140 protein-coding genes, 1 tRNA gene, 1 rRNA gene, 1 other RNA gene, 6 pseudogenes and 1 riboswitch are annotated in these 163,489 nt (G+C 49.9%); of the genes and pseudogenes, 58 read left to right on the plus strand and 91 right to left on the minus strand.

The features are described 5' to 3' along the window. Positions 1-166: 166 nt before the first annotated feature. Together epmA and efp are read right to left on the minus strand one after the other, a co-directional pair. A complete protein-coding gene (epmA, locus tag C2M36_RS00015; protein ID WP_105253182.1) occupies positions 167-1,147 on the minus strand; it encodes an elongation factor P--(R)-beta-lysine ligase in 981 nt (326 codons plus the stop codon). Positions 1,148-1,257: 110 nt separating this feature from the next. Next, positions 1,258-1,824, minus strand: a complete 567-nt coding sequence (efp, locus tag C2M36_RS00020) for an elongation factor P (RefSeq protein ID WP_105188478.1) — start codon at positions 1,822-1,824, stop codon at positions 1,258-1,260. 42 nt (positions 1,825-1,866) lie between these two features. Here efp and epmB point away from each other — a divergent pair, with 42 nt between their 5' ends. After that, positions 1,867-2,883, plus strand: a complete 1,017-nt coding sequence (gene epmB, locus C2M36_RS00025; protein WP_105253183.1) for an EF-P beta-lysylation protein EpmB — start codon at positions 1,867-1,869, stop codon at positions 2,881-2,883. Positions 2,884-2,915: 32 nt separating this feature from the next. On the opposite strand, the gene C2M36_RS00030 is transcribed toward epmB, so the two are convergent. Beyond that, complete coding sequence (locus tag C2M36_RS00030) at positions 2,916-3,128, minus strand: hypothetical protein (RefSeq protein ID WP_105253184.1); 213 nt, start codon at positions 3,126-3,128, stop codon at positions 2,916-2,918. Positions 3,129-3,247: 119 nt separating this feature from the next. On the opposite strand from C2M36_RS00030, the gene C2M36_RS00035 reads away from it, so the two are divergent. Then, entirely contained in the window at positions 3,248-3,547 is a 300-nt protein-coding gene (locus C2M36_RS00035) for a prephenate dehydrogenase (protein WP_105253185.1), read from the plus strand. A gap of 84 nt (positions 3,548-3,631) precedes the next feature. Here the strand turns inward: C2M36_RS00035 and C2M36_RS00040 are convergent, their stop codons facing one another. From C2M36_RS00040 to C2M36_RS00055, 4 genes and pseudogenes are all read right to left on the minus strand, one after another. Further along, entirely contained in the window at positions 3,632-4,144 is a 513-nt protein-coding gene (locus C2M36_RS00040; RefSeq protein ID WP_105253186.1) for a DUF3016 domain-containing protein, read from the minus strand. 352 nt (positions 4,145-4,496) lie between these two features. After that, positions 4,497-6,144 (minus strand): annotated as a pseudogene (gene groL / locus C2M36_RS00045) (chaperonin GroEL). 58 nt (positions 6,145-6,202) lie between these two features. Continuing rightward, positions 6,203-6,490, minus strand: coding sequence for a co-chaperone GroES (locus C2M36_RS00050; protein WP_105188484.1), 288 nt, complete (start codon positions 6,488-6,490; stop codon positions 6,203-6,205). 111 nt (positions 6,491-6,601) lie between these two features. Further along, positions 6,602-7,096, minus strand: a complete 495-nt coding sequence (locus C2M36_RS00055) for an FxsA family protein (RefSeq protein ID WP_105253187.1) — start codon at positions 7,094-7,096, stop codon at positions 6,602-6,604. A gap of 139 nt (positions 7,097-7,235) precedes the next feature. On the opposite strand from C2M36_RS00055, the gene cutA reads away from it, so the two are divergent. The 6 genes from cutA to C2M36_RS00085 all read left to right on the plus strand — a co-directional run bounded on the left by cutA (position 7,236) and on the right by C2M36_RS00085 (position 12,391). Next, positions 7,236-7,556 (plus strand): divalent-cation tolerance protein CutA, encoded by a 321-nt coding sequence (cutA, locus tag C2M36_RS00060; protein ID WP_105253188.1) that lies wholly within the window; start codon positions 7,236-7,238, stop codon positions 7,554-7,556. 11 nt (positions 7,557-7,567) lie between these two features. Further along, positions 7,568-9,385, plus strand: coding sequence for a protein-disulfide reductase DsbD (locus C2M36_RS00065; protein ID WP_105253298.1), 1,818 nt, complete (start codon positions 7,568-7,570; stop codon positions 9,383-9,385). Positions 9,386-9,623: 238 nt separating this feature from the next. After that, positions 9,624-10,076: a type II 3-dehydroquinate dehydratase gene (aroQ, locus tag C2M36_RS00070; RefSeq protein WP_105213430.1), complete on the plus strand. Its 453-nt coding sequence runs from the start codon at positions 9,624-9,626 to the stop codon at positions 10,074-10,076. 25 nt (positions 10,077-10,101) lie between these two features. Then, entirely contained in the window at positions 10,102-10,560 is a 459-nt protein-coding gene (gene accB, locus C2M36_RS00075) for an acetyl-CoA carboxylase biotin carboxyl carrier protein (protein ID WP_105253189.1), read from the plus strand. Between the two features lie 27 nt (positions 10,561-10,587). Beyond that, on the plus strand, positions 10,588-11,928 hold the full coding sequence (gene accC / locus C2M36_RS00080; protein WP_105188490.1) for an acetyl-CoA carboxylase biotin carboxylase subunit: 1,341 nt from the start codon (positions 10,588-10,590) through the stop codon (positions 11,926-11,928). Between the two features lie 386 nt (positions 11,929-12,314). After that, a tRNA-Ile gene (locus C2M36_RS00085) sits at positions 12,315-12,391 on the plus strand. A gap of 125 nt (positions 12,392-12,516) precedes the next feature. Here the strand turns inward: C2M36_RS00085 and C2M36_RS00090 are convergent. After that, positions 12,517-12,981, minus strand: coding sequence for a TlpA family protein disulfide reductase (locus tag C2M36_RS00090; protein ID WP_105253190.1), 465 nt, complete (start codon positions 12,979-12,981; stop codon positions 12,517-12,519). A gap of 157 nt (positions 12,982-13,138) precedes the next feature. Here C2M36_RS00090 and C2M36_RS00095 point away from each other — a divergent pair, with 157 nt between their 5' ends. From C2M36_RS00095 to yjjG, 3 genes are all read left to right on the plus strand, one after another. Further along, positions 13,139-13,993, plus strand: coding sequence for an HDOD domain-containing protein (locus C2M36_RS00095; protein ID WP_105253191.1), 855 nt, complete (start codon positions 13,139-13,141; stop codon positions 13,991-13,993). Between the two features lie 86 nt (positions 13,994-14,079). Continuing rightward, positions 14,080-14,634: an inosine/xanthosine triphosphatase gene (gene yjjX, locus C2M36_RS00100; RefSeq protein ID WP_105253299.1), complete on the plus strand. Its 555-nt coding sequence runs from the start codon at positions 14,080-14,082 to the stop codon at positions 14,632-14,634. Between the two features lie 3 nt (positions 14,635-14,637). Further along, positions 14,638-15,315, plus strand: coding sequence for a pyrimidine 5'-nucleotidase (gene yjjG, locus C2M36_RS00105; protein WP_105253192.1), 678 nt, complete (start codon positions 14,638-14,640; stop codon positions 15,313-15,315). A gap of 65 nt (positions 15,316-15,380) precedes the next feature. Here the strand turns inward: yjjG and nagP are convergent, their stop codons facing one another. The 6 genes from nagP to secA all read right to left on the minus strand — a co-directional run bounded on the left by nagP (position 15,381) and on the right by secA (position 26,857). Further along, the gene (gene nagP, locus C2M36_RS00110; RefSeq protein WP_105253193.1) at positions 15,381-16,688 is read right to left on the minus strand and encodes an N-acetylglucosamine MFS transporter NagP; all 1,308 of its coding nucleotides are present in this window, start codon (positions 16,686-16,688) and stop codon (positions 15,381-15,383) included. Positions 16,689-16,857: 169 nt separating this feature from the next. Next, the gene (locus C2M36_RS00115; protein WP_105253194.1) at positions 16,858-19,485 is read right to left on the minus strand and encodes a family 20 glycosylhydrolase; all 2,628 of its coding nucleotides are present in this window, start codon (positions 19,483-19,485) and stop codon (positions 16,858-16,860) included. 149 nt (positions 19,486-19,634) lie between these two features. Further along, complete coding sequence (ggt, locus tag C2M36_RS00120) at positions 19,635-21,344, minus strand: gamma-glutamyltransferase (protein WP_105253195.1); 1,710 nt, start codon at positions 21,342-21,344, stop codon at positions 19,635-19,637. Between the two features lie 182 nt (positions 21,345-21,526). Next, positions 21,527-23,614 (minus strand): M13 family metallopeptidase, encoded by a 2,088-nt coding sequence (locus C2M36_RS00125; protein WP_105253196.1) that lies wholly within the window; start codon positions 23,612-23,614, stop codon positions 21,527-21,529. A gap of 94 nt (positions 23,615-23,708) precedes the next feature. Continuing rightward, complete coding sequence (gene mutT / locus C2M36_RS00130) at positions 23,709-24,098, minus strand: 8-oxo-dGTP diphosphatase MutT (protein ID WP_105253197.1); 390 nt, start codon at positions 24,096-24,098, stop codon at positions 23,709-23,711. Between the two features lie 56 nt (positions 24,099-24,154). Then, on the minus strand, positions 24,155-26,857 hold the full coding sequence (gene secA / locus C2M36_RS00135; protein WP_105253198.1) for a preprotein translocase subunit SecA: 2,703 nt from the start codon (positions 26,855-26,857) through the stop codon (positions 24,155-24,157). A gap of 436 nt (positions 26,858-27,293) precedes the next feature. Here secA and C2M36_RS00140 point away from each other — a divergent pair, with 436 nt between their 5' ends. Next, positions 27,294-27,800 (plus strand): DciA family protein, encoded by a 507-nt coding sequence (locus tag C2M36_RS00140; protein ID WP_105253300.1) that lies wholly within the window; start codon positions 27,294-27,296, stop codon positions 27,798-27,800. A gap of 46 nt (positions 27,801-27,846) precedes the next feature. Here the strand turns inward: C2M36_RS00140 and lpxC are convergent, their stop codons facing one another. The 18 genes and pseudogenes from lpxC to C2M36_RS00230 form a co-directional block, all read right to left on the minus strand. Then, a complete protein-coding gene (gene lpxC, locus C2M36_RS00145) occupies positions 27,847-28,758 on the minus strand; it encodes a UDP-3-O-acyl-N-acetylglucosamine deacetylase (protein ID WP_105253199.1) in 912 nt (303 codons plus the stop codon). A gap of 86 nt (positions 28,759-28,844) precedes the next feature. Continuing rightward, positions 28,845-30,113, minus strand: coding sequence for a cell division protein FtsZ (gene ftsZ / locus C2M36_RS00150; RefSeq protein WP_105253200.1), 1,269 nt, complete (start codon positions 30,111-30,113; stop codon positions 28,845-28,847). A 22-nt stretch (positions 30,114-30,135) separates the two neighbouring features. Beyond that, entirely contained in the window at positions 30,136-31,365 is a 1,230-nt protein-coding gene (ftsA, locus tag C2M36_RS00155) for a cell division protein FtsA (RefSeq protein WP_105253201.1), read from the minus strand. Continuing rightward, entirely contained in the window at positions 31,362-32,141 is a 780-nt protein-coding gene (locus C2M36_RS00160) for a cell division protein FtsQ/DivIB (protein WP_105253202.1), read from the minus strand. Before C2M36_RS00160 ends, ftsA begins: the two co-directional genes overlap by 4 nt. After that, positions 32,142-33,052, minus strand: a pseudogene (locus tag C2M36_RS00165) (D-alanine--D-alanine ligase). Continuing rightward, a complete protein-coding gene (gene murC, locus C2M36_RS00170; protein WP_105253203.1) occupies positions 33,049-34,521 on the minus strand; it encodes a UDP-N-acetylmuramate--L-alanine ligase in 1,473 nt (490 codons plus the stop codon). Before murC ends, C2M36_RS00165 begins: the two are co-directional and overlap by 4 nt. Further along, the gene (gene murG / locus C2M36_RS00175; protein ID WP_105253204.1) at positions 34,521-35,576 is read right to left on the minus strand and encodes an undecaprenyldiphospho-muramoylpentapeptide beta-N-acetylglucosaminyltransferase; all 1,056 of its coding nucleotides are present in this window, start codon (positions 35,574-35,576) and stop codon (positions 34,521-34,523) included. Before murG ends, murC begins: the two co-directional genes overlap by 1 nt. Continuing rightward, on the minus strand, positions 35,573-36,793 hold the full coding sequence (gene ftsW, locus C2M36_RS00180) for a cell division protein FtsW (protein ID WP_105253205.1): 1,221 nt from the start codon (positions 36,791-36,793) through the stop codon (positions 35,573-35,575). The genes murG and ftsW overlap by 4 nt, the downstream gene beginning before the upstream one ends. Next, a complete protein-coding gene (gene murD / locus C2M36_RS00185) occupies positions 36,790-38,124 on the minus strand; it encodes a UDP-N-acetylmuramoyl-L-alanine--D-glutamate ligase (protein ID WP_105253206.1) in 1,335 nt (444 codons plus the stop codon). The genes ftsW and murD overlap by 4 nt, the downstream gene beginning before the upstream one ends. Then, positions 38,125-39,207: a phospho-N-acetylmuramoyl-pentapeptide-transferase gene (gene mraY, locus C2M36_RS00190; RefSeq protein ID WP_105188514.1), complete on the minus strand. Its 1,083-nt coding sequence runs from the start codon at positions 39,205-39,207 to the stop codon at positions 38,125-38,127. Next, positions 39,207-40,592, minus strand: coding sequence for a UDP-N-acetylmuramoyl-tripeptide--D-alanyl-D-alanine ligase (locus C2M36_RS00195; protein ID WP_105253207.1), 1,386 nt, complete (start codon positions 40,590-40,592; stop codon positions 39,207-39,209). Before C2M36_RS00195 ends, mraY begins: the two co-directional genes overlap by 1 nt. Beyond that, on the minus strand, positions 40,589-42,058 hold the full coding sequence (gene murE, locus C2M36_RS00200) for a UDP-N-acetylmuramoyl-L-alanyl-D-glutamate--2,6-diaminopimelate ligase (protein WP_105253208.1): 1,470 nt from the start codon (positions 42,056-42,058) through the stop codon (positions 40,589-40,591). Before murE ends, C2M36_RS00195 begins: the two co-directional genes overlap by 4 nt. Beyond that, on the minus strand, positions 42,051-43,874 hold the full coding sequence (locus tag C2M36_RS00205) for a peptidoglycan D,D-transpeptidase FtsI family protein (RefSeq protein ID WP_105188516.1): 1,824 nt from the start codon (positions 43,872-43,874) through the stop codon (positions 42,051-42,053). The genes murE and C2M36_RS00205 overlap by 8 nt, the downstream gene beginning before the upstream one ends. Then, a complete protein-coding gene (ftsL, locus tag C2M36_RS00210; RefSeq protein WP_105188517.1) occupies positions 43,871-44,197 on the minus strand; it encodes a cell division protein FtsL in 327 nt (108 codons plus the stop codon). Before ftsL ends, C2M36_RS00205 begins: the two co-directional genes overlap by 4 nt. After that, on the minus strand, positions 44,194-45,132 hold the full coding sequence (gene rsmH / locus C2M36_RS00215) for a 16S rRNA (cytosine(1402)-N(4))-methyltransferase RsmH (protein WP_105199360.1): 939 nt from the start codon (positions 45,130-45,132) through the stop codon (positions 44,194-44,196). Before rsmH ends, ftsL begins: the two co-directional genes overlap by 4 nt. A 23-nt stretch (positions 45,133-45,155) precedes the next feature. Beyond that, the gene (mraZ, locus tag C2M36_RS00220) at positions 45,156-45,614 is read right to left on the minus strand and encodes a division/cell wall cluster transcriptional repressor MraZ (RefSeq protein WP_105213444.1); all 459 of its coding nucleotides are present in this window, start codon (positions 45,612-45,614) and stop codon (positions 45,156-45,158) included. 500 nt (positions 45,615-46,114) lie between these two features. Then, the gene (locus C2M36_RS00225) at positions 46,115-47,095 is read right to left on the minus strand and encodes a glutathione S-transferase family protein (protein ID WP_105253209.1); all 981 of its coding nucleotides are present in this window, start codon (positions 47,093-47,095) and stop codon (positions 46,115-46,117) included. 9 nt (positions 47,096-47,104) lie between these two features. Further along, positions 47,105-47,938, minus strand: a complete 834-nt coding sequence (locus C2M36_RS00230) for a pirin family protein (RefSeq protein ID WP_105253210.1) — start codon at positions 47,936-47,938, stop codon at positions 47,105-47,107. A gap of 288 nt (positions 47,939-48,226) precedes the next feature. Here C2M36_RS00230 and C2M36_RS00235 point away from each other — a divergent pair, with 288 nt between their 5' ends. The 3 genes from C2M36_RS00235 (at position 48,227) to C2M36_RS00245 (ending at position 51,508) form a co-directional block, all read left to right on the plus strand. Beyond that, a complete protein-coding gene (locus C2M36_RS00235; RefSeq protein WP_105253211.1) occupies positions 48,227-48,799 on the plus strand; it encodes a TetR/AcrR family transcriptional regulator in 573 nt (190 codons plus the stop codon). 139 nt (positions 48,800-48,938) lie between these two features. Then, on the plus strand, positions 48,939-49,919 hold the full coding sequence (locus C2M36_RS00240) for a DUF2860 family protein (RefSeq protein ID WP_105253212.1): 981 nt from the start codon (positions 48,939-48,941) through the stop codon (positions 49,917-49,919). A gap of 185 nt (positions 49,920-50,104) precedes the next feature. Then, positions 50,105-51,508: an MBL fold metallo-hydrolase RNA specificity domain-containing protein gene (locus tag C2M36_RS00245; RefSeq protein ID WP_105253213.1), complete on the plus strand. Its 1,404-nt coding sequence runs from the start codon at positions 50,105-50,107 to the stop codon at positions 51,506-51,508. Positions 51,509-51,791: 283 nt separating this feature from the next. Here the strand turns inward: C2M36_RS00245 and C2M36_RS00250 are convergent, their stop codons facing one another. From C2M36_RS00250 to agaR, 4 genes are all read right to left on the minus strand, one after another. Beyond that, positions 51,792-52,178 (minus strand): hypothetical protein, encoded by a 387-nt coding sequence (locus C2M36_RS00250; protein ID WP_105253214.1) that lies wholly within the window; start codon positions 52,176-52,178, stop codon positions 51,792-51,794. A 508-nt stretch (positions 52,179-52,686) separates the two neighbouring features. Further along, positions 52,687-52,842, minus strand: a complete 156-nt coding sequence (gene tatA / locus C2M36_RS00255; protein WP_105253215.1) for a twin-arginine translocase TatA/TatE family subunit — start codon at positions 52,840-52,842, stop codon at positions 52,687-52,689. A gap of 54 nt (positions 52,843-52,896) precedes the next feature. Beyond that, positions 52,897-55,716, minus strand: a complete 2,820-nt coding sequence (locus C2M36_RS00260) for a TonB-dependent receptor (protein WP_234399044.1) — start codon at positions 55,714-55,716, stop codon at positions 52,897-52,899. A 314-nt stretch (positions 55,717-56,030) separates the two neighbouring features. After that, on the minus strand, positions 56,031-56,795 hold the full coding sequence (gene agaR, locus C2M36_RS00265; RefSeq protein WP_105253217.1) for a transcriptional repressor AgaR: 765 nt from the start codon (positions 56,793-56,795) through the stop codon (positions 56,031-56,033). A 152-nt stretch (positions 56,796-56,947) separates the two neighbouring features. On the opposite strand from agaR, the gene C2M36_RS00270 reads away from it, so the two are divergent. Next, complete coding sequence (locus C2M36_RS00270; RefSeq protein WP_105253218.1) at positions 56,948-58,273, plus strand: sugar MFS transporter; 1,326 nt, start codon at positions 56,948-56,950, stop codon at positions 58,271-58,273. A gap of 32 nt (positions 58,274-58,305) precedes the next feature. Here the strand turns inward: C2M36_RS00270 and C2M36_RS00275 are convergent, their stop codons facing one another. From C2M36_RS00275 to C2M36_RS00300, 6 genes are read right to left on the minus strand one after another with little or no spacing between them, the layout of a single operon-like run. Continuing rightward, positions 58,306-58,812, minus strand: coding sequence for a hypothetical protein (locus C2M36_RS00275; RefSeq protein WP_105253219.1), 507 nt, complete (start codon positions 58,810-58,812; stop codon positions 58,306-58,308). Next, positions 58,805-60,499: a GMC oxidoreductase gene (locus C2M36_RS00280; RefSeq protein ID WP_105253220.1), complete on the minus strand. Its 1,695-nt coding sequence runs from the start codon at positions 60,497-60,499 to the stop codon at positions 58,805-58,807. Before C2M36_RS00280 ends, C2M36_RS00275 begins: the two co-directional genes overlap by 8 nt. 13 nt (positions 60,500-60,512) lie before the next feature. Further along, entirely contained in the window at positions 60,513-61,685 is a 1,173-nt protein-coding gene (gene nagA, locus C2M36_RS00285) for an N-acetylglucosamine-6-phosphate deacetylase (RefSeq protein WP_105253221.1), read from the minus strand. Continuing rightward, positions 61,669-62,586, minus strand: a complete 918-nt coding sequence (locus C2M36_RS00290; RefSeq protein ID WP_105253222.1) for an ROK family protein — start codon at positions 62,584-62,586, stop codon at positions 61,669-61,671. Before C2M36_RS00290 ends, nagA begins: the two co-directional genes overlap by 17 nt. An 18-nt stretch (positions 62,587-62,604) precedes the next feature. Next, positions 62,605-63,723, minus strand: a complete 1,119-nt coding sequence (locus C2M36_RS00295; protein WP_105253223.1) for an SIS domain-containing protein — start codon at positions 63,721-63,723, stop codon at positions 62,605-62,607. Between the two features lie 23 nt (positions 63,724-63,746). Next, positions 63,747-65,012 carry a D-tagatose-bisphosphate aldolase, class II, non-catalytic subunit gene (locus C2M36_RS00300; protein ID WP_105253224.1) on the minus strand — a complete coding sequence of 422 codons (1,266 nt, stop codon included), beginning with the start codon at positions 65,010-65,012 and terminating at the stop codon, positions 63,747-63,749. Between the two features lie 275 nt (positions 65,013-65,287). Here C2M36_RS00300 and C2M36_RS16925 point away from each other — a divergent pair, with 275 nt between their 5' ends. From C2M36_RS16925 to C2M36_RS00305, 3 genes and pseudogenes are all read left to right on the plus strand, one after another. Then, positions 65,288-65,533 (plus strand): twin-arginine translocation signal domain-containing protein, encoded by a 246-nt coding sequence (locus tag C2M36_RS16925; protein ID WP_234399045.1) that lies wholly within the window; start codon positions 65,288-65,290, stop codon positions 65,531-65,533. After that, positions 65,506-65,772: pseudogene (locus tag C2M36_RS17080) on the plus strand (Gfo/Idh/MocA family oxidoreductase); the annotation flags it as partial. The gene C2M36_RS16925 and the pseudogene C2M36_RS17080, both read left to right, overlap by 28 nt. Further along, positions 65,755-66,750 carry a hypothetical protein gene (locus C2M36_RS00305; RefSeq protein ID WP_442792629.1) on the plus strand — a complete coding sequence of 332 codons (996 nt, stop codon included), beginning with the start codon at positions 65,755-65,757 and terminating at the stop codon, positions 66,748-66,750. The pseudogene C2M36_RS17080 and the gene C2M36_RS00305, both read left to right, overlap by 18 nt. 60 nt (positions 66,751-66,810) lie before the next feature. Here the strand turns inward: C2M36_RS00305 and rnpB are convergent. Both rnpB and rsmI read right to left on the minus strand, forming a co-directional pair. Further along, an RNA gene (gene rnpB, locus C2M36_RS00310) (RNase P RNA component class A) lies at positions 66,811-67,167 on the minus strand. A gap of 40 nt (positions 67,168-67,207) precedes the next feature. Next, positions 67,208-68,077 (minus strand): 16S rRNA (cytidine(1402)-2'-O)-methyltransferase, encoded by an 870-nt coding sequence (gene rsmI / locus C2M36_RS00315; protein WP_105253225.1) that lies wholly within the window; start codon positions 68,075-68,077, stop codon positions 67,208-67,210. A 66-nt stretch (positions 68,078-68,143) separates the two neighbouring features. Here rsmI and C2M36_RS00320 point away from each other — a divergent pair, with 66 nt between their 5' ends. The 4 genes from C2M36_RS00320 to dolP are packed head-to-tail and all read left to right on the plus strand — an operon-like array spanning position 68,144 to position 71,558. After that, on the plus strand, positions 68,144-70,057 hold the full coding sequence (locus C2M36_RS00320) for a penicillin-binding protein activator (protein ID WP_105253301.1): 1,914 nt from the start codon (positions 68,144-68,146) through the stop codon (positions 70,055-70,057). After that, positions 70,026-70,397 carry a YraN family protein gene (locus tag C2M36_RS00325; protein WP_105253226.1) on the plus strand — a complete coding sequence of 124 codons (372 nt, stop codon included), beginning with the start codon at positions 70,026-70,028 and terminating at the stop codon, positions 70,395-70,397. Before C2M36_RS00320 ends, C2M36_RS00325 begins: the two co-directional genes overlap by 32 nt. After that, entirely contained in the window at positions 70,398-70,988 is a 591-nt protein-coding gene (locus C2M36_RS00330) for an SIS domain-containing protein (protein ID WP_105253227.1), read from the plus strand. It begins immediately after the preceding gene. Continuing rightward, complete coding sequence (gene dolP / locus C2M36_RS00335; protein WP_105253228.1) at positions 70,989-71,558, plus strand: division/outer membrane stress-associated lipid-binding lipoprotein; 570 nt, start codon at positions 70,989-70,991, stop codon at positions 71,556-71,558. Between the two features lie 127 nt (positions 71,559-71,685). On the opposite strand, the gene C2M36_RS00340 is transcribed toward dolP, so the two are convergent. Genes C2M36_RS00340 through C2M36_RS00360 form a run of 5 tightly spaced genes read right to left on the minus strand, consistent with a single transcriptional unit; the run spans position 71,686 to position 76,579 of the window. Further along, complete coding sequence (locus C2M36_RS00340) at positions 71,686-73,830, minus strand: type IV pilus secretin PilQ (RefSeq protein ID WP_105253229.1); 2,145 nt, start codon at positions 73,828-73,830, stop codon at positions 71,686-71,688. After that, a complete protein-coding gene (locus C2M36_RS00345; protein ID WP_105253230.1) occupies positions 73,814-74,350 on the minus strand; it encodes a pilus assembly protein PilP in 537 nt (178 codons plus the stop codon). The genes C2M36_RS00340 and C2M36_RS00345 overlap by 17 nt, the downstream gene beginning before the upstream one ends. Continuing rightward, positions 74,350-74,949: a type 4a pilus biogenesis protein PilO gene (locus tag C2M36_RS00350; protein WP_105253231.1), complete on the minus strand. Its 600-nt coding sequence runs from the start codon at positions 74,947-74,949 to the stop codon at positions 74,350-74,352. The genes C2M36_RS00345 and C2M36_RS00350 overlap by 1 nt, the downstream gene beginning before the upstream one ends. Beyond that, positions 74,946-75,512: a PilN domain-containing protein gene (locus C2M36_RS00355; RefSeq protein WP_105253232.1), complete on the minus strand. Its 567-nt coding sequence runs from the start codon at positions 75,510-75,512 to the stop codon at positions 74,946-74,948. Before C2M36_RS00355 ends, C2M36_RS00350 begins: the two co-directional genes overlap by 4 nt. After that, a complete protein-coding gene (locus tag C2M36_RS00360) occupies positions 75,500-76,579 on the minus strand; it encodes a pilus assembly protein PilM (protein WP_105253233.1) in 1,080 nt (359 codons plus the stop codon). The genes C2M36_RS00355 and C2M36_RS00360 overlap by 13 nt, the downstream gene beginning before the upstream one ends. Positions 76,580-76,713: 134 nt before the next feature. Here C2M36_RS00360 and C2M36_RS00365 point away from each other — a divergent pair, with 134 nt between their 5' ends. Next, on the plus strand, positions 76,714-79,308 hold the full coding sequence (locus C2M36_RS00365) for a penicillin-binding protein 1A (RefSeq protein WP_105253234.1): 2,595 nt from the start codon (positions 76,714-76,716) through the stop codon (positions 79,306-79,308). 55 nt (positions 79,309-79,363) lie between these two features. On the opposite strand, the gene metL is transcribed toward C2M36_RS00365, so the two are convergent. Together metL and metB are read right to left on the minus strand one after the other, a co-directional pair. After that, positions 79,364-81,709 (minus strand): bifunctional aspartate kinase/homoserine dehydrogenase II, encoded by a 2,346-nt coding sequence (gene metL, locus C2M36_RS00370; protein ID WP_105253235.1) that lies wholly within the window; start codon positions 81,707-81,709, stop codon positions 79,364-79,366. 16 nt (positions 81,710-81,725) lie between these two features. Then, entirely contained in the window at positions 81,726-82,886 is a 1,161-nt protein-coding gene (metB, locus tag C2M36_RS00375; protein ID WP_105253236.1) for a cystathionine gamma-synthase, read from the minus strand. 175 nt (positions 82,887-83,061) lie between these two features. On the opposite strand from metB, the gene metJ reads away from it, so the two are divergent. Further along, positions 83,062-83,382 carry a met regulon transcriptional regulator MetJ gene (metJ, locus tag C2M36_RS00380; RefSeq protein ID WP_105188540.1) on the plus strand — a complete coding sequence of 107 codons (321 nt, stop codon included), beginning with the start codon at positions 83,062-83,064 and terminating at the stop codon, positions 83,380-83,382. A gap of 226 nt (positions 83,383-83,608) precedes the next feature. Here the strand turns inward: metJ and C2M36_RS00385 are convergent, their stop codons facing one another. Together C2M36_RS00385 and rpmE are read right to left on the minus strand one after the other, a co-directional pair. Then, positions 83,609-84,856 carry a malic enzyme-like NAD(P)-binding protein gene (locus tag C2M36_RS00385; protein WP_105253237.1) on the minus strand — a complete coding sequence of 416 codons (1,248 nt, stop codon included), beginning with the start codon at positions 84,854-84,856 and terminating at the stop codon, positions 83,609-83,611. 525 nt (positions 84,857-85,381) lie between these two features. Then, entirely contained in the window at positions 85,382-85,597 is a 216-nt protein-coding gene (gene rpmE, locus C2M36_RS00390; protein ID WP_105253238.1) for a 50S ribosomal protein L31, read from the minus strand. Between the two features lie 251 nt (positions 85,598-85,848). Between rpmE and priA the strand changes: the two genes are divergently transcribed. From priA to C2M36_RS00415, 5 genes are all read left to right on the plus strand, one after another. Then, a complete protein-coding gene (gene priA / locus C2M36_RS00395) occupies positions 85,849-88,047 on the plus strand; it encodes a primosomal protein N' (protein WP_105253239.1) in 2,199 nt (732 codons plus the stop codon). Positions 88,048-88,066: 19 nt separating this feature from the next. Then, the gene (locus tag C2M36_RS00400; RefSeq protein ID WP_105253240.1) at positions 88,067-88,600 is read left to right on the plus strand and encodes an SPOR domain-containing protein; all 534 of its coding nucleotides are present in this window, start codon (positions 88,067-88,069) and stop codon (positions 88,598-88,600) included. A gap of 296 nt (positions 88,601-88,896) precedes the next feature. Next, on the plus strand, positions 88,897-89,415 hold the full coding sequence (hslV, locus tag C2M36_RS00405; protein ID WP_105199337.1) for an ATP-dependent protease subunit HslV: 519 nt from the start codon (positions 88,897-88,899) through the stop codon (positions 89,413-89,415). A gap of 13 nt (positions 89,416-89,428) precedes the next feature. Then, positions 89,429-90,757 carry an HslU--HslV peptidase ATPase subunit gene (hslU, locus tag C2M36_RS00410; protein ID WP_105253241.1) on the plus strand — a complete coding sequence of 443 codons (1,329 nt, stop codon included), beginning with the start codon at positions 89,429-89,431 and terminating at the stop codon, positions 90,755-90,757. 37 nt (positions 90,758-90,794) lie between these two features. After that, entirely contained in the window at positions 90,795-91,169 is a 375-nt protein-coding gene (locus C2M36_RS00415; protein WP_105253242.1) for a gamma-butyrobetaine hydroxylase-like domain-containing protein, read from the plus strand. 72 nt (positions 91,170-91,241) lie between these two features. On the opposite strand, the gene C2M36_RS00420 is transcribed toward C2M36_RS00415, so the two are convergent. The 3 genes from C2M36_RS00420 to C2M36_RS00430 all read right to left on the minus strand — a co-directional run bounded on the left by C2M36_RS00420 (position 91,242) and on the right by C2M36_RS00430 (position 94,809). Then, entirely contained in the window at positions 91,242-93,122 is a 1,881-nt protein-coding gene (locus tag C2M36_RS00420) for a methyl-accepting chemotaxis protein (RefSeq protein WP_105253243.1), read from the minus strand. Positions 93,123-93,259: 137 nt separating this feature from the next. Continuing rightward, entirely contained in the window at positions 93,260-94,288 is a 1,029-nt protein-coding gene (locus tag C2M36_RS00425) for an MJ1255/VC2487 family glycosyltransferase (RefSeq protein ID WP_105253244.1), read from the minus strand. Beyond that, complete coding sequence (locus tag C2M36_RS00430; RefSeq protein WP_105188550.1) at positions 94,285-94,809, minus strand: phosphatase PAP2 family protein; 525 nt, start codon at positions 94,807-94,809, stop codon at positions 94,285-94,287. Before C2M36_RS00430 ends, C2M36_RS00425 begins: the two co-directional genes overlap by 4 nt. A 187-nt stretch (positions 94,810-94,996) precedes the next feature. Between C2M36_RS00430 and rraA the strand changes: the two genes are divergently transcribed. Both rraA and C2M36_RS00440 read left to right on the plus strand, forming a co-directional pair. Continuing rightward, on the plus strand, positions 94,997-95,518 hold the full coding sequence (gene rraA / locus C2M36_RS00435) for a ribonuclease E activity regulator RraA (protein ID WP_105188551.1): 522 nt from the start codon (positions 94,997-94,999) through the stop codon (positions 95,516-95,518). Between the two features lie 8 nt (positions 95,519-95,526). Then, on the plus strand, positions 95,527-96,579 hold the full coding sequence (locus C2M36_RS00440; protein WP_105253245.1) for a formimidoylglutamase: 1,053 nt from the start codon (positions 95,527-95,529) through the stop codon (positions 96,577-96,579). A 17-nt stretch (positions 96,580-96,596) separates the two neighbouring features. Here the strand turns inward: C2M36_RS00440 and C2M36_RS00445 are convergent, their stop codons facing one another. The 3 genes from C2M36_RS00445 to C2M36_RS00455 all read right to left on the minus strand — a co-directional run bounded on the left by C2M36_RS00445 (position 96,597) and on the right by C2M36_RS00455 (position 100,527). Then, entirely contained in the window at positions 96,597-98,294 is a 1,698-nt protein-coding gene (locus C2M36_RS00445; RefSeq protein WP_105253246.1) for an EAL domain-containing protein, read from the minus strand. Between the two features lie 95 nt (positions 98,295-98,389). Then, positions 98,390-99,616 carry an imidazolonepropionase gene (hutI, locus tag C2M36_RS00450; protein ID WP_105253247.1) on the minus strand — a complete coding sequence of 409 codons (1,227 nt, stop codon included), beginning with the start codon at positions 99,614-99,616 and terminating at the stop codon, positions 98,390-98,392. Positions 99,617-99,765: 149 nt separating this feature from the next. Further along, on the minus strand, positions 99,766-100,527 hold the full coding sequence (locus tag C2M36_RS00455) for an NAD(P)H-binding protein (RefSeq protein WP_105253248.1): 762 nt from the start codon (positions 100,525-100,527) through the stop codon (positions 99,766-99,768). Between the two features lie 166 nt (positions 100,528-100,693). On the opposite strand from C2M36_RS00455, the gene hemN reads away from it, so the two are divergent. Next, complete coding sequence (gene hemN, locus C2M36_RS00460) at positions 100,694-102,064, plus strand: oxygen-independent coproporphyrinogen III oxidase (RefSeq protein ID WP_105253249.1); 1,371 nt, start codon at positions 100,694-100,696, stop codon at positions 102,062-102,064. A 72-nt stretch (positions 102,065-102,136) separates the two neighbouring features. On the opposite strand, the gene C2M36_RS00465 is transcribed toward hemN, so the two are convergent. From C2M36_RS00465 to C2M36_RS00480, 4 genes are all read right to left on the minus strand, one after another. Beyond that, on the minus strand, positions 102,137-102,637 hold the full coding sequence (locus C2M36_RS00465) for a DUF2489 domain-containing protein (protein ID WP_105253250.1): 501 nt from the start codon (positions 102,635-102,637) through the stop codon (positions 102,137-102,139). Then, entirely contained in the window at positions 102,634-103,206 is a 573-nt protein-coding gene (yihI, locus tag C2M36_RS00470) for a Der GTPase-activating protein YihI (protein ID WP_105253251.1), read from the minus strand. Before yihI ends, C2M36_RS00465 begins: the two co-directional genes overlap by 4 nt. A 9-nt stretch (positions 103,207-103,215) precedes the next feature. After that, positions 103,216-103,872 (minus strand): class I SAM-dependent methyltransferase, encoded by a 657-nt coding sequence (locus C2M36_RS00475; protein WP_105253252.1) that lies wholly within the window; start codon positions 103,870-103,872, stop codon positions 103,216-103,218. A gap of 575 nt (positions 103,873-104,447) precedes the next feature. After that, the gene (locus C2M36_RS00480) at positions 104,448-105,080 is read right to left on the minus strand and encodes a c-type cytochrome (protein ID WP_105253253.1); all 633 of its coding nucleotides are present in this window, start codon (positions 105,078-105,080) and stop codon (positions 104,448-104,450) included. A 255-nt stretch (positions 105,081-105,335) separates the two neighbouring features. Here C2M36_RS00480 and yihA point away from each other — a divergent pair, with 255 nt between their 5' ends. Continuing rightward, the gene (yihA, locus tag C2M36_RS00485; protein WP_105253254.1) at positions 105,336-105,983 is read left to right on the plus strand and encodes a ribosome biogenesis GTP-binding protein YihA/YsxC; all 648 of its coding nucleotides are present in this window, start codon (positions 105,336-105,338) and stop codon (positions 105,981-105,983) included. Here yihA and C2M36_RS00490 read toward each other — a convergent pair. The 3 genes from C2M36_RS00490 to polA all read right to left on the minus strand — a co-directional run bounded on the left by C2M36_RS00490 (position 105,941) and on the right by polA (position 110,254). Further along, complete coding sequence (locus tag C2M36_RS00490; protein WP_105253255.1) at positions 105,941-106,498, minus strand: DUF1285 domain-containing protein; 558 nt, start codon at positions 106,496-106,498, stop codon at positions 105,941-105,943. The genes yihA and C2M36_RS00490 overlap by 43 nt on opposite strands. Then, positions 106,485-107,072: a YceI family protein gene (locus tag C2M36_RS00495; protein ID WP_105253256.1), complete on the minus strand. Its 588-nt coding sequence runs from the start codon at positions 107,070-107,072 to the stop codon at positions 106,485-106,487. Before C2M36_RS00495 ends, C2M36_RS00490 begins: the two co-directional genes overlap by 14 nt. Before the next feature lie 449 nt (positions 107,073-107,521). Further along, the gene (polA, locus tag C2M36_RS00500; RefSeq protein WP_105253257.1) at positions 107,522-110,254 is read right to left on the minus strand and encodes a DNA polymerase I; all 2,733 of its coding nucleotides are present in this window, start codon (positions 110,252-110,254) and stop codon (positions 107,522-107,524) included. A 577-nt stretch (positions 110,255-110,831) separates the two neighbouring features. Between polA and elbB the strand changes: the two genes are divergently transcribed. The 3 genes from elbB to C2M36_RS00515 all read left to right on the plus strand — a co-directional run bounded on the left by elbB (position 110,832) and on the right by C2M36_RS00515 (position 114,745). Then, positions 110,832-111,482, plus strand: coding sequence for an isoprenoid biosynthesis glyoxalase ElbB (gene elbB / locus C2M36_RS00505; RefSeq protein WP_105253258.1), 651 nt, complete (start codon positions 110,832-110,834; stop codon positions 111,480-111,482). A 177-nt stretch (positions 111,483-111,659) separates the two neighbouring features. Continuing rightward, the gene (locus C2M36_RS00510; RefSeq protein WP_105253259.1) at positions 111,660-112,052 is read left to right on the plus strand and encodes a c-type cytochrome; all 393 of its coding nucleotides are present in this window, start codon (positions 111,660-111,662) and stop codon (positions 112,050-112,052) included. Between the two features lie 122 nt (positions 112,053-112,174). Further along, positions 112,175-114,745, plus strand: coding sequence for a bifunctional diguanylate cyclase/phosphodiesterase (locus C2M36_RS00515; protein ID WP_234399049.1), 2,571 nt, complete (start codon positions 112,175-112,177; stop codon positions 114,743-114,745). On the opposite strand, the pseudogene rep reads toward C2M36_RS00515, so the two are convergent. Further along, positions 114,717-116,730 (minus strand): annotated as a pseudogene (gene rep / locus C2M36_RS00520) (DNA helicase Rep). The gene C2M36_RS00515 and the pseudogene rep sit on opposite strands and share 29 nt — an antisense overlap. A 123-nt stretch (positions 116,731-116,853) precedes the next feature. Between rep and ubiK the strand changes: the two are divergent. The 3 genes from ubiK (at position 116,854) to C2M36_RS00535 (ending at position 118,816) form a co-directional block, all read left to right on the plus strand. Continuing rightward, positions 116,854-117,126, plus strand: coding sequence for a ubiquinone biosynthesis accessory factor UbiK (gene ubiK, locus C2M36_RS00525; RefSeq protein ID WP_105253261.1), 273 nt, complete (start codon positions 116,854-116,856; stop codon positions 117,124-117,126). 424 nt (positions 117,127-117,550) lie between these two features. Then, on the plus strand, positions 117,551-117,760 hold the full coding sequence (locus C2M36_RS00530; RefSeq protein ID WP_105253262.1) for a hypothetical protein: 210 nt from the start codon (positions 117,551-117,553) through the stop codon (positions 117,758-117,760). 393 nt (positions 117,761-118,153) lie between these two features. Further along, positions 118,154-118,816 (plus strand): Bax inhibitor-1 family protein, encoded by a 663-nt coding sequence (locus C2M36_RS00535; RefSeq protein ID WP_105253263.1) that lies wholly within the window; start codon positions 118,154-118,156, stop codon positions 118,814-118,816. 45 nt (positions 118,817-118,861) lie between these two features. On the opposite strand, the gene can is transcribed toward C2M36_RS00535, so the two are convergent. The 8 genes from can to ilvG all read right to left on the minus strand — a co-directional run bounded on the left by can (position 118,862) and on the right by ilvG (position 128,290). Then, positions 118,862-119,530: a carbonate dehydratase gene (can, locus tag C2M36_RS00540; RefSeq protein WP_105253264.1), complete on the minus strand. Its 669-nt coding sequence runs from the start codon at positions 119,528-119,530 to the stop codon at positions 118,862-118,864. 8 nt (positions 119,531-119,538) lie between these two features. Then, a complete protein-coding gene (locus tag C2M36_RS00545) occupies positions 119,539-120,732 on the minus strand; it encodes a methyltransferase (RefSeq protein WP_105253265.1) in 1,194 nt (397 codons plus the stop codon). 67 nt (positions 120,733-120,799) lie between these two features. Further along, positions 120,800-121,873, minus strand: coding sequence for an ABC transporter substrate-binding protein (locus C2M36_RS00550; protein ID WP_234399051.1), 1,074 nt, complete (start codon positions 121,871-121,873; stop codon positions 120,800-120,802). Between the two features lie 30 nt (positions 121,874-121,903). After that, the gene (gene ilvA / locus C2M36_RS00555) at positions 121,904-123,466 is read right to left on the minus strand and encodes a threonine ammonia-lyase, biosynthetic (protein WP_105253266.1); all 1,563 of its coding nucleotides are present in this window, start codon (positions 123,464-123,466) and stop codon (positions 121,904-121,906) included. After that, entirely contained in the window at positions 123,466-125,322 is a 1,857-nt protein-coding gene (ilvD, locus tag C2M36_RS00560) for a dihydroxy-acid dehydratase (RefSeq protein WP_105253267.1), read from the minus strand. The genes ilvA and ilvD overlap by 1 nt, the downstream gene beginning before the upstream one ends. 89 nt (positions 125,323-125,411) lie before the next feature. After that, entirely contained in the window at positions 125,412-126,335 is a 924-nt protein-coding gene (locus tag C2M36_RS00565; protein WP_105253268.1) for a branched-chain amino acid transaminase, read from the minus strand. Between the two features lie 54 nt (positions 126,336-126,389). Beyond that, complete coding sequence (gene ilvM, locus C2M36_RS00570; protein WP_105253269.1) at positions 126,390-126,632, minus strand: acetolactate synthase 2 small subunit; 243 nt, start codon at positions 126,630-126,632, stop codon at positions 126,390-126,392. A gap of 8 nt (positions 126,633-126,640) precedes the next feature. Then, the gene (gene ilvG / locus C2M36_RS00575) at positions 126,641-128,290 is read right to left on the minus strand and encodes an acetolactate synthase 2 catalytic subunit (RefSeq protein ID WP_105253270.1); all 1,650 of its coding nucleotides are present in this window, start codon (positions 128,288-128,290) and stop codon (positions 126,641-126,643) included. Between the two features lie 493 nt (positions 128,291-128,783). Between ilvG and C2M36_RS00580 the strand changes: the two genes are divergently transcribed. From C2M36_RS00580 to C2M36_RS00605, 6 genes and pseudogenes are all read left to right on the plus strand, one after another. Then, positions 128,784-129,659, plus strand: coding sequence for a TraB/GumN family protein (locus tag C2M36_RS00580; RefSeq protein WP_105253271.1), 876 nt, complete (start codon positions 128,784-128,786; stop codon positions 129,657-129,659). A 121-nt stretch (positions 129,660-129,780) separates the two neighbouring features. Continuing rightward, positions 129,781-129,972, plus strand: a riboswitch (Lysine riboswitch). Between the two features lie 128 nt (positions 129,973-130,100). Next, positions 130,101-130,997 (plus strand): 4-hydroxy-tetrahydrodipicolinate synthase, encoded by an 897-nt coding sequence (gene dapA, locus C2M36_RS00585; RefSeq protein WP_105253272.1) that lies wholly within the window; start codon positions 130,101-130,103, stop codon positions 130,995-130,997. Between the two features lie 7 nt (positions 130,998-131,004). Then, positions 131,005-131,744 (plus strand): annotated as a pseudogene (locus C2M36_RS00590) (2,3,4,5-tetrahydropyridine-2,6-dicarboxylate N-succinyltransferase). Beyond that, on the plus strand, positions 131,744-132,949 hold the full coding sequence (locus C2M36_RS00595) for a PLP-dependent decarboxylase (RefSeq protein ID WP_105253273.1): 1,206 nt from the start codon (positions 131,744-131,746) through the stop codon (positions 132,947-132,949). Before C2M36_RS00590 ends, C2M36_RS00595 begins: the two are co-directional and overlap by 1 nt. A 5-nt stretch (positions 132,950-132,954) precedes the next feature. Then, on the plus strand, positions 132,955-134,067 hold the full coding sequence (locus tag C2M36_RS00600) for a succinylglutamate desuccinylase/aspartoacylase family protein (RefSeq protein WP_105253274.1): 1,113 nt from the start codon (positions 132,955-132,957) through the stop codon (positions 134,065-134,067). 150 nt (positions 134,068-134,217) lie between these two features. After that, complete coding sequence (locus tag C2M36_RS00605; protein ID WP_105253275.1) at positions 134,218-135,258, plus strand: phospholipase A; 1,041 nt, start codon at positions 134,218-134,220, stop codon at positions 135,256-135,258. A 48-nt stretch (positions 135,259-135,306) separates the two neighbouring features. Here C2M36_RS00605 and C2M36_RS00610 read toward each other — a convergent pair whose 3' ends face one another. Both C2M36_RS00610 and C2M36_RS00615 read right to left on the minus strand, forming a co-directional pair. Further along, on the minus strand, positions 135,307-136,410 hold the full coding sequence (locus tag C2M36_RS00610; protein WP_105253276.1) for a hypothetical protein: 1,104 nt from the start codon (positions 136,408-136,410) through the stop codon (positions 135,307-135,309). Positions 136,411-136,564: 154 nt separating this feature from the next. Next, positions 136,565-137,462, minus strand: a pseudogene (locus C2M36_RS00615) (bifunctional GNAT family N-acetyltransferase/hotdog fold thioesterase). Between the two features lie 131 nt (positions 137,463-137,593). Here C2M36_RS00615 and C2M36_RS00620 point away from each other — a divergent pair. Next, positions 137,594-138,283: a spermidine synthase gene (locus tag C2M36_RS00620; protein WP_105253277.1), complete on the plus strand. Its 690-nt coding sequence runs from the start codon at positions 137,594-137,596 to the stop codon at positions 138,281-138,283. Positions 138,284-138,292: 9 nt separating this feature from the next. Here C2M36_RS00620 and dtd read toward each other — a convergent pair whose 3' ends face one another. The 3 genes from dtd to C2M36_RS00635 are packed head-to-tail and all read right to left on the minus strand — an operon-like array spanning position 138,293 to position 140,549. Further along, positions 138,293-138,730, minus strand: coding sequence for a D-aminoacyl-tRNA deacylase (gene dtd, locus C2M36_RS00625; RefSeq protein WP_105253278.1), 438 nt, complete (start codon positions 138,728-138,730; stop codon positions 138,293-138,295). Then, positions 138,718-139,653 carry an alpha/beta fold hydrolase gene (locus C2M36_RS00630; RefSeq protein ID WP_105253279.1) on the minus strand — a complete coding sequence of 312 codons (936 nt, stop codon included), beginning with the start codon at positions 139,651-139,653 and terminating at the stop codon, positions 138,718-138,720. The genes dtd and C2M36_RS00630 overlap by 13 nt, the downstream gene beginning before the upstream one ends. A gap of 2 nt (positions 139,654-139,655) precedes the next feature. Then, entirely contained in the window at positions 139,656-140,549 is an 894-nt protein-coding gene (locus tag C2M36_RS00635; protein WP_105253280.1) for a virulence factor BrkB family protein, read from the minus strand. A gap of 86 nt (positions 140,550-140,635) precedes the next feature. On the opposite strand from C2M36_RS00635, the gene C2M36_RS00640 reads away from it, so the two are divergent. Beyond that, positions 140,636-141,277: a DUF2959 domain-containing protein gene (locus C2M36_RS00640; RefSeq protein WP_105253281.1), complete on the plus strand. Its 642-nt coding sequence runs from the start codon at positions 140,636-140,638 to the stop codon at positions 141,275-141,277. 47 nt (positions 141,278-141,324) lie between these two features. Here the strand turns inward: C2M36_RS00640 and C2M36_RS16930 are convergent, their stop codons facing one another. From C2M36_RS16930 to C2M36_RS00650, 3 genes are read right to left on the minus strand one after another with little or no spacing between them, the layout of a single operon-like run. Continuing rightward, positions 141,325-141,678: a hypothetical protein gene (locus C2M36_RS16930; RefSeq protein WP_234399053.1), complete on the minus strand. Its 354-nt coding sequence runs from the start codon at positions 141,676-141,678 to the stop codon at positions 141,325-141,327. Then, positions 141,675-143,681: a nitric-oxide reductase large subunit gene (locus C2M36_RS00645; RefSeq protein ID WP_234399054.1), complete on the minus strand. Its 2,007-nt coding sequence runs from the start codon at positions 143,679-143,681 to the stop codon at positions 141,675-141,677. The genes C2M36_RS16930 and C2M36_RS00645 overlap by 4 nt, the downstream gene beginning before the upstream one ends. A gap of 12 nt (positions 143,682-143,693) precedes the next feature. Next, positions 143,694-144,350, minus strand: a complete 657-nt coding sequence (locus C2M36_RS00650) for a DUF542 domain-containing protein (RefSeq protein ID WP_105253282.1) — start codon at positions 144,348-144,350, stop codon at positions 143,694-143,696. A 131-nt stretch (positions 144,351-144,481) separates the two neighbouring features. On the opposite strand from C2M36_RS00650, the gene C2M36_RS00655 reads away from it, so the two are divergent. Both C2M36_RS00655 and C2M36_RS00660 read left to right on the plus strand, forming a co-directional pair. Further along, positions 144,482-144,934: an Rrf2 family transcriptional regulator gene (locus C2M36_RS00655; RefSeq protein WP_105188591.1), complete on the plus strand. Its 453-nt coding sequence runs from the start codon at positions 144,482-144,484 to the stop codon at positions 144,932-144,934. A gap of 20 nt (positions 144,935-144,954) precedes the next feature. Then, positions 144,955-146,169 carry an NnrS family protein gene (locus C2M36_RS00660; protein WP_105253283.1) on the plus strand — a complete coding sequence of 405 codons (1,215 nt, stop codon included), beginning with the start codon at positions 144,955-144,957 and terminating at the stop codon, positions 146,167-146,169. A gap of 40 nt (positions 146,170-146,209) precedes the next feature. Here the strand turns inward: C2M36_RS00660 and C2M36_RS00665 are convergent, their stop codons facing one another. Continuing rightward, entirely contained in the window at positions 146,210-146,932 is a 723-nt protein-coding gene (locus tag C2M36_RS00665) for a helix-turn-helix domain-containing protein (RefSeq protein ID WP_105253284.1), read from the minus strand. A 205-nt stretch (positions 146,933-147,137) separates the two neighbouring features. Next, positions 147,138-148,964, minus strand: coding sequence for a translational GTPase TypA (gene typA / locus C2M36_RS00670; protein ID WP_105253285.1), 1,827 nt, complete (start codon positions 148,962-148,964; stop codon positions 147,138-147,140). Between the two features lie 491 nt (positions 148,965-149,455). Here typA and glnA point away from each other — a divergent pair, with 491 nt between their 5' ends. From glnA to C2M36_RS00695, 5 genes are all read left to right on the plus strand, one after another. Beyond that, positions 149,456-150,862, plus strand: coding sequence for a glutamate--ammonia ligase (gene glnA / locus C2M36_RS00675; protein WP_105253286.1), 1,407 nt, complete (start codon positions 149,456-149,458; stop codon positions 150,860-150,862). 163 nt (positions 150,863-151,025) lie between these two features. Further along, positions 151,026-151,559, plus strand: a complete 534-nt coding sequence (locus C2M36_RS00680; protein WP_234399056.1) for a DUF4124 domain-containing protein — start codon at positions 151,026-151,028, stop codon at positions 151,557-151,559. Between the two features lie 87 nt (positions 151,560-151,646). Next, positions 151,647-152,699 carry a nitrogen regulation protein NR(II) gene (gene glnL / locus C2M36_RS00685; RefSeq protein WP_105253288.1) on the plus strand — a complete coding sequence of 351 codons (1,053 nt, stop codon included), beginning with the start codon at positions 151,647-151,649 and terminating at the stop codon, positions 152,697-152,699. A gap of 18 nt (positions 152,700-152,717) precedes the next feature. Continuing rightward, positions 152,718-154,109: a nitrogen regulation protein NR(I) gene (ntrC, locus tag C2M36_RS00690; protein ID WP_105253289.1), complete on the plus strand. Its 1,392-nt coding sequence runs from the start codon at positions 152,718-152,720 to the stop codon at positions 154,107-154,109. Between the two features lie 15 nt (positions 154,110-154,124). Beyond that, positions 154,125-154,607: a cyclic nucleotide-binding domain-containing protein gene (locus C2M36_RS00695; protein ID WP_105253290.1), complete on the plus strand. Its 483-nt coding sequence runs from the start codon at positions 154,125-154,127 to the stop codon at positions 154,605-154,607. On the opposite strand, the gene C2M36_RS00700 is transcribed toward C2M36_RS00695, so the two are convergent. Further along, complete coding sequence (locus tag C2M36_RS00700) at positions 154,579-154,959, minus strand: YacL family protein (protein ID WP_105253291.1); 381 nt, start codon at positions 154,957-154,959, stop codon at positions 154,579-154,581. The genes C2M36_RS00695 and C2M36_RS00700 overlap by 29 nt on opposite strands. Before the next feature lie 243 nt (positions 154,960-155,202). Between C2M36_RS00700 and C2M36_RS00705 the strand changes: the two genes are divergently transcribed. Next, positions 155,203-156,150: an AEC family transporter gene (locus C2M36_RS00705; RefSeq protein ID WP_234399057.1), complete on the plus strand. Its 948-nt coding sequence runs from the start codon at positions 155,203-155,205 to the stop codon at positions 156,148-156,150. A 32-nt stretch (positions 156,151-156,182) separates the two neighbouring features. On the opposite strand, the gene C2M36_RS00710 is transcribed toward C2M36_RS00705, so the two are convergent. Then, on the minus strand, positions 156,183-156,407 hold the full coding sequence (locus C2M36_RS00710; RefSeq protein WP_105253292.1) for a hypothetical protein: 225 nt from the start codon (positions 156,405-156,407) through the stop codon (positions 156,183-156,185). 208 nt (positions 156,408-156,615) lie between these two features. Between C2M36_RS00710 and C2M36_RS00715 the strand changes: the two genes are divergently transcribed. Then, positions 156,616-157,926, plus strand: a complete 1,311-nt coding sequence (locus C2M36_RS00715) for a short-chain fatty acid transporter (RefSeq protein ID WP_105253293.1) — start codon at positions 156,616-156,618, stop codon at positions 157,924-157,926. Positions 157,927-158,149: 223 nt separating this feature from the next. Then, positions 158,150-158,863 (plus strand): response regulator transcription factor, encoded by a 714-nt coding sequence (locus C2M36_RS00720; RefSeq protein ID WP_105253294.1) that lies wholly within the window; start codon positions 158,150-158,152, stop codon positions 158,861-158,863. Between the two features lie 4 nt (positions 158,864-158,867). On the opposite strand, the gene C2M36_RS00725 is transcribed toward C2M36_RS00720, so the two are convergent. From C2M36_RS00725 to rrf, 4 genes are all read right to left on the minus strand, one after another. After that, the gene (locus C2M36_RS00725; protein WP_105253295.1) at positions 158,868-160,544 is read right to left on the minus strand and encodes an SEL1-like repeat protein; all 1,677 of its coding nucleotides are present in this window, start codon (positions 160,542-160,544) and stop codon (positions 158,868-158,870) included. A gap of 63 nt (positions 160,545-160,607) precedes the next feature. Then, the gene (locus C2M36_RS00730; protein WP_105253296.1) at positions 160,608-162,113 is read right to left on the minus strand and encodes a YifB family Mg chelatase-like AAA ATPase; all 1,506 of its coding nucleotides are present in this window, start codon (positions 162,111-162,113) and stop codon (positions 160,608-160,610) included. A gap of 35 nt (positions 162,114-162,148) precedes the next feature. Beyond that, entirely contained in the window at positions 162,149-162,763 is a 615-nt protein-coding gene (locus tag C2M36_RS00735) for a trimeric intracellular cation channel family protein (protein ID WP_105253297.1), read from the minus strand. Between the two features lie 476 nt (positions 162,764-163,239). Further along, positions 163,240-163,354 (minus strand): 5S ribosomal RNA (rrf, locus tag C2M36_RS00740). Positions 163,355-163,489: the final 135 nt, after the last annotated feature.

Raw genomic sequence — 163,489 nt, forward strand, 5'->3', positions numbered from 1 at the left:
GGCCGACAATTGATGCCGAAAATCCATTGTTGTAGGTCAGGCTTTAGCCTGACAAAAGCGCAAGGCTGAAGCAATTGCCGGGAATCTGACCATTAACAGCCCTTGCAAGGCTAAAGCCTCGCCTACAGATATTATTAAGATCCGTGCGCACAGCCCTATGCGGGCACTAAGCTCGATCAACATCGAAGCTTAACACTTCTTTGATATGCTGCTTTTTACACGCCAGCATCACCAGGCGGTCGATTCCTAATGCCACACCGGCACAAGCGGGCAAGCCGGCTTCTAACGCACCGAGTAAGTGTTCATCCATATCCACTGGTTTAAGGCCGCGCTCGATGCGTTTAGTGTTGTCTTTTTCAAAACGCTGTCGCTGTTCGGTGGCGTCGGTTAATTCATTAAAGCCATTGGCCAATTCTAGGCCCTGAAAATACAGCTCAAAACGACCGGCGACGCGCGGGTCTTGCTCATTAAGTCGAGCAAGGGCGGCCTGAGAAGCGGGAAAGTGATACACAAAACAGGGGCGCTGTTGCCCAATTTTCGGCTCGATCACCATGCAGAAAAGCAATTGCAGCAAAGTATCGGCATCGCGCTCGATTGCAGCTATGTCACCAAAGCCTTGTGCGGTGGCCACCTGTTTTAGCTCGTCCAGGGTAATGGTTAAGGGATCTATGGCCAGCACCTTAAGAAATGCCTGCTGGTAACTGATACGTTCAGCGGTCCCGCTACCGAGCACCAGTTGCATCAACTCATCTATTTCGTCCATCAGGGCAAATTCATCGAAGCCGGGGCGATACCACTCTAACATGGTAAATTCGGGGTTGTGATGACGGCCATTTTCTTCGTTACGAAACGCCTTACAAATTTGATAAATAGCACCGCTACCCGCCGCCAATAGGCGCTTCATGGCGTATTCCGGAGAGGTTTGCAGATACAAGGGTAAACCTTGGGCATAACCCTGGCCGACAAATTCGGTGGCAAAGCTTTGCAAATGCTCATCGGTCACGCTTGCCTGTGATAAGGACGGCGTGTCTACCTCCATCACCTGGCGGGCGAAAAAGAACTCACGAATTTGCCGCAAAATGTGTGCACGCTGCTTCAAGGTGTCAATCTGTGCACTGGGTTGCCATAAAACATCTTGCCGATTCATTCGCTTTTCCTCATTTGCTTAAACTAAGACATAAAAAATCCCAGCGCGGCGAGCCGGGCTGGGCTTATCCCTAAGGGCTTATCCCAAAAGGATTGTAACGCTAACAGCGTTTATTTTACACGGCTTACGTATTCGCCAGAGCGCGTATCAACCTTGATCACTTCACCGATTTGGATGAACAAAGGAACACGAACCACCGCACCCGTGCTAAGGGTTGCAGGCTTACCGCCGGTACCGGCTGTGTCACCTTTTAGGCCCGGATCCGTGTCCGTTACTTCCAGCTCAACAAAGTTAGGCGGAGTTACTGCAATCGGGTTGCCGTTCCACAGGGTGATGGTACATGAATCGTTTTCAACCAACCATTTAACGTTGTCGCCAACCGCTTTTTCGTCTGCGGCGATCTGCTCAAAAGTGTCGTTGTTCATGAAGTGCCAGAACTCACCGTCGGTGTAAAGGTACGCCAAATCGGTATCCATTACGTCGGCCCCTTCCACCGTCTCGCCAGATTTAAAGGTCTTTTCTAAAACCTTACCAGAGATCAGCTTACGTACTTTTACACGGTTAAACGCTTGACCTTTACCAGGCTTAACAACCTCATTTTCAAGGATGCTACAAGGCTCGCCGTCCATCATAAATTTAAGGCCACCCTTGAACTCGTTGGTGCTATAATTCGCCATCTTGTCCTCTAATAAACAATTTCTCGAGTAATTAACCTGTCAATGATACAAAGAATCGAAGTAAATTTGCATAAAAACTGGCAAAAAGAATTGGCCGAGGTGGTTACTCGTCCCGAAGAGCTGCTTTCATTACTCGAATTACCCCTAGAGGAATTTCTTCCCGACAACGAAGCGAGAAGCCTTTTTAACCTGCGTGTGCCACGCCCCTTTATTGCCAAAATGCAAAAGGGCGATCCCCGTGACCCCTTGTTATTGCAGGTTTTACCGCGCCGACAAGAGTTTAATCTAGCCCCTGGCTACAGCACGGACCCACTGGCCGAGCAAGACAATTCACAGCCCGGCTTGCTGCATAAATATCGCTCACGAGTGCTTTTAGTGTTTAAATCGGCCTGCGCCATAAATTGCCGCTATTGCTTTCGTCGTCACTTTCCCTATGCGGATAATCAGCTCAATCGCGCTGCGTTAGAGGAAAAGCTGGCGTATGTCGCCGCACATCCTGAAGTAAATGAAGTGATCTTAAGCGGCGGCGACCCGCTGATGGCCAAGGACGAGCATATCGGCTGGTTTGTTGCGCAACTTGAAGCCCTGCCCAATGTAAAACGTCTACGCATCCATTCCCGCCTGCCGGTGACCATTCCCGCTCGTATCACAGAGACACTGTGCGATACCCTGGCCAACACCCGATTGCAGGTGGTATTTGTGCACCATATTAATCACGGTAATGAGGTAGACGCGCATTTTGCCAACGCCTGCGCCAGACTCAAAGCCGCGGGTGTAACCCAGTTGAATCAGGCTGTGCTGCTAAAGGAAGTCAATGACAAGATTGATGCGCAGGTAGAGTTAAGTGAACGCTTATTCGCCGTGGGTATTCTTCCCTACTACTTGCACCAACTCGACAAGGTGCAAGGTGCAGCCCACTTCGAGGTCAGCGATGCCGAAGCCAAGGCCCTGATGGCGAAAATGCTCAGTGCCCTGCCCGGTTTTTTAGTGCCCAAGCTGGTAAGAGAAATTGGTGGCGAGCGCAGTAAAACGCCCATTGATCTGCACTTAGAGCCATAAAAATACGAGCTCCTTTCGCTAATTACTAGGGTCTAAACCCGGATATTGATGTGATTACCCAGGGTAGACGTAACGCCTGTATTTTCACTTTGCACTCCTTGCGTGGCACTTGTGGCCGACTCAATCAGCGCAAGAGCCGCCTGGCCTTCAATTTCTTGCTGTTTTTTCGCAAGCGCCGCACTGTAAACCTCGGCACCATCGCCACCGGTAACCATAGTGGGAAGTGTACTGCCCGATATATTCATTACCCTTACCTGACTTTTTACCTGAATCCACGTACCATATCGGCCAATTGTGTTAGAGCTTTAGCTAATGCGTTTAGATAAAACATAAAGTAAACCGCAAAGAGAAATAGACCCTGGATATGAATTCGATTATTGAAAAACTAAACGACAACCTTAAACTCGCCTATCGTCAAGCGCTCGACGCAGATCAAAAGTTAGATCAGTTGCAAAAAGACGGCCATGGTAAATTCCAGGCATTATTTAACGAGGACGCGGGCTTTACCTTCGCCGCTAAACGCTTTAAGCCCTATGTGCTTGATGTTGCTGCCGATATTGAGGCACTCAGCAATGCAGAGGAGCTTGATGAAGCCCTGTTGAAAACAGCCGTACTCAAGCTGCAAAACCTGCTTGCGCTGTTAGCGACCTTTAAGACGCAGTAGCGGCCAATCCTTGTCGGCGCTTAGCGCCGGCAAGTACAATGTAAAGGCACCCAGGCCGCTTCAACGTCAGCCGAGATGATTGGATTAGCGATAGACCTTCTGAGGCTCTATTCCTAGCTCTGGGTACAGTGAGTCCTGAAACCAAGAGCTGATCAAGCGAAAGTCATAATAGAACTCTTTATCAGAATGAATTGAACGCATTCGGTCCATGTAACTCATATCTTTAATGTCGACATCGCCACTACTAAGTACCTTCCCGTCTTTATCCACCAGCTTATAGCTAAATTCAATACGTGGAATATAGACGGGTTTCATCACCCGAAATTCATTCATACCAAAGCGAACTTCACCGGCCAGATCCAAGTCGGTTATCTCGGCTTTAAACACGCTGCCTTCTGGCAAATTCTGCGCCTCAAAATTAAAGTGTTTGTCGAATTTTTTCATCAAACGATCGTGATAAGGCTTTTTCACTTCATTACTAGGGCGCGCATCGGCGTAGTCATTTAAATCCTGCCACTTGATCTTGGCCTCACCGGCATAGCTTGCCGCCGATGCCGCCATGGCCAGTAAGGCCACTAATACCGTACTTACTTTCATGCTGTTCTCCGTTTAAGTCTGCTATACCAATTCTGTTAAGTATGTGACCAGATATAGCGCTGGATAAATGATGTGATAACAAGGCGGGATTTTTCTTATGTAGTTATTCTACATAGAAAAATTCCAACGCAGTTAGCACGATATTTAGCCCGCTAGAATGATTAGCTATTTAAGTGAATTGGTATTTAATATAGACCCGTTCACATGCATTTAGATCACAAATCAATCAACAAGTTCGTTACCAAGCGTAATCTTTCATTGTCATTTGTAGCTATAGCAAGGGATTAAGTCAATGCACAAAAAAACCCAGCCTAAGCTGGGTTTTTTTGAAGCTAGATAGCTAGGGGGATGATCACATCATGCCGCCCATACCACCCATTCCGCCCATGCCGCCCATATCTGGAGCAGCTGACTCATCCTTAGGAATTTCAGCAACCATGGCTTCTGTGGTGATCATTAGACCGGCAACAGAGGCTGCGAACTGCAGTGCAGAACGCGTTACCTTAGTTGGGTCCAGGATACCCATTTCGATCATGTCATTGTATTCGCCGTTTGCCGCGTTGTAACCATAGTTACCGTCGCCCGCTTTAACTGCGTTAACAACAACAGATGCTTCATCGCCTGCGTTAGAAACGATTTGACGAAGAGGCGCTTCCATCGCACGAAGTGCAACGGTAATACCGTGGTTCTGGTCTTCGTTGTCAGCAGTTAGTGATGCAATCTTAGAAGCAACACGTACTAGCGCAACACCACCGCCAGGTACTACACCTTCTTCAACCGCGGCGCGAGTTGCGTGTAGTGCATCTTCAACGCGGTCTTTCTTCTCTTTCATTTCCAACTTCGGTCGCAGCGCCAACCTTGATTACCGCAACACCGCCGGCTAGTTTAGCCATGCGCTCTTGTAACTTCTCTTTATCGTAGTCTGACGTGGCTTCTTCGATTTGTGCCTTGATCTGACCAACGCGGCCATCGATAGCGGCTTGCTCGCCAGCACCATCGATAATGGTGGTGTCATCTTTAGTGATCACAATGCGCTTCGCCGTACCTAGGTCTTCCAGGGTCGCTTTTTCTAGCTCTAGACCGATTTCTTCAGAAATCACAGTACCATTGGTCAGAATCGCGATGTCTTGTAGCATGGCTTTACGACGGTCACCAAAGCCTGGCGCCTTAACCGCAGCCACTTTAACGATACCGCGCATGTTGTTTACTACGAGTGTTGCCAGTGCTTCACCTTCAAGGTCTTCGGCAACGATAAGCAGTGGCTTGCTGGTCTTAGCAACCGCTTCCAAAGTAGGAAGTAGCTCACGGATGTTTGATACTTTCTTGTCAACCAGAAGGATGTGCGGGTTATCTAGCTCAACCTGGCCTTTTTCGGCATTGTTGATGAAGTAAGGAGATAGGTAACCACGGTCAAACTGCATACCTTCAACAACGTCTAGTTCGTTTTGCAGTGATTGACCTTCTTCAACGGTAATAACACCCGACTCGCGGCCTACTTTTTCCATTGCTTCAGCAATGATGTCACCGATTTCAGAGTCAGAGTTTGCTGAGATAGTACCAACCTGAGCGATTGCTTTGGTGTCTGAACATGGTACTGAAAGGGCTTTTAGCTCTTCAACGGCGGCGACAACGGCTTTGTCGATACCACGCTTAAGGTCCATTGGGTTCATACCCGCAGCAACGGCTTTAAGGCCTTCGTTTACGATAGCTTGTGCAAGCACTGTTGCAGTTGTTGTACCGTCGCCGGCTGCATCGTTGGCTTTAGAAGCAACTTCTTTCACCATTTGTGCACCCATGTTCTCGAACTTGTCTTCCAGCTCGATTTCTTTCGCTACTGAAACACCGTCTTTAGTGATAGTCGGTGCGCCGAAAGACTTGTCTAAAACAACGTTACGGCCTTTAGGACCTAAAGTAACTTTTACTGCATCAGCTAATACGTTTACGCCTTTTAGCATCTTAGTGCGAGCGTCATTTGCAAAACGAACTTCTTTTGCTGCCATTATTCTTTCCTCAAAATTCTGTTTAATTCGGTTCTAAGTTCAACATCAGGGAGGCGAATTAGCCTACGATACCTAGGATGTTGTCTTCGCGCATGATCAGGTATTCCTGGCCTTCGATCTTTTCAGTCTTCTCAACGTAAGAGCCGAAAAGAACGGTATCACCTGCTTTTACTTCTAACGCGCGTACTTCGCCGTTATCCAATACACGGCCATTGCCCACTGCAACTACTTCACCACGTGAAGATTTCTCTGCGGCAGAACCGGTAAGCACGATGCCGCCAGCAGACTTGGTTTCTTCTTCTAGACGCTTAACGATCACGCGATCATGTAAAGGACGAATGTTCATTTGTTTAGTTCTCCTAACAGTTTCTGAACAACTACAGAAAAGTCTTAAAATTTGTTTTCTTCTCTTATGGGGGTGAGCAAATTAAAACCCAAGAGTAAAAATTAAAAATTTTTATTCTTTGCGTTCAAATTCCCCTTCGATTGTGCTGTTTGATTGGCCTCGTTCAGAGTGCACCGAATGCTGTTCCGAGGTGTGATGACGTGTATGCGAGCTGTGATAATGAGCACTGAAGCCACCTCCTTGGGTCATGTGCACCTGCGCTTGTGAGGCGAAGGCAGCCGACATGCGTTTGCGCACCGCCGGAGTGAGTAATAAGAAGCCGAATACGTCGGTCACGATTCCCGGGGTTAGTAAAAGCACACCGGCAATAATGACACAAATACCCGTAAACATTTGCTCAGCTGGCATTTGCCCTTGCGCCATTTGCAACTGTGCATCGCGCATTGCCCCCATGCCTTGTTGCTTTACTAATTTTGCACCTATGATGGCGGTCACCACAATCAGGGCTATGGTCGCAAAGCCGCCAATAACGTCACTTACCTGGATTAACAGGGCAATTTCGATGATGGGAATAATGATAAAAAGTAGGAATAATGCTCTAAACATAGGGAGTCTCGTTTAAGTCGATGAAATAAATGTGCGGCTGACAAGGTCACTTTTCAAGTCTTCTGCCGAGCTTCTATAGGTTTTGACCTTGCTATCGGCTAGTATGGGGTTAGAAAAAGAACGCATAAAAAGGTTCAGTATGACTACCCACTATCGGCTGATATTTACAACCTGCGCGAATAAGCAAGAAGCGCGGGCCATGGCAGAGCAACTGGTGCAGTTAAAATTGGCTGCGTGTGTGAACATCCTTCCTGAAGTAGAGTCTATCTACATGTGGCAAGGAGATGTGACCACCGCGACCGAAACCAAGCTGCTGATCAAAACAAAATCCGAAAAGATGAACCAAGTGATTCAAACCATAAAAAAATTACACAGCTACGAAGTGCCTGAAATTCAGGTTATTGATGTAGCAACGGGAAACTTGGCCTACTTTAATTGGATGGATGAGGTACTTAATTAATGCAATTGCTAATGCGCGTCTGGCTACTCATACTCACCTTGGCCTTTAGTGCTGGTTCCTGGGCCAATAACTCAGTGCTGGATAGTTTGCTCAATACCCAGGCAACCACGTTTTTACCCGTTGAACAGGCCTTTAAGCTGGACTTTGATCAACAAGGTGAAACCCTGTTTATCGGCTGGGATATCGAACCCGGCTACTACCTATATAAGCATAAGTTAGAGTTTGCCGGGAAAGGGGCGACAGTGACTCCCCCCACGGAACTGCCCGACGGGGAAATGATTGAAGACGAATTTTTCGGTCGCACAGAAGTGTATTTTAACGCCGTGAGCTTTACCGTTAAGGTCAGCGATATTACCGATGGTGCCTCAGTCAAGGTACGCTATCAAGGCTGTGCGGAAGCCGGCCTTTGCTACCCGCCCGAAGTTATTGAAATCCCGCTCTCCGTGGTTGGGAGCACAGCAAATACAACAACGACCGGTGCCGTGACCGACGCGCTCATGGTACAAGACACACCTAAAGAGAAAGAAGATAAGAGCGGCCAAATTAATAATGAAGGTGAGCAATCACTCACTGAGCGCTTGGCCAATCAAAGCCTGGTAACCAACCTGGTGTTCTTTTTTGTGGTCGGTATTGGCCTGGCCTTTACCCCCTGCGTATTCCCCATGTTCCCTATTCTCTCCAGCCTAATCGCCGGACAAAAGCACCTTTCGACCAGTAAGGCCTTTAGCCTGTCCTTCGTCTATGTGCAGGGTATGGCCATCACCTATGCGCTCTTAGGATTAGTAGTGGCTTATTTTGGTGGCCATATTCAGGGTTATCTGCAACACCCTTATGTGCTGATCAGCTTTAGCCTGCTGTTTGTGTTACTAGCACTGTCTATGTTCGGTTTTTATGAGATCCGTCTGCCGCAAGGCATGATGGAGCGTCTAACCAAGGTCAGCAACAAGCAACAAGGCGGTAATTATGCCGGGGTCTTCCTGATGGGTGTGCTCTCCGGCCTGATCGCCTCGCCATGCACCACGGCTCCCCTCTCGGCGGCACTCCTATACGTAGCCCAAAGTGGCGACTATATGATTGGTGCGCTAACCCTGTATGCCCTCAGCCTGGGCATGGGTCTGCCACTCTTACTGCTGGGCACCTCGGGAGGCAAACTCCTGCCTAAGGCCGGTGGCTGGATGGAGCAGGTAAAAACCCTGTTCGGCTTCTTGATGTTATTCGTGCCCTTAATTCTGCTTGAGCGTATTTTGCCGTTCGAGGTGATCTTACTTATGGCCGGGGTGTTAAGCATAGCCACCGCTATTTATCTGCATTATTGGCAAAGTGGCCAAACTCAGGGCAGAGGCAAAACGATTCTTTGGGCCATGGCCATGACCCTGTTCATTAGTGGTTTAATGCTGGTTAAAAACTATGTCTGGCCTCCGACTGAGGTTAAGCAGGTGCAAGTTCAGCAACAAACCGCCAGTGGTGAATTTATTCAGGTTGCTAACCTAACAGAGCTCAATGAACTGCTTGCCGTTACCGAAGGCCTAGTTATGGTCGACCTTTATGCCGACTGGTGTGTGGCTTGTAAGGAGTTTGAACACTACACCTTTCCCAAGGAGCAGGTGCAACAAGAGTTTAAACACTTTACCCTGGTTCAAATCGACTTAACCGACACCAATGACAGCTCCATCGAGTTGATGGAACAATTTACCGTGTTCGGCTTACCCAGTATCTTGTTCTTTAACCAAGATGGTAAAGAACTTCCGGAGTTAAGGGTCACCGGCTTTATGGGTGCCGACGACTTTGCCACGCACCTGCAAAAAGTGCGTAACCATACCAACAGCTAATCAAGCCCCAATCTAGCGAAGTGCCATAACGGGCACTTCGCTCCTTTCTTTTGCTAATCCCACAGATTTCGCTGCCCAAGGTGATTAGACCAGTATTTTGCTGCTATTTTCCTCGAACTCACTATAATAGTTCGCTAAAGTGAGAAAAATTTGCTATTTGCAACTTTTACCCTTAAGTTTACTACTAATATTTGTATAAACGCTTATAACTCACAAGTTAAAGGATTTTAGTCGCATTATGACTGCAAAGTTTAAGATTTTAGTTATCAACGGCCCAAACTTGAACATGTTGGGTCGTCGCGAGCCAGACAAGTATGGCTCCAAGACATTGGTACAAATTACCGATGAACTAAATGATGCAGCCGCGGCACTTAATGTTGAGCTAGAGCACTTTCAAAGTAATAGTGAAGCGGCCCTGATTGAGCGTATACATGATGCCTGGCAGCAAGTTGATAGTATCATTATTAACCCTGCCGCATTTACGCACACCAGTGTCGCCCTGCGTGACGCCTTACTAAGCGTTGCCATCCCCTTCTTTGAAGTGCACCTGAGCAACATTCATCAACGGGAAGCCTTTCGCCATCACTCTTATTTTTCCGATGTGGCGCAAGGTGTTATCTGTGGTTTTGGTGCAATGGGCTATCACTTCGCGCTGCAAGCAGCGGTTAGCCGGTTGCAAGATTCGAATTAAAAACTAACTAATAGGCGGGTTTTTCATGGACATTCGCAAAATTAAAAAATTAATCGAGCTTGTTGAAGAAACAGGTATTGCTGAACTAGAGATCACCGAAGGTGAAGAGTCGGTACGTATTAACCGTCACAGTTCTGCTCCTATGGCTATGCCACAACAGTACACAGTTGCAGCCCCAGCGGCCGCTCCTGCACCAGTAGCAGCTCCTGCAGCTGAAGCACCAGCAGCAAGCGCTCCGGCACAACCTACTGGCCACCAGGTTAAATCACCTATGGTAGGTACTTTCTACTCGGCTTCTTCACCTGAAGCGGCTGCATACGTAGAAGTAGGCACAAAAGTGAACGTAGGCGACACCCTGTGTATCGTTGAAGCGATGAAGATGATGAACCAGATCGAAGCGGACAAAGCCGGTACGGTTAAAGCTATCCTGGTTGAAAATGGCGAGCCAGTTGAGTTCGATCAACCACTTTTCATCATCGAATAATCGCGCAACCCAAACAAGGCATCAACTATGTTAGATAAAGTTGTTATCGCAAACCGAGGTGAAATTGCACTTCGCGTGTTGCGCGCCTGTAAAGAGCTAGGTATTAAAACGGTAGCGGTTCATTCAACCGCAGACCGCGACTTAAAACACGTGCTCCTTGCAGATGAGACTATTTGTATCGGTAAACCGGCCGCCAGCGAAAGCTACCTGGATATTCCTCGTATTATCGCCGCCGCTGAAGTAACCGACGCGGTAGCCATTCACCCTGGCTACGGTTTCCTTTCTGAAAACGCAGATTTTGCCGACCAAGTCGAGCAAAGTGGCTTTATCTTTATCGGTCCTAAGGGCGACACCATTCGTCTGATGGGTGATAAGGTATCGGCTATCGAAGCCATGCGTAAAGCCGGCGTACCTTGCGTACCAGGTTCAGACGGCCCACTAACGGAAGACAACGAGCGCAACATGCAAATCGCTAAGCGCATCGGTTACCCGGTGATCATCAAGGCCGCCGGTGGCGGTGGTGGTCGTGGTATGCGTGTGGTTCGCAGTGAGAAAGAGCTTGTAAACTCAATCGCCCTGACTCAGCAAGAAGCTAAGCAATTCTTTGGTAACGGCATGGTTTACATGGAAAAATTCCTTGAAAACCCTCGTCATATCGAAGTTCAGGTACTGGCCGATGGTCAAGGTAATGCTATCCACCTAGGTGAGCGTGACTGTTCAATGCAGCGTCGTCACCAGAAAGTTGTGGAAGAAGCGCCAGCTCCGGGTATCACCGCGGAAATGCGTAAGTACATCGGTGACCGCTGTACGCGTGCATGTATCGAAATCGGCTACCGTGGTGCCGGTACATTCGAATTCCTATATGAAAACGGCGAGTTCTACTTCATCGAAATGAACACCCGTATTCAGGTAGAGCATCCAGTAACCGAAATGGTAACCGGTATTGACCTAATTAAAGAGCAGCTAAAAATCGCTGCCGGTCAGCCGCTGTCTATTACGCAAGACGACGTTGTGATCCGTGGCCATGCCATCGAATGTCGTATTAATGCTGAAGACCCGAAAACCTTTATTCCTTCGCCGGGTAAAATCACCCGCTTCCACCCTGCAGGTGGTCTAGGAATTCGTTGGGACAGCCACATTTATGCGGACTACACGGTACCACCGCATTACGACTCAATGATCGGTAAGTTGATCTGTTACGGTGAAAACCGTGACGTAGCCATTGCTCGCTCACGCAACGCGTTGAATGAGTTGGTAATCGACGGCATCAAGACCAACACCGAGCTGCACAAGATTATTTTAGCGGACGAGAACTTCCAAAATGGTGGCACTAACATCCACTATCTAGAGAAGAAACTAGGTCTGTAAATTAAATTGTTAAGCAAAGCCAAAGCCGACATTTTGTCGGCTTTTTTTGTATTGAGCCTTTGAAAACAATGGTGAGTGGCTGATAGGACAATAAGTAAGCAGTTGATTTCTACAAACTTAAATAAACCCCCTTCAGCTAGTGACAAGGCCTGGAAAAGTTTTTATACTGCTCGGCGCTTACCTAAGGATATCTCCTATCCTGTAAAAACAAGGTAAGCATCGAGAATACAAAATGGCCCTATAGCTTAGGTGATGAACGTAAGCCAAAGGCTTTGAGAAGTGATTTAACATCACTTCGAAAGTGAAGAACGCGAGGTCGTGGATGACCGAGCTGAGTGCAGATCATCATGGACGTGTATACTCCGACTGCACCAAGTACACAAAATGGCCCTATAGCTCAGTTGGTTAGAGCGCACGACTCATAATCGTTAGGTCCCTGGTTCGAGTCCAGGTGGGGCCACCATTTTTCCTACTTTTCCTTGTGAATTACGCCCCCGAAATAAGCGAACTTTGTGTCTTTCGTATACAAAAAAGCTGAGTCAGCTAATAACCCAACTAAGCCTTAGAGCTTAAAACCACTTCGATAAACTAATTAAAATCAGTGAGCGCCCCGGCCAATGAGCCCTCAGGTTTTTCAACCACACGTAATAGTTCTGTCTCGCCATCGAGGACGATAAAGGTGGGGGTGTATTTAAGCTTAAACAGCTCGGCCAGGCCCTTGTCGTCTTGTTTGTTGTAATCCACGGCCACCAGTTCGAGCTGGGCGAGTTCAACCTTGCTCAGTGCCAGTAACTTTAGCAGTCGTGGTACTTCGCGCTCGCTGTCATGACACCAGGTGCCGAATAATACCAACACGGACTTGCCCGTGAGCTTGTGCATCTGTGCCAGCTCGTCATCGCTTGGCGTAAAATCATCGTAGGCCGTGGCAAAAGTTTCATATTCACCCAGTAAACTGCCGCTCTCAATCACGCCGATAAAGGGGTTATCGTCGGCATGTGCCGCTGTTGTCGCTAAGGCCATAATAAAAAAGCAGAGTGTTAGAAGGGTACGCATGGTTATCAATTCTTGTGGTTATTATCTAGGGCCATTATGGCCTTGTTATTGAGTCTTGTCTTGCCTTATTGGCATCTGCGCCGCCGAGCGCCTGTACCAGTTGCGCTAGCGGCGTATGGGAAATCGGCTAAACTTATGATGCAGGCACGGGGGTAATATGCAGGGCATAGATGACAAGGTTCTTTCACAACTTGAGGTGGGTTTTAAGCTACCCGTTAAACCGGCTGCGCTTAATCGGCTCCAGACTGAATTGAACCAAAGCAACCCTTGCCTGGATAAGGTCAGTGAATTGATCACCGCCGATGTCGCCCTGGCCGCGGCGGTTTTACGTCTGATTAATTCGCCCGAGCTTATGTCCGAACTAGAAATCACCGATGTAAAGCAGGCGGTTAAATTGTTGGGCCTCAACACCATCAGCCACCTCACCTCCCGCTACTTGGTTAAACAAGTTTTTGATCAATCGAGTTGTTGTATTTCTCTGGCCCGCTTTTGGGACAGTGCCACCGAGATATCACGGTTATGTCTGTATCTGGCTCAAGGACTAAGACGCGATATCGCCCTCGACAATGTGCAAACCTTAGGTCTGTTTCATGATATCGGCATTCCGGTGATGGCCATGAATTTTCCGGACTATGTACAGGTGCTCAATGCCGCCAATGACGATGGCCAGGTTTCGCTCACAGCACTGGAGGATCAGCGCTATCCCTGCAACCATGCCATGCTGGGATTTTATATGGCTCATTCCTGGCATCTTCCCAGTTCGCTGTGCAACATTGTGCTGCATCATCATGACGTAAACTTCTTAGACGAGCCCCACAGCGAAGACGAGAAGCTGTACTACGCCATCTTGAAAGTCGCCGAGAACATTGCCCATGTGCATAAGCGCTTTCGCGATATTAATCACTGGCATCTTCTTGAGCCAAAATTGTTCGCGACCTTAGGCTGGCAACATCAAGATTACCAAACACATCTGGACGATGGCCAAGGCCTGTTGCTCTTCAGCGCTGACTAAACGACTTCTTCGACATTAATCTCAGGGGTGTGTGCCCTCAATACGGCCATGATACAATGGCCCAAAGCACTCCGAAGGACGAGGATATGGCAGCAAGCTCCGCTGTAAAACAACTTAAGCTGATTGTCGGCTCCAAAAACCCAGTTAAAGTAAATGCCGCAAAGGCCACCCTGGCCACCTACTTTCCCGACCACCATATCGAATGCCTGGGTGTCGACGCCCCTTCCGGGGTTGCCGACCAGCCACTGGGCGAACCTGATACCCTGCTTGGCGCCGAAAACCGAGTGCGCTACTGCCAGGAGCATTACCAGGGGGATTTCTATATGGCCATGGAAGGAGGCGCTGCCCGCTTCGACTATGGTGCCGCCACCTTTGCTTATGTGGTGATCGCCGATAATCATCAATTGAGCGTTGGCCGCAGCTGCAACCTCCCATTACCTGAATCGCTGTTCGAAAAGTTACAACAGGGCCAGGAGCTTGGCGATGTCATGGATGCCGCCTTTAATACCACCAATATCAAGCAACAAGGCGGCGCCATTGGCCTGCTGACCCGTGGCCATGCCACCCGCCAAAGCACCTATCAACAGGCGCTTACCCTGGCCATGGCGCCCTTCAATCACCCCGAACTATTTTCGAGTTAAGCCATGCGTTATCCCTGGATATTATTTGATGCCGATGAAACCCTGTTTCATTTCGATGCCTTTGCCGGCTTGCAGGCCATGTTCGCCAAACTCAATGTTGCCTTTAGCGAGCAGGACTACCGCACCTTTGAGCAAGTAAATAAGCCGCTGTGGGTGCAATATCAGAACAACGAGATCAGTGCCAAGCAACTGCAGGAGCAACGTTTTATGTCCTGGGCCGAGCGCCTGGATATCGCGCCCCAGCAGTTAAATCTGTGGTTTATGGAGGCCATGGCGCAAATATGCCAGCCCCTGCCCGGCGCTATCGAGCTGTTAAACGCCCTGCAGGGCAAGGCTCGACTGGGGATCATTACCAATGGCTTTACCGAGCTACAAAGCGCCCGCCTGGAGCAAACGGGTTTAAAGGGCACCTTTGAGTGGTTGGTGATCTCCGAGCAGGTGGGCTATGCCAAGCCGCACATGGCGGTGTTTGAACACGCCTTTACGCTGATGGGCAACCCGCCGAAAAGTGAGATCCTTATGATCGGCGATACCCTGGAGTCAGATATTCAAGGTGGCATCAATGCCGGTATCGACACCTGTTGGCTTAATCGCCGGGAAAAATTGGCGCCCGCACATTTAACCCCAACCTATGAGGTTAAGTCGCTATGCCAGCTGCGCACCCTACTGCTGAACGCCTAGCCATAAAAAATGCCAGCATACGCTGGCATTAACACGGGATGGTTGCCACTAATTCTTGATTCCGATCACTTCCAGGAAGTCATCTTATGGCCTTTGATAGCATAGAAAAGAATAAACAAATAACAAGGCAACATGACTAAATAAGCACTCTGCTGTCCCTGAGCACCGCCCTCACTGCCACTTGCCAAGCCCCAGAATAATGGCCCGAATGCACCACCGGCTATCCCCATAATTAAAAGCCCCGAACCCACGCTGGTCAGTTTACCCAGGCCGGACAGCGCCAGCGGCCATACCGCGGGCCACACAATGGCATTGGCAAAGCCAAGCACGGCAATCAGCAATAGAGGATCGGGCAGCGCCACGCCACCAAAAGGCACCAGCAGGGTGTTTGCAATCAGGGTCGATTGTGCATCGCCAAAGACAATCGCCAAGGTCAGCGCACAGCCAAGTATTGCTGAGCTAGTCAGAGCCGTTTGTTGTGATAGCACCCGAGGGATCAACACAATCCCTAAGGCATAGCCCACGACCATACAGACCATGGTATAGGAGGTCATAACACTGTACTTTTCCACCCCCAACGCCAGCGCAAAGGTGCCTATGGTGTCGCCGGCAATCACTTCAACGGCTACGTAAACGAATAACGCCAGCACACCTAAAGCCAGATTAGGACGTGCCAAGGCAGCCTTCACCTGGCCTTTTTCATGGGCTTGAGTATCGTCATCGATTAATTCGGGCAAGGGTGAGAATTTAACGGCCAGCGCCAACACACCGATAAACAGGGCCATGCCAATGTATGGGAAGATCAGGCTATTGGCCATCTGGTCAATTTCTTCCTGGCTTAGATCTTTACCCACTAAGCCGGTAAAGTTACTTAAAATCAATGCCGTAAAGACCATGGGTGCGAGCACACCAGCACTCTTATTCAAGATACCCATAACACTGACCCGTGCTGCCGCCGACTCTTCAGGGCCGATGCGCACAACATAAGGGTTCACCGCGGTTTGCAGCAGGGTTTGCCCTATGCCCATCACCAGTTGCGCAAACAAAAACAGGGCAAACACCTGAGTTTTGGCCGCCGGCACATATAAAAAGCCGGCCAGCATCATCACCGCCATACCTAATGCCATGCCATTCTTATAGCCAATCTTCTTGATGATGATCGCCGAAGGCACCGCGGTAAAGGTCACGGCGATATAGAAGGAGAATAAAATAAGTGAAGCCTGCAAAGGCGTTAAATCCAGAATTTGCTTTAGATAAGGCATCAATGAACCATTGAGCCAGGTTGCAAACCCGAGGATAAAGAACAGGGTGGCAACAATAGCCATAGGCACAAAGTTGCTTTGTTTTTTGGTTGTAGACACTGTTGCTTCCATAACACTTTCTCGTTGTCGAATTGTTTACCTTTAAGGTGGTTGCGCCACTTTCTAGTCGCGCAAACGGCCATTAAAAGCGCCATTTATTATTATTTTTTAGTCGTAAAAATGAGCAGTTCAGAATACCAATTAATTGCCATTTTTGACAGCGCTGACATGCTCTCCGCCTTTACTGTACGGACACCGACGTGGTGCGGCTGACCTGCTCTTGTACTTGAGTACGCAGTAAAATTTCACCGGGCTCTGCAGGCTTAAATGGCTGCTCATACAGGTGCCAGCTAGCGCCCTGATCCAGGCTATATTCTATCTTCAAGCCGGCAAAAGCACTGTTGGCCACCACACGACCCTCACTGAACTTAGCACCAGGCACCGGCAGATGCAGGGCAATACCATCGCGGTCCAGCTTGGCCAGCTCCTTATGCGCCAAGGTGGCGGAAAATGCCTGCCAGTCTTGCTCACGTAAGCGCGCATCCACCCGCTCACCTTCCCAAGGAGCCTTGCTCCAGGCCCGCTCAGCCACGGCCAACAGGCGCGGAAATACCATGGCCAGCAGTTGCTCCTCGGTGCGTATGGTTTCCGACCATACCTGACCCTGCATGCCGAGAATATTCTCCGGCTTTTGCAAAGCAGGCATGGGCCTTCCCACCAAGGCTTCAAGGTTGTCTATGGCGGCGCCGGTGCGAGTAAAATCGGCATTGGCGTAGACGTTATCCGGCATGTAAGCAAAGACCTTTTTGGTATCGGTATAGCGAGTCGCCCAGTAATAGCCGCGCTCTTCGGGATGCGGCTCATAGGGATGATCAAAATACAAATGCGTACCATGGGAGAGCACCACCTGATAGCCGTCATTGGCCAGGCGATAGGCCCTGTCGGCCACGCCCCACTCCCAAATATTATCCCAGGCATTGGTAAAGAAGGTTTTGTTCGCGTATTCATCGCGATTAAAAGAGTTCACCTTGTCGTACATAATGCCGTCTTCCCAGATCCCGGGGGCAATGCCGCGTTTGTGCAATAAGTCGGCGACGCGCTTGGTAAAGTAGGGCTTTAAATCTGCGACCCCGGCAACGCCATTATTGGGTTCGGCAAACAGTGCCTGACAGGCGGGAGAGCCCACCCAGGATCCCGCGCCGACCTCATCGCCACCGATATGCAAATAGTTCAGCTTGGTGCCAGCCTCGCGGTACATCTGCTGCAACTCATAGGTAACCTTGTCGATAAAAGCATAGGTGGAGTCCATGCACACATTCATCGAGTTATCCGTGTAATTCTGCACCGTGATATAGCTGGAGCTGTCCTTGGGATCGGTCAGCAGGTATTGGGTTGCCTTAGATAAATCAGCGCCTGAAAACTCCTCGCCCCCGTTTGTTGGGGTGAGCAGCGAGTTGCTGGCCACGGCTTCGGCCTGGGCTTTCAGTTTACGGTAACGCGCCTCCATGGCTTTAATGGACGCCCGCGCATGGCCTGGGCCTTCTATTTCCGGAATGATGTCGATATGGCGAGCCTTGGCAAAGCGCAATAACTCTATAAAGTCGGCGCGATTCAAATAGCCGTTACCCGAGCCTGATTTAAAGGGCCCGGTACCCAGCTGCGTCAGCAAGCAGCGGTCTTCAGCCAGATCGAAGCAGCGGTAGGCGCCCACCTCGGTCAACTCTTCCAATCCGGGGATCTGCAGACGCCAGCCCTCATCTTCCGAGAAATGCCAGTGCAAGCGATTCATCTTGTATCGCGCCATTTGCTCGACCAGCTTAAACATGGCCTCTTTACCATGGAAGTTACGGCCATTGTCATAATGCATGCCCCGCCACGGATAGCGGGGCGCGTCGCTTATCTCCACATTGGCCAGGGTCGGACTGCCCGTTGCCGGCAACAAGGCCAACAGGCTTTGCATGCCATAAAAGGCGCCGGCATTGTCGGCTCCGATAATGCGAATATGCTCACCGTCTATCTCCAGGCGATAGCCTTCTTTGTTACCGATTTTGCTATCAACGCCTATGCTGATCAGCTTGTTGTTGGGCGCGTCTATATGATCGGCCTGCGCCTCGAGAGCCAGTTGATACTTTTTCTCTAAGTCGCCCTGAAACAAGGCTACTTCCGCCTGCAATTGTCCGGCATAACGAATTTGCCAGACATCAGACAGGGTGGTTTTGCCGCGATTAACCTCAAGCTCCTGGGGCTTAGGAATAATGCGCGTTTGCACCTGCTCGTCTTTCACGCTCAAGGGGCTGCTATTAAGTTCATAGCGCAGCTCGGCGGTCATTAAGGGGGTGAGATCTTGAGGCTGGTTATAGCGACGCAGCTGTTGCTCCTGGGTAAAAGGGGCAACAAAATCGCCAAAGTCTTCGCTGTCGGTATTGGCAAAAATGGCTGGCTCGGTATTGTGGCCCACCATAAAGGCCCGGGGCATAAAGTCGCTGTAGGCAACTATCCAGACCGCCGCCTCAAAAGGAATTTCTAATTGCTCACCGGCCGCTAGGCCGTTAAAGCTGGACGTCGGACTAAGACGATGCAGATCGCCATTCACATGCTCAATACGCAAGCCCTGGCTGATACCCTCATTAATTTTTCGCACACTGTGCAGGTAAATCTGCCAGGGTTGTTCACCGGCGGGCAGGCTGACTCCAGAGCGGTTAGTAAGCGTAATACTGCCAAGAAAGCTCTTATCCTCATTATGGAAGTTGCTGTTTACCGCAAACATGAACTCGGTGTTTGTGGCAAACGCGTTTATTTGCTCCTGGCTTAGTTGTGCCTGTACAGCCAAGGGCATTATTAACGCCGCAATAAGGCTCGCTTTAAACATGCTTACTCCTGGTCCTGGACCTTAGATTCTGATTGTCGCGTGTTAGCATCATATAAAATATAAAATGACAGCGCTATCATTTATGTTAAATAATCGTCAATTAAAGATAAAAGGCGGCCTTGGCCGCCCTGAAAATCAGACTGTCATTCCTAATATCCGGCGGCTTGGCCATCCTTACGAGATTCGGACGCACCATAATAAACGCCGCTTTGCGGGTCTTTGAGAATCGCCTGATAGCCACCATAGGGGCCCACGGCTTCTTGCAGGGTATGGCCTTTTTTCATTAATTCACGGCGCGTTTCCATGCTAAAACCGGACTCCAAGGACACCACACCACCATCGGTCATGATCTCATCGGTGGGCTGGGTTGAGCCAGAGTGCAGAATACGCGGCGCATCCCCCGCCTCTTGCAGGTTCATGCCAAAATCAATCATGTTGATCAGGATCTGCGCATGCATTTGCGGCTGCGTCGCGCCGCCCATCACCCCATAACTCATATAAGGTTTGCCGTTTTTGGTGACAAACGCTGGGATAATGGTGTGAAAGGGCCGCTTGCCCGGCTCATACTGATTGAAGTGCCCTTCTTTAAGCGAGAATAATTCACCGCGGTTTTGCAGCACAAAGCCAAGCTTTTCAGGTGTCATACCCGAGCCCATGCCACGGTAATTGCTTTGGATCAGCGACACCATGTTGCCGTACTTATCCGCCGTGGTCAGGTAGATGGTATCCCCTTCAACCGGGCCGGCATGGTCGCGCTTGGCCGCCTTATTGGGGTCGATGAGTTTGCGACGCTCGGCGGCATATTCCTTGGAAATCAAACGCTGCACCGGAATGTCGTTAAAAGCAGGATCGGCGTAGTACTTGGCCCTATCGGCAAAGGCGAGCTTCTTGGCCTCAACAAAGGTGTGAATATACTCGGGGCTGTCAAAGCCCATGGCGGCAAGATCATAGTCTTCGAGGATATTCAGGATCTGCTGGGCGGCGATACCCTGGCCATTGGGCGGTAACTCCCACAAGGTGTGTCCGCGATAGGTGGTGGCCACCGGCTCAACCCATTCACTGGTGTGGGCCGCCAAGTCTTGGTAACGGATATAACCGCCATTTTCCTGCATATAACGGTCGATTTCCTTGGCGATATCGCCCTTGTAAAAGGCATCGCGACCACCTTCTGCCAGTTGCTTGTAGGTGTTGGCCAATGCCGGGTTTTTAAATATCTCACCTTTTTTCGGCATCTCGCCGTCGGCCATAAAGACCTCTTTAAAACCCGGGTATTCGCCCCGAGCACCGACACTGCGCTGCATGTAATAGGCGATCACCTCGCTGACGGGAAAGCCCTTTTCGGCATACTCGATACTGGGTTTTAAAATTTCTGCTATGGGCAGAGAGCCAAACTTTTCGTGTAACTCAAACCAACCATCAACGGCACCGGGAACTGACACAGGCAGCGGTCCATAGGCGGGGATCTTCCCCTCATCCTTGGTTATTTTCTTAAGCTCTTCAAAGCTCAAACCAAGCGGTGAGCGACCCGAGGCATTCAAGCCATGCAGCTTGCCATCCTCGGCGGAATAAACAATAGCAAAGAGATCACCGCCGATCCCACAGCCGGTAGGCTCAACCAAACCCAGCATGGCGTTGGCGGCGATAGCCGCGTCAATGGCATTGCCGCCCTGACGCAAGATATTCAGTGCAACCTGGGTGGCTAAAGGCTGAGAGGTGGCAGCCATGGCCTCGCTGGCGATGACTTCGGATCGGGTGGCAAATTCCTTGCCGGTAATGCGATCGTGGGCGAGTGTGGCTGAAGGTGCCAGTAGACTTAGCGAAATTCCTGCTAGAAAAAACCCTCGTTTTATTCGCTTCATAATTCTCTACTCTTTGCTTTTATTTATTAGATAACAAAGTTAGTAGATAAATAACGACCAAGGCAATGGGTTTGCGTTAACGGGGGAAACAAGTGCGATAAAAAACAAAGGCGCCGCCCCGTTACCCTGCCTCTATTTGGCGAGGATAACAAGACAAGCGCCTTGGCAGTAATTAGCCGAACTTACCAGATCTTAACGCGATCTTCCGGCTTAATGTACATTTCGTCGCTTTCTTTCACGTCGAATGCCTTATAGAACTCTGGCATATTTGGCAGCACACCGATTACACGGTAGTGGCTTGGTGAGTGCGAGTCAGTCATCAAACGATTGCGCAGCTCTTCATCACGGTACTTACGACGCCAAATTTGCGCCCAACCCATAAAGAAGCGTTGATCGCCGGTGTAACCGTCAAGTACAGGTGCTTCTTCGCCACCCAGTGATAACTGGTAGGCTTTATAAGCTACGGTTAGGCCGCCTAGGTCACCGATGTTCTCGCCCAGCGTCAGCTGGCCGTTCACATTAGCGTCTTCAAACGGGGCATATTCATTGTACTGCGATACCAGTTGCTGACCACGCTCCTGGAACTGCGCCAAATCTTGCTCGCTCCACCAGTTACGCAGGTTACCGTCACCATCGTATTTTGAACCCTGATCATCGAAGCCATGACCTAGCTCGTGGCCAATTACCGCACCGATGGCGCCGTAGTTCACCGCGTCGTCCGCTTCTAGGTTAAAGAATGGCGGTTGCAGGATGGCCGCAGGGAACACGATTTCGTTGTTCACTGGGTTGTAGTAAGCATTCACCGTTTGCGGTGTCATAAACCACTCACTGCGATCCACCGGCTTGCCCAGCTTGTTACGCATATCATCGTATGCCCACTCACTGTGACGAATAAAGTTACCCGCCAGGTCGTCCGCTTTGACCTCTAGCGCCGAGTAGTCTTTCCACTTGTCCGGGTAACCAATCTTAGGCGTGAACTTGTTCAGCTTCTCTTTGGCTGCCACTTTCGTTTCGGCACTCATCCACTCCAGACCGTCGATGGCTTGGTCGAAACCCTTGATCAGGTTGGCAACCAACTCTTCCATGCGTGCTTTTGCTTCAGGTGGGAAGTTATCTTTAACGTACACCTTGCCTAGCAGCTCACCCAGTACCGAGTTGGCTGAGTCTACCGCTTTTTTCCAACGCGGTTGCTGCTCTTCAACGCCACGTAAGGTGGTGCTGTAGAAAGCAAATTTACGGTCAACAAATTCCTTGCTAAGCTCATCGGCGTAGTTGCTAACAAAATGGAATGTTAGGTAATTCTGCCAAGTAGCCAGGTCGGTTTGCTCATAGATACCCCCTAGCTTTTCAAAATAAGAAGGCTGACGTACAACCAACTCTTCGGTGTTGATTTTTGATTGCTTTAAGAACTGAGCAAAGTCGAATGCACCGGTTAGCTCATTGGCTTCGGCAACCGTCATCTTGTTGTATGACTTGGTCGCATCGCGGCTTTCTACTCGGCTCCACTGCGCCGTAGCCAGCTCGGTTTCAAGGGCAAGAATGCCCTTTGCCGCTTGCTCTGCATTTTCAACGCCAGCCTTGGTTAGCATGTCCGTGATATAAGCCAGGTATTGGGCGCGGATGGTAGAAAACTTCTCATCATCTTTAAGGTAGTAATCACGATCCGGTAAACCTAAACCCGACTGAGACACATAAAGAGCGTACTGGCTTGAGTTCTTGGCATCGTTATTGACATACCAAGCAAACGGCGTGGTGCCGCCTTGAATGCGCAGATCAGCCATCAGCGACACCAGTGCCGCTTTATCGGCAACGCCGGCAATCTTGTCCAAGTATGGCTTAAGCGGGGTGATGCCCTTCTCTTCCAAAGCGTCGGTATTCATATAGCTGCTGTAGAAGGCGCCCAGCTTTTGCTCATCGCTGCCCGGTGCCGCCTTGGTGTTTTTAGCCGCCGCTTCGATCACTTCTTTCAGTGCCGCTTGCGATTGGTCATATAGAGCAGTGAAAGAACCGTAGTTAGACTTGTCGCCCGGAATTTCGGTGCGCTCTAGCCATTTACCATTGATGTGGTAGTAAAAATCATCTTGTGCGCGCACGGCGGTATCGATGTTTTCTAGATCAATACCCGAAGTTAGTTGTTGCACTTGTTTTGTTTGTTCTTTGGCAACGCTTTGCGCTTGAGTTTCGGTATTTGCACTTTGTGCTTGTTCACTACAACCGGTAAGTCCTAATGCCAGCGCCGTTGCGGCCGCTGCTAAGGTTACTTTAAACATATTGTTATCCCATTTTTAATTATGAAAGAGGTGATCCCCAACTAGCCCATATTAAACCCATGGGCGCAGAGCGAGAAACGCAGTTTGTAACAATTTATGAACATAGTTTTTCTAAGATGGCCTGGTTTGCTTTGGGGAAGGCATAACGGTGTAAATCACTGATTGCCACCCACTCCCCTTGCTGGCCTTCGGCACCATGAGGCTCACCACTGAAGTCGCTGACCTTATGGATATCCAGGCGTACCTGCTTATCGCCATAGTCATGCTCAATCAGCATAAAGGAGTCGCTGCTGTGCACCTCAATAGCGACTTCTTCCAATAGCTCTCTGGCCAAGGCCGCCGTGGTGGTTTCACCGGCTTCGATTTTACCGCCAGGAAACTCCCACAAGCCGCCTTGATGTTTGTCGTCCGGGCGTTTACATATGTAGGTTTGCGCACCGCGAAGAATGATCCCCACGGCAACATTGACCACTTTCTGACTCATTAACTGCTCCATAAAAAAAGCGGCATAGGCCGCTTTTTATTCAAGTAAGTGAATGCTTAGCTTAATTTGCCACAGCATTGCTTGTATTTCATACCCGAGCCACATGGACAAGGTGAATTACGACCTACCTTAGGCTCGGCACGCGCCGATACCGGCGCAGGTGCTTCACCGCCAACCTGCTCGGCGTCGGCGTGTTGATACTGACGCGGTGCTTCTTCAGACTTACGATGTTGCTCTTCAACCTTTTCAACATCTTCCTCGGCACGAACCTGAACCTTGCTCAAGATGTTAACCACATCCGTTTTCAGGTTTTCTAGCATGGCCGAGAATAGCTCGAATGACTCACGCTTGTATTCTTGCTTCGGATTCTTCTGCGCATAACCACGTAGGTGGATACCCTGACGTAGGTGGTCCATGGCAGCCAAGTGATCTTTCCAATGCTGATCCAGGCTTTGCAGCATAACCGCTTTTTCGAATTGACGCAGTACCTGTGGACCCACCATTTCTTCTTTTGCTTTATATGCGTTAGTGGCTTCTTCGACGATGCGCTCACGCAGTTTTTCTTCAAACAACTTATTGTCTTCGGCAAGCCATTGCTGGATAGGCAAATCAAGCAGGTAGTCTGCCTTCAAGCGTTCTTCCAAAGCAGGCACGTCCCACATTTCCGCCAGCGATTGCGGGGGAATATACTGATCGATCACGCCGTTGATCACGTCGTTGCGAATAGCATCTATGGTTTCTGAGATATCACCCTCTTCCAGCAGCTCGTTACGCTGGGCGTATACCACGCGGCGCTGGTCGTTGGCCACATCATCATACTCAAGTAATTGCTTACGAATATCGAAGTTACGGGCTTCTACCTTACGCTGGGCGTTTTCAATGGCACGGTTAACCCAAGGGTGTTCGATGGCTTCGCCACGTTGCATGCCTAGTTTACGCATCATGTTAGTCATGCGCTCACCGGCGAAGATACGCATCAGGGCATCTTCCATCGACAGATAGAAACGGCTTGAACCGGCATCACCCTGACGACCCGAACGACCACGCAACTGGTTATCGATACGACGAGACTCGTGACGCTCGGTACCGATAATGTGCAGACCACCGGCAGCGATGACATCGTCATGACGCTTTTTCCATTGTTCTTTGATTTTTGCGATTTGCTCTTCACTTGGGTTATCAAGCTTTTCGGCTTCGCTCTGCCAGTTACCGCCTAGCATGATATCGGTACCACGACCGGCCATGTTGGTGGCGATAGTCACTTTACCCGGTAGACCCGCATCGGCAACGATGTCGGCTTCCTGAGCGTGGAACTTGGCATTCAATACGTTGTGCTGAATTTTCTCTTTACGCAGGAACTGCGACAGGTATTCCGAGCTTTCGATTGAAATAGTACCCACTAGCACCGGCTGACCGCGCTCTTGGCAGTCTTTAATGTCGGCCAAAATCGCTTCGTATTTTTCTTCCTGAGTCAGGTAAACCAGGTCGGCACGATCATCACGGATCATCGGCTTGTTGGTTGGAATAACAACTGTGTCTAGACCGTAGATAGACTGGAATTCGAACGCTTCGGTGTCCGCCGTACCCGTCATACCGGCTAGCTTGTCGTAAATACGGAAGTAGTTCTGGAAGGTGATTGATGCCAGGGTTTGGTTTTCATTCTGGATCTTCACGCCTTCTTTGGCTTCTACCGCCTGGTGCAGACCTTCAGACCAGCGACGGCCTTCCATGGTACGACCCGTGTGTTCATCAACAATGATGATTTCATTGTCTTTAACCACGTAATCGACGTCTTTTTGATACAGTTTGTGTGCACGTAATGCGGCATACACATGGCTAAGCAGAGTAATATTACCCGCCGAGTACAGTGAATCACCCTCTTCAATCAAACCACGCTCGGTAAGAAGCTCTTCAACTTTGATCTGGCCGCGCTCGGTCAGGTGAACCTGCTTGCCTTTTTCGTCAATGGTGTAATCGCCGTCGCCTTCAACGCCTTCTTCGTCTTCTTTTTCCTGCTGTACTAGCTCAGGAACTATCATGTTGATTTGCGTGTAAAGCTGGGATGAATCTTCAGCCGGGCCAGAGATAATCAGCGGCGTACGGGCTTCATCGATCAGGATTGAGTCAACCTCATCCACCACCGCAAAGTTCAGTGGACGCTGCACGCGCTCATCGATACTAAACGCCATGTTGTCGCGCAGGTAGTCAAAGCCAAACTCGTTGTTGGTACCATAGGTGATGTCGGCAGCGTAGGCGTCTTTTTTCTGCATTGGCATCATGCCAGGCACGTTACAGCCCACGGTTAAGCCCAGGAATTCAAACAGCGGACGGTTGGTTTCTGCGTCACGCTTGGCCAGGTAGTCGTTCACGGTAATTACGTGTACGCCCTTACCCGATAAACCATTAAGGTAAGCTGGTAGGGTTGCGGTCAGGGTTTTACCTTCACCGGTACGCATCTCGGCGATACGGCCCTGGTGCAACACCATGCCACCTATCATCTGTACATCGAAGTGGCGCATGCCATACACACGCTTTGACGCTTCACGTACTACCGCGAAGGCTTCTGGTAATAGGTCATCTAAACTTGTGCCGTTGTCATAACGCTCACGAAATTCAGCGGTTTTTGCTTTTAGTTCTTCATCGCTGAGTGATTCTAGCTGGCCTTCTAAGGCATTGATTAGCGCGACCGTTTTACGTAAGTTTTTAATTGTGCGGTCATTGCGGCTACCAAAAATTTTGGTAAATATTTTCGTGATCATGATTTAACCGTTACATTCTCATCTGCGTTAAGCGCTCTGGGTCATCCTTCGGGGTCACCCCTAAGGACGCTGCCAAGTCACTTGCGAACTTCGTTTATCCAATTTATACCGCACTCAAGTTACATAAGAGCGACTATTGTGGATCTATTGAGTGTGACTGCTTGAGCGGTGTACTTTTGAGCGACATCATAACAAACTCAATGAATTGCAGCACCTAATAATACCAATTCCATTAGCACTTCCGGTAACTTGCCTTTACAGCGCAAAGCCTATTAAAAACTAATGGCATTGGTATTATCGCTGGCCTATCATAACGTTCAGAGAAATCTTTGCAAACTTAGCAATAGAAAGTGGGTCTAAAGTACAGCAATAGAGACTCAAGCATTGCTATAGAAGTGGTGACGATTCAGTCAAATTCAAGAGGTGGATGCCGTTTATGGCAAAAGATCGCTATGCGCCAAAACAACTTAACGAGGTGCTGGGGCAATTAAACCCGCGGCTCGGTTCGCGCATCGCCAGCTATGGCGCCAAAACTCAGGAGCTGGCCTCGCAACAACAGACTCTGCACCAGGCGGTGGGGGAAAACCTGGCGAAGAAGTGCCGGGTGGCCAATATCCGCGATGGCGACTTGATCATCGAGGCTCATAGCGCCACTGTGGCCATGAAGCTGAACTATATCAAGATGGATATTCTCTCGGCCTTTCGCCAACAGGGCTTGGTGGATTTATGCCAGGTAAAAATAGTCACCTCTCCCAACGCGGCGCAGCGTGCACCTTTAGCACAGACGCGCACACAAACTCAAAAGGCCAAAAACGAGCCCTCGAATAAGCGCACCATGAGCGAGCAAACGGCGCACAACTTAGAATTGATTGCCGAACATGCACCGCCCTCACTGCAACTAAAATTAATGCGCTTGGCACAACACGGCAGACAAAAAAAATGACGCTTTTAAGCGTCATTTTTTATTCAATAGTTTTCTATTTACAGGCTTAAGCCGTATGCAGGGCCAGAGCCGGAGCTGGCATGGTCACTGAGTCTTCAAATGTTGCCCATTCCCATGCCGACTCGGTCGCCATGATTTTACGTAGCAATTTGTTGTTCAGATCGTGACCCGACTTATAAGCGGTAAGTTTACCGAGAATGTTGTGGCCGGTCATAAACATGTCACCCACGCAGTCCAAGATCTTATGCTTAACGAACTCGTCTGCATAGCGTAAGCCGTTTGGATTAAGCACCTTAAACTCGTCAAGAACAACGGCATTGTCCATGCTGCCACCTAGAGCCAGGTTATTGGCATGCATGTACTCGATGTCTTTCATAAAGCCGAAGGTACGGGCACGACTGATCTCTTCGATAAAGTTCTGTGCCGTAATATCCAGAGCAATGCGCTGACGACTGTCGTTAATAGCCGGGTGATCAAAGGCAATCTCGAAATCGATATGAAAACCATCATAAGGTTCGATTTCGGCCCACTTGTCACCCTCTTCTACACGTACCTTTTCTTTGATACGAATAAAACGCTTGGCTACATTCTGCTCGGCGATACCGCCTTTTTGTAGCAGATAAATGAATGGCAAGGCACTGCCATCCATAATCGGAACTTCACCGCTATCAAGCTCAACAATCAGGTTGTCGATGCCTAACGCGGCTACTGCAGCGATAAGGTGCTCAGTAGTAGATAAGCGAACGCCGTCTTTATTAGTTAAACAGGTACACAATTGCGTATCGCCCACCGCTTCCGGGGTCGTTTCGAAATCCACAACCGGATCAAGGTCCACGCGACGAAATACTATCCCAGTATTCGCGCTCGCTGGTCGGAGAGTTAAGGAAACCTTCTCACCCTTGTGGAGACCAACACCCGTGGCTTTGACTACTTCTGCAATCGTACGCTGTTTGATCATAGGCTTTCGCTCACTTACTAAACTAAAATTAGACGGCGGATTCTACCACACATCGCACCAGTTAACAAATCAGTTTATTTTTTAAACTAGTCTGCTTGCTTACGCAGAAACGCCGGGATATCGAAATAATCACCGCTTTCGTCCTGCTTCTTCGGTGCAGCACTTGCTTTGCTTTCTTGGCTTGGCGCCGTAGGCGAAGTTTGTGCTAATGAAGCTGAAGCTGAGCTTACTGACTCCTCCGCTGGCTTCGACTCATCAAAGCTTGAAGATGTTCCCTGCGTGGCAAAGCTTGGCACAAACATAGAAGTATTTTGTGTGCTCTGCATCCCTTGGGCGCTCACATCAGAGCCCGCAGCACGTTTAAAGCCGTTGTCTACCACACCGAACTGAGGACGACGATCGCCACCTAGGCCAGTTGCCACTACGGTAACGCGCAGCTCATCGCTCATTTCCATATCGATGGCGGTACCTACTACCACGGTGGCATTCTCAGATGCCAGGGCCTTAACATGGTTACCAACGATCTCGAACTCTTCGATAGATAGGTCCATGCCCGCGGTGATATTAACCAGGATACCCTTGGCACCGGTTAAATCCACGTCTTCAAGCAGTGGGCTTGAAATAGCCGCTTCCGCCGCTTCCTGTGCACGGTCCGGACCGGATGCCGAAGCAGAACCCATCATTGCCGTACCCATGGCCGACATAACAGTACGTACGTCGGCGAAGTCGACGTTAATAAGGCCGGCGCGAGTGATAAGCTCGGCAATACCTTGGACCGCACCGTAGAGTACGTCATTGGCTTTAGCAAAAGCATCCAGCAGGGTTGTGCCCTTGCCCAATACTTTCAATAATTTATTGTTAGGAATGGTGATCAGTGAATCAACGATTTCCGCCAGTTCATTAATGCCCTGATCCGCTGCCGAAGCGCGCTTTTTACCTTCGAAATCGAATGGACGCGTTACCACCGCCACGGTCAAAATACCCAACTCTTTGGCAAGGCGAGCGACCACAGGTGCCGCACCGGTACCTGTACCACCGCCCATACCGGCAGCGATAAAGACCATGTCTGCGCCTTGCAGGGCACTTTTAATGGTTTCGGCATCTTCTTCGGCACTTTTCTTACCGATTTCCGGGTTCGCACCGGCACCTAAACCTGAAGTGATCTGTGTACCTAGTTGCACCGTGACATCTGCGGATGACTTGCGTAGCGCCTGCGCATCGGTATTGGCGGTGATAAATTTCACGCCTTCGATGTGCTGTTGCACCATGTGTTCTACGGCATTACCGCCGCCGCCACCGACACCTATTACTTTGATGACAGCTTCTTCGCTGTGCTCTTCCATCATATCAAACATTGTTTACTCTCCGACTTGAGTACTAAAACTCACCCTGGAACCATTTAGTAATACGGCCCCACCAGTTACCCTCGTCCGCTTTCGATTTCGATGCGTTGATCGACTGCATGGTCCGACCATATTGTAACAAACCTACGGCGGTTGCAAACGAGGGATCGCTTACATAATCGGTTAATCCCGTTATCCCTAGTGGACTACCGATACGTACCGGCATTTGGAAGATGTCTTCTGCCACTTCCAAAGCGCCGGTCATCTTTGCACTGCCTCCGGTAATAACCAGTCCGGCGGCAATTTGATCTTCAAAACCGGAGCGACGAATTTCTTCGAGCGCCAGTTCAAATAATTCTCTAAAACGCGGCTCAACCACCTCGGATAAGGTGTGGCGCGACATAATACGCGAAGGACGCCCGCCAACGCTAGGTACTTCAATTTGTTCTTCATTGCTGGCCATTTGGCTGCTGGCGCAGGCGTGCTGCACCTTAATGGCTTCGGCGTGAGAAATGGGCGTACGGAAAATCTTGGCAATATCGCCGGTTACCTGGTTACCCGCCACCGGGATCACCGCGGAATGACGTAAGGCGCCATTGATGTAAATGGTGATATCCATGGTACCGCCACCGATATCCAGTACCGCTACGCCCAGCTCTTTTTCGTCTTCGGTCAGCACCGAGTAACAGGACGCCAGGGCATTGAAAATAAGCTGGTCTACTTGCAGGCCACAGCGCTCGACACATTTTTCAATGTTCTTCGCCATGTCGTTGGAACAGGTAATGATATGGGCCTTGGCTTCCATGCGCACGCCGCTCATGCCGAGCGGGTTTTTAATGCCCTCTTGCATGTCGATACTATATTCTTGCGGTAAGGCATGGAGCATCTTGCGCTCGGCTGAAATAGGCACGGAACGAGCAATGTGAATCACATTGTCTATGTCTTCATCGGTCACTTCGGTGTTGTTAATCGCCACCACACCGGTTTCGTTCTGACATTGAATATGCTTACCGGAAATACCCAGGTAAACGGAGCTAATGCGGCAGTCGGCCATCAGCTCGGCTTCATCGATGGCACGGCGAATCGACTCAGAAACCAGGTTCAAGTCATTCACGCCACCCTTATCCATACCATGGGATACCTGGCGGCCCACACCAACAATGCTGAGCTTGTTGTCATCGGTGATCTCACCGACCGTAGCCACCACTTTCGAGGTGCCCACATCCAAACCGATAACAAGGTTACGTTCTACTGACTTGGTCATACCTTACTCTTTTGTTCTTCTTCCGTTACTGCCAGCGGCTTAAATTGCACCGCAAGCCCGGTATCATATCGCAAATCAACGACATCTACTTGTACATCTTGACGTTTTTTCAAGTGCGGGTAGACATCAATAAATCTTTGTACGCGTTTTGCTTTATCATCTCGCCCCAAATTTAGGCGAATGCCGTTATCCAGCCATAACTGCCAGGCAAAACGCTCAGACAACGCCAGGCTCGATAATTTAAGGTTGTTAACCGCAAACAGTTCCTCGAAGCGATTAAAGGTCTGCCAGGCTTCCAGCTCGCTGCCCTCGGGGCCGAACAAGCTTGGCAATGAGTCCTTTATGCCATCCTGCGGAGCGGTAAACACTTGTCCTCGGCTATTGAGCAATTGGTCATCATTCCAAAACGCCACCGCCTGATGTTCCACCACATACACCTGCAAGGTATCCGGCCATTGCTTGCGCACCGAGGCACTGGCAACCCAGGGTAAATCGGTGACCAGCTCCTGCACCTGCTTTACATCAAGCTCAAAAAAGCTGTCCAAATCCGCCTGCTTAATGGCCTCGATAATGGCCCGCTCGGCGGTGTATTTGGGCTCGCCCAACACCTGCAACTGCTTAAGCTGGGCATCTTTGTCCCGAACCAGCCAGTCGGAGAAGTTGAAGGTCAACTTCAGCACCAGGAACACCACCAGCAGAAAAAAGCTCAAGCCAAACAGCAGCGACCAATTGGTTCCCTGTTTAAGTTCGCTCAGCTTCTCCCTTAATGTCGCCATTTACAGAGTTTGCTCCAAAATCTTGACTACAAGCGCGGTAAAATCCACGCCCGTAGCTTTGGCCGCCATGGGTACCAAGGATTTTTCCGTCATCCCAGGCACGGTATTCACCTCAAGCAGGTAGAACTCACCGTCGGCGCCCTGCATGGCATCGACGCGGCCCCAGCCTTTGGCTCCCACCAAATTAAAGGCCTGCTCCGCCATTTCTTGCAGCTGCGCCGTTTGCGCTGCGCTCAGATCCGCAGGACAGTAATACTCCGTGGTGCTCGATTGATACTTGGCCTGATAGTCATAAAAACCGCTTGGCGTGCGCATCTCAATGACCGGCAGCGCCTTATCAGCCAAAATCGATACGGTAAATTCGCGGCCACTCAGCCACTGCTCAACCAGTACCTCATCGTCAAACTTAAATGCCGATTCCAGGGCTTGTGCCAGCTCCTCAGCATTGTTGGCCTCGGCCATACCGATACTCGAGCCTTCATGAGAAGGCTTCACCATCACATGACCCAGTTGCGCCATAATCTCAGCGCAATCGAAACCCTGACTTTTCGACACCACCATGTAAGGGGCGGTACGCAGACCCGCCACCTGAAACAGGTGTTTACAGCGAATTTTATCATCGCCAGGGCCGAACCCAAGACGCCAGAACCGGTATAAGGCAAGCCCATAAATTCCAGGGCCCCTTGCAAGGTGCCATCCTCACCGCCACGGCCATGCAGGGCGATAAAGACACGGTCAAAACCTTCTTGCGCAAGTTCGTGCAAGGGGCGCTCTGCCGGGTCAAACAGATGCGCATCAACACCGGCCTGAATAAAGGCCGCATGCACTGCGCTGCCCGACTTAAGCGACACTTCGCGCTCGGCAGATGAGCCACCTAGTAAAACTGCTACCTTGCCAAATGGCTGATTCATGACGACACCTGCTGTAACTTTTCAATCTGTAATTCGGTTGCGGCCAGCTTTTTAACCAGCTGACCTATATTGCCTGCCCCTTGAGTGATCACCAGATCGTCATCGGCCAAGGTGGTAGCAAGAACGCTCGCTAACTCGTTATTATTCGCTACGTGTAAGGGCTCTTTACCGCGCTGGCGCAGGCTGCGGCACAGGCTTTTTGAGTCGGCACCCACAATCGGCTCTTCCCCGGCGGCGTAAACATCAAGCAAAATTAGCTGGTCGACGTCGCCCAATACCTTAACGAAGTCTTCGTATAGGTCTCGGGTGCGGCTATAACGGTGCGGCTGATAGATCATCACCAGGCGCTTTTGCGGCCAACCGTCGCGGGCCGCCTTAATGGTGGCTGCCACCTCACTGGGGTGATGACCATAGTCATCCACCAGCATGACCTTGCCACGCTCATTGGTAAACTCACCATAATGCTGGAAGCGGCGGCCAATGCCTTCGAACTTCTCCAACGCTTGTAAAATTGCGGTGTCACCAATCCCTTCGTCCTTAGCAACGGCAATGGCCGCTGTGGCATTCAGGGCATTGTGTTTACCCGGCATATTCAGGGTCACCTCAAGACGCTCACCCTGTTTCGAGGTCACGGTAAAGGAACAGGTGCTGGCGTCCTGGGTAAAGTCGGCCAGACGATAATCCGCATCTTCATGTTCACCGTAGGTGGTGACCTGACGAGAAAAACGTGGGATCAGTTCACGGGCCACCGGCGAGTCGATGCAAACCACGGCCAAACCGTAAAACGGCAGGTTATGGATGAATTCCACATAGGTGTCCTTCATTTTCTCCAGACTGCCCTCGTAGGTATCCATGTGATCTTCTTCAATGTTAGTGATCACAGACACCATGGGCTGCAGGTGTAAAAAGGAAGCATCGCTCTCGTCGGCTTCGGCAATGAGGAAACGGCTTGAGCCCACTTTGGCATTACTGCCGGCGCTATTAAGCAAGCCACCGATGATAAAGGTCGGATCCAGGTTAGCCTCGGCAAAAATACTAGCGACCAAACTGGTGGTGGTGGTTTTACCATGGGTACCGGCAATGGCGATACCATGACGAAAACGCATCAGCTCAGCCAACATTTCCGCACGGCGCACGATAGGAATACGCGCGTTACGGGCGGCGATAATCTCTGGGTTCTGTTCATTGATGGCGGTTGAAACCACCACCACAGAAGCGTCTTTCACATTGTTCTGATCATGACCGATAAACACTTCGGCACCGGCTTTGATCAAGCGCTCCGTCATCGCACTTTGAGCGATGTCAGAACCCGTGATGCGGTAACCTTCGTAGGCTAGTACTTCGGCAATACCGCCCATACCGGCACCACCGATACCGATAAAATGAATGGTTTCAACGCGGCGCATGGCCGGTCGTTGCCCTTGTTGTTGCGTGCCCTGCTGTTGGGCTGTGCCTGTTGTTACTGTCATTAACTATACTGCTCACATTGTTTTGCAACCGCTGCGGTTGCATCGAGTTTGGCCAGCGCCTTCGCGCGCTTACCCATCTCGGTAATTAATTGGGGCTGCTGAAAATACGGCGCTAGCGCCTCAACCACGGCGGCTTGATGAAAATCGCCTTGCTGCATACATAAGGCCGCATCGCCGCCGACCAAATACTGGGCATTGGCGGTTTGATGGTCGTCCACGGCATGTGGAAATGGCACAAACAAGGCCATGCGACCGGCGGCCGCCACTTCACTCACGGTCAAAGCACCGGCGCGGCAAATAACCAGGTCAGCCCAAGCATAGGCGGCATCCATATCGTCGATGAAGTCGCTCACCTTGGCCTCAAGTTGATGCATCTGATATTGCTCCTGCACCTTGCTGGAGCGGCCCTTACCGGTTTGATGCCACAGCGCCAGGGTGTGTTTTTTTGCCAGTTCGGCGAACACCGCAGGCAAGGTATCATTTAATTCCTGCGCTCCCAACGAGCCGCCCACAACCAGGATGTTGATGGGCGCAGTAACCTCTGGTGGGGCGATATTCATTAGCGACTGGCGTACCGGGTTACCGACCACCTGAAAATCGCTTTGTGGCAAGGCGCCGGGAAAGGCGCCCAAACAACTGTTAGCCAGCTTGGCCAGCAACTTATTACTCATGCCGGCCACGGCATTTTGCTCATGGATCACTAAGGGGATCCCCAGGCTTTTCGCCGCCAGACCCACAGGCCCGGTTACATAGCCGCCCATGGCCAACACCGCCGCAGGGCGACGTTTCTTTAGAATCTTACGTGCCGCAAAAAACGCCTTGGCTATCATCAAGGGCGCTTGGAACAGGCGTTTTAAGCCGTTACCACGTACGCCCTGAGCGCGAATAAAGTCGATGTCGATGCCGTGTTTAGGCACCACATCCGCTTCCATTCTATCATCCGTGCCGATCCAGGAGACCTGCCAATCCTGCTCGCGCAGGTATTGGGCCACGGCGATGCCGGGGAAAATGTGCCCGCCTGTGCCGCCGGCAACCACTACCAATGATTTATTCATGCCGCCTCCTGTACTACTGTGGGGCTTGCTGCCACGCGACGATGACCACGGGCGTTGCCCCTGGAGGTCGCCTGCTTGGTTGCCATCTTGGTTTCAAAATCGATGCGGAATAATACCCCGGCGGCAATGGCCATCACCAGCAAACTCGAACCACCGTAGGAGATAAAGGGCAAGGTCAGCCCCTTGGTCGGTAAGATACCGGCGCTGGCGCCAACATTGACCATGGACTGAAATGCAAACCAAATGCCTATGCCCAGGGCTAAATAACCTTCGTATTCTTTATTGGCCTTCAGCGCACGCTGACCAATAAGCAAGGCCCGAAATACCAGGGTGCCTAATAACACCAACACGGTGAATACACCGACAAAACCCAGCTCTTCGGCGACCACGGCAAAAATAAAGTCATTGTGCGCGTGCGGCATGTATTGCAACTTCTGCACACTGTTCCCCAGGCCCTGACCAAACCAGCCCCCCTGGCCGTAAGCCATTAGCGACTGCACCAGTTGATAACCTTTACCGAAGGGATCATCCCAAGGCTCCAAAAAGCCCACGACACGGGCCCAACGATAGGGTTCAAAGACGATCAGGGCGATCACCAGGCCAATCCCCGAGAGCATCAAAGCAAAGAACTGCCACAACTTGGCACCGGCCAAAAACAGCAGGCCAACCGTGGTCACGAACATCACCACCACGGTGCCAAGATCCGGTTGTAACAAGATCAAACCGGCGTACAGAACAAACACGCTGATGGGTTTCACAAAGCCCTTAAAGTTTTCCTGAACCTCGTCACGCTTACGCACCAGGTAGCCAGCCAGGTAACTAAAGAAGAACAGCTTAGCCACTTCCGAGGCCTGAATATTGATGGGGCCAAAGGGGATCCAGCGCTTCGAGCCATTGATTTCATTGCCTAGTACCAGCACCGCGATCAGCAGGCCCAAGCCCATAAACAAGAGATAAGTATTGGCGACCTTCCACCACTGCATTTTCAAACTCGTTGCCAGGGTGAATAAGAACAGCGCCATCACCATAAACACCGCCTGGCGCACCATAATATGATAAGGGTTGTCGAACAGGCGCTCGGCCTCTGGCATGGAGGCACTGGTCACCATGACAAAACCAATCCCCACTAAACACAGCAGGGTATAAAGCAAGGGCACATCGTATAACTGACCCGAGGGCTTTAGATGCAACAGGTCTTTAATGCGATCCCAGTTCATGCCTCCCCCTCATGCACTTGCTGTGCAAAATCGTTTCCGCGCATCATGTAATTGGCATACATATCCAGGCTGGCACAGGCCGGTGCCAGCAAGACGATATCGCCAGGACGAGCACAGGCTTTAGCGCAGCGTACCGCCGCCGCCATATCGCTCACCTGATGACTGCCGGGCTTCAGTGCGGCAATGGCTGCGCCGTCTTTGCCCAAACAAATCAGTTCAGCGACCTGCTTGAGTAACGGCTCTTGCAAGGGCGTTAAATCGGCACCCTTAGCATCGCCACCGGCAATTAAAATTAAGCGTCCCGGCTCGTCGGCAAAGCCGTTAATCGCGGCTATGGTGGCGCCCACATTGGTGGCCTTGGAATCATTGAAGTAGCGCACCTCATTGAGGGTATCTACATACTGGCAGCGGTGATCCAAGCCGGTAAATTCCTGTAACGCCCGCTCAAAAACGCCGGCATCAAAGGCAAAGGGGTGACATAAGGCCATCACAGCCAATACATTCAAGCGATTATGGCTGCCTGGCAGCAAGCTGCTGGCGCAAGATAAAATGGGCTGCTGGCGAAAGGCAAAGTAGGCTTCGCCTTGGTGCATCATCGTATGGTAGTCGCCCTGCGCTAAACCAAAGCTCATGCGCTCGGCGCTATTGTCCTGTCCCGGTGCGGTATCGGCATCGTCACTGTTGTAAACGGCCAGCTCGCAGCCCTGATAGATGCGCTGTTTGGCATCGATATAGCCGCCCATATCCTCATATCTGTCCATGTGATCTTCACACAGATTCAAAATACAGGCGCTTTTGGCCGCCAGGCTGGAGGTGGTTTCCAACTGGAAGCTCGATAACTCTAAAACATAGGCATCGGCGTCCAAAGCCAGTAAATCCAGCACCGCGGTGCCGATATTGCCACCTAGACCAATATGCAGGCCGCCGCGCTCAAGTACCTTGGTGAGCAGGGAAACCACGGTCGACTTGCCGTTTGAGCCGGTCACCGCCAACACCGGCTTGGTATTGATGCGGGCAAACAACTCAACATCGCCAATCACTTCCACACCGGCGGCCATGGCCTGCTGCACTTGTGGGGTGGCCAGTGCCAATCCGGGGCCGATCAGGATTAAGTCGAAGGATGTCAGGTCGGCTTCTGCTAAGGGACCAAAACGCTGCTCCAGGTGCGGCACATGAGAGTCTAACCACAACTGAGTAGGCACCTGCTGACGCGAGTCGATAAGCACTGGCGCCAATTTATGGGCATGCAAAAAACGCACTGTGCCCAGACCGGAAACTCCCAGCCCAAGCACCGCAATACGTTTATTTTTAAGCGTCTTTAAATAGCCCATTTACCTAATCTTCAATGTTGCCAATCCAGCAAGTACCAGCACGATGGAAATAATCCAAAAGCGCACGATCACGCGCGGCTCCGGCCAGCCCTTTAATTCGTAATGGTGGTGAATAGGTGCCATGCGGAATATCCGCTCGCCCCGTAACTTGTATGAGCCCACCTGCAAGATCACAGACACCGCCTCCATGACGAAGACCCCGCCCATAATCACTAGCACCAGCTCCTGACGTACCAGCACGGCGATAATGCCAAGCGCACCGCCCAGGGCCAATGAGCCCACATCGCCCATAAAGACCTGCGCCGGGTAGGTGTTAAACCACAAGAAACCTAGGCCAGCACCGACGATGGCGGTACAGACCACAACCAGTTCACTGGTCAGCGGCAGATGCGGCAGGTGCAGATAGCTTGAGAAGTTCGCATGACCGGTCACATAGGCCATGATGGCCAGCGCCGACGCCACTAAAATGGTTGGCACTATGGCCAGGCCATCCAGGCCGTCGGTAAGGTTTACGGCATTGGAGGTACCGACCACGACGAAATAGGTCATGATGATGTAGAAAAGTCCAAGCTGCGGCATCACATCCTTAAAGAAGGGCACGATTAATGCGGTTTCCGCGGCCTGTTGCGAGCTGGCATACAGGGCAAAGGCAACCACTAAAGCAATCACCGACTGCCAGAAGTATTTCCATTTGGCAATCAGACCCTTAGGGTCTTTGCGTATGACTTTACGATAATCATCGATAAAGCCGACAACGCCCAAAGAGCCAATCACAAACAAGGTGGCCCACACATATTTATTACTTAAGTCGGCCCACAACAGGGTACTGACAAAAATTGCCCCCAGGATCAACAAGCCCCCCATGGTTGGGGTGCCCGACTTGCTTAAGTGAGACTGCGGACCGTCGTCACGTACGGTTTGTCCGATCTGCATGCGCTGTAAGGCGGCAATGAGTTTCGGACCAAAATACAAAGACAGCATCAGCGCCGTCAAAATTCCTAAGATGGCTCGAAGCGTCAAATAAGAAAATACATTAAACCCGCTGTAAAACTGGGTTAGGTATTCAGCCAGCCACACTAACATTACTTCTCTCCCTCGCCGGCTAACTGTTTGCCATGCGCCACTAAATCTTCCACTAAAAGCTCCATGCGAGAACTGCGCGATCCCTTCACGACTACCGTAATTTTTTGTTGTGTCTGTCGTAAGTCCTTAAGCATTTGCTCAAGAAGTTGGTCGCGCCCAGAAAAGTGGCGTCCGGCTTGTTCATAGACATCACTGGCGTAACGGCTTAATACGCCCAGAGAATAGACGGCTTCAATGCCTTTTTGCTTAGCATATTCACCTACTTGTTGATGGTATTGTCGTGCGCCTTCGCCGAGTTCATTCATGTCGCCGAGAGCTAATACCCGATACCCCGGCACCTGCGCCAATAAGTCAATGGCCGCTTGTACCGATCTCACGTTGGCATTGTAAGTATCATCAATGACTGTAAGCTGACTTGTTACCTCGATAATATTCACGCGCCCTTTTACCTGCGCCATATTGGCCAGGCCACTGGCCACGTCCGCAAGGCTACAGCCCAAGCTGCTGGTTAATGCCGCCGCGATGAGCACATTGGTGACATTGTGTTGGCCGGGCATGGCCAGGGTCACGGCAACACGCTCATCCTTATTGCAAAGCATAAAGGAAGGTCGAGCCAGGGCGTCTAATGTCACCTCTTCGGCCCATACATCCAGGTGTTCGCTGGTCGAAAACTGTTTAACCTGGCGGGTGCCCAGACCATCGAGCCATTGTTGTTTAAACTCGCTGTCGGCATTGATCACCGCCACACCGTCCTCGGCCAAACCGGTGAAAATTTCACCCTTGGCGGTGGCCACCCCCTGCAGGGAACCGAATCCTTCCAGATGTGCCTCGGCCACATTACAAACCACAGCCACATCCGGCTTGGTCAGCGCCGTGGTATAGGCAATTTCGCCAAGATGATTAGCACCGAGCTCGATCACCGCATATTGATGCTGAGGCTCAAGGCGTAACAAGGTCAGCGGCACGCCGATATCGTTATTGAAGTTGCCCTTGGTGGCCAGCACCGGGCCTTTTTGTGCCAAGATCGCGGCACACATTTCTTTGACCGTGGTTTTACCCACGCTGCCGGTAATGGCAATGGTTTTTGGCGCAACCTCGGCTTTTACCGCGGCACCAATTTGCCCAAGGGCAATACGGGTGTCGGCCACTACCAGCTGAGGTAAATGGGTTTCTACCGGATGAGCCACGATCACCGCCACCGCGCCTTGACGCTCGGCGACATCGATAAAGTTGTGGCCATCAAAGTTAGGGCCTTGCAGCGCTAAAAACACCTCGCCGGCACACAGAGAGCGGGTATCGGTATTAATATTGCTCAGGGTGCAGTTGCTGCCCTGATAGCTAATGCCTAATGTCTTGGCTAGCCAGTCTAAATCCATACTAATCATGATGTTGCTCCTTGTGCCAATAACTGCTGCACCAGGGTGCGATCACAAAACGGCAATACCTGATCGCCGATAATCTGGTAATCCTCATGGCCCTTGCCGGCGATAAGGACAATATCGCCAGGCTGAGCCTGAGTGATGGCCAAGGCAATGGCCTTGGCACGGTCAATTTCATACTGCACATCGACGTTGGCACTGAAACCAGAACGGATATCATCGAGGATGGCTTGTGGGTCTTCGCTGCGCGGATTGTCACTGGTTACCACGATACGGTCGGCGTACTTTTGTGCCGCCTTCGCCATTAATGGACGCTTGCCCTTGTCGCGGTCGCCGCCACAGCCGAACACGCAGGTGACCTTGCCCGAAGCATGCTGGTGCAACGCCTGCAGGGCCAACTCGATGGCATCTGGGGTGTGAGCATAATCGACCACGCAGGTCGGGCCGCTAGCAGCGCTATAGGCCTGCATGCGCCCTGCGATGGGCTGTAGTTGTTTGCACGCCGCCAACAACTGCTCCAAGGGGTAACCCAGCCCCAGCAAGGTGGCCAACGCAGCCCCCAGGTTATAGAGGTTAAACTCGCCAAACAGCGGTAAGGTGACTTCACCCTCGCCCCAACTGCTTTCGATATGCGCCTTCAAGCCATGGGGAAGGAATTGCACCTTGCTGAAATACAGATAACGGCCATGGGTGGGTGGCAGCGTTTTACGGCCATACACCACCAACTCGGGAAAGTCATATTTTTCCAGCCAGGTCTGTGCCACCGCATCGTCCTGATTGAGCACCACCAACTCGGCATCACAGTCACGCATCAGGATCAGCTTGGCATCGCCATAGCTTTGCATATCACCATGGTAGTCGAGGTGATCACGGGATAAATTGGTGAACACTGCGGCCTTAAAACGACTGTTGGCAACACGTCCCTGGATCAGGCCATGAGACGACACTTCCATCGCCACCAGCTCTTTTTGCTGCTCTTTTAGCTGAGCAAAGATCTGCTGCAGCTCAACACTCGAGGGTGTGGTGTTGGCCAGTTCATTGAGCTGGTCCAGCTCACCCCAGCCTAAGGTACCGATAATGGCACTGGGATGTTGGCAATGCTGAGCCAGGGTGGCGATCATCGCCGTAGTCGATGACTTGCCATTGGTGCCGGTTACCCCGACCAAATCGAAGGCATGACTGGGCTGACCATAAAAGCTCGCCGCCAGCTCGCTCAAACGCAGACTGAGACGCTCAATAACGATAATGCGCTCATCGTCGCAATTAAGTTCACAGCGACTGTCGGCAATCACCGCACTAGCGCCTTGGGCGATGGCTTGCTGAGCAAACTGACCGCCATCGAGTTGATGACCTTTAATGGCCACAAACACATCGCCACGTTGAACGCGGCGACTATCTAATTGTAATTCGTTGACCAAGCCTATCTCGGTATCGATTCCCCAAGGGGCGAGTACTTCGCGAAGATTACGCATCTCCACCTCCTTTTACTGCTAGGTTGGCTACCGGTTCTAAATCGGGCGCCACGTTCAGAATACGCAGCGCATTGGAAATGATTTCAGCAAAGGCCGGACCCGCGGTGGCACCGCCATAATATACATCACCACCGGGTTCGTTGACCATGACCACCACGGCCAGGCGCGGGTCGCTGACCGGACCGACACCGGCAAAATAGCCGACATATTCGTCGCCGTAACCGCCGGCAACCGCTTTCTTAGATGTACCTGTCTTCGCCGCGACGCGATAACCGTCGACCTTCACCTTGGATGCGGTGCCGCCCTTCTCAAATACGCTTTCCATCATTTCGACAACGGCTTTAGCGTCTTGTTCTTGAAAAACACGCTCTCCGGGTAAGGGTTCTTCTTGTTTTAATATGGTCAGAGGGCGTGAAATGCCGCCGGCACCCAGGGTCGCATAAAAGCGCGCCAACTGGGCGGTGCTCACCGAAATGGCATAACCGAACGACAGCGTGGCAATTTCAAAATCGGACCAACGGCGGTTTGGATAAAACAGGCCGCTGCTTTCGCCTATCATACCGGTGCCGGTGTCGCTGCCAAAGCCTACGCGCTCGAACAGGCCAACAAAATAATCTTTAGGCAGATCTTGGGAGATCTTCGCCACACCCATGTTACTTGAAACCTTGAGGATCTCGCGCAGTGACATCTCGCCACGGTTACGGGTGTCTTGTACCAGGCTGCCACCAACACGCATCCAGCCCGGATAGGTGTCTATGGTATCGTTGGCGTCGATATTGCCATAATCCAAACCGGCCAGGATAGTCAGCGGTTTAATGGTTGAACCCGGCTCGAACAGGTCGGTAATAGCGCGGTTACGACGTTTATGGGGCGCCGCATCCTCCAAATTATTGGGATTAAACGAAGGACTGTTAACCATGGCCAGGATCTCACCGGTTTTAACATCCACCACCATGGCGGAGCCGGATGTTGCCTTATAGGTCAGTACCGCAGATTTAAGCGCTTTGTAGGCAATAACCTGAATACGCTGATCGATAGACAGCTGAATGTCTTCCGGTTCCACGCGCTGGCGCTCGTCCAAGACGGCAACTTCGCGGCCACGGGCATCCTTACGAATAGTGCGGCGCCCTTCTGTGCCGGTCAACGCTTCGTCATAGAGCTTTTCGATGCCCTCGATACCATGGCCGTCTATATTGGTAAAACCGAGTACATGGGCGGTGACTTCACCGGCTGGGTAATAACGTTTGGACTCGTCAAGCAGGTGCACACCGGGCAGATTCAGCTCATCGATATAGTTGGCCACCGCCGGTGTTACCTGACGTTTTAGGTAGATAAATCGACGGTCTTTGTCGCCGGTTAAGCGGGTATCAACATTGGCACGCTCTAGGCGCAACACATCGGCAAGCTCGCGCCAGCGCATATCCTGCTTGTAAAAGGCGGTCTTAAGTTCGGCCAGGTGAGCCGGACGGTCGAGGATATCCTGCGGATCTTCCCCTTGCTTTTTCGCGCGCTTCACCACCTTGCTTTGCAGGTACTTGTCAATGGCTTTAGGGTCGGCATAAACGCTGACCACGGGCACACTTACAGCCAGCTCTTTGCCTTGACGGTCGAAGATCATGCCGCGCTGCACATGCAACTTTTCTACCCTTACGGTGCGCTTAGCATTTTCACTGCGCGCCTTATCCGGCTCGATTACCTGCAAATAGGCGGCACGGGCCACCAGCGTCACAAAAACCAGCAGCACAGCAGCGCATACCAGCACAAAGCGCCAGGTAATTAAATTGTTTGCATTGCTTTTGCGTTTCGCTGCTCTCATGGCACTATCACCACTTCTTCATCTTCACTGGTTGGTCGCTTCATATTCAGCTGCTCGGTGGCAATTTGCTCTATCCGTGCATGCTGAGAATAAAATTCTTCTTCTACCAATAAGTAACGCCAATTTAGATCAAGCTCATCACGTTCCTGCAGCAGTTTATCCTGAGCGATCAGCTGCGCCCGCGATAAGTGCGTCACCTGGACTATGGCTAACGCACTGAACAGAATAGAAAAAAGCAGCCCCAACGTTAGCTTGTTGTCAATCAATCCCCGTATTATCTCGACGAAGAGGTTTGGTTGGCGTTTTACTGGTTGTTGGCTCATCCCAATCTCTCGGCAACACGAAGGACGGAGCTGCGCGCACGGCTATTGCGAGCGATCTCTTCATCACTCGGCTTAATGGCTTTGCCTACTGCCTTTAACGTCAGTTCTTTATTTAATTGTGCATCGGTTAATGGCAGACCTCTAGGCACAGCCTCTCCCTTGCTCTGCTTTTTGATAAATTGTTTTACGATTCGGTCTTCCAACGAATGGAAGGAAATTACCACCAGGCGACCACCGGGTTTAAGCACCGACAGAGATGCCTGCAGCGCGGTTTGAATCTCTTCCAGTTCGCTGTTGATATAAATACGAATGGCCTGGAAGGTACGTGTGGCCGGGTGCTTGTGTTTGTCTTTTACCGGCACCGCCTCGTCAATTAACTGTGCCAATTGCGCCGTAGAGTTAATCTCGGTGTGTGCTCGGGTTTCGATGATCTTGGTGGCAATACGGCGGGCAAATTTCTCTTCGCCGTACTTTTTAAACACAAACACCATGTCCTCTAATTCAGCCTCGGCCAACCACTGAGCGGCACTGCGCCCCTGGCTTGGGTCCATGCGCATATCCAGCGGGCCGTCTTTCATAAAGCTGAAGCCGCGTCCGGCATCATCCAGCTGCGGCGAAGAAACGCCGATATCCAGCAGGATACCGTCGACCTGACCCGTTATCCCAGCCGCCTCGGCAACCTCATCGAGACGCGAAAAGCGGCTATGGGCAATGCTAAAACGAGGATCATCGGCAAAGCGCTTGGCGGCAGCAATGGCCGTAGGGTCCTGATCTATGGCCTGCAAGCGGCCCTTTTCTCCCAAACGGGCAAGAATCTCGCTGGAGTGCCCGCCACGGCCAAAGGTACCATCGATGTAAATGCCGTCTGGCTTAATTGCTAAGGCATCAATGGTTTCCGTCATCAGTACGGAGATGTGTTGAAATTCTTCGCTCATGCGTGTGCTCGCGCCCTATAGAGTTAGAATGAAAAATCGCCGAGATCTTCATCCTGATCAAAATCTTGTTCTAATTCGATGGCAATATCTTTGGCCATCCGCTCTTGCCACAACGTCTCATCCCAGATTTCAAACTTGTTCGACTGCCCTACCAAAACGATTTTCTTATCGAGCTTCGCATAATCGCGCAAATGCGGCGCCAGCAACACACGGCCATTCTTATCAAGCTGATAATCCATGGCGTTACCCAGCACCAAGCGCTGCATGCGTTTGGCCCGTTCTTTCATATTCGAGAGGGCGGCGAGACGCTGTTCAACGATTTGCCATTCACTGAGGGAGTAGAGCAACAAACAGGGGTCGCCAATATTGATGGTGCATATAATTTCGCCGCCATTATCCGCAAGCAGCTGATTACGATACTTGGTTGGTATCGCAAACCGGCCCTTGTCATCAAGGCTGAGTGTGCTTGTGCCGCGAAACATGAGTTAAAAATGCCGTCCGTTTGTTGCTTGTTATTGTTTGCGGGTTATAGATCCATAAAGATCCACTTATACCCACAATTTCCCACTGAACTACAGTCTAGGGCTTGACAAGGCTTTTTGTCAAGCAATGAAAGTGTGGAAAATGGCGTCTAACCCTAGATAAAATGCGGCTTTAAGGGAAGTCCCTGAATTAGGTGGAAAAAAGTGGAGCGGATGATTAGAGAGGCATCTTTCGTTCACTTTTTATTCAAGTTTAACACCAAAAAGTCCAGGCTATCCGCCCCCTAGAGCGGATAAAAGCTAGGTATTTTGTATTAACAATTGAGCATTTAAAAGACAAAAAACGGCTGTGGTTAGCCGCCATTTAAGCCCTCAAAGTGCCTTTATGTGGGACAGGATTGAATGTGAATAATGTTACTCTCAGAGGAGCGAGTGAGTAAAAAACAGGCAAAAAAAATGTCGCACCGGACAGTTCCGACACGACATAGGGTATCACCCGCCTAAGCGAAAAAGCGGCGGTTATGAGGGCGGGTAAAGTCTAGTCTGGGTCCCTTAGGCACCACGCGTGTGGGGTTAATTTGGCCATGACTAAAATAATAGTGACGCTTTATATGGTTAAAGTCTGTGGTGTCGGCCACACCCGGGTGCTGATACAGCTCACGCACATATTGAGATAAGTTTGGATAACTCTCTATGGTGCGCAGATTGCACTTAAAGTGGCCGAAGTACACGGCATCAAAGCGGATCAAGGTGGTAAATAAACGCCAGTCCGCCTCGGTGAGCCTGTTGCCCACCAAGTAGCGCTGTTTACTCAAGCGCAGCTCAAGGTGGTCGAGGGCCTTAAATAAAGCATCAAAGGCTTGCTCATAGGCTCGCTGCGTGGTCGCAAACCCGGCACGATACACGCCATTATTGATATTTTCGTAAACAAAGGCGTTGATCTCGTCTATTTCACTGTGCAACTCTTGCGGATAAAAATCCTGTTCGTCCCCGGTCAGGGCGTTAAACGCTGAGTTAAACATACGTATGATTTCCGCCGATTCATTGCTGACAATGCGGTTGGTTTGTTTGTCCCACAGCACGGGCACGGTCACCCGGCCACTGTAATCGGCTTTATTACGCGTGTAGATCTGGTGCATAAACTCACTGACAAACAAGGCATCGCCGCTGCTGCCTTCTCCTCGATTGAAGGTCCAACCGTTTGAGAGCATATCCGGGCTGACCACGGACACATCTATGTAGTCTTCCAACCCCTTAAGTTGGCGAAATATCAGGGTACGGTGAGCCCAGGGACAGGCCAAAGACACATATAAATGATAGCGCCCCTTTTGTGCCTTAAATCCCGCCTCGCCACTTGGACCCGCTTCACCATCGGCCGTGACCCAGTTACGCAACTGGGCCGCTTCCCGGTTAAATTCCCCCTGACTCGATTCGGTGTCATACCATTGATCGCGCCATTGACCTTGTACTAATAATCCCATGCTGCTCTCCTATTCGATTGTGCCAAAACGACCGGCCTGATAATCACGCACCGCTTGCATCAACTCTTCTTGCGTGGTCATCACAAAGGGCCCCATATGGGCGATCGGCTGCTGCAAAGGCTCACCGGCCAAGATCAAGGCGCCACCTCCTTGCTCCGAGCTAAGAGCAATGTCACTGCCCGGCTCAAGGATCAAGAGATCACCCGCCTTATATTGGCCCTGCGCCAAGCTGCCCGTATGGATATAGACCATCACCTTAGACTGATGTAGCGGCGCTAAATCCAGCCGCCCGCCGGGTTGCAACTCCACATCGGCCAAGGCCGCATCTGCCGCCAGATTATTAAGTGGCGACTCGGCAACTTGCTCTACCGCTTGCCAGCTACCACCAAGTGCACGCAAGCGGGCACCAGTGCCATTTTCAATGACCGGCAAGGGTGCAGAGGTAGAATCCTGGTAGCGAGGCGGGCGCATTTTCTCGGCACTGGGCATATTGATCCAGATTTGAAAACCATGCAGGCCCTCACTTTCGGCCAAGGGCATTTCACTGTGTATGACCCCACGACCCGTACTCATCCACTGCACATCGCCACTGCGAATGGCCTTCTGATTACCCAGGTGATCCCTGTGCTCAAAGCCGCCTTTTATCAGATAGGTAAAGGTTTCGATGCCGCGGTGAGGATGCGGCGGGAAGCCACCCATATAATCTTTGCGATCATCGGACTTAAGCTCGTCCAACATTAAAAAAGGATCAAGGTAACGACCATCGAACCCGGCCACGCGGCGAATATTAACGCCGTCACCATCCTGGGTCGGCTGGGCCTGTAAAACATGTAAAACCTTCATACGATTTCTCCAAAGTGCTTTTACGGCCAGTTTAGTGTGCGTTTTTGTGAAAAGTAATGCGAGAAAACAGCATTGAGGATGCTAATTTTTAGCATCCTGAATCGCATGCCAGTCTATCTAAAGGGTAACTAGGTGTAACTTCCCCGCCCCATGAGGCACACAAGGTTAAAAAGCGTACCTAGAACTGACAATTTGTAACCTAAGTTTACCAGGCCGCCGTTGGCCGTTGACAGAGTCAGGCGCAAGGGATCATAATCCTCCTCGCTTTAAGTGAACGTTCGTTTTGTTATGAGATTAAAAGACGATAATAAAAAACAAGCCATCTATCGCGCTGCCATGCGGGTGGTCACCGAGCAAGGACTTGCCGGTGCATCCATGTCAAAAATTGGCCGGGCGGCTGGCGTGTCGGCATCAACCTTATATGTTTATTTCGAAAATAAGGAAGACATGCTGAACAAGCTGTATGTGATGCTCAAGGAAGAATCGGCAAATGCCTATTTCGGCGACGTGCATAGCGACACCTCGGTAAAGAGTGTTTTTTGCCAGTATATTCGCAATATGTTTGCTTTTTTTATCGCTAATCCCATTATGTTTTCTTTTCAGGAGCAATTTAAAAATTCGCCCAATGTCAGTGCTCAGGCGCGTGCACGGGGCCTAGAATGCGATGCACCTTTACATGAGCTTTACACCCGGGCCGTAACCGAAGGATTGGTAGTCAGTTACCCGAAACCGGTTGTGCATGCACTGACCATAGCCCCCATCACCTACCTGATCCAGGCTCATCTGAACCGGGAAATCGAGGTGGATGCGCAATTGCTCGAGGCGACGGTCGATATGGCATGGCGAGCGGTTAGCCGCTAACTCTCTTTAGAGCCAAATACATTAAGCAGGTAATACACACCTGTTTTTTTACACCCATTAAAAGAACGAACGTTCGATTAATAAAGTTAAATTGCTTACTCAGTCATTGAAAAGTTTTTAACCGTGGAGACACAGAAGTATGAAGATTCAATATTTAGCACCTATCGCCTTTCTAGCCAGTGGCAGTGCCTTCGCCGATTTAGGTGAGGCGGGTTGGAGTGGCGACGTATCCTTTATGGCCAGTGCCCGCAGCCACAAAAGTAACCTTTATAGCGGCGATGACAAAGTAAAAACCGGCCAACTAAACAGCGATGGTGATAAAGAAGATGAAGTGGTCGCCTTCCCTATCGGGTCGGTCAAATACACCTTTGGCGATACCAATAACCAGCAATTCTTTATTAACGGCGAAACCCGTGACGGCGTTCGCACCGGGTTGTTTTCCGTTGCCCTGGGTTATCGTGTGGAAGTGGGCGAGAAATCCACTCTGGCCGTGGCCTTGATCCCCAATGTGATCGCCGATGAAGTCTGGCGTGACCCCTATATGACCAACGAGCGCCGCCACGACACCGATATGGGCGATGATGCGGTACGCATTACCTACAAGAATATTCTCGACACCAACTTCTACGCCCAACTGACCGGTTTTAGCCGTAAGATTGACGATGAAGATTCGGGCCTCAACAGCTACTCTGCGTTTCAAGACCAGCTAGAGCGTGAAGGCGACGGTTACTACCTCGAAGCCGGTTATGTATTTGACTTGGGTCCGCAGTCAAAATTCAAACTAGGCGCCAACTATAACGATTTCGATGCCGACGGCGAGGCCATGTCCCTGGACGGTTATGGCGTAGAGCTGACCTACACCGCGGTATTCGGTAATCACTCTTTGGCCGTGTCGGCGCGCTACCGCAGCACAGAAAACGATGAAATGAATCCGATTTTCAATCAGGTACAAGAAGACGATCGTTACTCAGCGATCCTGGCTTACAGCTACGACAAAATTGAGGGCTGGGACAATTGGTCAATTGTCGCCTCTGGTGGTACACGTCGCACCGACTCCAATATTGAGTTTTACGATGAAACCGAAAACTTTGCCGCCATGGGTCTGCGCTACCGTTTTTAAAGCTAAGAGCGATGCACAGGGACGTGATTTAAAGCGAGCTAGATGCTCGCTTTTTTCATTTTTATAGCGCCAAAACCTGGTGCTCATCTTACCTATTTCGCCAAAACCTAAGGCCCGGCTCACACTTAGTCATTTTCCTCACTAAACTCATACTAGAAAAGCGAGTTATTTTGTGAGTTTATTTTATGGCTAAAATTACATTTCATGGCGCAGCACAAGAAGTAACAGGCTCATGTCATCTGCTCTCCACACCGGCTCTTGGTGAAGTGTTACTCGATTGCGGCATGTTGCAAGGCATGAGAGGCAAACATAAGGTATCCAAAAAGCAGTTTAACTTTAATCCCAGGAGCATAGATGCCGTTATTTTATCCCATGCCCATTTAGACCATTCCGGCCGTTTACCCTCTTTAGTTCATGATGGCTTTGAAGGCCCCATCTATTGCACCGAAGCAACCTCACAGTTACTCCCTGTGATGCTTTTAGACGCCCTGGGTCTGTATGAAAACGATCTGATGCGGGAAAACCGCAGGTTAATGCGCAAGGGCAAGCCCGAAATTGAGCCTCTGTATTCTAAAGCCGACGTGTTAAAGGTGTTCGATTTACTTAAGCCCATCGCTTATAGAGAAAAGAAACAATTAGGGGATGGGGCCTTACTGTGCTTCTACGATGCCGGACATATTCTCGGCTCGGCCATTGTGGAATTAAAATTCGATGATGAGGGCCTACAAAAAACCTTGGTTTTCTCTGGGGATTTAGGCAACAAGGACACCCTGCTGATGAATGATCCCACCTTGCTTGAACATGCCGATATAGTTCTTATGGAAGGCACCTATGGCGATCGGGAGCATAAGTCACTCGGCGATACCCTAACCCAATTTAAAGAGGTATTACACCAAGCGTTTGAAAATGGCGGTAATGTGATGATCCCCGCCTTCGCCGTTGGCCGTACCCAGGAGCTATTGCTGTATCTGGGTAAATTGCAGATGGCCGGTGAGCTGGATAACTGGCAAATCTTTTTAGACAGTCCCATGGCGATAGAGGTCACACAAATTTACGATCAGTGGCTGCCTACCTTGGATTGCGAAGGGGTTAAACCCTTATGCACGGGGGAGCAAACCCTGCTGAAAAACTTTCTCTCCACCCTGCATTTAATGGTGAGCGCCGAAGACTCCATGTCCATTAATAAGATCAGCAAGGGCGCGCTTATTATTGCCGGCAGCGGCATGTGTACCGGCGGGCGCATTACTCACCACTTTAAGCACCGTATTTGGGACAGTCGCAACACCTTAATTTTTGTTGGTTTTCAGGCCTATGGCACACTCGGGCGCATACTGGTTGAAGGTGCGCAGCACATTAAACTCTTTGGTGACGATTTTATTGTGAAGGCCAATGTAGAAACCCTGGGCGGTTTTTCGGCCCACGCTGGACAAAGGGAACTGATTAACTGGGTTGCCAATTTTAAAAGCTTTCCCAAGGTGGTGTTGGTCCATGGCGAACCGGATGCCCTCACGGCATTGTCAGAAAAACTGCTGCATGAACACAACATTGAAGCTGAAATACCCATTTTAGGGCAAGTTATTGAGTTTTAATGGGACTGTAATTTATTGAACTAAGGTGGGATCCCAAAAGCCGCCTGAATAGTCAGGCGGCCATGGAATTTGTTAGTTATCTTTAAGAAAACTCTTCGGGGGCGATGAAATCAGTTAAGCCCATCAGTCACTTTCCTCTCGCAAATAGAAATAATACCGTCACTTCAATTAGCGTTCTCAGGATCATCTGTTGCCACGCAAAAATTTAGATTTATTTTATTAATTGATATATATCGCCAAATAGGTGGTTTATACTACCTTTCATAAAAAACTATCCACTATATTAATTCGCTACTTCGCCACCGAAAAATGTAGAGTCTTGGACTTTAGCTGGCGCTGTTGGATTGTCTACTAACGGTTTGAATTGAATAAGTTCGTAGTATCGTTTGAAGGCCTCTTTATAGCCTGGCTTGTCAGGCGTTACCGACAGTACTTCGACGTTTTTTGCTTTGCCTTCTGGTGTAATGGTGAACGTTAAATTCGCAGTTACAAGCTGCGAGCTTTTCGCCATAAATTCTCCCTGTGGAGTAACCGTTGCTTCTAAAGCTTCAATGGTCGGGATAGCCCGCCATTGCTTTCTGAATTCGTCAGAGTCTAAGATTTCAGTTGCCATTCCAGAAAAAGAAAAGCTGAAGAATGATATTAATATAACTAGTTTTATTTTACTCATGACATTCCCTTATTAATGATGGGTTCTTCCCGTAGACTTTTATAAAAGAAATTAATTCAAAATTTCTTATCATCAAGGCTAATAAGATAAATTGACGTTGGCGTCAACTATTTAATCAAAAGCAGAGCAAGTCAGATAATCACCTGGTGAAACCAGCCCCTTTTTATAAATTTTACGCACGGAAAAGAAGGCAAGAAAACAATATTTTTCTACTTCATTACTGCAACAGGTTATAAAAAATTCTAACCTTAATGATTTGATGATAAGTGATTTTAAATCTGAGCTTAGAGTTTTAAATTGATAACCCTGTACCAGCGGCACATGGCTTTACAATGTGATGGGAAAGAGTTTTAGAAAGCCGCTCGAATTACATAGGTCAATCAAGCGGCTACTAAAATTGATGATTTGGACTGTAAGCCTAGCCCTGTTCCTTCCAGAAAGAAATTCATCTAGACCTCAGAGCTTTCTTGGTATCTCTGCGGGTACTAACTGTATTTGAACACTACACTCAAGGCTTGCCGTTAGACTTATCTTCAATGGCACGTTTAAATCCTTTAACCGACGTACCTAAATCCTCACCAAATCGTGATAACTTTTTTGTTCCAAATAACAAGATTACTATCACTGCGATAATTAATAATTGCCAAACGCTGATATTTGCCATGTAAAACCTCATTCAAAATAGATAAAAGCGCCCGTTACGGGCGCTTATTCTTTATTAGAAGCTAGCACGTACCCCTAACGCGACTTGCGTACCAAATCGCTCTAGGTAACTCACCTGATCGGTCCGCTTGGTGTAACCCCAGTAACGTTCGTTGGTTAAGTTTGTCGCTTCAGCAAATACCGTAAATTGATCCGTAATGTCGTAACTCATGCTCGCATCAAGCTGACCGTAGTCGGAAATCCAATAAGGCCCACCCCAGGCATCCGGATTTGAAAGAAACTTACTACGCCAGTTGTAGGCCAGTCGCGCTTGAAAACCATATTGCTCATAATAAACAACGGCGTTGTAAGAGTTTTTAGACATACCTCTAAATGGTAGGCCAGACTCTTTTAACTCGGGCTCATCGTAGCTACTGTCCACATAGGTGTAGTTGAATTGAAAGCCCAGGCCATTAAATGGCTCAGGAAGCACATTCTCTAGAGATTGCTGATAAGCAAGCTCAGCCCCTTTAATGGTTGCACCATACTCACTCTTACCTGGATAAGAGGCGAAGTAACGAACGCCTTCCACTTCAACCGGGCCTTCAACATAGTCGATAAACGACTTCAGATCTTTTACAAACACGCCGCCGCTCAATGAACTACTGTCTTCGAAGTACCACTCTAGCGTCATATCGGCCTGGTTTGCTTCCTCTGGCGTAAGTGAAGAGTCCCCCATGGAAAGTTGAGGCAAACCTTCACGATAAGTGTCAAAGTTAGGAGCAAGCCAAGGACGCAAGTAACCCAATGACGGACGGCTAATCACTTGAGCCGCTGAGAAGCGATAAATAACGTCATCACTGACACTCAATTTAAAGTTCATGCTCGGCAGAATATTGCTGTAATCCCCCTTAAACGATTGACTTACCGTTTCGCGCCACCCATTCTCAAGGGGCTTACCATCATCTTGCAATTCAATTAATGACAGGTCGTACACCGAACCTTTAGAGCTCACATCGGTTTGCGAACCGCGAATACCCAAGTTCAGGGAGTAAGGCATAGTGGCAATGGTGCTTTCCAGGGTGATCTGCGCATAAGCCGTCAACACTTCTTCGGTCACTTCATAGGTGCCCGACGGGCTCAATGAGGCAACAATACTGGCATCTGTAGCCTCGGCATTAATTGAACGATAGTAAGCCAGTAATTTGTCGTAATCGAAGCTGGGCCAGGGTTCTGGGGTGACACTGCTTTCGCCATCCAGGAAATCATCAAAGTTAGCGGCTACAAAGACATCACTCGGGATCTCAAATAAGTTGAAATCACCAGCATTGAAAACCGTGCTGTCATCAAACTCATAGCCATCACGGATCAAATACTGGCCGCCATTACTAAACTGGCTTGCGTTTTTTGACGCGTATTGCAACTGACTCTTTGTTTGCTCTAGGTAAGTAATACCAAAATCAACTCGGGTAATAAGGTCGCTATCTGGGATATAGTTACCAATAATTTTAAAGTCATTGATCGTGTCTTCCACACCGGTACCAGTGTTGCGGCTATAGTGCGCACCATAAGATTGATTTTCGGTCAGCCCCGGAGACAAAAACACATCGGGTAGCATATTGCCCGTGGTGTAATCGATGCCGATAGAATCAATAAAGCCTCGAGCAACAATAAAGCGATTGTCACCGCCATTTTCATTTTCAGCTTTTGAATGTGCCAAATCCACCGCAAGCGAAAGCCCATCCATTGGGTACCATTTCGCATTAAGTGCGATTTGATAGGTATCTGTTTTTCTTGGGTTCGTCAGGTTGAGCAGTTCAACCATGGTATTACCCGTTTGCGTCATGGACACCACGCGGCCGGATTCATCAAATTGTGCATCGGTAAATACCGGCGTACCTGGTGTCCAGCTTTCGTCATAGTTAACAAAGCCGATTTGATAGCGGTGGCCATCGGTATTGTAGCGGGAGTACAGCGCATCAAAATTGACATCAAGCGTATCACTTGGGCGCCATTGCATCGCCAGCGTTGCACCTACTCGCTCACGCACGTCCTGGGCGTTAGCAAAGTACATATAACTGGGGATCTTAGACGCAAAGATCTCGCTTTGACCGTCGATTTCTCCGTTGCCATTCATGTCAACGGGCACGCCTGCACTATCTGCACCCCACCCTTCTTCTTCATCAAAGAAGCCGCTGGCTGAGTAGGTATCGGCACGCAATGTTTTCTTTGAATAGGCGCCAGAAAATAGCACACCAAAGGTGTCGTCATTGAAGTTATCGCCAATTATAAATGATGCATGCGGATGAATATCTTCAGTTCGTGACTCATAAATACCTTTTGCCGACGCACTGAGCGTAAAACCATCTTGATCCAGTGGCTTACGTGTTTCAATATCGACCACCGCACCTATACCACCTTCAATTAGGCGAGCTTCGGGAGACTTATTTACTTGTAGAGCTCCAACTAACTCCGATGCTATGGTATCGAAATTGAAATCCCGTCCGGCATCCTCAGAGGCAAGCTTACGCCCGTTCAGTGTTGTGATGTTGTAGCCACCACCCAATCCGCGTACTAATATATTTTGCCCTTCACCACCATTACGGGTAATGGTTATTCCCGGCACACGCTGCAAGGCTTCTGCTAGGTTCTCATCGGGGAACTTGCCAATATCGTCCGCTACAACGACGTCAACCACTGTCGCGGCTTCTCTTTTACGAAAGTTTGACTCTTTGATACTACTGCGGATCCCCGTCACCTCAATAACTTCAACGTCTTCATCTTTTTCCGCTGGGTCATTCGCTTTTTCTTGCTGAGCAGTTGCTACAAAACTGACTGACGAGGCCAGGATCGAACTAATCAACAAACTGAGGTATTTTTGTTTATTCTTTGCCACATTGATTTCCTCTTTTGCATTGTCGAAATTTGTCACCATTGCATGGTGCGCGTGTAAGGCCTTGCATATAATCTATAACATTGCGAAACAAAAAATCAACAAAAAAAACACAATATGAAACTTTCGAATGTTACAAATAAATTTTCAATCGTGCTTAAAAAGAGAGCGGTCGCTTAATTTTAAAGGTTAAAATCTTTCGAAAGTTACATTTTGATTTACGGGAAATTATTGGCCTAGATGCAACACTTAAAATCAAGGCAATAAAAAGGCAGCCGTTGGGCTGCCTGACGTATCTATAAATAATGATGTGTTTTTTATGCCGTAATCACTTTGATACCGAGAGCGATTAAGGACTCAATAAACTCGCTTGGCATTTTTTTATCGGTCACGAGAATGTCGATCGACTTCAGCGGTAAGACATTGTAGAGCGCTCGCTTTCCGAACTTTGTCGAGTCGGTAACAACAATCACTTGATCTGCGCGTGTACACATAGAGCGGTTTAACATGGCTTCTGGCTCATAGTGGGTCGTGATACCGGCCTCTTGATCAATACCATCCACCCCCAGAATAACTTTCTTGAAGTTATATTTACTCAGCGCTTTTTCAACTTCAGGCGAGTAGAAGGACATTGATTTTTTTCGCAGCTGACCACCAAGCATAAAGACATTCGCATCATCGATATCGGCGAGAACGTGCGCAATATTTAGGCCATTGGTCATGACCGTAAGCTCTTGCTTTTTGGTTAAAGCTTTTGCCACTTCTTCAGTGGTTGTGCCCGAGTCGATAATTAAAGAATCACCGTCTTCAATCAGGTTTGCGACCGCTTTTGCTAGCTGAACTTTTATTTCATAGTTTTCGTTATGCTTATCCTTTATGGATAGTTCCTTCGCTAACTTGTCACACGCAACCGCACCACCACGGGAACGAACTACTAGGCCACGCTTACCTAATTCGTTCAGATCATGACGAATACTCACCTCAGAAATATCAAAGGTTTTTGCTAGTTCCTTTACACTCACCTTACCTTTTTCTTCGGTCATTAGGACGATTTTCTGTCTTCGTTCAATCGTAGTTAGCATGGTTACTCCATTCCTTTTATAGATACTTTTACATTATACACTTTACACAAGTGAAGTCCCAAAATAACAATCGAAAGAAAATAAAACTTTCAAAATTTACATTCATTGTTTTATGATGACTAAAAATAAAACACTTTGAAGATAGAACGACAATGCAAAACTCAATCGCAGAACATGTACAACCGACAAGCGGTGGTCAGCTTGTGTCCATGCTAATTATCGGTGGCCTATTTTTTCTATTCGGTTTCGTAACCTGGTTAAATGGGTCACTGATCCCGTTTCTGCAAATGGTCTGTGATCTCAATCACATCGAAGCTTACATGGTAACCTTAGTTTTCTATATTGCCTATACAGTTATGGCGTTACCCAGTGCACACGTGCTTAAAAAGTTTAGTTATAAGCATGGCATGTCATTTGGCTTGGCCGTGATGGCCATTGGTGCCATCTTGTTTATTCCAGCGGCTCAATTACAAGCCTATTGGTTATTCTTAATTGCTTTATTTACTTTGGGCAGCGGGCTCACGCTACTGCAAACCGCAGCAAACCCCTACATTGTCTTGCTGGGCTCAAAAGAAACCGCTGCCGTACGGATCAGCCTCATGGGTATACTTAACAAAAGTGCCGGTGTTGTTGCCCCCTTGCTATTTTCAGCCCTCGTTTTCAGTGATATTGCCAATTTTAGTGCCGAGGCCCTATCTGCTTTGAATGAGCCGCAAAAACAGTTGCAACTGCAAGAGCTCGCCAGTCGCTTGATCGCTCCCTACTTAGTGATGTCTATTTCCCTGGCCGTGTTAGCCGCGCTGATCATGCTTGCCCCCTTACCTGGCATCAATGAGCCCGAGCAAGCCGTTGAAGAAAAAGGGAAATCAATATTACAGTTTCCCCGCCTTATTTTAGGGGTGGTAGCTTTATTCTTTTACATTGGCGCCGAGGTGATAGCCGGAGATACCATAGGTCTGTATGGTAAAGAGCAAGGAGTGATGCAATTTGCAGAGCTTACATCCTATACCATGGGGTTTATGGTACTGGGTTATATCCTTGGCATCCTGTTAATCCCCCGTTTTTTTAGTCAGCAGCAGGCCCTCGTCTTCTCCGCTATCAGCGGTTGTATTTTTTCGCTCCTGATAATCTGGGTTGACCCTAGTCATACCTCGCTTGCAAATACGCTGCTATTTTGGCTGCCAGACAACAGCTTTCCCGACACCGTGCTATTTGTTGCTTTGTTAGGATTATCGAATGCCTTGGTCTGGCCCACGATTTGGCCGATGGCATTGGCGGGCTTGGGAGATAAAACACAAACCGGCGCAGCGCTGTTAATTATGGGTATTTCAGGCGGTGCAATACTGCCTTTAGTCTATGGTGTCTTTGCGGAATATATGGGTGATGCACAACAAGCCTATTATCTGCTTGTTCCCTGCTATGGGTTCATCCTTTATTACGCCCTAGCAGGTCACAAGCTGACGAGTTGGCGTAAGTAAAGGGAACTAGCATCAAGGTGAAAGCCTTGGTGCTAGAGTTTCTGGCTTGTGAAGTAACCTAATAACAAAAACTCACGCACCACAAAAATAAATTTATAGATTAAGTACTGCTCACGAGCAGCTGGAGCAAGCGCACTCAAGGGCTGGCCTTGTTTTGCCAAAATATCTGCATGAGTTGACGCATCCACATCAAACAAGCCCCGCAGCCGCATGTTGATATCTCGACGGCGCTTCAAGTTCGCCAAGATAAGCCCGGCGCCTTGTAAGCATTCTCTGCGCTCCTGCAGAGATACGGTATGGGTCAGCATCAAATCGACAAAGGCGACTAAATTAAAAGATGACTTCTCCTTGTCGGTCAATGCCAACAGCAATTCCTGCATTTCCTCTACCAGCGAGCTCTGATCACGATTGAGCACCTCAAAACCAGCCTGGATGTCACCTGCGCTATCAAAGAGCCGCGCTGCTGCAACCGGGGTAATGGCGGTACCGAGGAGAGCGGAAATGGCTTTAAGCGCCTGTCGTCTGCTGAGATTAGCCATAGTAGACGCCATCTTTATAATGGCGAACTGCATGATCGGCCGCTCGCGCGGTAAACGCCATATAGGTCAGTGAAGGGTTCTGATACGCAGATGAGCACATAAAGGAGCCATCGGTGACATACACATTGCGAACGGCATGAATTTGATTGTATTTATTCACCACTGAAGTATGAGGATCATCGCCCATCCTGGCGGTGCCCATTTCATGGATGGCTTGCCCGGGCGCAGAGCCTTTATCATAGGGCTTCACATTCTTGTAACCCGCTTTTTTGAGCATTGCCACAGCCTCTTGCTGCATATCTTCTCGCATACGTCGCTCATTTTCACCGAACTGACAGGAAAAGTTAACGACTGGCAGCCCCCACTGATCACGTTCGCGAGGGTGCAATGAAATTTTATTATGGTGGTAAGGTAAGCACTCCCCAAAGCCTATCAAGGCAATTGTCCACGGCCCCGGCTTAGCCAGCTCTTCCTTAAGGCTCTCGCCATATGAAAGCTCTTTAAAGCCTCGTCGCCAATCTGTTCGGGTCGCATACCCTTGAAACCCATAACCCCGGGTAAAGGCATGCCGCTCTTGCTTAGCCAAGTTACGAAAGCGCGGTATATGGAAGCCTACGGGGCGGTCGCCGTCATTAACATCAGATTCGAACCCCGTTGGCTCTGCGGTCGCACCAACTCGAAAATGGTGATCCATCAGATTATGCCCGAGCTCACCACTGTCATTACCCAAACCATTGGGGAAACGGGGTGACGTTGAGTTAAGCAAGAGCGCGGTGGTCGCCACGGTAGAGGCACAACAAAAGATTATGCTGGCATTGAATACCAGCTGTTCCTTAGTTTGTGCATCGACAATCTTGACCCCGGTTGCCAACCGAGTGTCGGGGTCGTACATGATTTCTTTGGCAATCGCATGTGCACGAAGAGTCAGCCTGCCTGTGCACATGGCAGCAGGAAGAGTGGATGACAGGCTACTAAAATAACTTCCCGTCGGACAGCCGCGCATACAGCGGTTGCGTTTGCTACAGGCCGCGCGCCCATGCTCCGGTTTGGCATTCGTCAAATGAGCAACCCGGCCAATGGTAAGGTGGCGATTCGTATAGTGCTGCTGTAGGCTCGCTTTTAAATGACGCTCTACCACATTCAGCTCAAAGGGCTCAAGAAAGTGTCCATCGGGTAATTGCGGTAAGCCTAAAGGCTCGCCAATCACACCAATAAATCGCTCTACTTTATCGTACCATGGAGCTATGTCTTTGTAGCGCACTGGCCAATCCACACCATGCCCATCCGCCTTATTGGCACCGAAGTCGATATCACTGAGGCGTAAACATTGCCTTCCCCAGGTTATTGAGCGGCCTCCAAGATGATATCCTCGGATCCAGTCAAAGCGATGGGTCTCAAGGTAGGGATGATTTAAGTCGTTAACAAACCAATGCTTTATTGATTGTTTGGTGGCATACCCTGTGCGCCCTTGCTTGGCCTGTAAACGCGCCTCGACCAAACTCGGCCTATCTCGAAATGGTAATTGCCAATCCTCTTTAAAGGCGGTGATGTAACCCGCGCCGTGCTCAACCATGCGGCCGCGCTCAAGCAGAAGCACATTTAAGCCTTGCTCGGTTAGCTCTTTTGCGGCCCAGCCGCCGGTCATACCACTGCCTATGACAATGGCGTCATACACTGTCGATTGCATTGCCCGTGTTCTGTTACGCTAAATAAATGGGTTGCCCCGCACAAATCGTTGCTTGAACATTGAATTGTTCGTCTATTACCGCGAAGTTTGCATCTTTACCTACGGCAATACTGCCAAGCTTATCTGCCTTATTCAAAAACTGCGCAGGCACTAAGCTTGCCATGTTCGTCGCTTCAACCAAACTGGCATCGGTCAGGTTATAAAAGCGCTGTACTCCTAGCTCCATGGTTAAAGTGCTTCCGGCCAAGGAGCCGGACTCAGTTCTGGCCACCCCCTGCTCAACCACTATCGGCATTTCACCTAGTTGGTAACGTCCATCTTTGAGGCCACCAGCACTGACGCAGTCGGTGATCAGCGCTATTTTATCGGCCCCCTTGAGTCGGTAGACCATATTCATGATGCTCGGATGGAGGTGAATCCCATCAGGAATGACTTCCACCATAGCGGCGTCATCCAATAGCAAAGCGCCTGCACAGCCCGGGTCACGATGATGAATGCCGCGCATGCCATTAAAAATATGTACTCCACCACAGGCGCCATGCATCAAAGCATTTTGTGTTTGCTCAAAACTGGCGTCCGTGTGTCCAAGCATAACGCGCCCCCCTTTTTCGCTGATGTAACGAATCATCTCTGGGGAAGAAAGCAACTCAGGTGCCAGGGCAAAGGATGTAAGACAGCCATCACAGGCGGCATATATTTCGTCAAATCTTTGCTTTGTCAGCTCTAAAAAGAAGGACTCATTGTGCGCGCCTTTATGGGCTTCGTCAAAAAAGAGCCCTTCATTATAAGCACCTAATAGTTGGGCACCACTTAATCCTTTTTTATAAGCTTGCGCCATTGCCTCGTAAGCCGCAATCGAAACATCCCAATCTGCGGTGACCGTGGTGCCGACGAACCCCGTTACCCCATGCTTGGCCAATGACTTAGAAATAGTTTCCAACGACTGCTGGGTACCGTCCATAATATCGCAGCCCTCTCGGCCATGAATATGCAGGTCAATAAACCCAGGAAAGAGGTAATTGTCGCCCAGATCTATGATTTCAATCTCAGCGTTACACTCTTGTGTAATAGCGGTAATTCGACCATTCTCAACGAGCACGGCATGGCCGATTAATACCTCATTGGAGGTAATAATGTTCGCTGCTTTTAGATAATAACGGCGTAACTCATTATTCAGCTTGTGCATTAACGCTTCCTATTATTGCAGCACCACGGACACCGCTTGAATCACCGAAGTGGGCACGCTTAACATGGGGCACCTTGAAGCCGGCGAATAAATGCGTGGCAATGGCGCCGGGCAGTTGCTCAACGAGTGCATCGACCAAGGACAGGCCTCCACCAAGCACTATGACCTCCGGGTGCAAGCTCTTGGTAATTGCGGCAAAGGTTTCACCCAAAATATCCAGGTGGCAGGCAAGCACCTTTAATGCCCCCTTATCTTGTCGTTTTAACGCCTGCGCCCACTCGATGCATGATCTTGTTTCACCGCTCAGGTGCTGATTCAGGACTTGAACGCCAGGCCCGGCAATATAGCTTTCAACACAGCCCGTTAAGCCGCATCCACATTTTAAAATGGGTAATTGATATTTCTGCTGCAGGTATGCCGATAAAGGAAGGTGGCCATATTCACCGGATAGCCCCAATCCCTGATTAAGTAACTCACCATTAATGCACATCCCACCACCAGCACCAGTCCCAAGAATAGCGCCGAACACCCGTTCGTAGCCTTGCCCCGCACCGCCATTGGCTTCTGACAAGGCAAAGCAGCGGGTGTCATTCAAGATCGCTACCGGTCGCTGTAACAGCACTTCTAAATCCTTGGCAATATTATTGCCCGAAGCACAGGGCACATTCGCCGAAAATACAGCGCCATCCTCATTGACCAAGCCAGGCATGCCAATGCCTACAGCTCCCTGGCAGCCGCAAATCTCATCGGCTTTACATACTTGCTGACATATCGCCTGCAATAACTCCTGATAGCTATCCGTTGGCGTAGCAATACGCCAGCTTTGCTGCTGCTCAATGTCATTGTTGAAAATGGCGGTCTCTATCTTTGTGCCACCAATATCGAGTCCAAAAACAGCCATAATGCACTCCCACTGATCCTAGCTAGACGTTAATGGGTAAATGGTTACCCCTTTAACAACACGATTAACCTCACCGGTTGGACATGGATTATCGGGCGTTAGACCGAGTGAAATCGATTTATAAAAAGCGAATACCTGACAATAGACAATATAATATAGACCTTGCCATACATCATCTAGCCCCGCACGGTGAGCTGAAGTGCTCAGCCTTTTCACCAATAAACATTGCTGCTCGTTAAGCAGCTCTTGATACAGGTCAGCATCATAGCGACGGCTATACCCATCATTAGATGCCATTAATATAATCGCTGTTTTACTATTGATGATGGTTTTTGGCCCATGACGGAATCCCAATGGAGATTCAAAATAACTGACTACCGCGCCATTGGTTAGTTCCAAGCACTTGAGGGCAGCCTCTTTTGCATACCCTACTAATGAGCCAGCTCCCAAGAAGACAATGCGCTCCATATCTGATGCAGCCAAGGCTCTGATCTCTTCAAGCTGTTGCTCAAGAAGCAGTTCGGTATCCTGTGCTAGGCACTCTAACTGCTGCGCGTCAGGCGTGAAAATACACAAGGTCGCCAGCAGCATTGACGTAAAACTACTGGTCATGGCAAAGCTTTCATCCAATGTTTCTTGTGGCATAAGTAAACAGTAACTGTTTTCCCTATCCTTAGCTTGCTGAGCCAGTTGCCCATTTTCGTTGCAGGTAATAATTAAGTGAAAACAGTTTTCCAGCACCTGATCGGCCAGTTGCACAGCGGCTACGCTTTCAGGGCTATTCCCTGAACGCGCATATGAGATAACCAAGGTGGGGGTGTCTGCCTGCAAATAAGCTAACGGGTTAGACACTATGTCTGTGGTACTAATTGCACGGACATCAAGTGAGGTTTTAGCTCTGAGGTGAGGCGCTAACGACTCACCAACATAGGCAGATGTTCCCGCACCGGTCAGCACAACTTGCGCTCCGGAAAGTGCAAAGATGGGGGTCAAAAAGTCATGAATACCAGCGCTGTGCTTGTCAACAATGGCGGCGGTATTACGCCATGATTGCGGCTGTTGCGTGATTTCTTTCGCCGTCCAGTAGGCATTATGTTGCTGGAGAGTAGCGTCATCAAGTGATAAAAATTGCGTCATTCTATTTTTCTCCAAAACAACACTTATTGATTACAAGCGAGCGAATACACATTCGTCACTTCCATTATTTTATTCAACACCAAATCTCTCGGTGTAGCGCTGATGTCCCCCTTCCTAAGGGCATTAAATTGGTTTGGCATAAATTGGCTCAGTAAGGTTTCAGGAATTGGCTGCGCCGCCAAGTTATTAAATAAGGTGCTAACAGCTTGTTGTAGCTTGGCTTCAGGCCAGTAATAGCGAATTCGATCGCTGTAGCTGTAAGCACGATAAAGTGCAGCGTGCTCGTCCGCGACTTTGTAGAATTTATCCCAATACCCTGGTTTTTCCAGCATCACCTCTTCGCACACAGCACGTAATTGTGAGCATGAAGCAGGTGCGATCAGTTGCTCCTCAATGTAAGAAAGAGAAAAGAGCGCTTCACGCAACGCGTAAGTTAACTGCGGCCCAACCTTTAAAATAGCAAAGTGGTCTTGAACCAACTCATGGTAGCTCTGCTCAGGTTGGTAGTCCGTAGAATGGACCTCATATACCAAGTTATCAACAGAGCCAATAAAGTCTTTTAACCGCTTGGCTTGCGCACGTTGATAGGCAAATACCTGGTGGTTATCAAACTCCACTCCAGGCTGTACCACAACAGCAATAACCCGTGACCACACCGATTCCACTCCCTGTTGGCGGAACGCTTCTTGATGCAACTCAATTGTTTGCTGCACACCTGCAACATCTGATACTTCAATTGTCTGCAAATCTTCTTTTGCTCCGCCCGGAGGAGGCACTTCAGTCCCCACTACATACATGATGTCGCCATCTCCACAGGCTTGCTCAGCCGCATGACACATCAAGGCCGCACGTTTAGCTATTTCAGCATCAGATAAACAGGCACCATCATCACTGCATGGCATACTTGCATCCAGATGAATTTTTTTAAACCCGGCGCTGGCATAGGCCTTGACCAGCTCCACAGCTTTTTCCATCGCTTGCGTTGCGGGTTCATCCACCCAACACACGGGTCCCAAGTGATCACCGCCTAAAATGATCCGCTCTGTCGCTAACCCCACCTTACGCGCAATTTTATGAACGAAAGACACAAAGTCTTGCGGCGTCATACCTGTATAGCCACCGTATTGGTTCACTTGGTTAGCCGTCGCTTCTATTAACAAGACACTGTCATCCTTTAATGATTGACGCATCGCCGCTTCAATAACCAACGGATGCGCGCAGCATACAGAGTAAACCCCACGCAGTTGCCCCGCTCGGTTGTTATTAATTATCGTCTTTAGTGCTTTCATGATTCTCTCCACTGCAGCAAGTGCTCTCAGTTCAACTCGCGATGTGAAATAACACTAACACAACGTGAAAGACCAAACAACAAAACAAAAGCAAACGAAAGAAACAAAAACAACATTTAAAATCAAAATACAATATGATGAACACATAAAACACTTTTAAAAAACACAAATGAAATACTTCGAAAGTTATTTTGTTGTATTCCTTTTAATCATGCGTTATAAAATAAGCAACTGAAATAAAACCTCAACATAATCTCTGTGATTTAGGTATCGTTATGACAATAGATAGACGTAATTTTTTGAAGTCTGCCGCAGCATTTACAGCTGCTACAGTCGTGGCAGGTTGTGCAAAAGGCCAACAAAGTGAGAACACTCAACAACCCATACTCGCTGCACAAGGTAAAAGTGTGATGGGTCTGGCTGTGCCAGCAATGGATGTGGTACGGGTGGGTTTTATCGGGGTAGGCCAGCGCGGCAGCGGTCACGTAAAACACTTGTGTCACATTATGGTGTTGAAATAAAAGCCATATGCGATACCGATCAGACCATGCTTAATAAATCGGTTAATTATGTCACCGAGCAAGGGTTACCAAAGCCCACGGCATACACGGGTTCAGATAAAGCGTATTTAGACATGCTGGCTCGCCAAGACATAGACATAGTGATCATTTCCACGCCATGGAGATGGCACACCCCGATGAGTGTCGACACCATGGAAAGCGGCAAACATGCTTTTGTTGAAGTGCCCGCGGCGACAACAATAGAAGAGTGTTGGCAGCTCGTTAATACTGCTGAGCGCACACAAAAGAACTGCATGATGATGGAAAACGTCAACTACGGCCGAGATGAGTTGATGGTGCTGAACATGGTACGTCAAGGGATCTTCGGCGAGCTACTGCACGGTGAAGCGGCTTACATTCATGATCTTCGCTGGCAAATGAAAGAAATTGATCGCAGCACAGGCTCTTGGCGAACCTATTGGCACACAAAAGTAAACGGCAACCTCTATCCAACACATGGCTTAGGTCCGGTTTCACAATATATGAATATTAACCGGGGTGACCGTTTTGATTTTGTTACTTCAGTAAGCTCACCGGCGTTGGGGCGTGCCGCCTATGCACAACGTGAGTTTCCGGCGGGTCATGAACGTCGCTCTTTAGAGTTTGTTGCAGGTGATATGAATACCAGCATTATCAAAACAGTGAAGGGTCGCAGCATTATGGTACAGCACGATACCACCAGCCCTCGCCCCTACAGTCGTCATAACCTGATTCAAGGAACAAATGGAACATTTGCCGGTTTTCCAAACCGCATAGCCCTTGAAGATACGCCTCCAGGTATCGCAAAAGTCTACCAGCAAGAATACGAGGCAGAATTAGCGCAGTGGAAACAGGCTGGCTCCCAGGGACGTAAGCCAAGTATGCAAAACTTCCATAGCTGGGATCGGGATATGGAAAAGTGGCGTGCAGAGTTTGATCATCCGCTTTGGAAACGCATGGGCGCTGAAGCCGTGCGTAACGGTGGCCATGGTGGCATGGACTTCATTATGCTGTGGCGCATGATCTACTGCTTACGCAACAACGAGGCCCTAGATCAAGATGTCTATGATGCGGCGGCCTGGTCCTCTATTTTCCCACAAAGCATGGCCTCGGTTGCTGATAGAAGCAACAGTAAAACAATTCCAGACTTTACCCGTGGTGCTTGGGAAACAGGAAAACCACTTGGGATTGTTGCTTAAAGTATCTCCCTTGAAGCACTAAAAAAGCCCGCAGTATTTACTGCGGGCTTTTTCATAAATGAGTTGAGTCAGCCTGTAAGCCGGGTTCTGTCGTGGATAATCATTCGTCTAGACCTTGGATCGCTCCAAGGTTCAAGCAACCTACCCGGTTCCGATGTGGGCCACACCATAAGGAACCCTATTTGGTCTTGCTCCGGGTGGAGTTTACCTTGCAACCAACTGTTACCAGTGGCCCGGTGCGCTCTTACCGCACCCTTTCACCCTTACCGGTCCAGAAGGACTTAGGCGGTCTTCTCTCTGCTGCACTTGTCGTAGGCTTGCGCCCCCCAGCCGTTAGCTGGCACCCTGCCCTGTGGAGCCCGGACTTTCCTCCCCCTGATCATTTTCGTCACAGGCAGCGATTATCTAGCCGACTCGGGCGCTATTATACCTATTTACTCCTAACTAGCCAGCACGATCACTCCTGCTCCAGCATGCTTTTGTAGAGGGCATTTTTCTTAAGGCCAAAATAATCGGCGGCAACGCCGCAGGCTTTTTTAAGCGGCATATCCGCTTTTAACAGTTCAATAAGGCGAATGGCCTCAGGGTCAATATCTGTTTTGTTCGCCACCTTGCCCGGCAGCATAAGGACAATCTCTCCCTTTTGACGGGCTGGATCTTCTTCTAAGAAGGCGATCAGCTCAACCACAGTGCCGCTGAAAAAGGTTTCAAAGCTTTTCGTCAGTTCTTTGGCCAACACCACCTGTTGCTGCGCGCCCAAAGCCTGCTGTAAATCATCCAAACTGGCCATGATCCTGTGGGTACTTTCATACATTATGCTAGTGATGCCGCTGTCATGGGCCTGTGAATAGAACTCCTGACGGGCCTTGCTTTTGGCCGGTAAAAAACCAACAAACTGGAATTTATCCGTTGGTAATCCAGAACAGCTTACCGCGGCAATGGCGGCACAGGCTCCGGGAATGGGTGTAACGCGCGCACCGCTGGCGCGACATAGACTCACCAGAGCATAACCGGGGTCACTGATAAGCGGCGTACCGGCATCACTGACCAGGGCGACATTAAGTCCTTCTTCCAACCATTGCAGAACTTGCTGTGCTTTTTGCTTTTCGTTATGGTCGTGCAGGGCCATGGTGCGCTTAGTGATCCTCAAATGAGATAACAACTTGGCGGTATGGCGTGTGTCTTCAGCCGCGATTAAGTCGACCTCGGCTAGGGTTTTGATAGCACGCTGGCTGATATCATCTAAATTTCCTATGGGCGTGGCAACTATATATAGGGTGCCGGCGTTTGTGTGGGGATGATCGGTTGAAATATCCGCATTGGACATTGAGCTCTCCTGCATCAGTCAGTAAGATAAGCGAATCACACTATGGCCAATTGGAACACAAAGACTGTGCGACTCAAATCGATTGCTGGTTTAGTGCTATTGTCGGGCTTATCAGCCTGCAGCACAACACAAAAGCCCCAAGAAAATGTAAATCCCGCGACTAATATCAGCGCCCCGGAACAGCCCGAGGTCTTGTCGGCACAGCTGCTCTATGAGCAGGCGCTGGAATTAAATGGTGACCAGCAGCGATTTAAATTGGTGGCAGCACAGGAACAAGCCCTTGCCGAGCAGGATTGGCAAATCTTACAAAGTATCAGCGATACCCTGCTGAAGAAGCATCCGCGCTGGCATGTCCAGGCCTTGTTGATCCGCGCCTATGCGCAAATAAAATTAGGTAACCCTAATAACGCCTTACGCGATTCTGCTTCGGTACAGTCACAACTTAGTACCCCAGAACATTTTTACTGGCATCAATTAGTGCAGGGCGCAACCTATGCTCATATGCGCTTAGATCTTCAAGCCGTCCCTTTTTTACTGCGCGCCTCGGAAGCGGCGGACCGCTACGAGCTTGACAATACCGAGGTGAACCCCCTACTTTGGCAAAGCCTGCAGGGGCTGACTACGGGGCAGTTACAAAGCTTCAATAACGGTTCCAGTATTCAGCAAGGCTGGATACAACTGGCGTTAATAAAACAACTTTACCTCGGCCAACCTGTCGAGTTGCATAGCGCCTCCAATAATTGGCAACGTCGCAATCCCAATCACCCGGCTAGCTTTGCCCTGGACGAAAAAGTAGCTCAGTTAATGCAGGTTGAACCCTACAAGGTGGCCAATCTGGGTGTTTTCCTCCCCCTCAGCGGTGGCAACCGTGCCCTGGGCGAAGCCGTAAAAAACGGGGTGATTGCCGCGCTGGACAAACATCAGTTTGCCGATGTGTATTTTATTGACGCCAACCTTAGCAACGAAGATATTCAAGCCACCATCAGCGCTCACAATATCGACTTTGCCATCGGCCCCCTGGTAAAAGGCAACATCAACCGCTTTGAACAACAAGCGCTGCTTGAAGGCATTCCCAGCATCTACTTAAACCGTAGCGATTACCTGCGCCAGTCATCGCAACACTTTTATTTTGCCCTGGCGCCTGAGCACGAGCTGGACCAAGCACTGCAGCACTTTATGGCTCAAGGCTTTAAAAAGCCGCTTATTTTAGCCAGCAATGATCGCTCGGGTACGCGCCTAAGCGAATATTTCAGCAATCAGTGGCTACGCTATAACGAGCAAGCCCCCTTGGTTGGCTTGTTCGATAACAACAAAGAAATGGAACAGGTGATCACCGACATCCTAGAGGTGGGTCAAAGTGAGGCGCGCATTGAGCTAATCGAAAGCCTGTTTAAGCAAAAGGTAGAGAGCGAAACCCGCTCACGCCGGGATATTGATGTGATTTACCTACTTGCCGACGCCACTCAAACTCGCTTGTTAAAACCCTATTTGGACGTCAACGTCAGCACCTTTGTCGACCGCATCCCTCTGTATGCCAGCTCAAAAAGTCATAGCACCCAAATTGATAACACCGACAAACGGGACTTAAACGGCTTATACTTTACCGAGCTCCCCTGGATGCTACCGACGACTGGCTTAAATAACATGGCCAACCGCCAACTTAAAGAAACGGTTCAAGGTCTGTGGCCGAATCAAGCAGACATAGAACAGCGCCTGTTTGCCATGGGTTACGATGCCGTAACCGTGATCCCCGAACTGCGCCAGTTGAGCATGCTCCCGGGTAAAAGCCTACCCGGATTAACAGGACAATTAAGCGTTAACAGCGAGGGCGAGGTGGTACGTCATCTGGCGTGGGCACATTATCAATCGCGGCAAATTGCCCCGGTGAATCTTGAGCATATCAGCCCAACGCCGCTGTTAAGGCAAGAGCAGCAAGAGGAAGCAAGCGATGTTTTGGCAACCGAAGGAATGGCGCAATAGCAGAGCAAAAGGACAGCATTACGAGCTCCTGGCCCAGGACTATTTGCAGAAGCAAGGCTTAACGCCGGTCGCTCGTAATTATAATTGTCGTTTCGGCGAGTTAGACCTGATCATGAAAGACGGGCTAACCTGGGTATTTGTCGAGGTTAAGTTTCGCCGTCAGCAAGGGTTTGGCGGTGCACTTTACGCCCTAACGGAGCGCAAACAGCAACGACTTAGGCGCACCATCGCCCATTACGTACAAAAACATGACTTGGCGCACTGTATACTTCGTGCCGACTATGTGGCCATTGAAGGCCAATCGGCACCCCAATTTCACTGGATAAAAAACGTATTATAAATGCAGGAACAAATTAAAGAGCTTTTTACCGAAAGCATCCAAGCGCAAATTGCCGCGGGGGAAGTCTTACCCGGGGTTTTGGAATCGGCGTCTCTTAGCATCGCCCAAGCGCTGATCAATGGCAATAAACTACTCTGCTGTGGTGCTTCCAGCTGCCATATGTTGAGCGACCATTTTGCTGCCTTGCTGGTCAACTTTTTCGAAACAGAGCGCCCTTGTTTGCCGGCCATATCTTTATCGCCACAAGCATTAAACCTAAGCCCACAGCCGAGCAGCACCCGCAGCCGGGATATTTATGCAAGGCAAATACGGGCGCTTGGTGAGCAAGGCGACTTGCTGCTGGTACTCGCCATTAATGGTAACGAAAAAGCGGTGATCAGCGCCGTAGAAGCGGCACTTACCAAGGATATGACGGTGATTGCCCTGGTGGGTGACGACGGCGGTGAGCTAGCTGGGCTACTGAGCGCCAATGACGTAGAGATTCGCATTCCCGCCAAACGTCCAAGCCGTATTTTAGAATCACACCTTGTCAATCTACACTGTCTTAGTGAGCTCGTTGACATGACACTGTTTCCTCAGGGAGAAAACTAAATGAATAATAAAAGCCTTGTCGCCGTGTTAGTCGGTAGTTTATTACTGCAAGGGTGTGCAGCCGCCGTGGTTGCAGGCACCGCCGGGGCGGTGACCGCCGCTAATGACCGCCGTACCATAGGCAGTCAGATAGACGACAATAACATTGAAATAAAGGCCACCTTAGCCATTAAGGAACGCATTGGTCAGCGCGACGATGCCAATGTCACCGTGGTCAGCTATAACGGCATCGTCTTGCTACTTGGTCAGGTGCCCAACGAACAAATGAAGTCGCAAGCACAAAGTGCCGCAGAGAGCGCCGATGGCTTACGTCGTCTGCATAATCAGTTGCGCCTTGGCTCACCAACAAGCATCAGTACACACAGTCACGATACCTGGCTGACCTCTAAGGTAAAAACCCAGCTGCTGGCGGCCGATGATGTAAGTGGTAACAATATTAAGGTGGTCACGGAGAATGCCGAGGTTTTCTTAATGGGCCTGGTCAGTAAAGCCGAAGCCGAACGTGCGGTGCAAATTGCTCGCAACATCTCCGGCGTTGAGCGCGTTATTAAGGTGTTCGAGTACATCTAACAACCCCTACAATATTCGCTATATTAAAAAGGCCACCTTAAATAAAGTGGCCTTTTTAATTGCTAACGCTAAATAGCGGGCATAAAAAAGCCACTCTTAAGAGTGGCTTTTTTCTATCTTCATAGAGTTACAAAGAGCTCTCTACCATGATCTTCGGTGTTACGAAGATAAGCAGCTCACGCTTCTCGTTACGCTCACTGGTTGAGCGGAATAATGCGCCTAGGTAAGGAATGTCACCCAGTAGCGGCACCTTACGGGCCGAGTTGATGATCTGCTGCTGGTAAATACCACCTAGCACCACGGTTTGACCGTTTTCAACCAGTACCTGAGTCTCGATACGCTGAGTATCGATGGCAACCGCCGGACCCGTTGCCGTGTCTACCGTATCACCTCGGGTATCCTGAGTGATGGCCAGGTCAAGGATAACCTTGTTATCAGGCGTGATATGCGGAGTCACTTCTAGGCTAAGTACCGCCTTTTTAAAGGTTACCGTAGTCGCACCACTTGAAGCCGATTGCACATAAGGAATTTCAGTACCCTGCTCGATACGCGCTTTTTTCTGGTTAGCGGTAGTAATACGCGGACTGGCGATGATCTCACCCTTGTTTTCTTGCTCCAGGGCCGATAGTTCAAGGTCGATCAATTGACCATTAGCTAATTTAGCCACATGCATACCAATACTACCAGCGGGATTAGCTATTGGCAGATTCACATTGAGGCGGTCACCCACGCTTGGAGTACCATTATTAGCAATGGCGTTAGCACCTATTAGGTTACCAGAAATACCGCTTATAGTGCCAGTTGGGTAATTCGGTGCAGTGGGATCCGTGTTGTTTAACCAACCGCCATTACCGTCGCTGAAGCCCCAACGAATACCTAGGTCTTCTTGGATATTATCGCGTACCGTTACCATGCGGGATTCGATAACAACCTGCTTCACCGCAACATCCAAGTTCTCAATCATACGACGCACATTTTCAATGCTCTTAGCCGTATCCTTGATTAACAAGGTGTTGGTACGAGCATCCACCGACACACTACCGCGATTAGAAAGAATGCTGTTAACGTCCGTTTGCAGTAAGTCGGCAAACTCTTGTGCCTTGGCATAGTTAAGCTGGATATATTCGCTGTAGAGCGGCTCTAGGTCTTCAACCTGTTGCTTGGCTTTAAGCTCTTTGGCTTCACGCGCGGCTAATTCTTCGGTTGGTGCAACCATTAAAATCGAACCTTCCATGCGCTTATCCAGGCCTTTCACTCGTAATACCATATCAAGGGCCTGGTCCCAAGGCACACCGTCTAAGCGTAGTGTGATGTTACCCGCCACCGAATCACTTACTACCAGGTTAAAACCATTGTAGTCGGCGATGATCTGTAGCACCGCACGGATAGAAATATCTTGGAAGTTCAGCGACATGGGGCGACCTTGGTAGTCCTTACCATTGCCTAGGAAGCCTCGCTTCGACTCATCTTTCTCTAAAGTAATAGTAAAGATGTTATCGAGCTGCTGATAGTTATAATCGAACGCGTCTGTGGTGTCGATTTCGATGCGACTGTTAGAGCCTTCTTTAAAGGTTTCTACCATGCTCACCACGGTGCCGAAGTCCATGACATCCAATTGATACAGTAGGTCGTCAATGATGTCGGTACTATGGAATTCTACAATCACCTTGCCCGCTTGCTCCTGCACGTCGATAGCGGCCATGTTGTCTTGTAAGAAGACCAATACGCGCGCTTCACCTTTTTCGCCGCGGCGGAAGTCCAAGGCTTGAATACGGTTGATGTAGTTAGCACCTTCGTCTTCTTCGGCAATGGTTTGTGACGCGTCTTGCGTCGGGTTATCGGAAACGTGTAGATAGAACAAGTTCTTATCGATACGCGTCTGATAAATTTTCAGGCGATCTAGGTATACGGTTACCTTAAAGCCGTCGTTAACGAACTCGCTGGTTACCTTTTCTACACCGGCCTTATTGATCAGGACTTCTTCAAGGCTTTGCTCATAATCGGCCTCATCGAAGAAAAGCTCAATACGCGCCGGCTCACTGAATACCTGAATTTGTGGCTCGATATAGATTTCCTCATCGAATACAAACTCAACCTCAGTTTCACCTTCCAGTAATGGGTTGTAACGAACGTCGTACAACAAGGGTACGGCGGTCGCAAAACTCGACATAAACAGGGTAGCTACTGCGAGTACCAAAGAATAGATACGATTCATTTTAAATGCGTTATTATGCATTGTGCTGTTACCTTGATTTTTATGAACTGGAATCATCACCTGCCTCCAACATTTCTAGCTTGGTCAGGCGTTCTTTCCAACATCCTGCTCCATCAGGGATTAACTCTAATAATTCTATGTAGTTATTGCGTACCTGAGTCACTTTGCCGTGATACAAGCCAACGTAATTGCCTCTTGAAATTCGGTGCAAGGTGTCATCTGATGCCTTGACGAGGGCCCAAGTTTGCGGCCCTGAACCGAGTGTGCCTTTCATCGATAGGTTATCCAATGGATAACGCTCCAAAGGCTCCTTCTTACGCTGTGGATCCGGGTGCAAGCAGTTTTGCACCTGAATCAACTTATCCTGAATTAGTTCAGGCTTGGGCGCCACAAACGGACTACGCAAGTCGGATGCGCTGTAGGCAAAATGCTCAAACTGGGCAATTTCAGGAATTGGCTCCACCTTGGGCTGCGTACTGGCTTTTACTCGGTTGATAAACTCTTTTTGCTCGGTCGTGTCATCAAAACACCCACTCACTAACAGTGTTAACGAGGCGACTGCGAGGAGTTTTTTCATTATTCATCCCCCTCATAACGGTAAGTCTTAGCGACCACACTAAAGACTAGCTGGTCATCACCGGTAGCTTCGATTTCAAAGTCGTGCAAGCTGATAATACGCGGTAGCTGCGCTACCTTACCAACGAACTCACCAAATTCGTGATAGCTTCCTTCAACCTCAATCTTAATGGGTAGCTCGGTGTAGAACTCTTTTTTGATCTCCGGTAACCAGCCGATCTTAACAAAGGTCAGACCACTGGTTGTACCAACATAAGAGAGATCATCCAGCAATCCAGGCGTTTCATTCGAGGTAGGCAGTTTTTTCAATAGCTGGGAGAATTTCTCTTCCATCTCTTGCATCTGCTGCTTATAGATTTCGAGACGACTGGCTTTGGAGTACTTAAAACGATAGCTGTCGCGCAATTCGACTTCTTTATTTTGCACGCTTTCATAACCAGTGATTTTATCTTCCACCAGTAGTTTGTAGCTAAAGAACAACACCAGGCCCGCAGCAAAGACACATGCTAAACCCTTAACCAGGGCGGGCCATTCGCCTATGTTGTCGAGCTCCAGCTCACCCCACTCGATATCACTAAAGGCTTTAAAACCTGAACTCATTGTTTCACCTCGCCAATCTCACCGAAGGACTTCACACTGAATTGCATATTGAAATCACTCAACAAACGAGCCTGCTCTTCCCCGGCAACGATGCCTTGCAAGGATGCTCTCTCTAGTAGGTATGAGCCTTCAACTTGACGAATCATGGTTGATAAGCGGTTGTTAGACTCACTCTTACCCGTAATTTGAATTGCATCACCGCGACGCTCGAGCGTCGTAAAGTAAACGCCGGAAGGAACGATTTTCGCCACTTCATCCATAATGCGCGTACCCAGGTTACGGTTACTTTGCAGCTCTTCAATCAAGCGCATACGCTGTTGTAAGCTTTCTTTTTTCTTGTCCAGCTCACGAATTTCGGCGATACGCTGATCCAGTACTTGAATTTCGCGTACTAGAAAGTTGTTACGCACATTCTGGCCATCGATCATGGCCCCATAGACTTGACTGAGCGCAAACATAGAGGCAAAGGCAATTACAATCACCATTACCAAGATGGTAACGAAGTTTTGTTGCGCTTCCTTCCGTGCGGCTTCACGCCAAGGCAGTAGATTTATATGTGGCATGCTGAGAAGCTCCTCAATGCAAGACCCGTGGCGACGGCGAATTGGGCTTTATGCTTGTCAATCAGCTCCTGATCAACGCGCGAACCGATTTCCATGCTCTTAAAGGGGTCAACAACAACGGTATGAATGCCCAATTCATCGACAAGCAATCTATCCAAACCATCGATCATGGTGGTACCGCCAGATAGAACAATGTAGTCCACTTGGTCTTTACCACTGGTGGTCAAGAACATCTGCACGGCGCGACGAACCTGCTGCAACAAAGAGGTTTGGAACGGCGCCAACACCTCAAAGGTGTAGTTAGGCGGTAAATCGCCCGTGCATTTAGCTCGTTCGGCTTCGTCAAAGTTTTTGTTGTAGTAGGAGACGATGGTGTTGGTATATTGCTCACCACCGAACACCTGGTCTCGGGTATAAATGGTCTCGCCTTTTTGCACCACGCTGACCAAGGTCATCACCGCACCAATATCTACCAAAGCCACCACCTTGTCTTTGGCATCTTCTGGCAATGAGGCATAGGCCACATCCAGACTCCTGCTCAAAGCATAGGTTTCAACATCAACGACCTTGGGTGTGAAACCACCGGCCTCAACCGCTCCGGAGCGTGCTTCCACGCTTTCCGTACGCGCTGCCGAGAGCAACACGTTGACCTTTGACGGGTCAGCCTCGTTGATGTCGAGCTTTTCGAAATCAATGCTTACTTCATCCAGAGGATAAGGGATTAAGCTATCCGCCTCGATTTCGATCTGCGATTCCAATTCAGCATCACTTAATGCCACATCCATAAAGATCACCTTAGTGATCACCGTCTGACCAGACACGGCAACAACGGCGTGACTGATAGACTTTGGAATGCGTCTTCTAAGTTTTGCGATTACGCGGCCAATCGCCTCAATATCTTGTATGTTACGCTCGGCCATAGCCCCTTTGGGCATAGGTTCGATTGCAACAGCATCGAGACGATAACCCTGGTCCTGCTGTGTTAGTAACACCGCTTTAACAGAGTGTGAGCCGATGTCGATGCCCACCATGGCGGGCACTGACTTTTTGAGAAGTCGATTTAACATAAGAGCAACGTGAAACCTTTTTTTATAATTATAATAGACTTATAAATTATTGATGAAAAAATTTTATTCACTTTCTAATCAAGATATACTAGCAACCTCTGCGCTCAATTGGGAGTCCAAATAGGGAATTATCCGTGAAAATATTCAAAAAATTTTTACAAATCCTTTGCATATGTGGCCTCCTGGGCTGTATTACTCTGGTTGCTTTATACCTTTACGTGAAGCCTGACATCCCCAGCGTAGCGGTATTAAAAGATGTAAAGTTACAAACACCAATGCAAGTATTTACGCGGGATGGCAAACTGATCAACCAGTTTGGTGAGAAGCGGCGAATCCCTGTAAAAATCAACGACGTCCCGGAACCACTTCGAAAAGCATTCCTGGCCACCGAAGATAATCGCTTTTATGAACACTACGGCATAGACCCTATAGGTATAGTACGTAGTGCTTTAGTACTAATATCCACTGGTGAAAAGCGCCAGGGGGCCAGTACTATTACAATGCAATTAGCGCGAAACTTCTTTTTAACTCGTGAAAAAGCATATATTCGCAAAGTTAAAGAAATATTTATTGCCATCCACATTGAGCAATTATTAAGCAAAGATGAAATTTTCGAGCTCTACCTTAATAAAATAGAATTAGGAAACCGCGCTTTTGGTATTGGTGCTGCGGCCCAAGTTTATTATGGCAAATCACTCGATGAATTAACTCTAGCACAAATGGCGATGATTGCAGGTTTACCTAAAGCACCTTCGGCATTAAACCCAATTCGCAACCCGGAGCGTGCCAAAGCGCGCCGTAATGTGGTGCTCTCACGCATGCTGGATGAAGGTTATATCAGTACTTCTGAATATCAGGAAGCAACAAGTGCTCCGATCACTGCCACCTTCCATGGTGCCGAGATTGAACTCTATGCCCCTTATATTTCTGAGATGGCCCGGGCCGAACTGGTTGCCATGTACGGCACCGAGCAAGCCTATAATTCCGGCATCAAGGTCTATACCTCGGTAGAGTCGACCATGCAGGCGGCGGCGCAAACAGCTCTTAGAGACAACCTCTATGCCTATGATATGCGCCATGGTTATCGCGGCCCCGAGGCCTACCTATGGCAACACGACAGTGAAGAGCCCCTCAGCGAACAAGAATTAGTGCAGCATTTAAAAGGCGTTAATACACTGGCCGACCTTCATGCCGGCGTAGTCATGTCAGTTGAAGAACAAGCCATTACCGTACTGACTAAAAATAATGAGCGTCTGAGCATAGATTGGGAAGGCTTGAAGTGGGCTCGCACCTTTATCACCCAGTCGCGCCAGAGCTTTGCGCCAAAAACGGCCGCCGATATTCTCAATCCAGGAGCGCAAATCTGGTACCGCTTCGATAAGGACGGCCAGCCCCTCTTGGCACAGCTTCCCGATGCTTCCAGCGCCCTGGTGTCAATCGATCCCAAGGACGGCCGCATTAAGGCCATCGTTGGTGGCTACAGCTTTGAGCAAAGCCAGTACAATCGCGCCGTCCAAGCCAAACGCCAGGTGGGTTCTAATATCAAGCCCTTTATCTATTCCGCGGCTTTAGAGCACGGCTATTCCTTGGCCACCATTATCAACGATGCCCCTATCAATCACTGGGATAAAAGTCAGGGCGTTGCCTGGCGGCCAAAAAACAGCCCGGAGAAATACGTCGGCCCTATTCGTGTTCGCCGTGCCCTGGCCCAGTCTAAAAACGTGGTCTCGGTGCGCCTGATACGCGGTGTGGGCGTGGATACCGCCGCCGATCATTTACTTAAATTCGGCTTCAAGGACGAGGATATTCCCCGCAATGAAACCTTGGCCTTGGGCAGTGCCTCATTAACGCCGCTGGAATTAGCTCGCGGTATGAGCGCCTTTGCCAATGGCGGTCACCTGGTGGAACCCTATTTTATTAGCTCCATAGTTACCAGTGAAGACGAGGTGCTTTACCAGGCTCAGCCCTTGCTTGCCTGTAGCAATGAACAGCGCCGCAAAAACGAGGTACTGGCCGAGTTTGCCGAGCTCGCCAAGCTCGAAGAATTAACCACGGATGAAATCCTCGCCAGTGACCAAGCAACAGCCGCTCAGCAAAGCGATGAGCTCCCAATGCCAGAGCAGCAAGCGATTCCAAGCTGCGCACCACGGGTGATTTCAGAGCAAAATGCCTTTTTAATTGCCGATGCCATGAACAGCGCCATTTGGGGTGGCGGTGATTGGCAGCATGGTACCGGCTGGAACGGCACAGGTTGGCGGGCCACTAAATTAAAACGTCGCGACCTATCCGGTAAAACCGGTACCACCAACAACTCCGTCGATACCTGGTTTAGCGGCTTTAATGCCAACGTCATGACCACGGTCTGGGTTGGTTTTGATAACCCGGGTAATCCATTGGGGCGAACCAGCTACAACAATAACCTCGACCGCGGTCAAATCTTTGGGGCCGAGTCTGGTGCTAAGACCTCTCAGCCTGCTTGGATCGACTTTATGCGCGTCGCCCTTGAAGATCAGCCTTATGCGGCAATAGAGCCACCCGAAGGATTAGAATCGGTGCGCATTGACCTGAAAACCGGGCTACTGAGTCATAACAATGACCATACAAGTCGCTTTGAATACTTCATTAAGGGCACAGCGCCAACCCGCTATGTTGAAAAAGCCCCGCCGGTGCTCTTTGAAACTCAGTCGCCGGGAGAAAAAGCCCTGCCCACCGAGGATGAGTTGTTCTAACTAAGAAAAAAAGCCAGCGAATGCTGGCTTTTTTATTTCTTAACGAGTACCCGGGTTAGCTCAACCGGCTTGCAAGCCAGTATAGATCTGAATGCACACCCGCGGCAGTGACTTCCTTACCCGCCCCCGGCCCTTGGATCACCAAGCCGTTCTCCTGATACCAATGACTGTTGACGACAAAGATATTGTCACCGGGCTGCAATCCCGCCAATGGGTCATTGGCTGGCACCGCCACCAGCCCTACCTTGGCTTCCACCTTGCCTTGCTCAATGCGCAGGTCGGCGTTGTAACGCAGCACCTTTTGCTCAGCCTTGGCCTGCTGAGCTCGCGACGATACAAACTCATCTAGCGCATCTAGGTTAGTCTGACATTCCTGCCAAGTTCCGGCTGCCAATTGGGTCGGCATTAAGGCACTCAGATCAATATCATCCAGTTCCAGATCTAAACCCAGTTCACGGGCCAGGATCAGCAGCTTGCGCTGAACATCACGCCCGGATAAGTCTTCACGGGGATCAGGCTCGGTAAAGCCAAGCTCCTGTGCTGCCAACAGCAGCTGAGAAAATGGCACGCTGCCATCATATTGACTACATAGCCAGGATAAGGTGCCGGAAAAAACGCCCTGCACCCGAGTCACTCTATCGCCGCTATTTTGCAGATCAGCCAGGGCGAAGTTAATTGGCAACCCGGCGCCCACGCTGGTGTTATAGCGCCACTGCAGGTTACGCTGGGCCAAATCTTGTTTCAGGCTCTGATACCAGGCAAAGGGAGCCGTCCCTGCGTATTTATTGGCACTGATCAAATGACAATCAGCCTTGGCAAACTGAGGGTAAAGCTGGCTAAAGGGCTCACTGGCAGTGATATCAATCACCACCTTGTGCTCGTAATCAAGCTGCGCCAAACGCGATATTAACTCCTCGTCAGTGTAGTCCTGCGCATGCTGTTCCCAAGCCGCCTGCCATTGTTCGATATCGATACCGCAAGGGTCAAAAAGCAGGCCTTTGCTGCGCACCAGGGCCACCACCTTAACGTCTATATGCTGACGCAAACGCGCCAACTGCTGGGCAAATTGCGCCACAAAAACCTCGCCAACATTACCTAAACCGGCCACCACCACGGCCAGTTGCCGTTGAGAGCCCAACAAACGCTGGTGCAAATAGCCCAGGCTATCGGCATCAATCTCTTCATCGGTTAACTGCAAACAATAACCTTCGCCCACATGCGTAAAACGGCCGTTGAGGTTGAGTTCGCTTACTTCCTGTAGCACTTGCTGTTGGCATTTAGCCAGCTGTGCTTGCGGTGCGACCAGGGCAAAACCGTTGACATTTGACTCCAGCAATTGAGCGCGCTCGCCAAAGTGATGTAGTAGCTCGGCACTGTGTTGCTGCGGGACCACTAGATGCCAGGCACCCCTTACATCGCAGGCGATAAGGCTAGTCTGCAATTGACGTCGTAATTGTTCCAGCTCACCCTGTTCGAGCTGCTTAACCTTGATAACATCCTGCTGCGCTAGGGTAGTAATGAAGTGCTTGTGCTTACAACCGCCTTCGCGCACCACCTCGGTTCCTAAGGCGTCGCTCTCGTAGGAGCTGCGCACCGACAATTTAATGGAAGTGCCATGCAAAGGAGACAAAGTTTTGGCATGCAATACGGGATTGCCCAGCGCCGCCAACAATTGTGCCTGGGAACGACAAATTTTATGGTACTTCTGGGCGCTGGCAACCTTTCTCAGATCCGTGCTAAACACCCCCTGAGTATCGGTCCAAATACACACCTCCTCAACGCCCATATACCGAGCAAGTAAGGTGGCGCTGTAATCACTGCCATTACGACCTAGGGTTACCGTCTGACCTTGCTGATCGGCGGCAATAAAGCCGGTGATCACATTTATCTTATCCGCACCAATGAATTGCTGACATTGCTGTTCATTCACACGATGCAATAGCTGCCCATGCTGGGCACAGAGCAATCGTCGCGCATCCAGCGCCTGCGCTTCAACACCGAGTTGTTGCAGATAGCTGGATAATAAACGCGCCGACCAGAGCTCGCCATGGGCTAGCAGGGTAGCCTCGTGCAAGCGGCCCTGCTCAAACTCTTGCCAGACTTGTGTTAATTCATGCTCCAGCAGAGCTAAAACCTGTGTGTTAATTTCCCCGCTTAACAGCTCATGGATCAGCTCCTGCTGATGATTACGCAACAAGCTAATCACATCCACGCCGCTGTGCAGATCTTGCTGCTCAAACGCTTGCCATAACTTAACCAATGTATCCGTGGTCTTGCCCGCCGCAGACACCACGACTATGTCACCCACCTGGCTATGTGCCAGGATGATATTGGCAACCGCATGATAACGAGCCGCACTGCTTAGGCTAGAGCCGCCAAATTTATGTACTACCTTGGCCATGAAATTAAACTCCCGCCTAGCTTTGTTGAAGTTGTGCAAAGGCACGTTCAAGGTCGGCTATCAAATCTTCTTTATCTTCGATGCCGACTGAAATACGGATCAGGGTGTCTCCGACCCCAGCCACTAAGCGCGCTTCCTTGTCCATGCCCGCATGGGTCATGGTCGACGGGTGACAAATTAAACTCTCAACTCCACCCAGGGATTCCGCCAGAGTGAATTGCTGCACCGAGGTTAAAAACTTGGCACTGTCCTTTAACTCGCCCTTGATATCAAAACTCACCATGCCACCAAAACCACTTTGCTGTGCTTTGGCCAACTCATGCTGTGGGTGGCAGGCCAAGCCGGGATAATAGACCTTTTCCACGCTGGGGTGCTGCTGTAAGTATTCGGCGATGGCCTGCGCGTTTTCCTCATGCTGGCGCAGGCGGACTTTGAGGGTACGCAGCCCACGCAAGGTCAGGTAGCTATCGAATGGCGCGCCGGTAATGCCAATATTATTCGCCCACCAGGCCAACTCTTCGCCAAGCTCCGCAGTTTTGCAAACCACGGCACCACCCACCACATCGGAGTGACCGTTAATGTACTTAGTCGTTGAATGCACCACGATATCGCAACCCAATGCCAGTGGGTTTTGCAACGCCGGCGATAAAAAGGTGTTATCCGCCGCCACCAGGGCTCCTACTTGAGCCGCGGCCGCGCACACTGCCTTAATATCGGTCAAGCGTAAAATTGGGTTACTCGGGGTTTCAACCCATACCAATTTTGGTTTAGCAGCGATCAGTTGCTGATAGCACTGAGCGTCGGTGAAATTCACCACCTTCACCTGCAACAAACCACGCTTTGCAAGCGAGGTAAATAATCGATAGCTGCCGCCATAACAGTCATGGGGGATCACCAGGGTATCTTCGGGTGTCAGCAGTTGCGTTACCAGGTGCACCGCCGCCATGCCGGTAGCGGTAATGATGCCGCGGGCGCCGCCTTCTAGCTCGGCCAAAGTCTCTGCGAGAATATCGCGATTGGGATTTCCGCTGCGGCCATAGTCATATTGTCGCTTGGTATCAAAGTCGGCGAAAGAATAGGTGGTGGATAGATAAATTGGGGGCACAACTGCGCCATGGTGCTGATCGGCATCAATGCCATGGCGCACCGCTATGGTCTGTTTATTTAGCTTAGGCATAGTGCCTCCAATTGAAATAGATGTTTAGACGTCCAAAAGGTTAAAATATCCCGATATAGATGTCAAAACATTTATACGTCTAAATAGCTATATGAGGAATATTTGACTATCCTTTCCAACACGATAAAATTTCGGCCTTATTGATGCCTAAGTGACCAAAAACAAGACGCAAATTATGGCCAAGTGGAATGGTGAGTATATTCACCCTTATGCGGAACACGGTAAGAAAGCCCAACAGGTAAAGAAAATTACCGTTTCAATCCCGCTCAACGTTTTAAAAGTATTAACAGACGAACGCACCCGACGCCAGGTGAACAACCTGCGTCATGCCACCAACAGTGAATTGCTCTGTGAAGCGTTTTTACACGCCTTTACCGGACAGCCGCTGCCCAGCGATGAAGACTTACGTAAGGATAATCCGGAAAAAGTGCCGCAAGAAGTGCGTAAGATCATGGCGGAAATGGGGTTAGAGATCCCGGAAATCGGTGACGATTAATGTTTCCAAACACATAAAAAAAGCCCCAAGCATAACTTGGGGCTTTTTTTGGAGACAAATAATACCAATTCTTTTAAGTATGTGATCAGATATAGCGCTGGATAAATGATGTGCTAACAAGGCGGAATTTTTCTTATGTAGCTATTCTACATAGAAAAACTCCAACGCCGTGAGCATGATATTTAGCCCGCTAGAATGATCAGCTATTTAACTGAGTTGGTATAAATTACTTATCGTTCATGTAATCCGCTGGCAACTCAATTTGCGCCACACCAGATGCCACAGCCGCTTCGGCTACCGCCTTAGCAACACGAGGCAATAAACGCGGGTCCATAGGCTTAGGAATAATGTACTGTGGGCCAAACTCTAACTCGGTAACACCCGATGCCGTTAACACCTCTTGCGGTACCGGCTCTTTAGCGATACTACGAATGGCCTCAACCGCAGCGATCTTCATTTCATCGTTAATGGCCGTTGCGCGCACATCCAGGGCACCGCGGAAAATAAATGGGAAACACAATACATTGTTTACCTGGTTCGGGTAATCAGAACGACCCGTTGCCATGATCAAATCTTGGCGTGCAGCATGTGCTACTTCCGGCTTAATTTCCGGATCCGGGTTTGAACAGGCAAAGACCACGGGCTTGTCGGCCATCAGCTTTAACTCTTCGGCTGAAAGCAGATCCGGGCCAGATACACCCACAAATACGTCGGCATCGGCAATCACGTCTTGCAGGGTACGCTTGTCCGTGTTGTTCGCAAATAACTGCTTGTATTCGTTCAGGTCGTCACGACGTGTGTGGATAACGCCTTTACGGTCAAGCATATAAATGTGTTCGCGCTGAGCGCCACATTTAATTAAAAGTTCCATACAGGCTACCGCCGCCGCACCGGCACCTAAACACACGATCAATGCGTCGCTGATATCTTTACCCTGAATCTCAAGGGCATTAAGCATACCCGCCGCGGTTACGATCGCGGTACCGTGTTGGTCATCGTGGAAAACTGGCACGTTACAACGCTCGATCAACGCTTTTTCAATTTCAAAACACTCAGGTGCTTTGATGTCTTCCAGGTTGATACCGCCGAAAGTATCGGCAATGTTTTCCACCGTGTTGATAAAGTCTTCCGTAGTACGGTGTTTTACTTCGATATCGATCGAATCAAGGCCGGCGAAGCGCTTGAACAATAACGCCTTACCTTCCATCACAGGTTTTGATGCCAATGGACCTAAATTACCCAAGCCTAAAATTGCTGTACCGTTAGAAATAACCGCAACCATGTTGCCCTTCGCGGTGTACTTATATGCGTTGTTGGCGTCGGCGGCAATTTCGCGTACCGGCTCGGCCACACCTGGGCTATAGGCCAAAGCGAGGTCATTAACCGTTTCCGCACTTTTAGTCAGCTCAACGCTGATTTTGCCAGGAACGGGAAGAGCGTGATAATCGAGAGCTTGTTGACGAAAGTCTGACATGAAAAAGTATCCTGCTAGAAATGTTGGTGAGAGTTCAGGTATCAGGCAAACAATACTGCTTTTCCAGCTATATTCCAAGCAATATCAGGTCTATCCTGTTGTGCGAAATTAAGCGGTTTTAGCATCATGTTCCCGGTTAATTATTTTAATTTCCCCCAGCATGAGCGACATTCCCATGCCTGTACGGGGTCAAAAAAAGCAATTAAAGCTGCGTAAATCATAACTAAAGATATAAAAAACACAACCGATATAACAATAAAGAATAAAAGATAGACTCACGTGCTATTTTCAAGAAATAAAAGCATATCGCTTCATTTTCTCTTCATTTAACCGAATTGTTTATAGTTTTATAAATACTATGGGGGACAAAAAAAGCCAAGTGACCTGCATCAATACCGGGAATGGATATCACCAATTGTGTTCGGGAAGTGGGAGAAGGTTGTCTAGCAAGACATAAAGCCAACATGCCTGACTAATGGGCACAAAAAAAGCACCCGAAGGTGCTTTTTTCTAATAAGCAATGAATTACTTCTTGCTGCTAAGCGCACCGAAACGCTTATTGAAGCGGTCAACACGACCACCTGTGTCAAGAATCTTCTGCTTACCAGTGTAGAAAGGGTGACACTCTGAACATACGTCAAGGTGAATGTCTTTACACAAAGTTGAACGAGTTTCGAACTTGTTGCCACAAGAGCACGTTGCTGTGATTGCTTCGTACTTAGGGTGGATACCTTCTTTCATGGGGATAACCTCTAAATAGGCCGTATCGCTCTCCAAACCCGTAGTTTGGCACCATACGCGTTAGTTTCAATGTGCTAAGACCAGTAAAATTGTGCTCAGCACCCTTAAGGCCGCGTATTTTATTGAACTCCTGATTAATGTTCAAGCATTAATTGCCGCTATTCACCTCGCTATGAATTTAGTACATTAACAGCATGTCTAATGCTGTGAGTTTCCCCTTGTCGTCTTCACCGAGCACCCAACAAGTCAACATGTTACCTACCTTAGATGAATGCTATGTGGAAGTGGCCATTAAGGTGCCCTTGCACCGCAGTTTTGACTACCTGGTCAGCGACCCGGATCTGGCAGCCAACCTTAAACCGGGTATGCGGGTACTGGTGCCCTTTGCCAATCGTCAGGTGACCGCCCTGGTCTTAGCTCGCAAGACCCATTCCGAACTGCCAAAAGACAAGGTTAAGGCGATACTCAAGGTAATTGATAGTGCCCCGATTATCGATGCTACCCATCTGCAACTGCTGAAGTTTACCGCCCGTTATTATCACTATCCTCTCGGTGAGACTATTTTTACCGCCCTACCTAAGGCACTGCGCCAGGGTGACGACATTGATAAAACCAGCATTAACTATATTCAGCTCAGCGAGAAAGGCCGCGCCTTACCCACCCTCAGAGCAAAAAAACAGCAGGCGCTAATGTCGCAGTTAGCACAGTCCGGTAAATCGCCGCTAACCGAGGTAAAAGCCCTGGGCTTTACCAAGGCCACAATCGATGCCCTAGTTAGTAAAGATCTTGCCGAGATCAGCATCGAGTTTTCCAGTCATTGGCGCGACAATGAAGTAAAAGTCGCGAGCAAGCCGCAATTAAATGCAGAGCAAGCAGTGGCGTGCAGTGCCATCAATCAAGCTTCCGGCTTTACCAGCTTTTTACTCGAGGGTGTCACCGGCAGCGGAAAAACCGAAGTCTACCTACAATGCTTGGAGGAAGTTATCAAGCGTGGCCAACAGGCACTGGTATTAGTGCCGGAAATTGGTCTGACGCCGCAAACGGTCAACCGCTTTCGCCGCCGCTTTCCCGAAACTCCGATTATGCTCTGGCACTCGGCGCTAACCGATAACGAACGGCTACAAACCTGGCGTTTTTGCCAAAAAGGCAGCTGTGCCATCGTCATAGGCACCCGCTCGGCCATCTTTATGCCCTTTTTATCCTTGGGTATGATCATAGTGGATGAGGAGCACGACGCCTCCTTTAAGCAGCAAGACAGTCTGCGCTACCATGCTCGCGATCTCAGCGCTTACCGTGCTCAACAGCACAATATACCCCTGGTACTAGGCAGCGCCACACCGGCGCTGGAAACCCTTCATCGGGCGATTGAGGGCAAATATCATTTGCTGTCACTCACTCAACGGGCACAAACCAGCAGCGATAATCATTATGAGCTGGTCGACATCAAGGGTCAGTATCTGCAGGCGGGCTTAAGCCATGCCAGCCTTGCCTATATGCAAAGAGAGCTGAGTCGCCATAAGCAGGTCATGGTGTTTCTTAACCGCCGCGGCTTTTCACCTTCGCTTATCTGTCACGAGTGTGGCTGGCTCAGCGACTGCCCACGTTGCAGTACCAGTGCCACCTATCATAAGTCCATGCGCCGCCTGGTATGCCACCACTGCGGCGAGCAAACGGCACCGCCAATGCAGTGCCCGGATTGTGGCAGCACACAGATACACCCGGTCGGTCTTGGCACGGAGCAGTTGGAAGAAGCATTAAGCACACAATTCCCCGACACGCCCATCAGCCGTATTGATAGAGATTCGACCCGTAAAAAAGGCAGTTTAGAAGAAGAACTAGAGCGCATTAACCAAGGCGGTGCCCGCATTTTAGTGGGCACGCAAATGCTCGCCAAGGGCCACCACTTTGCCGATGTCAGCCTGGTGATTATCCTGGACGTGGACGCCGGACTACACTCCTGTGATTTTCGTGCCACCGAGCATCTGGCGCAATTACTGACCCAGGTAGCCGGACGCGCCGGCAGAAGCGGTGAGCCGGGCACCGTTTTATTACAAACCCACTTTCCCGAGCATCCGCTGTTGCAGGACCTGGTCAATAATGGCTATCAGCATTTTGCCCGCTACGCCCTGCAGGAACGCCAGGAAACTGAGCTGCCACCTTATAGTCATTTGGCCTTAATACGCGCCGAAGCCCACGATTTATCGCTAGTGCTTCGTTTTTTAACGGATTTAGTTCCCGCAACCCACATCCCTAAGATACAATTACTGGGACCGATACCCGCCCCAATGGAACGCGTTGCTGGTAAATTTAGATACCAGTTGCATATCCAGGGTGCAGATAGAAGCGCGTTACACGACTTTGTGGCACAACTTATCGACTACTTAGGCACGCATAAGTTGGCGCAAAAGGTGCGCTGGAATTTAGACATAGACCCCATCGATATGATGTAAAGAGAATCGACACACAGGTATGGCTCAACACGACTACATAAATCGCAAAAGACCCCAACGCGGCGCAAAGAAAAAGGCTCCACCGAAAAAGAAGCTGCCTGTCTTGCTGATTATCGCCGCCATTATTTTGTGCGCGGGCTTTGGTTATGGCCTGTGGTATATCAAAAATAATGCCGATCCGGATGCCGTCGAACAGGTAAAACAGCCGCCCAAGCAAGAACAGAAGCCGGTGATCCACAAACCCGAAACACCGGAGTTTATCAACGAGATAAAACAGGCCGAGATCGAGGTGGAGGTCAAAGAGGTTGAGCAAAAAGGCCCTTACGTTATGCAGTGCGGTTCATTTAGAACCTATGCCCAGGCAGAAACCCTAAAGGCAAAAATAGCCTTTACCGGCCTGGTAGCAGAGATCCGTCGCACCGAAGGCAGTAACGGCGTATGGTATAAGGTCCGCTTAGGTCCTTACCCTACCAAACGTGGTGCCGAAAGCGATAAAAACAAACTCAAACGCCAAGCCAAAATCATGGGCTGCGGCATCTGGCTGTGGCAGTAATACCAATTCTCTTAAATAGCTAATCATTCTAGCGGGCTAAATATCATGCTAACAGTGTTGAAATTTTTCTATGTAGAATAACTACATAAGAAAAATTTCGCCTTGTTATCATATCATTTATCCAGCGCTATATCTGATCACATACTTAACAGAATTGGTATAAGCCTCAGTCCCCACTAAAAACACAGCCAGTCTAAGGGGATTTCGCCTTATACCTTGAAATCCCCACACCACGCCCATATTACCTCGCTATTAGACTCAGCAAAGCCCAGTATGATTCAGGGCAAAGGATTCACATGACTACGATAGTTTCTGTACGCCGCGAAGGTAAAGTCGTTATCGGCGGCGACGGCCAGGTATCCCTTGGCAACACGGTAATGAAAGGCAATGCCCGTAAGGTACGCCGCTTATTTAACGGCAAGGTCATTGCTGGTTTTGCCGGTGGCACCGCCGACGCCTTCACCCTGTTTGAACGTTTCGAAGCCAAGCTAGAAATGTACCAGGGTAACCTGACCAAAGCGGCGGTAGAAATGGCCAAAGACTGGCGCAGCGACCGCGCCTTGAGACGGCTTGAAGCCTTATTGGCGGTGGCCGATGAAACCGCCTCATTGATCATTACCGGTAATGGCGATGTGGTCCAACCCGAGCACGACCTTATCGCTATCGGCAGCGGCGGCAACTTTGCCCAGGCAGCAGCCATTGCCCTGTTAGAGAATACCGAGCTATCAGCACGAGAAATCGTTGAAAAGAGCCTTAAGATAGCTGGCGACATTTGCGTATTCACTAACAACTTCCAAACCATTGAAGAATTGTAATTAAGGAGCAGCCATGTCAGCCATGACTCCCAGAGAAATCGTCCATGAACTTGATCAGCACATTATTGGTCAAGGCAATGCCAAAAAGGCCGTCGCTATCGCCCTAAGAAACCGCTGGCGCCGCATGCAGCTTGATGAAGCCCTGCGTCAGGAAGTGACCCCGAAAAATATTCTGATGATCGGCCCAACCGGTGTGGGTAAAACCGAAATCGCCCGCCGTTTGGCCAAGCTTGCCAACGCGCCCTTCTTAAAGGTGGAGGCCACCAAGTTCACCGAAGTGGGTTATGTGGGTAAGGAAGTTGAGACCATTATTCGCGACCTTGTAGAGATCGCCTTTAAAATGGTGCGTGACCAACAGGCTAAAAAGCACAGTTTCCGCGCCGAGGAAGCCGCCGAAGAGCGCATTCTCGATGCCCTATTACCACCGGCGAAAGACAGCTGGGGTGAAACACAGCCAAGCGAGAACAACTCGACACGTCAAGCATTCCGCAAGAAATTGCGCGAAGGTCAGCTAGACGACAAAGAAATCGAGATCGACATTGCCGAGCAAGGTGCCAACGTCGAGATCATGGCGCCTCCAGGCATGGAAGAGATGACCAATCAGCTGCAGAGCATGTTCCAAAACATGTCTGGCGGCAAAACGAAAAAGCGTAAGCTGAAAATCAAGGAAGCATTCAAACTTCTAGTAGAGGAAGAAGCTGCGAAATTGGTAAACCCGGAAGACGTGAAAGAGCTGGCCATCGATGCGGTTGAGCAAAACGGTATCGTCTTCCTGGACGAAATCGACAAGATCTGTAAACGCGGTGAAAGCAGTGGCCCGGATGTAAGCCGTGAAGGCGTGCAGCGCGACCTGCTGCCACTCATCGAGGGCTCTACGGTCAGCACCAAGTACGGCATGGTTAAAACCGACCATATCCTGTTTATTGCATCGGGTGCATTCCAAATGGCCAGACCGTCGGATCTGATCCCCGAGCTTCAAGGTCGTCTGCCGATTCGTGTCGAGCTTGATGCGCTCAGTGCTAACGACTTTAAGCGCATTCTCACCGAGCCTCATGCGTCATTAACGGAGCAACAAATCGCCTTGTTAAACACCGAAGAGGTGAGCGTCGAGTTTACCGATGACGCCATTGAGAGCATTGCCCAAGCGGCCTGGCAGGTTAATGAGAAGACCGAAAATATCGGCGCCCGTCGTCTGCATACGGTAATGGAGCGCTTGATGGAAGAGATCTCCTTCGAAGCCAGCGATAAGGCCGGTACCACCTTGGTGGTCGATGGTGATTACGTCAATCAGCATCTCGGCAACCTAGTTCAGGATGAAGACCTAAGTCGCTTTATTCTATAATTGAAGAGCCTTCGGGCTCTTTTTTATTGGAGCAAAGATGCTAGTTAGTAAATTACATTATCATCGCCGCACCAAGGTGCTGGATATTCACTTTGATAATGGCGAACAGGTAAGCCTAAGCGCCGAATTCTTGCGGGTGCATTCACCGTCTGCGGAGGTCCAAGGGCATCACCAGGGTCCACCCAAACTGGTTACCAATAAAAAAGCAGTGGCCATTAAGGAAATAGAGGCCGTTGGCCACTACGCGGTGCGCCTGCACTTTGATGATGGCCATCAAAGTGGTCTGTATAGCTTTGGTTATCTTGCCGAGCTTGGTGCTCATGCCGAGCAACTCTGGCAAAGCTATCTCGAGCGCGTAAAAGCGGCCAACGCTCAGCGCGATGCCAGTATCGCCATACGCGTCACTCCCTAAAGCCTCTTAATGGCGCTACAAATAGACAATAAAAAAGCCGCGGATGCGGCTTTTTTAAATTTTGCGCTGCGCTTAAACCTGATATTTGGCCACCGCTTCGCGTAATACCCTGGCCTGCTGCGCCACTTCTTCACTGGTGTGGGCATTGGTGCTGGCATGGCCGCTGGCCTGCTCGGCGATATCACGAATACGCACCACGTTTTGATTCACTTCCGATGCCACTTGCGATTGCTGCTCAATGGCCACCGCAATTTGTGTGCTCATTTCCATAATGGTTTCGATTTCCTGGGTGATATTACCCAACAGATCTCCGGCTCTTGAAGCCTGCTCGGCGCTCTCTCCGCCCTGCTCACGACAACGTTGCATAATGCTGACCACTTCCTGAGTACGCTGCTGCAAGGCCGAAATGATGTTCTCAATTTCCTGGGTTGAGTCCTGGGTGCGTTGCGCCAAGGAACGCACCTCATCGGCAACCACGGCAAAACCACGACCCTGCTCGCCGGCACGGGCCGCTTCAATGGCGGCATTGAGCGCCAACAGGTTGGTCTGCTCGGCAATACCGCGGATCACATCCAGCACCGAGCCTATGGTATCGGCATCCTTCTCCAACTGCCCCACCACCTGTGAAGCGCCACCCAGGGATTCAGACAGCTCGGCGATACGCGACACCGTTGAGTCCACTTCCTGACGGCCCTGAGCGGCATTGTCATTGGTGGTTTGTGCACGCATGGCAGCTTCTTCGGTATTACCGGAGATATCATGAATAGTGGCTTGCATCTCGGTGGCCGCGGTGGCCACCATGTCCGCTTCCTGCAGCTGCTCCTGTACCCCGGCGCTGGTTGAGGCCGTGGTATTGGCCAGCTCGGCTGTGGCCCCATTAAGGGTTTCCAGTGCGCTGTTAACATCGAATATCAAGCCGCGGAAATCCGAGGTCAAGGCATTGATATTATTACTTAACTCGGCAATCTCATCCTTGCCCTGCACGGGGATTTGCAGGCTTAAATCGCTTTCCTGACGAATACGGGCGATAGCCGCCACGGCACTGTTGATGGGCTGAATAATGGCGCGACTGGTCATCACCAGCAGCACGACGACCAGGAGTGCGGCTAAAACCAAGGTGGTGATCGCCACAGCCTGAGCCGAACGCATCCGCGTATCTATTTGCTCCTTGGTACTAAGCAGCACTTGAGTAGCAAGCTTATCGCTGGCTTCCACCGAGGCCAACAGCTGACCCAGGGCACCGCTTTCCAAGTTAAAACCCAGTGCTTGTTGTGCTTCCACTAACGCTTTGAATTTTAGGTGGTACTGATTCAGTAAAGCGGTTAGGCGCGATCGATAGTTGCTATCAAAGTCGGCACTGGCAATCAGCCCCTCTAAGCGGGCAAAGTGTTGCTCAAATTTGTCAAAATATTTGCTGTCCAGACGCAGCATAAAATCTTTTTCAGCGCGGCGCAGCTGTAGCATTAACGCTAACATTTCAAAGTTTTGCTGCTCTTTGAGAAGCTCTTCGACTTTATGTACGGCGCTGCGCAACTCGCCATAGAGGGCATCTTTAGGGTGCAAGCCAATAACACGTTGCAAGCTGACCACGTGCTCAAAGTCTTCCTTATAAATGCGGGCCTGCTCGGCAAACCTATCTATTTGCTGCGGCGCCACACCGAGGGCGACAAATTGGTCACGCAGCCGGGCAACTCGGTTTTCTAGGGCGCTATATTCATTGGCAAAGGATTCGAGGTCGGTTTCGCTTTTATAAAATAAGAAGTTTTTCTCGTACTTACGCATGGATAGCTCATGAACATTCAGCTCTTCGGCATTTTCCAAGGTGGCGTTTAACAGGCCCATAACCTGAGCTGTATACATGACCACGGCGAAGAGCACCAACAAAGCTGCTGCGACCACCGCGCCGTTAACCTGAAGGCGACGTTTGATCGTGAGCTTTTTCATAAAATTCATGGCTAATACCTTATTATTTTTTACGGCAGTATTTATCCGCGGATTCTAGCTAGCAACGGGGATACATCGCAATATCTTTGTCGCTTTAAGCCGTATTTGGGATAAAAACCGTACTAAATAACTAGCCAAAATTGATGTTAAAGCACTCCCTGCCAAAGTTGTTGATTTAGGCTTTGCCGATCCTGCCACTGCCCCGCCAGCAACCAGGAAATTAACGGCGCCGGATCATGGGGAAAATTGATGCGCTCTTTTTTGTCCATATTGAGCCAATCGTCGAGGGCATCCTGGTCAAGATAATGCATCACATGCGCCCGCTGCATATTTTGCAGGGTTAAGGCATTGGAATGTTGCTCAAACTGACCGTTAAGGGGTTTCAACAAGAGTTTTTTGCCCAAGGTTAGTGCTTCACTCGACAATTCAAAGCCGGCATTGGCAATAACGCCGCTGGCACTGGCCAAGTCCCGTAAAAAGCCCAGCCTGGAGGGTTTTCGTAAATGAATATGGGCCATGGACTGATCTTCCGCCTTGGGGTGGTAACAATAAAATTCCTTGCCGGGAAAGTCCTTCAGATAGGCAATAACCTCATCGAGATCTTCAAAGGGAAGATAAACCAGCACCTTGTTGTCGACATACTCGCTGTCGACCGGGCCGGCATGCTCGATAAAGGGTGGAATAATTGAATCATCAAAGGGTTGCCAATGCACACCCAGATAAACATCGGCGGGGGCAAAATTACGTATCATCGCCTTGGTCAGTATATTGTCTCCGGTCACCGGCACACTGGCCGAGAGGAATGCGGCCTGATGACTCATGCCCACCACCGGCACCTTTTGCCGCTTTGCCGCCCAGGCGGTAATGGGTTCAAAGTCGTTAATCACCAGATCATATTGCTTGAGGTGCAACTCGCGTATGTCTTTGAGTAGTTCACACACCTTGGCATTTTTCAGGGTTTTTAAACCATTAACACGGCCACGTTCGGTGACAAATGTTAAGCCCTGCCGGGTCTGGTAAGGACCAAACTCATGCATATCAAAATACTGGTCACGGCTGCGCCCGGAAAATAAATAATCCACTTCCACACCGGCCTTGGAAAATGCCTTTGCCATCACCCGAGCCCGGGTGGTGTGGCCGTTCCCTGTGCCTTGTACGCCATAAAGAATCTTCATAAAGTCCCTGTGATAAGTAATGCAAATACGGCACAACCGTAACCAAGTAACGAACCTAAAACGATGTCTAACGGATAATGCACTCCAAGCAACACCCGCGAGCAAGCCACGAGCGTCGCCCAACCATATAAGTATGGTGCAAGCTGCGGATAAAACTGGCCGACGATGACTGCAAACACCCAGGCCGCAGCACTGTGCCCCGAAGGCAAACTAAACTTATCGCTCGGACGAATATGGGCATAGCAGGTCAGCACATCACAGGGGCGTACACGTTGAAACAGGTTTTTGGTGAAAAAATAGATAGGCCGCTCGATGGCATAACCAAGCAATAACACCAGCAGCAGGGTGATCTGTTCGGGCGTGCTATATACCAACAAATAGAGTCCAAACAACGCATACAAAATGCCGTCACCGGAGCGTGACATCAAGCGAATGCCATGGTGCTGCCAGCGCCGATACCGAGCTCGAAACAACACCTTAAATAACGCCCGATCAAAGCGATCTAATTGCGCGAGTATCATGCTCTTTCGCCTGTGATATGTTCATTGTTTTGAATATAGTCAGCGAAAATAACAGTTACATGACGTTTTTTAGACAGTAATGTGTCCAGGGCCTGTGGTGCCTGGCACCTTTATATGTCAATACCTTAGCTTGCTAAGCCCCATAACCTAGGTATACTTGAGACAACAAAGTCTCTGGGAGAGTCCGATGGAATATAGTACCTCTGAACTGTGTGATCACTTTGCTGATGTAGTCGATGTACTCGAACCTATGTTCATTAATTTTGGTGGCCGTGGCGCTTTTTGTGGGCGCATCCGCACCATCAAGTGTTTTGAAAGCAACCAGCTCATTCGCGAAGTTTTGCAACAAGACGGTACCAATTCGGTACTCTTAGTCGATGGTGGCGGCTCAACTCGCCGCGCATTGATCGACATAGAACTGGCCGAGTTGGCGGTGGAAAACAACTGGGAAGGGATCATAGTGTATGGCGCCGTGCGTCATGTCGATGAACTCGAAGAGCTAGAGCTTGGCATTCAGGCCATTGCTTCGATTCCCGTTGCCGCCGACAACCTTGCCCCGGGCGAAGAAGGTATTCCGGTTAATTTCGCCGGCGTCTCCTTCTACGAAGACGATTTTCTGTACGCAGATAGCACCGGTATTATTATCTCCGCCGAAGAGCTTGAACTCGAATATGTCGAGGACGAAGAGCTGGTTGGCATAGAAGATTAATCACCGCTATGGAATATGCAGTTACTATCTATGACGAGCAGAGCATTGCCGATTTAGTCGCCGCCCGCAGCGCCGAGCAGCGAGTATTTCAGAGCATTGCCCTACTCGATACCGCGGTGGAATTTAGCCAGGCGCTAAAAGACGCCAAAGACTTTGGTATTCGCTATGTGATCGTCGGAATTCCCGAAGACATAGGCCCCCGAGCCAACTTAGGAAAAGGCGGAGCGGATCAGGGGTTTCGTGCCTTTTTGTCGAAGTTCCTCAATATCCCGGTGAATGAGTTTACCCCGGTGCAGGACGTCTTGTTACTTGGTGAGGTCGACTGTGCCGACTTACAACAGCAAAGTCAGGCGCTCGATAACGGCAACGCCGACGACTTGGCGCAATTACGCTCCTTATGCAGTGAGCTGGATCAGCGTATCGAACCGGTCATCGCCGCCATATTCGATGCCGGACTGACTCCCATAGTGATAGGTGGCGGCCACAACAATTGCTACCCACTGCTGGCGGCCAGCGCTAAACATTACAATACCGCAATTAATGCCATTAACCTTGACCCACACGGCGACTTCCGTGCTCTTGAGGGACGTCATAGCGGCAATGGTTTCCATTACGCGGCGGCGGCGGGCTATCTTAAACACTATCATGTAGTGGCACTGGATCAGCAAAAGAACAATGCCGCAATTTTAGCGGCCATGGCGCAACATCACAGCACCTATACCAGCTATCACAGCCTCAAGGTGTTGGCACAAACCTCGATTGTTGACAGTGTCAATGATGCCCTGGACAGCTTTACCCATCAGGCACCTTTAGCCATAGAGCTGGATATCGATGCCATTACCCTGGCACCGGCCAGCGCCTTAAATTATCGTGGTATGTCTTTGTCTGACGCCGAGCAATATGTCTATAACGCCACCTGCGATAGCGATGTGGCCTATTTGCATTTATGTGAGGCTGCCCCCAGTCAGGATCCCAATGGTCTTAACGCCGGCTTTAATGCCGCAGGACAATTGCTGAGCGCTCTGGTTATCGCCTTTTTACGCGCTCGCTACCACAACTAAACTATGGTTGAACGCCTCTACCAGGTAGGGGCGTTCTGCTGTTGTAACTTCTGCTGCCATTGTCGCGACCAGCTCAATAAGCCATCCGCCGGCAAAGGATGAGTAAATACATAACCCTGCGCCCCCTGCACATTAAACTCTTTCACATAGCTTAATTGCGTGCTGCTACCAACGCCCTGACAGATGACCTTGGCCTTAAGATGACGATGCATTTCGATTAATCCGTTTAACAGTGCCTTATTAGCACTGGTGTAGTCGACATCGGCCGTGAGGCTTGGATCGACTTTGACGTATTCGAGATTGATCTTCGGCAACTTTGCCAGGAATAGTGGTGTTTCACCCATGCCATCGAGACACAAATGAATCCCCTGCTGATGCAGGCGAGTTAATAGTGCGAGTCCACGTTTATCCAATGACATCAGCACCGAAAGCGGGCATTCGATAATCAAGTCTCCCGGCTTTAGGGTATGCTCACGCAGGATGCGGCCGGCAAACTCAACAAATTCATCGTGCAATATTTCCTCACCGAAAAGGTTGACGCTTACCGGCATGGCCAAGCCGTCCATCTTCAGCGCCATAGCCATTTCGGCGGCGCGCTCCAACACATGGAAGGCCAACTTATAACCGCGCCCCACGGCCCGTAAGTCATGAATAAAGTCTTTCGCTTCCACCACACCACGCTCAGGGTGCTGCCAACGCAAAAGTAACTCGGCATAAAGAGGCTTATTATCCTCCAGGCCAATGACCGGCTGGAAATACAAAGAAAAATCACGTTCAAAGTCCGCCGTGCTCAGCAAATGGAGTTGCTGCTGATGGGCTGCGGCTTGCTGCTCGAGAGCATCATTATAATGGCAGATACGCTGCTGCGGATGATACTCGATGGCTTTGTAGCCCTGTTGTAATAACTCATCCAAAGAGGTTTCACCGGCCATCCCTGTACTAAGCGCAATATGCGGTTTCAGTTCCACCACCCCGTGACGAGAATTAAACGGCTTTTGCAGTACTTCGGTAATATCCTCGGCTAGACGCTCATGACAGTGGCTGTCTGGGCTGATATCTATGACCAGACCGTAACACAGAGGGGCAACCTGAAAGACTTCAACGGCAAACTGCTGACGCTTCTGCAGGTTCAACACGGTTGGCTGAGCCGCCACCTGATTAATGCGGGCCAGACTTTGCATCAGTACCAATTCGGCAAATTCCTGACCGAGTGAGCGGTTTAGCTGCTCGTACCCTTCCACCTGCAACAAGAGTAAGGCAACCTGATGATTATGCTCCTGACGCCATAGGTTGTACTGAGTGACCGCCTGACCCCAAGAGATAACGGGCAGGCTGCGGGCGTTGAGTTCATTATGCTGAGCCTGTAACAGCTGCTCATCGTCGTTGCCTTCAAGCTCCATAAAGGCCATGACTTGCAACACTAACGGCAGAATACACAGCCAGGCGAAGTGCAAAGGCAACACCAGGTTCAGAGCAACAACCAATAGTTGCAGAGCCACCAAGGCGCCGCGGGCAATCACCATTTGGCGGCCTTGATGGCGATAGAACAGCCACCAACGCGCGGCAAAGGCCACAACTAAAATCCCGCTGGCGACGTGCCATTGGCCACCAACGTAGGCTAATCCTGCAAGCGAATAACACATCGCACTGATGCCGTCTTTACGTTCGCTGAGCAAGACCACGCTGATCAGCAATGCCTTATAAATAAGCCGCAAATAAAGGCACCAAGGTGAATACTGGTTATCATAGTTTTTATAATCATTGTGTGAGTGGCTGAGAGCCCAGCCACTTAGGATTTAGTCACACATGATCAAAAAGCCTTACTTAATGCACCCTGAATCCAAAGCTTTTTCAAGGGTTCGGTGCCGAATTCATAGCTTAATTGCGACGGGTGTTCGATGTCCCATAAAGCGATGTCGGCACGCATGTTGGTAGCAAGCTGACCGCGGTCATTCAGGCCCAAAGCCTTGGCGGCATAACGGGTCACCCCAAGCAGGCTTTGCCCCGGCGTTAAACGGAATAAGGTACAGGCCATATTCATCATTAATTGAATGGAACACAGCGGTGAGGTACCCGGGTTGAAGTCGGTGGCAATAGCAATGGGCACCTCATAGCGCTGCAATAGCTCGATAGGTGGATACTTGGTCTCGCGCAGATAGTAAAAGGCGCCAGGCAGCAATACAGCGACCATGTCAGCATCCTTCATGGCCTTTACACCGGCTTCATCAAGGTGCTCCAGGTGATCCGCCGACAGCGCCTGATAGCGGGCAGCCAATTCTGTGCCATGCATGTTAGAAAGCTGCTCGGCGTGTAACTTAACATTGAAGCCCAGCTCCTTGGCGCGCTTAAACACACGCTCGGTTTGTGCCTGACTAAAGCCGACATTTTCACAAAACACATCAACTGCGGTAGCTAATTTTTTCTGGGCTACGGCCGGCAGCATTTGCTCGCATACCAGGTCGATATAACCATCGGCATCGCCCTTGTACTCTGGTGGCAGGGCGTGGGCGCCCAAGAAGGTGCTTTCGATATGCAGTGGGTGATGCTCATTCAGTAACGCCGCCACTTCCAGCAACTTAATTTCGCTGGCTAAATCCAAGCCGTAGCCCGACTTGGTTTCCACCGTGGTCACACCTTCACGCATCAGGGCGTCAAGACGCTGCTTGGCCTTAGTAAAAAGCTCTTCTGGTTCGGCAGCACGCGTTGCTCGTACCGTGGTGGCAATTCCGCCGCCTTGTTGGGCAATGCTTTCATAGCTTTCGCCCTGCAAACGACGCTCAAACTCTTGTGAGCGATTACCACCAAAAACAATATGGGTGTGGCAGTCCACCAACCCAGGAGTCAGCCAGGCACCGCCAGCGGAATAGACGGGTAATGACAATAGATCCACCTCAGGCATCTCTGCCATGGGTCCCACCCAAGCGATTTTATCGCCGCTTAGCAATACAGCGCCGTTTTCGATAATACCGTAGTCATCGTTGGCGGTCGCAACCATGGTTGCGATATTGGCATCAATAATAACCTGATCAATGTGCATGCTGTTCTCCAAAATAAGCCCTACTTGTATAGACAAGAAATTATGCGCCATGTTACACACGGCCAGTGGGCAGCGCAAAATTTATCACCCATGAGAAAAACACCCATTCGCCGCGAGTGTTAAGTTAACTGTGCAGTAATCTTTGCGCTTTAAATATCATGGCCGTAGGTAAAACCAAGTTCCTCGATGGCACCGCCGTTAATGACCCGAGCCACCGGCTGCTCGGCACTAAATTGGGGGACCTGGGTTCCCCTTCGCTGACAATGCACTTGGTAGTAGTTCTGTTTAGACGGGTGGCTCGGATGAACCAGGTTGTAAATGGGTTGCGCCTGCGGGTAGTGTTGAATCAAGGTCAGGATACCGGCTATCACATCATCGCGATGCACCATATTCACCTTATCCTCCGGGTGCGAGGATAGGGTTTTACCGGCAACAAAGCGACCCGGCTCACGGTTAGGCCCGACCAAGCCGCCTAAGCGCAGCACCTTAGCTCCGGCAGCCAGCGTCGTTTGTTCCGCCTGAGCGAGACGCTGTTGCCGCGCCGTTGCTAAGCTCAAAGCACTGCGCTCATCGTACTGACCGCTTTGCTGATCATAAATCCCGGTACTGGAGCACAGCACAAAGCCTTTACCATTGAGCTGCTGATATAAAGCCAGGGCATGCTCCAGGCTTTGCTGATAGTTACTTGGTTGACGTCTGGCGCCTGGGCTCATGGCACACACCCAATAGGCATCCGTCAGGGACACATTGTGCACAAGCGTACCCTCGTCTTGCAGTGCAAATTGGCGCTCATGGGCTTGCGTTCCCTGCTCTCGATGCGTTGCCTCTACCTGCCAGCCCTGGGTCAAAGCCTCTTGCGCCAGAGCCTCGCCAAGCCAACCGGCGCCGATGATTACTAGTTTCTTATCCATTTATTCGCTCACCCTTGTCGTGCACTGCATCAGTTCTGAGATTAAGCTCATCATACTATTGCCGCCCCAAACCGAACAAGCACCGCAATTATTGCTGCAGATCAACACCCCACCCGAGACTTTTATTTACACTGCTTCTTATCATTAACCAAAGTAGATATGCGTCGTGATCAAACAAGTGCAGTGGCAAAGTAAGCTAATCAACAAATATAACGTCTCAGGGCCAAGATACACCTCTTACCCAACGGCTTTACAGCTGGAGTCCGGAGCCAATACACAAACCCTGGTGCGGGCTATAGAGCAGTGCCCAAGCGGTGGGCTGTCCTTGTATATTCATATCCCCTTCTGCCATCAGCTGTGCTACTACTGCGGCTGTAATAAGGTGGTCACCCGCCATCAGCATAAGGCCGACCTGTATCTGGATTATCTGAGCAAGGAAATGGCCTTGCTGAGCACGCATTGTCAGCACCTGGAGGTGCAACAGTTGCATTTAGGCGGCGGTACACCCACCTTCTTAGATAAAGCACAAATGGCCCGCTTGATGGCGATGCTGGAGCAATACTTCACCTTGGCCGGGGATGGCGAGCGCAGCATAGAAGTTGACCCGAGGGATCTCGCCCTTGAGCGGATCGATGAATTACAGCAACTGGGGTTCAATCGCATTTCCTTCGGAGTTCAGGATTTCAATGATGAGGTGCAACTGGCGGTCAACCGCCCGCAATGTGCCAATGAGGTCGAAGCCCTGGTGCGCCGCGCCAAAGAGGTGGGCTTTAATTCGGTTAATGTGGATATGATCTATGGCCTGCCGCTGCAAACTCCCGAATCTTTTGCCGTCTCCATCGAGCGCTTATTGGCTATCGGCCCGGATCGGGTGTCGGTATTTAACTATGCGCACCTGCCGAGCCGTTTTGCCGCCCAGCGTAAGATTAAAGATGCCGACTTGCCCAGTGCCGCGGCCAAGCTGACCATGTTTAAACAAACCCTGGAGCGCATGATAGCGGCAGACTACCAGTTTATCGGCATGGATCACTTCGCCAAAAAGGATGATGAACTGGCCATCGCCCAGCGCGAGGGGCATCTGCATCGTAACTTCCAGGGTTATACCCTAGGTGGCGACCTGCCCTTGCTCGGCCTTGGGGTGTCGGCCATTTCGCAATTGCACGGGCATATCATCCAAAATCAAAAGGAGCTAAAAAGCTATTATGGGGCTTTGGAGCAAAATCAGTTGAGCGCCTGCAAGGAAATCCGCTTAACGGACGAAGACGAGTTAAGGGCGGCGGTGATCAAGCAGTTAATCTGTCACTTTGAGCTCGATATGGCGGCATTTTCACAGCGCTACAAATTCGACTTTAAACAGCACTTTGCCGCTGAGTTAGCGCAACTACAGGGCTTTATCGACGATGATATGCTAACTATCAAGGACGACATTATCAGCATTAACGCCTCCGGCGTGCTCTTTATTCGCATCATCTGCATGTGTTTTGATGCTTACCTGCAAAGCCAGCTCAATCAGCAGCGTTTCTCTCGGGTTATCTGAAAACGCTAGACAGCAAAAAGCCGCCAACAGGCGGCTTTTTTGTGGATATACATGCCGGTTAGGCGTAAATAGCTACATAAATACGTGTTTGCTATTTGGGTCTGCATCAAAATGCATGACCAGCTTTTCGCTATCGGCCAGGATTTGCTCTTCAAGCTCCTGCTCTTTGCGCCAACGGGCACTGTCTTGCTTAAAGATTTCCTTTTTCGAATACTTCTTGCGTGCATCATGAGTCGGCAGGTCTTTGACCGCCTCATACATGGCAAACACACCCGGGTATTCCACTTCCAAGTTCAGCTCTTGCGCACAGCTGTGCTGGCTCATCAATACCCATACTCGCAAACAGCCCTCGGAGTATTCGCACTGACCCTCTTTCATGGCCTTGGCGATCAGGTTAATGCTATCGCTCAGTTTGGCGTTACGGGCGGCACGTTTTTGCGCATATTCTGCCTGCTGTTTTGCCAAACGCTGGTTTTGCTCACGTACCTGCCACAATAAGCGGCCTGCATAAAATGCCAAGCCGGCAACGATCAAGGCACCAATAATTAGAGCTATGATCCACGGGCTAGTCATTTTTCATCCTCGTCATCAAGCCATTCATCGGCCAAAGAGTCATTCATATAGTCATCAAGCAGGTCTTCGTCGTCCTCGAAGTCGTCATCCAAACCGAGGATTTCACATAGCTGCTGATGGCGCTCAACCTTAGCATTAAAGTACTTGGCGTCTTTACCTTGCAAGATTTCGCCATTGTCGTGACGCTCGATTAGGGCCAATAGACGCTCATCGGACTCCAATTGCTCCAGCTCCTGCTCCGGCGTCAGCTCCGGTTCTTTATAGGTGCTCAGCACGGCTTGCGGTTTAAGGTCTTTGCGCACCTGCGGCTTTTGCGGCTGCGCCTTAACGGCCTCTGGGGTCAGGCTAACCGGCTTTTTACTGCCAACGCGATTATCTCCGCTGGCACTGCCCTTGGCTTCTGTGCTTTCCACCTTTAACAGCTGGGAGTTACGGTTACCCGCCTGGGCACCCTTGGTCTTTTTCTTGGCGCGCAGCTCTTTTAGCGCACGAAGCTCTCTCAATTTGTCTTTACTTAAGCGCGCGGTGCCATTGTTAATGACTTTGCGTGACTTTTTCTTTCTGGTCATAGCGTGTCTCTACGTTGCGGGCTTTGTTAAAAAAATGACATCGGCCGCGATAAATTCAAGGGTTAATCCAAAACGCTCGGCAATATAGGCAAAGGTTTCTTTGCTATAAAAGGCTATGTGCGTCGGATCATTTTTGTAGTGCCAAGTGGCAAAGCGTTGTACATCGATCACCAGTTTTGTCATTAACGCTAACGTCCCACCTGGGCGTAATAATTCTAGCCACACCTGCAATTGCTGTTGCGGTTGTGCTAGGTGCTCGATCACTTCGGTACTACAAACGAAGTCATAACGAGCCTGTAATACCTGTTGTTGAGGCTGGTAATACAGATCATACAAGGCCACGGTATGCCCTTGCTCTTGTAGCATGGTTGCCAACATGGGCGCAGGGCCACAGCCGAAGTCCAAACCTGAACTGGCCATCGTCAAACGCTCATTCAAGGGCGTAAAAATCCGTGTAAGAAAGCGACGGTAACCTTCATCATTGAGGTCATTCTCGTGCTGATCATAGATGGCTTTTTCATCGGCCGCACTTAGGTGCTGATACGCGGCCACAAACACTAAGGCGCAATCGGCACATTGCCAATAGTCGCGTACTTTATCTTGATGATAATGGCTGATTTGCGCACTGTCGCACAAGGGGCAGGAGATCGCTTTCATGGTGCGCATTGTAACAGGACAAATAAAAAGGCGGTAGAGCAAAACTCTACCGCCGGATAACTCGAGCGCCAACTACTATTGGACACTTCTCCCTTCGACTTTTTTATCAGTCTGTATTTATTATTTTTATTATTATTACTTTCCGTATTGTTGTTATTTTTCTTCCGTGTGGTGCTTTATTTTTCTCGGTCTTCCTAACGCTTTCTACTTCTTCCATGTGGTGCATCTTTCGATGCTCCCCTAGCGCACTAGCTTGTCGCGCTTCCTATGCTCTGATCCCTGTTGTAATTCTTTGTTGCGACAGCAGATAATTTACTGACTCATAAATTAGTTACAACTAATTTATAACTTTTTTATTAAAAAACACCTATTCAGTTATAGTTAACACTAGTCTTTTCATTAAGTTAGCATTAATTGACCATTTAATTTGAGCAATAACCCACATGCAACCATGGTCAATGTCTCACAAGCAAGTAAGACATATCCCTGCGTAAAAAGACCCGTAAAAAAAAGCAGCTAATGCTGCTTTTTTAAATACTTAACTAAGGTGTCGCCGTTCAGACGTCCACTCTAAGCAGAAACTCTTAGTGCAAGCCACCTAGGTACTTAGAAAGTACTTCAATGTCTTTATCCGTTAGCTTCATCGCGATATCACGCATCATGCCGTTGTGGTCGTTTGCACGCACACCGCTGCGGAATTTCTCAAGCTGACTCTTGATGTACTCAGGATGCTGGAAAGACACCTTAGGGAAACCTGCTAGTGAGGTACCGTTACCACGAGGACCGTGACACGCTGCACAGGCTGGAATACCGCGCTCGGCATCACCGGCTTTGTAAAGCTGTTGACCAACGGCCACTACGTCTTCAGGAGTCGAGCCTTCAGACATATGTAAAGATGAGAAGTAAGCAGCCAAGTCTTTCATGTCCTGATCGCTTAGCGGCATAGCCATACCGCTCATAACAGGATCCATACGACCCTCTTTGCCCCCAGTGCTCATGCCTAGCTTGAATTCTTTCAATTGCTTGTAGATATACTCGGCATGCTGACCTGCAATCTTAGGGTACATAGTGACAGGCGCGTTACCATCTGCGCCGTGACAAGCCGCACAAGTTGCCGATTTGTCTTTACCAGCGTTAATGTCGCCATCGAATGCTGCTGCGTTGTTTGCACTCAACACACCAACTAGCATAGTTAAAGATAGAGCTAATTTCTTCATGGTAAATTCTCTGTTCCAGACCCTGTATTCAAATACAATCGTTTCGATGCAATGGCACTATTCTACACGATAAAAATTTCTCTGGCACGTTTTCTACCCATATTAAACTTATAAAAAGCGGGGTTTTAAGGAAAAAAAGTGATGCAAACAGGATTTAAATCAATTTATCCTGCGCTTGGAGAGCCTTTAGGTTCAACCCAATCTGATATAAAATAGCCTTTAGATCAGTTTCGAGCCCCCACTTCAGGAGTCAATGTGGCCAAATCACGTGTCAACTACACAAAAGCGGAATTCATTACCAGTGCCCCGGATATTACAAAACTTCCGGAAGATACTGGTATCGAAATCGCGTTCGCTGGGCGCTCAAACGCCGGAAAATCAAGCTCGCTCAATACCCTCACCGAGCAAAAATTGGCGCGTACCAGTAAAACTCCTGGCCGTACCCAATTAATTAATGCCTTTGCCCTGGGTGAAGATCAGCGCTTGATCGACCTTCCCGGCTATGGCTTCGCCAAGGTGCCACTGGAAATGAAAAAGAAGTGGCAAAAATCGTTAGGCGAGTATCTGCAAAAACGCCAAAGCCTTAAAGGTCTGGTGGTACTGATGGATATTCGCCATCCATTAAAAGACTTGGATAGACAGCTTATCGAATGGGCCAGCGGCAGCGATATTCCGGTGTTGGCGCTACTCACCAAGGCCGATAAATTCAAACAGGGTAAGCGTAAATCCGAAGTACTTAAGGTGCGTCGAGAGCTGGCCGAAGTCTCCGAGTCTATCAAGGTACACGCCTTTTCTTCCCTCAAAGGCACCGGCTTGAACGAGCTGCAAAAACAGCTTGATGAATGGTTTTTGGGCCCGGTTCAGGTTAACCCGCCGAGCGAAAACGAAGCCGCTCCAGAGTAAATCACAAATTCCTGCTGCGTGGTCTCAACCAACTCCTGAGCCCACGCATAAAATACCGCCCGCGAAATCTTGGCCTCGACATTATGAGGCAACTGCAAATAAGGCACTTCCTGGCCTTGTGCATCTTTACGTACCAGCAAAGGGTGCGCTGCACCGACTATGAACTCACGGCCGATATTGTCACGGCAAATCACCAGCGGATGCTCGGCATCGTGCTCCGGCAACTCTTGCAGACGCCAATCTACGATCAGCAGGGGCGCATCGGCAACGCTGATGGCCATTTTTTCAACCGGTGTTTTTAAGTAATACTGACCCTGCTCGCGGCACAGCACCTTGGCAAAAAGTTGCACCAGAGGCAAACGCTTAATCGCACTGCCCTGGTGATGCCAAACACCATCGGCGCTAATATGAATGTCAATGGCGCCGCAATCCTGCGGCTGCCACTGCTCCATCGGCGCGCTTTGCTGTTCGATCAAGCGCGACAAGGAGGCTAAAGGATCGTTATTTTGACTCATTCAGGGTCAGCACAAAAGAGACTGGCACGGCGCGGGTAATGGATTTCAACCCGGCCACTTTTTGCAACTCGTCAATGCCCGAGGTCAGGGCAAAATCAGCAGGCTTTACCAATACCGGGGCCATTGAGCTTACCTGGATATTATTGTTTTTATCCAGGCTGGCCAGCAGATCGATATTAACGGTTTGCGTTTTCCCATGCAGGCTGACGGTCGCGTCCAGGTTTGCTTGTGCTCGCCCTTGTTGCTTAAGCTCGGCCAAAAGCGCTTTAACGTCCGCCTGCAAAGTTAATGCAGGAAACTCTACGGTGTTAAATAACATCTTCTGCATGCGTTCGTTACGAATAGGGATCTGCGTTTCCACGCTGGCCAGGTCTATGGTTAAATTAAACTCACCGGCGTCGCTCAACACCCCGGAAATCTGCTTAAAGTAATGATTTTCTGCTATTTGGTTATTCTTAACGGAAACAAAATTCACACGGCTTTGGTCATTGGCCACCTGCCAATCGGCATGAGCCTGAGCACCACCGAATAGCGCGGCGGAGAGCAAAAGTGTACGAGTAATCGAATTAAACATAACGCAGTTCCTTAATTAGCGAGATTGACCTAGGGTAAGTAGGATCCTAGAACTAGAGTGTAATTGAGATAACGGCGAAAGTTAATATAGGAAGAAAAAGCCGGCTTACCAATTAGCAAGCCGGTTATAGCAATCTGGGGAGAAGCTATCAATACGCTGTACCATCGCTAGGCGAGTGGCACATCATCAACAGGATGTCCTACAGGATGAGGACGGGCGGACTTTACCAAATCACCCCCCATAAATAAACGCCCTCGCCGCCTTTATGCGCATATTTAATTCCTTATAAACCAAAAAATACCAAATATTATACAATTTAACAAAAGCTTAACTATTGAACAGTTTTTGCAAAAATTTTTCGCAGGCACCCAGCCTGAATTGGCAAAGTGAGGTTAAAAGGGCAAAAAAGAAAGAATAAGGGGAGCCGACGCTCCCCCCTTTATTTTGACTTAATGTGCTTGTTGCCAGTTGTCGCCACTGTCGGCTTCGGCGATCAAGGGCACATCCAGCTCGGCGGCTGCGGCCATCAGCGCACAAATTTGCTCTGTGTAGGCTGCAACATTCTGCTCCTCGATTTCAAACACCAATTCATCGTGCACCTGCATCAGGATCTTCACGCTGTCCTTGGGCTGTTCTTTTACCCACTGATGTACAGCGATCATGGCTTTTTTGATGATATCTGCGGCCGTACCCTGCATCGGCGCGTTGATCGCTGCACGCTCGGCGGCCTTACGGCGAGCACCGTTGCGGGCGTTGATCTCGGGCAAATGCAAACGACGACCAAAGAGGGTTTCCACATAGCCCTTATCGGCGGCACTTTCACGAGTACGCTCCATATACTCTAAAACACCTGGGAAGCGCTCAAAGTACTTATCCATATAGTGCTGGGCTTCGTGGCGCGGAATATCTAACTGACGAGCCAAACCAAATGCCGACATGCCATAAATCAAACCGAAGTTAACGGCCTTGGCCTTACGACGCATATCGCTGGTTACCTCATCGAGTGGCACCGAGAAAACTTCACTGGCGGTGGCGCTGTGCACATCCAGTCCCTCAGCAAAGGCATTAAGCAAACCCTTATCCTGAGATAGGTGCGCCATAATACGTAACTCGATTTGCGAGTAGTCGGCGGCGACGATTTTATAGCCGGGACTGGCGACAAAGGCTTCGCGAATACGACGGCCCTCTTCCGAACGAATCGGAATATTCTGTAAGTTCGGATCCGTCGAGCTTAAACGCCCGGTGGCCGTTACCGCCTGATGATAGGAGGTATGCACCCGCTTGGTTTTCTCATTGACCATCAACGGCAGCTTATCCGTGTAGGTGGACTTAAGCTTAGATAAACCGCGGTGCTCGATGATCAATTTAGGCAATGGATAATCGTGGGCCAGCTCCTGCAATACCTCTTCGGCCGTAGAAGGTGCCCCCTTCGGGGTTTTCTTAATCACCGGCAGTTCAAGCTTCTCAAATAAGATGGCTTGCAATTGTTTCGGGGAGCCGAGGTTAAACTCCTCACCGGCCATCTCATAGGCTTCTTTTTCCAGCTCCTGTAGACGCTCACCCAGACGTTGCGAGTGCTGCGCCAGCATCTGCGAGTCAATCACCACACCGGTACGCTCGATATCGGAAAGCACCTCGACCAAGGGTAATTCAATATCGCAAAACACCGACTTCAGCTTGTCATCGGCTGCGACCTTAGGCCATAAATGCTGATGCAAACGCAGGGTAATATCGGCGTCTTCGGCGGCGTAAGGAGCGGCTTTTTCTAGCTCGATTTGGTTAAAGGTCAGCTGCTTTTTACCCTTGCCAGCAATGTCCTCAAAACTGATATTTTTGTGGCCCAGGTATTTTAACGCCAGCGAGTCCATATCATGGCGGGTGCCGACGCTGTTAAATACGTAGGACTCCAGCATGGTGTCGAAGGCAATGCCGTTAAATTCGATGCCAGCATTGGCGAGAATACTCTTATCGTATTTAAGGTTTTGTCCGACCTTGGCTTTATTTTTATCGCTTAAGATAGGCCCTAGCTTGGCCAGAATCAACTCCAACGGCAGCTGCTCGGGAGCCCCTGGATAGTCATGGGTAATGGGTAAATAAGCGGCTTCGCCTACTTCCACGGCAAAGCTCATGCCCACAAGCTGCGCCTGCATATAGTCCACACTGGTGGTTTCGGTATCAAAGGCAATCAGCTCGGCATCCTGTAACTTCTTAACCCAGGTATCTAGCTGCTCTTCGGTTAAGATGGTTTCATAATGGGCGTCCGCTTTCGGTACTTCCTGTGCATCAGTAGGCGTGTCTAAATGGGTGTCGGTATCCGTGCCCTTATCCAGCAGCTCGGCGAGCCAGCGGCGGAATTCACATTCACCGTATAGTTTAATTAATGCATCGGTATCCGGCTCAAGTAATTTCAGCGTCTCAAGATCGGATTCAAGCTCGACATCAAGCTTAATGGTTGCCAGCTCATAGCTCAGTGGCAATTGACCAACCGCATTACGCAGCTTTTCACCAATTTTGCCTTTGATCTCATCGGCATGATCAATAACCCCTTGTAAGGAATCATATTTGTCCAGCCACTTCACCGCGGTTTTCGGGCCACAACCCTCAACACCTGGGATATTATCAACCTTATCACCCATGAGAGCGAGGTAATCGATAATACGCTCCGGGCCCACACCAAACTTTTCTTTTACCGAGTCGGGATCGGAAATACTGTTGGTCATGGTGTTGATCAGGGTGACATGCTCGTTCACCAGCTGCGCCATGTCTTTATCGCCGGTCGAGATCAACACGTGGCGTTTTTGCTCGCTGGCGATACGGGCATAGGTGCCAATCACATCATCCGCTTCCACACCTTCAATGCTGATCAGCGGAAAACCCATGGCCCGAATGATCTCGTGCAAGGGGGCAATCTGGCTGCGCAGGTCATCCGGCATAGGCGGGCGATGCGCCTTATATTCGCTGTACATATCGTTGCGGAAGGTTTTGCCCTTGGCATCAAAGACCACCACCATATGGGTTGGGTCATATTGCTTTACCAGGCTTTTAAGCATATTCACCACACCATAGATGGCGCCGGTGGCCTCCCCTTTGGAGTTAGTCAAATGCGGTGGCGCATGATAGGCGCGAAACAAATAGGAGGAGCCGTCGACTAAGATAAGCGGATTTTCAGGGATTTGCGCCATTTTTCAGCACTCTAATAGGGTTATTGCTAATGGCTAAAGGATGCCATAAGGCGACTAAGAAAACGAGCAACAAAATGGTGCAAACCGTCTTTACGCTGAGTTCTTAGGCTCGATTTGTCATTGTTGACTATAAGATGCCTACCGTCGCAGAAAATGATCGGGGAAAAACAGTGTCACCCTGTCTGTGCGTTGCACTGATCCGGCGCATTTGCACCATTATAAGCTGTGGATAACTTTGTAGATAAAAAGCACGAGAAAACCTCCGAAGTCATAAAACTGACATCAGATTAAATTTAACTCTTTGTTTTTAAGCGAAAAAAAGAAGAGACTCCGTATCTTATTTTCTTATTATTTTTTTAATCCTTTGTGGAAAGTGGTTATTGGTAAGGAGCGTTTAGAGTAACCCTTCTAAATAACCAGCTAAGCATTCTAGCATAATGGATCAAAGATCCCAGCGATCCTTTATAACTTTTTTCTCTTAAGCTATGGTTCATAAAGCATAAATGAGCATTGACGGGAGCTGGCTTAGCTGGCTACCTTACTGTTTTAGTTAATTTTCAGTTAGGAATTCAAAGTTATGACCAAGGTAGCGATCATCCTTAGCGGCTGTGGCGTGTTTGATGGGGCCGAAATTCACGAATCGGTATTAACCCTGCTTTATCTCGATCTGGCTGGCGCCCAATACCAGTGTTTTGCCCCCAATATCAATCAACACCATGTACTCAACCACCTGACCGGTGAAGAACAGCCGCAAACACGCAATGTTCTTGAAGAAGCAGCGCGCATTGCCCGCGGTGAGATCCTTGATCTAAAAGAGTTGAACGTTGACGACTACGATGCCCTGGTAGTGCCTGGCGGCTTTGGCGCCGCAAAAAACCTTTGCGACTTTGCCCTAAAAGGCCCTAATAGCAGCCTTAACGCCGACGTTGAGCGCGCATGTAAGGCCTTCGCCGAGCAGCATAAACCCGCCGCCTACCTGTGTATTGCCCCGGCGATTATCGCCCATATCTATCCGCAAGGTACCAAGGCGACCATAGGCAATGATGCCGACACCGCCGCCGCGCTGACCGCGTTAGGCGCCGAACATGTAGAGTGCAGCGTTGATAACATAGTGGTTGATGAGCAGGCCAAGGTGGTTTCTACTCCGGCTTATATGCTGGCAGGCTCGATTAAGGAAGCGGCCAGCGGCATTGAAAAGGCAATTAATAAGTTGCTGAGCTTGGTTTGATGGGTGAACAAAAAACAACCAAATACAAGTAAAAATTTGCGCTAAAGCATAAAATGCCTACTTTTTAACACATTAATAAAGGCTAGGCATTTTATAAATTGTTTGGCGAGGTTATAATTTGCCGATATTTCGTCACCCGGTCGCTTTGACCGCTAGCATCCGAATGAGCAAAGAAACATGAAGAAACTATCTGCCGCATTGTTATTGTTATCCACCGCTGTATACGCACAGCCTCAAGACAACGCTATGACCGAAGAAGCGATCAAGAAACGTCTTCAGCCTATTGGCGCAGTTTATCTAGCTGGTCAAACGGCTGCCGCTGATGCCGCCCCTGCTGGCCCGCGTAGTGGTGAACAAGTGTATCAGGCTTCGTGTTTCGCCTGTCACGGCTCTGGCGCACTAGGTGCACCTAAAACAGAAGCCGACTGGGCACCACGTCTAGCCAAGGGTGAAGACACCCTGCTTGACCACGCAATTAACGGCTTTAACGCCATGCCTCCTCGCGGTACCTGCATGGACTGTTCTGATGATGAGATCAAAGCCGCTATCGCATTTATGACTAAGCAGTAAGCGCCTTAGCACCTAACATCTTGTTTAAAGGGAGGCTTTGCCTCCCTTTTTGTTATCTGAATACCTTGACCTGGGTTACAAAAGATGGAATATTCGACGGTTAAGATTTAGCCAAAAACCTAGTGGCACGTTCAGTGGATGAGTGTTCGGTAAATAAGTTGCGTAAGCAAAACAAGCGGTTAAAGGAACTGCTGCAAAAATATAAGCATCAGCATCATCTGCAGTATGCGCTGATCGGCCTTTCAGAGCAGGCCAGTACACACCCGGATCTCAATTCCTTTTATCCCGCAATTCGACAACTCCTCGCCGACTATGTGCCCAGTAAAAACTTCTATGTGGTGTTACAAAACCCCAGCTCAGGGTTACTTGAACTCTCCTATTTCGTCGATCAAAAAGACACTCAGTCGCACCCTGAGCTAACCGAGCAACATTTTGAGCAAAGCCTCACCGGCTATGTGTTTCGCTCCCAGGCCACGGCGTATTTTAATCGCGCCACCATGGCGGCGGCAGTGGCAGAGGGTAAATTCAATTTACATGGCACCCGCTCAGAGCATTGGTTAGGGGTCCCCATTTATCAAGACACCCAGGTTATCGGCGTCATGGTGTCGCAAAGTTATGAGCAAGAGCTTGGCTACAGCCAGGAGCAAATAGAGCTGTTCGAGGTGATCGCCCTGTACTTGGCCACCGCCATAGAAAGGGTGAAAAAACGCGAGCTCTTAGAGCGACAGGTGGAACAGCGCACCCTGGCACTCACACAAAGTAATCACGCCCTCAATGAGGAAATTGCCCAGCGCAAAAAGGCACTGAAGCGCCAGCAAACCCTGTTTCAAATTGCCGAACTCGCCACCCAGGCGATCCAGATAGACGATGTGTATTACCATGTTCATCAGATCATGAAATCCATCACTTATGCACAAAACCTCTATATTGCCCTGTATGATCGCGATAATAATTGGCTGACCTTTCCATATGCCGTTGATGAAAGCGACCCGGACTTTAGCCCCCGCCCTTTTGCCAAAGGCTACAGTGAGTTAGTGCTTACCAGCAAAAAATGCCAATTGATCAGCCGAGAGCGCGGTGAACAACTGTGCCAACAGGGCCTGGTCGAGCGCACCCGGGCGCTTACCCAAACCGGACGCTGCACCAGTTGGCTCGGCGCGCCGCTGAAAACCGCTCAGGGAGTTATTGGCTTGATCGCCTGTCAAGCCTACAACAATAAATATGAGTTTGTGCAAGAAGACGTCGAGCTGATCGCCTACGTTTCCAATCAAATTGCCAATGTCTTACAAAACCAGCTCTCACAGCAGGCACTCAGGCAAAGTCATCAGCAGTTGGAATTGCGTGTGGCCGAGAAAACCAAGGAGCTGCGCCAGGCCAATGTCCATCTGCAACTGCAAATAGACGAGCGGCGTAAAATAGAGCAGCAGTTGTACCATGACGCCCATCACGATGCCCTTACCGGGCTGCCCAATCGCAATCTTTTTATCGCCCAGCTCGAGCGCACCATGGCACATTATCAGAACCTGCCCGAACAAAATTTTGCCGTGCTCTTTATCGACCTCGATAAGTTTAAAGACATCAATGATCAGCTCGGACACCAGTTCGGCGATCAATTCCTGATTGCCGTGGCCACCAAGTTAAAACAATGCGTGCGCGAACACGATTTGATCGCCCGTTTGGGCGGCGATGAATTTGTCGTCTTGCTTTCACGCCTGCAAGAAAAGCAGCAGGCCGAGGATGTGGCCAAACGCATTATTGCGGTGATGCAACAGCCCTTCTGTCATCAGGGTAACTGCATTCAAGGCGGCGCCAGCATAGGCATTACCTTTAGCCATGAGCACTATGGTGACATTGATGAGGTGATCCGCGATGCCGATGCGGCCATGTATTACGCCAAGCAAAGCGGTAAAGGGCGCTTTGAGTTTTATCATCCCTTACTGAGTTATACCGATGAGCAAGCGCACCGGCCAAGCGAGCACCATTTAATGGACTTACACACCCATTTTCAAAGCAGTCAGGTGTTCGGTGCCGACCAGCAACCAATTTGCCAATTGCTCAGCGCCTATGGCGAGCATCCGGTGCTCGGCAGCACCAGTTTCGAGCAACTTAAACGCTTTGGCAGCGATCGCTATGAACTGGCCCAGGTGGAGCTAAAATTATTGCAATCCGGCTTTGCCCAGCATCAAAATCAAGGCTTAACCCTGCTCAATTGCTCGGCGCAGCTACTAGAAGATGAGTATTTCCCCTCTCTGTACACGTGGGTGAGCCAGATAGATGCCATCGAGCATTTATGCTTGCTGTTGGAGGAGCCGGAGTTGAGTTGTGCCAGTGCCAAGCAGCTGCACAATCTGGAGACCCTGAGCCAAAGTGGTGTGTACATCGGTCTGAATAACTTCGCCAAGGAGCGCTGTGAGCTTGGGCTGTTGGCACAATTCCCCTTCTACTGCGTGCTGTTAAGTAACACCTTTAGTCGTCGCCTGCTGCAAGAGCCTGCCTATGCACGTATGCTGCCCGGCATAGTGGCGCTGACCCAAGAGGCCAACTGTAAACTGATGACCAAATGCCCACAGGCTTCGGCCGAGCGTGATAAGCTTGAGCGCCTAGGCATAGAATACTTTGTCGGCCAGCGCTCGCCGCTGGCACAACAAAAACAACTAGATACGCTTACTTCTTTAGCATCGCCCGCAAATTAGCGACCCGTGCCTGCCCCTGTTGCATGCGCTGCTCTTGGTTTTGCGGCGGCTTTCTCGCCTCAAAGGCAAGATCCTGCTGCGGCAGCTCCTCAACAAAGCGACTGATCTCCGGCGTGATCACCTCACCGAATTGACGGCGGGTTTTGGGCATAGGTCATTACCAGTTCCTGCTGGGCCCGGGTAATACCCACATAGGCTAAACGGCGCTCTTCTTCGACATTGTCCTCATCGATGCTGCTTTGATGCGGCAGCAGGCCTTCTTCCATGCCAACCATAAACACATAGGGATATTCCAGGCCCTTGGAAGCATGCAGGGTAAGCAATTGCACCGCATCGCTGTCGTCCTCTTCCTCATTACGCTCCATCATATCGCGCAGCGCCAGCTTGGTGACCACCTCAGGCAAGGTCAAAGGTTCATTATCGGCATCACCGGTGAGCATATCGGTGATCCAGCGGTACAGCTCGGAAACGTTCTTCATACGCATCTCGGCGGCCTTGGCGCTGGTCGAGGTTTCGTACAAATAGGCTTCGTAGTTGATCTGGCGCACCAGATCCTTGACCGCCTCCAGGGTGTCGCTGCGCTGGGCATTATCGGCCAGCTCCACCACCCAGCGAGCAAAGCCCATCAAGGCATTAAAGCCACGCCCTTGCAGGCGCCCGGCTAGCTCGGGCTCAAAACAGGCGGCAAACAAGCTGATGTGTTTTTCATTGGCCAGACTACCGAGTTTTTCCAAGGTCACCGGGCCGATTTCCCGCTTCGGGGTGTTGACGATGCGCAAAAACGCATTGTCGTCATCCTGGTTCACCAAGAGGCGTAAATAAGCCATCATGTCCTTGATTTCTGCTCGGCCAAAAAACGACATGCCGCCGCTGATCTTGTAGGGAATGCGGTTGCTCATCAGCGCCTTTTCAAATAACCGGGCCTGATGGTTACCGCGGTAAAGAATGGCGTAATCCTTGTAATTGGTGCGTTTGGTAAACTTATGGGAGATGATCTCCGCCACCACCCGCTCCGCCTCATGCTCCTCATCCCGGGTGGCGATCACCTTGATCTCCTCGCCATAATTGAGCTCACTAAAGAGCTTTTTATCGAACACATGGGGGTTATTGGCGATCAGTATATTGGCCGCCTTTAGGATGCGTCCGGCGCTGCGGTAGTTTTGTTCCAGCTTGATCAGACGCAAACCGGGAAAGTCTTTACTGAGCAGCACCAGGTTTTGTGGCTTGGCACCACGCCAGGAATAAATGGATTGGTCGTCGTCGCCTACCACGGTAAAGCGGGCGCGCTGCCCCACCAAGAGTTTCACCAACTGATATTGACTGGTGTTGGTGTCCTGGTATTCGTCAACCAGCAGATAACGAAAACGGTTTTGCCAGCGCTCGCGCACCTCGGCATTGGAGCCCAGCAAGAGGGTTGGGATCATAATGAGATCGTCAAAGTCCATGGCGTTATAGGCGCGCAACTGGGTTTGATAGCGGGCATAAAGCTGAGCAAACAGCGCCTTTTGCGGCTCCCTAGCCATGGCAATGGCTTGCGGCGGCAGGATCAGCTCGTTTTTCCAATCGCCAATTTGCATTTTCAGCAGATTGAGTAAATCTTTATCCCCTTGCAATTCATCGGCGGTCAGCTCATTAAGCAGCTGATTGGTATCCTGATCATCAAACAGGGAAAAGCCCGCCTTAAAGCCTAAGGTCTTCAGCTCTTTTTTAATGATCTCCAAACCCAAGGTGTGAAAGGTCGATACCCACAAGCCCTTGGCCTCTTGCTTGCCCAAGGTTTGCGCCACCCGCTCACGCATTTCCCGCGCCGCCTTGTTAGTAAAGGTCACCGCAGCAATATTTCGCGCCTGATACTGGCAGTTTTGCACCAGGTGGGCGATTTTATTGGTAATAACCCGGGTTTTGCCCGAGCCGGCACCGGCCAACACCAGGCAGGGTCCGCTAATGTACTTTACCGCTTCATTTTGCTGGGGATTGAGCTTCATAAACACTAATCTAAATCACATGGGACCGGCTATTTTAGCCTATCTGTGAGCGCGATACAGCCATGATAGGCAGGGCTTGGGAAATTAGTTACACTTAGGGCAGATAAAGATAGGAGCCAGAACATGATTAACCCGAGCAAAATTGAAGAAATCGCCCGCCAAATCGGCAGCAACATGCCAAAAGGCATGCGCGATATCGCCGAGAATTTTGAGACCAAAACCAAACAGGTATTGCAAAACAAACTGGCTGAAATGGATTTTGTCAGCCGTGAAGAGTTCGATATTCAAAGCCAGGTGCTGGTGCGCACGCGCGAAAAACTAACGGCACTGGAAGAGAAGGTCGCTGCGCTTGAAGCCATGCTGGCGGCACAAGCGAAGGACGCTGACGCAGAGTAAGCTTTCTCTAGCTTTAGTGGTATACGAACCACTGATGTCCTCCTTGGTATCTTGTCGCGTTGGGCGACGAGCGACCGAAGCACAGCTTCGCAGCGCGAGAAGGTGGAGGCATGGATGCCGTAACTTCGTCACGAACAGGAACCAAGCTTCTCGCCCCCCTTTTCGGATGCAATATAAGGGGATTAAGCTGATACATCTGAGTTTCAATTTAGCTTAAGGCAATTTGTAAGTTTGATTAGAGAAGAGCGGTCGTTCATCGATTGTTCCCTTCAACCTAGTTTCTTTCACTTTCCATCTGATTTAACATGAGTTTTTGCTTTCACTAATGAAACCTCATTCGTTTAATGCGCCGACCTTACAAGGTAGGCAAGCTTGCAAGGTCTCATTAATACCCTGTTATACATCTTAATAGATGAGAAATTAGATGAAAAAATATAGCCTTAAAACATTATCCATTTTTATCACGCTAGGATTGCTCGCATCTTGCTCAAGTGTAAAAGAAGCGGGAAGAGATTTTGGCGGTGCTGTCAAAGAAGTGACTACAGAAATTGGTCATGCTTCAAGGGATGCAGCAAAAGCTATTAAGAAAGAGACGAAAAAAGTAGTCTCAGATATTAATAATAATGAAGAATGATTGGCATAATGTATAACAAGCGCGCAGTAAATTGCGCTGGACTGTCACCGCTTCGCAGCGCCAGCTGAACACGCTGGCTGTTACAGGGTCCGCTGCTGGGACTTAATATCTTATCAGAACGCTCCGGAACTAACAGGCATCGATCTTCCCGTTTAGATTCGCGGAGTTTCCAAGGGACGGTTGGCGCAAACCGCCCTTTGGTTGCCGTCGCCAACGCGGCAAATTCTTTCGGATCAAAACCCCACTTACAGATATCACCAATAATCTTACATATTGATTTATTGACGTTTTTAATAGATTTCCCCTCCATCTATTTATAGACTGCCCGCTCTCCATAGGGTGACACAACCAATAAAGCCACTCGCTTCTCAAATGAAAAAGGAAATCACATCCATGCTCGAGTCTGATGTTTTTAATCGACGAGCCACCAGCAGCAAAGAAATCAGCCCAGGTCTTTACAATCTGACCATAGGGCTGTGTTTACTCTGGGGTTTTTCTGTAAACTGGTTTTTGGTCGTTAATATCGACCCGCAAACCCTATGGGCCATCAACCCCTGGGTCTTCTTTATCGGCTATTTTGCCTCCTGCTTTGTCGGGGTCTGGCTCTTTAACGAGTCGAAGAAACCAGTTGTCAGCTTTCTCGGTTACAACCTGGTGGTGGTGCCCTTTGGCTTAATCGTTAATATGGTGGTGGCGCAATACAATGAGGCTCTGGTGATTGAGGCGATTCGACTTACCGCCGGCGTCACACTAATCATGATGCTGTTGGGCTCCATGTTCCCTCGCTTCTTCCAACGTATTCTCGGAGTATTAAGCATCGCCTTGCTGGCGGTCTTAGTGGTCGAACTATTTCAAATATTTGTCTTAGGGATACATCATGAGTGGATCGATTGGGCCGTCGCGGTGATCTTTTGTGGTTACATTGGCTACGACTGGGGCCGAGCAAACCAAATACCGAAAACCCTGGATAATGCCGTAGACAGTGCCGCAGCTCTGTATATGGATATAATTAACCTGTTCTTACGCATCCTTCGCATACTAGGGCGAAAGCAGTAACAAAAAAGGGAAGCTCATGGCTTCCCTTTTTTCATCTTACCGAGGTTAGTCAGTCAGCTCGCCGCGAACACGCTTAGCCACGTCTTCAAGGGCTTCTTTATAGCTGTCGCCCAGCTCCTGCTGACAACGTGCCACTGAATTCATGTCATGCAAACGGCCGTTTTCCAAGCTGTACACCCAACCATGTACCGTTAGTTCCTGGCCTCGAGCCCAGGCGTCTTGCACTATGTTGGTACGACATACGTTACGCACCTGCTCAATCACGTTGAGCTCGATAAGGCGGGCAAGGCGCTCCTTCTCAGGGGCTTGCTCAAGCAGCTCAAGGTGGCGCTCTTTGATATCGCCCACGTGACGCAACCAGTTATCGATCAAGCCAAATTTGGCTTCGTCCAGAACCGCTTTAATACCGCCACAACCATAGTGACCCACCACCATAATGTGCTTAACTTTAAGGACCTCAACGGCATACTGCATGACCGACAAACAGTTGTGGTCGGTGTGCACTACCACGTTGGCAACATTACGGTGTACGAATAGCTCGCCCGGCATCAAATCAACGATCTGGTTGGCTGGTACGCGTGAGTCCGAGCAGCCAATCCACAGATACTCAGGATTTTGTTGCTCTGAAAGTTTCTTAAAGAATTCTGGATCTTGTTCGGTAGTACGCTTAGCCCATTGCTTATTATTTTCAAAAAGATGACTTAAGTTTTTCACAACAACTCTCAATTTAATTTCGCTTCTATAAAGATATTTCTCGGTGTCAGTGACGCCTCACAAAACTCGAAAATATCCACCCGATAATTTGCTTGCTGCAAATATAAAGCACGATCGAGCGCGAGCCAAACCTCAATTGCCCGTCGAAACAGATGTCTTACCAGTTCAATACGGTCGGTCATGTGTTTTCGATCAGCGCCCAAGGCCAAATAATGCGGATAATCCAAGCCCTGTGGCAGGGTTAAACCCTTCTGCGTGGCCGCCCACTGGCAAAAATCTTTAAACTCGCCGCTAAATACTTGTTTGCCCACCGAAGGCACCGGAGTGTACTCACTGCGAGCAAACACATCGCGCACCAGCTGATCAAAACCAAGACGCCATTGCACCTCGGTTTGGCGCAGTCGCTGCACTCGCTGCCCGGCGGTCACCGTTTGCTGCAAGGCGAGTTTCAGATCGCTACTGTAAAAGCTGTTTTGGCTGGCCCCGGCGGCCTGGCTCATGGCCTGGTAACGCTCGCCGTCAATAAACAAATGATAGCAGCACGGAGAAATAGATAAACGTGGTGTGCCCAAGCGGCTGGCCTGACGCATCAGTTCCTGATGCAAACCGCCGCAGGCATGCAGAGCCACCGCATGGTCGCACTGGCGCAACCAACTCTGGCAATCATCCTCAAGCACATTGGCAACATTAAAGCGTATTGGTAAGGAAAAACGCTGCGCCAGTTCTTCACCCTGGGCGCATAACTGCGGCTGAATTTCGACACTCTGTACGCCGATACCATATTGATGCGCCAACAAACGCCCTAAATGACCCTTGCCCGCACACCACTCCAACAGGGTTGCGGCGTTTTCTTCGGGCTGCAAATGGGCGACAAAAGCCTGCAGTTGACTGAGCTTTCTGCCCTTAATGCCATTGCTTAACCAAAAAGGTAAGGTCGCTTGCTCGGCCCCGCCGTGACGTTGTGGCAACACACTCAGCTTATCCAGCTTTACCAGCTCGGGAATGTAGGAGTGAAAAAACGCCAGCAACTGCTGAGGATCGGCTTCAAGCTGCGCCACCTGCTCATCGCTTAGATCATCAAGTACCCGGGCCAGCTCGGGCCAGGGGTATTGGCTACAGGAAAAAGCCACACACTGCCAATAACAGCGGGTTTGATACAAGAGGTGATCCAGCGCTTCAAAGTGCGCGAGCAAGGCAGACATAAGGGTACGACGGTTAACAATTTGCCGGCGATTATAGCAAAGTAAGTGCCGGTACGTCGCAGTAAATCTATGCCTTCTTGGAATGGCGGGCGCAGTAAAACAGATGAATATAGGCGGGCACCGCCACCATCATCAATACCAGGGCCAGCACCATCATCCAAGATAAATTCATCGGTGAGTGCGGCGGCGCTGGGCGATAAATAAAGCCATCGAAGTGCATAGCCAGCTTTTTCGGCTCCAGGTGGTAAAGCTCGGTGATCACCCGCCAACGCGCATCCGACATGGCGCCGATGGAGTTACCCGACTGCATGATCAAGGGCTTGAGCTGATCCGCTTCAAACGCCAGCTGCTCCAAGGACTTATTGGGGGCGTAATGTTTTTGTGTGATGGCAAGGGCGTGGTCGAGATTCAGTAAGGCATAGCGCCAGCCGCGCATGCTCGCCTGATAAAATCGCTCGACTACTTCAGGGGAGTGGGCAATCAGGTGCTGCGAGGTAAAAAGCACGTCGCCATAAACGTTCAGGCCATAGCGCTTGGGGCATACCAAGCGATAGTCTATGCCTAACTGGCTGAGCTGATAGGGCTCATTGGTGACATACACCTGCATGGCATCGATTTCCTGCGCCAGCCAGGCATCTAAATTGGACTTGCCCACATGATCCACCACCTCAACGTTGACCTGGCGATGATCCAACAAGCTCATCAGCTCCGCATCTTCACCCTTGGTAAGCAGGCTAATGCGCTGCCCCTGAAAGTCTTCGGGATTGAAAATCGCCGAGTCTTTGCGCACCAACCAGCAATAAGGAGAAGATTGCAGCAAGGCCGCCAGTGCTACCACCGGCTTGCCTTCGAGCCTTTGCTTGATAATACCCGAGTGAGTAATACCGAAATGCGCGCCGCCACTGAGCACCTTGGTCATGGTATCTGTGTCCGTTGGCGGCGCCGGCATTATATTGACCTCTAAACCCGCATCACGGTAGTAACCTAGCTCCTTGGCAACATAATAACCGGCAAACTGAAATTGATGTTGCCACTTAAGCTGCAAGGTTACTTCGGTAGGCGCATCGGCCCAAACCCAAGGCGTGGTGCACAGCAGCAACAGCCGAACATAATAGCTAGCGAATGCAGTTATTTTGTTCACGATTCATCCTTGATTACGTTGACTATTCCACTATAAGCAAGCTTCGCTAATATTGCCAGCCGCACTCCCCTGGCCTTGACGATGAGCCAAAAACTGACGATAACAAGGGTTGTTCGTTTCATCTATATATTGATAGCCCAAGCATTGCAAATGCTGGTTAAAGGCCCCTTTATCCGCCTCGGGAACCTCAAATGCCGCCAGCACATTCCCAGTCGCGGCACCATGGTTACGGTAGTGGAACAGGCTGATATTCCATTTACTACCCAGGGTGTCCAAGAAACGCGCCAAGGCACCGGGATATTCGGGAAACTCAAAGCGCAACAAGCGCTCTTCCAGTTGCTCGCTGGGCTTGCCACCGACCATATAGCGCACATGCAGCTTGGCCAGCTCATTATCCGACATGTCCACATAGTCGTAACCTTGCTCGTCCAGCGCCGCCAGTACCTCCTGCAGTTCACTGGCGCCCTGGCGCAGACCAATACCAACAAAGATTTGTGCCTCGCCGGGCCCGGCATACCGGTAGTTAAATTCGGTAATGGCGCGCCCCCCCAGGGACTGGCAAAAACGTTTAAAACTGCCCTTTTCTTCCTTAATGGTGACCGCCAGTAGGGCCTCATTTTTCTCACCCAGTGCGGTGCGCTCGGCAACATGGCGCAAGCGATCAAAATTGAGATTGGCGCCAGAGAGCACAGCCGCCAATTTCAGCCCCTTCACTCCCGTGCTCTGCACCCACTTTTTCAGCCCGGCCAGCGCTAAGGCACCGGAAGGCTCGGCCACAGCTCGGGTGCCGACAAAAATATCCTGTACCGCAGCACAGATTTCATCGCTGCTAACGGTAACCACTTCGTCGCAAAACTGCTGTGCCAACCTAAAGGTTTCGGTGCCGATGATCTTCACCGCCACACCATCGGCAAAGCTGCCGACGCGCTCTAGTTCCACCGGCTTACCGGCGCTCATAGCTGCCTGTAAACAGGCGCTTTCTTCGGCTTCCACGCCAATCACGCGAATATCCGGACGCAGAGACTTAATATAGACCGCCATGCCGGCAAGCAAACCACCGCCGCCGACCGGCACGAACACCGCATCGAGTTCTGGCAACTGCTGCATCAGCTCACGGGCTATGGTGCCTTGGCCGACGATCACATCCGGATCATCAAAGGGGGGCACAAACACCGCGCCTTGACGCTCAGCAAGCTGCAGCGCATGGGCCTTGGCGGCATCGAAATGGTGACCATGAAGTACCACCTCGCCACCGAAGTTACGCACCGCATCGACCTTGATCTGCGGCGTGGTCAGGGGCATCACTATGGTGGCCTGATGACCCAGCTCGGTGGCACTCAGTGCCACCCCTTGGGCATGGTTGCCCGCCGAGGCGGTCACCACCTTGGCGCCTGTGGGTAACTTGCTTAGCTTGTTATAAGCGCCGCGCAATTTAAAAGAATAAACCGGTTGCTGATCTTCCCGTTTAAGCCAGATTTGTGAGCCCAATTTGGCTTCCAAGGCACTGAGTTCACTGACCTCGGTTACCTTGACCAGGGGCTCCATATTGGCCTGGATGATGGCGCGAAAATAATCGAGTTCGGTGGCCGCCATCAGCTTAACTCCTCAAGCTTTTGCAGGTCGCGCACCGCACCCTTATCGGCACTGGTGGCAAGCAAAGCATAGGCTTTGAGAGCTGGCGTCACCACACGCTGACGATCAAGCGGCTTATAGGCCTGCTTACCTCGGGCGTCTTCCTGAGCCCGGCGCTCTGCCAGTTGCTCTTCGCTCAGCGCCAGGTTGATGCCGCGATTGGGAATATCAATCACCACCTTGTCACCATCTTCTACCAAGGCAATGGCGCCGCCACTGGCCGCCTCTGGCGATACGTGACCAATAGACAAACCGGAGGTACCACCGGAAAAGCGGCCATCGGTGATCAGGGCACAGTCTTTATCCAGGGCCATGGACTTTAAGTAGCTGGTTGGATACAACATTTCCTGCATACCCGGACCCCCCTTGGGACCTTCGTAGCGAATGATCACCACATCGCCCTTTTGCACCTTGCCCTCAAGTATGCCATCAACGGCATCATCCTGAGATTCATAAACCCGGGCGGTGCCACTAAACACCAGCATCTCCTCGGCAACGCCGGCGCTTTTGACAATACAGCCATTGGGCGCCAGGTTGCCGTAGAGCACGGCCAGGCCGCCGTCCTGACTAAAGGCATGTTCGACACTGCGAATACAGCCCTGCTGACGATCCAGATCCAACTCATTCCAACGATAATCCTGACTCATGGCTTTGGTGGTCCGAATGCCTGCCGGACCAGCGCGGTAAAAGGTCTGCGCCTGGGTATTTTCCGAGTCGGTGGCATCGAAACGAGCGATCACCTCGGCCAGATTTTCGCCGGCCACATGGCCAACGGATAAGTCCAGCTTATCGGCCTTGCCCAGTTCATTGAGTATGGCCATGATGCCACCGGCACGGTGCACATCTTCAATATGGTATTGCTGCGTGGCCGGCGCCACCTTGCAGAGAAATGGCGTGCTGCGGGATAGTCGGTCGATGTCCGCCATATCAAAATCAACACCGGCCTCTTGCGCCGCGGCCAACAGGTGTAACACGGTATTCGATGAGCCGCCCATAGCGATATCCAGGGTCATGGCGTTCATAAAGGCCGCCTGATTGGCGATATTGCGCGGCAGTACAGACGCATCATCGTCGCCATAAAAACGGTTACACAAGTCGACGATACGCTGACCCGCTTCCACATAAAGCTGCATGCGATCCTTGTGGGTCGCCAGTGTGGTGCCATTACCCGGCAGAGCCAGACCTAAGGCTTCCAGCAAGCAGTTCATGGAGTTGGCGGTAAACATGCCGGAGCAAGAGCCACAGGTAGGACAGGCCGAGCGTTCAACCTGCTCCGAGTCCTCATCACTGACCGTGGGATCGGCACCCTTGACCATGGCATCGACCAAATCCAGCTTGATATCTATATTGGCTAGGCGAGTTTTACCCGCTTCCATGGGGCCACCGGAGACAAAGATAACCGGGATATTTAAACGCAGTGCGGCAAGCATCATGCCCGGGGTGATCTTATCGCAGTTAGAGATACACACCATGGCGTCGGCGCAATGGGCATTGACCATGTATTCCACCGAGTCGGCGATAAGGTCGCGCGATGGCAAGGAGTAAAGCATACCGCCATGGCCCATGGCGATGCCGTCGTCGATGGCTATGGTATTAAACTCGCGGGGGACGCCACCGGCGTCGCGAATGGTCTGCGCCATCAGATCGCTGAGCTGGTTTAGATGCACATGCCCGGGCACAAATTGTGTGTACGAGTTCACCACGGCGATTATCGGTTTTTTAAAATCGCTGTCGGTCATCCCGGTTGCTCGCCATAGGGCACGGGCGCCGGCTCGTTTACGTCCCTCGGTTGTTGTTGCACTGCGTAATTTAGCCATGTCTACCTCGATAATTTTGCGAACACCAATGTGTGTCGACTTTCCTCATTCCCAAAAAATATGGCAGCGTCAACACGCTGCCCTCAGTATTAGTCGTTTACGTATTCCAACCAGCCATGCGGGTCTTCGCTTTGCCCCTTAACCAGGTCAAAGTAGGCCGTTTGTAACTCTTCGGTGATAGGACCTCGCTCGCCCTGACCCACCTGGATTTGATCCACGCTGCGCACCGGCACGATTTCCGCCGCGGTGCCGGTCATAAAGAACTCATCGGCAAGATACAAGGCTTCACGCGCAATGGGCTCTTCACGTACCTCATAACCACGCGCTTTCGCCAGTGTCATTATGGTGTCGCGCGTTAAGCCCGGCAGAATACAGGCGGTGGTCGGCGGGGTATAAAGCACGCCATTTTTGATCACGAAGAGGTTTTCACCGGCGCCTTCGCTAAGCAGGCCATTGGTATCCAAGGCGATGCCTTCAACATAGCCATTACGCTTGGCCTCACCAGAAATAAGCTGTGAAGACAGATAGTTACCACCTGCTTTTGCGGCCGTTGGCATGGTATTCGGGGCCAAACGGTTCCAGGATGAAATACACACATCCACACCTTGCGCCAGGCTGTCATCCCCCAGATAGGCTCCCCACTCCATTGCCGCCACGGTAACCTCGGCACGATGAGATTTGGGGTTCAGGCCCAAGCCCACATGACCCAGAAAGGCGAATGGACGAATATAAGCATTGGTAAAACCGTTTTGTCTTACCGCATCCTTACACGCCTGATTGAGCTGCTCTAAGGTAAAGGGAATTTCCATACGGTAGATCTTGGCCGAGTCATACAGCCGCTTCATATGATCGGTTAAACGGAAAATCGCCGGACCGTTTGGCGTGTCATAGGCGCGAATGCCTTCAAAGACCGAGCTACCATAATGCAGGGCGTGGCTTAATACGTGCGTTGTCGCTTGGTGATAGGGGATCATTTCGCCGTTATGCCAAATCAGTTCAGAGGTTTGTGTCATGTGTTGTACCTTCTTTAAAATCCAGTTGCCTAACCGGCCCAAACGGGGCGCGGATTAACTTGCTTGTTGTTGTAGTTGCGCCATAGTGACACTGTGCACATCTACTAATTTATTTAGTTGCTGTGTTAAAAGATAGATAGGTTTATCGCTATCTACCGTGATATTGACCGCATATTGATCTTGGTCACAGGCCAACTCCAGGGCGGTCAGCTTAAAGCCACGGTGACGAGCCACACGCAGAAAACGCTCCACGGCCACGGTTTGATTCGCTAAGTTTAGGGTTAAACGGTGTTTCATGGTTGCTCCTAGGTGTTGGCTTGGGTCAGCATTTGGTCATTGGCGGCACCCGGTGGAACCAGGGGCCAAACATTGTCTTTGTCGTCTATGCATACGTGCAGTAAATAAGGGCCCTGACTGCTTAGCATGGCATCCAGAGCCGCATCAACTTGGTCTTGATGGGTGATGCACTGGCCGTCGATGCCGAACACCCGCGCCAAGGCAACGAAATCGGGGTTATCGGAGAGGTTGGTCTCGCTATAACGTTCGGCAAAAAAGAGCTGCTGCCACTGACGCACCATGCCCAAACGCTGGTTATCTATCACCACAATTTTCACATCCAGGTTATTGCGGCGTATGGTGGCCAATTCCTGGATATTCATCATGATCGAGCCATCACCCGACACCGTCAGCACCATGTCGGTCGGCCGCGCTATTTTGGCGCCTATGGCCGCCGGCAGGCCAAAGCCCATGGTGCCGGCACCGCCGCTGCTAAGGTGGTTGCTCGGGTGAGAAAACTGCATATGTTGCGCCACCCACATCTGATGCTGGCCGACATCACAGCAGACCACGGCATCAGCACTTAAACGCTGCGACAGCTTGTTGAGCAAGGCCGGGGCGTAAACCGTTTCGCCGGGATAGTCATAGCGCCAGGCATGCTGCTTCGCCAACGCATGGATATGCGCGCACCAATCCGGCTCGGTAACAAAACAATGCAGCTGCGGCAAGGAAGCTTTTAAATCCGCCACCAAGGATGCGGCAACCGGCTTGCGTTTACCCACCTCGGCGACATCAATATCCAGGTGAATAACCTGAGCATTGGGGGCAAATTTAGTCAGGTTACCGGTCACCCGGTCATCGAAGCGTGCTCCGATACACAACAATAGATCGCATTGCTGTACCGCCAAATTGGCCGCTTCGCCACCATGCATACCCAGCATGCCAAGGTTTAGTTCATAGTCGGGAGTAACGCTGCCCAGGGCCTTGAGCGTTTGTACCGCCGGCATATGGGTTTTATACAAAAACTGCATCAGTTGCGCTTGCGCATCCGCAGCCTGTACGCCGCCACCAATATAAGCGACCGGACGCTGACATTCGCTAAGTAGCTGATTGGCCTTATTCACCTGCTCCTGGCAAGGCTGTGCGGGCGCGTCGCAGTCGGCCAACCAGGGCTGATACTGGGCTTCACCCATTTGGATGTCCTTGGGAATGTCAACCAACACAGGACCGGGACGACCGCTTTGGGCCAGGTGAATGGCCTGCTGTAATACGGGCGCCAAATCTTCACTGCGCTCTACCATAAAGCTGTGTTTGGTGCAGGCCAACGACATACCCAAAACATCCACCTCTTGGAAGGCGTCGGAGCCGATGGCGGCGGTGGGAACCTGGCCGGTGATCGCCAATAAGGGCACCGAGTCCATCATGGCGTCCGCCAAGGCGGTGATCAAATTGGTGGCACCCGGACCACTGGTCGCCATGCACACTCCCAGCTTGCCACTGCTGCGGGCATAGCCAACCGCGGCAAAACCGGCACCTTGCTCGTGACGGGTGAGATAGTGGGTTACAGGTGATTCATACAAGGCGTCATAAATGGGCATGATGGCACCGCCTGGGTAACCAAAAACCTCGTTTATTCCTTCCTTTGCCAATATCTCCACAACTAATTCTGCGCCGGTCATTGTTCCTCATTCCTCAATGTGTTGGCCCTGAAACGAAAAAGCCCCCCGAACTTTTCAGTGCGGGGGGCCTTAAGCGTGTTAATTTTTTAACGCACTACGAAGCCCCCGCGGTAATAATAATCACCACGGTGTTAATCACTAGGACTAGGCTTGATAGCAGGTTAAACATATATAAATTCTGTCTTAATCTAATTAAAAATCTAAATGGACGGCTATACCGTCGCTCTTTTTCTATTAGTACCGCGAGTACCGGGGCAAGTCAACCACAAAAACAATGCAAAATAACAACTATAAAAGAGGGGTAGTGCATAAAAAATCCCTAAAACAATCTCTTACTTAAACCTAATAACCTTATAGCCCTCAACCGCAACTAACTTACCTTCGCTTGCCAATAGCTCTAGCTGATTAATTTTTCCCAATTATTTTTCGGTCAATGGGTTTTATGAGTTAACTCGGTTACACTCAAAAGCGACTCTAGTATCAGGATGACACGATGAAAAAATTAACTGCATTTTGGCTCTTTTGCCTGTTTATTATTTTTACCCAACCCGCTTTTGCCAAACTGACACCGGCCTTATGGCAGGTGGAAAAACAAGGAAAAACCTCCTACTTATTCGGCACTGTGCATGTAGGCGATAGCAGCATGAATGGCCTGCCCAAGAAGATCGAAAAAGCCATCGGCAACAGTGAGGCCGTGGTCGTAGAGGTTGACTTAAGCGCCCTGACTGCAGTGCAAATTCAACAGCGCTCCATGCCATTTTTAATGCTGCAAAATGGCCGAACCTTGGACTCAGAACTCAGCCCCAAAAGCTACCAGCAACTTGACCAGTACTTTGGTGAAAAAAGCATTAATATCAAGATGTTTTCTGAACTAAAACCTTGGGCTGTGTTACTTACTGTGATGCAGATTGAGCTGCAAAATGCCGGCTATTCGGACCAATTCGGCATAGACAAACAGGTAATGGCCAGCGCCGCACAACACAATAAACCCATCATTGAGCTGGAGTCCCTCGAACAACAGTTAGAAATGTTTACCGTCATGGAAGAGCACGCCGACCATATGGTCGCCGACACCTTTCGACAAATCAGTCAATTTGACGATAATTTTCAGCGCCTGATCGACGGCTGGAAAAAGGGTGAAACGGCGATGCTGGCCGAGGCCTATGAGCAGGCCTTCGATGACTCCGAATTTGGCCAACTTAATGAGCATGTACTCTTGGTTGAACGCAACCATAAGTGGATAAAACAACTAGAAAAACCCCTGAGTGAGCAATCCCTGTTTATTGCCGTTGGCGCCCTTCATCTGGGTGAAGAAAACGGTTTGATCAAGTTACTACAGGGCCAAGGTTTTAAAGTGACACGTATCTAAATTGACGCCAACCGGCGTGGATAAATACGAAAATTTGTGCCGCGATGAACGTTGACAGCGTGGTATGGAAAGTGTTTGAATAAAAAAGCACCCTATTGATTCGGCCATTTAGATGGCCGCAAGGGCTAGAAGAGGTGCGTCATCCAGGTAGTTATGATGAGGAGAGCAAGCTCCAACGACTCATAACGAGGGGGATGTACGCCGAGAGGTGAGGTAAATTGCTTAATACTCCCTCGGGCGCTTGGGTTGAATCCCGGCGACTGTCACCAATAGCACATGATTGCTATATGTTTGGTGGAGAGCTTCTGGTCTTAGCATAACAGGCCGGCAAGCCTTGTTACGTATAAGCCCATTCGCTCTTCGAATTTAACCTGTTCGAGTCGGCGAATGTGGAAACCACTCCCCTTTGTTGCTCTCGAACTCGCACTAAGTTCGGATGAGATGACAACTACTCAATCGTTATCACACACTGTGCTGTGGACAGCACTGATCACCCCGATGCTTGAAGATGGCGGCATTGACTTTGACGGTCTGAGCGCGCTGGCTCACGAGCAAGCGGCAGCCGGTAATGGCCTGCTGATCCTTGGCTCCACCGGCGAAGCCCTGGCCCTGGATATGGCCGAGCAACAAGCCGTGGTGAAACACATTTGCGCCCTGGCGCTCGACACCCAAATCATGGTCGGCGTGGGTGGCTACAACCTTGACGCACAGCGCCAATGGCTGGCCTTTTGTAATGACTACCCGATAGACGCCTATTTGCTTGGCGCTCCCTTGTATGCCAAGCCCGGTCCGGTAGGACAAGAACAATGGTTCCGCGCTTTGCTAGATGCCAGCGAACACCCCTGCATGCTTTACAACGTACCCGGTCGTGCAGCGGTCAGCCTGGACCCGCAGGTACTTGGCAAGTTGCAAGAACACCCGCGCTGCTGGGCCTTGAAAGAAGCCAGCGGCAGTATCGACTGTTTTGAACAATATCGTCTTGCAGCACCCAAATTGGCGATTTTCAGCGGCGACGACGCGCTTATCCCTTACTACGCTCAAGCCGGCGCCGCCGGATTGGTGTCGGTGGCGGCTAACGTGTGGCCCGAGGCTACGCACCACTTTGTGCAATTGAGCCTGCAGGGGCAAAGCCACAATGCATTTTTACATTGGCGCGAGGCGGTGGCGGCACTCTTCCATGTCAGCAACCCTATTCCCACAAAGTGCTTGTTACACACGCTTGGACGCATCACCTACCCGACTCTGCGTGCCCCGTTAACTCATACAGAGGTGGATGATTTACAACCACTTTTACGCGTACACGACAGCATCACATCTTGGCATTCAACACAGGTTTAAAATTTTCATGAGCTGGTTAGAACTTCTTAATAATTTAGAACGGGCGCCGTTCGCGCTGCATCACAGGACGAAAATGGTCAATGGCAGGCCAATATCGAGGTTAAGCAAGGCATTCTAGAGGCCTTTAAAAACGGCACTAATACCGAATTCCCTGGTGGTTTTGTCGATAAAGACAACCTGGCACCGCGCGGTTTCAGCTCCGAAGACAATGTCCGCATGGTACCGGGTGGTACCTCGGTACGCCGCGGCGCCTATGTGGCCGCAGGCACCATCATAATGCCACCTGCCTATATCAATATTGGTGCCTTTGTCGATGAAGGCACCATGGTCGACAGCCATGCGCTGGTCGGCTCTTGTGCTCAGGTAGGCAAAAACGTACACCTTAGCGCCGCGGTGCAACTCGGTGGCGTATTAGAGCCTATCGGTGCCAGCCCTGTGGTAATCGAGGACGATGCCTTTATTGGCGCTGGCTGCGTCATCGTTGAAGGCGTGGTAGTAAAAAAAGGCGCGGTACTGGCGCCGGGTGTACGCCTGAGCGCCACCATTCCGGTGTACGACTGTGTCAATGAGCGTCAGCTCGACAAGGGTGAACCCATCCCGGAAAACGCCATTGTGATCCCGGGCTCACGTCCAAGCTCAAGCGCTTGGGGCCGTGAACAAGGCCTATCGATGAGCTGTGCCCTAATCGTGAAATACCGCGATGAGCAGAGCGATGCCTCACTCGCGCTGGAAGAGGTATTACGCTAATGCTTCCTGTCAGTACCGACTTGCAAGGGCACCTTGAGTGCATCAGCCAGGAGCAGTTTGAGCCGTGCTTTGTCTACGACCTCGACGCCTTGCGTCAGCACCTGGATAAGCTGATGGCCCAAGACGTAGTCAAGCTCTGGTATGCGGTCAAGGCCAACCCCTTGTCACGCATCATCCGTACCCTGGCCGAGGCGGGCTTCCAGTTCGACGTGGCCAGCAGCGGCGAATTGCATCAGGTACTGGCACAACAAATCAATCCAGAGCAGGTGCTGAATACCGGCCCCGCCAAGTCGAAGCGACAAATCGATGAATTTATCGCCCTGGGCGTGCGCACCTTTGTGGCCGAAAGTCTCAACCAGGTACGCTGGCTAAACCAGGCCGCCCAGGCCCATAAGGTACAGCTGAAACTCTTGTTAAGAGTGCAGCTACGCTGGCCCAAGGGTGAAAAAAACCCGTTGGGCGGTGATACCCTCACCCCCTTCGGTCTCGATCCGCAACAGTGGCATGGTCTTTATCTCGCGGATTATCCGGCGCTGACCTGTATCGGGGTGCATATTTTCCAATGGGGAAATATGCTCAGCGCCGACAAGCTATTAAACCTGTGGCAACAGATGCTACCACCACTTCAGGCCTTAAGTGAGCAGCTTGGTTTTGCCATGCAGGTGCTTGATTTAGGCGGTGGCCTGGGCGTTCCCTATGACGACGAAAGTGAGCCGCTAGCCTGGCAGGATGTACTTACGGCGCTGGAGCAGATAAAACGCGAAAGCGGCGTGCAGGAGCTGTGGATGGAGCTAGGTCGTTATGCAGTGGCCGAGTGTGGCTATTACCTAAATCCTGTGGTTGAGCAAAAGGAAAACTATGGCGAGCAGCAGTTGATCGTCAGTGGTGGTATCAACCACCTACTGCGCCCTGCCGTGGCCGGTCAGGCCTTCCCGTGCACCCTATTGCGTACCAGCGAGGCGCCCACGAGAGCATTCAATATTCATGGGCCCTTGTGTACGGCGCTGGATAGCCTGGGCACCCACTTGCTTCCCGAAGACATTAACGAACAGGACTGGCTGGTGTTTGCCCAAACCGGTGCCTATGGGTTCACCGAAAGCATGCCGTTTTTCTTGTGTCACCCGCTGGCGGCGGAGTATGTGATCCAAGACGGCAATTTACATCTTTTGCGCGAAAGTGCTGCCCCCAGCAGCTATTTGAGGTAGTCGCCATGAACAAGATTGAGCAACAAAATATTCAGGTTGGCGAAATCGCCAACGGCCTGCCGCTGACCATTCCTGTTTACCGCCTTAAGGGTGATGGTACGGGTAAAAACGTCTATATCCAGGCCAATATGCATGGTGCCGAGGTACAAGGCAATGCGGTTATTTATCAATTGCTTGAGCAACTTAAAAACTTAGGGTTGCACGGCGACATCACCTTGGTGCCCTATGCCAACCCCATCGGCTGTAACCAAAAGTCGGGGGAGTTTACCCTGGGCCGTTTTGACCCCATTACCGGCGTTAACTGGAACCGCTTATATCATTACAATGCCGAGCTGGTAAGGCGGTTTGCAGAGCAAAGCGACAGTCTGTCGGATCAAGAGTTGAACGACGCATTTAAAGCGGCCCTAGTCGACGACGTAGCGCAGCGCTTAAACGGCCCGCAGCATGCGTTATCTACCGGTAAGCGTATCGCCCTTAACCTACAGCGCTTAGCACATGAGGCGGATATCGTACTGGATTTGCATACCGGCCCCATTTCGGCCAAGCACCTGTATTGCCCCGAATATGCCCGTGCCAGTGCCCGCTACTTTAATATCGAACATGTGCTGCTGATCCCCAATGAATTCGATGGCGCCATGGACGAAGCGGCATTTTGTCCCTGGTGGGAGCTGCAAACTCAACTAAAACGCCGGGGTCGTGACTTCGAGGTGCCCGTGGAAGCCTACACGGTGGAACTGGGCTCGCAAGAGCGCATTGATTTGACCGAAGCCTTGGACGATGCGCAAAGCATTTTAAGCTACTTGAATTACCAAGGCCTGTTTGTGGATGCCGCCTATCAGCCTAAAACCATGCAGCGCCACGCCTGTTATCTGAAAGACTATGTAGCCTATTATGCGCCTATGGGTGGGATGATCGAATATCTGGCCGGGCTGGGCGAGCACCTGAAAGCCGGTGATGCCATTGCCCGTATCCTGAGAATGGAGCGCTATTTAAGTGAAGAGCCGCTGCATACCTTGCGGTTCGACCAAGATGCCATTGCGATTTTGCACTTTGCCTCGGCCAGTGTAAATCAGGGCACCGAACTCTATAAATTTTTTACTAATACCTTCGAGTTATAACCAATTGCGTGAGAGTCAGTGAGAGGTACTCACTGCTAATGGGCGGCCTAGCCGCCCATTTTTTCAGCTTAAATTCACCTAATTGCTGCGAAAGTAGCGTCCTAACAGTATAATTCTTCATATCTCCAACGATTTAATAACAGGCAAGTTATGGATTGGCGCTATCTAATTACCGGCCTAGCCACCAGCACACAGCTGTGGGCAGCCGAGCCGGACCCCACGCAGCAAAGTCAACAGCAAAAACAACTCGATATTGTTAAGCAGTGTATTCTCAATGAAGTCATCGGCGGCGATGGTCAGCAGACAATCGATCAATTGCGAGAAAAATGCGCCGCCCTTGAGGTGAGCCGAAAGCTAAGCGCAATCGATAAGCGTAAAGCTCGAGAGCAGGTGACGGAAAAAAACCGCAACGTGATCACCCCGCACAACCGTAACTATATTTTGCCCGTCACCTATATCAAGCACCCCAACGAAGAGCCCTTTGGTGATGATCTTGATAACCTATCTCAAGGTGATGATGGTGAAAACCTGGATAACGTCGAAATTAAATACCAACTTTCGCTTAAAGTTCCTGTTTTCGACGATTTTAGCGACAAGGACCAGGCCATTTATTTTGCAGTGACCCTGCAATCGTACTGGCAATTCTACAACGACGATATTTCCTCGCCGTTTCGCGAGACCAACTATGAGCCGGAAATCTTCTGGATCAACTACCTAGATGAAGAAAATGTCTGGTGGGGCGATGAACTCGCTATTGCCCTCGGGATCTCGCACCAGTCGAATGGTCGCAGTCAGCCCTATTCACGTTCCTGGAACCGCATCTATGCCAACTTTATCTGGGAACAAGACGGCTATGTATTTAGCTTTAAGCCCTGGTACCGCCTTCCCGAAGACGAAAAAGACGACCCAATGGAAGCCAAGGGCGATGACAACCCGGATATTTACAAGTATATGGGTTACTTTGAGTTTCGCGGTGTGCGTCGCTTTGACGACCACGAGGTCAGCTTTATGCTGCGCAACAACCTCAACTCGGACAACCGCGGTGCCTTGCAGCTTGACTGGTCATTCCCACTTTGGGGCCGGTTGCGCGGCTATGCTCAATATTTCAATGGTTATGGCGAAAGCATGATCGACTATAACGCCGATATTGAACGCTTTGGCGTCGGTATCCTGCTAACTGATTTACTTTGAGTGCCTAAAGAAAGGCGATAAGTGAACTTATCGCCTTGCTACTAATGGTTATGGACAGGCACCGTCTATAGATGCAAGCAAGTTTCCATTGCGGTCATAATAATGGTGTAAACATGTTTCTTGAGTGATTGAACCACCGGTATGCCCAGTACCACCAGTTACTGATATATTATCCCAACTAGGTGATTCAGAAGAACCTGCTGTTGAGCCAGAACCAGTTCCGCCGCCGGTAGGTCCACTCACTGTTTTGGGAAAGTGTTTATCAAATGCTTCCGCTAAGCACACATCCATGTCCTCAACTTGGAATTCTGTTTGCCTGTACACACTTAAGGCAACCCCATCAAATTTAGTTCCATTCTCATTTATTGCTATCCCTATTAGACCAGCACCATCAATAGATAGTGCATATGCTACTTGATTCGCTGGCCAGTCTGCTGGAACATCGGGGTTAGGTATAAACTTTTGCACTACCAGCCTATTTTTCGGAATATACTCCCAACTACCACCGATACCTACACTCCCTGCCCCTGCAGAAAAGCTAACACCAGTAAAACGGGTTCTAGTAAACGAGCTAGCGTCTAAGCCGTACTCATTAGCGTAACTTTGCGCTTTATTATGAATATTGGCCATATTTACGCCACTCAGCATAGCCTCCATTGCACGCATTGGTGCACTATTCGCACACTCAATACCAGCAGCAGATAAAGTGGAAAAGGTGTTAAGGTTTTGTGATTGAGCGCTGTACCCCTCTTGTTCTAGCTCACCAGTAATTCGTACAGCGACTCGATCCAATATCGAATAAATATCCAATATCTCATTCATCAGATTCTCGGCATCAGCTGGAACACTACTCATAGGCCTCACGTAGTTATCCATCATATACGGAGGGAATCCTTGATTATTGTGGCCATTGACGAAACCGAATATTTCTTTTGTGTTGTGATTAACGACTAAGATTTTATTTTCTGTAGAGAAACACTCTTGCGTATCGGGATGTATACCATCGTTTTTGCAAGTCAGTGGAGGGATGATCTTTGCGGCTATATTTTTAGCTTGAACGATGTCGCAATTTTCACAAATTTTTGCCGTATATTCCTGACTAACAGCCTGTACACTGACGGCCATTGATATGAGGAAAAAAATTTTTTTCATTTTCTATCTATCCTTGAATTATAACTAAACTCTGTCCCCTTAATAAATTATATATAACAAACTAAAATTTCAATATATTAACAAAGACGTAGGTTAAACTTGCTGCGGGTAAACTTCCAGCCACTGGCGATACCCGCATCATGCTCTGAGGTCACTATTTTCCTAAAATTACAAAGCGTCCTTCAAATTCACCAACCAGGGTGTCGCCATCATAAATCTTCACCGGCACCAAATAGCTGGCTTTGCCATCGCTTTCCAGCTTATCAAAACAGCCTTCACAGACCTGCTGATCGACATGCGCTCTGGGCGCCGATTTGATTGGCTTCATGTACTTGATGTTGGCGTTGGCGAGAACAAATGTCGCCCTCTTTACCCGCCTCTCTCAAGGCCAGGTAGGTTGCGCCCCAGCCCGCCAGAGTCGCCATGGAATACACAGAGCCGGCAAACATGGTGTTATGCACGTTGATATTGGCATCAAGATCGGCCACTACACTAAATTGCCAGTCCGTGTAGGACTCCACCTTAATGCCCATCTTATCGCTGATAGGGATGGATTCACGCCAGGTATTTTGCAGCACCTGAGTCCAATCCGGGTGACGGAACCAGCCCGGCTCGCTGGGACGTTGCTTGACCATGCGCCAATGCTGTACGTCGCCATAGGCCAGATGGGCTTTTTCTTTTAATTCATAGCCATGGCGCTTATAGAACTCAAGCGCTCGCTCGCGGGCAAACAACACCAGCTCGTCGGCATTTTGCGTCCAGGCAATCTTCTCTAGCTCGTGCAATAAACGGCTGCCCAAGTGCTGGCCACGATGTTCTTCGGCCACCGCCATGTAGCGCACCTGAGCCTGCTGACTATTGTTAAAATGCAGTCGGGCTACGGCGATCACTTCACCTTCTTTATTTTTGATAAAGCGATGCTCTGATTCCTGCTCTAAATCATCCTGCTCACTGCCGCGAGGCTGATCCCAGGGCGCGCGTAATACCTGCCAGCGCAGTTGGTAATACGCCTGCCAATCATCACTACTTTGTGGGGTGGTTACCTGGAACATACTTCCTCCAATCACTTTTTTGCCATCCACCTTACAAGATTTAACGTCATGCGCAAATAACACTAAAGCACAACAAGATAAATCATCGTAAAAGATTATGCACAGCCAGAGGATGGGTCTATGCTGAGCTAATGAACGCCACACTTATACACAACGACGAGGCATCAAAGCACTTTATTACCAATTGCGCCCAACTGGGACATTTACTTTATTGGTATCGACAAGGTGGCACTCGTATCGAGGTTAGACAACAGCAAGAATTTCGCTGGCTGTTGCTTAATCACACCCTGCAATCCGTCATTGCCGCCAATCAGCCACACAGATTACTGCTGCCTCACTTGCATATTATGGCGCAATATTGGCAAACACTAAAAAGACCTGGGCGGGTGCTGGAGCTGGGCCTTGGTGGCGGCGCCATTCGCAATTACCTGCTATACAACTATCCCGAAGCCGAGCTGGTCTCGGTGGAGCACAATGCTCAGGTGATCCACTGCTACAAACGCTTTTTTAGTGGCGGAAAAGTCGGCAACCTTTGCTGCCTGGATGCCGAGCAGGCACTGAACCGCTGCGGCCGTTTTGATTGGCTCATCTTGGATTTGTTTAGTGAGCTAGATGCGCCGCTGTTTTTATATCAGCGGCAATTTTATGAGCTGCTGCGCGAGGCCTTGGTGCCACACGGACATGTTTTTATTAACTTTTTGGCGCACCATCCCAGTCAATTACATCATTTGCAGCGCCTTCTTAACGCCACCTTTGGCAAGGGCGTGCAGATTCTGTCCGTGCCCGACTACGCCAATCATGTGTGCTTTATCAGTCTCTAAACAGCTAGGTTAAACCGTTAGGTTAAAGGTAACCGGACCGTCATTGGTTAAACTCACCTGCATGTCGGCGGCAAACTGCCCGGTGGCGACGCGGATCCCTTGCGCTTGCGCCTTAGCGACAAAGTATTCATACAAATGGGTAGCCTGATCCGGGGTTGCGGCACTGGAAAAACTCGGGCGCATGCCCTTTTTAGTATCCGCCGCCAGGGTAAATTGCGACACCACCAACAGCTGGCCGCCAATGTCCTTAAGACTGAGGTTCATCTTGCCCTGCTCGTCGGTGAAAATCCGGTAGTTGCTCACCTTATGCAGTAGCTTATCCGCCTGCTCTTCGCCGTCGGCTTTTTCCACCCCGAGCAACAACAAAATGCCCTGATCTATTTCCCCAACAATACTGCCTTCAACTTCCACCTTGGCGTTACTTACACGCTGAATTAATCCTTGCACCGAGACCTCTTTAACTGCAGATACATGTGGTCGGTCGCCCGACATAGAGCCTGGCAATATACCTCATTTTCAGGAGGACGACCAAGCTCGGCAACAATCTGCAATTGGGCCTGTAGCACAGTAGCCAGGGCTTGTACGCGGGCAAAGGAGCAGCGCAAATCATAGCGCCCATGGACCATGTAAACGGGTAGCCTGTTGAGGCCAGCAAGCTGCTTCTGCAGGCGCTCATCCGCGAAGAAAAACCTATGTAACAGGTAATGCAGCTGTAATTTCGCCAGCTGCAAATGATGATCATGCTCTATAGTTTGCCGGCCCAGTTGCTGCTGCCAGGTGCACCAAGCATTAGCCGCTTCTATCTGGGTCAACTCGTTGACATCAAAAAGACGTTGGTGATAGTCCTTTACCAGTTCTTCCGGATCGAGTTGCTCAGGATTAAACAACCGATACTGCTGTGGGTAAAATTGTGCCGCCGCTCCGTATGGGCCTAGGCTCCAGGCGTGATCTTCGGTGGCGGCTAAATAGCTTGCCCACAAAAGTAGGGAGGACACCTGCCGAGGATAAGCAAGGGCGTAGCAAAGCGCCAGCAAGGCACCAAATCCCTCGCCACACAGGCTCCAGCGACTCAGGCCAAAATGGTCGCGGATCTGCTCTAAATCCGCAACCAATAGGTCAAGATTGTTATGTTCACAACTGTGTGGAGTGGAATGACCACAGCCTCGTTGGCTGTAGAGGAAGAGACGATAATGGTTGGGGTTAAAATAGGCACAGAGAGCGCGATTAAGGCCGGCGCCCGGGCCATCATGGCAGACAATCAGCGGAAAACCGTTGCGATTGCCGTGCTCTTCGATCTCGAGTTGGTGCCCATGGGCGACGGCGAGGTGATAAACCTGCCGCGGCGCCCCAACGGGATAGCTTAGCGCCATGCTCACTCCTTGCGAGCGGCAACCTCCTCGGCAACGATATCGTTGATGGGTGGTCGGCTCACACTAATACATACGGTAAATTCCGCGCCCAGCAAGACCACAATCCACGACAGATAAACCCAGACAAACAAGATAGGCACGGTGGCCAAGGCGCCGTAGATCAGCTCGTACGAGGGAAAATGGCTAATGTACAGTGCAAAACCTTTCTTGGTCAGCTCAAATAACAAGGCCGCAAAAATAGCGCCTGGGATCGCTGCCCTAAAGGGAACGCGGGTGTTAGGTACTAGAGTATAGAGCATTATAAAGCCCGCGGTGGAGATCACATAAGGCAGTGACTTAATCACAAAGCCACTAAACCCGGGGATCCCTTCATCGGCAAAGGTCACCAGAGACACAATATAAGAGGTCGCGCCTATGCTTAGACCAAGCATTACGGGCCCTAGGCTGAGCACCATCCAATAGATGGCGAAAGAAATCATCGCCGGGCGCTTTTTCTTAATGCGCCAGATACGATTGAGGGTGGCATCGATATTACGGATCAAAAACAGCGCCACCACGGCTAAAAAACTGACGCCCACCGCGGTCATCTTATTGGCATTGCCGGTAAAGGCGCCGATATGCTCTTTGATCACATCGGATGACGTCGGCAATAAGTTGGTGAATAGAAACTTCTCAATGGCAATGCGGGTATCTTCAAAACCGGGGAAGGCCGAAAAAATAGCCACACCCACCGCGATTAAAGGCACCAGGGATAATAAAGTGACATAGGCGAGGTAGCCGGCATTAACGGCGATCTGATCTTCACCACACCGGGTAAAAAAGTAACGCCACCAGCGCGGCTGGGCTTTCACCCAGATGGCCAGGGTTGTTCTTATTTTTTCACTATCCCACTTCATTACTAACCCAGATAAGAAAATCTTTTGCTTATCATAGCAATCAGCCACATAATTTACAGTATCAAGTTTAGAGACAGGACACTCAAATGCTCAAAAAAATAGCCCTAGCGACGGCTTTTCTTTCCCTTAGCGCCTGCCAATCCGCTTACTATTCGGCCATGGAATCCGTAGGCGTACATAAGCGCGATATTCTTGTCGACCGAGTGGAAGAAACCAAAGAGTCGCAAGAAGAGTCTCAGGAAGAGTTTCAATCCGCCCTTGAGCGCTTAAGCACCCTAATCAACTTTGATGGCGGTGATCTGCAAGACGCCTACGAGCAACTCAACGACGACTACGAGTCAAGCCTGGCCGCCGCCGAAGAGGTTAGCTCCAATATCGATAAGGTCGAAGATGTGGCCGAAGCCCTATTTGACGAGTGGGCCGATGAGCTGGAGGAATACAAAAGCGCCTCATTAAAGCGTGAAAGTGCGAAAAAACTGCGCGCCACGCAGCGCCAGTTTGCCCAACTGCTGCGCTCAATGCGTGCCAGCGAAGCGAAAATGGAGCCGGTGCTTGAGTCACTGCAAGACAATGTGCTCTACCTTAAGCACAACCTTAATGCCCAGGCCATTGCCGCCATTAAAGGTGAGTTTGCTAACCTGCAGCGCGATATCAAGGTGCTTATCGACGACATGAACAAGTCGATTGCCGACTCCAACCGCTTTATCGAACAGATGAATCAGGGTTAATCATCATGGTAAAAAGGAGTCGCACGACTCCTTTTTACTTGTTATGGCTACTTAGCTCCCTCATTAGCTTGAGTGCAGCCGCCACAGCATGAATCATTATCAATTGCTCCCTGCTCGGTCCCGGCTAGCACCGGTGATGTCACTCCTGTAGTGACAGGCAGCGATACATCCTTATCAATACCGAACACCCCTTTCACAACCTGCCACGTCACCGCAAAAGCACCAATAATGAATACCACATCGCCAATGGTGCGGATCCAACGCAATGCCACTAATACATCGCTTTGCAATAAAGCCTCTGAACGGGCATACCACAAGCCCTTGGATGCGCTGGCGTAAAATTGAATTAAGCCCACAGGCAGTAAGCTGGTAAACAGCATCAGGGCCAGACCGATATTCATCCACCAAAATGCGTTTTCATGAGTTTGTCATCAAATTGCATAGTGGGGCGAATGTAGCGTAACACCAACAAGGTAAAGCCCAGAGCAAGGAAACCATACACGCCAAATAGCGCCGCATGAGCATGCGTTGCCGTGGTGTTTAAGCCCTGTACATAGTACAAGGAAATGGGTGGATTGATGGAGAAGCCCAATACGCCCGCTCCCAACATATTCCAAAATGCGACGGCGACAAAAAACATCAAAGGCCATTTTAATTTTGCCATCCAAAGGCTGCGCTCTTTAAGCTTGTAATGCTCCCAAGCTTCATGGCCAAGGACAATAAGTGGCACAACTTCCAACGCACTAAAGGTCGCGCCAACCGCCATAACCGGTGTGGTTGTACCTGAGAAGTACAAGTGATGGAATGTTCCAGGCACGCCACCTAATAGGAAGAGTGACGCGGAAGCCAAAGAGGCAATGGTCGCTGAACGCTTAGAAACCAGACCCATACTATGGAAGATAAAGGCTAATGCTGCGGTAGCAAATACCTCAAAGAACCCCTCAACCCAAAGATGGACAATCCACCAGCGCCAATACTCCATCACCGAGATATGGGTACGCTCACCGTAGAAGAATCCTGCGGCATAAAATAAACCAATGGCTACAACCGAGGCACTGAACAAAGCCAAAAGGTTTTTATCACCTTCCTGCTTAAAAACAGGCAGAATCGCTCTCAACATCAGCACTAGCCAAAATGCTACGCCAGTAAATTTACCTATCTGCCATACACGTCCTAGATCAACGAATTCATAGCCCTGATGACCGAGCCAGAAGTTTAAATGCGCAGGCATGATTTGTGCGATAGCCAGATAGTTGCCAACAAATGAGCCAACAACCACGACCACTAAGGCCCAGAATAAAATGTCTACACCCAGCTTTTGGTATTTGGGGTCACGTCCACCATTGATAATCGGAGCCAAGAATAAGCCTGCGGCCAAAAACCCTGTAGCTATCCAAAACAGCGCGGATTGAATATGCCAAGTACGCACTAAGCTATAAGGAAACCATTGCGATGTCTCTATACCATAAAAGCTTTGTCCTTCGACTGTATAGTGTGCCGTGAAGCCGCCCAGCAAAACCTGAAAAGTAAATAGCGCAACCACTAAGAATAGATATTTACCCAAGGCTTTTTGCGATGGCGTTAACGAAAATGAAGTGATGGGATCCTGCTTAGGCGGCGTTGGTGCCTCATCATCTTTATGCAAAAAGGACCACGCCCACACGAGCGCACCTATGCCAGCGATCAGCAAAACGACGCTGACAATTGACCACATAACGTTTTCTGCTGTTGGTTTATTATCGATCAGGGGTTCATGAGGCCAGTTGTTAGTGTAAGTGGCCGAACCATCCGGGCGCTCAGTGGCTGCCGCCCAGGCCGTCCAGAAGAAGAATTCTGTTAGTTTTTTGCGACGTTCGGCATTGGGTAGGGTAATTTCTTTCATCGCATAATGTTCACGCGTTTGCTTTAATTGCGGATCACCTCCGAATAGCGCATCGTAATAAGCCGCCGTTTTCTCAATGGCAGCCAAGCGTCGAACAGATAGGGTTACCGTACCCGAAGTTGGATCGTAGGTGTTGGTTCTGTACTCTTTTTTGAGAGCCCAAAGTAAAGGCTGCTGCAGCTCTTCTGACAGTTCGTCAAAACTCACTCCATGCGTGTCTTGGGCGGCTAGATCCAGCCACTGTGTGAGTTCACGATGCAACCAATCGGCTGTCCAATCAGGCGCCTGATAGGCACCATGCCCCCAAATTGATCCTAATTGCATCCCCCCGACCGATTGCCAGGCGGTCTGCCCATCTAAAATGGCTTCTTTAGAAGTGTAAGTGTGGCCGTCCTGACTAATAAACTGCTCGGCAATAGGTGGCGCAACACGATAAACCTCTTTACCAAAATAACCGAGGATGGCGAAAGTGATGGCGAGCACCGCAAACAGTGTCCACCATAGTTTTTTATATTCTCTCATAATCTTGTTCCCTTAAACCCTTGCGAATAAGGTGTTGTTTTCAATATGTATATGCATATTCAGATCACTAATAAATTCCTGTAAACCAAGATATAAAGCGGTCCATGTATTACAGGCTTGTGGGTGCAAAGTAACGTCATTGGTCATGACATAAATCTTTTCTATATCTTGGAGATGTTGCTGGTGCTCGGCAGTCATCACACTGATCGGCCCACTGACCATTGGGTTTACCGGAGTGCTAGCTAGAAGAGGAAATAATATTTGCTCCTCTTTTTGCATGTGTGCTTCAAGTTCCGAGCGCATTTCATGCAGATGTGCAGCGAGGCCTAACGGGCACAAGCTATGATCTTGGTGCACCGTTTCAACACGCTCACTCAGACGAATCAGTTCGTCTAGCTGTTGACGATGAACTTGGTGGTAGCGGGATAAAATATAATCAATCAGCTCATTGTTCGTATATTGCTGAATCTCCTTTGGCTGTGCTCGTTTTGCCAGTTCTCCAATCTGCGTAGCGACTGTATGAGGTTCCACCCCGCGCTTTCTAAGTGCATCGGCCAAAGTGACCTCAGCGTGACAACAGAAGTTAACTCGGTTAGCGAACAAGATAGCTGTAGCTCCGGGTATATGGGTTGCAATTTGGCCGACGGGCCAACTCAGATAATCTTCCAACTTAACCTTCCTCTATAACATGCATTTCAAATGAATCTTAATGAGTGAGTTTACACTCCCTTTTTAAAGATGTAAAATAAATGCATATTTAAAATTATGAATAATTAATTTGCTGCTAAGGTCCCTAGTTAATGAATATCACCCGATTTACTGACTATTCACTGCGTGTGCTTATATACACAGCGCTCCATGACGGGCAGACCGTAACGATAAAGGCGGTGGCGGAGAAATACGATATTTCCAAAAACCACCTTATGAAAGTTGTCCAAGAGCTAAGTAATAAAGGCTATCTAATCGCTACTCGTGGAAAAAATGGCGGAATCCGGTTAGGGCGCGAGCCATCATTAATCAATGTTGGCGAGATAGTGCGGCTGCATGAGCAAAACTCCGTTCTAGTGGAATGTTTTGGCAGTGATAATCAGTGCGTAATTACCCCTGCCTGCAAATTAAAAACGATTTTATCTAAGGCAATGGAGCAATTTTTTGCTCATTTAGATCAATATAGCTTGGCCGACTTAGTGAATTCGGACTCTCAATCGGAGCTAAAACAATTGTTGCAAGTAAGCGAACCATCTACATTTTGAGATAACAAAGAGAGGTTATCATGGCAGTGTTACTACCCAGTGGACAAATTGCGGAACCCAGTGAAGAGGCTCGGGGCTGGGCTTTTTTCCGTTTAGCGTTTCGCCCGCTGTTTTGGCTCGCGGCACTATTCAGTGTATTGAGTATTACGGCGTGGAGTTTGAGCTTTACCGGCCATATACAATTTACTCCGTTTGGCGGCGGCTATTTTTGGCACATTCATGAAATGCTATTCGGTTTCGCCGTTGCGGTGATTGCCGGCTTTTTACTCACCGCAGTGCAAACATGGAGTGGCATTGAAAGTATTAAAGGGCGACGCTTAGGCGCCTTAGTCTTACTTTGGCTCAGCGCACGAATATTGCTCGCCTTTCCTGGTTTGGCTCCCGATGCTTTAATCATCACCCTCGACTTAGCTTTTTTACCGGCCACCGCTTTTTTCTTGGCGCAACCGATTATTAAAGCGCAGCTGTGGCGCAATCTATTTTTTATTCCCGTTCTGTTACTGATGGCCGTCTTAAATGCTTTGACCTACTTGGCCTTGTTTAACCTCATCAAGACAAGTTTTGTCACCTTAAGCCATAGCATGGTTCTAGCTATTACCCTAGTCATGGTGATCATGGGTGGGCGGGTTTTCCCTATGTTCACCGCCAACGGCACACAGACACCGCGGGTAGCCAATATTGCTTGGCTGGATAAAGTCGCCATTATCTCGGTAATCGCATGTATTTTCTTAACCCTCATGGGGCCATCAATTCCGCCTGAAGTACAAGCCGCATTATTTATTTTTGCAGGCGTGAGTAACTTTATTCGTGCGCTGCGTTGGCGTATCTGGGTCACTTTAACAACCGCATTGGTTTGGCCATTGCATATTAGCTATTGGGCTATATGCGCAGGTTTAATCATGCTTGGCTTAGTTAAATTATCCCTGCTCACTCAACCCTCGTTGGCATACCATGCCATCACCGTTGGTGGCATTGGCTTAATGATCCTGGCAATGATCTCACGTGTGTCATTAGGCCACACTGGACGCATGATAAAGGTCGGGGCGGTAATGACAGGAGCATTTATTGCTATGTTCACCGCCCTTGGCGTACGCGTATTGGCACCGCTTTTAAGCGATCAATATCAAGTACTTATTTTGCTCTCCGCTGGCCTTTGGGGGTTTGCCTACCTGATTTATGTCATCACCTATGCGCCCGTGGTATTTAAACCTCGTATTGATGGCCGCGATGGTTAAGCATGATGCAAACAAGACGGCGTCAATACGCCGTCTCTGCCTAACGTTTTTTACTGCGCCCATTTAAGGCTGGCGTCACGACCAGCATCACGCCGCTGACAAACGCAAACACAGCAATAAAGGTCAGCACACCATTTATCATCCTGGGGTGCTCAATCGCGGTACTTTGGAAAAACACCCGTCTTCCACCATCAACCCGCTCTTCAAATTTTACCCCTAGCATATCAAAACTGTATCTATAGGTTTTATCGGCCCGCAGATACATTTCTTTTCGCTTTTTATCCACTTCTTCGTGGTCTTGCTCATCAGCTAACAAATGGCGCCACCTTGAAAAAACATCATCTGGCTCAGAATCTTTTATCACCCCTTGCGACTCATAAACGATTTGCCGCTCAGGGAACAGCAGGGCATTGTGGGCGCAATAGAAAAGTGCACTGCCAAACGCAATCAAGGCAATGGCCCAAATCTGCATCTGTGCCCGGCGACGCTGTAACGCACTTTGCTGTTGTTGCAGATATTGCTTGGTTTGCGTGATTTGGTTCAGCTGCCCGCGGTCTATACCCTCTCCCAACTGTTCCATAAACTGTTCGACGGTAAGATTAAACGCGCTTAATAAGCGCTCAAAGATATCGTGAGAAGGGGTCGATTTATCATTTTCAATCTTAGACAAGTAGCTTTGCTCTATGCCTACCTTGACCGCCAGCTCGGGCTGACTCAACTGATACTGCTGACGCAGATTTTTTATTGCCGTTCCTAAACTCATTTCTGCTCTCCGTGTAGATAATCAGCCCAAGTCTTTCTAATTCCTTAAAGAATAAAAACATGAATAGTGATGAATACTCAAGAATTTTCAAATGACTATTCACTTATCAAAGAACTAAGTGAACTTTGCGCGGCAACTTTTTAAAGCGCACAAAAAAGCCCGCAATCAATGCGGGCTCTTTTTTGCAACTAGCTCAAGGAGCTAATTAGCTTTTCTTCGCTTCACGCGAAGCACGCTTACGCTCGTTTTCCGTTAGGAAACGCTTACGAATGCGGATGTTTTCAGGCGTTACTTCTACCAGTTCATCATCATCGATAAACTCAAGCGCTTGCTCAAGGGTCATCTTGATAGGTGGAACTAGGGTTTGCGCTTCGTCGGTACCTGAGGCACGTACGTTGGTTAACTGCTTACCTTTAAGGGCGTTTACAGTTAGGTCGTTATCACGGCTGTGAATACCGATAACCATACCTTCGTATACTTCAACACCGTGACCGATGAATAGCTTACCACGCTCTTGTAGGTTAAATAGCGCGTTAGTTAGCGCTTTACCTTGAGCATTAGCAATCAATACACCGTTCTTACGTTGACCGATCTTACCGCCTTTGTGAGGACCGTAGTGATCGAAGGTGTGGTACATCAAACCAGAACCCGACGTTAGCGTCATGAAGTCAGTTTGGAAACCGATTAGACCACGGCTAGGAACCATGAAGTCCATACGGATACGACCTTTGCCATCTGGAGACATGTCGGTCATTTCCGCTTTACGCAGACCAAGCTGCTCCATGATTGAACCTTGGTGTTCTTCTTCACAGTCAATGGTGACCGTTTCATACGGTTCTTCAAGTACACCGTCAACTTCACGAAGGATTACTTCAGGGCGAGATACCGCCAGCTCGTAACCTTCACGACGCATGTTTTCAATCAATACGCCTAGGTGTAGTTCACCACGACCCGATACACGGAAGCTATCTGGGTTGTCCGTTTCTTCAACGCGTAGCGCTACGTTGTGTACTAGTTCGGCTTCTAGACGCTCTAAAATGTTACGTGACGTTACGTATTTACCTTCTTGGCCTGCAAACGGTGAGGTGTTTACAGAGAAAGTCATGGTTACCGTTGGCTCATCTACGCTTAGCGGAGGAAGTGCTTCAACGTTATTTACGTCACAGATAGTGTCAGAGATTTTCAGCTCGCCAAGACCGGTAATAGCGATGATGTCGCCCGCAGTGGCTTCTTGCGCTTCGTGACGATCAAGACCTAGGTAAGTCAATACCTGACCTACTTTACCGTTACGCGTTTTACCATCAGCACCAATCACAGTTACTTGTTGGTTCACCTTCACGGTACCGCGTTTGATACGACCAACACCGATTACACCTACGTAAGAGTTGTAATCAAGCTGAGAGATCTGCATTTGCAGTGCACCTTGAGGGTCCGCATCCGGTGCTTCTACTTCATTGATGATGGCTTCGAACATGGGTTCCATGTTGTCTGATGGCTCATCAAGATCAAGCGTCGCCCAGCCATTGATAGCCGATGCGTAGATCACTTTAAAGTCTAGCTGTTCGTCGGTCGCACCTAGGTTGTCGAATAGATCGAAAACCTGGTCCATTACCCAATCAGGACGCGCACCCGGCTTGTCGATTTTGTTGATAACAACGATTGGCTTCAAACCCTGTGCGAACGCTTTCTGCGTTACGAAACGCGTTTGCGGCATAGGACCTTCTTGAGCATCGACAAGAAGAAGTACAGAATCAGCCATCGATAGTACGCGCTCTACTTCACCACCGAAGTCAGCGTGTCCCGGAGTATCCACGATGTTGATATGGTAATCTTTCCAGTTGATTGCCGTGTTTTTGGCTAGGATGGTAATGCCACGCTCTTTTTCAATGTCGTTGGAGTCCATCACTCGCTCTTCGTTACCACCGCGAGTTTGCAGTGTGCCCGATTGCTCAAGCAATTTATCAACCAGAGTCGTTTTACCATGGTCAACGTGCGCGATAATCGCAATATTTCTTAACTTTTCGATGCTCATATATCTACTTAAGAGGCAAGCCTCATTGTTCCTAGATGATCCACGCCCGGCAAACAGCTACCAGCGTTGGGTTTAAAAGGGCGCGTATTATCCCTTATAACGTCACTAGATGAAAGTTTATCCAACATTATTTTTCTGTGACTGTGACCTAATTGTCACAACACGCCATTAAAGTGGATAAAAATCAACCACAGCGAAAATCTTAGCAGGTATTTTTCAGCTAACCTATGTATCTTGAAAAGCGAAGGTGTTTAACTAACAAACAAGGGGCGACTAACACGCACGCCTCGGCCGCGCCTCGGCAGTGCAAATGTGTACGCACTAAAATAACGCAACAGCGCACCAAAAAGGTGCAAAAAAACTAAATCCAGAAATTATATTTATAAAAAATCCTTTATAAATAGAAGGTTGAAAAGTTGGCACGCTTTAAGCTTACTAGCGCACAATTGCAGTAACATGCAGCACACAAAATATTCCTAGTTGGAGGACACATGTCTCATACGGTTTTAACTTTTATTAAAGAAAATGACGTTAAGTTCGTAGATTTACGTTTTACCGATACCAAGGGTAAAGAACAGCACGTTTCTATCCCGCATCACCAAGCAGACGAAGATTTCTTCGAAGAAGGTAAGATGTTCGATGGCTCTTCAATCGCTGGTTGGAAAGGCATTAACGAATCTGACATGGTGCTTCTACCTGACGCTGACAGCGCTAAGCTTGACCCGTTCGCAGAAGAAACCACACTTATCGTACGTTGTGACGTAGTTGAGCCTTCAACTTTACAAGGCTATGAGCGTGACCCACGTTCAGTAGCTAAGCGTGCCGAAGAGTACATGCGCTCTACCGGTATCGCTGACACTGTACTATTCGGTCCAGAGCCTGAGTTCTTCCTGTTTGACGACGTGAAGTACAAAACCGATATGTCTGGCTCTATGTACAAAATCGATGCTGAAGAAGCGTCTTGGAACTCAGATAAAGATTACGAAGGCGGTAACACGGGTCACCGTCCAGGCGTTAAAGGCGGTTACTTCCCGGTTGCACCTGTTGATTCTTCACAAGACTGGCGTAGCGCAACGTGTCTAGTTCTTGAAGAGCTAGGTCAGGTTGTTGAAGCACACCACCACGAAGTAGCAACAGCAGGTCAGAACGAGATCGCTACTCGCTTCAATACCATGGTATTGAAAGCGGACGAAATTCAGGAAATGAAGTACGTTATCCACAACATGGCGCACCTTTACGGTAAAACGGCAACCTTCATGCCTAAGCCAATCGTAGGTGATAACGGTTCTGGTATGCACTGTCACCAATCACTAGGTAAAGATGGCAAAAACATCTTCGCTGGTGACAAGTACGGCGGTCTTTCTGAAGAAGCTCTTTACTACATCGGTGGTATCATCAAGCACGCTAAAGCGATCAACGCCTTCGCTAACGCTTCAACTAACTCATACAAGCGTCTAGTTCCAGGCTTCGAAGCGCCGGTAATGCTTGCTTACTCAGCACGTAACCGTTCTGCTTCTATCCGTATTCCTGTGGTTCCTTCGGAAAAAGGTCGTCGTATCGAAGTGCGCTTCCCTGACCCAACGGCTAACCCATACCTAGCCTTCTCTGCAATGCTAATGGCTGGCCTTGACGGTATTAAGAACAAGATCCACCCTGGCGATGCCATGGACAAGGATCTATACGACCTACCTGCAGAAGAAGCGGCAGAAATCCCAACTGTTGCATCTTCACTAGACGAAGCCCTTGCTTGTCTAGATGCAGACCGTGAGTTCCTAACTCAAGGTGGCGTATTCACTAATGACCTAATCGACGCTTATATCGCGCTTAAGTCACAAGAAGTTGAAAAGCTGAACATGACAACTCACCCTGTTGAGTTCGAAATGTACTACAGCGTATAAACTAGATAATGACAATTTAGTTATATCAGGTGTGTTCTCAAAGCCTGCTCTGCAGGCTTTTTTTATGGAAAAAATACAACCTTTGGACTAAAGTTAACACTTAGCCAATAACTTGGCTTATTTTGGTAACTATAAGAATAACAACCATAAAATAGGATTTCACGTGAACACAAGGCTGTATATTTTAAGCATGGTCGTGCTGCTATCTATTCTCAGTACAGCATGGGCCGCACCGAGCAAAAGCATCTACGTTTACAAGGATGAGAACGGCGTATTGGTGTTTTCTGACACCCCGCGTAAAGGGGCGGAAAAAGTCACCCTGAACGCGCCGATCATGAACATGCCCACCATAGACACCAGTGTTCTCGACGAAACCGATGACGAACTGGAGGCGGTAAAGTTTAATATCACCATCACCTCTCCGACGCAGGAAGAAACCATCCGAGACAACACAGGTTCGGTGCATATCAGCGGGCAGGTGAAACCAAGGTTTTTACAAGGGCACAGTGTCCAGCTGTTTATGGACGGTCAAGCCTATGGCGAGCCACAAAGTTCCAGCCTTTTTGCCCTGCGTGACGTCGATCGCGGTGAGCACAGCCTGGTATTGAAGCTGCTCAATAGTGAGGGCGAGGTATTGGCCAGCTCCAAGTCCGTCACCTTCTTTATGCATCGCCGTTCGGTGATCACCGGCCCTTAACCGGAGTGGCGCCAAGGAAATAGCTGCGCACTCCTCCTTAAACCTGCTAAGATAGTTGCACCATGCTGGTGCAACCGACTACTAAAGATGAAACTTCACGGCGATTTTTTCCAACAGATGTGGGAAAACCTGCATACTGCCATATTAATTTTAGATAAAGATTTTAACCTGGTTTATGCCAACACCAGTTGCACCGAACTGCTTGGGCAGGGCCTAAAGCGCATTCAAGGCCAACCCTTCACCTCGCTTTTTAACTATCACTCGGTGGAACTTGAGCGCATCGCCAACTACACCCTCAAGCAAGGGGTGGATTGCCACCAGCACAGGGCTGACGTGGTGTTTGTCGATACCCGCCATGCCAACTTAGCGCTCAACAGTCGCAGAATTAATTACCACGGCGAAGCATTTTTACTGCTTGAAATCCGCCAAACGGATGAAGAAATTCGCCTCGATCAGGCTTCCAACCAAATGCACCAACATCAGGCGGCCAGAACCCTGATCCGCAATTTAGCGCACGAAATTAAAAATCCCCTCGGTGGAATTCGCGGAGCGGCGCAATTATTGCAGTATGAGGTTGATCAGCAGGAGCGCGATGAGTGTGCACAGCTAATCATTCACGAAGCGGATAGATTAAGACAATTGGTGGATAGGTTGTTGGGACCAAACCAACGCTTACAAAAGCAAGCGACCAATATCCACCAAACCCTCGAGAATGTATTAAAGCTCTGCGTGCTGGATAACAATAAAGATATTGCGCTAATTAAAGACTACGACCCGAGCATTCCGGATGTGGTGGTTGACGGCGATAAAATTCAGCAGGTCCTCCTTAACATAGTGCGCAATGCCATGCAGGCGCTCAGTGCCGGAGGCGAAATTAAGGTATCGACCCGGGTGCGCTATCATGTGCGCCGCTACGATACGACACTCAAAAAAGCCCTGCAGATCAAAATTTGTGATAATGGCCCAGGCATAGCGCCCGAGGTAAAGGAAACCCTGTTTTATCCCATGGTCACCAATAAGGAAGGGGGCTCGGGATTGGGACTGTCGATAGCACAAACCTTGATCGATCAACATCAAGGCTTTATCGAGTGCGATAGCTGGCCGGGCCATACTGAGTTTACACTGTACTTGCCACTGTAAGCGGCTAAGAGGGCTATGATGAAATCTGTTTGGTTGGTAGATGACGACGCATCGATTCGCTTTGTGCTGCAAAAGGCGCTCACGCGCAGCGGTTTTCAGGTGGAAAGCTTTGATAACGCCCAGGATGTATTAACCGCCCTGACCTTTTCTCAGCCCGCGGTACTGCTCTCGGATGTACGCATGCCCGGAATGGACGGCATGGCCTTGTTAGAGCAAATCAGCGAAGAGAACCCCAATCTACCGGTGATCATCATGACCGCCCATTCGGATTTGGACTCGGCGGTGCAGGCCTTTCAAAAAGGGGCCTTTGAATACCTGGCCAAACCCTTTGATCTGGAAGAAGCGGTCAACGTGGTTGATCGCGCCGTACGTGCCCACTCGCAAAAGAAAGCTAAAAAAGCCACCAAGGAACAAAAGCGTTCGGTAATTATCGGCGAGGCGCCAGCCATGCAGGAGGTCTTTCGCGCCATAGGTAAGCTCAGCGCCTCCAGTATGAGCGTACTGATCAACGGCGAGTCTGGTACGGGTAAAGAACTGGTCGCCAGTGCCTTGCACCAACATAGCCCACGTAAGGATAACCCCTTTATCGCCCTGAACATGGCCGCCATCCCCAAGGATTTGGTGGAGTCCGAGCTCTTTGGCCATGAAAAAGGTGCCTTCACCGGTGCCGACAGCGTACGCAAGGGACGCTTCGAGCAAGCCAATGGCGGCACCTTGTTCCTCGATGAAATCGGCGATATGCCTTTGGACGTGCAAACCCGCTTATTGCGGGTACTGGCCGACGGTGAGTTTTATCGCGTTGGCGGCCACCAGAGCATTAAGGTGGATGTGCGCATCATCGCCGCCACCCACCAGGATTTAGAGCGCCTGGCGCAACAGGGCAAGTTCCGGGAAGATTTATTCCACCGTTTAAATGTGGTGCGTTTAAAATTGCCGCCACTGCGCGAGCGCACCGAAGACATAGAGCAGTTAGCCGAATACTTCCTCAACAAAAGCGCCCAGGAATTAAAGGTGGCCAGTAAAACCCTAAGCCCACAGGCGTGTGAGCAGATGAAACTGTTCCATTGGCCGGGTAATGTGAGACAGCTCGAAAATACCTGCCGCTGGCTCACGGTTATGGCGCCGGGGGAATATATAGGTGCGGAAGATCTGCCGCCTGAGCTCAGTGCCAACACCGAGCAGGAAGTCGATGCCGACTGGCTGGATCTATTCCAGCAGTGGCTTAACAACGAATTTAAACAAGGCAAAGACAATGTCTGGCCCGATATTCAGGCTCAGTTGGAAACGCGCCTGATCAAATCGGCCCTGGCCAGCTGTGGTGGTCATAAGCAAGAAGCGGCGCTGCGCATTGGTTGGGGACGCAACACATTGACGCGTAAGTTAAAAGAGCGCAATATTACCACGTCCTAACAGGCGTAAAAGGCTATGAGACTACTGGAAAACATCGCCATGTTTAAACGCATGGAAATCATTAACAGGGTGCCCTTCTTCCGCGATTTTGAGCTGGCCGAGCGGCAAATGCTGCTGGAGTCCTTTTCGCATTGGTATATGGTACGCCAGGGGCAATATGTGTTTAAACAGCATGAGCAACAGAACCAGTACCTCTATATCGTGCTCAGCGGTGAATTAATCGTCTTTCGCCAGCATGATAATAAAAACCTGGGTCATATTCATCCCGGCGAATTTGTGGGTGAAGGGGCCTTTATCAGCCACAGAGAGCGCAGCACCAATGCCCGCGCCAATATCGATACCGTGGTGCTGGCCATAGACCCCCAGGCGCTGATCAAGCTACCGGTTGTGGTGCGGGAAAAGATAAAAGATCAATTGATTGTCGGCATGAGTGAGCGTATTGCCAAGCTCAGCTCCCATAATGGTGATGTTAGCGAAACGTCTGCCACGCCTGCATAAGGGCGAGCAGGTCTTCAATGCCACACGCGGCAACTAATTCAGACTCATCCAGCACGAGCTCATCCGCAGCATAGGCGTCAAGGTCATCCTCAACATGATGCAAACCGTGACTTTCAAAAAGCACCTCTCCGTGAGCCATCATTACCCGCATCTCTTTACCGTTGATCACCAGCTCTTGAGCGCCGTTCGCCGAACTTCGTGACGACTCCTGGTTTAGCGCCTGCTGAAAACGCTGTAACAGTTCATCATTGTCATATAACTCATCGTTGAACCAGCGCGCCACCAAACGGTGCTCGTCACTGAGCTTCACACGCTTGCCCCAAAGGGGATCAGAATATAGCTGATATTCCATAGTATTTAGGCCCTTGCGAATAAGGCGCGCATCATACCAACAAGCATAGCTTTAACCAATTAACTTAAATAGCTAATCATTCTAGCGGGCTAAATATCATGCTCACTGTGTTGGGATTTTTCTATGGAGAATAACTACATAAGAAAAATTCCGCCTTGTTATCACATCATTTATCCAGCGCTATCTCCGATCATATACTTAACTATTGCCCAGGGAATTAGTTGTCCGGTCTACTCCCTGAGCATGTTAAAATCTCTTCATGTACCGCTAGTTACTATCACCATGCTCGATACCTTTGCCATTATTTTTCCACTGATTTTTATCGCCGGAGTCGGCTTTACCTGTGCCAAACTGCGCTTTCTTAACGGCGAGCAACTCTCCGGTATCAGCCGCTTTATCTTTTACATCAGTATTCCGGTGTTTTTATTTATCAATATGGCGCAGGCACAGCTAAGCAGTGTGCTTAGCCTGGAGCTGATGCTGAGCTTTTATATTCCGGTTGTACTGATCTTCACCCTGATGCTGATTCTTTATAAGTCCTACTGCGGAGACTGGGCACAGGGAGCGGTGCTGGCACTGGGGGCCAGCTATTCCAACACAGTTTTAATCGGTCTTCCCATTGCGATTCAGGCACTGGGCAAGGACATTGCCGCCACCGTGTTTGTGCTTATAACCTTTCACAGCGCCCTGCTATTTTTACTGACCTATGCTTTTTCCGGGCGCTCGCAACGAGTAAGCTGGCTGACCACGGTGCGCCAGCTGGTGTTTAATCCGGTGATCATGGCCATTAGCTTGGGGCTGCTATTCAACCTAAGCGGTCTGGCCTTACCCAAACCCTTGGAAAGCGGCCTGGCGCTGTTAGCAGAGCCCGCCATTGCCGGAGCCCTGTTTGTATTGGGCGCCAACTTACATCATTACCAAATTCGTCCCGGGCTACACTTGGCCCTGATGCTCTCTGTGAGCAAGTTGTTGCTCTTACCCGCCTTGGTGTGGCTGCTCGCCAGCCAAATTTTTACTTTGCCACAGCCACAAGTCTTGCTCGTGGTTTTGCTGAGTGCCTCGCCTTTGGGTGTAAACGCCTACTTGGTGGCGAAACAACTTGATACCCGCAGCGAGGTGCTGGCGAGTACTGTGGTATTGAGCACCCTGCTAAGCATCATCAGCTTTTTCTTCTGGCTGACCTTGGTATAAAAAAGCGTGCTCTAGGCACGCTTTTTTCCGATTCAATCGTAAGAGCGGTATTTGGCGGCGTCGATAATGGCCCACACATACGCAATTGCAGCAACAATGCCGGGTACGACCAAAAACCATAAGGCAGCACCACCGAAAAAGAAGATGGCAAATAACAAGGCCGCGAGAATACGCCCCTGTACCAACTGCCCCAGTCCTGGGAAGAATACATTACATAAAGCGGCGATTACGTTACCACCTGAACCTTGTCCTGACATATAAGCCTCGTTAGTCAATTACTATTCTTAATTACCATAACCAATTACAATATCCAGGCCAACTTTTTATACTTAATTTTCAATCAGTTAAGATAAAAGCCATTTTGTAATTCCAATAACTTTAGCCTATCATGCTAAAGTTTAGTCTTTTTAACATTACCCTATATATGTTAAGAGAGTAATAGTTAATAATAAATAGTCACTGGATATGCTCGCCAAAATTGCCAAACCCATAGCCAAACTGACCGACAAATACATGCCGGACCCGCTGCTGATCGTTATGTTGTTAACCCTGGTCAGTTTTATACTCGCTCTTCTAAGCAGTGATCATTCACCACTAACCCTAGTGCAGATGTGGGGGGGCGGCATTAGCAACCTCTTTACCTTTGCCATGCAGATGCTGCTGGTCTTGGTATGTGGCTATTTGCTGGCAACCACGCCCAGCGTTGAGCGCGGTTTAAATTTTGTCGCCCGACGATTGGACACGCCCGGCAAGGCGGTGGTCGTCACCACCTTGGTCGCCCTTTTAGCCAGCTGGCTTAACTGGGGTTTTGGCCTGGTTGTCGGCGCCCTGTTTGCAAAGGCGGTGGCTCGTTTTTGTCGCGTAGACTACCGAATATTGGTGGCCAGTGCTTATTCCGGCTTTATTATTTGGCATGGCGGCCTGTCCGGCTCAATACCACTGACCATAGCCACCCCTGGGCATTTTGCCGAACAGCAAATTGGTCTGATCGACACCTCGCAAACCCTGTTCTCAACACTGAACCTGGCACTGGTCATTGGCCTGGCCGTTATTTTGCCGCTGCTTAATTACTGCTTGCTGCCTAAGCCACAAGACGCCATTTATGTCGATGCTCAGCAACTGCGCCCCGATAACGAAATGACAGAACAGAACGCATCAGGCAACGCCTTAGAGCTGGCTCGCTGGCCCACCGCGACGCTTGGCATACTGGGGCTTATTTATTTGGGCAGCAGCTTTTATACGGGCGCACAAGGGTTGAATCTAAACACCATTATCGCCCTGTTTTTATTTTTTGCCCTGTTATTACAGCCCAACACCAGTGCGCTGATCACCCAGCTCAATAATGCGGTGCGCAGCGGCAGCGGTATTGTTATTCAATTCCCATTTTATGCTGGCCTAATGGCACTGATGAGCCAAAGCGGCTTGGCCAAAGACATATCTGAACTGTTTATCGCCCTTTCCGACAGCAGCACCTTGCCGATTTGGAGCTTTCTCAGCGCCGGCCTGGTCAATATTTTCGTTCCTTCGGGAGGCGGCCAATGGGCGGTACAAGCCCCTTTACTGCTACCAGCGGCTCAGGCCCTGGAAGTGCCGGTATCATCGGTGGCTTTGGCCGTGTCTTGGGGCGATGCCTGGACTAACTTAATCCAGCCATTTTGGGCCATCCCGGTGCTGGCTATTGCCGGCTTAAAGGCCAAAGACATCATGGGCTTTTGCCTGATTCAACTATTGGTCAGCGGCCTGTATATCATCTTGCTGTTGGCTCTACTCGCGTAGGCCATAAACTGACATTGGCACACGCTAAAATCCGGCGTTAACAATATGATGTGGGAGTAATTTACGGCACATACTCTGCACCAAAATATTATTTACACAGACTCACCAATAACGGTAGGCCTCAAGGCTTTGACGTAAATAGTTGGCAGTGAGGCCATTACACTATAAAGTTGGGGTGAATACCGTCACCTATTTAGGTCAATAATACGCTAGGTAAAACCAAATGCCCGTTCATGTGTTACTTGTTGAAGACGATGAGCTACTTGTTAAGCGCATCGAAAATCATTTTGCCGATACCGAGTTTTGCATCCATGTCGATAGCACAGGAGCGCAAGCATTGGCGTTGGCGCAAGCATCACAGGCCGATACCCAGCAAACGATTGAATTAGCCATAGTTGATATTGTCTTACCCGCGAAGGATGGCCTCACCCTCGCCCGAGAGCTAAGCACCCTCACCGAGATGGGTGTGATTATGCTCTCCAGCCGAGACTCACAATCGGATCGCATTGCAGGTCTGGCGCAAGGGGCCGATGACTATATTTGTAAGCCCGTTGATTTGCTGGAACTCGAATTGCGCATGCGCGCCGTGTATAAACGTCTGCATGGCGCCGCAAGTCAGGCCAATGACAGCACCGAATATATCGAGTATGCGGATTTCAAACTGCACCCGGATAATCGCACCCTGATCACCGCTGGCAATGAAGAGCTGCGCCTTACCGAGGCGGAACATAAGGTTTTGATTTGTTTAATTGCTAATGCCGGTAAGGCCACCTCGCGGGAAAAGGTCTCAGAGGAAATAGGACAACCGGATTGGAGCCCTACAGATCGCACCGTGGATGTGCTGATTGGTCGCTTGCGTAAGAAACTTGGCGATGAAAAAGAGCAAAAGCGCATTGTCACGGTACGTGGCAAAGGCTATATGCTCTCTTCAAGTTAAGGCTTTAAAACAGGATATTACCTTGCTGGTAGGCCGCCAGCGACTGTTGGAACGGCGCCTGATCAAAGGCCTGTTCATTGGCTTCGCTTAATGCCTGCTGCTGATAATCAACGGCTTCTTCAAAGTTACCCAGTTTGGCGTGTGCCGCGGCCAAGTAAGCGTATGCAAGCGGGTGGTCATTTTCATCCGCTACTTCCTCGGCCAACTCGATGGCCTTTTCCAGCTCACTGCCATTATCGGAATAACGCACATACCAACCGGCCAGCTTGCGCTTAGCAATCAGGTTGCCCTGCAGCGCCGCCTTTTCTAACCAATACTTAGCCTGCTCCGCATGCACCGTGGCGCCATCGGCTTTAGCCAATAAGCATTTGCCCAGTTGTAATTGTGCTCGAGTGTGCTCTTGCTTCGCTGCCAAGGTTAGCAGACGTAGATTACAGTTCACGCCAAGTTGAAAAAGTGTATCGCTGTGCCCGCCCATGGCGGCCTTCTGCTGCCAATAGCGCCACTGTTTTTCCTTTTCTTGGTTAATCAGTGGCTTAATATCCACATAGGCGAGAACCTGGTCATTTAAATACTCGGGATTGATATCCTGATTATTGTAGGAAAAATGCACGTGGTACCAGTTTTCATCTTTTAGTTCCCCGTCCGCAGCACTAAGCTGCCATTGCTTCATTAACTTTTCGGCATTTTTACGTAATACCTTGGGGATCTTTACCTGCTCAAATGGTTGCCACTGGGCCACCTTGCCCTCGGCATTCAGATTAACCAGGTAGGAAAAATTAAAATTATTGGTCCCAAGCTTTGCCTGCTTGGTAAATTCTGGTTGCGTGATACTACTAAAGCTAATTTGTGGCGCCACGACCGGTATGGCCTGTCCCCCCCCGTCGATAGCATGGTACTGAGGCTGGCCATTCAACAACTTTAATAGTGTGGCCAACTCTGCCTGAGCATTAACGTCATCTCTTTTAGCCTGTTGCAATAATTGCTGCGCTCTGGCCTCAAGCTTTTTACTCACTTCACTGTCTTGAGCACCGGCAAAAACACCGCGAATAATACCGTTGTTAAATTTTCTATCGGCGGCCACAAAGCGCGTCTGGCTGAGCTTTTCGGCAATGCTTTGACCGAACTCGGGAGCCGGATAGGAATTCAGTAAAACTAAATCCCGCGGCACGCCATTTTTATCTATATCAAAAAGGTAGCTGGCCAAGCCCGGTACACCATCGTCTTGCAGTGCGTCAGGGTAAGCCGTTGCTGGGTTGACGGTTTTATCTGGGGTCGGGTTATAATTCAGGGTGCGACTTAACTCATAATTGATGCTCTGACTACCGGATTTACCGTAACGAGCGATAAGATCAGCGGCGAGAGTTTTTGCCTTGACTAACTGTGACTTATCTAAGCGTCGAGCCACCGACTTTCTAGCTTGCTCGGCCATTTTAAAATCATTGTCTATGGCAACGGAAAAATAACCATAGGCCTTAATTGGATCGGCCTTCACGCCTTGTCCACGCAGATACTGTACCGCCAGGTTAAACTGACTGCGACCATCGCCAAGCTCGGCGGTTTGCTCAAATAAGGTAAAGGCTTTTTGGTATTGTTGATCAAGATAAAAAGTCATGGCATCGCTGGCATTTGCCAGACAAAGTTGAGGTAACAGCGCGGCCGCAAAAATCCACTTTTTCATTGAACACTCCAATAAGGCTAATCCAACAATGTTAACAGCTGGTAAATATAGGTGCAACGGCTATTACCCCAGCGTCGCCACCATGCGTTCAAAGGCTCGATAACTTAAAGCCTCTTTAATGGCGGCTTGAGAAATCTCGGGCTCGCCGGCAAGATCGGCTATGGTTCTCGCAACCTTGATAATGCGCTGATGAGAGCGTGGCGATAACTTAAACTGCTCGCTGGCGGCACCGAGGTAATCACGACAAGGTGAAGTTAACGCGCAATGGGTCTGTAGCTCCTGAACAGAGAGCAAGGCATTGGCCTTGCCTTGGCGCTCTTGTTGCCTCTGCCAGGCCACAATGACACGGGAGCGAATGGTGGCGCTGTCTTCCTCCGCATAAGGTGATAGCAACTGGGCACTGGAAATGCGAGGCAGCTCAATCTGCAGGTCTATGCGGTCGATGAAAGGGCCCGAGATACGCGCCAGATAACGCATTACCTGATCTGGGGTAGCGCGCTTATCGCTATAATGCCCGGTGGGACTGGGGTTGAGCGCAGCAATAAGCTGAAAACGAGCAGGAAAGTCCACCTGCTGAGCCGCACGAGAAATAGTAACCTTACCGGTTTCCATCGGCTCTCTTAAACTGTCTATCACCTTACGCTCAAATTCCGGCAGCTCGTCCAAAAACAAGACGCCGTTATGAGCAAGGGATATCTCCCCGGGTTTCGGCTTCGATGAACCGCCAACCAAGGCGACCGCGGAGCAGGTATGATGAGGGCTACGAAAAGGCCGCTGCAGCCATTGGCTAGCGTCGATGGCTTTTCCCGAGACCGAATATACGGCAGCGGTTTCCAAGGCCTGTTGTGTCGACATTTGCGGCAATATTGTCGCGAACCGTTGTGCCAACATGGACTTACCCGTTCCGGGGGGACCGCTAAAGAGGACGTTATGGCCCCCGGCGGCGGCGATCTCCAACACCCGCTTGGCCATGGCTTGACCCTTAACGTCACTGAAGTCGACGGGCGCTGGTCTGGCCCTTTGCGCTATGGGAAGGGGCGTCACCAAGTCCAGCTCCTGCTGGCCGGACAGATCATGCCAGAGCTGCTGTAGTGAATAAGCGCACTTGACCTTGGCAGTGTCGATTAGCGCCGCCTCGTCTTGATTTTCTGCACTTAAATACACCAAGCGTTTGGCCTTATTGGCGGCCAACACCGAAGGGATCACCCCACGGATCGGCCGCAGCTGACCATCAAGACCAAGCTCGGCCAGCAACTCAACCTCGGCTAGGTTGGCAAACTTAAGCTGCTCTGAGGCTATGAGTATCCCCACTGCGATGGCAAGATCGTAACGCCCTCCCTCTTTGGGCAGATCGGCGGGTGCAAGGTTAACGACAATGCGTTGGCTGGGAAAGATAAAGTGACTATTTTCAATGGCACTGCGCACCCGGTCTTTTGCTTCCTTTACCGAGGTTTCTGGTAAACCAACGATATTAAAACTGGGCAGGCCGGAGCCGAGATAGACCTCAACACGGACCTCAATGGCTTCGATGCCGATTTGTTCACGGGTATATACTTGCGCTAAAGACACATCCCTGTCTCCTTGCCTGACTAGTTAATCTAAGTCTAGCTAGGATATCGAAAAACGTATAAGCCCAGATTCCAACGAATAGCGATAAGGCGGACCAATAAGGTAGCGATACCGCCTAACCACATGGCTAACTGCGGGTTGGTATCCAGGCGCAGTAAGACTATGTATAAGCCGGCCCCGACCACACAGGCAATGGCATATAAGGGACCCTTGAGCAGCATAGGTACCTCTCGCGCCAAGACGTCGCGAATAACACCACCAAAACAACCGGTGAGGACCGCCATGATCACCGCGGTCATCGCTGGCACCCCGACATCAAGCGCTTTTTGAGCCCCCATTATGGCAAAGAAGGCAATCCCCAGGGCATCGGCGACTTGTAAGAAATAGTGAGGGAAGCTTTGCTTGTAGTTAAGCCACACAATGGTAACAAAGGCCGTGATCAGAATGGTGATGAAGTAACTGGTATCATGCACCCAAAACACCGGCACATCTAAAATCATATCGCGCAGGGTACCACCACCGATAGCGGTCACAGCGGCCAAGATGATTACTCCAAAGCCATCCATATTCTTTTTATGAGCCAAGAGAGTGCCTGAAATTGCAAAAACGGCTACACCTAACAGATCAAACCAATGATAAAGCTCATACATAGACACGGCTCACGGACAAAAACTCTTTGTAACATAAGCATAAAAGTACTGGCAACCTTGTTTAGCTCAGGCTTTTCGGTAGTGGTGCGACAATACTCATCGAATTATTGCAGTGCAACTCTAAGTGGAGCAATAAATCAGACCCAAGACGGGCAACAAAGAAGGGTTAGATACGGGTTTTAATGTTTTAAACGCCAGAAAGCAAAAAACCCGCTGCATTGCTGCAACGGGTTTCTTTAATTAGGCGAAGTAAGACCGAAGCACAGCTTCGCAGCTTACTGAGGTGAGGTCATGGACGACCGAGGTAACCAAGCTACAGGGACGTATAGTTGAAACCACTCTTAACCGTACCACCTCTTATATAACAATAAGGCTCGGCTATTCGAGTGTTATAGCTTGGTATAAGCTGTTTTATGTGGATTCGTTAAACGCCAAACGCAAAAAACCCGCTCATTGAGCGGGTTTCTTTAATAAGGCCCTGACGATGTTCTACTTTCACATGGCAAATGCCACACTATCATCGACGCTGTTTCGTTTCACTACTGAGTTCGGCATGGGGTCAGGTGGTTCCAAAACGCTATGGTCGTCAGGAAAAAATTGTAAATTCGGAAAGCTTAATAAGTAAATGTCTACTTTAGTCTTTAATTTCTAACTTCTAACTTAACAGTCTCACACCATTTTGGCGTTGTATGGTTAAGCCTCACGGGTAATTAGTACAGGTTAGCT

This window comes from Pseudoalteromonas sp. T1lg75 (genome assembly GCF_002964705.1).
Classification (GTDB): domain Bacteria; phylum Pseudomonadota; class Gammaproteobacteria; order Enterobacterales; family Alteromonadaceae; genus Pseudoalteromonas.

Excerpts from the sequence above, each read along its gene's own strand:
- C2M36_RS00715 (WP_105253293.1), top strand. The coding sequence starts at position 156,616 with ATGCTCGCCAAAATTGCCAAACCCATAGCCAAACTGACCGACAAATAC.
- epmA (WP_105253182.1), bottom strand. The coding sequence starts at position 1,147 with ATGAATCGGCAAGATGTTTTATGGCAACCCAGTGCACAGATTGACACC.
- ilvA (WP_105253266.1), bottom strand. The coding sequence starts at position 123,466 with ATGGCGGCCACCGAACTCGATTATTTTCGCGCCATCATCCAGGCCAAT.
- C2M36_RS00425 (WP_105253244.1), bottom strand. The coding sequence starts at position 94,288 with ATGAAGATTCTTTATGGCGTACAAGGCACAGGGAACGGCCACACCACC.
- C2M36_RS00490 (WP_105253255.1), bottom strand. The coding sequence starts at position 106,498 with ATGAGTCAAAATAACGATCCTTTAGCCTCCTTGTCGCGCTTGATCGAA.
- glnA (WP_105253286.1), top strand. The coding sequence starts at position 149,456 with ATGTCTCATACGGTTTTAACTTTTATTAAAGAAAATGACGTTAAGTTC.
- C2M36_RS00510 (WP_105253259.1), top strand. The coding sequence starts at position 111,660 with ATGAAGAAACTATCTGCCGCATTGTTATTGTTATCCACCGCTGTATAC.
- rsmI (WP_105253225.1), bottom strand. The coding sequence starts at position 68,077 with ATGTCCAATGCGGATATTTCAACCGATCATCCCCACACAAACGCCGGC.
- efp (WP_105188478.1), bottom strand. The coding sequence starts at position 1,824 with ATGGCGAATTATAGCACCAACGAGTTCAAGGGTGGCCTTAAATTTATG.
- C2M36_RS00340 (WP_105253229.1), bottom strand. The coding sequence starts at position 73,830 with ATGATTCCAGTTCATAAAAATCAAGGTAACAGCACAATGCATAATAAC.
- ilvD (WP_105253267.1), bottom strand. The coding sequence starts at position 125,322 with ATGGCTAAATTACGCAGTGCAACAACAACCGAGGGACGTAAACGAGCC.
- ilvM (WP_105253269.1), bottom strand. The coding sequence starts at position 126,632 with ATGAAACACCGTTTAACCCTAAACTTAGCGAATCAAACCGTGGCCGTG.
- C2M36_RS00565 (WP_105253268.1), bottom strand. The coding sequence starts at position 126,335 with ATGACACAAACCTCTGAACTGATTTGGCATAACGGCGAAATGATCCCC.
- metJ (WP_105188540.1), top strand. The coding sequence starts at position 83,062 with ATGGCCAAGTGGAATGGTGAGTATATTCACCCTTATGCGGAACACGGT.
- dolP (WP_105253228.1), top strand. The coding sequence starts at position 70,989 with ATGAATAATAAAAGCCTTGTCGCCGTGTTAGTCGGTAGTTTATTACTG.
- C2M36_RS00225 (WP_105253209.1), bottom strand. The coding sequence starts at position 47,095 with ATGGGATTATTAGTACAAGGTCAATGGCGCGATCAATGGTATGACACC.
- mraZ (WP_105213444.1), bottom strand. The coding sequence starts at position 45,614 with ATGTTTCGCGGCACAAGCACACTCAGCCTTGATGACAAGGGCCGGTTT.
- ftsZ (WP_105253200.1), bottom strand. The coding sequence starts at position 30,113 with ATGTTTGATATGATGGAAGAGCACAGCGAAGAAGCTGTCATCAAAGTA.
- C2M36_RS00720 (WP_105253294.1), top strand. The coding sequence starts at position 158,150 with ATGCCCGTTCATGTGTTACTTGTTGAAGACGATGAGCTACTTGTTAAG.
- accC (WP_105188490.1), top strand. The coding sequence starts at position 10,588 with ATGTTAGATAAAGTTGTTATCGCAAACCGAGGTGAAATTGCACTTCGC.
- ubiK (WP_105253261.1), top strand. The coding sequence starts at position 116,854 with ATGATTAACCCGAGCAAAATTGAAGAAATCGCCCGCCAAATCGGCAGC.
- C2M36_RS00725 (WP_105253295.1), bottom strand. The coding sequence starts at position 160,544 with ATGAAAAAGTGGATTTTTGCGGCCGCGCTGTTACCTCAACTTTGTCTG.
- C2M36_RS00290 (WP_105253222.1), bottom strand. The coding sequence starts at position 62,586 with ATGGCTGTTTTTGGACTCGATATTGGTGGCACAAAGATAGAGACCGCC.
- C2M36_RS00360 (WP_105253233.1), bottom strand. The coding sequence starts at position 76,579 with ATGTTAAATCGACTTCTCAAAAAGTCAGTGCCCGCCATGGTGGGCATC.
- nagP (WP_105253193.1), bottom strand. The coding sequence starts at position 16,688 with ATGGAAGCAACAGTGTCTACAACCAAAAAACAAAGCAACTTTGTGCCT.
- C2M36_RS00195 (WP_105253207.1), bottom strand. The coding sequence starts at position 40,592 with ATGATTAGTATGGATTTAGACTGGCTAGCCAAGACATTAGGCATTAGC.
- C2M36_RS00035 (WP_105253185.1), top strand. The coding sequence starts at position 3,248 with ATGAATTCGATTATTGAAAAACTAAACGACAACCTTAAACTCGCCTAT.
- yjjG (WP_105253192.1), top strand. The coding sequence starts at position 14,638 with ATGCGTTATCCCTGGATATTATTTGATGCCGATGAAACCCTGTTTCAT.
- C2M36_RS00355 (WP_105253232.1), bottom strand. The coding sequence starts at position 75,512 with ATGCCACATATAAATCTACTGCCTTGGCGTGAAGCCGCACGGAAGGAA.
- ilvG (WP_105253270.1), bottom strand. The coding sequence starts at position 128,290 with ATGACCGGCGCAGAATTAGTTGTGGAGATATTGGCAAAGGAAGGAATA.
- C2M36_RS00240 (WP_105253212.1), top strand. The coding sequence starts at position 48,939 with ATGAAGATTCAATATTTAGCACCTATCGCCTTTCTAGCCAGTGGCAGT.
- C2M36_RS00440 (WP_105253245.1), top strand. The coding sequence starts at position 95,527 with ATGGAATATGCAGTTACTATCTATGACGAGCAGAGCATTGCCGATTTA.
- C2M36_RS00645 (WP_234399054.1), bottom strand. The coding sequence starts at position 143,681 with ATGAGAGAATATAAAAAACTATGGTGGACACTGTTTGCGGTGCTCGCC.
- C2M36_RS00385 (WP_105253237.1), bottom strand. The coding sequence starts at position 84,856 with ATGTCAGACTTTCGTCAACAAGCTCTCGATTATCACGCTCTTCCCGTT.
- ggt (WP_105253195.1), bottom strand. The coding sequence starts at position 21,344 with ATGAAGCGAATAAAACGAGGGTTTTTTCTAGCAGGAATTTCGCTAAGT.
- C2M36_RS00455 (WP_105253248.1), bottom strand. The coding sequence starts at position 100,527 with ATGGATAAGAAACTAGTAATCATCGGCGCCGGTTGGCTTGGCGAGGCT.
- C2M36_RS00475 (WP_105253252.1), bottom strand. The coding sequence starts at position 103,872 with ATGCGCACCATGAAAGCGATCTCCTGCCCCTTGTGCGACAGTGCGCAA.
- rsmH (WP_105199360.1), bottom strand. The coding sequence starts at position 45,132 with ATGAGCGAAGAATTTCAACACATCTCCGTACTGATGACGGAAACCATT.
- C2M36_RS00655 (WP_105188591.1), top strand. The coding sequence starts at position 144,482 with ATGAATATCACCCGATTTACTGACTATTCACTGCGTGTGCTTATATAC.
- metL (WP_105253235.1), bottom strand. The coding sequence starts at position 81,709 with ATGGCCAAGGTAGTACATAAATTTGGCGGCTCTAGCCTAAGCAGTGCG.
- C2M36_RS00140 (WP_105253300.1), top strand. The coding sequence starts at position 27,294 with ATGGCAAAAGATCGCTATGCGCCAAAACAACTTAACGAGGTGCTGGGG.
- yjjX (WP_105253299.1), top strand. The coding sequence starts at position 14,080 with ATGGCAGCAAGCTCCGCTGTAAAACAACTTAAGCTGATTGTCGGCTCC.
- C2M36_RS00635 (WP_105253280.1), bottom strand. The coding sequence starts at position 140,549 with ATGAAGTGGGATAGTGAAAAAATAAGAACAACCCTGGCCATCTGGGTG.
- cutA (WP_105253188.1), top strand. The coding sequence starts at position 7,236 with ATGACTACCCACTATCGGCTGATATTTACAACCTGCGCGAATAAGCAA.
- aroQ (WP_105213430.1), top strand. The coding sequence starts at position 9,624 with ATGACTGCAAAGTTTAAGATTTTAGTTATCAACGGCCCAAACTTGAAC.
- C2M36_RS00600 (WP_105253274.1), top strand. The coding sequence starts at position 132,955 with ATGAACAAGATTGAGCAACAAAATATTCAGGTTGGCGAAATCGCCAAC.
- C2M36_RS00125 (WP_105253196.1), bottom strand. The coding sequence starts at position 23,614 with ATGTTTAAAGTAACCTTAGCAGCGGCCGCAACGGCGCTGGCATTAGGA.
- typA (WP_105253285.1), bottom strand. The coding sequence starts at position 148,964 with ATGAGCATCGAAAAGTTAAGAAATATTGCGATTATCGCGCACGTTGAC.
- nagA (WP_105253221.1), bottom strand. The coding sequence starts at position 61,685 with ATGCACAAGCTGAATAATGAGTTACGCCGTTATTATCTAAAAGCAGCG.
- C2M36_RS00050 (WP_105188484.1), bottom strand. The coding sequence starts at position 6,490 with ATGAACATTCGTCCTTTACATGATCGCGTGATCGTTAAGCGTCTAGAA.
- C2M36_RS00280 (WP_105253220.1), bottom strand. The coding sequence starts at position 60,499 with ATGCAATCGACAGTGTATGACGCCATTGTCATAGGCAGTGGTATGACC.
- C2M36_RS00545 (WP_105253265.1), bottom strand. The coding sequence starts at position 120,732 with ATGTCTGCCTTGCTCGCGCACTTTGAAGCGCTGGATCACCTCTTGTAT.
- ftsL (WP_105188517.1), bottom strand. The coding sequence starts at position 44,197 with ATGAGCCAACAACCAGTAAAACGCCAACCAAACCTCTTCGTCGAGATA.
- polA (WP_105253257.1), bottom strand. The coding sequence starts at position 110,254 with ATGGCGCAAATCCCTGAAAATCCGCTTATCTTAGTCGACGGCTCCTCC.
- C2M36_RS00735 (WP_105253297.1), bottom strand. The coding sequence starts at position 162,763 with ATGTATGAGCTTTATCATTGGTTTGATCTGTTAGGTGTAGCCGTTTTT.
- C2M36_RS00235 (WP_105253211.1), top strand. The coding sequence starts at position 48,227 with ATGAGATTAAAAGACGATAATAAAAAACAAGCCATCTATCGCGCTGCC.
- tatA (WP_105253215.1), bottom strand. The coding sequence starts at position 52,842 with ATGGCAAATATCAGCGTTTGGCAATTATTAATTATCGCAGTGATAGTA.
- C2M36_RS00530 (WP_105253262.1), top strand. The coding sequence starts at position 117,551 with ATGAAAAAATATAGCCTTAAAACATTATCCATTTTTATCACGCTAGGA.
- hslU (WP_105253241.1), top strand. The coding sequence starts at position 89,429 with ATGTCAGCCATGACTCCCAGAGAAATCGTCCATGAACTTGATCAGCAC.
- lpxC (WP_105253199.1), bottom strand. The coding sequence starts at position 28,758 with ATGATCAAACAGCGTACGATTGCAGAAGTAGTCAAAGCCACGGGTGTT.
- glnL (WP_105253288.1), top strand. The coding sequence starts at position 151,647 with ATGAAACTTCACGGCGATTTTTTCCAACAGATGTGGGAAAACCTGCAT.
- C2M36_RS00325 (WP_105253226.1), top strand. The coding sequence starts at position 70,026 with ATGTTTTGGCAACCGAAGGAATGGCGCAATAGCAGAGCAAAAGGACAG.
- C2M36_RS00400 (WP_105253240.1), top strand. The coding sequence starts at position 88,067 with ATGGCTCAACACGACTACATAAATCGCAAAAGACCCCAACGCGGCGCA.
- murE (WP_105253208.1), bottom strand. The coding sequence starts at position 42,058 with ATGCGTAATCTTCGCGAAGTACTCGCCCCTTGGGGAATCGATACCGAG.
- agaR (WP_105253217.1), bottom strand. The coding sequence starts at position 56,795 with ATGCTAACTACGATTGAACGAAGACAGAAAATCGTCCTAATGACCGAA.
- C2M36_RS16930 (WP_234399053.1), bottom strand. The coding sequence starts at position 141,678 with ATGAATATCGGTCTGGCCCTGATGCTGTTTACCAGCTTACTGCCTGTG.
- rpmE (WP_105253238.1), bottom strand. The coding sequence starts at position 85,597 with ATGAAAGAAGGTATCCACCCTAAGTACGAAGCAATCACAGCAACGTGC.
- C2M36_RS00345 (WP_105253230.1), bottom strand. The coding sequence starts at position 74,350 with ATGAAAAAACTCCTCGCAGTCGCCTCGTTAACACTGTTAGTGAGTGGG.
- C2M36_RS00270 (WP_105253218.1), top strand. The coding sequence starts at position 56,948 with ATGCAAAACTCAATCGCAGAACATGTACAACCGACAAGCGGTGGTCAG.
- ftsW (WP_105253205.1), bottom strand. The coding sequence starts at position 36,793 with ATGAACTGGGATCGCATTAAAGACCTGTTGCATCTAAAGCCCTCGGGT.
- C2M36_RS00030 (WP_105253184.1), bottom strand. The coding sequence starts at position 3,128 with ATGAATATATCGGGCAGTACACTTCCCACTATGGTTACCGGTGGCGAT.
- mraY (WP_105188514.1), bottom strand. The coding sequence starts at position 39,207 with ATGTTAGTGTGGCTGGCTGAATACCTAACCCAGTTTTACAGCGGGTTT.
- C2M36_RS00660 (WP_105253283.1), top strand. The coding sequence starts at position 144,955 with ATGGCAGTGTTACTACCCAGTGGACAAATTGCGGAACCCAGTGAAGAG.
- C2M36_RS00250 (WP_105253214.1), bottom strand. The coding sequence starts at position 52,178 with ATGAGTAAAATAAAACTAGTTATATTAATATCATTCTTCAGCTTTTCT.
- murD (WP_105253206.1), bottom strand. The coding sequence starts at position 38,124 with ATGGGCTATTTAAAGACGCTTAAAAATAAACGTATTGCGGTGCTTGGG.
- C2M36_RS00710 (WP_105253292.1), bottom strand. The coding sequence starts at position 156,407 with ATGTCAGGACAAGGTTCAGGTGGTAACGTAATCGCCGCTTTATGTAAT.
- yihI (WP_105253251.1), bottom strand. The coding sequence starts at position 103,206 with ATGACCAGAAAGAAAAAGTCACGCAAAGTCATTAACAATGGCACCGCG.
- murC (WP_105253203.1), bottom strand. The coding sequence starts at position 34,521 with ATGACAGTAACAACAGGCACAGCCCAACAGCAGGGCACGCAACAACAA.
- C2M36_RS00230 (WP_105253210.1), bottom strand. The coding sequence starts at position 47,938 with ATGAAGGTTTTACATGTTTTACAGGCCCAGCCGACCCAGGATGGTGAC.
- rraA (WP_105188551.1), top strand. The coding sequence starts at position 94,997 with ATGGAATATAGTACCTCTGAACTGTGTGATCACTTTGCTGATGTAGTC.
- C2M36_RS16925 (WP_234399045.1), top strand. The coding sequence starts at position 65,288 with ATGACAATAGATAGACGTAATTTTTTGAAGTCTGCCGCAGCATTTACA.
- C2M36_RS00480 (WP_105253253.1), bottom strand. The coding sequence starts at position 105,080 with ATGAAGAAATTAGCTCTATCTTTAACTATGCTAGTTGGTGTGTTGAGT.
- C2M36_RS00275 (WP_105253219.1), bottom strand. The coding sequence starts at position 58,812 with ATGGCTAATCTCAGCAGACGACAGGCGCTTAAAGCCATTTCCGCTCTC.
- C2M36_RS00300 (WP_105253224.1), bottom strand. The coding sequence starts at position 65,012 with ATGAAAGCACTAAAGACGATAATTAATAACAACCGAGCGGGGCAACTG.
- C2M36_RS00700 (WP_105253291.1), bottom strand. The coding sequence starts at position 154,959 with ATGGAATATCAGCTATATTCTGATCCCCTTTGGGGCAAGCGTGTGAAG.
- C2M36_RS00535 (WP_105253263.1), top strand. The coding sequence starts at position 118,154 with ATGCTCGAGTCTGATGTTTTTAATCGACGAGCCACCAGCAGCAAAGAA.
- C2M36_RS00115 (WP_105253194.1), bottom strand. The coding sequence starts at position 19,485 with ATGTTTAAAGCGAGCCTTATTGCGGCGTTAATAATGCCCTTGGCTGTA.
- C2M36_RS00295 (WP_105253223.1), bottom strand. The coding sequence starts at position 63,723 with ATGACGCAATTTTTATCACTTGATGACGCTACTCTCCAGCAACATAAT.
- C2M36_RS00595 (WP_105253273.1), top strand. The coding sequence starts at position 131,744 with ATGCTTCCTGTCAGTACCGACTTGCAAGGGCACCTTGAGTGCATCAGC.
- C2M36_RS00465 (WP_105253250.1), bottom strand. The coding sequence starts at position 102,637 with ATGACTAGCCCGTGGATCATAGCTCTAATTATTGGTGCCTTGATCGTT.
- C2M36_RS00630 (WP_105253279.1), bottom strand. The coding sequence starts at position 139,653 with ATGGCGCTAAGCTATCCCGTTGGGGCGCCGCGGCAGGTTTATCACCTC.
- dapA (WP_105253272.1), top strand. The coding sequence starts at position 130,101 with ATGACAACTACTCAATCGTTATCACACACTGTGCTGTGGACAGCACTG.
- C2M36_RS00065 (WP_105253298.1), top strand. The coding sequence starts at position 7,568 with ATGCGCGTCTGGCTACTCATACTCACCTTGGCCTTTAGTGCTGGTTCC.
- C2M36_RS00705 (WP_234399057.1), top strand. The coding sequence starts at position 155,203 with ATGTTAAAATCTCTTCATGTACCGCTAGTTACTATCACCATGCTCGAT.
- hutI (WP_105253247.1), bottom strand. The coding sequence starts at position 99,616 with ATGCACATTGATCAGGTTATTATTGATGCCAATATCGCAACCATGGTT.
- C2M36_RS00160 (WP_105253202.1), bottom strand. The coding sequence starts at position 32,141 with ATGGCGACATTAAGGGAGAAGCTGAGCGAACTTAAACAGGGAACCAAT.
- C2M36_RS00605 (WP_105253275.1), top strand. The coding sequence starts at position 134,218 with ATGGATTGGCGCTATCTAATTACCGGCCTAGCCACCAGCACACAGCTG.
- C2M36_RS00620 (WP_105253277.1), top strand. The coding sequence starts at position 137,594 with ATGAACGCCACACTTATACACAACGACGAGGCATCAAAGCACTTTATT.
- C2M36_RS00495 (WP_105253256.1), bottom strand. The coding sequence starts at position 107,072 with ATGTTTAATTCGATTACTCGTACACTTTTGCTCTCCGCCGCGCTATTC.
- C2M36_RS00695 (WP_105253290.1), top strand. The coding sequence starts at position 154,125 with ATGAGACTACTGGAAAACATCGCCATGTTTAAACGCATGGAAATCATT.
- elbB (WP_105253258.1), top strand. The coding sequence starts at position 110,832 with ATGACCAAGGTAGCGATCATCCTTAGCGGCTGTGGCGTGTTTGATGGG.
- epmB (WP_105253183.1), top strand. The coding sequence starts at position 1,867 with ATGATACAAAGAATCGAAGTAAATTTGCATAAAAACTGGCAAAAAGAA.
- C2M36_RS00330 (WP_105253227.1), top strand. The coding sequence starts at position 70,398 with ATGCAGGAACAAATTAAAGAGCTTTTTACCGAAAGCATCCAAGCGCAA.
- C2M36_RS00415 (WP_105253242.1), top strand. The coding sequence starts at position 90,795 with ATGCTAGTTAGTAAATTACATTATCATCGCCGCACCAAGGTGCTGGAT.
- C2M36_RS00665 (WP_105253284.1), bottom strand. The coding sequence starts at position 146,932 with ATGAGTTTAGGAACGGCAATAAAAAATCTGCGTCAGCAGTATCAGTTG.
- C2M36_RS00640 (WP_105253281.1), top strand. The coding sequence starts at position 140,636 with ATGCTCAAAAAAATAGCCCTAGCGACGGCTTTTCTTTCCCTTAGCGCC.
- C2M36_RS00420 (WP_105253243.1), bottom strand. The coding sequence starts at position 93,122 with ATGAATTTTATGAAAAAGCTCACGATCAAACGTCGCCTTCAGGTTAAC.
- C2M36_RS00095 (WP_105253191.1), top strand. The coding sequence starts at position 13,139 with ATGCAGGGCATAGATGACAAGGTTCTTTCACAACTTGAGGTGGGTTTT.
- accB (WP_105253189.1), top strand. The coding sequence starts at position 10,102 with ATGGACATTCGCAAAATTAAAAAATTAATCGAGCTTGTTGAAGAAACA.
- C2M36_RS00350 (WP_105253231.1), bottom strand. The coding sequence starts at position 74,949 with ATGAGTTCAGGTTTTAAAGCCTTTAGTGATATCGAGTGGGGTGAGCTG.
- C2M36_RS00205 (WP_105188516.1), bottom strand. The coding sequence starts at position 43,874 with ATGAGAGCAGCGAAACGCAAAAGCAATGCAAACAATTTAATTACCTGG.
- secA (WP_105253198.1), bottom strand. The coding sequence starts at position 26,857 with ATGATCACGAAAATATTTACCAAAATTTTTGGTAGCCGCAATGACCGC.
- hslV (WP_105199337.1), top strand. The coding sequence starts at position 88,897 with ATGACTACGATAGTTTCTGTACGCCGCGAAGGTAAAGTCGTTATCGGC.
- mutT (WP_105253197.1), bottom strand. The coding sequence starts at position 24,098 with ATGAGTCAGAAAGTGGTCAATGTTGCCGTGGGGATCATTCTTCGCGGT.
- C2M36_RS00090 (WP_105253190.1), bottom strand. The coding sequence starts at position 12,981 with ATGCGTACCCTTCTAACACTCTGCTTTTTTATTATGGCCTTAGCGACA.
- murG (WP_105253204.1), bottom strand. The coding sequence starts at position 35,576 with ATGAATAAATCATTGGTAGTGGTTGCCGGCGGCACAGGCGGGCACATT.
- C2M36_RS00245 (WP_105253213.1), top strand. The coding sequence starts at position 50,105 with ATGGCTAAAATTACATTTCATGGCGCAGCACAAGAAGTAACAGGCTCA.
- C2M36_RS00040 (WP_105253186.1), bottom strand. The coding sequence starts at position 4,144 with ATGAAAGTAAGTACGGTATTAGTGGCCTTACTGGCCATGGCGGCATCG.
- C2M36_RS00610 (WP_105253276.1), bottom strand. The coding sequence starts at position 136,410 with ATGAAAAAAATTTTTTTCCTCATATCAATGGCCGTCAGTGTACAGGCT.
- C2M36_RS00580 (WP_105253271.1), top strand. The coding sequence starts at position 128,784 with ATGAAAAAATTAACTGCATTTTGGCTCTTTTGCCTGTTTATTATTTTT.
- C2M36_RS00055 (WP_105253187.1), bottom strand. The coding sequence starts at position 7,096 with ATGTTTAGAGCATTATTCCTACTTTTTATCATTATTCCCATCATCGAA.
- ftsA (WP_105253201.1), bottom strand. The coding sequence starts at position 31,365 with ATGACCAAGTCAGTAGAACGTAACCTTGTTATCGGTTTGGATGTGGGC.
- C2M36_RS00430 (WP_105188550.1), bottom strand. The coding sequence starts at position 94,809 with ATGATACTCGCGCAATTAGATCGCTTTGATCGGGCGTTATTTAAGGTG.
- metB (WP_105253236.1), bottom strand. The coding sequence starts at position 82,886 with ATGCCTAAGCTAAATAAACAGACCATAGCGGTGCGCCATGGCATTGAT.
- ntrC (WP_105253289.1), top strand. The coding sequence starts at position 152,718 with ATGAAATCTGTTTGGTTGGTAGATGACGACGCATCGATTCGCTTTGTG.
- priA (WP_105253239.1), top strand. The coding sequence starts at position 85,849 with ATGTTACCTACCTTAGATGAATGCTATGTGGAAGTGGCCATTAAGGTG.